This window comes from Paraburkholderia sp. JHI869 (genome assembly GCF_038900775.1).
Taxonomy (GTDB): domain Bacteria; phylum Pseudomonadota; class Gammaproteobacteria; order Burkholderiales; family Burkholderiaceae; genus Paraburkholderia.
This window is the reverse complement of record NZ_JAYMSC010000014.1, coordinates 55,320-234,277: the sequence shown is the minus strand read 5'-3', so window position 1 is coordinate 234,277 and position 178,958 is coordinate 55,320. Positions and strand designations below refer to the sequence as shown.

Genomic DNA, 178,958 nt, shown 5'->3' with positions numbered 1-178,958 from the left:
GTTCGAATGCAGGTCTATGCCACAATAGTTCATGTCGGTCTCCGCAGGGTCAAAGTGCGTTTCGCAAACTGACTTTAACCCCGCCGCTGCACGGCGGCGAGGAGGCCGGCTACATGATCATCATTACAGATCCCTGCTGTCAGTCGATTGATGGACGGCTCTCAGTGGTGCGTCCCGCTGGAGCACGGTCTTGGTGTTCGTCATACCCGTAGTGCCGATGTACAGCTGTACCGGCAAACTGGCCTCGTCCAGTTGCCTGTATTACCCGTCTTCACATTGACCGGGCGTTTCTGCCCGGGGGCGCAGTGAAGGAGCGGAGCGCAGTCCAGCGAAGGCCCGGCAGGCCCTGTCGGGGATAGCCTCGCGCGCTCCGTTTCCAAGGTCGGCTGTGTTTGCGTCATCTCAAAGGAGAGACCACATGGTCGGTAGAAGTTCAGATCAGCATCAGAGCAAGCGGCCCCAGCAGGGGCCGGGCACTTCGGCTGTCTTTGCGCTCACCACGATTGCCCAGACCGCGCATCCGTCACAGGCGGTTCTGGCGCTCATCATCTTCGCGATTGCCGCGGTGGGGATTTTCACGCACCGGCGCTAGACACAAACCGAGGCACAGGCGAAGTCGTACGCGCGGGCCCTCTGTGTGGGGCCCGCGTCCTGTTGCCCGCCCCAGGATTCGTCGGCACGGCGGCGAAGGTCGCGGCCCTAGCGGCGTTGTCGCGCGTGGCGCACACGAAGGATCTGCACCCGTTCACCGGCAATGCGGTACACGACAATATAGTTAGGCATCACGACCATTTCACGGGTCCCCCGGACGCGACCCGCCCGGTAACGGTTCGGGTAGGTCGCGAGCGTGGTGGTTTTTTCACGGATGCGCAGCCCGAGTTCGACGGCGGCGGCCGGACTGTCCTCGCTCACGTAATCGATGATCGACAGCAACTGTTCCACTGCACGCGGCAGCCACTCGACGATCATGCGCGGCCCTTGCGCGCAGCCCTCTTCGCAGTCGCGGCAAGCTTCGTGTCGAGCTGCGCCATCACCTCATCGTGTGGGACAAACGACGTGCCGGGGCGGTCTGCCTCGGCGATCGCCTGCAGCACGTCGGCCTCGAACTCGGCCGCCTCGTCAGCCAGCGCATTGCGCCGCTTCATGTGGGCACTCTGGTCCGGGCGCGTCCAGGCAGGGGCCTTGGGGGCGTGCGTATCCCACTCCTCAAGCGCGAAACGGCCGGTCGCCACGCCCAGCTCGCGCACGACCTTCAGGGCCTGGCCCGGATCGCGAAACGCACGTCGCTCGCGGCCGTTCGAGGTCACCAGCTCGGCCACGCCCGATTCGCGGGTTTCGAGTTCGATGTAGAAAGCGCCCTTTTCGGCGCGCAGGATCGCGGACAGGACACCACCGGCCCTGACGGCGGCGCTGGCCTGGGCGACATCAAAGGAAACACGTCGCATGATGGCTCCGGGGAACAGGTAAGGTCACGCTTTATTATATTCGTTTCCACGAAATATTGGATTTCGTGGCTTTGAGGCGTAAAATCGATTGTCGGTTTGGCGAAAAGCCTTGCCAGGCAAGGGTTGGCGGCCGGTATCTAACATAAAAACCTGTTGTGGAACCCAGGCCCTTCGTGTTTTCGACGCCGCGGCCTCCCGGCCGTCTTCCGTGCCAGGTTATCCCGGCGATGATGCGTGAATGTGACCCCGCTTTAATCGGGGACCCGTGTCACAGTTCCAGACGACGCAGGGAAAGCCATCCCGCTCCCCGCCTGTCTGTGGCCCGGTCAGAATGGCGGCCCGTCAGGAGGCGACACAAATCTTGCACCGGTCGGCCCGGTGCCTGACGCCACCAGGGATCCCGCTGCCTCTTTTGCCTGTTCGCGGTTCCTCGACGGGTGCGCCGGGTGGGTCCCGCGACGGCAGAACGCGTCCCGTTTCGATACCAGGGCGCCCTTCCCGAGAAAACCGTACGGGAACCGCGACCCCCCCCCGATACGGCGCGGGCGGCGGCCCGGGCCGGTCTGGCGTGCGATTCCATCGGCCCCCGCATGCCTCCCTGCGCTTCGCCCGGTACAGGTGCGGATGGCTCGATCCCTACGCTAGTATGGAGGGGAAAAAGGGAGGATCGAAGACTGCATCGGCCTGGTGCTGCCGTCAACTCCCCGCTTTGTCCTGCTGTCCAGCCGCCAGCGTCGCCGCGTTCCGACGGAGGTCGATATGAACGAACAATCCGTGCTCGGTATCATCCATGCGCAGGAACTACTGATGGTGTCCCTCATTCGCATACTTCCCCCCGACGAACGGCGCAAAGTTCTCGACGAGTTCCATGGCCAGGCGGAACTGGTCGACGCGCCGCATCTGGGCGACGGCCATAACCGCGAAATGACCGAAGCGTTCCGGGCGCATATCCGCAAACTGTCGATCCTGCTGGCGTCGTTGAATTGATCGGGCGGAGGTTCGCGCCGCCGGACTTACCGGGCGCGAGCGTGCACTGCCGCCGTGGACCTGGTGAATGCACTTGCGTTGCTGGGCACGACGGCCGCGGATTGGTGAGCGAAGGTCGAAGTAACCTGCTGCTGCGCGCGCACGCGTGACAGCCTCGAGAACACCGGGAAACATTCGTGATGCCGGGCTATTTCTTTGCTTGGGTGACAGCCAGCAGCGACCTATCCTGAAAGTCCCGCCCCTGCCACCAGGAGACTCGCCATGCAACCCCATGCAATCGACGTCGCCTTCGATGGTCCCACGATGTACATCGACCTGTCTGACGGCCGCGCTATCCAGCTGCCCCTACACCTGTTCCCAGTTCTCGACGAGGCATCCAGCGAACAGCGCGAACACCTCGCGATCTCACTGGACGGCCAGCAGCTGTTCTGGCCCGAGCTCGACGAGGACATGAGTGTCACCGCTCTGCTCAACGCTGCCGCGCGCAAGACGATGCATTGAAGTATTTCGAACTCCGCACTACCACCGTGCCAAACAGGCGTCGAACGTCCCTCCCCGCCTTGGCCAGCTGCTGACGGATTGGCGCACTCGCCTCATACATGGCGGCCTGCACTTTCGCGTTGTCATGCAAGGTTCATCGGGGCCCTTACGAAGAATACGAAGGCCTGCGCGCCAGGGTGTCGAACAGGTGGAGGGAAGGATGGGACCAGGCGACTTCAGCGCATTCGAGCACGAAGGTTGGGAGCGTGTCGCCCAGGCCTATCACACGTATTTCGGTGATTTGACTGCCCAGTCGAACCACGCGATGCTCGAGGCCCTTGGCGTAGGGCGTGGCACGCGCTTTCTCGACGTCGCATCCGGCCCTGGCTACCTCGCTGCTGCAGCCAGGCGTCGCGGTGCAGACGTCGCCGGCGTGGATTTCTCGGTCGCGATGGTCGAAAAGGCGAGGCGCGTTTTTCCGGGACTCGAATTCCGCATCGGCGACGCGGAGGATTTGCCATTTCCCGACGAAAGCTTTGGCGCAGTGGGCATCGGCTTCGGGATGGAGCATTTTCAGCATCCTGAGCGTGCACTCGCGGAGGCGTTTCGCGTGCTGCAGTCTGGCGGCAGGATTGCCTTTACAGTCGGCGCGATGCCGGACAAGGCTGTCGGTATCGGGATGGTGTTAAAGGCAATCGGGAAGCACGGGACGACCGATGTGCCAGTTCCGCAGGGACCGCCTTTCTTTCGGTTCAGCGATTGGGGGGAATCGAGGCGCGCATTGCTCGAAGCTGGGTTCGTCCACCCGGAGGTGCGAGAGGTGGACCAGACCCTGGTGCTGCGTTCGCCCAATACACCGTATCACGCGCTCATGCGCGGCGGCGTCCGGGTTGCCGCGATACTGCACGCGCAGACGCCGGCTGCGCTGGCGCTGATTGAACGGGCCGTCGCGCACGAAGCAGAGACGTATCGGAGCGGTGCCGGGGAGCTGCGGATTCCCATGTGTTGCGTCCTCGCCTCCGCCCTCAAACCTTAGGGGCTAGCTGATTTAAGCGAGGATAGCGCACTACGCCTTGCCAGGAATGCTCTCGAAAATCGACCGAGGTATCTGCCTTGCTGCGGCCCGTGTACCTCTCGACGTTCTTAAGCCTAAATCAGGCTTGCGTCATGGGAGAGATGCGCAACGCACATCGCGTGAATCTGCTGGACGACCGGCTTCCGGTAGTCGAGAAACCAGCCACGATTCAGGTTGAAGAGCTGAACGAGGTCGGCCTCGGCTTGCGGAAACGGCAAATCAAGCGCCTTTAGCGCGACCACTCGGCACGCTTCAACGAGCTGCGCGCGCTCAAGCCAACCGCATTCAGCGCCGTTCGAGCTGAGACAGATTTGCGCAGACTCGATGAGATGAAGAGTGCGCAACCATTCGCCGCTGCGAGCAAATGCGAAGAGCCGCCCGACCACGAGGAACGCGTGCAGCTCGGCCTTCGTTTCGTCATCCAGCTTTTTCATTTCTCGGCTTCCGCTTTCGGCGCAGCTGTATTGCTCTTCGGCACACGCGGCGGTGCCGGGAACGGCGTTCTACTTTTCTGAAGCGTGAGGACCCGTCCTGTCACATGCTGTGTAGCGCGCAATCAGACCATCGACCGCCAATAGAGTAAGCCTAGGATCCCCTCGCCTGTCCGGATTACTCCGGTCAGTTGCCTCATTGCCATCCGGTGCCTTGGATGATTGCGATCGCACAGGGCGCCCAAAAGATACGCCATCTCGCACGTATCGCGTCTTGACGCGCGCCACCAGCAGGGACAGGCCGAAGCCGGCGGCCGGGACCACCAGCATGGCGGGTTGCTCCCGTGCGTACGACAGGAACACGCTCATGGCTTCCTCAGCTTGGCAATCACCATGTCAAAGGCGAACGCACATTCATCGGCCATAGCCGACGTTCGGTGATAGATGGTGGGGCGTCGGCTGCAGATCGGGTTGCTGCCATTCGCAAACCGACGTCGGCGAATGGCAGCTCTCACCGCGGTCGAACGGGTCTTCACGACCCGTTGCGGGCAGTGGCGCGCGCCGAACGAGCGTCCCCTTATTGCAGTCGATCTCGAGCCATTCAAACGTTCGCAACCGCGAACGTCAGCTCTCGCTGCCGTCGAACGAGTCTTCACGACCCATAAGAGACGACGATCTTTCTACAAAGCGGCCATTAGACTCGGCGACGTTTGCGACTCAAAGCAGGAGCAGCAGTGCACCGAAGAAAAACAGGAAACATCCTGTAGCAAACTGGGCTTGGAGAAAGCCGCGCCATCCTGGGTAGCCATATGGCACCGGTTGGGAGTATCGGGTCGGGATAGGCAGGCGCAAAAGCCAAGTGCGTAAGGCGTGTGTGAGCGCGAGCACGCCCCCGGCCAGGATAAATAGCGAAAACGTCCGAGGCGGATCGAACGGAATGGGAATGTCCAATACGTGCATCACAATGGGCACAAGCGCGCCTAGTACCAAAAGTCCGCATAGCAAACGATAGAGCAGAGTAAGGCTCGTCTTTAACCACGTGGGCGCATTGCTCTTGCCTTGAGGTGGAGGCGTCCAGGTCATTCTGTTTGGCGGATGGGGTCCGTGCGTGGGGACAGGATTTGGCCGTGATTTGAATTTAACCTCATCTCATGGTCCACCGCCTGATTGTTTACGATTCCCGGATTCCCGTCGAGTGTCCAATTCTGGCCGTACAAGGTCGTGGGGCCGGGCGTGACGGCTCCGATGCAGTCACCGTTGAAGCCAATCGTCGCGGCCGATGCCATAGACGTGATCACATTCGTCGTAAGCCTCGTCGATTGACAGATACAAATGATCTGAAGTCGGAAATGGCGCTTCTAGAGATTCATACCGCATCAGTAGAAAGACTCCGCCTTCGAGTTCTTCAATCTCGATCTTCACGGTCGTGCCTTCGCTTTCGCCTCGTCCATCAATGGACTTTCGAGTTGGCGCCCAAATCAGCATAGGCGGTTCGTGTGCGTCACAGGTGGTGTTTTCATGTGAATCGATCAACGTTGTTGGCTCATGCTCTCGTTATTGTCGACGATCCGAGGGGCGATGTCGAACGACCGGAACTGGCCGCACAGAGTCCTACAGCCTAGTCGGTGAGGAGGCTTGGAGCGCGCACGTTATGCGAGAGGCATAAGCCGACCCACTCCGGACCTTTGGTTTGCCTCAAAGCGGCCGCTCAGCGCTGAAAACCCAAGCCTCGTCTAGCATCTCGACTCTTCCACCCGCTACTGTCGCTCAGGCTTTCGTTAGCTGATAGTGCCTTGACGCACGGGCCCGATTGCCACAAGTCTCAGCCTTGCACCACCGCCTGCGCTTGTTTTTGGAACGATCTACGAATAGCCATGTGCAACGTTCGCATTCCCTCACGTAGGGCATTTCGCTACTGAGTAGAAGTTGCTGAACGTCTAATGCGATGCGGTTCCACAACGTATTCAGGCCAGCTTTATCCGTGTCGATCTGCCAATCGCACCCGTCGGGACGCCGCTCCAAACGAGCGACATTGACCGCCGCGGCGACGGCACTTCGCAAAACGACGTCATCCGCCGGCTCCACCACACGGTTGGCCGCTAGTGCGGAGAATAGCCGATACAGACTTTCCCGAAAAAGTCGCAATTGCTCGAGGTTGTGCGCGGCTTCGGCTGGTGCCTGCCTCGCCATCGCGCGCAGACGCCTACCCTCGTTCCCGGAAACCGCGCCGGCTGCGGAGGCCCAATCCACCGCTGCCCGGTAGTTGGTCAAGCGCTCCTCGTCTCTCGTCTTGTCCCGGCCGCCCTGCGTATTCGCGAAATCCAGGCATAGAGCCCCCCCGGCGAAACTGCCAGCGTTCCATGCTTGATCTTCCGTCATCGGTCTCCCCTCATTTTTAATGCTCAAAATAAAGTTTACACGTTAGGCAAAATCGCGAGCAGAATAATGGTTAAACATAGCTTAGAGCATTATAGGGGGTGTCATGTGCTGGAAGCTCGATCGCTGCTATGACTTTCATGGTCAGACGGTTCGCTATTCGGTGCATGGCGAAGGGCCGCCGCTGGTTTTCGTGCATGGCACACCGTTCTCGTCCTATGTGTGGCGCCGCATCGTTCCGCATTTTTGCGCGACCCACCGCGTGTATTGCTATGATTTGCTCGGCTACGGACAGTCGGAGCAACGGCAAGGCCAAGACGTTTCCCTTGGCATGCAAAATCTGCTGCTCGCGGAATTGCTTGACCACTGGCGCGTGGAACGGCCGGACGTTGTGGCACACGATTTTGGCGGCGCAACGGCGCTAAGGACACACCTGCTGGGGAGCAAAGACTACCGAAGTCTGACGCTGATCGATCCGGTCGCGCTGTCCCCATGGGGTTCTCCTTTCGTACAGCATGTCCGACAGTACGAAACTGCTTTTGGAGGACTTCCAGAGTACATTCACCGCGCAATCGTACCGGCCTATGTGCGCGGAGCAATACGGCGCCCCATTTCCGATGAGGAACTGCAGCCCTACGTGCTACCCTGGCTAGGGGCATCAGGACAAGCGGCGTTTTACGTCCAGATCGCACAGATGGATCAGCGCTACACCGAGGAAGTTACCCCGCTCTACGCGCAGGTGCGCTGCCACACTTTGGTGCTTTGGGGCGAAGACGACCTATGGATACCTGTGGAGCGCGGGCGGCAGTTGCAGCGAACCATCCCTGGGTCTCAACTGCAGGTGATCCCCAACGCCGGGCATCTGGTACAAGAGGACGCGCCGGAGGCAATCGTGGCCGCGTTGTTCGGTTTCTTGTTCGAGTATCGCGGATAGCCAGGTAGACGATTAGCAGTCCATTTCATTGGTCCTTCCGCGAGCGGCGAGTGACCGCATTTTTGCCCGGAGATGTTGCGATACAAATGGGCAGACAAAGGACGATGATCTGGCGCAAGGGCCCTTTGGCTGGCTGAGAGACCATGGAGCACCGATTGTCGACAATCTACGGGCATCTGTCGAATGTCCCAAATTGGCCGACCGCCGTCCGACGCCACGGCGCGGTGGTGGACCCGGAGGAGACCTTCGGCTCTCTCGTTAGCCGTCGTTCGATGCGGCCAACTATTTGGCTAACTTCGTAAGGTCTATATACTGTCGTCGCGGCGGGGGGAAGGACACCCCGAAAGGGGCGCCAGTGGATAATACCGACCGCGCCCAGGGTCTTGGGCACCGTCTGCGTAATAGTCAGGCGCAGACCATGCCCCGCCGCGCGTCTCCGACTGAACGTGGCTCTATCTCGATTGCCAGGCTCTAGCGGGGCGGCCGGGTTATAACTAAACCGGCGTCTATTCCACCGCGACGTGCTTTCTCCACGCACTGAAGCCAGTCCCGCCACGCAGCGGGGTCCGCAGTTGCTCCGTCCGAAAGCAGACTTATATCTCCCAAGAGTGACCCAAGATCGTCGGAATTTGTCCGTTGATAGAGTTCAACAATAAATTCGTACATCGCGAGGTATGCCTCGTGCAATGTCAGGCGCTCACTGTCCAGAGTCATTTCGCTCGTTGGATTGTGTCTTTGGTCTCTCAATTGTTACCGATCTAGGCGTGTACGTCGATCGTCCGAAACTGGCCGAACTTAGCCAAGACGATCGCCACATGGCACGTGGAGCGACCACAGCGTTTCGAAGGCCTCCAGCGTCACTTCCTTCGCCTCGAACTGCGAATCGGCGTTAATTGCATACAACTCGGGCACCGGAAGCGTTCCGAGTTGTGTGCCCAGCGCCGATCTCTTTCCGTCCGAAAACCCGACTCGCCCGTCGCGAAAGAACTCAAGCTTGCGCAGTTCATAACGATCCGGGTCGAGCACGGATACCAGACGAACTGGCTCCGCAGCGAAATCGTGTTTCCACTCGACATCAATCGCAATCAAACTGTCGCCCCTTGTCTGCACGCGTCAGAGTAGCTCCCTTCGCCGCTCCGTTGTGCGATTGTCGACGATTTAGGCGTGGGGTGCCAATGGCCGCTACTGGCCGGAATACGTCCCACGACCGAGCGAGATGATTGCCTCGGACGTGGCTCTCATGCTTTGACGGTGGTCCGACGAAGGTTGAACTGAAGATCGGCGACGTGAACGCCCCGAGATCGCCACGATTCGCTTTCGTCTTCGCCGCAAGGAGGCGCGCGCGGGCGCCGCGTAGGTTCGGTCCAACGGCGGGTCAATTCTGGCCGACCATCAAAAGGAAGCGTTCATTGTGGTCGCCGGCGCGTCCGCCTTGCCAGATTTTTCGCCATCCAGCCGGGGGCGTTACGCGGGCGTCGGCCTTGTCGAGCAGCAGCAGCACGCCGCAGCGCGAGCCGTGCGCAAAGTCGGCGAGCTGTATCGCACGCACGTCGATGAAGTAGTCGAGCATTGCGCGCTCGGAGTCACCGACACCGAGCGACCCTGCGCAGGCTTTGGGTGCTCCGCTGAGCGCTGCGCGCGGCAATGCCTCGCGCAGTTCGGCGAACGGCGTACGGTAGCTGCGCGCCTCGTTGACCCACGGCAGCAGCAGCGTCGAGAGCGTGCCCCACACGAACGTCAGGCCAGCGAACCCGAGAATGAGTGCGCCAAGCTCGCGACGAAGCACGATCGCGGCGATCCACAGCGCCAGCAGCAGCAGTGCGCCGAGCACGAGTCCGGGCGAGAACGCCAGTTGATAGTCCAGTGGCAGCCATTTGCCGATCGGGCCGGCGGCGACGTGACCGTTACCGGTCAATTGCAGGCCCCAACGCGTCCAGACGAACAGGCCCAGCGCGCTCATCAGAACGATGGCTAGCGTCGCCCACGTCTTCTCGAGCCAGTTCGGCAAGCGAACGCCCGCACCCAGCACGCCCAGTGCCGGGAAAATCGACAAGATATAGATATCGCGCATCACAGATGACGTGGCGAGAGTCGCGACGAGAAGCACAACGTAACCCCACAGCACCGCAAGTTCAGGACGCGAGACGGCGTAGCGGCGCCAGCTCTCGATACGCGAGGCGGCGACCAGCGCCCCGATGGCGAGCCAGCCCGCAGGGAACGTCAGCGCGATCAGACTGGCGAAATCGCTCAGATACGACTTGCGCTCACCGCCCAGATGCACGAAGCCGAAGAATCGGCCGAAGTTGTTGTCCCAGAACCATTCGATAAACAACGAAGGCGACGCGTGCCATAACAGTGCCGGCCAGATCACCACCCAGGGCAGCACGGCCAGCACCGCCCACGCGAGCGCTGCCGCATAGCGCCGGGTACGGTACGCGGGCAGCAGCAGCGCCGCCAGGCACGTCAGTGCGAGCACGCCAGGCACGAGCAAACCTTTGCTGAGAAAGGCGATGCCGGCGCCGGTGCCGAGCTGCAGCCCCCACAGGCGGGAAGAGGCGTCGGAGCGCGCCAGCCGGGGGAGCGCCGCAAGCGCGAGTGCGGCGCCGGCCAGTTGCGGCACGTCTGCCGTGAGTTTGTGCACGTTCTCGACGGCGCCGAAGCTGCCAAGCATCAGCATGGGCGCGAGCCAGTCGAACGATGCCTTGCCGTGCAGCCGCTGCGCGAGCCGACCCACGCAGGCCGAGGCCACGAGCAACCACGCGAGCACAGCGATTTGCGCGCCCTGGAATACCGGCAGCACGCTAGAGGCGAGGCGCGCACACAAAGCACCGCTCCAGTACATCAAGGGCGGCTTCTCGACGAACGGATCGGCCGCCACGCGAGGCACGATCAGGTCATGCCCGCGAAAGAAGTTAAGCACCATGCCGACCGAATACGGCTCGTCGGCTTTCCAGGGATCACGGTCGAACATGCCGGCGACCAGAAAGGCCAACAGCAGCGCGGCGCAAAGCCACTGTGCCACGCGCGTGCGAGTCAACGTCGAGGGAATGACCGTGGACAGCTGGGCAGACCTGCCGAGTGGTAGATACCCCACGGCACACATCTCGAGACGCGCCGCAGCAGCAAAAAAAGCAGGAAAGGACCGGTAAGGAGCGCGGCACCAGCTCGCGGCCCGTTTTGTGACTGCCACAGGATTATCGGCGCCCCCGCGCTAAGTTTTACGCCCTCCTTTGGGGGGGCGATAAGGAGAGTCTCCGAGAGACGAGCTAATGCGCTATGCCAAAGATGTGCGTAGTAACGGAAATTGCACGGATTTCAGGCTATAGGAGATGTGCGACATGAGCCCCCCAGTCCAATCTGAAAGATAGGTTATGAACAGCATTCTCTCAGACGTAAGGCCCCAGTCTGTGCGCCTACGAACCAACCCTCGCACACGTCACCACGGAGTCCTTTCTTTCTCGATGAGGCGGAGCAGGGCCTTTTTCAGCGCCAGAGAGGAGCTCAGGAAACCCACCGCCTAAATGACCTGCCAGTGACTGATGGAAGCACGAGGGCTCATTGTCTACTCGGGAGCCGACGTTCGAATGGCTGCGATCCGGTTCCGGTCAACGACAGCAACTGGCCGTTCGTCGCCTCCGACGCGACGGCTGCTGTCTCCGCTCCTTTCACGTCATGCGATTCCTGCCCGGGCCGGTAATGCATATGCCGAACGGTATATTGCGTGGTGTACCGCTGCGCCTAGACTCAAATTGCTGCCACAACGTGATCCTGAGCTCTCCCAGTCCTCATTTTCACGTGTCCGGATTCCGCCGGCGTTGTTGCTCAACTCGACGAATCAATGGTCCCATCGTTTGTGATTCCGCTGAGCGTTAATGTCCGTGATGGTGATTCTCATGCAACGTCATCTAACTACTTTGCTCGCTGCCGCTGCGCTTTGGGCTTTGACACTGCTCTCGTTTCAGAGCGCCTTCGCGGAAACGGCGCCGAGCCTGGTTGGCACCTGGAAGCTAATTTCACTGACCGTCTTGAAAAGCGGTAGCCCGGTGGAGATCTTGGGCATTCATCCCGAAGGTCAGCTCGTTTTTGGCGATGATGGGCGCTATACGCTGGTCGCGGTCCGCTCCAACTTGCCGAAGCTTGCATCGGGCGATCGTCTTACAGCGACGGCGGACGAGACCAAACGGGTTGTGCAGGGAAGCGTCGCACATTTCGGAACATACGTAGTCGACCCGGCTACGCACACGATCGAATTTTACATTCGGAAGGGAACGTTCCCGAACTGGGATGGCGAAATACAGGCGAGACCATTCGTCATTGAAGCGGACCGACTCACGTATATCACGCCGGGCAGCTTTGGATACGGCGCATCGACCGCCATCTGGCAGCGGGATAAAAGCAGGTAAGCCTGCCCTTTAAGTTCCCCGTGCAAGAATCCAGAAACACTACCGGCACACAGGAAGGCGCAGAGATCAATGGACCAACGCGGTACGAATTTGCCTGCGGCCCATACGCGGTTGCGATAGCCCGAAAGGCTGCTCCCACCCTGAGCAGCCCTATGAAATGTCCGAAAGGAGACACTCAACAAGAGAAAAGTGTTGGATTCTGGTTCGGTGGAGGACAAAATCCGGAGACGCCCTCGGCATTAGAAGAAAAGGGGGAATTCAATGAGCGCAGATCCAGGAAGTTCAAGTTGGAAAGTGCCCGTTGCCAGTCGTGCATGCGCATTGTCGGGAAATACGTGGAATACACGTGATGCGCGCTACCGGACCTTTTAGTCAAAAGCCGAGAGGCACCATGAAACCATTTATCTTAGCGACAACTCTGATTTTCTCGGCATGTGTTGTGGCGCAGGAGGCCCCCTCATCCCCAGCAGTCGCTCAGTCGAATGTGGCAACACAACTGTTCATGGATCTGTGCATCCCGTCGGTCGGCAGTCGCGAAGCGTTGAATGCGCTGGCTGCCAAGTATAACTTGCGTGACGTTGCCCCATCGTTCTCTGAAAAAGTGCTTAGAGGACTGACCGGCAAGGTATGGTTGGCGCCGAGCCATTTGGGCAATTTCATCGTCATCTGGCAAGCCGATAATTCGTGCTCCGTTTGGGCAAGGAGAGCCGATGCTGCCACCTCAATCCAGCATTTCAAACGTATCGTGACTGGCGCGCAACGCCCCGGTCTTCAACTGCGAGTCGTTGCGGATCGGGACATTGAAGGTCAGGGTGGAACGTACCATTATCTAGCTTACATCCTGTCGAAGGTCGGCCAAGATGTTGGAACGTTCGCGAGCATCGGTGCCACTTCCTCGAATGCAGCGGAAGTCCAGGTTCGATTGAGGATGGAGCGTGAGAAGGTGCCAACGCCGGTACAAAACTGATCCTCCTTTGGAGCGATCCCCTCGTCTCCCGTCAAACCAATGATTTCGGTCTTTCCGTGGCGAATTACTTCCCGTGTGTGTGCTCGGTTCGTCAAAATTGACTTAATTCACGGCAAATCTTGGTCGGCAAGCGAGTGGAGACGTTGCTTCAGATCGTCGCCAATCTGGACACGTCGAGCGTCTCTTGTCGGCCCGAGGGGTAACCGGCAAGTCCGGCTAAAAGCCACGCCGTTGCCGCGATGAATCTTTCCGAAGAGTGGCCATTCGCACAGAGTCGGTCAGGAAACGCCCGGTAAGGGCTGTAAAGTGTCCCTCGGTCGGCGAGGCTTGCTGCGACTGGGGCGGCAGCCACGATAAAACGACCAAAAAACAATGGAGCCGTTTCACTATCCGGGGACGCTATGAAGATAACGCCGAAGGCGAAAGTGGTGGCGGAGATTCTATATGCCATTGTGTGTTTGGCTGCCATCTTCACGGTAGCGGCGCTCGTCCTACACAGACACACAGCACTTCGTGTTTTCGCGTTATTGGCGTGCATCAGCGCCGCGGTGCTCGGGTGGGTCAAGTCTAGGGATCCGGCAACAACCCATCTGACAATGTTCCCATCCAGGCTACATATAATCGTGTGGGCCGCAGCATCAGGATACGTTCTGCTCTCTTGCGTCGCGGGTTTGGCGCCAAATTTTAACTTCGCGGACTACATAGAGAGAGCGACGGAATCCACCCCTGCGCCCGGAGGGGGCTGGGTCTTGGTTGATTCTGCCAAAAAATATTACGGTTACGTGCAGTCACGATCACTTCAACGAACTGGCGATACGATTGCGGTCTGGTACCGGGTCTACTTGCCACGTTATAAATATCATCAAATAGCCTACCTTCAGGGACATGGCACGGCGGACTGCAAGGAACGGAAGACTATGAGCACGGACACACTTTCTTCATTCGACGAAAGAGGAAACCAGCTCACTCCCTCCTTTGTCCCGAAAGAGAAAGTCGCCGATATTGTTGGGCATCCGAATGGACATTTCGCGAGACTTCTGGTGGGTGCTTGTGGAATCGACACGTCTATCCAAAAAGTCGGCGATTGACGCACAACACGTATTCGACCGCAGTGGCCGCGACGTTACTTACTAACATTGTCGACGATTTCAGGCGATCCATTGAACGGCCAATCATGGCCGACTACCGACTCATGCGTAACGCAGGAGCGCGCTGCGGCGGCGGACCGGCTCAGTGCGACCCACACTGGTCATTCGGATTTCCGAAAGGCCACCGTTCAAACCGAAGCAAATGAACGGCCGATCTACATTTCGGCGTCATGCACCTCGCGACCGAGGGCGAGACTTAGCCTAGCGCACAGAACGGTAAGCCACCCAATCCATATAGGCGTTTCGAGTTCGCCGCAGAACTGGATGCCACCGGGCTCGACTGAGGCCCATATGAATCTAGCGTCGCCCTCCCACCCATACCAAGCCGGACCGTGCTTATCCTCGATCCAACCGTCCATTGATCTGTAGACAGCCCCAACCTTGGCCCACTCTTGCTCCGAAATATCGTACCGAACGTTAAGAGTGATTTCTTGTCGCATGAGCCTTCCCTCAAGGTTGCGTTTGTGCATCGGGATTGTCGACGATTTACGCCAGCGCGTCGAATGTCCCCAAGTGGCCGACCGGAGCCGACGCTGCAGGCCGAGGCCGACGTGCGAGGGACGCTCGATGCCGCTATCAAGAACGCTCACTCCTTGATGCTCCAAGTGCCGCAAATGATTTCGTAGCACGGCCCGTCATCAAAGGTGATCATCAAATGTTGTAACGCATCGACAGCCGCTCTATCTTTCTTTCCAGTGCTTCGGACTTCCTCTAGCCATGTACTCTCGAGGGAGACGAGCCTTGCATAAGCCAGGTTGAACATGGCTGCGGTGCATGAGGTTAGAAACGTGCACTTGTAGGATTCCACCCCGGAGAACTGAAGCACTATTTCCTTGGCGGCGCCGTCGTCCCCTTCGAACAATAGCCTCAATGTACATTCGCGGCGTGGAAGGACCACGAATTCAGGGCTATGGAATAAAGCAGAGGCTGCTACAGGCAATTTCCAATGTTCTTTCATCGTATCGGCTCCTGCGCGAGCCACTCGCACTCTTATAGTCGACTCGATTGTCGGCGATCTTGGTACCGGGGTCGAAGGTCTTTTTCTGGCCGACCGTCGCCGGTGGTCGACCATTGACCCGATGTGCTCACTCGAAAGGCTTCAAAGCAGTCAGCCACCTGCGCGCGACTCAAGCAGTGGATTGAATATCTGCAGGACGTCTGCAACGCCTACAATTGTTGAACCCTCGGCAACTTCAACACGTCGCCCGATCCAAAACGTGTGCGGGTATGCTTCGGGAGATAGAAGCCAGACCTCGGCTTTAGCTTGCTGCCCTGTCCGGACACCCGTTGCATCTACAAACTCGTGATGTGCAGACGACCAATAGTCAGCGCGCACTTTGTAGATTGGGCGATAGCCAGAAACGACCTCTTTCAACGAGCCATCTGATCTATGCGCCGTCAGATAGAAGTTCACGAGGAGGTGAGGTGGACGGGGCGGACGGGTCATACTCTTGGGCGAGGGTAGCTGAGAGGCTTGGGAACGCCGATTGTCAGCGATCTACGGGCATCTGTCGAATGTCTCAAAATGGCCGGCCAGAGCCCGATGACCGACAGCGACAATTGCGTCAGGCGCTCGTCTCATGCAAAAGGCATGGCCCGACCCGGAGTGGTCTCTCAGATTGAGCGATAGCGGACGTTCGCGCAGGAAATCCAAGAGGCGGCATCCAAATCATCTGTCATGACTTTGGCCCGCGGCCCTCATCGCCGGCTTCGTATGTTTTCCGAGCCTCGTTGTACGAATTATCGAACGGCTTGATGCGCAAAGCGCGCGCTTTGGACGAATACCCTCCTAGCGCTGCGAGCAGAAACCCGATGCAGAACATAAACATCCGCGCCTGAGGCCAAAATCGCTTTGCGTCAAGGGCGAAAATAACCAAGCCTACGCCAACCAGGAGGAAGGTACCGCCGAGCCAACTCGCAAAGTTGCCGTCCTCAATTAGTCGAAGCTTCATCTATTGCTTATTCCTTTATCGAAGATACGATTTCATTGAGGGTACAGAGTCGGATTGTCAGCGATCTACGGCCCTTCGTCCAATGTCTCAAAGTGGCCGACTGTACTCGTTCGCGGAAACCGCCAGAAAGCTGCCGTCGGCGATTTCAACGTCCGATTCGTGGAAGCTCGTCGAACTAGTGCTTTCGGCCACTTTCTGCCGCTCGCCTGAGCGATCCAGTGGTCACTCGAACGACCGGTCCGCTCCGACGCCCGCCCGATGCGCAACGCGCGGTTGCACGCCTTTGTGCCGTTCAGGCGTCGCTGTTCGCGCAGCCGCTCTGTGATTCTTTCTGGTCCATCACAGCCTCCCCGCGAGTCCCAACTGAAAGTTGGAAGGAGTTACAGAGCCAAAAACCAATCGGTCGCGGTGACCGCGGCACGGTGACCGCGTGCCTACTTGAGTATCCTCCATAGACGCCCAGGTGCAGATCGATTGCCTGCATCGGTTTGTGTGCTTTAGGCCTGAGCAGCCCTTGAAAGCTAGATGCGTCATTCGTCTTCTTTTGGGTATTTGACCGCCGCGTCGATCGCTTCGCGCTGGGTACGAAACCAGCCAAGGTGCGCCCAACCGCGATAGCGGAATTGGCCGTCGCGCTCCATCGGCAAGCCGTTTGCCAGCACGAAGTCCAGCCGCGCCGTCTCGTTAGACAGGGCTAGCCGGCATGTCAGGAAGCGCGTCGTTTCACGAATGCTCTCGCGGTTCGCTTGGTCCTCTGCTTTGTCCGCTTCTCTTTGCTGCTGCTCCTGATGGATTTCGTTGAGCATCGTGCTCAGCTTATCGTTCCTCGCCTGCGAGTCTTCCCTCACTTTGCGTGCCTTCGCGCTCAGCTCATCGAAGTCGCCGTAGTCTACCTCTTTGTATTTCCCGCCCAAGACGGAATGTGCGTAGAGCGCGTACAGCTCATGCGCGATGATGCCGGCGTGCTTCGGGTTCATGCCTTCGCCTTCCAGCGCGAGTGCGAATTTCAGTGTGTCCATGTGTGCTCCATAAAGTTTCCCGCAAAAACTGTGTGTTAGCGGTTGGTCACTGGAATAGGGCATGCAGTGGCGTCGATGAAGCCTTGCATGATCTTGGGTGCGAGCACGTAAAACTCGATGAAGAGGCCGACGATCAGGAGCTCGACTCGAGGCTTCCAGTTCCAGTTGATCCAGCGGGTCGTCAACTTTCGGCGTCGTCTTTCTAGGGACGTACTGCTTACGGCCCTCTTCAACCTGCTTCATCCATTCTTTATGATCTTGCATGGCCGTCTCCCGTCAGCGGCGAAACTTCTCCAGCCTTGGCCATCGCGATCATGCCAATGACCATCGCTCAATTGACGGCCGGGCGACGCTTGCTACAGTGCAACGCACCCCCTAACAATACGCTGAGGCCGATTTCATCGAAAGGAGCTGCGCACAGTTCCGGGATGCTCCCGGACAAGAGCGTTTGGCGCCTGAGCGAATAGCGCATGTAAGTGGCGCTGGGGAGCGCTGCGCTGAACCGCTTCGCGCTCGTTACTGCGCATCGTCTCAACACCGGGTAGAAAGGCGACGGCATCGTTGTTATGGATTGAGAACACGTGGTCGCACAAGTCCGCCACACCGGCCGTCCTGTCTATGACTGGAATCGGCCGACGCCATGTCAAGACGCCAATCCCATGGTGCTCGGGTGTCGCTTTACCAGAACCCCGTATTTTGTAGCTCGATGCCTAGCTCATGCACGCGTACACCCGCGCCCAACGGGCCCCTTGGGCGACGGAGCGCGTCGAGCGGCAAGAAAGCGATCGCGCGACCTTCCGCAACCCTCACACGTGCGCGAGACGGGGCGTAAATAATTTTGTAGGGTGGGCACGACGGCCGATTTGAAACTGTACGTCGAGCCGCCTACATTAGTGGTGAGTCAGAGCAACGAACCGAGCGTCCAGGATCACCCGTTCTGCTTTCCAGCCCGATTGAAGCCATGGCCCTGTCGACAAATTCCCCGACGAAAGCGTTGCTGGCAGAGGTGATTCGTTCGCATCTCGCCGGGAAGTTGGTTGTCGGTGCGGATACGTCGCCTACGGGCACCGGGAAAACCACCTCCAGCAGCCAGTTCTTTCACGACCCCGAAAGTTTTCTTCAGTCAATTGGCAAATCAACAGATCTGAAAGTGGTGATTGTGGCTTCGCAGCATCGGTACCTCGGGAACTATTGGGTGAAGGGCAACCATCAGCTTGCGATCCGGTTTCTGGGCGCCGACGAATATGCCCGCCGATTGAGGAAAATCGCAAAGGCTGCTCCGTCCGCGGCCGCGCAGGAAGAAGAGATGGTTTGCGACGGCCTGATTCCGCATCGCTGCCCGTTGCGCGGAAACAGCGATTGGCAGAAAAGCCTCCTCGGGGCCGCCGAGCGCAGCAAGGCAATCACGTTCACGGACTACCGGGAGATCTGCAAGGGGCATCTGAAGGAAAAACTGGAGTCATCGGATCCGGCCCAACTGTTTGACGCCTGCAACCATGCGTGTCCGCTGGCTGGCGGCGCCTTCTTTGGCGTCGCCCTGCCTCACGACAGTCCAGACGGCAAAAAAGGCCACGCCCGGCACCCCGGCCATCCGCGCCTTGCCCTGCTCACCACCGCCAAGTTCCGGTACCGCGCCGCCGCGTTCTACCTCCACCACGGCGAGATCATGGTGCGCACGCCCGACTTCCAGGATATCCGGGATGCGGTAATCCTCTTTGAGGAAGCGGCCGACGCCTTTGCCAGCATGCTCGGATACGTTGACGAGAAGGCCGTCTCGACCGAGCTGCTGAGTACCGCAGCCTTGGCTCATGAGCTGTTTAACCGTCGTCAGTTCGAGCACGATTGGATCAAGCACTTTTGTCAGCGCACGGCGACCATCTATCTGGGCGCAGCCCGCGACACCATTGTCCAGGACGGGAAGTGGATGCCGGTGAACGTGTACCAGCAGGATCCGAAACACCGTGGCGATTACCTGCTCCCGGTAAGTCGCGACCGCTCCGCGCTGGCAATGGCAGACTACGCGCGCTACGCCACGCACAAGGAAACAGATGGCAATGGCGCGCAGCTCAGCTTTTCACTCCTGATCAAAGGCGTCGACCCACCGGAAACCGCCTACTCCCCGGACGTCGTCAAGCCGGCCCGGGTGGATCCCAAGGTAGCGGCCACCCGTCGCGCCGCACCGGGCAACGTGATCCCGATGCCCCCAATGACCGCGTCCCTAGGCCCGCTTGTGCAGGCGATCTACGCCATGGCAATCAAGCCCTTCGTGAGGTTTTTTCCTTATACGCATCACCGGGCCGGGTCCCTCACCTTCCGGGAGCACGTGAGCAATGAACTGAACAAAACGTTCCAGTTGCACCGGCCAGTTCGTGAGGCGCTGCGCGATCTCGCGCTTAGCAAGATTTACTCCGAGAGCAACGTCAAGTCGCTGCGCGACAGTGAGCAGGATGTCTTTGCCGAGGATTATTACTACAAGCATGGTATCGCCTACTGTGAAGTGCACAGGCCGCAACGCGATGCGACCGAGCGCGACCCGCTCCATATCACGCTAAACGTCAGCTACCCCCCGCCGGAGCAGCTGGTCTACAACCTCCTCAGGCAACACAATTCAATCATTTTCTCGTCAGCGACGCTCCGGTTGAAATCCCCGTACACGAATCTCAATCTGGACTGGATCCTGCGCAAGCACCTAGGCGACCTGGCCGAGCAGGATGGTGCCGTCAAACACGAGGTGATTGACCTGGACGACCCCGGCAGACCTGAGCTGCATCGATTGAAGCGTCTAGCGACAGACCGGCTGATCGAAGCCCGGCACTGGGAAGACCGGCCGCTACCGGTCTGCATCTTCAAGACTAGCAACGACAAAGAGGACACGGAGTATCTCGAGGGCTATCAGGCGCTCATTACCGAAATCCGGTCGCTCAACAAACTCCACGTTCCTGCCATTGGCATAGTCATGGTGAACAGTTATGCGCACGCGGAGGAACTCTTGCGCCGGCTCGAGTATGCGCACGTTGCTCTGAACATCGGGGAGCTGTACGCCGTCAATACGGATTTCGACCGCTTCGACCGGCCAGGACTCTCCACCCTTGATACCTGGATCACGGGCGGCGAGATCCAGCGCGGGGCCAATGGCACGCCCAACCCGATGCGCGAGCCTATGCTGTTCGACGATCTCGAGGCCGCGGTATCGGCCAGGATGGGGCCTCTTCTGAGCAGGGCAAAGCCGCTCAACGGTCTGGTGGTCTCGGTGATCCAGAAAATCGGGAAGGGCGCGTCGTTTCGCGTGGACCTCACGAATGTCAAGCTCGGCCGCTGCGGGCGCGCCTATCTCGGTGATGGGATAGATGTCGATCGCGCCGACCCCTGTGTCGACTTCAATCTCGTCGCGTTCGCCGAGCACCCGCGCAATTTGGTCAACGTAGCCAACTACAGACGGATTGCGGTGCAAGGTGTGTCGATTGGCGGCCGGGACATGCAGGAGAAGCTCACCCAGCAGTTGCGCTGTGGCGAGTTCAAGCCGATACAGTGTGCGATGAAATGGTCGCGTTTCGGCGCGCTCGCCGTGACCGATCTAACCGTGCAGGGGGCGGGCCGAATGACCCGATGCCGCACACCGCTCCCGGTGCACCGCCGCTTTATCCTGTCGGACAAACAGGCACGGCTCGTGATGCTCGGCTTGGGGTATTGCAGTCCGGGCGACCTCCTCTTTACCCCGGATCTGGCGCGCATCCGTGACACCTGTCTCGACTACTGGATGGAGGCCACCATTGCTTGCACCGACGAAGACGCCGGCGCGGCCGAGTGGGTCTCAAACGTGTACCGGCAGGGCGGCAAGCGCAGCGCTCGACGTTATGCGGAACTGAAAGCCGTACGCGATATCCGCACCTTTCTGTCACAGCCGGAGCATTATGTTTTTTCGTCGCAGGATGCGTTCGACAAGGCGACTGCAGGCGCCTTCCAGGACGACTATGGCGTCATTCCTCAAGATCTCGCTGTCAGGGACACGGCACTGGCCCGGCTTCGCCAGTCCTACCTCAGGACCTCGACCATGCAGCTAGCACGGGCGAGCGTGTCGAAACGGTCGATCGAGATTATCCTCAACCACGGACCCGGGCGCCTGTCGCTGATCTCGTACCGCCAGAAACTGCCGCCCACGCGCGGCCGGAACCCGGTCATGCTGCTCAAGCCGCGCGAGCTACATGAGATCGCCTATCCGGCCGCCGACGAAGCGGCCGTCCTCCGAATGCTGGACGCGTTCCAAGCCAGGGGCGACGTGAGCTTTCAGGTTCAATCCGCGCTCGACAACGCGCGGTTCATGCACCCGATTCGCAATGGCACCCATGAAGCAGGTGACTTCTATCTGCTGATCAAGGGGTTCAAGCTGTTGCTGGACAACAAAACCACGGGGACCGGTTCGATCCACAACCCGGAATTGCGCGGCGTCGACAGCGTGAGGGCCGAAGTGCTGTCCAAAACCGCGCGCTTTGAGCGTGGGACTGGCATCAAGGTCGACGCTTTCGTGTTTGCCAATTCGGGCTGGAATCTCCAGGACATGTGGTACCCCGACGTGATTCCCCGGTGTGGCGTGCCGGTGTTCCATATGGACGCGTGCACGACGCTCAGTCCAGCCAGAATGGCCATTGAGTTCCAGCACACCTTGACCGAGATCGTCACTTACCTCGCCACCCGGCGGTCAGCGGCGCAGCGCCGGTCGAGCCAGGCTGATGGATAATCCCTCACTAGCGCTCACCGCCGTGACCCTTGATGAACGGAAGGTGCGGCAACGCGCGGCGGCAGCGAAGGGGCGCCTCGTCCGCACGGATGACGACGACACGCATCGCCGCTGGACGTCAGTCATCTATACGCAAATGAACGCCGGCAATGTGCTGGCCAGCGTACGCACGACAGAGCACAGCTGGCTTCTCCTGGCGCGCCCCCTGCGCTCGCTCAAGTGCCGTGAGCTGATGACGGGCGCAAAAGACGCGTTTGGCGCCCCGGTCGAGGTGCTCGCACAACTTTTCTTCCAACAGGACCTTGCTGAGGCGGCGCCGTATGGTTTTGTGCGGTATTTTGGGGCCTTGCATGTTGCCGTCGATGACAGCTGGCAGCGCGGAGCGGCCAGCCTGCGCATGCTCGATGTCCGGCTCCAGCCCATTTGCATTGGGCGCTGGCTGCTACAGATGCGCTCGGTATCGTACACGCGCGATATCCGTCGCGCCGACAAAACCGCCCGCTGTTTCACCGTGCGGTGCGAGCCGGCGCGCGAGCGCTTCCGGCTGGTCCCCACGCTCAAAAGCGAGGCGCACGAAGCCCTTGCCTACGCGACGGCGAGTGCGTCCCGGTCCCGCGTGCCTTGGAAGGCGCGAACAGCGGCCGGCGCGAATCAGTTGGATAGGTACGGGTTGCTCAACCTAAGTCTCGCGCGAATGGCAAGCACTCTGGGGCTGGCGACCCTTAGTGTGTCGTTCGACCCGCTCTATCGTCACCGGCCTGTGGGCTCGACAACCCAGGCCAAGCAGGAACTGATGCATGAACAGGTGATCTCCCAGGTGGCGCCAGCGCTCGCAGGCTACCGGTTCTGTGTCACCTCGCATCTAGGCCGACCGGACTACCTGGCATCGCTAATGGCGCAGATGTTTCCCTTTGCCCAGTGGTGCCCGGTCGACGCGGCCGCAGCCGCGCCCGGCGAGATTGAGCATTTGCTGGCGGTCGTGAACACGCCGCGCCTTTCCGGGCCGGACCCGGAGGACGTCAAGGTCGCGCTGCGCGCGGCAGGTTTCCCGGTGATACAGTGTGTCACTGACGCTACGATCGCCTTGATCAGCAAGTCGATCCAGCAGCGCATTGACAAAACCACCGCGTACGCGAGTGTTGGAAAAGTCGAAGCGCGGCGCCCTCCGCAGGAACACGAGGTCATAGCACGGGCGCTGTTGATTCAGCTGCTGCTTAAGATTGAACTGCGCGACGGATGTTTTCTCGTTCCACGACCTTGGATGGGGACGGTGCCTGTGCAGCGCTATGCGTTCATTTTTCACGATTTCGGCGACCCCAAATGGGTCGTGGTCCTGCCGCAGGAGGATAGCCGGCACTTCGACGTGCAAGTCGTCGACAACGCGAGGCGGTTGCGACTAGGCTCGCGCATTCCGGTCTTGATTGACCCGCCAGACAAGGGGAAGGACGCGCGCGGCATTGATTTCGAGAACATTCGCCTTTCGGCGCGGCGCTGCGTCGTCATTCGCAACACTGAAATTAACGCGTATTCCACGCTCCGCAAGGGGCACGCCGGCATCTGGGTCATTCCAGAGCTATTCGCCTACATTTCCCAAGGCGCCGACGCCTCGTCCAGCGACCTCTGCACGAAGGTGGCCCCGCGCCTGCGGATCGTCGAAGCGTACGACCACGGCATCGCCTCCGATGACGATTGGCGCTGGCACGTCACGCTGGACATGGCAAGTCTGGCCTATGACCCAACGGTGCGGCTCTTCAAAACCTCAGCCTTCCCGGTGTTTGTGAAGCTGGCTGCAGAAAAGATGGACGCGCTCCGCCTGCCCATGGCGGCTGGTTAAGCCCGACCGGGCGCTGTGCAGCCTCGGTTGCTAACGCAACTACTTCCCCGGCGAAAGGTCAGGACGGGGGCGCGCGCAGACCTGGGCGCCCAATCGAACGCGTTTGGCCGCGCAAGCTCGAAGTCAAATTATGGACAGCCGCGGCCTCAGGTGAGCCACCCGCGCATTCTTTTGTTGTCATCTTTTTCTCCTAAGTCACGCGAACTTCTGCGGATTTTTCGATTCCTCCCTCCTAAATCATTTAGCTGCGGTCCGACAGATTTAATTGCCCTCCGACTGATTTACTTAATTGTCTCATATCAGTTCTCCACGTTTTTTCGAGTCGATATTCACTTTAGGGAAGGCGTAAGTGCATTCTGCGTCTGACGTCGGCAAAGCTGACCATAGCCGCGGTCCTTTGGCGGTCGCGCCAGCAGCAGCTTTGGTCGATGACTTGTTCTCGAGTGGTGGTTGAGGAGCTGCCGTTCCACTCAGATGCCTGCCCTTGCAACTCTGACTGTTCGACCGGCGGCAACGGGTCGAGAGTACGCATCCGGCTGTAGAGAGAGCTGACATTCGTGGCCGCGCGGGTGTGGATGGCTGAAGAGCGACTTTAAGCTGCCTTACGAACGGCGACATCTGAATGACTGCAATGGCCGATAGCCGCCGTGGAATCAACCCATCCTGCAGTAGTGCTGCGCAAGTAGTTTAGGTCTGATTGATCGAACTTCGTGAGCGGCCCCGTCAGGTTGAACGTATACCCCTTGTTTCCAGTCTGGTCATAGACGATGTTCGGCACACCATTCTGTGCCGATGCAGAATTCGCCAAGATGTAGCTCTGCAATTCCGGATTCGGTTGCACCGTGATCTGCGTCAGGATCGGCTTGCCGTCTGCCGTCGTACCGCCCGATATCCATTTTTCCCCCGAGTCCGTCGGTGTCTGGCCGATCAGAGTCGCCGCTGCGCCCGATTCTTGATCCCCGCCAACCGTGCCGCCCATGATGCGCATCTGGTCTTCAATCTGCTGCTCCGTATATTTTCCGCCGCTCCCATCGGCCAGCTTCCTCGCAAGCGACTGTTTCTGCGGATGCAACTGGCGGTTGTACAGGTCAGGGCTCGCTCACGGTTTTGGCGACAAGACGCTCCAATCATTGGTCATCCCAGCGATGTGGTCGCCGGAATTTTGCTTCCAGACCAAACATTCCGCAAAGGTGTATATAGCCACCAATTAATATCAACGGTACACCAATCAGGAACAACGCAATACCCAATCCCCGAAGACCTACCGCAAATACGATTCCTCCAGTCACCGCCAAAGGAAGGGCCCATGAGGTGATCTTTACCCCCCTGTATCGCTCACCCAATTTGAATTGGGCAGCCAAGAAAAATATGGAAAAAACAACGATCACGATTGAGAAAAGAGGCCAGAAGCTCATTGTGCGTCCTTCACCAAACAAGCCGTCGCTTGCTTACACTGTTGTGCGCCCGCCGCACCGCCGACACCCAGTCCCAGCACGCCCTTTCCTGCAGCCAGGTTTCCATCGCCATCCCTTGTTAAGTTTGTGTCCGCGAAGAGTCCGTCGCCTCCGGCAATGAAGCCGCCGGTACTGCTCGTCACACCAGTAGAAGCAGCGCCCTGCCCCACGGTAATAGCAACTCCCGTAGACGCCGTAAAACCAAGACCCATTGTCGCGCAGCCTTGCGCGTAGGCGCAAAAGTTTGGATGCGCGCCTAACGATACCGCTAGTCCCGTCTCGCCCGTCCCACCTAGGTCGAAGACATGGAGACCAGCATTTACGCCTATCTGAATGGTAAATGTCCCTGTTGAGCCTACGCTGTACGTAAGGGCGTTTTGTTCGGGCGTGGGTGATCCGCTTGGGTTCGCTCCAAGGAAAGGATTAGACCTTTCTGTCGGTGTAGCGTAGAACAACGAGCTCGGTGCATTTGCAGAAATATATGATGTCGCGACAGGGTTCCCACCGGGCACATTGGCGGCACTACTATCGACAATTCGCAACCCGCTACCCAGCAAAAGTGCTAGGGCTTGATCCGGTGTAATCGACTGCCCTGTTTGAGCTTCGTAGTATTTCGCGAACGCCGCGGCATTGTCCTTCGCCCACTGCCTCTCATCAGGGTGCAGTTGTCGATTGTACAGATCCGCATTCGACGCCGTAGATGCACCCGCGCTGCCGCCCACCGCAGCACCTGCCGCCGTCGCCAGTACGTTCCCGATTACGTTACCAAGGACATGGCCAGCCGTTCCCGGCTCACCAAATTCATCAGCCAATGTGTTTAGCTTCGGTGCGATATAGGCAGCCAGGCCAGCACCTGCTGCCCCTTGCACTGCGCTCGTAACACCGCCGCCTCCCAGGCCCGCGATGAGCGCACCACCCGCCACATGCAAACCGACCCGATTCGCGCCGCCTTCTGCCCAGGAATCGGCCTCGGCCTGTTCCTGCTGGGCAAGCGCCAGATCCGCCGCCCTAACGTTCGGATCTGTCTCGGTCTGCGCCGCGTTGGTTGCCGCGTCGGCTGCGTCCTGCGCAGCCTTTTGCTTTGAGTCAGCGTAGGCGCCAATTCCCTGCGCTACGACCTGCCCCGCCGCCTGCGCCGCCTGCATCGTGTCAGCCTGCTGCGACAGGATGTCTTGCACATCCGGCGTCTTCGAGACCGTGCCGTTCGTGCCTGATTTGCGCGCCCTGGTTCGTGATACTGATCAAGGTGCCGTCACGTACGTGCGACGGCTGCTCTTTTACATTCAACCAACTCGGACCAACCAGCCGGCTAGTAAGCCGACACAAACGCCACCAATCCAACAAACTACGAAACAGCGAAGTGATTTAAACAACCGAGATCGGGCCAACTTTCCTTCTTCGCTTAGGTAGCGATCGGAGAACAAGGACTTTCCTTTCAGCATTCTGGCGTCGAAAACTGTCTGCCCAGACTGAGGACTATTCACCATCCGAAGGAAGAAATAACCTGATGCAAAAAACGATACAGCAGCCAAGACCAACAGTACGACAAAGATTGCTGTGGCGACGCTTGCGAAAAGCTTGATAGGCAACGAACGTATCGTGTTAAAGGTCTCGCTGAAGAAAAGCGCCGCAACGACCAATACAATCAAAGCTGTGCTCGCCGTAAGAGTCCTTCGATGTGCTCTCATCTGGAGTAACGTCCTCACTTGCAAATAGATTGAGTCAAACCGCTCGTTATATTACTAATTCCCAGAGTACACGTGGTCATATTGGTAACGGACACAGTTCCCCCTGCGATGGAAGGAACGCCTTTGATTCCCACTCCGTAGGATGCACCGGTCGCTTGACCGTTACTGTAGGTTACCGAGCCGCCAACGCCAACGTCAGCCAGGGACACGGCGGTGTTCACGTTAGAGGCCACACCGCGCAAGTCGGCTGCGCTGCCTTTGTTGAAGCCGACTGCCCCACCAGCAGACGGGTCGAACCCGTATCCGGTACCGTATGTAGCATAGAAACCTGCATCGAAAGTTGTGTTGCCGAATCCTGGCGTGAGATAAAAGCCAAAACCTGCCGAAACTCCATACCCAACCACGAGCGTTCCTCCGACACCAGCCACGGCTGTTACGGCTGGCAACGCTGCGGGCGTATTGAGTACCGCCTGCGCATTCGCACCAGTCGCATTCATCTGAGCCGTCATCACCGATTCATTGCAGGGGCCCGTTGCCGTGCAGGAGGACGGGACCAAGCTCTTTTTCGGCATCAACGGATCATACTGCTGGTTGTACAACTGCACGTTCGATGCCGTAGCAGCGCCCGCCGTACCGCCCACAAGCGCCCCGCCCAGGCCAGCAACCACATTCCCCGCGAGATTACCGAGTAGGGCCGAACCAGTTTCTGATTCGACACCCTGCGCAATATCGTTCAAGGCCGGAGCCAATTTCGAGGACAGGCCCGCGCTAGCCGCACCATCGACTGCTGTAAAGACGCTACCGCCACCGAGCCCGCCAATGAGCGCACCGCCCGCTGCCTGCAACAGCGCGCGACTATCTCCACCTTCAGCCCATGCTGCGGCAGTTGCCGTATCGCCGGCCTTCAGGGCAGCTTGTTCCTTGGCATCCGCATATGCTCCGATCCCTTGCGCGACCGCCTGCCCCGCGGCCTGTGCAGCCTGCATCGTGTCGGCTTGCTGCGAGAGGATGTTTTGCACATCCGGCGTCTTCGAGACCGTGCCGTTCGCGCTCGTCGTGTCGCGGCTCAGAACGGCCACGTCCTGCGTTTGCGAGGCCTGGTTCGTTACACTGATCGTGCCGGCGCTCACCGCGCTGCGCGTTGTCGCGCTCGAATCGCCGCTGTCGTTCTGCGAAATCATTGGCGATACGCCGCCCGTACCGCCACGCGAACCCGGGCCGACCGCCTTGCCCGTATTGCCGATTCCTACGCCAGCGCTGATGCCGTTGCTCGACGCGCTATAGTGCGACTGGTCCTGGATATCGCCGAAAGTAATGGTCCCGGTCGTCAGGCTGTTCTTCGACGCATCCGCCGTGCTGGAGATCACCGCGCCCGTCAGCCCCGTATTGCCCTTCACGTTGACGTCGAACCCGCCATCGCCCGCATTGATCCCGGCCTGCTCGTTCACGCCCGCGTAGTTCGAATCGGCGTGGCCATTCTGCGCGCTGAAGCTGGCACTGCCGCCGCCCTGGCTGATACTGAAGCCCCCGCCGGCGCTGCTCTGGTGCGCCGCGCTGTTCGTCACGTCCTGCACGCTGGTGATATTCAGGTTGCCACCCACGTCCGCGACGACCTTGCCGCCGTTGACCTGAGAGCCGGTGATATTCGTGTCACCGCCCGATACGACCGTCACGCTGTTCGTGCCGTTCACATGCGAGGCATTCTGGATCGCCGCGTCACTGTTCGCATCGCCATGCGCGTTCGACATCGACGCCGACACGCCAAAGCCCTGCGTGCCATACGACACCCCGACGCTCGCGCTGCTGGAACTGTTCGAACTGCGCGTCGAGTCCGTATTGGTCGTGTTGATGATGTTGACCTGGTTTTTCGCAGCCAGCAGCACATCGTTCGCATTCACGTTCGAACCCGCGATGGTCACGTTGCCGCTGCCAGGCGTACCGTCGCCGGTTGCCACGAACGCCGCCGTACCGCCCGCCTGCACGGACGAGCCGCGCTGGGTTGCCTGGTCTTCGGACGACTGGCTCTGGCTGTGGCTGGAACCGACGCTCAACTGGATTGCAATGCTCGGTGTCCCACCCTTCATCGCATCGGCAGCAGCGAGGCCAACCGTCGCTGTGTCACCCGCTGCGGCGATGGAATGCAGTGTCGCAGCGCGATCGTTTGTGCCCGCATCGTTGCGCGCCGCCTGCGTCTCGCTCACCGCATTGTTGATCGCGTCCCCGACCGAACCCGACAGACCGAGTGTCAAGCCGCTCTTGCTTGTCTGCTGCGTCTGGGCCTGATGCGAGGTATCGGTCGCCGCATCGATGATGACGTTCGCGGCCGTGCCCGTCACGTTCTTCGCCGCAATGAGATCGCTGCCCGTCACGTGCACGGTGTTGCCGGCCTGGACGCTCAGGTTGCCGTTGAGCGAGCCGATCGTGCTCGCATTGTTCGTGACGCTCGACTCCTGGTCGGTGGTGGCCAGCTTGCTGCTGCCGACGGACACCGCAATGCCTCCGCCTGCCATCAACCCCGAGTGATGCTCCTCGTACGTGCCTGACGACTGCATCGTATCCTGCGTCGTCGTAATGTTCACGTCGTGCGCGGCGGAAAGCGACACGTCGTTCGTCCCGACAACGGTGCTGCCCTTGATGTTCAGATCCTTGCCGCTCGAGATCGACACACCGTCCGCCGAGATCGTGCTCCCGTCGGCGACAGTCGTCGTCGTATCGCGCGTGCTCGCCCGGCTCGTGCTGCTCACGATTCCGCTGTGGCTTCCCGCCTGCTGGACGTCGGAAACGTGCGTTTCGGTCGTCGCACCGATATTCACGTCGCCTGCCGCAGCGAGCGCGACGTTACCCTTCGTCAGGTCGATGGTGCTGCCTGTCACGTTGAGGTCCTTGCCGGACACGATATTCAGGCTGTCACCGCTTCTGAGCGTCGTGCCCGTCACCGCGTCGTCGGAGAGATGCTCCGAATCTGAGGAGCTGCCGTGACTGTCGCTGCCGGAACTGTTGCTGTTGAGCGTCGAGGTCGCAGTTGCGGACTGAAGCGTCACGTTGCCGCCCGCCACGATCGTGCCGCCACCGCCCAGATCGAGCTTCGCGCCGGTCGCCGTCAGGTCGCCGGTCACGGCGATGGCGGATGTGCCGCCCACCTTCACGCTGCTGCCCGTATCGCCCACGAAATGCGTATCGGAGATGCCGTTCGCGCGCGCAACCACCTTCGTCTCGCCAGTCTCCTGCACGCCGAGATTCCAGTTGCCGCCGATGCTCATGCCGAGTGCACCGCCCACGGTGAGGCTCCCGGCGTTCTGCTCGAAGTTCCCGCCTGTCGTGATCAGCGCGTTGCCCGCCACGTCGATGCTAGCTGCCGGCCCAAGCGTGGTCGAGGTGCGCGTCGCGCCCGTGGCACTGACCTGGTTGAGCGTGTTCACCGCCGTGTCGAGCACGAGGTTGCCGCCCGCCTGCAGGTTCAGGCTGCCCGCCTTCACCGTCGCCGAGGTCAGGTTCACGTCGCCCGTCGTCACGAGCGACATCTGGCCGCCGCTTTGCAACGTGCCGAACGAACTGTCGATACTCTGCGCACCGATCGCGAAGCTGTTAGTGGCACTGATCGTGCCGCTGTTGGTCACCGTCTGCGCATTCTGCAGATCGATATTCGTCGCGGCGATGACCGGACCATTGCCCATGTTCTCCTGGCTCGCCTTCGCCAGATAGACGACCGGCACCAGCACCGACTGCCCGTCGACGACCTGGGTCTGCATGATGACCACGTTGCTCGTGAGCTGCGCCACCTGGTCGGGCGACAGGCCGGTGCCGGGCGCCAGGTCGAGCGACTTCGCAAGCGCAGCGCCTGACGTCATCAGCGCCTTGAACTCATCCTGCGTGTCGGCATAGTTCGTGAGCACAGACTTCCCGGTCATCGAGAGGATCTGGTCCTGGACGAGCTTCTGCTCGTAGAACCCGTCGCCCAGGCGCATCTGCGTCTGGGCGGGGTTCAGGCCCATCTGCTGGAAGTAGTAGTCGCTCGAAAGCCACTGCTGCTGGTTCGCAAAGGCAGGGTTCGTCTCGACGAGGTACGGCGCGTTCGGCGCGGTATCCCTATGGAAAAGGCCGCCCGACGGCACGGTGATGTTGTTCAGCACGGTGCCCGCCGTCGCGGCTGCAACGGTCGGGTTGCTGGAGTTCGCGAGACCGCTGTTGAGGACGCGGCCGCCCTGAACCGCGACCGTCGTCGAATGCGTGCCGCCGCCTGTGCCCACCGATCCGCTCACCGCACCCGCGCCAGTCACGGCCACACCGCCCGTCCCGATCGCTCCGCTCACCGCGCCCGCGCCGACTGCGCCAACGCCGGCCGCGTTGATGGTGCCATTGACGGACCCGGCGCTCCCGCCCGAAACCGACTGCCCCGGCAGCAGGCCCAGCGGCGTCACGCCCGCGTTGCCGGCGGTGTTGTTGATCGTCACGCCCGTACCGCTAATCGTCCCGCGCGCCGTATACGTCGACTCGTACGCCGGCAACGCATAGGTGCGAATATCAGCCGGCGCCGCCTGCGCATAGCCGCCCGGATTGGACGTGACGAACCCGGCGTTGCCGAACGGCAGTTGCCAGTTGTGTTCGGAGTTGTCGTAGTTGTCGTAGTGATACTCGCCCGAATACGTGACCTGCACACCGGGTGCCGTCTGGCCCTGCCAGCTTTCCTGGTCGAGTGCGTGGGGCGCCGCGATATTGCCCCCGGCGGCCACCTGGCTCCAGTAGTTCTGGAGCGTGCCCACCGACGACGCATTGATGTTGCCACCCGCGATGATCTGCGACTGCGGGCTGGTCGACGTGACGACGTTGGCGAGCGCGGTACCGGTATAGGTCGTGTACTGGTACGTGCTGTTCCACTGGCCGCCGTGCGGCGGATCGGTCGGCACGCCGCCGATCAGCGACGGATCGCCCTTCGAACCCAGCACCTGCGGATTGCCAGGCCCGCACGCGGCCATATACGTGGCGTCACACCCCTGCAGGCTGATGCCGAGCTGGCTCAGCAGCGCCGGATCGACCGCGTTGTCGTAGGACCCGCTCGTTGTCATCACGCGCCGGGTGTTCGTCACCTGGTTCGCGGCGAGCGTCATGTCACCACCCGACTGGATCAGACCGGACTGGTTGTGGATCAGGTTCGCGCGGGTGTAGTTTCCGTTCGCGTCCTTGCCGCCGGCCAGGACGACGTTCCCCAGACCATAGATCGCGGTCGTTGCCTGCGTGTCGCCTCCCGTCGTGTCGTCCCGGTTTTCGATATCGGCGGAAAGCAGTTCGAGCGTGCCCGCGCTGTCCGTTGCACCGATCAGCGCGCTGGGTCCAAGATTCGACAGCGTTTGTGACGCATTGAGCGACACGCTGCCGCCGACGATCGTGCCGGTATTCGTCAGCGTGTTCGAACGGGTGGTCAGCAGACCGCCTGCGGCGAGCGTGCCCGAGTTCGTGATGTCGCCCGCATTGACGGTGAGGCCGTTGACGGCCGAGAAGCTGCCCCCGTTGCTGAATGTACCTGGAAGGGTGAACGAGAGGTTGTTGCCCGCGCTGAAACTGTAGTTCGCAGAAGTCGCGAAGTCTCCCTGCAGGTTCAGCGAGAGATTGTTCACTGCGCTGTACGCACCGCCTCCGGACAGCGCGTTCGCCGTCACGGCCAGGTTGCGCGACGCGTTGATCCGGCCGCTTGTGCCTGCGAGGGTACCGGTCGTGATCCCGACGTCACCTGCAACGTTGCCCACATTCCCAATCGCCCCGCCGCTGTTGTCCAGATTTCCGGCGTTGATCTGGAGGTTCGCGCCGCCGAGCTGACCGCCCTGCGTGTTGGAAATCGAGATGGCGTTCAGCGTCACGTCGCCGTTGCCGCTGATCGAGCCCATGCCGGATGCCCCGGCCGCATTGCTGTTCGTGATCTGGCTACCGCCACTCACGGTCGTGGCACCCGTCCCGACGTTGGTAATCGCCCCACCCGTATTGTCGATCGAGGCCGCGCTCAGGCTCAATGTGCTGCCGCTTGCAACACCGCCCGCGCCGATCACGCCCCCGGCATTGAGCAGCGCGCCGCCGCTCGAAGCGCTCACGCCGGTCCCCGATGACAACCGGCCACCGGTGTTGTTCAGCGTCCCCTGGTCAGTCACCGACATCACGCCCTGCGACGCCAGCGTGCCACCGGTATTGTCCAGACTGCCGCCCGATACCGATGCCTGACCGTTTGTGACGATCTTCCCGCCGACATTGGAGACTGTGCCTGCGCCGTTGCCCGCACTGATCGACAGCGTGCCGGTGCCGGCGTGAGTGATGGTACCGCCGTTATTGTTCAGCGTTGACGGCGCGAGCGTGAGGTCCGTGCTGTTGGTCTGGATCACCCCGCCGTTCGAGTTATCGAGCGTACCGCTCACGCCCAGGCCCATCGTGCCGGTCCCGAGTTGCGTGATCGATCCGCCTTCGTTGGTCAGGTTCGGTGCGGTGAGCGCAAGCTGGTTAGCGATGATCCGGCCGCGACTGTTGTCGAACTGTTGCGCCGTCATCTGGACGGTATTGCCGCTGACAACGCCACTCGCGTTTTTGAAAGACGCTGCGCTGGCTGTGACTGACTGGGCGCTCAGCGTCCCGTTGCTGTTATCGAGCGTCCCGCTTACGGTCGCACCGAGGTTCTGTCCGCCCGTAATGCTGCCGCCGTTCGTCAGCGTTGCGGCCTGCACAGTATTATTGCCCGACGCGGCGATCTTCCCGCCGGCATTCGTGATTGCACCACTGGTGACGCTGAGGTCCGCGTTCGATACGAGCTGGCCGTTCGTGTTGGTCAGTGTGCCGGCGACAGTCGCGGTGAGACCCGCCTGGCCTCCGATCGCGCCGCCAGTATCGTCCAGGTTGCCGGCGCTCAATGCCACGCTCCCGTTACTGACGACCGAGCCGTTCACGTTGGTGACGGCACCCGCACCATTGCCCGCATCGATCGTAAGGGTGCCGGTCCCGGCGTGGGTGACCGTCCCACCATTGTTGTTCAACGATGCCGGTGTGAGCGTGAGGTCCGTGCTGTTGGTCTGGAGGACGCCGCCGTTCGAATTGTCGAGCGTGCCGCTGACACTGACGCCCATGGCTCCCGAGCCGAGCTGGGTGAAAGTGCCACCATGATTTGTCAGGTTCGCGGCAGTGACGTCCAGTTGGTTCGCCGTGATCTTGCCGCCACTGTTGTCGAGCTGCGGGGCGCTGAGAGATACACTGTTGCCACTAACGACACCGTTTGCATTCCTCAGCGAACCTGAATGCGTCGTCACTGACTGGGCGCTCAATGTCCCGTTGCTGTTATCGAGCGTACCCGCGACAGTGGTGCCCAGATTCTGCCCGGCCGTGATACTGCCGCCGTTCGTCAGCGACGCGGCCTGCAGCGTGGTATTGCCCGATGACGCAATCGTGCCGCCGGTGTTCGTGATGTCGGTGCCACTGGAAACGCGCAGGTTCGCATTCGACGCGATCTGGCCGTTGGTATTGTTCAGCGCACCGGTGACCGTTGCGCTCAATCCTGTCTGCGCGGCGATGGCGCCGCCGGTGTCGTCCACGCTCCCCGCCGACAGGGTTACCTGGCCGTTCGTGACGATCTTCCCGCCGGCATTGGTCAACGTACCTGCGCCGTTGCCTGCATCGATCGTCAACGTCCCCGTGCCGGCGTGCGTGATGGTACCGCCATTGTTGTTCAATGAAGCTGGCGCGAGCGTCAGGTCCGTGCTGTTCGTCTGGATGACGCCGCTGCCCGAGTTGTCGAGCGTGTTGCTCACATTGACGCCCATGGCACCCGAACCGAGCTGGGTCAACGTGCCATTGTGGTTCGTCAGGTTCGTTGCGTTGACGTCGAGCTGGTTCGCCGTGATCTTCCCGCCGCTGTTGTCGAACTGCGGCGCGGTAAGAGACACGGCACTGCCGCTGAACAACCCTTTCGCGTTCGTAAGCGTTGCGGCACTGGCCGTGAGCGTCTGCGCCCCCATCGTCCCGCCGCTGTTGTCCAGCGCGCCGGCGACAGTGGTAGCAAGCGTTTGCCCGGCGGTGATGCTTCCGCTGTTCGCGAGCGACTGCGCCTGAACCGACCCGTTACCCGCCGCGGCAATCGTGCCGCCGGCGTTCTTGATGGCGGCACCGCTCGTCACGCCCAGATCGCCATTCGACGTCAGCTGACCGTTCGTGTTGTTCAGGGCGCCGGCCACGGTCGCGCTCAAGCCCGTCTGGGAAGAGATCGTGCCGCCTGTGTCATCCACGCTTCCCGCCGACAGGCTTACCTTTCCGTTGGTGACGATCTTCCCGGCGGCATTGGTCAACGCGCCCGCGCCACTGCCTGCGTTGATCGTCAGGGTGCCCGTGCCGGCATGGGTGATCGCGCCTCCGTTGTTGTTCAACGTCGAAGGCGCAAGCGTCAGGTCCGTGCTGTTGGTCTGGAGGACGCCGCCATTCGAATTGTCGAGCGCGCCGCTGACATTGACGCCCATCGCCCCCGACCCGAGCTGGGTCACGGTGCCGTGTCCGTTCGTCAGATTCGTGGCGCTCAGGTTGAGCTGGTTCGCGGTGATCTGGCCGTTGCTGTTGTCGAGCTGCGGGGCGGTGAGCGACACGGTGTTCGCGCTGATCGACCCGTTTGCGTTCGTGAGCGACGCCGCGTTCGCGTTGATCGTGGCGCCACTCATCGAACCGCCGTTGTTGTTCAACGCGCCGGTGACGGTGGTGGCCAGCGTCTGCGCGGCCGTGACCGTGCCGCTGCTGGTCAGCGAGCCTGCCTGAATCGTCGCGTTGCCGTTACCGCCAATCACGCCACCCGTCGCGCCCTGGGCGGTCGTCCCGGCCGCGTTCGTGATCTGGCCGCCCGCCGTGAGCGTCAGGCCGTCGGCGTTCTCCGACACGATGCGTCCGGCCGTGTTCTGCACGTTCGCGCCCGAGACGTTCACCGCGCCGGCAGCTTCGATCTGCCCTGCGGTGTTGTCGATGTCGCCGTTCGACTTCAGGCCAAGCGCCTGCGCCGACGCGATCGAACCGGAGCCGTTCGCGAGACTTGCGGCCGCGATCGTGGCCTGTCCGTTCGTTGCAATGCTGCCGTGGCTGTTGTCGAGTGCGCCGGTCTGGATGTTCAGCGCCCCGGCGCCCGCATGACTGAGTGTGCCGTTCGCATTGGTCAGGCTCCCCGACTGGATCGCGGCGTTTTGCCCGTTCGTCGTGAGCGTGCCGCCCGTATTGTCGAATGCACCGGACGCGGAGAGCGTCGTCGCGCCCGCGCCGCTTTGCGTCAGTGTTCCGCCACGATTCGAGATGCCCGCAGCCGCCACGCCTAACTGCCCGGCGCCGATCTGCCCCTGATCGTTCGTGAAGGTTCCTGCGGCATTGGCCGTCAGGCTCCCGCCGATCTGCAGGGACGCGCCTGTATGCACGATGTTGCCGGTGTCGCCGCCCGCACCCGTTGCCGTCAGTGCGGCATTGCCCTTCGCCGACGTCTGGGCATTCCCCATGGTCAGGCTGCTGCCCGACAGCGTGAGGTCGCCACCCGACAGCTGCTGGCCGGTCGCGCTCACGGCGCCCGTAGCCGCCACCGAGAGGCTCCCGGTTCCCGTAACGTTGCCGTTCGCATCGATGCCCGCACCCAGCACACCAGTCGAATTCACGCCCGCACCCGTGACGCCCGTATTGCCGAGCGCGGCAATCGTGCCGCTGTTGCCCACCTGCCCCTGACTGCTGACGGTGGCATTCTGCGTCGCATAGACGGAACCGCTGTTTGTTACGTCGCCTGCCGCCTGTATCGCGACGTTGCCGTTAGCGGTCGTCGTGCCAGACAGGGTCACCTTGCCCTGGCTGCTCAGCTGGACGTCGCCGGCCTGCGAGGCGATCGTGCCGGCGCTGTTCACGCCGACGCCGGCCTCCGTGCCCACGAGCCGGATCTTGCCGGCATACATGCCGCCGAGCTGCGCGACGTCGATCGCCACACCCGGGCTGTTGCCGTCGGGCCCAAGCGACTGGGTGCCCAGATCGCTGTAGCGCACGTCATTGTTACCGGTGACGACATTGAGCGACTGGTTCGCCCAGACCTTGCCGTTGACGGCCACACTACGGGCAATCAGGTCGACCTGGTCGACGTTGCTGCCGTTCAGCCCCGATGCGCCGATCTGGATCTGGCCGCCCGTGACGTGAAACGCATCGAGACTGCCCGTTCCGCCGAACACCGGCGTGCCGGTCGTCAGAACACCGCGGCTCGTGTTGATGAAGCCGCAACCACTACAGAAGATGCCCGATGGATTAGCCAAAATCACATCGGCCTTCTGGCCCGCGACCTCGGTGTAGCTCAGCAGCTGGCTCGGATTGCCGCCCACGACCTGGTTCACGATGACGCGCGCGCTGCCGCCAACGAGATTTGCATTGCCGGCCACGTACCCGCCCAGCTGGGTCTGGACATTGCCCGGCGAGTTGTTGAGGATGAGGCCCTGTGTGCCGACGTTGAACTGGGTATACGGATTGTTCGAGACACCAGCGCCATTGGGCGTGGCAATCTGGACGAGAGGCACACCGTTGCCGGCCACGCCGACAACCGGCCTGCTGCCGGAGGTGGGAGCAGCGACGACCTGGGCATCAGCAAAAACCGGGTGCAGACCGAACACGCACAAGGCCGCGAATGCGACATGCCGCATCGACAGCATGTCGACAAAACTGGGGCGGATGCCGAAAATTGGGCGCTTGCGGGAGACACCGGTCGAACGACCCTTTCCGGAGCCTGTCGCGGTTTCCTGGACGGCCGCATACAGCCCGCGAGCCGCATTGAAGATGACGCGAAACAGGTTCTTGTTCATAGCAGGACGCTCACGCTGAAGCCCGCCACGGGCCAGTGGTTCGGGAAACGCTCGGGCTGGTACAGCGGGCCGCCGATGAAGACGTCGTAGCTGACGTGCCGGACCACGCTGCCGCGCAGGCCAATGACGGCGCCGGCAAGACGCCGGCCAAGCAGGTTGTTGGCTTCAGGGCCGAAGACTTCGCCTGCGTCGAGCCCCAGGTACAGCGCCTGGCCCGTGTTCATGACCGGCATCTCCAGGTCGTTGCGGATGAACACACCCTTTTCTGCGGCCAGCATCGTGTTGCCGTCGAAGCCCCGTACGGTATAGCGGCTGCCGATCGAAAAGTATTCGGTCGGATACAGCACGTCGGGAGAGTTCTGCGCGCTCACCGTGCCCGTGTAGCGAAGCGCCACGCGGCCGAGCGTGAACGGCACCTGCAGCGTCGCGTTGAGCGTTTCGATGTGGTAATAGAAGGTCGGCGTGCCGCTCCCGACACCCGGTAGATCGGGCTGCGCGCCGAACCAGGGCACGCCCCAGCGATATGCGATCCTGCTGTCGAGCTGCGCTGCCCCGAAGTAGTGCTTGTGCTCCCAGCCGATCTCGGCAAAGCTGTTGTCGCGATGCTGGACGTCGAGTTCGCTGCCATCGATGAAGGCTTGGCTAAAGTACTTCCCTACGCGGAATTCCAGCGAATTCTTCTGTACCTGGTTGCGATAGAACTGGTACTCCGTCTTGACGTCGAAAGTTTTCGACGTGCCGCTGGATACGAGCGTTGAGAACGCACCTGCGATCTGCTGGTGATAGTCGTACTGGCTCGCAGTTCCGGTGAAGGTCCAGTTTCCCCACGGTATCGAGTAATACGCACTGCTGCCGTGCGTACCGTACCGACTCTCGTGACCGTTGAGATCGTGGTTGTAGCTCACGTTGAAGACGTCGGACAGACCGAGCGGATTGTCAATCGTGAGGCTCGCCGTCCCCTGAAGCTGGCCGGTCGACTTCAGGCCGCTGTCGTCGACGCTCAGCGCGAGCGACCACGGCTTCTGCCGCTTTACGCTAATCACGACATCGCTCTCGCCCGGCAATGGCCCCGGCACGATCTGCATGTCGACGTCCTGGTTCGGCACGCGCTTCATCTGCTCGAGGCCCTGCTCAAGGTCGCGCAGGTTCAGGAGGTCACCCGCCCAGGTCGGAAATGCGTTGCGCCAGGTCCCGTACACAGAGGGGTCGGAAAAACGGATCGCGCTGATGACGCCCGGGATCAGTTCGAGCTTCAGCCTGCCCGTAGACAGGTCCTGCGGCGCGATGACGACCCGGGTCGTCGAGTAACCCTTCTCGATGATGCGGGCCATCAGGCGATGCACGATCAGGTTGAGCCCGTCGCGACCCACGCATTGACCGCGATAGCGCTGCAGGTAGTCATCGGCGAAGGTCAGTTCGCCAGGGAAGAGCGGATTGGGTGACAGCGCACGTGCACCAGCGGCCTCGACAGCGGGGCTCAAACCCTGCGGCACTTCCAGCGAGATATCTTGCACGTTGAAGCACGGCGACTCGACCGGAACCTTGCCGTTATCGATTTCGACACCGCTGGGAGCCTGAAGCTGGACATTCGGGGCTTGCAGCGCGCGTTCGCGCTCGATGGCCTGCTGTTGCGCGCGACGGCGCTGTTCCTGCTCGGCGGCCGGATCTGCCAGCTGTGCATGCGCCGTCCCGGCAGCGAGAAACACTGCGGGACACAGGTACACCAGCAACGCCATCAACGGGACGGTCGCGCGCTTCCCCGCGGCATCACGCCGCGTTTCACTTGCATTGCACATGCTGTTGCTTCTTGTTCGACTTCTTCGTTTTTTGCGGCATGCCCAATGTTCTGCGGCACGTGCCATGGTCTCCCCGCCGTATCGGTGTGGGCATGCGCTGCATGCCGACCGCAAGGCCGGAACAATAAACAGTCCTCAATAACCGGATTGACCTGCCGCGGAAGGCGCGCCCGTGCGGTCAGAGGCATCGGTGAACGTCTCCCGATGTCTTACCGGATATTACTCAGACGAAATAGACGGTGCGCATGATATCAGGGCGCGCCGCGTTTGCGCCCCGGACTATGCGGAATGGATATTCGCAAACGTTTGCTCTGAAAAATTATTATGCGCGCGGCTTTCACCATGCTTCAGCCCGGGGTAATTGTCGCATTCACGCGACAGTTAGCGCGCAAGTAAATCTGGCTTCCAGATTTTCCGGCTTTCGACAAATCCAGTTTCCAGCGCAATCAATTTGATACGTTTCGCAACAGCCATACAGCATTCAGGATATTCCTGATTTTAAGGAGGGGATTTCCTGAAAATCAGGGCTACCGCCTCAAACAACGGTGACCAAAGGGAGCCGTTCGACAATCCCCCGGGGTCATCGACAATTCGCCTGCATACCGCAACGGAAAGAAGGTTGCCGGCGTCGCATTGCCGCCCCCCGTAACAATGATCGGCGCCGAGACGGCCGATCGGATCCGCGCGAATCGCCGCCGAGCGGCGACATGACAAGGCTATTGAATTTTACAATCAGCCCCTTCCGCACTTTCTGGAGACAAACCAAATTGTCGCGCTAATAAAACGACAAGTATGCGCACAACCCGCGGCACCGCGATGTGAAGTAAATGATTCTGGTCCTGACTCGGGCGAAGCAAGACACCAGTGGATATAATTTCTCCGCGTTTGCACCTGCGTTGTAGCCAGGCAGGACAAACAGTCGGGAAAGCACAATCATGCCATTCCAAGGCCTTTGCAGAATTCTCCGAAAGAAAGCGCAACGTGACTGGTGATCGGTTGAAAGACTGTTGAAGCATGATCCCAATACGCCACCGACGGTTTCGCATAATTATTTCGAAAATCGAGACATAAATAATCACCGCCAAAAAGGGCGGCGAACGGAATTAATTTCAATCCAACCTTATCCTTGTCACTATCCTCGACCAAACGCGCTCCGATCTGGGCTAAGGTAGTGGAAATATCAGTCACCCAGGCCTCTCCTACATCGACGCGGCGATCCAGAATAGATAAAAAAAAGACAATCAACCGTTCATGACCGTCGATCTCAACGCAAAGATCTACCGGAACCGCTCCGTTATACGTATCAAGGAAACGAAGATAATCCTTCGGAAAACTTATTCGGTACGCTCGCTCGACGCTACTAATGGCCGCCGTAGGGGGCCTTCCCAAAAAGGATCCGGATTCTATTTTCATGATGTTTGCTCCTTCACTTTCTTCCTCCGGGCATATGCGCCCAGTGCCCCTCCGAACGCCCGCCTATGTGATTAATCATATTGTGCCACCCGAGCGGCACACGCTCCAATCTGCCACCAATCTCGCTATGATGCCAGGTAACATACGGTTTTTTCCCACCCGCATTCTCGTTAGCTTCTCTAAAATGAACGTTATCGTCTTCTTGCCAAAGATGTTTCGGCATATCAAAAGTTTTTTCAATGACAGAGACGACTCGCCCATCTGGCATCACAACTTTCGAAAAGTCAGGATACTGTGAAAATATAACGTTATTGTCTGCATCCAGCATGTCATTTCCGAATTCATCCTTCATTGGTTTGTATGGAACGTAGGGTACAAGTTTTTCATCTATGGCCTGCTTCCTTATCTTTTCTTTTTGGCCTTCCGATAAGTCCGTCGCAAAGTCTTCCCACCCCCATTTTTCGTGTGAATTCACCTTTTCCGCGTATTTGACTACAACGGGGCGTCGATCTGCTGCCTTGCGTGCCGCTTCTATCCGCTTTTCGAGGTCAGTGATTATCCCTTTTATGGCGTGATACTCTCCGAGCGTGTTAGGAGGTACAAGATATTTTGAATAACCCGTCTCGTCCTCAAATTCCTCCTGGTACACCTTTTGAAGGCCTTTCCATTCATCTTTTTCATCAGTCAGCCTCACTACCTCGGGATCCTCGCTGATCCTTCCACATTCCGGGCACTCGGATTCCGTTTTCTCTCCATGCGGGCAACTCAGGCCCATGACATCAACGTAGGTGAGCGGGTTGGCGGTATATGTGTACAGGTTGATACCGCCCGACTGCCCTGCAGGATCAGATTGCAGATACCGCCCGAGATGCGGGCTGTACGATCGAAAGCGGTTGTAGTGGAGTGTCGTTTCAGGGTCGAAATAGTGTCCCGGCCACCGCAGGTTATAGTCCACACGCTCGCCTTCCGTCTGCGCGACATCAACGAGCCCATATGGATCACTGTTGAGGCTGCGCCACACCTCCCGACCATCCGAGTTCTCGATCCACTCCGGTAACCCGGCATGTGCGCAGAAGACAAAATACGCTTGCCCCGATTCAGCCAATGTGTGCTCGGTCGGATAGTCAATGAACATGAAAGGCAGGAACGCTTCCTCGTTCACGTACAGGTATATCCGAATCCGGCCGTCTGGTCCTTTTTCGGCTGCGAGCCTGTCTCCGTCCCAGTAAAAATCCGTTTGCCTCCCGTTCATGGCTTTGCAGGCCCGGCGGCACAGGCCATCGTAGTCCGCCGTCCAGACATCGTCTCGATCGCTCCATTCGACCTGTAACAGAAGGTCCATGCTGTTGTAGCGATAGAGAGTGCGACAGTTGTTCTCGTCGATCTGCCCGGCCAGGTGATTGCGGCTGTTATAGCGAAAAGCACCACACGCGGCGTCCGAAAGCCGGTTGCCCTCGGTGTAGCGCATCCACTGGCAGGTCGGCGTCGACAGGAGGTTTCCTCCGCGGTCGTACTCAAAGCGTCGAACGGTCAATCCATTGCGGCTCTCGCCGACCAACCGGTGCGCGACATCGTATTGGTACTCCGTGGTGCCGCCGGTGCTGTCGGTCACACACTGCAACTCACCCACTGCGCTGTACCGGTATTGCACACAATGGTACTCAGCAGTGCGCCCCTCCGGCCAACTCAGCCGCCCGGTGCATCGGCCGTCTGCATCAAACCCGTACAACACATTGGTGCGGTTACCTAGCCGCAGCAGTACCGTGCCGTCCGCGGCGCGTTGTAGCCGATGGACGTCCCCACCCGGTGTACGAATCATCAAATCGCCGGTTGTGTCCATTTCGTAGTACACGACGAAACGCCCAAAATAAATCGTGCTCGCGAGACGTCCGGCGACAAAGCTGTGCTCTATCCCGCGCCCATCGCGCTTGTCGCCAGTGCGGCGACCGTATGCGTCGTACGTGAGTGTGACTTCGAACTTATCTGTCGACGCCCTGGTAAAGTTGCCGTGACGGTCGTACTCGTAGGAATGGGTTTCGCCGCTCGCGAGGATGCGCTTGCTATGCAGGCCGTTATCGCCTACCTCGAAACGCAGCAACGTATTGTCGGCACCATCCCGTTTTTCAATCACCCGGTCGCCCGCGTCGTATGCGTACGATTCGCGAATCGTCCCGTGTCGTGCTATACGCGTGAGCCGGTTCTTGTAGTCGTACGTGTACGTGCTCTCGTTGCCGTTCGCGTCGACGATGGCCGTAGTTTCATGTTTGCGTGAATACCGGTATCGGACGGTGTGGCCCAGCGGATCGGTTTCACTTGCACGCAGGTTCCACGATGCAATGGTGTAGCGGTAGTCGCGTCCGTCCCTGTCGCGCATATGCACCACGTTGCCCGCGGCGTCACGGTGCAGACATTCGGTGTACCCGGATTTGTTCGTGCGCGCGATCACGCGTCCCGCTCCATCACGTCGCTCGGCGGGCTCAAGGATGCCCGCGCGATGTGGGAAAGCGGCCGCCGCGACTGCCTCGATTTCCGGCGGCAGCAGCAGCCGGTCCGGCAGGTCTTCGGGTTTCACATCCCCCCAGAGCAGTTCCAGCGGCCTCGCAGGGACGACGTGCGCCAGGGGGTTGGGCAACACGGGCGCCTCGTCACGCGTGGGCCAGCGATTTCCCCAGCGATCCAGGCGTCCGGTATTTTCACCCCGCTCATCATAGAGCCAGCGCATGACGCGCCCGCCCGAATCAACCTCCTCGACAATGCGCCCGTCGTCGCTGGTCACGCGTTCGGTCGCACCGCCATAGGGATCGACGATACGCGTGACCGTGCGTGCCGCGTCGTACAGGTAGGTCCATCTGCCGCCATCGGCCTGCGTAACCACCGTGCGGCCAGGCTGATAGTCGAGCAACACCCGCCACAGGCCGTCCTGCCCCGCGCTTTCCACGCAACGGCCGTCGCTGTCGTAACGGTAGGAAAACGAATAGCCATTGGCGTCCGTTTCGCGGATCATGCGCCGCCGGGTGTCGTAGCCAAAGGACATCGAAGCGCCGAGCGCATCGGTGGACGTGACGAGGCACCCGACGGCATCGTAGCGATAACTGGCGACGCACCGGGCAACCTTTCGAGGATCGGTCACACGCAGTTCCACGATGTGGCCGCGAGCATCGTAAATCAGGTCGATCACCTGGCGGCGCTGCTCACGCCCAGCTATTTGTTCGATGTGCCGCAACGTGCCGTCGCCTGCGTAGCGCATCGTGCTTTCGACACCCTCGTGCATACGGCGTACGAGCCGTGCCGATGCTTGCGCCGCAGTCGCACGCTCGAATGTGAATTCGCCGAGCGTGCCGTGCAGCAGGACGAATCGACTCTCCCCATGCTGCTCGAGTTCGTACCCTGCGAATACGTCCTCGTAGCGTCCCGAGGCACTGCGCCTGAACACATAAGCGCGACCGTGGGGGTCCACGTAAATCGCGCGCGTGCGCAGCACGTGCAGTTCGTGCTGGAAGCTGTGACGAAAGCCGAAGCCCAGCGCGCCGTCGCGATCGCTCCAGTCGCTACGGTAGTAGCGTTCCCATTTGAATGCGGGCGCATCGACGGTCTGATAGTCGGTAAACTCGTTTTCCGCCGTGCCTCTGACCACGTCGACAGGGTGTCCTCCCTTGCATTCCCCTTGCTCAGTACGCTTGGATTCCCCGGCATCTTCTGGCGCGTGCGCCTTCTTGCGCAGTCCCCAACCCAGCATCAACATAGCAAGCGCATCGGGCATCGGGAAGCCGCCGATCAGGACGCTCGCGTCGCCATCGATCAGTGTTCCCATTCCTGGCTCAACGCCGGGGTCCTTGCCCATCAGATTGCTCATCGCCATCGCGATCGCGTCTGCCGCTGTCTGCGCCGCCGTCATCTCAACGGCGGCCGCCCCAGCGCCATCCGCGGCCTGGTCGGCGGCCGTCAGCCCGCCGGAGGCCACCGGCGCCGCCATTCCGGCAATGTGCATCGCACGCTTCAGTGCGCTCGCCTTCTCAGCCTCCTGCGCGGCGTGCCCCGTGCCGCTCATGCCGAGCGGATTGCAGTGACGCGTCAGGTCCAGCGCCATGCGCGCCGCACGCGCGCCACCGATGAAGGTATTGCTCGATCCGGTGCAGATCTCGAAGATGGGTGCAAAGCCGCCACAGGTGGGCGCGAGGCCGATATCGAGCACCCGCGCAGCTGGCATACCGCCATACAGCACTCTCAGGCAGCCGCTTCCGATCGTCATGCCGCAGCTCGGCATCGGCAGGCCATCGCTCGGCGGGTGCGCGTGCGCATGCGGCACACCGAGATGCGGCACCCCGATGAACGCGGCCGGCATGCCGGGCACGAGATTCGCGCCGGGAATCATCGCCATGCCCGTATTGAGCAGCTGGTCGAGCGCACCGAGACTGCCCACCGCGCCGCTCACGACGTTAGTGACGCGATCAAGCGTGTTAGCCTTCGGGTTGCCGAGCTGCTGAAACGGCTGCGCTCCAGCGTTGACCGCACTGGCAAGCGCGTCGACCGACGTGTTGCCGGTCGGCGCGATCAACGGCGCAGGCGGCGGGGGCGGCTCGTTAGCCGGGCTGGCCGGATTCCCAGGTGGGGGGCTCATTATCGGCACGCTCCCTCACGATATGCAGGAATCCGATTTTTCTCCATCTCGTAGGCTTTAGCCTGCGTCTTCAAGCCGGCCTGCGCATACAACGCGGCCAGTCGTTCGAGCAGCGAGCGGCGCTGATGCTCGCAACCGAAGCGTTCGCACAGCGCCTTAGCCTCGGTCCACGCGCGCGCAGCCTCGGCGGTCTTGTGCGCACCCAGCAGCGCCACGCCCAGCTTCTCCAGCGCGGCGACGGTCCCGTGGGGGAACATCAGCTTGTCCGCACCGCGGCTCGCGAGCTCGAAATATTCGACCGCGAGCGCGGGCTGTTTCAGGCGCAGGCAAGATTCTCCCGACGCCATGAGCAGATTCAGCGTCACCCCCAGGTTGCCGCTGTCCGCCGCGGCATCGAGCGCATGTGCGTACCAGCGGTTCGCATCGGCGTGCTGGCCGCTGCGGGTCGCGACATCGCCGATGCCGCCCAGCGCCAGCGCCTGCCCGAGCGGGTTGCGCTGCTCGCGATGCCAGCCATACAGCAAGCGATATTTTTCCAGCGCCTGGTCGAGCCGACCGTGCGTGAGATCGAGCGCGGCCAGCTGCATCGCCGCCTGCATCCGCTCGGCCAGCGGGCGGGCCGCATCGTTCATCGCGCCCACCAGGACGTCCGCGGTCTTTTCCGTCGAAGCATCGAGGTCGAGCACGAGCACGTGTTGCGCTCGCGCGCGTTGCTCCTGCGGCAGCAGGAAGCGCTGCGAACGATCGTCGCGAACGCAGAAGCGGTGGCCCTCCATCCACGCCTCGAAGCCATCGAGCGCGAGCAGCGGCAACACCATCTCGCGGTAGCCGTCGGCGTCCGCGAGCGTCGATGGCATGAGCCCCCAGACGATATCGACGCCATCCGCAACCAGTGTCCGCACGTGCTCGATCGCCGCTCTTAGCCGCCGGGCGGCGGGCTGTCCCGGATCGGTGCAAAGCAGCGGCAGCTCGGCCCAGGGCGCCACGCTCTCCTGCGCGCGCGCCTGGTTCTCGGCGGCGATCTGCGCAGCGAGCGATGCCATGCACTGCTGCACAAAGCGGCCTGGCGCGTCGCATTCGAACGGAAACAGCAGGTAGACGCGCTGTGCGTCGCGCCGATCGCGTTCCTGCAGCATCCTGAACGCGAGCACGACGTCGAGATCGGTCGCACCGAGCACGAGCGTCGGATGGTCGGGCTGCTCGATGAACGCGCCCAGCGCAGCATCCGTGGCGGCAAATTCGCGCTGCATCACCCGATGCTCTCGTGCGTCAGTTCAAGCGGATGTAGCGGCTGCGCACCACCGTATCGGCCTCGGTGCGGATATCGACGCCGCCGCGGCCCGCCTCCAGTTCCAGCGTGTGCGCGCGCAGGCTGAGCTTGCCCGCGGCCTCCAGGTTAACGTTCGGGCTCATGAGGCGAACCACTGGCCCCGCGCTTGAAGCGAGAATCTGCACGAGCGGTTTGCCGTGTGCATCGTCGATCTGCAAGCACTCGTCGGGCGCGAGCTTCACGATCTGGCTCGCGTGCGTTGCGCTGTGCATTCCCGGCGCCTCGGCGATGCCTGCTTCGCCCGCTGCGTGGCCTGCTGAAAGAATCCCCGTGACAAGCGGCTCCGGCCAGTTCGCCGGCTGCTCGACGAGCACGCGATCGCCCCTGCGCGGCCGTTGCCCGCGCAGGCATTGCAGCCAGCACTCCACGGCGTCGCCCTGGGCGGAGTGCCAGCGCACCCGAACCCGGCCGGGGCTGTCCGGATGATGGGTGTCGGTCACCTCGCCTGCGAGCAGCCCCTCCATGCCGGGCGCTCGCGCGGGTGCTGCCGGACCTGGGGCCATGCCCGCATCGAACAGGGCGCGCAGCTTCGCGCGTGTGGCGTCGTCGATGGTGTCGGGATCGATGCACGTGGCTTGCGTTGCCATCGCTGCATCGGTCTGATCTGCGTGAGCGTCCATAAGATCCTCTCCATTTCGCTGCGCGACTAGTTGATATGGGCGATCGTCCCCTGAATCGTGATCCCTGACGCGTCGAGCTCGATGCTCGCGCCCTCTGTCGAGATGACGATCTTCTTCGCGCTGATGTTGACCTGCTTGACGTCCTGATCGCCCACGTTGACTGTGGGGGCGGAGATGTCCACGTTGGTCGCGCCATAGACTTCCGTAAACGGGGCGCCGGTGATGACGACGCCCTTGCCTGTCCCGTTGACCTCCACGCCCCGGCCCTTGCCATCGCCGGTGATGCCGACACCGCCGTCGTTCCCGATCACGTCGACACCGAGCTTGCTGCCCGTGATGCCGACGCCACCGTCGCCGGTGATGCCCACCCCCTGCTTTTTGCCGTACAGGAGTACTGCGGTCGCCGCCGTCACGCTGTAGTCGCCCCCGGCCACATCGACGATGCGCGAACCGGCGGCCACCGCATGCGTGCTGGTCTGTTCGACCTGCACGGTATGCGTGCCGTTTGCCACGGTGAAGCTGTGATTGCCGTTGGTGACCGTATGCGTGCTGTCGCCCTTCACGGTGACGCTATGGCTTCCGCCTACGCTGGTGGTCTCATTGCCGCCGATCTGCGCGACCCGATGCTGCCCGATGTTGACTGTCTCGTTCTGTCCGACGCTCTGCTGCCGATTGTTCTTCACCTGCATCGTTTCATCATTGCCGACCGTGTGCGTGTGGTCGTGTCCCACGGAGAGCGAATGGTCGAGTTCTGTCTCCGCGTCGAAATTGCGCTCCGCATGCATCCACAGTTGCTCCGATCCCTTGCGGTCCTCGAAGCGCAGCGCGTTCGCATGTTCAGGCGTGCCTCCCGGCGTCGAGCGCGAGAGCAGCCCGCTTTGCGTCGCGCTCACCGGCAGACCCCAAGGCGGCATGCGCGCGGCGTTGTAGACGCGTCCGGTCACGATTGGATAATCGGGATCGCCGTTCAGGAAGTCGACGATCACCTCGTCGCCGACGCGCGGAATCTGCACGCCGCCAAAGCCGCCGCCCGCCCACGGGCTCGAAACGCGAACCCAGCACGAGGAGTCCTGGTCGCGCCGCCCGTAACGGTCCCAGTGGAACTGCAGCTTCACGCGGCCATAGCGGTCGGTCCAGATCTCCTCGCCGGGCGGTCCGACCACGACCGCCGTCTGCGGGCCATTGGTGCGCGGCACCGGCGTCGTGCGCGGCGCGCGGTACGGCAGGATGTCGGGCTGGGCGAGCAGATCGGCCTCGTGCAGCACCGGCTCGTTGCTGGTGTGGCTCGCGTACGGGTTCTCCTGGAAGCGGTACGCGCAGCGCACGATCAGGTATTTGCGATTCTGGTCCGCGCGCGGACAGCGCGTGAGCTCGAACAGATAACCGGGCGCGCAGGCGCGCACGTCGGTATGCGCCTGCGCGCGGTCATAGACCGCCTGCAGCTCCTCGAGGCGCACGCGGTTGCGCTGCGCGCCGTGTGCGTCGTCGCGATACCCGCCGGGCCATTCGTACACCGAATAATCGTCGTGATCGTGGCCGCGCGGCTCGGCGCGCTGAACGCCCAGGTCCGCATGCGGCTTCGTATAGTCGTAATCGCTCGCCTCGCGCCGCCCCGCGCTCACCTCCTGAACCGGCTGCCAGCTGTCGATATGCTCCTCGTCGGCAATCGCGGCGCGGTCGCGGCCGATATACGGAATCGTCGCGTAGCCCGGCAGATCGCCATGCGAGGCCATGGCGTCGCACAGCACGAGCGTGTGTGTACCGGCCTCATGGCGGAATAAATAATAGATTCCCTCCGCCTCCATGAGCCGCGAGACGAAGTCGAGATCGGTCTCGTTGTACTGCACGCAATACTCGCGCGGCGCGTAGGTTTCGGTCAGCCGGCTCTCTATCGGGAAGCCATAGGGCGAGAGCACCTGCTGCACGATCTGCGGCACGCTTTTCTCCTGGAAGATGCGGCAGTCGGCGCTGCGGCTCGCGAGCCAGAGCCACGGCCGCACGATCAGTTCGTACGCGTAGTAACGCTCGGCGTGGCGCCCGATCAGCGAGGCGCGCGCAACGATGCCGTTCAGGTAGCGCTCCCCGCCCCCGGCGAGTTCGCAGCGCACCGTCACCGCCTTGCCGAGCAGTTCGCGCAGCGACACGTTGTGACTCGCGGCAAGCGCCTCGATGCGCCATTCGAACGGATGCCCGAGCGCCTCTTCACCGTTCAGGCGGTAGAACTTGAGCGCGTCGCCATGTGGACTCCCGAGAGTGAAGATGCGCGCCATGCGTCAGCCTCCTTGCGCCCGCGCGACGAGATCGACCACGAGGTCTCGCGCGGGCTCGCGGCTTACGCGCTGCCCGAGCCACGTCGACAACCCGAGCCTGCCCGCGCCGCCGGGCGTTGCGCGCGGCACCTCGGACGCCGCCAGTTCGAGTTGCAGATCCCAGCCGAACTCGGCGCCGATGTACTCGCACACCCAATGCACGAGCCGCGCCGAATCCGCGCCGCCTGGCAAGAAGGACTGAAAGCGCGAAAGCGGCAGCGGCCCCAGCACGATGCGAAAGCTGCCCTGCGCGTCGCGCACCGCACGCCCGAGCACCGCGCTCTCGCCAAGCGCCGCGCGCGTTACGCGCGGGTGCGCAACGGGCCCGCTGGCACGCCGTGGGCCTTGCGCGGCGCCGATCGCGCCAAGCTGACGCTCTCCGAGCGCGATCCAGCGCACGACATGCTCGACGATCCGAACTGGCACGCCGAAGTCGTGACGCAGCATCTGGGCGAGCCCTTCTGCGTTGCGCGTCTGGCGCACCCAGTGACCTGCCTGAAAGTACTTCGCGTGGCGCCCCGGCGCTTCTCGTGCGCGCAATGGCGAGGTCTCGTTGCGCGCGCCGGCGAGGCCGATGAGGCTCGCAACATAGCGGTCAAAGCGCGACTCGCCGGGCCGGTCGAGGCCGACCACCGGCTGCGCGTCGGCCGACGCGCGATAGAGCAACACGATCAACCGGTGATGGAACAGGTCGGCGAACGCGCTCATCGAGCTGTCGCCGAAGCTGTGGATACGCTCGTACGCATACTCCGTCACGTGTTGCGGCAACGGACCGTTCGGGCCGAACAGCCCGAAGCCATGGATCTGCACGCGCGGCGGCCCACCCTGCGTGTGTGCGCCGTCCGTACCTTCGACGCCCGCCACCATCGAAGGCGCAAACGACAGCGACGGCGTCTGCCCGACCCTCACCGGCTCGCTCGCTGGATGCTGCGCCTCGCCGAGCGGCGCCTCGCTGCCTGCGAGCGCGTCGATCCAGCGCAGCAGATGGAACAAGTCATGCTCGTGCGGCGCGGCCCGCAGTCGCCGCCAGAACGCCTGGTAACGGGCGGGGTCGGCGGGGATGGGCGCTTTCCGGCTCATGATTCGGCATCCTGACGATTGGTTCATACTGCCGGCCTACGGCCGATCCGTGCGGGCCATTCGGCGATCTGACCGCGTTGCGCCGAATACAGCGCGAACTCGACGAACGCATTGATCGACGCATGCCGCGCGAAGAACTGTTCGAGCGCCGCGCCGAGCGCGTAGGGACTGTCGCCTGCGAACGCATGGTCGTCGACGGTCATCTCTACGCGCACGCCGCGCCCATAGACGAGCGGCCCCGCCACCGGCAGGCGTCTGAACACCGGCCTGCACGCGAGACCCCGGATGCCGCGAATGCGCTGCGCGAGCGGCGCATCGGCGGGATCGGCGTAGATCTCCAGCTGCTCGCGCAAGCGCTGGGCACCGGCCTCGTCCTCGATATCGGCGAGCGGCTGATAGTTCAGCCCCAGATGTGCGATGAACCGCCACATCGCGTCGTCGTGCGCAAGCGGCGGGCGCGGCGGCGAGGGACCGCGCACGATGCGTACGCGGCTCACGGGCGCGGAAATCCTCAGCGAGAGATCGCTGACGCCGCCAGCCGCAAGCTGCAGCGGCAGATCGCGGTTCGTGCACAGGGTGTCGGCGGAAAGCAGCGCGATATGCTCGTCGAACGGCGCACGCCGGCGATCGACGAGCGAAACGTAGACATCGGAGCCCGCATAGTTCGAGCGCGTGCCGCTGCGCCGCGCCTGCGTGCCGACGAGCCGCGCCTCGCGCCGCAGGCTGAACCAGGCGCCGGATTCCTCGGCGCCGTCGGCCACCGATGTGTAGAGCGGCAAAAAAACGCAGTCGCCCTCAGCGCCCGCACGATGGCCGATCACGCGCCTCACCGCGAAAACCTCGTAGTCCAGCGCGCGCGTACGGTCGACCATCAGCCGGTACTCGCTTGCGCCAGGCGTCACCGGGACGCGCTCAGTGCGCTTCGGGAACAGGTTGATCGCGGGCGTGCAATCGAGCGCAAGATGCGTCGCGTCGATGCTGCGTTCGAGATCGGCGTCGTCGCCGTCCAGCAGCACGAAGAGATCGACACTCTCCCCGCTCGCGTTGGCCAGTGCACTGCGCAGACCGCGCACGCTGAAAAAGAGGTTGCGCGCGGCGAACGCAAAATGCTCGCGCAGGATCCGGTAGCCTTCGAAGCTGCGCGCGCCGGGCGGAAAGAGCGCCTGGTCCGCATCGAATCCTTCGTGGACGACGCATTGCGGCCCCAGCGCGTCGAGCCACTTGCCATCGTTGCCGTCGCGCAGCGCTGCGCCGAGCGTGCGCGCACAGACGAGTTCGAGCAAACGCATCGCCTGGCGATCCGGACCACTGAGGAAAAACGTCAACTGGTCGAGCGGCAACTGGCTCAGCGGCGCCCCGGCCCGCGCAGCCAGCGTGATGCGCAAGGCCCGTAGCGGCCCTGCGCCTCGGCTCACGCCACCGCCACGCGGCATGCCGGGAAGCAGCGGCAAGCCCGCCGGCGCGGGCGCGAGTTCGACCGCCCGCAGCGTGAGTGGCCACAACGTGACCGGCTGCGCGGTGCGGAATTCGCAGGCAGTCACCGCGCCGCCCGTCGCGGCCGCCATCAGGCTGGTTCCCGCCGGCATGGTAAATCCCTGACTCAACGAGCCTTGCGCGGAATCGGCCTGGAACTGGGCGATCACCATCGCCGGTGTGGGCGCGAGGTGATCCGGGTACACCACGTCGAGCAGGCGCTCGGAGAAGCGCGGAAATTCCGCGTCCATCTTCAACTGCACGCGCGCGGTGAGAAAGCAGAAGCCCTCTAGCAGCCGTTCGACGAACGGGTCCGCCACGTCGATGCCGTGCATGCCGAGGCCGCCCGCAACCTTGGGGTACTGGCGCGCAAACTCCGCGCCGGATTCGCGCAGCCAGGCAAGTTCACGGTTGTAGTAGTCGAGAAAGCGTGCATCCATAGGGCAGCGTTTCCTTAGCGTCGCGGGCGGGATTCGTCCGCCGCCGTTTGCGCAGCACCGCTCAGCGGCCGTAGCAGCGCGACGCCCGAATCCAGGTCCAGTTCCGTGTGCAGCAGCATGGCAAGCGGCGGGTCGCAACAGGCGAGGCGCCCGGCAATCTCGAAGGTCAGCACGTTGTGCCGCCTCGCGCGCGGCGCGTCGCTTACGCAGCGCACTTCGACGCTGCTGCCTTGCAGGCGCGGTTCGAAGCACACGATCGCCTCTCGCAGCGCGTCTTCCAGGTACTGCGTGTCGATGCCGGAGAGCGGCGTGCCCGCCAACGCGGGCACGCCGAAGTTGAGCACCGAGCGGGCGGCTTCGACATAGCGGCTCGCGGCGCGCTCGTCGAGCGCGCAGGCCGTGTTCAGCAGCCACGAGAGATCGCGCAGCACCGCATCGAGCAGCGCGTCGGCGTGAGCGGCGCCGCGTGGCGGCGCGCCGTCTCTCAGGCGATCGAACAACATGGGCGCCACCGTGCGTCTGTGTGCGGCGCTTGCTGGCGGTGCATGCGAAGGGTCAAGACGATGGGAAGCACTCGGCATGCGAACCTCACATTTCGCTGTTCTTCTTGATGTCCCAGCCCATCGTGACCTCGGGTCCCTTGCCGCCGTTCGCGTTCTGTTCCCAGTACTGTTTCTTCACGCGCGCGGCCTGGAAACCGTATTGCATCATCAGCCGGTCGGTGGCGTCGCTCGCATCGGCGCCTACCACGCGCGCCGCGGTCACGATCACTTCTTCGAGCGTGACCCGCGAGAACTCGATCTGCTCGCCCCCGGTCTTGCACGACGATATCTCCACCTTCGAGAGATGCTTGCCGCTCGCGCAATGCTTGATGATCGCCGGCGTCGCCTTGTCCATGTACGCCCTCACTACGAGGTCGTCGAAGTTTGCCTTGCCCGCGTTGCCGCCGCCTCCCGTCGCCATCGCCGCCGGCTGGGTCGCCCCCCAGGAAAACGACTGGATGTCACTCCAGCCGGTATGCTGCTTGTCGGCGGATTCGCCCGTCGCGCCGTCCACCTTCATAAACATCGCCACGCCCATTGCGCTTCTCCCATGTGCCTGCCTGCTTGTCCAATCCGCTCGCGAACTACGCTGCGAGGCGCATTAATCAGTCATCCTGTTCAACGCCCAGCCGGCACTGCCGGCAAACGCGACACCAGCCTCAGCGACACCGTGAGGCCTTCCAGCTGGTAATGCGGCCGCAGGAAGAAGCGGGCCGCGTAATAGCCCGGGTTGTCCTCCACGGCTTCCACTTCCACCCTCGCGTCGGCCAGCGGCTTGAGCGCCTTGGTTTCCTGCGACGAGTTCGCGGGGTCGCCGTCCACGTAGTTCATGATCCAGTCGTTGAGCCAGCGTTCCATGTCCGGACGCTCGCGGAACGAGCCCACCTTGTCGCGCACGATGCACTTGAGGTAGTGCGCGAAGCGGCTGCACGCGAACAGGTACGGCAGCCGGCCGGAGAGCCGTGCGTTGGCCGTCGCATCGGGGTCGTGGTACTCCGCGCTTTGATAGAGCGACTGCACGCCGATGAAGGCCGCCACGTCGGAGTTCTTGCGGTGGATGAGCGGAATCAGCCCGTTTTTCGCAAGCTCGGCTTCGCGGCGGTCGCTGATCGCGATCTCGGTGGGGCACTTGAGATCGACGCCGCCATCGTCGGTCGGGAACGTATGGCATGGCAGATTCTCGACCGCGCCGCCCGACTCCACGCCGCGAATCGCCGAGCACCAGCCGTAGAGCTTGAACGAGCGGTTGATGTTGGCCGCCATTGCATAGGCCGCATTGGTCCAGGTGTAGTGGTCGTGCCGCGCACCGTCGGTTTCCTCCTCGAACTCGAATTCGTCGACGGGGTCGGTGCGCGCGCCGTATGGCAGCCGCGCGAGAAAGCGCGGCATCGCGAGCCCGACATAGCGCGAGTCTTCCGATTCTCGAAGGCTACGCCACGCGGCGTACTCGGTGTTCTGGAAAATCTTCGTGAGGTCGCGCGGATTCGAGAGTTCCTGCCACGAGTCCATCTGCATGAGCGCGGATGATACCCCGCCGATGAAAGGCGCATGCGCCGCCGCCGCGATCTTCGAGATGGACTGCAGCATCTCGACGTCGGGCGGACTGTGATCGAAGTAGTAATCTCCCACGAGGCAACCAAACGGTTCGCCCCCCAATTGTCCGTACTCCTCTTCATAGACTTTCTTGAAAAGCGGGCTCTGGTCCCATGCGATGCCCTTGTGGCGCTTGAGCATGCGCGCAAGCTCTTTCTTGCTCGCGGGCATGACGCGAATCTTGAGCATCTCGTCGCTTTCCGTGTTGTTCACGAGATAGTGCAGCCCGCGCCACGATGCCTCCAGACGCTGGAACTCCGGGTGATGCAGCATGGCGTTGATCTGCGCGGAGAGCTTCTGATCAATCGCGGCGATCACTTGCCGCACGCCCTCGTAAGCATCCGACGACAGGGTCGCGTTGCCGCTCTGCTCGAGCGCCTCGCGCGCGAGCGTCTGCACTGCGTTCTGCACCGTCTCGCGTGCGAGCTCGGTCTTGGGGCTGATCTCGCGCTCCAGCAGCACGGCGAACTGGTCGCCGCTCAGCGTGGTGGCGGGCAAAGTGGAGACCTGGCTTTGCAGCGCGGTTTGCGGCTCGGTCCGGCTCATGTTCGTCCTCCTGCTTTTAGTCCTGCTTTTAGTCCTGCTTTTAGTCCTGCTTTTAGTCCTGCTTTTAGTCCTGCTTTTAGTCCTGCTTTTAGTCCTGCTTTTAGTCCTGCTTTTAGTCCTGCTCGGGATCGTGCTTCGGGTCTTTGCCGTGTTCCGGCCGGTTATCCGCGTCCTTCGGCCCGGCCAGCGCCCTCGGCGCGGAAAGTTCGGCCAGCAGCGCCGGATCGCCGAGCGCTCGGGCGATCAACGCCTCCGCGCCGCGCTTGCCGTCCATGTACGAGAGCAGGTTCGCGAGCTGGGTGCGCGCTTCAAGCAGGCGCCGCAGCGGCTCGACGTTGCGCGCGAGCGCAGCGGGCGAGAAGTCGTCGATGCTGCTGAACGTCATCTCCACGCCGAGCACGCCGTCGCCCGTGAGCGTGTTGGGCACCTCGAACGCGAGCGTCGGCGCAATCGACTTCATGCGGTCGTCGAAGTTGTCGACGTCGATCTCCACGAAGCGGCGCTCGGCCAGCTCGGGCAGCGGGTCGCCGCGATTGCCTGCGAGATCGGCGAGTACGCCCATCACGAACGGCAACTGCACTTTCTGCTCGGCGCCGTAGAGCTCGACGTCGTATTCGATCTGCACGCGGGGCGCGCGATTGCGTCCGATGAACTTCTGGCCTCCCGCCGATGGCTTGTGTCGAGACATGTGATTCAGCTCCCGCGCAACCCGTGCGCTTCACGGGATCGATGATCGTATCGATCCCTGCGTTGAAACCAGCGCGGCCGTGGCGCCTCCATGGCCGCGCGCCGATTCATTGCGCCGATTCTTTGCGATTGCCGCTCAGATGGTCGAGCTCGCGCACGCTCTCCGGCGCGATGTCGCGGAAGATCTCGTAGAAGTTCAGCGAGAGCAGGCGTTGCGCGCGGCGCAGAAAGAGCGGCGCCGGATGGCTCGGCTCGTGCAGCTCGAAGTAGCGGCACATCTTTTCGAGTCCGAAGTCGATGTCGGACCGGCTCGATATTTCGGCGTCGCGCCATGCGGCGCCGGTTGTTCCGCCGTTGGCGGCGGCCAGTGCAGCACCCTGCTGCTGCGACATGGGCTGCGGTTCGTCGCCGGCCGCTACCGGCGTGGCCTCCTGCGTCGCCCTGCCGGAAGGCAGCTCCGCAGCCAGGGAGGCCAGCTGCTGTTCGAGCGCGCTCGCATCGAGCGTCCACGCGTCACCTAGGCGCTCGCTGACGATGCGCCGCATATGCGCCAGATGCTCCCGAACCGTGAGCCCCGCGTGCAGGGCCGGGCTGCCCGACTCGAATGCTTCGCACCACTCGCGCACGAGCCGCTCGCGTCCGCCGGCGTAGGTGTCCCGTTGACCGCCGTCGGCGCCCTCGCCCTGCTGCAGCACGTTGAGCGCCGCGCCCACGCTCAGCGCGCCGAGAAGCGGCTGCTCGCGCGCCGCGCGCGCGCAGCCCTGTGGACCCGCAAGCTCGGCGAGCACGTTAAAGCGCGGCAGCGCATCAGGCGTGCCATCCACCGCGAGCATGGGATAGAGCGACTCCCAGTACGCGTCAAGCAGCGACGCCGTGAGACGCAGCCCGTCCGCGTAGCCTTCCAGGCCGCGGCTGTCGATCCACGCATATGTGAGCGGCACGACGACGCGCAGATCCTTCGTCCGCGCGAGCAGCGCGAGCGCGATGCGCTCCACGTCGCGCCACGCGGGCGGCTGCGCGGCGATGAGGGTGTCGCCGTATTGCTCCTCCGGCTTGCCGGCCGCGCTACGCTGAAGCGCCAGAAAGTCGGCGTCGTATTCGAGGTCCGGTCCGCACGGCGCGTCGGCGCTGATCGGTGCGAGCAGGGTGTCGATCATCGTGCGGTCTCCTTGCTGGAATTACTCGAACGTGTAGCTGATTTCGAGCGGCGCGCTGCCGGCATCGAGCGTCACCATGCGCACGTACGGTTTCAACGTGCCATTGCGGATTTCGATGCGATGGGTGCCCGGCGCCAGACTCGCCATACGGAACGGCGGACTGACACCGCGCCGCACGCCGTCGACGTAGACCTCGCCCCACGGAACGATCTGGAAGTGCACGCGCACGGGCGGCAGAGGCGCAGGCGTGCGCACGGAAGTACGCGGCGTTGCCTGCGCGACAGCCGGCGCGGATGTGTCGGACGCCGCGGGCGGCGAGGCCTGTGCTTCAGCGGGTGGATGGGCCGCTTGCGGCGTCTGGCTCGCTGCGTTCGGTTGGGCTGGCTGCGGCGCGGCAGCGGTTGCGGCGGCCGCTTCGGTCGCATTGACGGGCTTGTCCTTCCCGGCCTGCACCTCCACCACCGTCGTGTTGGTGGTCATCGCGGGCGCAGCGGGCATCAGCCCCGACGCGCCCGGCTGCTGTTGCGCCAGCGCGGACGACGGCTGCCCTGGCGCATTGGCGCCTGGAAGCACCAGCGCGGGAACAGGCGCGTGGCTCGCCGGCGCGGGCGGCATACTGCGGTTAGCGGCCGCCTGCTGGGAAACGGGCGGCGCGTGAATCGCGAACCGCAGCACCGGAACGCCCACTACGAGTATGAGCAGCAGGACCAGCGCAGGTATGCGCAATGGGCGCCAATTGAAACGCTGCGGCGAAGATTCGGATGCCTTACTGTCATGGCGTTCCGATGTCTCCGTGGAGGCTTCTCCGGCAGCTTGCGCAGCAACTTGCGCGAGACCCGCTTCATGCGGCCGTTCGTTTTGCCATTGTGGCGCTGCACCGTCGTCAGGCAGCGCCTCGGCGGCTGACGGTGCTTCGGCTCCATCGCCTTCGTTCGTAGTCGCGATATCGGCGGGCGCTGACGTCGACACTGCGCCGGGCGTTTCGCCTCGCGTCGCGGGCACTGCTTGCGTTGCGTCGTCTTGTGCGCTCGCCGCGGCAGTGTCGGCGGCGGTTCCTGCCGTGCGGGTAGCGGCGTCGTATCCCGCGGGCACGAACACACTGGGCGATGCCTCGTGCAAGTCGAGTTCCTGGGCAAACGCGCCGACCGACTCGGGCCGGTCCTCGATCCGCAACGCGAGCGCGTGATCGATAGCAGACCGCAGGCGCTCGCTGTAGTGTTCCCCGCGGTGTTCCCCGCGATGCTCCCTGTCATGCCCGGCGGCTTCGCGCCCCGCCAGCGGCCGGTACTGATCCTGAATGCTGCGCACCACCGCCGCCGGCGGCAGTTCGCCGGTCATCAGCGCATACGCGAGCGCACCCAGTGCATAGATGTCGGTCCAGGGCCCTTGCCTGAATGCGGGGTCGTCGGTGTATTGCTCGATCGGCGCGTAACCGGGCTTGAGCATCATGGCGGTCTCGTCGACCATGTCGCCGATGAGCTTGCGCGCCGCGCCAAAGTCCAGCAGCACAGGATTGCCGTTGGGCTGCATCAGGATGTTGTCGAGCGAGATGTCCCGGTGAAAGCACTGCGCGCGGTGCAGCACGTCCAGCGCGCCCAGCACCGAAGCGAGCATGCGTCGCAGCGCCGCTTCGCTCATCGGCTTGCCGCGCTTCTGGAGTTGCTCGAGCGTCTGGCCTTCGTAGAACGGCATCACCATATAAGCGGTGCCGTGGCTCTCCCAGAAGTGCAGCACCTTCACGAGCCCAGGATGGTCGAACTGCGCGAGCAGCCGCGCCTCGTTCAGGAACGCGGCGCGGCCCGCGTCGAATGCCTGCGAAAAGCGCGGCGAGCGCAGCGCGACCGTAAAATCGCCGCCGCGCGAAGCGAGCATCGCGGGCATGTATTCCTTGATCGCGACGGCGCGCTGCAGCGTGCGGTCGAACGCCCGATAGACGATGCCGAAGCCACCCTTGCCCAGGACCGAGTCGAGCTCGAACCCGGCGAGGCGGTGGCCGTTCGGCAACGGCCGCACGCCATCCGCGCCAGGCGGCGCGGCGTGCGCCGCCGCTTCGGCGTAGTGCGAGTCGGTCATGTCCCTCCTCCCTGTGCGGCGCACGCACTGCCGCGCTGGACGTTCTTCAGGGCGCCGCGTGTCATCGCTCGCCTCTGCCCGGCTCCCCGAAGAGCCGCTGGAACAGCGCGGTGTCGAGCCCGCCAGTGTGGACGTCGGTACGAGGCGCACCGTCGCGGGCATCGGTCCACCAAAAGCTCGTCGTGCCGTTCGGGTCAAAGTACTCCCACAGGTTCGGCCAGCCCCCGGCTGCCGGCGCGGCCTCGCGCGCCGCTTCATCCCGCAGCCCCTCGGCCAGCGCTTGATCGAACTCCTCCGGTCCATGCGCGCAGCGGATCGCGTCCTGCACGATGGCGTCCATCGCCCGGATGCACGCATCGGCGCCCGCGAGCGGCAGCTCGCCTCTGCTCCCGTGGCCCGCATGGGCGGCGGGCGCGATGGCCTGCGCAACAACGAGCGGATAGCGCCGCCCGACGCGGTCGCGGCTAGGCGCGACGCAACCGACCTGCACCCAACCGTCGCCGCTGCCGGCGGGAATCGCGAAGCGCCAGACCGGCGCGCGCGCGTCGAGGTCCGCGCGAGCCGAGGCCATGCCCTGTGCGAGCCACCGCTCCCAGGTGCGCGCGAGCGGTCCTGCCATGCGGCGGCCCACGAAGTCGCCCGCCCCTGGCAACTTGCCATACCACGCTGGCAACCCGAATTCAGCGCCGATGCGATCACCGTTCATGATTTCCCCGGACACGTGAACGACTCCAGTTGGGTGAGACGCAAGGGATTGCGCACGCTGTCCGCCGTCACCTGCATGGCGAGCGCGTGATGATCCACGTTGAAGCCAACCATCATTTGTTCGGATGCCTGAGCATGTGCCGGTGCGCCGCGATCGAACAGGCGCATCAGTGCCCACGGCCCCTGGATCGTGAAGCCGTCAGTCGCACCCGACTGATCGGTGACCTGCAGGCTCACCTGGTTCATGCCGCGTGGCCCCGGCCACTGCACAGTTACGGGCGCCTGAGGTCCATGCGCGTAGCGCACCTGCTGGCCGTCCACGTCGAGCGTCCACTCGGAGATGTCTGGGTCCATGTCGAGCGGCTTGATCTCCACCTTGATGGTCGGCTCGCGCGCCCCGCCAGGAAAAAACGCGTCGCGTATCGCCGCGGCCTTCTCGAACGATGCGAGCAGCGCGCTGTCACCCGAGGAGCCGGACACGTCGGATCCGCCGATGAAACGCCACGGCTGGACGCTCGCGTCCACGCGGCTTTGCAGGTTCTTCCGGTAGAAGTCGTCCATCAGGCCGCCCGGCGCGAACATGCGCGCGAAGTCGCCTGGCGCCACGTCGCGCGTCGAGGCGCGCGCGAACGGATAGCGCCCGGCGATCGCCTGGCGGCAAAAGTCGCCGATATTGACCGACGCGTTTTGCGCGAGATTCTGGTCGACGTTGCGCGTCACATTGTTCTGCGCGGCATTCGCGAGGTCGCCCAGCATCTGCCGGAACGGCACGGGCATGCGGCCCGCCTGGGCGCGGATCTGGTCGGCGCTGTCCGACTGCGGCGGTGTCCCGCCGCCGCGCAGCGCGGCGTCGGCTGTCGTGAGCCACGTGTAGAGTCCGTCGATCGACTTGAGCACGCCGGCCAGCGCCGCGCTCGTGCCGCTCGTTCCGTTCGCACTGCCGGCCCCCCCGGCCTCCAGGCTGCTGAACTCGCGCAGGCCCGCGAAGTGCGCGTCGACCACCGCTTCGGAGCGGCTCGGCTCTCCCGCCGCATCGCCGCCGCCCTGCGGCTGACCCAGGATCTGCGCCAGCGATTCGCGCGCCTGGTTCACCTTGTCCTGCGCGTTCGCGGCGAGCCCGCTCGCGCCGCTCGCCGCATTCGCGCTCTGCGAGAGCGTCGTTTGCCGCGCGGCCGCATCGGCGAGTCGCGCAAGCGGCGAGTCCTGCGACGAGAGAACACGGGCGATTTGCGTGGTCTGCGCAAGCGTCGACGTGCTCTGCAGGCGCAGATCGCCGAGATAGTCGTCCCAGCGGCGGATGTAGTCGTCGAAATAGAGCGAGCGCACGTCCTTCGCCCGCGCGCTCACCTCTGCAGGCGTCGCGGCTTCCGGCGCGCTCAGCCCGAGCACCCAGACCTCGTCGCGGCCGAACGCATCGACCGCCGCGGCGAGACGCTTGTCGAAGACCTTCCAGTAGCCGTCGTAGGTGAACAGACCCGGCACGGCATCGCTGAGGCTTGCGCCGCTCGCGCGCCGGAACACCAGCGCACCCGAGGGGCCCGCCATCTGCGCCGCGCTCACGTCCCAGGCCGCCGCGGCGGGCCGCAGCGTGCGCGCGAGCTGCGCATAGAGACGCTGCGCGAACGTCAGGCGGGTGAGCGTCTCGCGCGCGCCCGTCACCATCTGTTCGTTCCGGGCAAATGGCGAAACCACCACGCGGCCCGCAAAGAGCGCCGCCATGTGCGCGCGCAGATCGTTGCGCTGCGCGGGCGTCAGATTCGCGCCCGGCGCCGAGGCGATTTCCAGATCCAGCACCGCCTGCACGAAATCTGGATCGTAATGGGCGCTGTCGTGGAGCATCAGATACGCCTTAAGTGCCGCGTAGAGATACGCGGGGTCGTCGGGCGGCGCGTCGCGTACCGCCGTTTCGAGCCGCCGCGCGGCGAGCGGCAGCAGCAGTTCGTCGAGCGCGCGGCGATAGACGTTCTCTGCGGCGGACTGCATCTTGTCGCCCTGGAAGATGCCCCAGCGGTACGCGAGCGGCGCGTTATCCGGATCGACGCCATCCACGTGCGCGATATTGCGAATCGCGTCGAGCATGGGCAGCACGCGCGCGATGTTGTCGGCGTCTGTGATGGTCACGCCCTGGAGCGCGTGATCGATCTGCGGCACGTTCGCCTCGATCGCCGCGAGGTACGCGCGGTTGTGTGCGTAGCTGCCCACCCACGCCGCCAGCGCGCCCGCCAGCAGGAGCGCGAGAAGCGCGTAGCCCGCGAGCGCCAGCATGCGCTGACGCTGGTACCAGCGCAGATCGGTGCCGGCGAGCCCCGCTTCCCTGAAGATGAGCTCCTGAAGCAGGTCTTTGAGGAAGAAGCTGCGCCCGCTCGCCGCCGCATGCTGCGCGGGCGGCACGCCGTCGATCTTGAGGAAGCGCTTGATGCCGCCCATCACGCGGTCGAAGACCGTGCCTTCCTGCGTGCCGCTCGTGAAATAAACGCCGCGCAGCAGCGGCATCGAATCGAACTGCGAGCTCGAGAATACCTGCTCGATGAACTGTCCGAGCACCTCCTGCAAGCCGCCGAACTGCTGCGGCAGCGAATGGATGAGCTCGCGCCGGCGCGCGTCGGGCTCGGCAGTGAACAGTTCCGGCAGCGCGTCGTTCAGGCGCCGGTGCAGCAGCCGGTACTCGCGATCGAACACGGTGCGCAGGCTGAAATCGCGGACCTCGGTCTCGGCGAGCGCGATCGTGAAGCCCCACACCTGGGCGCGCTCGGTGCGATTGAAGCGCGCAAAGTACTCGTTGAAGCCGGAGAGCAGATCCGCCTTCGTCACGAGCACGTAGACCGGCAACTGGATGCCCAGTTCCGTGCGCAGCTCCTGCAGGCGCTTGCGCAACGCCATGGCGTGCGTGGTACGCTCGACTTCCGTCGCGCCCAGCAGATCCGACACGCTGATCGTGAGCAGCGCCCCGTTCAGCGGTTGGCGCACACGATACTTCTTGAGCAGCGAGAGAAAGCCCGACCACTCATCCTGATCGAGCGCGCGGTTGCTTTCGTGCGTCGCATAGCGACCGGCCGTGTCGATCAGGACGGCTTCGTTGGTGAACCACCAGTCGCAATGGCGCGTGCCGCCCACGCCGCGGATCGCGGCCTTGCCGAACTGCTCGGCGAGCGGAAACGTCAGCCCCGAGTTGACGAGCGCCGTGGTTTTGCCCGAGCCGGGCGCGCCGATGAAGACGTACCACGGCAGTTGATACAGGTACTGTCGCGTGAGCCCTTCGAACCAGCGCCCGGTGCGTCCCCGCAAGCCCAGGGCGTCCTGAGGGCCCTGGCCGCCCTGAGTGGCGCCAAGCCGTGCGTTGCGCAACAGGCGCGAGGCCTCGTCGAAACGGCTGCGCAGCTCCTGCGCGTGCGGCGCCTCCTCCGCATGCGCGACCCGGTCTTCCACCGGCTCGCGCAACTGGCTCAGCAACTGCGCGTTGAGCTGCGCGGCGCGCCAGTGCCGATACCCGGCACGGCCGGCGCACACCGCAAACAGCAGCACGATGACGAGCCCGCGCGCCATGGCGCTATCGAGCGGCCGGTAGGCGCCCACCGCGATCAACGGCCCAACGAGCCAGATGAGCGCCGCGAGCGCGAACAGCCCGATCACGGCCCAGACGCGCGCGCTCAGCAGCGCGCGCAACCCGCGCCATGCGGAACTCGTGACGCGGCTCACGGCGCGTCTCCCGAGCCCGGCGACGCGAGTTTCGGCGGCGCGGCGAGCAAAGTGATCTCGACGCGCCGGTTGCGCGCCCGGTTCGCCGCGTTGTCGTTGGGCGCAACGGGATCGGTGGCGCCGCGCCCTTCGGCGCGCACGCGGGCGCTGTCGCCAAGGCGCGCGGCAAGAATGCCTGCGACGGCCTGCGCGCGCTCGACCGAGAGGTCCCAGTTCGACGGAAAGCGTGCGCTGTGCACCGGCACGTTGTCCGTGTACCCGGCCACGACCGCTGCGCCGGGCACCTGCGCGAGCGCCGCCGCGACGCGCGCGAGCGTCGGCTCGTAACGGTCGATCACGGTGGCGGAACCGGACTCGAAGAGCCCGTCGCCTCGCAGCACGATCACGCTGCGGTCGGCGAGATCGCGCACTTCGACGAGACCTTCGGCGATCTCGGGAGCGAGAAAGCCCGCAAGCCTCGGCGGAGGTATGGGGCGCACCGCCTGCGGCTCGGCCGCCTGGAGGCGCACGCTCGGCACCTGCAGCCGGCCGATCATCGCGAATGCCCTGTCAGAGCGACCAGCGAGCGCGAGATCGAGCCCGACATAGACGCCAAAGCCCACCAGCACGGTCAGAGCGGCGCAGGCCCAGAACGGCACGGCGAAGCGCTGCGGGTCCTCGCGTGCGATCTCGTCGCGCCAATGCGTGGAAAGCGCCGCATCGTAGTCGCCGCGTACGCTGCGGATCGTGCGCGCCAGTGTATGGCGCAGGTCGTCGAGCTGGGCGCGGCCGTTCTCGATCACGCGATAGCGCCCCTCGAAGCCAAGCACGAGGCAGTAAAAGAGCAATTCGAGCAGATTAAGCTGCTCGCGCGGCTGCTGCATCAAACGATTGAGGAGTTCGAAGAATTTTTCTCCGCCCCACGTCTCGTTGTGAAACGCGACGAGCAGGCTGTTCGCCGACCAGTCGCCCGTTCCGCCCCATGGCGTGAGCGCCGCGGCTTCGTCGAGCGCTGTGCACAGGCAATAACGCGCCGCGCCGATCTGCTCCGGCGAGGCGCCCGCGTCGCGCGCGCGCTGCTCGAACTGGCGGATCTCGTTGGCGAGATGCTCGCGCAGCCAGACCGGGTTCGGGTGGTGAACGGTGTAGCGTATCTGCGGGATCAGGTTCAGCAGCGCGTTGGCCGCGGCGACGAGCGGATTGCCGCCATCGCCGGAAGCCGCCGTGCGCGCGAACCAGTGCGCCTGCTCGTGGGGCGCGTCTGCCTGCCACGTCTCGTCGCCAGGCGCCGGGCCGAAACCGGAACGCGAGGCCGTGAAGGGCGAGCGTCCGGAAGCGCGTTCGGCGGAGACGGGATCGTTGAGGGGATTCATCGTCTGTCTCGCTCGCGCGCGTCGGCTGCGCGCACGTCGCGGATCGCCCAGAACTCCATCGCAAGGCCCGGAAAGTCGCCCGCGAGATGAAGCGCGAGGCCCCCCGAGCGTTCGAGCTGGCGCCAGAGATCGCCGCCCTTGTCGACCTCGAAGTAGCTGTGCCCCGCGTGGTACGGAATCTGATGCGGCGCGACCGGCAGCGGCCGCACGGCGATGCCGGGCAACTGCAACTGCACCAGATCCCGAATGCGGTCCACCGGGGCGAGCTTGATCTGGGACGGAAAGCGTGCACGTACGCTCTCGGCGGGAATATCGGCGCGCACGGCCAGCACGAAGCCCGCATCGCGCAGCAGCGAAGTGTCGGCGATCACGGCGACCCGCACGCCGTTGCCCGCATCCTCCAGTGCGATCTGCACCGCGTGCTGGTCGAGCACCGTCGCAAGCGAGCGGCGCAGCTCGGCGAAAAGCGCGCCGAAGGTCGCGCGCAGGTCGTCGTGCTGATACACCGGCAGCACCTCGGGCCGCCGCGAAGCCGCCGTGAAAGTGGCAAAGTCGGCGGCCAGCTTGAGCCAGTCGCGAAACAGCAGCTCCGGGTGGATTCCCGGCGTTTGCGCCGTGTGCGAGGCGATCGCGAGGTAACGGTTGACGAGCTGCAGCAACAGGAAGTCGGCAACCTCCGAGACGCCGCCGCGCCCGGCCTGCGCGAGGCGGCCCGCGAGCAGCTCGCTGCGCTGCGCGAGCAGCCGGTCGAGCTCCTGCACGTAGCCCGCGAGCTGCGGGTGGGCGTGCGCATCGAGCAACGGCGGAATATAGGTTTCATCGATGACCAGCTGGCGGTCGGCGCGCCGCTCCACCACACGCAGCACACCCATTGCGTGCCAGTCGTCATCCACCTCGGCGGCTAGCGCGAGCTTGAGCTTCAGTCGTCCTAATTGAACCAGCGCGGGCTCCAGACGGACCTCGTTGACATCGGCAATCTCGGCTTCATGAGCCACGTAGCGCGCAAGCGTGCACGCGCCGCCGCCGAACGTCACCTGCGCACTGCTGCTGCGCAATGCAGGCAGCGCGAGGACGACGGTGGAATCGCGCACGTCGGCGCTCACCTCCAGCGCCTCAGGCGCCTCGTCGAGATGCGAGAAGTCGAAGGGCGTGCCGTCCGGCAGGATGCCGCTGGCCGCGCGCAGCATCACCTTGCCAAGCGCTAGCGCTTCCTCGTCGAGCTGCAGCGATGCGAAGCCCCATAGAAAGCGCTGCAGCGGCGCGCAGCGCAAGTGAACATAGCGCTCGAAATAGCGCTCCAGCTGCTGGAAATGTTGCGGCCGCAAGAACATGCCCTCGGACCACACGACGCGATCGCGCAGTCCGGTACTGCCCGTGGCTGGCGTGACAGGAGGATTCATGCGGTCGTTCATCGTGCGTCACCGTTGGCCGGCGTCGCGACGAGTCCGTCGCCCTGCACCGCGATCACGTAATGCGCTTCTGAGGGCTTGCCCTGCCAGAACTTGAACAGGTTGGTGCTGGCGGGCTGCGGCAGCACCACGGTGATTTTCCAGCGGCGCTTTTCGAGGGTGCGATAGCCCGCCACGATGCCGAGACTGCGCACCGCCTCGCCACCCGTGTAGTGGAGCGTGCGCGACTCGCCGGGCCTCAGGACGATCCGGTCCGTGCCCGCGAATTCCGCACCCAGCGCGTCTTCAGGCTTGTTCTGGAGCGAGAAATAATCCGCCTTCCTGAAATTATTATCGGATTTAAGTTGAAATGTTTGCAATGCAACGGGCGCCGGCCGGTTTTGCGAATCGCGATTAACGTCAGCCGCCACCTGAAACGTGACGGCATAAGGGACTGGCAAATCCCGCTCAGTCGATGCGCATCCGCATAATAATAAAAGGGCAAAATAAATCCCTTCGCGCGGGTTATGCACGCGCTTAATTGGCACTCCATACATACTGTCCAAACCCTCTGAATCAGCGCGAATTCACATTGCCAACGCAAAGGCAAAAACGTCCCACGCCCCTGTATTCATGCCTGGATATAGGGGTTGGAAGTCACTGCTCCCGGAACAGTCGCCCCGAATTTTTCGCGCCACAGAGCGGAATTGGGGCAATGCCTTTTGAATATTCGCGGAATTAAATTAATCTATCGCCGGCCTTGTCTCACGAGTAATAATTCATATGACGAAAATTCAGGTGACTAGACTATAGTTCGTACGAATCACGATCGCAACGCTCTCCGAATGCAACCTCTATAAAAAATTTCACGAGCCGTAGAAGTTACTTTCATGGCTCGCATGAAGAAGTAAATACCGGATCGCCGCACATGACCTGGCCGTTTACCTGGAACTTGTTACGCGCGAATCGCGCGTGCGCCGCCCTCGCTGGCGCATTTTTACTGGCTCTCGCCGGGACGCTGCTCGCCGCGGGGGGGTGCACGAGCCTCTCGCCCGCGCAACGCGCCGCCGCGAATGCCGTTGCTGCCGCACAGGACTCCTACGCCGCGGGCGACTACCCGCGCACCATCCAGCTGCTGCGCAACAGCAACGCCTTCGTCGACGGCGACCGCTCCACGCAGATCGACGCGCACAAGCTAATGGCGTTCAGCTACTGCGTGACGAACCGCGTTGCGCAGTGCCGCTCGGAGTTCGAGGCGATCTTGCGGATCGATCCGCATTTCGAGCTGTCCGCCGCGGAGAAGGGACACCCGATCTGGGGACCCGCGTTCGACGCCGCGCGCCGCAAAGTTGCACCGTCCTAATGGACGGTCCCGCGCTGCGCGCATTTTTATCCGTCTTTTTGTGATTCAGTCTGCATCATGCAATTGACCGTCATCGAGTACGCAGGAGAACCGGTCCACGCCGAAACCAGCGTGGAGTTTCGTCCGCCAGGCGGCACGATCGGACGCAACGCCGACAACCAGATGGTGCTGCCCGACGAAACGCGCCAGGTCTCGAGGTTGCAGGCGCTGCTGCAGATCGACGGCGATCACTGCGTGCTGAAGAATCTAAGCAGCGTTTCAGTAGTGGAGATCAACGATACGCCGCTCGAATACACCGAGGAGCATGCACTCGAATCAGGCGACGCGATCCGCATCGGCCCGTATGTGCTGCGCGCGCAGGTGGGCGTTGGCGGCAACGCTGGCGCTACGACCGCAAACGTGGCCGCAGCGCCTGCCGGGCAAATGAGCGCGAGGCAAAGGACGGAGGCAGCCGCGCTCAACGACACGCCGCCCATCCCCACCGATCCCCTCGCGCTTTTTACGCGCGCAGGCCGCGGCGATTCGCCACCTGCGCCGCCGGTCACGACGCAGGCGGCACAAACCGCGCTACGCAGCGCAATCGAGCGTGCAGCGGATCTGCCTTTGCGCACCAGCGCGTTCGCGAAGGCAGATGCCGGGCGTGAGCACGACCCACTGCCGCGCGTGCCAAGATCGGCGCCCCAAGGACCGGCTGCTGTGAACGACAAAAGTGACGCCGCAAAGAGCGCAAACGTGTCGTCCCCTGCCAGCACTGCTTCAGCGGATGCGGATACGGCCGCCACCGAGCGCGACTCGGCCGACGCCCTCCTTTCCGCGTTCCTGCGCGGTGCAGGGCTCGACAAGGCCACCTGCGACTGGTCGACCGAGCAGTTGCACACCGCGGGGCAACTGCTCGCGTTATTCGCCAATGGCACCGTCGAGTTGCTCTCCTCGCGCAGCATCCTCAAACGCGAGGTGAAGGCCGACATGACAGTGCTGCTCGACCGCGAGAACAATCCGCTAAAGTTGCTGCCCGACGGCAGTGCGGCGCTGAGGCAGATGTTCGGCCTGCCATTCCCCGGCTTCATGGCGCCGCCCGGCGCCGTGGAAGACGCGTTCCACGACCTGCAGGCACACCAGATCGCCATGGTCGCGGGCATGCGCGCCGCCCTGAACGACCTGTTGCAGCGCTTCTCGCCCGCGCGTCTCGCCGAGCGCAACGAGCCCACCCGCTACGAACAGTTCCTGCCGATGCTGCGCAAAGTGCGCTTGTGGGGCCGCTATGAGCGCATGCACCACGAGACAATGCTCGCCGTAGAGGACGACTTCAGCGCCGTATTCGGCAGGGCCTTCCTGCGCGCGTACGACGACGAAGTGAGGAGCTATCACGCGCGACGCCGCGCGGCGCGTGACGCCGACACATGAATCTCTCCTGCGCCCAGTTTTCGCGCACGGGGACGCGGGACAGCAACCAGGATGCGCTTGGCTACACGATCACGGATGACTACGCCTGCTTCGTCGTAAGCGATGGTGTCTCCAGCGATGCTGGCAGCGAGATTGCTTCACGCTGTGCTGTCGAGCGCATCCTCCATCAGGCGCAGCACACGGGACGCACGCTCGCGCAGACCTTGTTCGCGTGCATCGAGGAAGCGCACGGGGCGATTCTCGCAATCCAGCAGCAAGACCGCGAGCGCGGCCGCATGAGCGCGACCGTGGTGGCGCTCTTGATCGACCGGCGGCACGACGTTGCGCAATGGGTCCATCTCGGCGACAGCCGGCTCTACCGGTTCGCACGCGGCGCGTTGATCGAACAGACGCGCGATCACAGCGTGCGGCAGCAACTGCTTGACGCTGGCTTGCCCAGCGAAGGCGTCAATCCCGCCTGGCTGCATATGGCGCTTGGCATGCGCGGCCCGATTGCACCTGCGATCAGCCCGCCGCATGCGCTCAAGGACGGTGACGTCTTCCTGCTCTGCACCGATGGGCTCTGGCAATCCGTCGCGGAGGATGTTCTCGAAGATCGCCTGCGCGTCGTTCATACCGTCGACGACTGGGCCGTGCTCATCGAGCACGAGGCGATGCGCCATTCGGGCAGCGCGCCGCACGCCGACAATTATTCCGCGCTGGCGGTCTGGGCAGGGAGTCCGCAGAACATCACGCTGGCGCGCGTGCGGGCGCGCCGAACGGCGTGAGGGGATCCGGGCTATGTGCCGTAGCGTCTTCGTCTCGACTGCGTCCGCGACTGTCAGGATATCGATCTTCGTTGCGAAGAGATAAACGCGTTTTATGAATTGAAACGGCCTGCTACACGAGACCATGCATGGCCGCAGCCATACTCCGCCTCAGGAGGAAACTCAGTGTCTGCTTTACGCGCAGCTGATTGACTCCAACGGGTTGAGATGCCCGATTCGCCTTCGACGCATTGCGCTGTTCTGGCTGGCACCGTTCGTTGGTCATCTGCCCCCTGCGTTCTTCGCTGGGGACCCAGGAGTCTGTTCGTCCGTTGAATCCTCGACATTACAGAGATCACTCGTCAAGAGAACCGGGAGAAGCCCTCAGGCTCGGAGCACCCTGCCGACCCTCTCCGATGAGCTCGCGAATGGCGACCGTCACATGCCACCGAACCTGATCACGGGAACCCGTCCCTGCTGGGGAACATCCGCCCTCGGGAAACGTTGCCAGACCTTGGATGTCGCCGAAGGCGCTTGTTGGCTGTGAGATCGTTGATTGTTAGTTGCGATCATTCATCACCCTTTGCGCTCGTACATCTGTCGTGATCTGCAGCAGGCTCGCGTACGTTGAGTTCATGATTTTTTCACCTTAAATACAAATTTCATGGGTGAAAACAAGAATAAATCATGTATTTTACGCCGGCATCCAATACACTGGCTACATAACCGGGTCGTCGACACGAGCGTTCAGCGCCGGGCCGATTTCATGATATATTCTTCGCAACTACTCATTTCTTCATGTTATAGCGAAGAAATCATGTCCCACTGACAGCATGGCCAGCAAATCCCTCCAGCGGCTCATGGAAAGCGTCCCCCGCGGACAGCCGCTCGATCCCCAGATGCTCCGTGACTGCGGCGTCAGCGCCCAGCAGACCACCTACCTCGTGAGCGCCGGCTGGCTGCAACGCCTTTCCAAAGGGGCCTACCTTCTCACGGGCGACACGCCTACACGCGACGGCGTGCTCGCCTACCTAAGCCGGCATGTGACGGGCCTGCATGTCGGCGGCAAGACGGCGCTCGACTGGCAGGGTGTGCGCCACAACATGAGTTTTCGCGAGCGTGTCGTGCTCTGGGCCGAGCGTCCCTACGTAATGCCTGACTGGGTCAACGAACATCTGTCCCACACACTGCAGACCACGCGCCTGTTCGACGACACTCTGCCGGAAGGCTTTGCGATCTCATCGCTTCCCAACCGGGATCCCTCAATACTCGTTGCCGAGCCCGAGCGTGCGCTGCTCGAGCTCGCGAGCGATGTCGGCAAGCGCCTTGCGAAAGGACAGTCGCTCGAAGAGGCAATGAATATCGCATCCTCATTGCGCAACCTGCGTCCGAAGGTCCTGGATACCCTGCTCTCCCATTGCACGAGGGTGAAGGTCGTCAAGCTGGTGCGTGACCTTGGAGAATCCAGCGGGTTTGCCTGGGGCAAGGATCTGCAGCGCCATGTCGACAGGCTGGGTCCCGGCAAACGCTGGACCAGCAGCCGCAAGGGCACGCCGGCCTTGAACCTGAAGGCTTGACACGCTCCCTTCCCGCCAGCCATGACCCAATGAACGACCAGTACCTCAACACCGTGCGCCTCATGCTCGCGATTGCGCCCGACGTTTTCGACACGCCGCATTTCGCCATGAAGGGCGGAACGGCGATCAACATGTTCGTGCAGGACCTGCCGCGCCTGTCTGTCGATATCGATGTCGCCATGCGTTCGCATGCTCCGGACCGGGCTGAAGCACTGGTGATCATCAACACCGAGCTGGGGCGCGCAAAACAGGCACTCGAGCGGCAGGGCTATCACGTGAGTGTCGCCGGCGCGAGCGGCAAAAACCGGGGCGATGACGTGAAGCTCACAGTCGCTTCCGCCGATACCCAGGTCAAGGTGGAAGTGAACTATGTCTTTCGCGGCACCCTTACTCCGACCGTCATGCGCCCGGTTGTGCCGCGTGTACAGGAGATGTTCCGCGTCGACTTTGAGCGACCGACGCTTGCCGACGCAGAACTGTACGGCAGCAAGCTCGTGGCGGCACTTGACCGCCAGCATCCGCGCGACATCTTCGACGTACAGCACATGTACGAGACCTACGGCCTGCGTGACGACTGCGTCACTGCGTTCGTCGGCTACCTCGCTGGCCACAACCGCCCGATTCACGAAGTGTTGTTTGCACAGCCACATTCTCTGGCGCACGAATACGAGGCGGGATTCGTGGGAATGACCGTTGACGAGGTCAGCCTTGCCCAGCTTGAGGACGTCCAGGCGCAGCTTCATCGCGATATGCCGCGTGCGCTGTCCCCGAACCACCGCGATTTTCTTTTATCCCTCGTGCGCCTGGACCCGGACTGGGCACTGATGCCTTACGACCATTTGCGCGACATGCCGGCGATACGCTGGAAGATCGAAAACCTGCGCAAACTTCGCGCACGCGATAAACAGCGCTTTGCGGATTAGGAAGCACTACTACGCGAAGCATTTTCAGCACTTGATCGCCGGGGATAAGCACGGACAGGCGATCGCGTGCACGTCCGCTTCGACCGGTAAGTCGCGAACCAGGCCGCGACAAGTCATTCACCCGCAATATCGCGCCGCAAACCAAACATCGACCTGCAGGATCGGGGGGCTCGTCATGTCAGAGGTCCTTGCTGCAATCGCGCGGCGTAATGCCCTTTTCCTTCGCGTACGACAGGGCCGACCTCTCGATGATCGGACGCAGCAGCGCGCGGTCGGCCCGCACCCAGTTGCTGATCACGTTCCACTTCTGGCCGTCCCATCGCTGGAAGCGCACGGCGCCTCCGCCTTCGTGGTCCGAGCAGGTCAACTTGAGCGGCTGGACGAGGCCGCGTGCGCCGAGTTGCTTGAGGCGCGCATCGTCAAGATCCAGATGCTCGAAGCCCCAGCGCACCTGCTCGCCTGTCAGCGGCTTGTTGCCGAACTTGCGCTGTGCAACGCGCACCGCTTCGACGCTCTATTCACCCAGGTACTCGTGCGGACGAATTGCGACCACGGCGATTGGTAGCGCGCTGCCGTGTCGCACAGCGCGCACTTAACGCCCGAATTTTTAGTCGTGCGCACCGAGCGACTATCTACCCTGCAGGTCCGGATGAGCCAAGCCTGCCTCCGCGAAAATCAACTCGTATTTCTCAGCCCCGACGACGTTGCGGTACGCGTGCGTCATCAAAATCAGCGCCTGCGCCGTCCTGGAAATGACGCCGTAGGCTTCCAACAGCTCGGCATGCTCCATAGCCTCTCCCAAAGTCATGGTCACGTCAGTCTCCTTACTGCCGTTGTACCGCAATCAAGTCGTTGACGAACGTTGGCCGGGCGGAGGCGAACTCCATCAGATTGAGAACCCCCTTGCTGACCGCAAACTCTCCCTGCGCATCCTTGCCGCTATCAGCCTTGATGCGGCTGTAGCCTTCGACCGTCTTCAGGTCGGCAATCACGTACACCATCTCAACCTCTTTCCGTCTGGGGTGCGGGAGTAGTTGTCCTCTCAAGGATTGGTTCGAAGAGTACGTAGCGTCGCTTAAATCAATCTTAAACAGCGCAACCAAAACGAAAGCTTTGTCCGGCCAGTGATTCACATACGCCCGTCGCCGCGCCGGCCACTGTATTTACGTGGGGGAAAATTCCATGAACCAGAGACGGTACAAAGCGACCGACAGGGGCGCGGACAGCCGGCACGGTCCTCCCAGGAATCATTCTCGACATCGGCGCGCCTGGCGGCACGTACTTCTGGCTAAGATGAGTGTGAGAAAGGCACCTGCTCCCGTCTTCGGGCAATAGAAAGATGGAACGAGAAACTTGTAAGGACTACCACGTGTGGGGTCACGCCCTCTCGCAACACGCAGAGCTTCTGACGCGAGAGCGCTAGGCGGGTGGCGGGACCATCATCCAGGGCAACATACTCATCTGCTTCCGGAGTCCTGGACCTGTTTGATTCGTAGGGGGAAGCGCAGGACGCTGGAATAGCCTGGACAAAAGCGTAGGTCGACACGCACGGCTAGCGCTGAGGTGCAGCGCAACTTCACTTCCCCGGGGTACTCGCAGGTATAGAGGCTGCTGCATAGCAGAGAACGTTGGACGTTCCACGCGGAAAACGTTAGTCTGGAAACACTTCGTGAACAGTCTGACCAGCGTCAAGGGGCTGGCACATGGAAGTGAGCACCGAAGCGCTTGTTGAGATGCTGTGCGAAGTCGAGGCAGAAGACCCAATCGACTACGCGGACCTACCGTTCGGAGAGCACGAGCTACGACGCCTTGTCATGAGTTCGCTGGTGGAGCGGCACCACGTGGTGGAAACGGCGATGACGGATTCGGACCTCCAGGCGATGTATCTGCTCAGCACCGCGAAGCTTGTCCTCGAAAACACGGTGCTCCACGCCCGCCTGCTTTTGCTCCAGGGGCAACAGGTCGACATTCAGTCGCTCCTCGCCCCGTTCACCCTTAAGGGTAAGAAATAACGAAACAGGACGCTCGCTGGGGGACATTCGCTCACTCTCCCCCTCCGCGCGCTAGACGCGGCACAGCCTTCGCACCTGCGTTGTGCAGGTGTCGACGCATGGGAACGTCAATCGCAGTGCCGGGCCACGGCCACTCGCATCAGGCAGTAGTCGGCCACTTTCGGACGTTCGACGTCGTGCCCTAAATCGTTGACATCCTCATATCTAGGAGAGGTTCGGCCTCGATGGGCCGCCACCAAGGATAGGCTGTCGAGGCCAATTTGAATGGATGCGCCACCCGCTACCGTTGCAAAAGGGCCGCGTAGTAGTCGGAGACGTTGTCCTCCGCCCCCTTTGTGATCCGATTGAATACTCGTCCCCATGGCCAGAAACTGGAACCTGATGTGGTCCGCACGCCGGGGTATCGGCTTCCACCAACGGTAACCATACCCCATTCGCCACCATGATTGCGGCGATAGACTTCTCCAACGTAGCTTCCATAGCCTTTCGCAAATGCCATGACTTGTTCGTCCGTCGGCTTAGGACTCGTGCTGGCGTACGAGGAGCTCATTTGCGCCAGGGCCTTTTCGACATTTGCAATACTCGCGTCCGACAAGTCGAGTTTTATTCCAAACTGTTTCGCGGAGAAGTCGACAGCATCTAGCGAACAGGCTTCCGCGATCTTCTGGATTTTTGGATCAGGCGAAAAGGACTGGTCAGATGACGTTTCTGCCAGCGCAACGCCACCGCAAACGCAAGCCATCAAGGTGATCAGCGCTAACAGGAAGCGCTTTACGATTGTGTTCACTTACACTCCAAGACAAGTCATAGTCGCCGCAGCGCTTTGGGTGTTGAGTTTTCGCCCCGACTGATCTTGCTGGTCGGAGCGACCTATACGCTGTGTGAACGGCAGCTTTCGGCAAATCTGAAGGTCGCTTGTGGGTGGCTTATGCCTGTTGCATCGAACGCACACCGGAGGCCATCCGCGCGCTCGGTCGTCGGGCTCTGGTCGGCCACTACCGGGCATTCGACGGTGCCCCGTAAATCGCCGACAATGAAAGCCCAGTCTGACATCCAGTCCTCTGACTCTGTGATCTACGAATACGACCTTACGACTATTTTACCTCGGCTCACCGGCCCTCTTCGCGAGATACTCGACGCCGAAATTTCGACGGGAAACGTCCTTGTGGAAATCAGCAGCTCTTGGCCAATGCCAAACGTGAATGTGTGGTTCAAGGATCCCTTGACCCGGAAGTACGCCGATCAATATCCCCAACTTGAATACAGCTATCTGGGCGATCCGAGGAACTGGCTTGAGGGATACATTGACCGTGAAATCGGAGCTATGGTTGCGGCCAAGTGCTAGGGAGTAAACGGCTAGTCACTTCCGATGAAAGCGTCCGGCCAACGTCCGGCAGGGTGCGGCCACGAAGCGGTCAGTCGACGGCCCCGTGCGAATCGTCGACAATGAGCGCCACAACGCGTCCGACTAACACGCCGCAAGACACCTGAGGGTAGAGAGCCTACGGCAGCGCTACCCGCTACGAGGGGAAAATGGGCCATCTTCGAAAGACAATGGTATCGCTCCGAATAATCGGTGACGATCTCAACCCAGACGAAATTACACGTCTGCTCTGCTGCATTCCCACAGACTGTCAATCGAAGGGTGACGAACTAGTTGGCAAGAGCGGGCGTACGCGCATCGCTGCATTTGGAAGCTGGTCGTTGAAGGCTCCCACACGGCAACCGGGTAACCTGAACGCACAGATCACCTGGCTTATGGCCGCAGTAACTGGCGATATCGAGGTGTGGAAATCGATTGCCGCACGGTACAAGATCGATCTCTTTTGCGGTCTCTTCATGGATCAGTGGAACGACGGCGAGTCGATTTCTTCCGCGTCGCTCTCAGCGTTAGGGGCGCGACATATTCAGCTGGATCTCGATATCTACGGCGCAACTGTTGGGGCATTGGAAGACTCGAACTGAGCGACCAGCGTCCGCTTACCGGTAAGGTGACTGTCCCTTGAGGGTCGGGTTATGCCTGTTGCATGAGACACGGCTCTGGAACGAGTCGCGTGCTCGATCGTGAGACGCAGTGCGGCCATTATGAGACGGTCGCCGCGAACCCTGCTCAGACATTCAAGCGTCAGTGGCGACCCGTATTGCGGTCATGCGGCTGATATCATCCATCGGCATACACCCACGGTCACGAACAGGTCGGCGACAATGCTTTCAAGGGCAATCGACGGAGAGCCAGCAGAGTTCCTAAGCTCTCTGCCGCGCACTAAAGCACTTTGCGCGTTGCAGGAGCGTACGAAATGGCGCCCGGGAAAACTCTCCAAGATGGCGGAGCAGACCGACGTGTGACCGACTCGGCCGGGCGGTGGTCAGACGCTGTCCGGCCAGTTTGGGACATCCAATCGCGCCGCCTAGATCGGCGACAACTTTTCCCGATACCGCGCTCCCTTCCTGTGTTCAATTGCGGCTGGCGACAGCAAGTCTCGCTGCCAATCCTGCGAAAACTGACGCAAGCAGATATTGAGGGACACGCGACTGACGGCGTCGGCCAGCCCACCGCTGGCTAAGTTGACTTGCGGAAAGTATGACGACGCCATTCACGATCAGACCGACGAAGTTAAGCACTGTCGCGAGCGTCAAGATCTGAAAGGCCACTGCCCCATCTTGCGGACGCACAAATTGGGGAAACAGCGCAAGGACGAACAACGCCATCTTCGGATTGAGCAGATTGGTTAACAGCCCTTGCCTGAAGATCTTTCCAACGGGAAAATAAACTTCGCTTCCAGCCGGTGCAATCGGGATCGGGGACGTTCGAAAGGTCTTCCACGCAAGATAGAGTAGGTAGGTCGCGCCAGCGAATCGGACTACGTCGTAAGCAATGGGAACAGCGAGAAACAACTGGGACAAACCAAACGCTGCCGCCATCGCGTGGCAGTACGTTCCCACCAGAATTCCGGCAAGCGATGCAAAGCCGGCAGATCGTCCCTGACTAACGCTTCGGGACGCTATTAGCAGCATGTCCGGACCGGGCATCATGGTAAGGGCGAGACAGGCACCCGAAAAGAGTCCGAGCGTAGCGAGGCTGAGCATGAGGTCCCCTTTTGTTGGTAACACAAAAGGGATCTCAGTCTAATGGACGAATTTTAAGGGGTCAATCAATTTGACTGGCCGCTTTCGGTCATGCCATAAGTCCGCTCCGGGTCGATTCGGGGCAACCGCATTAGGCAGCGGTCGGCCACTACCGGACATTCGACGCTGGTAGCTACATCGTCGACAATCCGGCTCGGACGGAAGTCCCGACGATCACGACAATCCGAAAACAGACTCCAGTCGATTTCTCAAGTTTCACGGCAAGCTGCCGTAGAGCCGGTGCGGAGCTCTATGTTTGGATACGGACGGGGTATCCAACGTATCTGGTTGAGCGTTATAACTCTTATCGATTACTATGAAAATAGTAACTAGAAATCTATTACTTGTTGCAGTTCTTCTCTCTGTATCTAATCTCGCCTCGGCTCTCGATGATCGTTTGGTTGGCACGTGGCAGGGGGAGAGGGACAAGGATGGCAAGTGTTCCTATATGGCGTGGACCGTGAAAAGATCGTCTGATGGAAAATTCGAAGTTGCGTTCTACAAAAATCCTGAAAGGACTCAATTTTTGAATGAGGAGCGGGGCCAGTGGGAAACAAATGACAACAAGATTTCACTTACCACGGAGGGCGTCCCCATCCCCGACGTGTACACCTACACTTTCTCAGACAGCGATACCGTTCATGTTTCGGCTGTTGAGCGAGACCCTTCTGCCGACTGCATGGCCGAATATGAATTCACGGATCATCGGGCCAGACCGTAAAGGTCCCCCATGCGCAGATTACAGGCATCGCGCTTCAATATTGCGGGCTACTCCGCGGAGCAAGTCCTCGTACTGGACGGGGCAATCTCCGAGTGGGATAGCGACCGTTCACGGTCGATCGAGTTATCCCGATAGATTGCCGACAACGAGGAACGAATTCGACATGGGTGCCTCGGTCTCCATAGTCGCGAAAATCCAGAGGGGAAGCATGTCACAGGAAACGAAACTCGCCCGCAGACGCTTATATAAGCGTGCCGTTGTAGCCTATTCGGGTGCCGTCGGGATGGTGCTTGTCGCTCTCGCCATCTCAATTCACCACGGAGCTGGTTGGAGACCGGCTCTGGCCGGAATGCCGCTCTACGTAACAGTATTCGGCGGTATCACGTACCAGTTGATAAAGGAACTGTACGCGCTAAACAGGAGGCGCTAGCGGTAGCTCAATCAGACCGTCGAGTGTCCGCTTTCCGCGATCGCGAACGTCTCTTCAGGGTCGATTTCGGGCAACCGCATCAGGCAGAGGTCGGCCATGAAGAGACGTTCGACGTGATGACCTGAATCGTTGACAATTGTGGTCGGAACGATTCTCCGCTGCCTGGAAGGAAGACTATGGGATACGACGTCCACATCACTCGCAGGCAAAATTGGTTCGACGAAAGCGGACCAAAAATTGATATCAATGAGTGGAGGGCACTTGTTTTGTCCGATCCTGATATGCGTCTCGATGGGTACGCGAGTGCTGTTGTTGGCGACGGCAGTATTCTGCGTGTAGATAGCGAGGGGTTGGCTGTGTGGACTGCCTACGCAGGAACAGGTGTAGGTGGAAACATGGCGTGGTTCGATTTCAGGCGAGGTAATGTGGTAGTCAAGAATCCTCATGGCGCGATTCTAGAAAAGATGTTGCAGTTAGCCCAGAAGCTAGACGCAAAGGTACAAGGCGACGAGTGTGAAGTGCATGGCGCAGGTGGCAGTGTAATTGGCTAACTAGCGGATCGTCACAGCCGCCAAAAGCGGCCGTTCGAGATAGTTGGCGAGATAATCGAGAACCCAGAAGACCAAGATGCTTTACGGCAACGTGACTGTGGTCGGCCACAAACGGCCGTTCGACATGGGCTCAGTTTCCAGGACATTTAAACGTCGGGTCCCGTTCTCCGCATGTGCCTCCCCTACTAGACAGTCTGCCGGAGACGCCTGCGCATTCGAGCGCGCCGGGCGAGCATGTTCATGCCTTCGACGAAGCCCGAAAATGCCATCGCAGCGTAGATGTAGCCTTTCGGCACGTGAGAGCCGAAGCCCTCCGCGATGAGTGTCATCCCGATCACCAGGAGAAAGCTCAGCGCCAGCATGACAATGGTGGGATTCTGTTCGATAAATCGTGATAGCGGAGCCGCCGCGACTAACATCGCGACAACCGCTGCGATGACAGCAATGTACATGATCGCCAAATGGCTGGTCATACCCACGGCGGTTACGATGCTGTCGATGGAGAACACCAGGTCAAGCAGCAGAATCTGGCCAATCGCTGCCTGAGGTGTCAGCACAGTGTGCGCGGCCGCCCCAGTGTTATCCGAAGACTCGTCCCCATCGCTCATGACGTTGTGGTGAATCTCTGTCGTCGCCTTCCAGACGAGAAAGAGGCCGCCGCTAATCAGAACGAGGTCACGCCACGAAAACGCATGACCAAACAGTGACAGCGCGGGCTGGGTCAAGCGCGTGATCCACGCCACCGTGCCGAGCAAACCAAGACGCAGCACGAGGGCGAGCCCGATGCCAATCCGCTGTGCCTTGTAGCGCTGCGCGGGTGGCAGCTTGTTGCTGACGATGGAAATGAAGACGAGGTTGTCGATCCCGAGCACCACTTCCATGGTGACGAGTGTCACAAGAGCGGCCCATGCAGCCGGATCCGTAGCGAGAGTAAGAAGATTGTCCATGCTCACTTAAGCGTTCGTCAAAATCCGGGTCGGACATGCCGCGCCAGGGCGGGACATCCGGCTTGTGACAACTCTGTGCTGCTGGCACAACGGGATCGTGCAACAACTGCGCCCGACGCCGACTGGCCCATGGAAACGAGGCCATCGTGTACAGGAAGCCAGCGTCCCTTCAGCGCGCCCGTGTGGCAAGGCGCGCGACCATCCGCTCCGCCATCGCGCGGTCGATGACTTCGAAGGAGCGGGTCGTGCGCTCATAGGCATACATGTCGCCGGTCGCAATGTCGAACCACCACCCGCTCAATACCAGCGCTCCGGCGCTAACCTGCTGACGAACGATCGGGTACGTCATCAAATGTTCAAGCTGCACAAGCACGTTGAGTTGAGACAGTTGATCGTGCGGTTTCAACGTGCCATCGAGTGGGCCTTCCTGTTCGAGGCGAAACGCTGCGTTGCTGGCGTGGTACAGCCATTTGTCGAGGTTAGGCGCTTTCAGCTTCGCGCTGCGTGTTTGCACGGCTTTCATCGCACCGCACTCTGAATGCCCACACACGACGATATTCGCGACCTTCAACACCAGCACAGCGTACTCGATTGCGCTTGCCTCTGAAAGGTCACCGGTAGAGACCCCCTCCGCAGTTGCCGGCGGTATCAGGTTGCCGACATTGCGCATCGTAAACAGGTCGCCCGGATGGGTTGAGGCTAGCAGGTCTGGCACAACCCGGCTGTCCGAGCACGTAATAAAGAGCGCATCGGGTGTCTGCGAGAGCGCCAGTTTGCTGAACTGCTCGGCGTATTGGGGCAACATTTTCTCGCGAAATTCAACAATACCCAGTATGAGTTTGCGCATCGTTTGCCTCCGAAACGGCTAGCTGTTCGCTATCGAGGTTGCCGAACCACCGAGCCCCTGCGAGTCGGGAATGCGTGCCAGCGCGACGTCTTCGGGAAACTCCTGCTTCGACGTGATCGCGCGATCGAGCAGGGCCAGCTCGATGTACAACGCGTCATGACGATGCTCCGGCAGACTCTGGATGAGATTCTCAATCGCCGCGCGCAGACGCCGTGCAATCTGGATGCTGCCTGCTCCGCACTGTCGTATCTCGCGAAAGCTGATATGCACGAAATCTTCCCAGTTTGGCGTCCGCAGGATCATGCGTACCTGCCCCGACCTGTCCGCAATTTCTTCGATGCGCAGCGAGCGTTTTCCCACCATGCGCAAAAGCCGGTGCAACTGGTCGATGGCAAGTACAGCCGTGGTCGGATCGTTGATGGCCGCCGACAGCGCCTTCAGCGCAATATCGACCAGGATGCGAAATGCGAACATGGGGTCCTGCTCCATCGTGCGTTCCGTGCCAAAGGCAACAAGTGTGCGCAACCGGGTCTCGTTGATTGCACCCGTGTTCCCGTACAGATAAAACAGCGGTTCATCCACCGCAACGAAATCCCCGACTTGCGGTGCGAACTCGATGATCATGCTGGCGCGCCGCGCTTCGGCCACGAGCATCTTCATGTTCACGGCCAGAACGATGCCGGACTTGCCCTGCAGAGAAACGACGCGATCCGGCGTGACTCGCTGCTTGTCACGATCCCGCGCGGTCATTACACCGCTGGATGGCGCAGGATAGACGCTGTCGATCACCGCGAGCCCTCGCTCTCCTACGCGAGCCACGAGACTCACAGGCCGCAGAAATTTCGCGGCGTAGTCGATCAGGAAAAGAAACGCGACGACTGAAGCGAATCCGAGTAGCGCTGCAATGAAAACCTGAAGCTGGTGGACCTCATCCTCGCCCATCCAGCCCGCCGTTCTATTAGCGAACAGCAAGGCGAAAACGAACAACCCCGAAATGCCACGGATGATGTTGTCGCGCAACAGCGTCGTCGCGATGATCCGAGGCGTGTATTGCCCGCCGGCAACCTGGATGGCGACGAGCAGTGAACCGAACGTGAAGACCAGAAACGCCAGGTCTGCGGAGACGATGTCTGCGAGCAACGACCGCGCACCTGTCATCGACAGCCCGAAAAAACCCGTCTTGGGATCGAGGATTCCTTGCCGGATCATCCACCTTCCCAGCATTTCGGTCAGAGGCTTCACCACGGCATAGATCGCAACGGCAATGAGTGGCACGGTCCATAGCGAGGACCTCACGTAGCTTTTCAAGCTGTACCAGCGATTCCAGTCCATGCCTGCACTCCCCGTGCGATTCCCACTTTGGTCTGGTCAATGGCGCCTTCGCCCGACAGCTTTGGGAGACCGGATTTCCAGATTGCCACCTGGCGAGGCTGGGAATACCAAATTTGACCGCCGCTATGTACGTCGGCCCACAATCGACCTTGCGGGCCGCCTGCCGGCCATCCGGCGTGTACCTACCCTGCGCTCCTCTCAGCGCGAGGATAGACCTCACTCGTGACGGGCAAGCGCGTCCATGGCGCGCAGAACGACGGGATCCGCCCTCTGCCAGCCCGATGCGGCGCCGCTGGCCGTGTTCCGGTCCGCCGCGTCATGGGGGTTACGCGCAAAGATCCGTGCGGTGCGTCCGCCAGCGGTGCGCGGCGCGCGCCGTGCGACGCGCACTTCGCCACCATCCAGCATTGCCCGCAGTGCTCGCTGGACGTCCCGTGTAGCAGCGCCGAGCTGCTGCGCCAGCTCGATCGCGGTGAATTCGCGGCCATCACCCAGCAACGTGGCGATGTCGCCAGCCAGACCCGGCGAGCGTGCCGGGCGCCCCCCTGCGCGCTCACGGCGCCGTCGCAGTTGGCCCGTCGACGAACCGGCTGTCGCGGGCGCAACACCGCGAGCCGGATGCGCTTCGTGATCGATGCCACCGCGGTCCTCCGACCGCCCTGGCCCCACGTGAGCGCGCGTGCCGCTCACGCGGCGAGCCCGGCAACGCAAATCCAGGTCCAGCCGGCAGAAATGGCTGCCAAGAACATGTTCCACGTTTTCGATATCAAAGCACGCACGAAGCGTCCGCCGGACAGCTTCCCAGCCTTCGAGCATGCCGCTGTCGGCCAGTTCGAAGGCCCTTCGGCGGATGGCCTCGTGACTTTCAACGATTTCGGAGTTGTCCCCTGTTCTCATTGACGTTCTCCGCGAGCACGCGCGCGGCGGTCCCTGCCGGGCATACGCGCTGTGTGTTGCGGGACAGGCTCGCGCTGCGCAACTGCCGCTAACCGGATGCGCAAAATCGAAAATGAAATGAACGCCGCCATGGCGGCGACCAGGCCTGTCGTTCCGTTGGACATCAAATGCATCGCGACCTCGACCGAAGGGGCGGGCTTCCAGAATATGGGCAGGGGCTCGGCGGCGATATCGGACCTTTGTCCGATTGCTCAGCACCCGGGCCGTTGGGCCGCTTTCCGGAGCGCTGGACGTGCGTCGCGCAACGACCGCGGCGTCGGATACACAGTAGCGCCGGAGCGGTACAGCGTTGTTGCGACATTCATTCCCAGCTAGTGCGCGAATCACCCAAAGCCACAGCGAACTCGTTGCGCGAACATGGATATCCGTCGACCGAGGCGTTCATGCTCGCCATATGCGATCAGTTTGAAGCTCCAGCGATCCCCGCCCCGAGGAACTAGTTCAGGTCCCGGCACCTTCGAGTCTCGGGCGGTCCGCATCCCACTTCCGTGTTTGTTACCAGATCGCGGCATTGCTTTGCGCTCAGATATGTCGCCCCCATCGAAGGCGTTGCGGTGACGCATCCCTGCTCCTGCCGGCTGCGCGTCACTTGCACCGGGGAACATTGGACCAAGGTCCGATAGCCGCTGGCGCGTGCCGGGCTTACTCTGGAACTGACGCACCCGGTTCGGACATTGATTGCAACGGCTACGTCGCCTACGCGACATGCGTCCAGAGGAAGCGATCCCCGCGCCGCACAGGTGAACGACAGGGAGACGTCGGCATGAAATTCTGGCAACACGAATTTTCCAGACGAATGTGCGTCGGCGTCGCATTCGCGTGCCTGTTCGCGCTCGCGCAGACGGGCGCGCTTGCGCGCGAGCACTTCAAGACTCCCGATGCGGCGATGATGGCCTTTGGCCAGGCGGTTCTGGACAACGACGAGCCGGCGATGAAAAACATGCTGGGCGCCGACTTCCGCGACATCATCCCGCCGGTCGGCGACGAGGCGCGGGACAAGTTCATCAAAGCCTGGGGCGTGGCTCACACGATCCACAAATCGCACAGCCACGCGTTCATCGCGGTGGGCGACGATGGCTGGACCTTGCCCGTTCCGCTCGTCAAGTCGGCCGGTGGCTGGCAGTTCGACACACTGGCTGGCGCCAACGAAATGCGCCTGCGCCGCATCGGACGCAACGAGCTTGCCGTCATCCAGACCCTGCAGGCGATCTGCGACGCCGAGGACGAGTACGCCGAGACCACCCACGACGGCGACACGACGATGGTCTATGCGAGCAAGCTGTCGAGTTCCCCCGGGAAGCACGATGGTCTCTATTGGCCAACCGGTCCCGGAGAATCCCAGAGCCCGCTTGGACCGGCGTTCGAAGGCGCCGACACGCACAATGAGAGCAAGCATGGCTACTACGGCTATCACTACAAGCTCCTCACCGCGCAAGGACCTAACGCCCATGGCGGCGCGATGAATTATGTTCTCGACGGCAAGCTGTTCGCCGGCTTCGCCGTCATGGCATGGCCAGCCCACTACGGGGAAACCGGGGTGATGAGTTTCATCGCTAACTACACCGGCCAGGTCTATGAGCGCGACCTTGGCCCGAATACCGCGGCGAAGGCGGCAGCTGCGACAACCTTTGATCCGGCCCACGGCTGGAGGAAGGTGTCACCATGACGCGCCGGACCTATGCAGTGTCGTGCTGCGCCCTGCTTGCGCTTGCCGGATGCCAGACCGCCGGGACGCCGACGGCTGTCCCGACGACTGGGGCGCCGACCGCCGCGCTACCCGCACCAGAGAGCGGCGCTCAAGCCCAAAACGCACCGGCACCGTACAAGGCCGAGGAGATCGAGGCGATGGTCGCGCCGATCGCGCTGTATCCTGACGCTCTTCTCGCCCAGGTTCTGATGGCGTCCACCTATCCGATGGAGGTTGCCCTCGCCGCACGCTGGGTCAAGGCAAATCCGGATCTCAAAGGCGAAGCCGCTATCAAGGCTGTGCAGAACCAGACGTGGGACGTGAGCGTGAAATCGTTGGTCGCGTTTCCGCAGATCCTTGAGCCGATGAATGACAAGCTCGACTGGACCCAGAAACTCGGCGACGCTTTTCTGGCCCAGCGCAAAGACGTGCTTGATGCGGTGCAGCGGTTACGTCAGCGTGCGAAGGAATCTGGCCATCTTGAGTCAAACGCGCAGCAGACCGTGATTGTCGAAGCGCCTGCCGGCAGCGAGGCCGGGGCGCAAACTATCGTGCGCATCGAGCCTGCGAATCCGACTGTGATCTATGTGCCAGTCTATGATCCAGCCGTGGTCTACGGCGGGTGGGGCTACCCGGCCTATCCGTACTACTACTGGCCACCCTATCCGGGCTACTATCCCGGCGCCGCCTTCGGCTTTGGCGTCGGCCTCGTCGCGGCCGCCGCGATTTTCGGCAATTGCAACTGGAACGGCGGCGACGTCTATGTCGACCATCACAGAGCCACCAATATCGACCGTAACTTCGACGCTCGAAGGAGCGAAGGCGGACGCTGGCAGCACGATCCGAGTCACCGTCAGGGGGTAGCCTATCGAGACAATGCCACCCGCGAGAAATACGGCCGCAGCATGGCCGGCGCGGATGGGCGCGGTGGCTATCGCGGTCGTGACGCGGGCGCCGGGCGCGACAGTGGCTTCCAGGGCGTGGGCGGTGGCGGCACCGCCGTACAGCGAGACGTCAATCGCGCGAATTCGAGCCTGCAAAGGGGGAGCGGCTCGCGCGCCTCCGGATTTGGTGGAGGTTTTGGCGGCGGCAGGGGCGGTGGCAGGCGGCGCTAAACAGGACCAGCGCCAGACGCCGCCCGTTGTCCATCGCCAGGATGTCGTTCGAAAATCCAGCGCCAACAAGCTGCACGAGCGCAGTGCAGGCAACGGAAAATTAACTCGCAGCCGCATAGGGGTTCCGCCGGCTGTCGTCGGCCGCTCCCATTACAATGAATGCATGACAGGAGACAACCCGGGGCCCATCATGCAACGCATCTCGATCACGCGAGCGTGGAAACGAACGGCCACGGCGATCCGCATCGCTGCGTGCATCGCTTTATTGCTGTCACCACTTGCCCTGCCTGCCCAGGACGAAACACCGGGTATTGCCTTCTCCGCGCTCGAGCCGGGCGGACCGCTGCCGGCGGGGTGGAAAAACCTGCCGGTCGTACATGGCAAGGCGATGACGCAATACACACTGGTTCACGACGGCAACACCACTGTCCTTCAGGCAGACGCGGATCGTTCCGCTTCCGCGTTGATGCATGACGGCAATATCGATTTGACTCAAACGCCGGTCATGGCATGGCGCTGGAAAGCCGAAAAGCCCATCGAGGGTGCCGACAATCGTGTCGGTTCGAAGGAAGACGCACCTGCGCGAGTGGTATTTACATTTGACGGCGACGTGAGCAAGCTTTCGATCTTCGATCGCACGAGCATGGCGGTGGCAAAGCGCATGGGCGGCCAGGACCTGCCCTACGCGACGCTCATGTACATCTGGTCGACCTCGGCCGCGCCAGGCAGCGTCATTGCCAACCCTCATACGGGCCGCGTTCAGATGATCGTCGTCTCCGGCCAACCCGGCGATGCAGGCCAGTGGCAAACGCTCCGTCGCAACGTCGCTCGGGACTATGAGAAAGTCTTTCACGAGCCGCCAGGACGGATCACCGGCTACGGCCTGCTCACAGATACCGACAACACCGGCACTACGACACGGGCATGGTATGGAGACATCCGGTTTCTGCCAGGGCCGTGATCCACTGGAAGTTCCCGGCTAGTCCGGCTTCATGATGTCCATATGCCTAGCAGTGTCGGCGCACATGACGATCTGTTCGTCGTGCGATATGCCCTCAGTCAACCGATGGTTGAGTACCTCGTCGAACGTTGCGGCGCATGCGGAAACTGCGCTCGTCGCCCGCCCTTGCGTCCGGCTATAAACGCCGGCGATGAGCCATCGCGCGTGGCATTTGGCGTCAGCTATTGTGTCCTGAGCAGAAGCGTCGGGACCTGCGGCGCCTCATCCCGGAACGGGATATCCTCGTACGAAACCACTCACCGAGACAGGCCAGGTGAACCGCCAGGTCATCCGCCAGGTCATCCGCACCGAATACCGTAGGACCATCGTCCGATTGACCCAGCATCCGCCTGAGGCAGCATGAGATAAAGCGAATCTCGTGTGCAGCCAGGTGAATCAGATTCGAATGCGATGGATGCATGGAGCCGCCCAACTCCATCGGCGTCAGGAGATAGCACGTCGAAGTCGTCGTGAAAAATATTTTCCATTCCGAAGTATTCAATGTCGGTCTCGCACGTTCGACGGGATCCCGCTCCATGATGCGTCTTCGTGACTATCCGTTTCCCGTATTGCCTGCCGCCGTAGGACGTACCGGCCGTCGAGGCGGCAATGCGGACTATTCGATGCACGCTCAAGGGCCGAATAGCCACCAGGAGAATCATCGTGGTTGATCAACCTAAACGGATGAACGTCGTCCAGCTGACGTTCATCGTCACCGTGAACATGATGGGCTCAGGAATCATCATGCTGCCCGCGAACATGGCGAAAGTCGGTGCGATTTCGCTGCTGTCGTGGGTTGTCACGGCAATCGGCTCACTTGCCATTGCCTATGGCTTCGCGGAAGCGGGACTGCTCAATCAGCGGGCGGGCGGCATGGCCGCCTACGCTGAGGAAGCCTACGGCAAGGACGGCTACTTTCAGGTCTTCCTTCTGTACTTCCTCTCGATCGCCATTGCAAATGTGGCCGTCGCCAGCTCGGCGCTCGGCTATCTTGCCGCCTTCTTCCCGGTGCTCATCTCCTCTCCGGGCGCTACGTGTCTGGGTGTGATCGGTCTCCTCTGGCTGACCACGTTTGCCAATTTCGGCGGACCGAAGCTGACGGGACGCATCGGCTCCGTGACGGTCTGGGGCGTTATCCTGCCCGTAGGATTTATATCGGTGGCAGGCTGGTTCTGGTTTCACAGCGCGACATTCGCGGCCGCGTGGAATCCGAATGGACTGCGCCTCACCGAGGGTATGGGTTCGAGCATCGCGCTTACCCTGTGGGCGTTCCTCGGCATGGAGTCGGCCGTACAGAACTCGTCAGCTGTCGAGAATCCGAAGCGCGATGTTCCGCTGGCATGCATGTTCGGCACCCTGGGCGCGGCCGTCATCTACATCCTCTCTACGGCTGTGATCCAGGGCATCGTGCCGAACGCGGACCTCGCCAGTTCGACCGGACCGTTCGGTCTCGCCTTTGCACGGATGTTCAATCCCACAGTGGGCTCCATCGTCATGGCTCTCGCCGCCATGGCGTGCGTCGGCTCCCTGCTCGGCTGGCAGTTCACGCTTGCGCAGACAGCCAAGGATGCAGCGGACAGCAGCATGTTCCCCGCTGTCTTTGGCAAGGCGAACCGCTCCGGGGCGCCCATTGCGGGCATGATGATCATGGGCGTCCTGCAGTCGTTGATGGCCTTATCCACGATCTCGCCGAACTTGAGCGAACAGTTCGCAGCGCTCGTCAACCTCGCCGTTGTGACCAACGTGATTCCCTACGTCATTTCACTCTCGGCCCTGTTTGTGATGATGCGCAACGCGGGCACACATGCGGCAAAGTACAGGGTCAATGCGGCAGTGACAACCGTCGCGCTCGCGTATTCTGTCTACGCGATCTACGCCTCGGGCAAGGACGCTGTGCTGGGCGGCATGCTGGTCATGGCAATTGGGTACGCGGTCTACGGCTTCGCGGCGACCCGCTACACCCCGTCGTCGTCCACGGGACGCACGGCTACGGATTCTGCGGCCGCAGCCTTGATCATCGGCATTCTCGCGCTGACAGCCTTCGTGCCACAGCCCGTGCGTGCGCAGGAACCGGCGACAGGCGCGACGCTTCTGCGCATCAAACACTCGGGCAGCGTCTCGATGGGCTACCTCAGCAACGCGCGTCCGTATGCCTACAGGGATGACACTGGACAGGTCACAGGCTACACGGTTGTGCTGTGCCAGAAGATTGCAGAAGCGATCCGCAATGAGCTTGCGATGGCCACGCTCAAGATACAGTGGGTTCCACTCTCCCCCGGTGACGACGTTCGCGCGCTCACCGAGCGGCGAATCGACCTGCTTTGCGGAGCACCCGATACGCTCGCGGCCAGGCAGAGCATGAGCTTCTCCATCCCTGTGTATCCGGGCGGCATCGGGGCGGTGCTGCGCACGGACGCACCGGCAGGGCTGCGCGAGATTCTCTCGGGCGACGGCCCATCGCACCCGATCTGGCGCGCCTCACCTGCCCAACTGCTGTCCCGACAAACGGTTTCGGTCATCGAAGGCTCGCCGGCGCAGCGCTGGCTTGCTGACAAACTCAGCGGCTTCTCGATTCCGGCGACCGTCGTTCCTGTCTCCTCCGTGCAGGCGGGCGTGCAGAAAGTCATAGACCGCCAGGCGAATGTCTTTTTCGCCGATCGCGCATTGCTGTTCGCGATTGCGCACGACAGTGCCTCCTCCAACGACCTTGTCGTTCTCGATCGTCGCTTTACGGCGACTTCTGTGGCGATCGGAATGGCGCGTGGAGAAGACGACCTGCGGCTGCTGGTAGACCGCACGTTGAGCAATCTGTTCAGATCTCAGGAGTTCGCCAGTGTGTACGAAAAATGGTTCTCCAAGCCTGACGCCGATACGCGCACTTTCTTCCGTTGGGCTGCACTGCCAGAATGAATAGCCTGCGCGACGCCGAGCCGCCGATCAAGCCAGTCCTTCTCGTGTGAGGTCGACGTCAGGCCCGCTCCCGCGGCGATCCGCTTCACACGCCAGAGATGCCAAGACGCATTCCGGTCAGAAGGAATGGCGAATGCCGATCATGCCTGCGGCAGTATTTTTTCCAACCGCAACGGGTTGACCGTACACGAGCGTCTGGTTCATCGTCCCCCGATTGGCAACGTAACCGGCCTGCCCGTACAGCGTCGTGGTCTTGGAAAGACTGTAGTCAGCCCCGAGCACATAGGAGGTCGACTGGTTCTGGCTGTGCTTTTCGTCCTTCACGTAGTAAATGCCGGAAGTCACTTCAAAAGACGGCGAAAAGCGGTAGCCAAGGCCTCCCGTCCACATGTTGAAATCACCCGATGCGATACCCGCTGCGAGGTTGCCGTTCGGATTCGCCGGGTTGCGCCCATTGCTGAACGAGCCGGAAGCCGACAAACCGTGCCACGTGTACTTTGCGCCCAGGTACACGAAGCGGTTATTGGCCACACCAGTCGCCGGAACCGTCGTGCCCGCATACGTAAACGGACTGGTGTCATGTCCGTTGTAATACACAGCGGCGACATTCAGACCGTAATTCGAATACTTGAGCACGGCGGACTCGCGGGTACCGCCCTGGAAATGCCCCGGCACACCGCCCGGCGCGTACTCGAGTGCGACCGACACGCCATGGAAAGTTGGAGAGTTGTAGACCAGCGCGTTGCTGTCGTACAGCGCACCGATACTGCCGTTCGTGCTGTTCGCAGTCCAGCCTGATTGCTGGTTCATGGTAAGCCATGCCGTGAGGACGCTACCGAAGAACCACGCATTGCGGACATCGGTATCTGCCAACGCGTAGGCCATCGGCGCGAGCTGCCGACCGGCATCCAGCCTACCGAACGGCCCCGACACGCCTACCGTAGCGATCTGGTTGAACATCGCTGGCGAATTGGGCGTGTCGCTCAACTGGAGCTTGCCGGTACCGCTATCGAACGAACCCTGAAGCCGGAAGTTGATCTTGTAGCCTCCTCCAATGTCCTCAGCACCCTTCATTCCAAAGAGGCTTGAATAGATACCTCCATCCTTGAATCGGAATACTTTTCCAAGGTTAGGGTTCTTCGAGGCGACAGGCAGAAAGTTTGCCGCGGACGTGTTCTGCCAAAGTAGGCCCGAGTCAACGGTTCCGTAAAGCGTGACGGACGACTGGGCGTACGCGGACGATGCGAATGCGAGGAGCATTCCCGCCCCCGTAGTTCTCAATTTCATCTGTATTCCTATGTAATAGACCCGGTCACCGGTCAAGAAGTACGTGCGCCAATGACCGCACACCACCATTGAATCTTGCACTAGCAAGTGAATGCTTCAGTGATCGAAGGCAGAGCGAAGGGCCCGCCTTTGGTGCGGATCTCCATAAAGTTGACAATTCAACTATATCAATAACTGAAAGGTATTTGTATGCGCCAGTACGTCGCCAACGCCCGCTTAATTCTTACGGATTGCGGTGGCAGAGGGGCCGCCGGAAATTCGGGCGGCGGCATGCGCCTGGATCAAGCGGTCAGTGGGCCGCGCGTTGGCTGAAGAAAAATTCGGTCGGAGACGTTAGAGAATTAATCGAATTTCTTATGATGTTTATGACGTTAATATTCATGTCGTCGGCATCACGCCGACAAGCTCGACGCCGTCTCGTGCGTCGCAGCGGCGGCTCGGCACGAGATCGCCATTTTTGGACGGCTACAGGACGGGGGAATGGGTGCCTTTGTGGACGCCGCTCGCGGCGCTTGCGTGGCCGGAGGCTGAAGATCCCGTGGCGTCTGTCTTATTCTGGGCGACGCGCCCACGGTCGTGGAAATCCCTAGTCGCCCTATCCGAGTTCACGACTGACAAACGGCTGCAAAAGCCGGCGGTGCACGAGCAACAGTAAAGGCGTGGAAACCATCGAAAGCGCGACGACCAGTGTCACAAGCGACGTCTGGCGCTGATCGATGACGCCTGCAGCCAGTGACGCAGCCATCACCACAAAGGCGAACTCGCCGCCTTGTGATAGCAGAATGGCAAAGTAGGAGCGCTGCGAAGCCGGCACGCCAAATCTGTTTGCCAGAAGCCGCAATGCGATCGTCTTGATGCCTACCAATGCCACGACAAGAACCGCGACACGAACCGGCTCGCGCATCAAAACGCCGAAATCGATTGACATGCCCACTGCAATGAAAAACAAGCCGAGCAACAAGCCCTTGAAGGGGGCCATGTCGACTTCTATCTGGTGCCGGTATTCCGAATCCGCGAGAAGCACACCTGCAATGAAGGCGCCCAACGACATCGAGAGATGAACGGTCTGCATGAGCAATGCAATGCCTACTATCCATAGCAGAGCAAACGCGGTGAAAATTTCTGGGACCGCGATGCTGGTAATCAAACGCAGCACGAAATTAAGCAGGTAGCGACCAGCAAGCGCCACCGCAACAAGCATGACGAGCGCTTTCAAGGCTAACAGCCACCCCGGTTCCTCCGCGGAGACGGCGACCTTCGGTGCGAGCAACGGCAGGAGAGCAATCAGGGGTATTGCCGCCATATCCTGGAACAGCAGAATGCCGAAGCCGGCCCGGCCTGTTGGCATATCCATTAACTTGCGCTCTTGAAGCTCCGACATAACCATTGCGGTGGACGACAGCGAAAGCGCGAGTCCGCCCGTCAAGGCAATGCGCCAGGACAATCCCAACATCACGAAGATTCCCAGCAGCGCCGCGGCACAAACGGTCATCTGCATCGTGCCGTAGCCAAAGATGGTGCGGCGCATTGCCCAAAGCGCGTCAACCCGCATTTCTAGTCCGATGACGAACATCATCAACACGATGCCCAACTCGGAAAAATGGAGAATCGCGTCGATGTCGGTCACCAGCTTCAGCCCCCAGGGGCCGATCATGATGCCCGCCACCAGGTAGCCAAGCACTGCGCCAAAGCCGATGCGGACGGCCAGCGGTACGGCAATCAGCGCCGACGCCAGAAAGATGACCACATCGATCAGCATCTTTGTCATGCGTTGTCCCCAATCAATGCCGGCACATTGCGCCGATTCGCTGCAGCCCCGCTCGGAGAAGCGTGAAAGGCGAGTACCGTCTCCAGATTCTGGAAGTTCGGTCGTGAAATCATAGACGATCTCGTCGTCGACGCGTCCCTGAACGGCCAAGCGCTTGCCGGAACAGCACGGGATGCGTCGAGGCGGAAAGGCCAATTCCCCGGCTCCGCACTGCAACTGGAACAGCATTGGAACGCGCTGTATCTCGCCTCGGGTTTGCACGATGCGTTCAACGCGCGCGCTGAACGCCTTGATGGCAGACCCATGGAATCTGCCATGTCAGATTACTCACCATTGCGCGCCAACGCCGCTTTCGCGGCGTAATGGATACCGCCACCGGGCGGTCACCGTGGCCTCCTGCGCAAGGTGGTGCGCTGTCTCAATGCGGCAAATAGCAGGCGCTCATGCGCGCCGTCGCACGGACACTCAAACGTCTGAAGTACATCAGTAAGCAGCCAGCCCGTCCGCGACGACGAGCGCATACCGGCAGTCGAATGCGGCGGTTGGGCTTGCAGCCTCTATGCAGGCGGCCATCACCATATTGGACTTAAGTCCTATTGCGCAACGCGCGAGTCTGCCAAATATTGCTGGCATGACGACGAATCAGGAGCCCGGTCGGATTAGATTGATCGATATTGCTGCATCGCCAGACGAAGAGGCTTCGCCAGGCTTTGGTTCAATTTTCACCGCCGCTAGCGGTGCCACCATCCTCGCCTCATTTTCCAGACGCTTACGTCGTGGCGATTGAACCGCCTGCCATAGCCGGGCCCTCGACCCGCTCCATCCGTTTGCTTTGCGTTGCTCGTTTCCCGACGAAAATAACGACCAGGTTCCACAAGTGTCATGCCTTCAACATAGCTAACGCATGGATTGCACGCACCACGCCTGCTAATTCCCAGAGGTAGTGAACTCGACCGTAACCCTCGATGGAGGTGATGATGCGCAGACGTTCTGTACTGAAGACAGGTGCCGCCACGCTAACGATCGTGGGGCTGTCGCTGACCAGTTTCCCGGCGACAATGACCGAGGCCGTTGCCGCAGAGTCCGATGCAGCGAAGCGTCACGAAATCGACGCAAAGGTCAACGCGACACTCTCGCGGCTGTACGAGACAGTCAAGGGTTCAAAAGAACTCGTCTCCAAGGCAAATGGTGTACTCGTGTTCCCGGGTGTGATCAAGGCTGGCTTCGTCGCCGGTGGAGAATACGGTCAGGGCGCTTTGCGGGTAGGCGGGAAAACAGTCGGCTACTACAGCACGGCGGCGGGCTCATTCGGCTTGCAGGCAGGTGCCCAATCCAAGGCGGTCATCTTCCTCTTCATGACCCATGATGCGCTTAACGACTTCCGCAACTCGAAAGGCTGGTCAGTCGGCGGCGAAGGATCGGTTGCGCTGTTGAAGGTTGGTGCGAACGGCCAGATCGATACGACAACGGCTACCGCACCGGTTCAAGCCATTGTGATGACTAACGCCGGACTGATGGGTGATGTATCGTTGTCTGGCGCCAAGATATCCCGACTGAAAATCTGAAGTCGCTCGCACGAGCGTAGTTGGCCCATCCCTCGCCATCACGCCTGCGAAAGAGCGCCATCCAGGCACGACGACCAGAAACACGAACACGATTGCCCGCGGGTGCCTCAATGAACCGCATCTTGACGCCGGTGCTAGCCGTCCTCTCCGCGTGTGTATTCGGAGGATGTGCAGGAATGTCGCCAACCGTCGTCGTGCCCGGATATCAGAACCGCGCGGTGACACGTACCGAGGGCGGCGTGCAGGTTTCGACAGCGGCGCTGTCGCCAGAGGAAAGCGCAACGATTTACGGCGTGCCGCTTGCCGACCGGAAAATCCAGCCGGTCTGGATCGAGGTCGAGAATCACGAGGACCGCAGCTACTTTCTCCTGTCGCCAGGCCTCGATCCAAACTTCTTTCCCGCGTCGGAGGCTGCCGACGCATTTGCCGGTGCTGCCTCACTCGACCAGCGCGCCGAACTTGACCGCCGGTTTCGCGCTCTCGCTTTTCATAACCCCGTGCGCCCGGGAGAGAAAGTCGCTGGGTTTGTGCTGACCAATCTCAGCGAAGGTGCAAAGCTCGTACAGATTGACCTCGTCGCAAAGGAGCGCGCCCGCACGTTTTCGATTTTCGTAGCCGTGCCGGGATTCGAAGCCGACTACAAGCGGAGTCAGGTATTCAAACGCGCCGCCGACCCTGGCGAGCCCACTGTGAACTACACGGATGACGCGAGCTTGCGCGCAGCGATCGAAGCCCTGCCGTGTTGCGCGACAAATGAAGACGGCTCGAAGAATGGCGATCCGCTCAACCTGGTAATCGTCGGCGGTCTCGACGACGCTTTTCCCGCACTGGTGCGCCGCGGCTGGAGTCTCACGGAGCAGAAGTGGTCCGGCTCGATCAGACGTATGATCAGCGCTGCACTCTCCGGCGAGCCCTATGTCAACGCGCCCGTGAGTGATCTTTACCTCTTTGGCCGCGCGCAGGACCTTGCGTTGCAAAAGGCACGGGGCGACATTCACCAGCGCAATCACATGCGGCTCTGGCTCAGCAACATGCGCTACCACGACAAGCCCGTCTGGGTGGGGCAGATAAGCCGCGATATCGGCATCCGTCTGACGTGGCACTCTTCAACGTTCACCACTCACAAGATCGACCCCGACGTGGATGAAGCGCGCACCGCGCTAACCGAGGACATGACGTATTCGCAGAATCTCGCAAAGATCGGCCTCGTGACCGGAGTGGGTGCCGCGCACGAAGATGCACCGCGCAAGAACCTCACGACTGATCCCTATTTCACAGATGGCTATCGTGTCGTGCTCGTATTCGACCGCTCGCCGACATCGCTGTCGGATATTGAGGTTTTGCCGTGGATCACGCCGTATAGGGTCATACACGTTACACCCGGGGAGAAGCCATGAGCGTGTCGCTGCCCATGCAGCGTGCACTGGTGTGTGCGGGCGAGCTGGTACTCGCGCTCGCGCTTGCCGGCTGTACGACATGGCACGAGCCGTCTGGGGCCGACGATACGCTGCTGCGTGAGCGCGCGGTCAGCACGATCAATCACGGCGTACGCGTGAGCGCAACCGTGCTCGGCAGTGAGGACAGCAAACGGATCTATGGCGCCGACATCAACAACACGAAAGTCCAGCCGCTATGGGTCGAGGTGCAGAACGGTACGTCGCAGGCGCTATGGCTGTTGCGCTCGGGCACCGACCCGGACTACTTCTCGCCGCACGAGGTCTCCTGGTCCCTGCATACGCTGTTTGACGGTGCAACGAACGCGATCATGGATGCCTATTTCACCGGGCGCGCATTCAGCAACCCGATCGCTCCGGGCGAGACACGGTCGGGCATCCTGTTCACGAACCCGGATCAGGGTATCAAGCTCGCCAATTTCGATCTGTTCGGAAACCAGACGCTGATCCCCTTCTCGCTCTTTCTGCGCGTGCCCGGCGGCACGATGGATCCGAGTCTCGCGCAGATTCCATTCCCTTTTCCCGAAACCGCAATCACCGACTACACGGACCTCGCGTCGCTGCGTATCGCGCTTGAACGTCTGCCCTGCTGCGCCACCGACGCAACCGGGACTGTTCCGGCCGATCCGCTGAACGCCATCGGCATTGGCCAGCTTACCGACATCGGCGCGGCGCTGGTGCGGCGCGACTATCGGCGTGACGCACGGGCGTCCGATCTGGCGCAGCGGGTCTTTGGGCGGGAACCGGATTTCGTGCTGCGCAAGCAGGCCCAGGCGGGTGCGCCAGCGACCTGGATACGCGGATGGCTTGCGCCTATCCGCTATCAGGGACAACTGGTTTATGTCGCGCAGGTTGGCCGCCCAGTAGGTGGGCGCTTCGCACCACACGGCGAATCACGCCCCGCTCTGCACGAAAACGTCGACGAGGCACGCAATTTCCTGATCCAGGACCTGATGTACTCGAGCGGTCTCGACAAGCTTGGATTCGTATACGGTGTTGGCGCGGCGTCGCCAGCCCACCCCAGGACGGCGCTCGACGGCGCGACCTACTATACGGACGGATTGCGCGCTGTCGTGTTCTTTGCAACGCGACCGCGCAGCCTGTCGGATGTCGATTTTCTCGACTGGGTGCCCTATCTGGACAACCGCGAAACCGCTCAACCCGGAGCAACCGGCGATGCGCGCCAGTGAACTAAAACGGATACCCTCGCTCGTCGCATCGAAACGGCGAGTTGTCGTCATCGATGCGTGGCATGGGCTCCGCGTCGCGCTGGCGACGCTGTCCGCTTGTGTTCTGCTCGGCGCATGCGCGACAAAGCCGCTCGTCCCATATTCGACCGATACGCCGCCAATGATCCTCGCGCCCGCAACTCAGGCCGGGATAGCGGACGAGCGAGGGCGCTTTCGGGAGATCTATTGCGCGGTGCTTGCTGCGCGCGGTCCGGGGCTACCTGACTACCGGCCCTGTGAAGACGCGCTGACGCGAGTGGGCACCGAGCCCGCCGGCACCGGCAAGCCGATCGCACTGGGTCAGTCGCGACGACACCTCGTCGCGGCGGTCGTGCCGGGAATCGGCTATGACTGCTTCAAGCCGTGGCTGAATCCGCCCGATACCGTCGTGACGCACCTGCGCCAGTTCGGCTTCGACGCCACGCTGATCGACGTCGATGCGCTTTCGAGCTCCGCCCATAACGCACGCCAGATTCGCGACGCGATCATGGCCATGCCAGAGCCCGATGGCGCACCGCGCATCGTATTAATCGGCTATTCAAAGGGGGCGCCGGACATGCTCGAAGCTCTGGTTGCCTATCCGGAAATCCGAAGCCGCATTGCGGCGGCGGTGAGCGCAGCGGGTGCGATTGGCGGATCGCCGCTTGCCAACGACGCTGAGCAGTACCAGGCGGATCTGCTGCAATATGTTCCGGAGGCGACATGCACTTCGGGCGACGACGGTGCTGTGCAGAGCCTGAGACCGGCGACCCGCAAGATGTGGCTCGCACAGCACCCGCTTCCGGGCGGACTGCGGTACTACTCGATCGTGACATTCCCGCAGCCGGAACGCATCTCGTCTATCCTGAAATCGAGCTACGACAAGCTCTCGCGCGTCGATTCGCGCAACGACAGCCAGCTCATTTTCTACGATGAGGTTATGCCCGGGAGCACGCTTCTCGCCTACGTGAATGCGGACCACTGGGCGCTGGCTGTACCGGTCGCCCGGACGCATCCGACGATCGGTGCGCTTTTCGTGACACAGAACGCTTATCCGCGTGAGGCCCTGGCAGAGGCCATTCTGCGCTTCGTGGAGGAGGATCTGGCGAAGCCCCCCGGGCGGTGAAACGTGTGTGCGCGTGGTTTGGTGGGTTGGCCCATGTCGTTCGGCGCCAAAGGTCGGCTGTGCAGGCAACGATCCGCTGACGAGAGAGCCCTGGATTTCACGCTGGGGAATAATGGGAGGAAAAAATGCTGCGCACGGTAATGCTCGCCGGTCTTCTGATGGTCATGTGCGCCACGTCCCGCTCAGCCACATGGGATTCTATCTATACGTCGTCGCTCGGAACCATAAGTGTAGACCGGTCTGCACTCAGGAAGGAGGGCCCGCTTGTCGACGCGATGCTCCTGATCGTGCTCCGTGAATCAGGGAATCTGTCGGGTACGGTGTATGACAAGCGATCTGTGAAGCTCGTTATCAACTGTGCTACACGGCAGTATTCGATGATGTCCGAATCCCCGTGGTTACACGGCAAGCTGGTGAAGGAATGGCAAGGCGGCCCAAGCGAGGATTTCGACATTGATCCGGACAAGCCATTGGCCGACGCCGCGGATGTACTGTGCGGGAAGGCCTGAATCGATCAGGCAAGCCAACAGCCATGATTCGGTGAGTCTTGTCGGGCCCGGTCTGGCGCCAACGCTTCTCCGGTGCTCCGAAATCCACGAGGGTAGCCGTGAGCGCATGAGTGTGTGTGATCTTTTCCTTCACCCTAGCCAGGACGACCATAGTTCCACGAAGGAATTTCGTGAAACTCGACATGGCGACCTCCACCAGTTCATAACGATCGAACAGGGCGCCCCTGTCTTCGGGTAGCGTCAAGCGGTAGTTGGCGAAGAAACGCCGGACCATCGCGTCGTGAACGTGCGACCTCCGCGTCTCGAATGCGGCGACGTATGCACCGGTGCGTTCCGCCGATAACGGAGTCAATCATGCTGCACAATGTACTGGTCGCCACTCCCGTCATGCTCCTGTGCCTGCTGATGCAGGGCGCGGTCGTAAGCCTCTGCCTGCGCCGCTACGCGCGCTTCAAGCACACGCATAGAGGCAAAGAACCGCTGTGGATCGATGTGCTGCTGTTGTCATCAGTGATGCTGCTGACCTTGCTCTGCAATTTCGCCCAGATGGCGATCTGGGCGGCGCTGTTCATGCTCCTGGGTGAGTTTCCCGATTTCACCACCGCTCTGTATCACTCCGGGGTCAACTTCTCCACGCTCGGCTACGGCGATATCGTCATGTCAAAGCACTGGCGCATGCTTGGCCCGATCGAAGCCGCAAATGGCATCCTCATGTTCGGGGTCTCGACGTCGGTGATGACGGCGGTGGTCCTGGACGTGATCAAGCGCCACGATGCACGGATGCAGCGGGAGTAGCCACAAGTGCGCTGCACAGTCATTGGTTCACCATGCCTATCGAATGCCGAGATTGCCCAACACTCCGTTGTGGCTTCCACTCGCTGATCTGTTGATGGAGAACTACGCACACAATTCGGCTTTCGTTGACGTTGAGCGAATGCGTGGTCAGCGGCCGCTGTGAAACGCTGAGCTGACGAAGAATTGGGGGTAGTCAGGAGACCTCAATCGGGAACAGACACCAGCGAGGCAGACCGACCTGGCGGGCAGACACGACGGCTTGCTGTCCGCGGTCGGGCTCCGCTATGGCAATTTGCAACCGGCGCCGCTCTTTCCCCCACAGCCCGCGACATACCTGTTCGCGGGCGTCCAACATAAAGGCCGTCGAGGTCGGAAGTACGCGCGAGCGGAACATGTGCACGGACCCACCAATCAAGGCATCAGTACATTCATACGTGCGAGCGCGGATATTGGCACAGCCCTTGCGATAAGTCGAGCGAGCATGTGCTGTGCTCATCCAGATCTCACGATCTTTCGTACTCGCATAGCCCGGAGAAACATCATGAAGAGCATTCTCGTCATCGCGGACATTCCGCACAATCCGCTCGCGGAAAATGAGGAAGCCACGCTCACGCACGCACAAATGCAGCGGATCGTCGGCGCACGCAACGTCATCGTCACGGTCGATGGCGGCCCCGCCACTGGGACCGTCAACGATTTCGACATCAACAACGCTATCTGGGAAGGACGGATCGGCGGGACGATGCTCAACTGAAACGCATTCTGGTTTCACCACTGATGTCCCTACGCGCGCGTGCGAGAAGGGACATCGGCATTCATATTGCCGTGCGCTGCCTCGAAGAGCGCCCGAGAATGCGACGTTGTGGAAGGCAAGAGAAGCGTGCCTGTGCTGCTTCCTTTCGTGTCGGGTTCCATTGAAAGCGCCAGGAGACCAAAGAGTTGCCGGACACTTACCATCTCGTGATGAACGATGTCGCGCACTCCGCCGCTCAGGGTCGACCCGAGTCGTTCTCACACCTCGGTATCGGCGTCTCGCTCGTCGGTGATCGGCCACAAGTCAACCGCAAATCGTGCGGTGAGTCGACTCGCCTGCCCGCCTCAATTGTGCTGCGCCTGAGGGCATTCCGCCTCATACCAACGATCGACCTGATGTTGCGCCTCATGTAGATTCTTCGGATAGTGCGGGTCGAACCTTTTTGGGTCGTATCCAGCCTTCCTCAGCGCGGCCAGTTCACTTTGGTTTTGCTCTTTTGTAACGGGCGCGTGGTTCTTGATAGCGGTGAGATCGTGGCATTGCTTTGCGCTCAGATGTGTCGCGCCCTCCGCCGTGCCTCCTGCGGCTATACCGGCGAACGAGATCGTCAACGCGGAAATCATCGGCCAGATCTTCGGCGAGTTCTTCATGTCACGTCCCCTTTCTGTGAGGCAACGCAGTACGAACGCTGATACCAGCGCCGACGTGTCGGCTCATGCGCAGCAATTGGTCTCGACTACCAGAACTCCGCTGCCGCCCCGGAACTGGTGCGTTGCGCGGAGAGCCTCGCCAACTCACTCAATGTGACGGGCGCCAACTCCATCGCGCTTGAAGTGCGCAAGGCGGTCTACCTGCTGCTGCCGATGGACAGCCCGGACTTCGTATGTCGCGGTATCGAGCAATGCCGCGATGGCACTTCACAGGTTGAGCCTGGTCACCTTCGTGCCGGCGAGCAACGCATCCATGGTGTCAATACTGGCGAAAAGGGCAAGTCGGACCTTGGTCTTACGCCGTTGCCAAACTCCCGCACGTCTCCTGAAAGGGCATTGCGGCTTTTACCTCGCGCCCAGTCCCGAATCTCGTATACGCCTGAACTCAACACTGACCTGTCGATTCACGACAACCTACTGGTTGACTCATGCCAGAACGGACGAGCGGTCGGCTGACCGACGCATCTGGGCTGGTTTCCAACTGACGTTCACGAATACATTCAGGCTGCGTCGTTCCGGATCGTCTCGTCGATGTGGAGCGAAGCTTGCTCACTGACGCAGCTTGTACGCGGATTCGACGCACGCCGTCCAGACCATGACTGGTGGCTTCCTCCCGGCTCCCAATCGCTTGAATCGTCGCGAACCTGAGATTTTCCCATGGCACCGGCTATCGGACCAACGTCCTATTTCCGGTAGCAAAAGGCACAGCTATGCTGCGCCTTTGTTCGCATCATTTGCTGTCCGGCAGCGCCGGGCGTATTGCACACTGCCGGATTCCTGGATTGAACCGCCATGAGCAGGCGATCCGCTCACTGGAGGTACTTCTGTTTCAGCGCCGCCGCGTCACTCTGGCGGGCAACTGCGCTCGCGCAAGAACTGGAACCGCGCACCTACTCCCCTTCGCCCGTTGGCACGAACTTTCTCGTCGCCAGTTATGCACACATTAGTGGCGACGTACTCACTGACCCATCTCTGCCGATAGCGGGTGTCAGCGCGCGATTCAACGACGTGTTACTCGGCTATGTGCACACGTTCGCGCTGGCGAATCGTACGGCGTCTATCGGCCTTGCCCTGCCTTTCGTGAGTGGAGACCTGAGCGGACTCGTCATAGGCGCGCCGACGGAAGTTCATCGGGCCGGCATCGGTGACATGCAAATGCGCTTCGCCCTTAACCTGGTTGGCAATCCTGCACTTACCCCAGAGGCGTTTGCAAGCGCAAAACCCATCACTTCACTGGGCGCAAGCCTGACCGTCCAGGCTCCGACGGGCCAATATGTTCCTTCGCACCTCGTGAACGTAGGCAACAACCGTTGGGCGTTCAAGCCAGAGATCGGGCTATCCCAGCCCTGGGGAAACTGGTTCTTCGAGGCCTCGGCCGGCGTCTGGTTATTCACGAACAACAAAGATTTTTTCAACGGCGCGGATAAAAGCCAGGCGCCGCTCACGGTCACACAACTGCACGGTGGCTACAGCTTCCGGCCGGGGCTCTGGCTCGCCGTCGATCTCGGCTATGCGCTCGGCGGCGCCACAAGCGTGAATGGTGTATCAAACAGCAGCGGCCAGGCCAATGCGCGTGGCGGAGTAACGTTCGCGGTCCCACTCGGGCATGGCTGGTCTGCCAAGCTCGCTTACTCGCGCGGCTTCGTCACGCGCGCAGCGGGTGACTACCAGATTGTTACGGTCGCGCTGCAGTATCGCTGGTTCGACCATTGACCGCCGTGCCCGGGATTCATGACCTCGATCAGGTGCGGACCCACTGCGAATTCTCGCGCAGTCGCTTGACAAGCGGACCTGGTTAGCAACATGATTAACCTATCAGCTAATTAACCAATTGGAAAAATAATTGGAAGCGGACTCGCTCAGCATCACGTTTGCCGCGCTGGCTGACCCGACGCGACGCGCCATCCTCGCCAGACTGGCGCAAGGCGAAGCCACGGTTGGCGATTTGGCCGGCCCTTTCGAAATGAGCGCGCCGGCCATCAGCAAGCACCTGCGCGTTCTCGCAAGGGCCGGCCTCATCATTCAAGGGCGCGACCGCCAGTTTCGCCCGTGTCGCATCGCGCCTGCGCCGCTCAAGCAGGCCGCCGACTGGGCACTGCAGTATCGCGCCCTGTGGGAGCAGCGTCTCGACCAGCTCGACAGCTACCTGCAGCAATTGCAACAGAAGCCTGTCAAGGACCCCCACGGAAAGGCTGCCGCGAAAAACACGTCCAAAGTTTCCTCAACCCGAACCAGGAAGACTCGCCGCCATGACTGACAAATTGTCCGCTCCCTTCGTCATCGAGCGCCGCTTCGCCGCGCCGCGCGAACTCGTATACGCCGCGTTGACCGAAGCTGAGCATTTGAGCAAGTGGATGAGCCCGCCCGGGATGGAAATGCCCCACTGCACTGTCGATGCGCGTGTCGGTGGCGTCTTTCACTACGCGATGAAGCCGCGCAACGCGCCTGAGGCTCCGGCGATGTGGGGCAAATGGACGTTCCGCGATTTGACGCCCCCCGAGCGCATCGTCGTCGTCGTGCAGTTTAGTGATGCCGAAGGCGGTGTGACACGACATCCGATGTCGGAGCAATGGCCACTCTATACGCTCTCGACAACCACGCTAAGTGAAATCGAAAGTGGAACGTTGATGCGCCTTGAGTGGCGCGCGCTGGATGCCAGCGAAGCCGAGGAAGCCATCTTCGACGCGTCGCACGCCAGCATGTCTCAAGGTTGGGGCGGAACAATGGACGCGCTCGACAAATACCTCGCGCAACAGCAAGCCGAGCACTGAGTCGAGAGACAAAAAGAAAAGCGCACATTAGGTGCGCCTCTTCCTCTAGTCGTGGCGGAAGAGCGTTCGTGTGGCCCGGTAACGCTCGGTGTCCACGCTGCCGCACCGTTGTCGTGGCGATGCACATATCGAAAAATTCCCCGTGCAGACGGCACAGTGGCTCGCGCACGGCAACGAGTTCGTGCTGATCGCCTCAGGCAGTGCTGATCTCGGAGTACAGCGTCAGCGAGCATGTTGCGTGCGGCGCCGAACAGGCTCGTAATCATACAGACGTGCTTCGAGACGTTCTGCCCCTTCAGTCGCGTCAATGCCCGAGGATCAGAATGATGTGCAGCGCATCAGTGCGAAACGAAAGCACACGCTCGACCACCCTGAACCGCTCCGTGGTGTTGCCGACCTCAAGTTCGATCAGGTCGCCACCTCGCGGGAACGGGTCCCCCGTCTCGTGCACCGCGAGGATCGTTGGACCGTCATAGCCAACAGCTATCTGCTCGCTGGTGAATTCGATTTCGATGATCGTTTTCATGTGCGCCTCGCCGGTCTGAGGTTAAGGAGGTTGGTGCCTCGATTCTCCCACTGGTCGAGGTCTGTGTTTCGCAGCCTGCTCAATGCACCTCACCGTTCGCGGACCTTCAGCTTCGGCGGTGCCTCGCCCGGTTCGGTGCGATACGCGACGCATTCCGTTGGCAGGCGCGTGCGTCCATGCACGTCGCCTTCGCTGTGCAGTCGTCGACGCGAAACCTGTCCGGGAGTCGAATGGCTGCGTACGGATTTGACACGCCCTGGCAATCTCGTTCACATCAACGCACATATCTTGCGCGTAACATCGCAGGTGCGCGCCGTCAGCATGGATCACGCGCTCCCTTTTTACTTCCGGAGGTCCTTCATGAGCATTTTTGGCGATATCGTCAGCAAACTATTTGGCAAGGCGAAACCGGATCAGCCGCCTCCAGCAACCGAGCCCACACCGGACCCTGCAGCGGCACAGGCCGCCGCGCCGGACGCACCGCCGCCCGCTGCGCCGCTGGCCGATGTGGATGTCGCGACAATCATGGATCAGCTAGCCAGCGAGAGTGGGGAAACGCTCAACTGGCGCACGTCCATAGTCGACACGATGAAGGCACTGGGTATCGACAGCAGCCTGGGGCATCGCAAGCAACTGGCGCAGGAGCTGAAGTACGACGGTGACACGGACGACTCCGCGACCATGAATGTGTGGCTGCACAAGCAGCTCATGCAGGCGCTCGCTGCAAACGGTGGAAAGCTGCCGCCCGATCTGGCGGCATAAGCAACGCTGTCCTCTGGCAGAAACGGTCAGCCAACGCCGTCTCCCGCTCGAGCGGCCGTCGACGCCTTACGTTGTCATCGACTCTGGAGCCCATCCGCGTCGTGGGCGCTGTTTTGAGCCGAGGCGAGCCACTGTGTGATGCGGGCCGTCGACCAACCAGGCGTCGTATTTGCACGTGAGGAATAAGGCGTCGGCGCGCCGCGTTAGTGACTATGTCGACGCCTACGTTCGCGGTGAATCGCGCGATGCACCCGCAATGTATCCGCATGTCCGGGGACGTCGGTAACAACGCGGCTAGTGCCTCGCTGGAATGAGTGCATTCCAGTTGCGGCGCGCCATTCTCGCACTTGCCCGCGTCGCAGCCGATGGAGCGGTGAGCGTTGCGCTCGTTCCGGTCCCGCTTGAAATCGAGTCAGGAAGGCCTGTGTGACTGTTCTGGAAAGCGTCACGTATGCTTGACGCTATAGTTAGTATGCTCGACAAGCCGGCGGGAGCGGAGTCAAACTTCTGCGGATAAACCGGTTATGACCTCCGGCCCGGTCCACGCGGACCAGCAGACCTCAAATGCGCACTCGACTTTCAAGGGCAACATGAAAAAGATTAACGTAGACGCCGGCCCATTCCGCTTCGTCGGCCGACTGGAAGAAGAAAGGGCGCCGCGCACCTGCCAGCGCTTCCTCGAATTGCTGCCGTTCAGGAACAAGGTGATTCATTCCCGCTGGAGCGGAGAAGCCGTATGGATTCCGCTGGGCGATTTCGATACTGGCCTCACGTTTGAAAATCACACTAGCCACGCGTCACGCGGGGATATCCTTCTGTATCCCGGAGGATTCAGCGAGACTGAATTCCTGTTTGTCTATGGCAGCTCGATCTTTGCGAGCAAAATGGGCCAGCTTGCCGGCAACCACTTCTTTACGTTGCTCGAAGGCCATGAGCATCTTGAGGCATTCGGCAAACTCGTCCTGTGGGAGGGCGCGCAGGACATCGTGTTTTCTCTGGCGGACGATTAACGGATCATCGATGAAGCCGTGAGCCACGTTCTCAGCAATCGGTGAAGACAGGAAGCTGATGCAGCGTCGCGCGATTCATGTGATGTTCGAGCGGCACGCTCGCGGCGACTCAGCCTAGACGAGAAGATATCTCGGGTCGTATCTTTAGTGCTCGAGGCTCAAAATCCCTCATCGCCTTGTTGCCTTGCGTGCGCCAGGCCATATACGCGTGAGCAAGCCCGTCCCTACCCTGTAGCGGCGTCGACACCCGCCAGGGTACGGTGTTCGGCGCCACCATCATTCCTCTCATCATTGTGGGCCGTTTCGGCTGACGGCGTTGCCGTTACGCGCACAACGGCTCGACCTTCGAAGGAGACCACAGCCATGAATCCGCAACCGTTTGTGGTGAAGCCGGGTGACTATCCCCGTACTCTGAACGTTCTTGGCGAAGGGATCACCGTGCTGGCTTCGCGTGAGGCCACGCAGGGCTACGAAATTTTCCTTCAGCAAGGCCCGGAAGGTAGTGGCCCGCCGCCCCACAGTCATGACTGGGATGAGTCGTTCTATGTCATCAAGGGTAGTGTCGAGATCAGTTGCAATGGAACGACTACGACTGCGACGCCGGGGACGCTCGTTCATGTACCGGCTGGCGCGGTTCACAGTTTCACGATGGGCGCAGACGGTTGCGAGATGCTCTCGGTAACGGGACACACGGGCACGGCGTCTTCGCTTTTCACAATGATCGATGCGGAAGTCCCCCCAGGGCCGCCGGATATTCCAAAGCTGCTGGAGATCGCCGCGAAGTGCAATGTGCACGTTGGGGAATGAGGGGACGCCGCGGGCCCTGATTGCAGTACTTTTTCGGAAGCTGCTGCAATTGTGCGGTGGCCGACGTGTGTCTGGTGCGCCCTCTCGTTCCCGCCGATTAATGATGCGCGTGCTCGCATGACCGGGCGCTGGCATGCTCGCGCTCGCGAACGCGTACAAGATCCGCGGACCGGTGGATGGTGATGGCCGCTGAGCGGTCGCCGTAGCGCGGGCGCGGCTTGATGGCGACGACGATGTCGATGTTCCGGTCAACGAGGAGCGTGGCAATCCCAGGCTCCGCGCCCGCCCCCACGTCCCGTCCGACGAGCGAGGTCAGACGATCGAGCGCATCGACCCCATCGCCATGTACCATCACAAGGCCGCCACGCCCTCGGTAAAGTGCCCTGAGCGCGTAGACCGTCTCGGAACCGGAGAGGATCTCATCGATCACCAACCGCTCCGTCGCCAACTTCTGGGCGAGATGGACGGCCTCGACGAAGGCGCTAACGCAACGATCTGGCGCTATGCGCACGGTGACGTGCGGCAACGGGTAGTCGTCGTCGCGACGCGTCATGACGACAGTACGGCCACGCGGCACCGCTGTGGGAGGAGAGGCAAGAGCGCAGGACACGAGCGCTCGCATTAGCGCTCGTTTGTCGGCGCCTGTGGGGCCACATATCACGATGTTGGCGCGCTCGTGGATCGCGGCCTGAAGCTGGGCGACCTGGATAGCGTTCAGGTCGCCGGCCGCCTCCATGGAGGCAAGTGTGCAGACATGGGTGGGATTCATCGCGGTCTCCTCGTTTCGCACTCTCTGTCTGCCTGATTATCGGTCCGTGTTCGACTTGCCGAGCCTGGCCTTAATGCCGCAGGTGCGCCCCCGCCCGAGGAACTCCTGTTCCCGTAACAGCGGCGAAACGGTTTGCTCATAAGCATCAGCCAGGCGCCACTGTGTATCACGTGCCTATGGATTTGCGACGACCGCAGGAATCACCAAACGCGCTGGCGGATTTCGCAATTGCCGCGTCGAGGCACAAGCGGCAGCATGACGTCACATCATGCATCCTCGCCCTTGCCGGTGCCGCTTCAATGCTGCATCGCGACAATGGTGTGCCATCTCATTGACGGTCTTGGCCCTGGGTCGATTCAGATTCTCGAGGAATCGGTTGCTGCAACAGGAGGCGATGATGAACCGCCTGATCTAGCGACGAACTTGAGACGTCGAAGCTGGACTGTGCGGACGTCGCATCCGACGGCGCACCAACGGCTCAACAATTCACGTAATGGTTGAGCCACAGGACCCTTAAAGGCACTTCTGACCTCTGGAGAATTTGATGCATACGCTTTCACATTGGATAGTCATACTGAGCAATTCGTACATGGAATACACGACATGTAACTGGAACGCCACGCACGTTTATCGGCGCACGGTCAGTTACGACAGGGTGATCTGGTGCTGAACGGGGCTGGCAATATCCCGTCCGCGCGGATAGCCGGACGCGCATGCAAAGCGGACGGGTAACCTCGAGGGCAAACAGCGTTTCAGCATAAGCGACACCGTCCTATTTGCAAGGCGCTATGTCGCCGATTCACCGCCCCCAATCACCTGGACGGGATCTCCCACGCATATGCCAAGCTGCGACGCGGCGCTGCCGCGATTCACGGCGATCTCGACGAGCCCGATCGAGTTCTCGTACCAGAAGGCTTGACCGGCCATTGCATCGGAAAAAACCCGGGCATATTCGACATCGGCATCTGCGATGCCCAGCCGTGCAGATCTCGGCACGGTACCCGCCCGCAGCCCCGTCAGTGCATTGCCGTAGTGATCGACGTAAATGACCTCCGCGAGATCGCCCGCATCCAGTTGCACGTGCAAGCCTGTCCTTTCCGCGAGCTTGTCGGGGGGCAACTCGCCGCGGCTGACCCATGCTGCCATCGGGGCGAACAGGTCGCGACCATGAAATGAAGCGGAAAGTGCGGCGGGACGCCATGTAATCCGCCAGGCCCGGGTACGCGCCGCGCGCGCCGCCACGATCGAGAGCAATCCGTTGTCCGGCCCGACGAACCACTGCCCGTCCGCTTGCAGCACGACGGCATCCCGCTCGCTACCCACGCCGGGATCAACCACTGCCAGGAAGACACAGTCCGGCGGATACCACCGCGCAAGCGCCGCGAGCAGATGCGCGCCTGCCTGCGGATCGTAGTTCGGGGCAGTATGCAGCACATCGATAATGGGGGTGCCGGCTGCCGCGTGCCTCAGCAACGCGACCCTCACCTGTCCGACATAGATGTCGTCGGCCCCGAAATCGGTAAAGAGTGCGAGCATCGCATAGCCTCCTTGCAGTCCTGTGCGGCCGCGTCAGTCCGCGTTCATGGCATCGCGATGGTGAGTGACCGCCATGCGCGTGGCTCCTGTTCCGTTCTGGCCGTAGCAAGCCCGGCGAAGCTCGCCTTGCACGGGACAAGTCCCAATTGTAGAACGTCACAGTATCTAGCAGCTCACCCATCATTGTCGCCAGGCGGGTGAGCCCGGATTTCCACGCGGCGCACATCAATCAACAAGAGCACCCCTATGGTCTCCTGTCGCACGGCCAATGCACCACAGCAACCCGCAAACCAGCCAAGGTCGCGTTTGCGGTGAGCGATGTCGCCGGGGCGAATCACTGCGGCGATCGCTCGCTCCAGACTACAGTGTCATCCACCGCATAGAGCTTGCAGGGATCGGTGCTCCGATTCTGACAATTCGCCATTGCAACAGCCATTGGGTTATCGCCACCTTCCGCCCAGGACCATGCGCCCGAGTCTGACACGGCGAACGCACGGCTCGGAAGTTGTTGCAGGAACGTTCTATACGCACGACGGCCCGCATCATCGATGAACGGTACAGCGTCGACCGAGTCGATCGCAGCATAGCCAGTTGCCTCTGGTTTGACCGGATCCGCAACGCGGTACTCGATTCCGGTCGGCAATCCGGCCCGCACCAGAAACGCTTTAACGGGTGGCCACCATATACGCACACCGTCGCGATCTTCGGGAAGGCCATGGGAGTCGTGTTTGTAAACGCCAACGTCAATTATGCGCGCGCTCGCGCCATTGGCGGTGTAGGCGGCGAACATCCTGGGAATCAATGGAGCCGGCCATAGTGAATCGTTAGCGCCGTACAGCCATAACGAAGGCACTCGCGCGTGTTCGCCATACGCGCCATACGCACGCGTCAGATCGCCTTGCCAGTCAGTGCATGCGTTCTGCCTAAGGCCGCCCGAAAAATTGATAAGCGCTCGCACACCGGGGGCAGCATTGGCACCGTATGCTATCGTCGCAAGCCCACCGTGCGAGACCCCAGCCACCACAATACGTTGTGCGTCTACGTATGGCTGCCTCGACATGAAATCGACCGTCGCTGTGATATCTGCGGCCTGCTCCCACCCGTTGCTTAAGACGTCGCAACCATGCTGTGCATATGCGCCGCCCGAATGCGCGAAGCCGCGCCGGTTCGGCGCAACGACGACGTAACCTCGACGGACGAATTCACGTGCGAGCGACAGCGGGTCGCTTCGTGACTGCTCGTGCGGATCGCCCTGGTTCTTGCCGTGATTGAAGACAATCATTGGGAATGGTCCAGGACCATCCGGCTTGTAAATCGATGTCTCCAGCAAGACCTTGCCGGATGCATCGGCTGGTATCCAGACGATTTCTTTGTCGAGGCTTGTGGTGGGCAGGAATGCGTCGCTGCGCCCGGCGCGCGCAACCGGTGGATCAGGATTTGGGCCGCCAGCACTGGCCGATTGCTGGGCGTCGGCGGACTGCGCGAAAAACGCCGAGCATGTACAAGCGAGCACCATCGCCCATACCATATGAACTTTCCGGACTTGCATCTGCTGCGCCTGCCGTGACAAATAATCGAGCCAGTTCTGCCTGCCACGGTGATCGCAAATACCGTTCCCATGCTACGAGGCCGCCGTTTGATCCGGTAAGTGCTGACTGCCAGGCGGCGCGCGTGCAGCGGCCTCGGCGGTCCGCAGATTGTTCGACGCTCTCGTCGCGTCCGGCTGCGGAGGGTGCCTGAAAGTTCTATCATGGTGAATCGTGAGGTCGCCATGACTTATCGGAACTTGAGCGTCGAATGAAGCCGCCACGCAATACCGACTCCGCCCCAGGGGAGTGGTACATCGACACAGCGTGCATCAATTGCGGTGCATCGCGTCACGTCGCGCCTGATCTGATTGTCGAACGAAACGACAAGAGTGTCTTCGTTCGGCAGCCCTTCACGCCCGAAGAGCAGCTTGCTGCGTGGCGTGCGGTGCTCGTATGCCCGACGGCATCGGTACGCAGCGAAACGAAGCTGCCCCGCCCGCACGCCACGATCTTTCCTCAGCAGATCACATCGGGTGTGTGGCGCTGCGGATTCAACTCGCGGTCGTCGTTTGGCGCGCATTCTTATTTTGCCGCGCGTCCCGACGGCAATCTGCTGATCGACTCACCGCGCTATGCGGCGGAACTCGTAAAATGGTTTGACGACGCCGGTGGTATTGCACACATCCTTTTGTCGCATTGTGACGACGTTGCGGACGCCGACAAATACGCACGTCAATTCGGCGCGCGCGTCTGGATTCACCAGGAGGACAGGTCGGCTGCGCCCTATGCTACGGATCTGCTCGACGACCGTTCAGCACCGAGCATTGCGACCGGCGTCCGCGCAATCCCATTGCCCGGACACACTCGGGGTAGCGTCGCTTACCTGCTCGATGATCGCGTGCTCTTCGCGGGTGATTCGCTCGCCTGGAGCCCACGCCAGAGCGACCTCGTCGCATTCAGGGACGCGTGCTGGTACTCATGGACGAAGCTCACCGAATCGCTCGGCAAGCTGGCCGCGTATCGTTTCGAATGGCTGCTTCCGGGTCACGGTTGGCCCACGCACTTGCCGGCCGAGGAAATGCGTGCTCGCTTGCTAGCGTTGGTTGAGCGCATGCGAAAAGATTGAAGTCGCTGGAATCCCTCGTGCCGGTGTCGCGCAAGCATGGCTTCGGGCGTCGACAATGGCATTGTCGACGCCCGGCTGAGCGGCATGACCTCCTCCGACTCGCTTTGTTGTTGCTGGGCGAGTCCGCTTCGCCACGCTCAGGCTTTCAACACCCCGAAGATCTCGCTCAACATCGACTTCGCATCGCCGAACAGCATGCGATTGTTGTCCTTGTAGAAGAGCGGGTTGTCCACGCCGGCATAGCCCGAAGCCATGCTGCGCTTCATCACGATCGACGTCTTCGCCTTCCACACTTCGAGCACCGGCATGCCGGCGATCGGGCTCGCCGGGTCCTCCTGCGCCGCCGGGTTCACGATGTCGTTCGCGCCGATCACCACCGACACGTCGGCCTCCGGGAAATCCGTGTTGATCTCGTCCATCTCCAGCACGATGTCATACGGCACCTTCGCTTCGGCCAGCAGCACGTTCATGTGGCCCGGCATGCGGCCCGCCACCGGGTGGATCGCGAAGCGTACGTCGACGCCCTTTTCACGCAGCAGCTTCGTGAGTTCGAAGACTGTGTGCTGGGCCTGCGCCACGGCCATGCCATACCCGGGCACGATGATCACGCTTTTCGCTTCCCGCAGCAGCTCGGCGGTTTCGGCGGCGCTCACCGCCACCACCTCGCCGGCCGGCTGCGCACTCGCGCCGCCCGCAGTTGCGGGCACGCCCGCGCCACTGCCAAAGCCGCCCGCAATCACGCTGATGAAGTTGCGGTTCATCGCGCGGCACATGATGTACGACAGGATCGCGCCCGACGAGCCCACCAGCGCGCCGATCACGATCAGCAGGTCGTTGCCGAGCATGAAGCCGGTGGCCGCCGCCGCCCAGCCCGAGTAGCTGTTGAGCATCGACACCACCACGGGCATGTCGGCGCCGCCGATCGCCATCACCATGTGCACACCGAACAGCAGCGAGATCACCGTCATCACGACGAGCGGCATCATGCCGTCCTGAATCGTCTCTGCATGCAGGAACACGCGACCGTAGTAAATCACGATCAGCAGCGCGGCCAGGTTCAGCCAGTGCCGTGCCGGCAGCAGCAGCGGTTTGCCGCCGATCTTGCCCGACAGCTTGCCGAACGCAATGACCGAGCCCGCAAAGGTCACTGCACCGATCAGGATGCCTACGTAAATCTCGACTTCGTGAATGGCCTTCTCGGCGCCATCGAACTGCACCGACGTATCGATGTAGCTGGCGAAGCCCACGAGGCACGCCGCCAGGCCGACCAGGCTGTGCATCAGCGCGACCAGTTCGGGCATCTGCGTCATCTGCACCTTCTTCGCGGCGAACAGGCCGACCGCGCCGCCGACGACGAGCGCAGCGACCACGTACGGAATGCCTTCGGCCGACACGCGCGGACCAAGTACGGTGGCCAGCACCGCGATGAGCATGCCGATCATGCCGAGCAGGTTGCCGCGACGCGCGGTCTCGGGATTGGCCAGCCCGCCCAGGCTCAGGATGAAGAGAATCGCCGCGCCGATATAGGAGACGGTAGTCAGGTTGGAAGTCATTGTTATCGTCCCCTTATTTGCGGAACATCGCCAGCATGCGCCGCGTCACCGCGAAACCGCCGAACATGTTGACGGCCGTGAGTGCCAATGCGCCCACCGCCAGGCCCAGGATCAACCCGGACGGGCGGTCGCCCACCGCGGAGCCGCCCAGCGGCGGCGCGACCTGCACCAGCGCACCGATGGCGATGATCGACGAGATCGCGTTGGTCACGCTCATGAGCGGCGTGTGCAGCGACGGCGTGACGTTCCAGATCACCATGTAGCCGATGAAACAGGCCAGTGCGAATACCGTGAAGTGCGACAGGAACGAGGCCGGTGCGTACAGCCCCACCATCAGGAAGGCCAGCGCGCCGATGCCGAACACGATGGCCAGCGACTTCGCCGACATCGGCTCGCTGCTGCCGTGGCCCTTCTTCGGCGCTGCTGCCGCAGCAGCAGCGGCGGGCTGGGGTTTGGGCGCGACGGCCGGTTGCTTGATCGGCGGCGGCGGCCAGGTGATGTTGCCTTCCTTGATGACCGTAAGGCCGCGGATGGCGTCGTCGTCGAAGTCGACGTTGATCGTGCCGTCCTTCGTCTTGCACAGTTCCTCGACCACGCGCAGCAGGTTGTTGCCATACAACGTGGAGGATTGCCTGGCCAGACGCGAGGCGAGATCGGTGTAGCCGACGATGGTCACGCCGTGACGCACCACCGCTTCGCCAGGCACGGTCAACTCGCAGTTGCCGCCCTGCTCCGCTGCCATGTCCACGATCACGCTGCCCGGCTTCATCGACTGCACCATTTCGGCCGTGATGAGCTTCGGAGCCGGCTTGCCCGGAATCAGCGCGGTCGTGATGATGATGTCCGCGTCTTTCGCCTGCTGCGCGTACATCGCGCGCTGCGCCTGCTGGAAGCCCTCGCTCATGACCTTCGCGTAGCCGCCGCCGCCCGAGCCTTCCTCCTCGTAGTCCACCTTGACGAATTCGCCGCCCAGGGACTTGACCTGATCGGCCACCTCGGCGCGCGTGTCGTTGGCGCGCACGATCGCGCCGAGACTGGCCGCGGTGCCGATGGCAGCCAGGCCCGCCACGCCGGCGCCAGCAATGAAGACCTTTGCGGGAGGAACCTTGCCCGCAGCGGTGACCTGACCGTTCAGGAAGCGGCCGAACGCATGGGCTGCCTCGATCACCGCACGGTAGCCGCTGATGCCGGCCATCGAGGTGAGCGCGTCCATTTTCTGCGCGCGTGACAGCGTGCGCGGAAGCGAATCGATGGCCAGGACGGTAGCGTGCCTCGCGGCCAGTTGCTGCATCAGTTCGGGGTTCTGCGCCGGCCACACAAAGCCGATCAGCATGCCGCCCTCGCGCATCTGCGCGACTTCATCGCTACCTGGTGCGCGTACCTTGAAGACGATGTCGCTGCGGGCCCAGAGTTCGGCGGCCGTTGCCATGATCTCGGCACCGGCCGCACGGTAGGCATCGTCGTCAAAGTTCGCACCTGCGCCGGCGCCGCTTTGCACCGCAACCTGGAACCCCAGCTTGATCAGTTTCTCGACCACCTCGGGCACGGTCGCAACGCGCCGCTCTCCGGTGGCTGTCTCCAGAGGAATGCCAATCAGTAATGTCATTTTGTCAATCGATGGTAGTGGCCGTCGCAAGGAACCCGGGCCTGCGCTTCAGGTTTTTCGCAGTAAGGAGCGCAACGCGAGCAATGTCGATATATAAAGTACTACTTATATTTTGAGGTCTCCGATCGCGCACAGAATGCTAGCGCTTCAGCATACGGGCTACCGCCTGGATGAACGTCTTCATTGAGCCTTCAGTCGTTCATCCTGTTCCGCAGATGATAGCGGACCGCCTTACTGCGACAGAACCGCCAAAAACCCTACTGTTTGGCGTCCGATTCGACAGGTACAACTGCCTGGCGGGTCCGTTTGGCAGGTGACGCAGCATCGAGATTGCTTTCAGCAGTCTCCACGGCTTGCCTCGCGGCTTTCGCAGCAGTTTCATACGCCGAATTGGCCGTATCGCTTGCGGTCGTGATGAACGTCTTCAATGCCGCCACTACGGTTTCGCTTCCCGCCGGCGCATTCTTCATGAGCCCGTCGATGAGCGACTGCGCATCGCTCTGGAACTGCTTCCACTGTCCTTCTGCGAGCGCAGCAAATTCGGCCTGGGTGCTGGAGAAGATTTCGGCGACGTGGCGCCAGTACGACTGCACTTTTTCAACAGCAGGTTGAACGAGGATCGACTGTTGTGAAAACGTTTCCTGAGGCTCTTTGGCAGAAAGTGCCTTGACGGCGAATTCCTGATTTTCAGCCAGGGTCGATTTGACCGCCTGCACATTCAGTTCAGCCAGCCTTTCAATGCCTTCAAATCCCTTGTTCAGGAAAACAAACGATAGTTCGACGCCGGCTTTCTGCGCGGCGACGAGTTGCTCCGTCGTTTCAGTGCTCATCAATGGCTCCATGCATGGTGGAAGTGCCTGAATGTCCACACGAGCTCACGGACAACAAGACACAGAACACAGTCGGTGGTGCGATGCAGCAATGCCCATTCTAAGATCGAGTTGCCGCATGTCAATCGTTTGTTCGTGGAAGTTGCTTCATGCCTCGTAAGCACATCGGCAGACGCCTTGTCGGCTTTGGCTTTCAGGCTCATACCAGGTATAAACCCGCACAAAAAATGCGGCCCCATAGCCAAGGCATAAATTCGTATAACAACTGTTTGCAATGCAGCAAAAAGCGGGTTCCGATTCCATTCTTTTCGGTGCACGCCGGCGTACGCCAATCTCCGCACCGTAGCGGCTGGCCATTCGGAGTGGTTTACCATTACGCCTCAGTCCCGGCCCAAAACCTCCATGGAACTCCGGCATCTCCGCTATTTCATCGCCGTCGCCGAGTTGCGCAGCGTACGCGCGGCGTCTGAACAACTTCACGTGACGCAGCCCGCGATCTCCCGGCAAATACAGGACCTCGAAGAGGCCATCGGCGCCGCGTTGTTCGAACGCACGCCACGCGGCCTGGTGCTCACAGCCGCGGGAGAAGCCTACCTGGTGCAAGCAAGGGAGATTCTGGAGCGCGTCGACGCCGCCAATCGCCTCGCGCGCCAGATCGCCTCCGGCTTGCAGGGGCATTTGCGCGTCGGGTTCGTCGAAAACGCGGCATGGAGCGGCATCGTCGCGCGTGCCTTGCGCGAATTCGAACAGGCGGTCCCGCACGTGACACTCGAACTTCAGCCAATGAACACGCCGGAGCAACTCGAATCGATTGCCGCGGGACGGCTCCACGGTGGCTTCTGCTATCGCGTGGGTGTGATGCCCGAAGGGATCGCGAGCACGCCCGTGCTCGAGCAGAATGTCGTGCTGGCTGTCCCCGATGCGTGGTCGCTCGGCAAAACAGGAGCCGTCGCGACTGCCGAGCTTCGCGACAAGCCATTCATCGCGTTTCCGCGACGCGTTTATCCCGCGTACTACGACCGGTTGCTCGCCGCCTGCGCGGAGCGCGGTCTCACGCTCGACATCCGGCAGGAGGCCGGCACCGAAACGGCGATCCTCTCGCTCGTCTCCGCTGGCATGGGAGCCGCAATCGTGAACGCCGCAAATCGAGATCGGCCGCCGGCGCGCGTGCGCTTCGTCGATCTGCAGGATCTCTCGGTGCCGTTGCCGCTCGAATTCTGCTTCGGTGCCAACAGCGCAAATCCCGCTCTGGATCGCTTCGTCGACCAGTTGCGGCAGGCGGCGTCCTGACATGTCACGCCGATGGGAGAAGACCTAGCGGGTGATGCCTTCAAGGCATCACCCGCCGCAGAAAACGGCATTGGGCAGGCGCTTTTGTGTCAGCGATAGTCAGGGCAACCGGGGCGCCGCCTCGATGTCTATGGATCGCACCATGTCCAATCTTCCATCGCTTCTCTCCACTGACGTGGATTTTGAGCGCACGGGCTTTCAGACCGGCACGCTCAGGCTCCCGTGGTCACACGATCGCTCGGCATACGGCCACGTCCCCATTCCCCTTGCGGTGCTCAACGCTGGAACGGGCACAGGTCCCACGGTTCTGCTGACGGGCGGCAACCACGGTGACGAATACGAAGGCCCTGTCGCGCTGATGAAGCTGTTGCAGCGGCTGCCTTCGATGACGATACGCGGCCGCCTCATCGTGATCCCCGCACTGAATTTCCCGGCCTTCATCAACGGCACGCGCACGTCGCCCATCGACCGCGGCAATCTGAACCGGCTTTTCCCTGGCGCACGCAACGGGCAGCCGACCGAGATGATTGCACACTACGTCGAAACGGAGCTGCTGCCGCGGGCCGATATCGTGATTGACTTCCACGCGGGCGGCGCATCGTTCGACCATGCGCCTACGCTTCTCGCGTCGCCGCCTGCAGAGGGCGAGCAGCGTACGCTGTATTTCGACCTTGTCCGCGCGTTCGGCGCGCCGAACACGATGATCATGGATCTGCTCGGCGAAGACCGCACGTTCGCGGCAGCGGCCGAACGCCACGGAAAGCTCTTCCTTTGCGGCGAATTCGGCGGCCATGCAGGCTGCGACGCGGCCAACCTTGCGATTGTCGAAAGCGGACTGCACCGGGTGCTGCACCGGCTTGGATTGGTGCCGGAAGACCATCCATTGCCCGCGGGCGAAACGCGCTTTCTGCGCGTGGAAGGCGCGCGCCACTATGTGTATTCACCGCATGCGGGCGTGTTCGAGCCTGCCTTTGCGCTCGGTGATCGCGTTCGTGAAGGTCAAATCGCGGGCCGGCTCTTCGATCCACACCGCCCGTGGCAAGCGCCACAGGAGATTCGTTTTCATGCAGACGCCACCGTGATGTGCATGCGCACATTCGCGCGCGTGGAACCCGGCGACTGCATCGCATTGCTGGCTGCGGAGACCCGCGCCAATTGAGCACCGGACAACAACAACGGTGCCTGCCCATTCCCCCGACTCATCATGCGGAGACAGATGTATGAGTGCTCACCCTCTTTCGACCCAGCAGGCCGGGCCAGCAGCACGGCCTGCCTCCGGCGACGTACGACCGGCCTACATCGTGGCGCTGTTTTTCATCTGCTTTGCGTTTTCGTATCTCGATCGGCAGATCGTCAGCATTCTCGTGCAGCCGATCAAGCAGTCGCTCACGCTTACCGATACGCAAATCGGCCTGCTACAGGGTCTTTCGTTCACGATGTGCTACGCAACGGCGGGCGTCTTCGTCGCGCGGCTTGTTGATCGAGCCAACCGCGTCAAACTGATTGCGGCTTGCATCGCAATCTGGGCGATCTCGACCATGGCATGCGGCTTCGCTTCGAACTTCCCGGAGTTGCTGGTTGCCCGTGCGGGTACCGCCATTGCCGAAGCAGCGTTGAGCCCGGCGGCCTTGTCGATCTTCAGCGACATCTTTGCGCCGCGCCGTGTGGCGCGCGCGAGCAGCATCTTCATGCTCGGGCCGTATGTGGGCGGCGGTGTTGCGCTGTTCGGCGGCGGCATGCTGCTGTCCGCAGCGCACGGTACCGGCGGCTCATGGCTTGCGGCACACGGCGTGGAACCGTGGCAGGCAGTGTTCATTGCGGTCGGTCTGCCTGGGCTTGCGCTGGCCGCGCTGGTGGCATTCACGATTCGTGAACCGGTGCGCCTCGAGGCGCTCGATCACGCAACACAGACCTCCGACGCCATGCCCTCCCTGCGCGACGTCCTGATCGAACTGTTCGTGCGCAATCGCTTCTGCCTGCCCTATTTCGCGGCTTACGTTGCATTGATCACGCTGTTCTACTCGCACGCCGCGTGGTTTCCGACCTTGCTGATGCGGCATTTCCATCTCGCACCGAAGATGGTTGGCCAGATGGCCGCTCCCGCCTACATGATCGGCGGGACGCTCGGTGTTGTGTGCGCCGGCATGCTCGCAACACGCGTCACTGACGAAAGCACGTTACGCAAGGTGCTGGGCTTTTCCGCCTGCGCGGTGGCGACACTGGTGCCGGCAGCGGTCGCGATGCCGCTCGTTGGCAACAGCACGCTCGCGATTGTGCTCTACGGCATTTGCGCATTCACCGCGAGCATTGCGATGGGTCTTGCACCCGTGCCGTTGCAGATCGCCGTGCCGAACCGCATGCGCGGCCGCTCGCTCGCGCTGCTCGTGTTCATGACCAATGCGATCAGCGGCGGCGTGGGACCTCTGGCAGTCGGCTATCTCAACGAACACCTCGGGCACGGAGGCGATAGCCTCGGCGTGGCGCTGGCCTTGACCGGCGGCTTGTCGGCACTGATCGGCGCGGTGCTCTATGCCGTGGCCATGCGGCGTGTGCCCGTTGCGCCGGTTTCGCGTACGCTGGCTGCACAATGAAACACTTCATGATTGAACATTAAGGAACAACGCCGTGAAAGACACTTCGATTACCTGGCGCGTGGGCGGGGCGACGATCACCCGGGTCGACGAGACGGCGTTCGCGTTGGCTCCCGAGGTTTTGTTCCCCGAATGGACCGCCGAAAGCGAACGCGAACTGGAAACACACTTCGCTACAGCCAGCCTCGATCTCACGAACCGACGCGTACCGTTGAAAACACACTTGTGGGTCGTCGAGATCAGCGGTCTGACCGCCGTCGTCGACACTGGGATCGGCAACGGGAAGACGCGGCCGTTCAGTGCACTGTTCGACAGGCTCGACAACCCTGTGCTCGAGCGTTTCCAGGCAGCCGGTTTCCGGCGCGAGCAAGTGGACTATGTGCTGCTGACGCATCTTCATGTCGATCACGTTGGATGGAACACGCATTGGGAAAATGATCGATGGACGCCTGTTTTCCCTAACGCCACGTACGTATTCAGCCAGCGCGAACACGACTATTTCGCGACGCCTGAAGGGGAGCCGCGGCGCATGGTATTCGAGGACAGCGTGCTGCCCGTCATCGAAGCGCAACAGGCTCGCGTGGTGCCGGACACGGGGGAGGACATCGTCGAAGGCATTCGCTTTCTGCCGACGCCGGGCCACAGCATCGGCCACATGGCGATCGAAATCCGCTCGCAAGGAGAGACGGCGCTGTTCTCCGGCGACGTCATGCATAGTCCGCTACAGGTCTATCGTCCTCAATGGAATTCGACTTTCTGCCTGGACCAGCCACAGGCGCGAGCCTCACGGCAATGGCTGCTCGATCACGCAGCGAAAACAGGTGCGATCGTCTTCCCCGCCCACTTCCCTGAGACTTCAGTTGGAACGGTGCGCAAAGTGCAGCATGGCTTCAATTGGCAATACCTGAACGGCGCGTGACGCATACGCGCGCAATCGTGCGCGATCCGGAAGCCTAGAACGACGGAGGCCATCAAGCGTGACCTCCTGCAATCCCTCCTGCCCGGCGTTGTGCGCATCGTCGTGGGCGCGCACGGGCGCTACGCCACAACCCCGCCCAACGCGCATCAGACAATTTACCTCGCAAACCACGCGAGCCGCGTCGACACGCTGGCCATTCTGGCGGCGCTACCGTCAGACCTCAGGCGAACGTGCGGCCTGCGGCCGCTCGGAACTATTGACGCGACGCCAGCCGTCCGAATGACGGCTCCGCTGCATGGGCAAGTGACAGCAGCTATTTCTTGAGTGGATGCGTCCCCCCCACTGCGGGAAAAAAAGCGTTCCACGCCGCTCGTACGCCTTGTGCGGCGGCAGCCTGCGCGTCCATGTGCTCGCTGTCGGCCGAGTCGCCCGGATCCGCGCTCAGACCACGCCAATGCGTGAACATAAGCACGGGCTGCTCCGTCCAATGCCCGTCGACAAACCGGGAGAATGCCGTATCTCCGGTCGTGAGCCTGACTTCGTACCAGCCCTCCCGGGCCGGCGCATAGTCGTCCAATGGGAACCATCCTGTGGTATCGATTTCCATTTGTGCCCCAGATTCGAAGCCATCACACAGGCAAGAGCGCACGCGGCGTACCTGTTTCCTCCCAGAGACACGCTGCATGCTGCGGCAGCGAATACCGTCATGGTAGGGTCCCGTGGACTGTGTAATCGCCGGCATGACGATAACCATGCTATCCGCGATGATGCCCCTCCTCTCGCGCAACGCTCATAATGTTGTCTCTGGTTGCCATGACTTCACGCGTCGCCAGATTCGCAGTGGCGAGCATTGCCACCCGGGCGCTGACCCGTAGCTTGCGTACGGGCTGTTGAAGACACATTTCGCCGACACGCGGGCGCTATGATTGCCCAGTTATAGCGCGAAGGGAACGGGAGTTCCTCGCAATCGGTCTCACCCGCTGAAGACGACGTCACCCGATCAGAAGACGAAAGCCAATGTGGGCTAGACGAACGCAGGTCCGAAGCGAGTGGCGATGCGCTCAGTCGACTCGAACAGCTCTCTCAGCACGGTGCTCGTGCAAGTTGGCTGCACATACAGGTAAAACGCGACCTCGGGCAAGCGCGGCAAACCGTCTCCCTCGGTCAGCACCCGCATATTCGCGTCGAGCAGTTCAGTGGTCCGCGCGGTGACCCCAAGGCCTGCACTGATCGCGGCCTTGATGCCCGTTAGCGTGCGGGAAATGAAGCTCGTCCTCCAGGGAATGCCGTGCGCGTCGAGTTGGGCAATGGAAAGCTTGCGAAAGAGGCTAAGCTCGTCGGCCATGACGAGGGGCACCGGCTCCCCCGGATTGAACGTGAAATCTTCCGCGCAGATCCATACCATCGGCGACGTGCGCAGCTTCACGCCCGGAAAGGCTTCGTCATAGCGGGTCGAAATCACAAGATCGAGTTCGCCCTCGCGCAACGCGTCCATCAGGAAGGGGCTGCGTCCAACGTTGATCTCCATCTGCAGTCCGGTCGAGAGTTTGGAGAGACGTCTCAGCATGTTCGGCAGGATCGAATCTGCCACGTCGTGCGGCGACCCGATGCGGACTTTCTCGCCCGCGCCCCTCGAATGCGCGAGCTGCACAGCCTCGTCATTGAGCGTGAGGATCCTTTGCGCATAGGCAAGCAGCCTCGATCCATCCGTCGTCATCGTTTTCTGGCGACCGCGCTTTGCGAACAACACACACCCCACTTCCTGTTCGAGCCGCTGCATCTGCTGCGTGATCGCGGACTGGGTACGCCCGACCTGTTCGGCCGCTGAGGCGAACGTTTCGCGCTGGGCAATGGCGACGAACGTGCGCAGTAGATCGATATCGAGGTTTCGCATTCCGGGGTCCAATAGTTCAATGACGCTAATGCTTTCCGGCAGAGAATTAAATTGTTAGCCAAAATTTTGACCGATAAGCTTGCTGTTACTCAAGCAGAATTTATGCAACCGGAAGCTTGCGAGCAGGCTGGCACGGGCTGGCCGCACTCGGGGCGGCATGGCCCGAAGCCGCGCCCGTCATCGCAGAGACTTCCCTTCTGGAGGAGACCCCGCTCAATGTGGCAACAACGACTCGCCGTCCTGACGATCACCATCCTGGCCAGCGTAAGCAGCGTGCATGCGGATGAGCTTGCCGACATCAAGGCTCGCGGCACGCTCGTGTGTGGCACGCAGAACGCCAGCGAACCATATGCCTTTCCGGATCCCTCCACGCGCCAGATCGTTGGTTTCGACGTCGACGTCTGCCGCGCGCTGGCGCTTGGTCTTGGCGTGAAGCTCGATCATCGAACGCTCTCGACGGATGCGCGCATTCCCGAGCTGAAGACGCATCGCGTCGACGTGCTTGCCGCCGCCATGGCCTGGTTGCCCGCCCGCGCCGCACAGGTCGACTACAGCGACCAGTACTACGTCGCCCCCATCCGTGTGCTAGTGCGCGCCGATTCATCGATCCAGAAGCTCGATCAGTTGAGTGGCAAGAAAATCGCCGCGTCCGAAGGGTCGAGTTCGGCAGCGGTGTCAGTCACGCGTCTGCCTGACTCTAACCTGCTGACGTTCCACGATATTCCGTCGGCCTTCCTCGCGCTCCAGCAAGGCAAGGTGGACGGACTGGTCGCCGGCCAGAACATCCTCGCGCGCTTTGCGAACGAAGCGGCGCAAAAGGGTGGCACGCAGTACCGCATGCTGGCAGCCCCCGTCTACGAAGAGCGCTGGGGTGTGGTGATGAACAAGAACGAGCCGGCGTTGATGGCCGAGGTCAACAAGGTCCTCCACGACTACGACAAGTCGAACGGGTTACAGCAGAGCTTCGACAAATGGCTCGGCGCGAAATCGCCATACAAGTTCACGCGCGACTACAAGGTTGAGCCGATCCGGACGCAGTAAGCGCGTGCGCTTCGCGCGAATTGCACAACGTCGTACGGAAGTCGCCAGGGCGGCGCCAGCTTGTGATGTCTTGCCATGCGCGCCGCACCGGTGATGCCCCTCACCGCTTCTAACGACCTGCCCCAGCATGTTCGACTTTTCCTTTCTGCTCGATGACGGCTATCTGCCGTTATTGCGTCACGGCGTGTTCACCACGTTGCAGCTCTTCTTCGTCTCGGGCTTGCTCGCGATCGGCGTGGCAGTCGTGCTCGCCACGCTGCGAGCGCTGCCGGTCAAGGCGTGCAAGGCCTTTGTGATCGCCGTCGTCGAATATCACCGCAACGTGCCGATGCTCGTACAGCTCCTCGTGTGGTATTTCGGCGTGCCGCAACTGCTGCCCGCTCCGATCTTTCACTGGGTCAATGCCGGGAACACCGAGTTCTTCTTCGCTACGATCGCGCTCGCACTCAACTACGGCGCATTCATGTCGGAGGACCTGCGCTCCGGCCTGCGTACGATTCCGTACACCCAGCACGAGGCGGCATGCTCGATCGGCCTCACGTACCTGCAGGCCTTCCGCTATGTGGTCCTGCCGCAGGGTATGCGCGTCGCGCTCCCGGGACTGCTGAACCAGGCGCTGCGGCTCTTCAAGGACAGCTCGCTCGCCATGGCGATCGGCGTGCATGAACTGCTCTACAACACTCGCCAGATCGACAACCTGACGTTTCGCACCTTCGACGTGTTCCTTGTCGCAACGGTCCTCTATCTGATCGGCACGCTCGCGCTCATGGCACTCGCGGATCACTTTGCAAAGCGTCGCACGGCGCCACTCGGGACCTGAGCCATGATCGACATCCTGCACAACTATCTCGCGCTCTTTCTCGTCGGCAACTGGCCGCACGGGCCGCTCGGCGGCGTGGCGATCACCCTCGTCATCGCGGCGCTGGGGCTGGTGGTGTCGTTCCCGATTGCGGTTGCGATCGGTCTCGCGCTCGTCTCGCCGTTGCGCGGATTGCGGCGCGCCGCCACGATCTGGACGCGTCTTATCCGTGGCATTCCGCTACTGATGCTGATTTTCTGGGCCTATTTCGCGGTACCGCTGCTGGTGGGCGCGGAAGTGTCGGCGGTCACGACGGCGGTGTGCGCGATCATCGTCTATGAAAGCGCGTTCCTCGCGCAGATCGTGCGCGCCGGGCTCGAAGGACTGCCGCGCGGCCAAATGGAAGCCGCGCGCTCGAACGGTCTCTCGTGGCTGCAAAGCATGCGCTATGTACAGTTACCGCAGGCGCTCGCCAACATGCTGCCGTCGATCGTCAACCAGTTCGTCTCGATCATCAAGGCGACCTCGCTCGCCTACGTGATCGGCGTGCCCGAACTCACTTACTCGGCGGCGCAGGTCAACACGATCACGCTGACGAGCCCGCTGCAAACTTTCCTCGTGCTCGCTGGTTTCTACTTCATTCTGTGCTTCGCCATCTCGCGCTTCGCGGGGCAGCTGGAGCGCCGCATCGCCCGCCAGCGCGCGGGCCTCGCCTAACTTCGCAGGAGAGAAGCGAACATGACCATGCTTGCCTTCGAAAATGTGCACAAGCACTACGGTCAGCACCATGTGCTAAGGGGCATCGACGCCGTGATCGAACGCGGCGAAGTCGTCGTCGTATGCGGGCCGTCCGGCTCCGGCAAGTCGACGCTGATCCGTACCGTCACGCGGCTCGAAGCCATCGAACAGGGACGCATCCTGTTTGAGGGCCGCGACATCAACGCGCGCGACGTGAAGCTCAACCGGCTGCGCGCCCGTATCGGCTTCGTGTTTCAGAGCTTCAACCTGTTCCAGAACTTGTCGGTTCGCCAGAACCTCATTCTCGGCCCGACGAAAGCGCTCGGCATGTCTCGCGACGAAGCCATCGCGCAGGCCGAAACGCTGCTCGCAAAGGTCGGGCTCGCGCACAAGATCGACGCGATGCCCGCCAATCTCTCAGGAGGCCAGCAGCAGCGCGTGGCGATTGCGCGCGCGCTCGCGATGAAGCCGCCGCTGATGCTGTTCGACGAGCCCACGAGCGCCCTCGACCCGGAGATGGTCCAGGAAGTGCTCCAGGTGATGCGAAGCCTGGCCGACGAAGGCCTGACGATGGTGATCGTCACCCACGAAATGAACTTCGCGCGTGAAGTCTCGAGCCGCGTGTGGTTCATGGACCAGGGCCAGTTGCTCGAAGACGCCCCGCCTGCCCGATTCTTCAACCATCCCGAGCATGAGCGGGCGCGACGCTTCCTGCATGACGTGCATCGTTCGTCGCCGCGCGAACTCGTCGCGCACGGCGACGCCTGATCCGCGCGAGCGCTCATCCCATTTACCTTATCCCCAGACAATTTCGACCCGGAGACCCGTTCATCATGTCCACGCCATCCCTGTCCGCACGACGCGAAGCCGCAGTGGCCGAAGCGATTGCCGCTATGAAGACCGAACTCGCGCCCGCTGGCGAGACCCGCCCGGCGCTGGCCGCCGTGCTCGATCAGGTCAAGTCGCTCGCCGCGCGCCGCGAGCTGTGGCAGGAAGCCGATTTTCCGCCCCCCACCGACGGTGAACTGCAGGCGCGCTACCTGATTCACGAAGATGCCGACCAGACCTACGCGCTCTATCTGAACGTCATGCGCCCCGGCAAAAAGATCACGCCGCACAACCATACGACGTGGGCCTGCATCGCGGCGGTCGACGGCGTCGAGCACAACTACGTCTATCGCCGCACCGACGACGGCACAACACCTGGCGTGGGCTCGGTCGAGGTTACGCAGACGGTCGTGGTCGAACCCGGCCACGGCATCGCGCTCGCCTCAGACGACATTCATGCCGTCGAAATCAAGGGCGAAACACCCATCCGCCATCTGCACATGTACGGCCGCGCGCTCGAAACGCTGACCGAGCGCATCACGTTCGATGTGCAGAACGGCACGTATCAGGTGATGGGCATCGGCGTGAAGACGCGCCGCTAACGCCCCTCCGGCTTTACACATTCTGCACGGCGCCCAGAGCGCGCCGTGTCCAGCGCAGGTCCGCGCGTGGCGCGCCGGACCGAGGCACCGTATTGCTCGCGCAATCGGTGTGGATGCGTTCAACCCTACGCAACGGTAACGCCTTCAACATGACCCCATTGCTCCCTTCGTTTATCGACGCCTCCACGCTCAAAGACTGGCTGCGTGACGGCGCCGAGATTGCGCTTCTCGACGTGCGCGAGCACGGCCAGTATGGCGAAGCGCATCTCTTTCACGCCGTGCCGCTACCCTACAGTCGACTCGAACTCGAGATCGGACGTCTCGTTCCGCGACGCGCGACGCGCGTCGTGCTCTACGACAGCGATGCGACCATCGCGCTCGATGCCGCAGCGCGCCTCTCCGAACTCGGCTATACGGACCTGCACGTGCTCAAGGACGGCGCCGAGGGATGGCAGCGTGCCGGCCATACGTTGTTCGCTGGCGTCAACGTGCCGTCGAAGACGTTCGGCGAGCTGGTCGAGCACGCGTATCAGACTCCGCACATCACGGCTCTCGAACTCGCCGCGAAGCGCGAACGCGGCGAACCGATCGTGATCCTCGATGGCCGCACGCTCGGCGAATATCACAAGATGACGATCCCCTCGTCGGTCTGCTGCCCCAATGGCGAACTCGGCTATCGCATCCGCGAGCTGGTGCCTGACGCAGACACGCCCATCGTCATCAATTGTGCGGGCCGCACGCGCAGCATCATAGGTGCGCAGACGCTGATCAACCTCGGCATATCCAACCCCGTGATGGCGCTCGCCAACGGCACGCAAGGCTGGTACCTCGAAGATCTGCCTCTCGAGCACGGCAGCACGCGCCGCTATCCGGACACGGTGGCGAAAGACACGCTCACGCCGATGATTGACGCCAGCCGCACGCTGGCCGACCGCTTCGCGGTGCCCGAAGTGGACGCTGCGACGTTTGCACAGTGGGCCGGGGATGCGACGCGCACGTTGTATCTGTGCGATGTGCGCACGCCCGAGGAGTTCGCCGCCGGTTCGTTGAGCGGTGCGCAGCACACGCCGGGCGGTCAGTTGATTCAGGCCACGGATCAGTACATCGGCGCGCGTCATGCACGCATCGTGCTGTTCGACAGCGACGGCGTGCGTGCGCCGATCGTCGCGAGCTGGCTCCGGCAGCTAGGGCATGACGCGTACGTGCTGCCCGACGCGTTCGCGAGCGGGGCGTCGCTGCCGGCGCTACCGTCTGCGGTACATACGTCTCTCGCGGAAATCGGCGCACCCGCGCTTGCTGACGCACTGGCGCAGGGCCGCACGAAAGTGATCGACTTGCGCCCAAGCCAGAGTTACCGTAAGGCGCACGTACCAGGGTCGCAGTGGGCAATCCGCCCGCGCCTGTCCGACCTGCCCGACCTGCCGGCAGGCCACGACATCGTGCTCGTCGCGGACGAGAGTGGCGTGGCCGCGCTGTTCGTCGCGGATTGGCGGCGACATCGGCCGCAGGACACGCACCGCTTCATGCTGCTCGCGGGCGGCTTCAGCGCGTGGACGTCGGCCGAGCAAGTCGTTAGCAGCACGCCCGATACGCCGCCTGACGAAGACTGTATCGATTACCTTTTCTTCGTTCACGATCGTCACGACGGCAACAAGGCTGCGGCGCGCCAGTATCTGGCGTGGGAAACCGGCCTGCTCGCCCAACTCGACGCCGACGAACGCAACACGTTTCGTCTGGGCGAACCCTCCGCGACGAAGTGAGCGCCTGGTGTGCGAGCGGCGCTTGCACACCAGGCAAACGAATACCAGCCAATTCCAGCCAATACCCGCCACCCGATTCCAGGTACTCACATTCATGCCCCGCGATTCGCACTCTCCGCGCCTTGCCACCCGTCTCGTCAAAGGCGGCACGTCCACGGTCGTCAACGGCGGCCGCGCGGTCAATCCGCCCGTCGTGCGTGCCTCGACGGCGCTGTTCGAGAGCATGGCCGACTTGAACGATGCGCGCCGCCGCCGCAGCAGCGAGCGCCTGTTCACCTACGGTGCACGCGGTAATCCGACCGGCTTCGCCCTCGAGGATGTTGTGTCCGGTCTCGAGGGAGGCTATCGCACGAGACTTTTTCCAACGGGTCTGGCTGCGATGACGATGGTGTTCCTCGCGTATCTTCACCCCGGCGACCACGTACTGATCTCTGATTGCGTCTATCAACCACTGCGTCACTTCGTCCGAACGTTCCTCGAGCCATGGGGGATCCACGTCACCTATTTCCGTGCTGACGGCACTGATGCCGCTAGCCGCATGACTCCCCGCACCAGGCTCATTTACGTCGAATGTCCGGGTTCGCTGGTTTATGAGCTATGCGATGTGCCAGCGCTTGCCGAGCTGGCACATCGACACGGCGCGCTGCTGGCCGCAGACAACACATGGGGGTCCGGCGTACAGTATCGACCGTTGATGCTGGGTGCGGACATTTCCATCATGGCGGCGACCAAATACCTGAGCGGTCATTCCGATGTGATGATGGGCACGGTAACCACAACCGAAGCCGCCTGGCAGCCCCTCTCGACAATGAGCGACGCGCAGGGCGTTGCCGTCAGCCCCGACGATGCCTACCTCGTGTTGCGCGGCACGCGCACATTAGGCGCCCGGCTGGCGATGCACGAAAAAAACGCGCTCGAGGTCGCACACTGGCTCGCAGCCCAACCCGCTATTTCCCGCGTGTTCTGCCCTGCACTACCGGAACACCCAGGCCACAAGCTGTGGCAGCGCGACTGTGTTGGGACCAACGGGCTGATCTCGTTCGAACTATCTGACGAGTCGCCTGAGACGGCTGCGCGCTTCGTCGACAGGCTATCGCTATTCGGAATCGGCGCGTCATGGGGCGGCTTCGAAAGCCTGGCAACGGTCGTGAATATCGCCGACACAAGGACCTGTGAGGACTGGCGAACCGCTGGGCCAATCGTGCGACTGCACGTCGGACTGGAACACCCGCAGGACCTCATCGACGATCTCGCGCAAAGCCTCAATGCGTTGACCAAAGACCGGGTGTAGCCAGCGGCACCCGGACGCTGCATTGCCAAACGACCTCAATCCCGGCCGACGCCAGTTCGGCCCGCGCGGCGGTCAGCGAACGCGCGAGGAAGCCAGCGGTTCGAAAGAGATGACGGCCCCATCGGCGGCACCAGATTCTCAATGAGAAGTCCAGTCGTGCAGCAAAGCCTCAGCATGAGGCACCGCCAACATGAGCGCAGAAATTCGCGCGTCCTCGCCCCCCATTCGCGAATGCCGGCAACCTGCTTGTCCTGGAAGACTGGGCGGCGACCTCTGCTTTAGTCGCCGCCGTTTGCGCTCACGGCAATGTGATCTTGCGGGTGAATTCGGCCGTCACGTTGGCACTCGTGGCGACGCCGAATAAGGGGTAAATAGTTTTGGGTCCGCTAGCGGCCAGACCCATGTAGTCGCCGAGGAAATGGCCACCCGCTACGGGTGCATTAAGGATGTTGAACGAGGCGTCAGTCAGTTTCCGTTCGTTACCCCAATTGGCGGAGTTCGTGCACGCAGCGGCGGTCGAGCAGAACACCGCGAAATAGTCGCTGCCCTCGAAGCCCACAGGCGTGTTCGTGTCGTTACGAAAGTCGTAGTAGGTCACCACGATCGTATTGCCATCGCCCGACGGCACTATCGCCGGAATGTAAGCCTGCTGACGGCAGGGGTTCGTACCGTTCGGCGGCGTCTTGTTGATCATCACGGGTGCCGACCAGGTCGCCCCGCCGTCATCCGACTCGCTGAAGACGATCCCGACGATCGGAATCGATCCGGTGGGTGTGGTGCAGGTCCCGGACGAAAAGCGGTCGTCCTGCCAGGCAAGATAGATAGCCCCCGAGACCGGGTTCACAGCGACACTGTAGAGAATGGCGGCATCGCGTATCGGCTGACCGCTGTCAGGTGTGACCACGCTACCGGCCGACTGAATATCATTGGTGAACGTCGGCCCCGACCAGTTCGCGCCTTTGTCCGTTGACTTGACATAGCCGATGCTCAGGCCCGTTGGCGTGACGTTGATCGCGGTGAAGAAGTCGAGCAGGGTTCCATCAGGCAACACGCGCACCATGTTGTCGATTGTCTGCGCGTTCGTGCCCGGCTGGTAGATCGGTGCGGCTGTGCTCCATGTCACGCCATTGTCGGTGGACCGTGAGAAGAAGCTCGGGCCGGTGAAACTAAATTTGGAGGTGGGGGCACCACCCGCGCACGGCGGCGTCTTACATATCGGCGCCAGGCCCGCTAATTGGCGCGCGATTTGAACACCATCGTTTAGCGCGAGCAGTTGGGCGCCTTCCTTCGTTGGCGGGAACACGCTCAACTGATCCCAGACCGCATAGACGTATTTGTTCGCGGTCGGATCCGCAGTAAGCGAGTTCTTGTCATTGAGCGCGTGCGGCGAGTTGGTGCGGATCAGCGTAACGGGAGGCTGCCACGTCGCGCCGTGGTCAGCGGAGCGGCTGACCAGCATCCCGCTATTTCGGGCTCCGAAAGGAGTCGTCGGCTGCGCGGGGTCCAGTACCAGAGAGAAGAAGAAGGCCGTTCCGTCTTGCGCAAAATCTACCCAGGGATCGGAAGCTCGCCGGAATTTGCCTCCAGTGCACGCAGTCACGCCAGACGGAATCGAATTGGACCAGGTGCTGCCCGCATCGCTGGAGACGACGCCGACAAGCCCGCGTGATCCGCCGTCGATCCAGCGATCCTGCTGGTGGCCGACGAGTAAGCGAGACGGGTCGGTCGGATCGACCGCAATCCATGGCTCGATCGAGGTCGCAGGATACAGGACGCTGCCGAATGCCGACTGCTGCGCGTTCACATTGTCTGCCGTGCATCCGCCAAACGGGTCGCCTGCAGCTACCTGTACTAGCGAACCCAGCGTTTGCGCATGTGCGCCTGGGCCGATCGAGCACGCCAACGCAATGACGCAACCGCCTGCCATGCGATTAAAGGTAGACCGGGATAAGCGCCTGATATTGATTTTCATTCTGAGCCTCGCGAAAAGGGAAAACGCCTGTGCATTGCCCACCGCAAAACCAACGCTTGCCACCGTCCACCAGGACATGCAGCAATGCATCTACCAAAACACACTAGGTCGCGATAGCCGAATTTGTGTGAAAAATTCATTACGGACTCCGGCTCATCACATGGCGCCCCCGCTTCGATTGGCTTGGTACGAGGATTGCAGAACAACCGTCAAAACATGTATGCGCTTGCAGAAGCATGCCGCTTGATATTCACAGTGCATAACTGCATCGATATTTTATTCGGAATGCTTATTTAATATTGAATCGAAGCGCTCCGCATTGAATAGTTAATTTCGACTTTGGCCGGGTTGTAGATGATTGTGACTTCGATTACAGCTCCGATCTCCACGACCTCGACACATGACCCGCTAGCGACATTTAATCTTGACGGATGAGTGAACACTGAAATCGAAAGCGGTTCCTCGCATCGAGGTCTTTCTATTGTCGGAATCTATTTGAGCCAGTCGCCCCTCTTTAAGGCAACCTGTCAAGCCGGCGGCTGACGTTCGACGGGTTTGGATGACACGTGTGGCCGATATGGGTGCGCAGAGATTGGCATTCTCAGGCTTGCCAGAACATCGGAATCAGTCGTGCGTTGACTTCCGCGCCAAAGACCTCGTATTCGGGCCGCACATCCAACGCTTCACCTCGCTCCAGTTTTTCGGAGATAAAAAGAAGCGTTCCTAGAGGCCCACTGTGATATGTAATACCCTGTCGAATATCGTCGCTGAGTGGTAGTGAGGATACCAACATATCCAGTGGAAGGCCGTTCGGTATGTGCGCGAGCGATAGCATTCCAGTTAGATAGGCTGCCTGGCAAAATTCCGTGTCCATGCCGAGCGCCTTTCCCACCCGTTCCATGAATGTGGCCCGCCGCTGAACCAGTTGCAAGAGGGGATCGATCTTTTCAGGACCGGCGCTGCCATTTCCATACAGCAGGATGCAGCACCAGCGCACAAGCTGTTGGGTTCCTACGCGCGAAACAGCCTGACCGATCGACGTTATCGGCTGGATGGAAGAGCGACTGTATCCGCTGCTATTGGCAAGACGTAGTATCTGCACGACCAGCGACGGTGTCGATTTCAAACTGCTTTCGAGTTGGCCCGTAGTAGCGTCGTTGATCAGCAAATTGAGCACTTGAAATACCGCCGCGAACGCTGGAGGCATTTTTTTTGCAGCGATCAGTTGCGGTCGGGCGAAGAAATATCCCTGAAACAAGTCGCATCCGAGCTTCAGTGCGGCTTCGTGCTCGGTTCGCTCTTCGATTTTTTCCGCGAGCACCAGTTTCTTTTGCTGTTTGAAGTACGAGACAAGATCGGCGAGTTCTCCCTGACGAAGGAAGGGCCAGTCGAGCTTCACCATGTCGACATGAGGCAAGAAGCCGATCAGGGCCGGCGTGATCGAACGAACGTCGTCAAGTGCGATCCGAAATCCGGTCCGCCTGAGTTCGGCGCATCGCATTCCCAGCTCGGGGGTCAATTCTGTATCTTCGAGGACTTCGAGGATGAATCGCTCCGGTGGAAGCATCGCTAGAAAGTCAGAGTGCAAGAAATCGCCCGTGCAATTGATCGCACCATCGGTATCTGCCAGGACTGTGTCAACTCCCAGGTCACCCAAAGTGCGCTCGATGACCGCCGCCGTACGTGCAAATCCGTCGACGACATTGGAATTGCAGGGTGTCGAGTCCCGAAACAGGAGTTCCTGAGCAACTACAGCGCCGGATCGGTCAACAATTGGTTGGCGTGCCAAAAATACGGAGTCTGTCATCTCAAACGCTTTGCAACGTATGCAATGCGGCTCTCAATATGATTATTTATAGTGTCGCGCGTACCGGCCGCTGAATCTTGCGCCACCTTGGCATTTTTGTTGGGCCGTCTAATCAACTTGCGTGACCGCGACGTTGACCTGGTCAAGGTGAACGCATCCGGATGTCGCGCGATACTGTGCGCTGACTCCATGAGCGCGCCCCTGCCGGCGCGGGTCTTCCTCGCCCCGGTCGGCATACGTATTAACGGAAGCGTTAGGCGGTGGCTTTAGGGTGCGCGAACGTACGCAAACGTTGTCCCCGGAATCAAATTTAACTATCGACGTTGCATGTCATATAAATCAAATGCAATGGCACAGGGTTTAGGGCACCCCGGCCGAGACCAGTGATCGACCATGAGAATCGTCGTCACGGGAGGCACCGGCCTTCTCGGCGGTCGCTTGCTCCCCGCACTCGTAGCGGCAGGCCATCAGGTCTTCGCGCTTGTGCGCTCGGCCTCGTCCCGAGAACGGGTGCGGGAGCTGGGCGCTCAGCCCGTCGATGGCGATCTGGAAAGCAGCGCGCCGCGGGGACTGCCCGCGCTCGATGCCGTCGTTCATGCGGCGGCCATGTTTCGCATCTCGGGACCGCGTGCGCCGTTCTTTCAAGTAAATGTGATGGCACCGCCAGATTGCTGGCGGCGGCTGAGCAAGCTGGCGTGGCAAGTTTCGTTCATATCAACAACCGGAATGGCACGATGACATGGTGAAGCGAGAAGCAAAAATCCTCATGCTGAGCGTCAGTGCGGGCGCCGGTCATACCCGGGCCGCCGAGGCACTGCTTGCGTTCGCCCAGGCGCATCCCGCAGGCGTCGTGGCTTCGCACCTCGACGTCATGGATTACGTGCCGGCCACCTTTCGCAAGCTCTATACGGATCTCTATATCGAAGTCGTGACCAGCCAACCCGCGTTATGGGGCTATCTCTACCGCAAGACTGACGAAGCCGATCCGGCCTCGCTGCCGCAGAAAGTCCGGCGAGCCGTGGAGCGGCTCAACTGCCGGGCACTGCTGGCCGCAATTGCGCAGTATCGGCCCGATGCCATTATCTGCACGCATTTCCTGCCAGCGGAACTTTTGTCGCGCGAAATTCGTCACGGCCGGATTCAGACGCCGGTCTGGGTGCAAGTCACCGACTTCGATCTTCACAGCATGTGGGTCGTGCCCGGCATGAGCGGCTACTTCGCCGCCAGTGACGAAATTGCGTGGCGCCTGCGCATGCGCGGCGTGCCCGCCGGGTCGGTAAACGTGAGCGGCATCCCGATCATGCCCGCATTCGGTCAGCCACTCGACCATGTGTCGTGTGCCGCGGAGTTCGGCCTGGATGCGAAACGGCTAACGTTCCTCATGATGTCGGGCGGCACCGGTCTCGCAGGTCTCGAAACGCTGGCCGCGCGGCTGCTGGAAATGAGCGCCGACTTCCAGCTCATTGCACTGGCCGGGCGCAACAAGGCAATGCTCGCGTCGCTTCAGGCGCTAGCGTCACAGTATCCCGAGCGCCTCTTCCCGCAAGGTTTTACGCATCACGTCGAACGTCTGATGGCGTGCGCGGATCTTGCCATTACCAAGCCGGGCGGTCTCACGACTTCCGAGTGCCTCGCGATGCATTTGCCCATGATCGTCACGTCGCCGATACCGGGGCAGGAGGAACGCAATGCCGATTATTTGCTCGAACAGGGCGTGGCACTGAAAGCCGTCGATGTCGACGCACTGCTCTACCGGATACGCGTGCTGCTGGACGACCCAACACGTCTTGCCGGCATGCGCCAGCGCATTGCCCCGCTTGGGCGGTCACTCGCCGGGCGTGTTGTGCTGGACCGTGTGCTCGACTCACTTGCCGGTGGCGAAAGCGGCGTCGAGTCCGGCACCGGGACGTCCACGTGAGCCGCGCCGGCCTCAACCCGGACCTGCGTCTAGCCGCACTGATTGTGTGGGTCCTGCTGCTGGGCTTCTTTTTCGCCAACGTCGAAATCCAGATCGAAGGTAGCGCGGGCTGGGCGGCCAACCTGCCGACGTGGCGCATCGAACATCACTGGCTGCTCGATATCTTCTGGGGCGGTCGCCCAATGACGGGGTATCACGCCTGGGTCTTTCCCTTTATGGCGCTATTCTTCCACCTGCCCCCGCTCTTCAACTGGCGATGGTCCTGGCGCATCGAGGCACGCATCGTCGCCTGCATTATTCTGTTCTGGCTGACGGAAGATTTTCTCTGGTTCGTGCTCAATCCCGCCTACGGCCTCGCGCGTTTTGCACCGGCCTATGTGCCGTGGCATATCCACTGGTTCTGGTTCGCGCCCACCGACTACTGGACCATGAGCACCGCCGCAGTCGTGCTTTTCTTCGTTTCGCGTGTGCGCTGATTGGTCGCGCGGCCCTCGTACAACAAACCCGCACAGGCACGCCACATCGGTAAAATTGAGTCGAAAGATAACCGAAATAAAGGGGGACATCACAAATGAACGGTTTCTTCGTAGTTCACCCGCTCATTCTTCTCGCGAACATCGCGCTTGTGATTATCGGCTTGCACGTTCTCGGTTATGCGGTCGGTGTCCTGAAGATGATAGCGAACGGCAAGTTCGAATAACGCGCAGGTAGTTCAGTCGTGGCGCACTGTCAAATTGAATAGCGTATCCCGATGGCGGAACTCGCCTGCACACTGTGATTCGCGCTGGTCATGAACAATGTATTTTTGCGCAGCCGCTCGTTGAGGATGGCGGCGTCGGCCAGCAATTAGTCTGAACGGCCGTAACGCCATGGACTGCGGACCATCGACTGTCGCTGATGCTCGTCGTCTTGTTTCGTTATCCTCACAGGCGACCGTAGCTGTGCAGCCCCGACAGGAACATGTTCACTCCGAGGAATGCAAAGGTCGTGATCAGCAGACCCGCGAGCGCCCATCGTGCGGCAACATGCCCGCGCAACCCCTTCATCAGCCGCATATGTAGCCAGGCCGCATAGTTCAGCCAAACGATCAGCGCCCAGGTCTCCTTCGGATCCCAGCTCCAGTAACCGCCCCACGCCTGCGCGGCCCACAGCGCGCCGAGAATGGTCGCAATGGTGAAAAACCCAAAGCCGACAGCGATCGACTTGTACATTACGTCGTCGAGCACATCGAGCGCCGGCAGACGGTCCCCCAACACGCCCCGCTCTTTGAGCAGGTAAGCGACGCCGACCATGGCCGAGAGCGCAAAGCTGCCGTAGCCGATGAAGTTGGCCGGCACGTGGATCTTCATCCACCAGCTTTGCAGCGCCGGCACGAGCGGCTGGATCTGCTGCGCGTCGCGCGTGATCGAATACCACGTCAGGAACCCGACTGCCGCGCCGATCACGAGCAGCACGAACGCGCCAAGCGAGCGCGTGTTGTAGTGCTGCTCGTAATACAGGTAAAAGAGTGCCGTGATCAGACAGAACAACACGAACACTTCATACAGATTCGAAATCGGTATATGGCCGACATCCGCACCGATCAGGTACGACTCATACCACCGCGCCATCATGCCGACGAAGCCCATCAACACCGCCGCCCACGTGAGCTTCGTGCCGATCGCGCCGCCGGACTCCGAACGCGAGAGCAGACCGATCCAGTAGAACAGCGTCGCCAGCACGAAAAGCGTGCTCATGCACAGAATGGCCGATTGGCTGGACAGGAAATACTTCAGGAAAAACGTGCTGTCGGCGCGCGCGAGATCGCCCTGATACAGCTGGATTGCGAATAGCGACAGCGCTGCGATCCCGGCGATCAGCAGCCGCACGGGCTTCCAGCGCCAGCCCAGCACGACGAAGGCTGGCCCCGAGCACGCCAGCACCAGCTTGTCGTAGTCGTTCATGTACGCGTGGTAGCGCGACAGAACGAAGCCGGCGCCCGCAACCATCGCGAGGGCGAACAGCCAGTCAAAGGCGTCGAGGCGCCTGAGGAAGGGGCGATCGTCGTACAGCACGCTCCTTTGATCCGCGCTAAACGCGGGCCGAGGCCGATGTATTGCGGCTGGGGCAGGCACCGTTGCATCAGGAGAGGATGAGCCCGGTTTCATGGCATTTACCGTTCAAAGGTGATACGCGACAAGTTCCATGCAGCCTGGCTTGCTCATCGATCGTCTGACGGGCTGGCAGACACCTCCTCTTCCGGCGGAAATACCTCGACGAACGCCGCCACTGCGCGCATGTCGCGGTCCGACATGTTGGCGCACACTGCCTTCATGGCTGCGCCGCGAGGCCGGGTGTCGGTGTGCTGGAAGACCTCGAGCTGCTTCATGACGTAGTCCGCGTGCTGACCCGCGAGCCGGGGAAACTCAATCATCCCCTCGCCATGCTTCCCGTGGCACGCAACGCACGCCGCGACACCTTTGTCAGGCAGTCCCGAATGATAGATCGCCTTGCCTTCGTTAATGAGCGCGGGGTCGCCCGCCACGCCCAGGACCGCGGATTGACTCGAAAAATACGTGGCAAGCTCGTCGATCTGCGTGTCGGTCAAATGGGTAAATCCCCACATGAAGCGCTGCGCGTTCGGGTCGGCTCGCGTATGGCTCTTGAAGTCCGTCAGTTGAGCAACCAGGTATTCCTTTCGCTGCCCGGCAAGCTTCGGAAAGGTGGGCGATATGGAAACGCCGTTCACGCCGTGACAGTTCGAGCACACCTGCAAGGCGATGGTCTTTCCGGGAACCAGCGGGTTGTCGACCTGCCGCGAATGCTCCAGGTCCTGGCAGGCGGACCCCGCCAGCAGCATCCCGATGGAGACGATATGCGCCACTCTGTTCATGTTGCCAACCTCCTTACCGCAGCTTCTGCAGCCCTCTGCCGTGCTCGCGTTCCGCGCAAAGACGTGCTCGCTTCGATACGCCGTGCGGCCCCACCCGCTTGCGCACCGTCCTCGCGGCACAGCGCACGGAAAACAGCGGACGGGACATCACCATGAAGCGGCCCACAGATAGATGAAGAGCGTGTCGTTGTCTCTCGCGTTACGTCCGGCGCCGTCGTAGTTGGACGTGGCGCCGAGAAACTTGGTGTAGTGCGTATACTGGATGCCTATTCGCACACGTTGATTCGGAATCCAGAATATCTCCGGCATCCAGCCCTGCGTGTTCGGATGGAGGTTCGCGCTGGCCGAGTAGGCGGCGCTGTCGGGACTGCCTGTCGTATTGAAGAACGAAAGGCTGACGCCATACTTGGCCTCGTAGACGTACGATGCCTTGAACCTCAGCGAATCGAGATTCCCCGATGTGCTGTCACTGAAGACCAGATTGTTCGGGTCATGGACGTTCTCACGCACGTAGCGAGCTTGCGCGGTGATCGTGTGCGGCTCGAGCAGGTACTCGTACTGAGCGTCCATGCCGTAATCGCGGTAGCGCGTTGCGCCCTGCGTAAAGATCGGAAACTGATTGGCGTCGTTCGGATAGATGTTCACGTTCAAAAGGAACGCCCCGACCATTGCGCTATGGGGGCCCCAGTCTCGCGTCAACGCAATGCGCGCGTACGGGTTGTAGCCGCGCAGATAAGTCTGCGGGTGAGCAGAGTCCCCAGCCTTGTTGCCGTGACTCATGAACGACCAGATGCCGTCGGCCGTGCTGTACGCAGTCAGTTCGGCGTAGACCGTCTTGTTCCAGTACAGGTAGCCGCCAACGCCTGCCACCTGGCTCGCGAGACTTCCTTCGATGACCGGCAGGTTAGGGATCTTGGCAACGGGGCTGATCGTCGACGAAATGTACGGATAGCCCCATGCCGGCGCGGAGTTCCAGACGTCCTGCACGGTCGGATTGTTGTGCACCGTCACGCCGAGGATGAGATCGCTCGCTTCCCCCATGATCCGGTCCACGAAGCGGAAGTCGGTATTGTCGGACCCCCAGTGGCCTTCCCATTTGTTTGTCACGCCATTCTGATGGTCATAGTTCGTATAGGTGAACTGTGTGAAGGCGCCGATCTTGTCGGTGATCTTTCCGGCGAGGAAGATGCTCGCAAAGTCGAAAATCGGCAGACCGTTCTTCGTATTGATGGGATTGCCACTCGCGTCGTTGTTGACCCTCGTCTGGCTCAGGTCGCCGATCGCCATAGCGGCGATTGGGACCGTGCGCTCGCCAAGCGTGTAGCCAGTGAGCTTGAACATTCGCCCATAAGGCGTGAGTTCTGGAAATTGCCCCCCGGCGTGGCAAGCCACACAACTTTGTCCGGTTTGGCGCGCGAAGATCGGCAGCGCGTTTGCGGTGGTCGCCTGCAGCAATGCCAACATTGTGAAGGCGAGTATCCAGCCACCGCGCAGCAAGTTGTGAAATGCTGCATGGCTGACAAGTGCTCTTGTCATGGCTGTTTCTCCTGCGCCGCGTCGCGAAACACATCGCACCGGCGGTGACGGCTTACGTCCGTATTGCCCTGTTCGGCCGAGGTGTGGAAGCGCTTGCAGTTGCTTACTACAACCAATCACGATCAACCTCTCGAACCGCACGCGATGACGTCATTGTGCAAAAGCGAAATCAGAATCGCGATGGGTCAACCCCCTCTTTTTTCGGTAGGTGTGTCGCCAGGTGTCGCCGTGCATCGAAATCACTGTTCGCCGCTTGTGCGTAACATCGAGCGGCATGAATTATTGAGGATCATGAAATGTGACCGTTCAATGGCAGTCCGTCCGCACGCTCGTTCGTACATGCCCTGCTCATTCCCGCGCCCTGTGCCACGTCTTATTGAACATATCGAAGTCCTTACTAATTCCTTCGACGACGTGACGGTGTGTGACGAACCTGACACATCGTCAGGCGCTTCCATTTGACACCTCATACGCGAACGATCAACTCTCGGCGACGGAAAGCGCAGCCACCGCCCAGCCTTGCTTCGTGCGGCTCGTGTCCTGCTTAAACGAGAAGGGGCCTCGAATTATTCCCGACGTGTTGTGCCGCCCACGAGAAGGACGCGGTACTCCAGCTACGAACGCTAGCTATGCCCAACAGCACGCGATGGTCAGTTCAGTGCGACCGAAAGTATTCAAACGTAGTGAGCTATGGAACCTGTCAATGAAGCGTCTTGCCAGCACCGTCGTCGACCGTATAAGCGCCGGCCTCCAAATCGCTAACAACATGCTTTCACTTCACAACCTCAAGGTATCCGAAATAACTCATGGAAAGATGAGCGAAGTTGAGGACGCTCGACTGGGCAGGCGATCGCCTCAAGACACCCGATCCACAGAAGTAGACAAGACGGCTTTAGCCATCCATGTGGGAGCCACCCCAACCAGTTGGAAAAACAGCCTTGACGATCGGACATCATTTCCAGGCGTATTGCTCGAATCTTCGCGTTGACGTGGCAGTCACCGCTGCGTTGACATCAGCCTTACGATCTCACGAAGAAGATAGTTTGCGGCCGGACCCAGTCGCCTTCCGACTCGTGTCGTGACGTAGCGATCGAACGTCCGAGCGATTGGGTGGTCAATCGGTACAGCCTTGACTTGCCCAGCGGCAATCCGCTCTTGCGCAGCACGACGGGTCATGAACGCCACTGCCAGGTTTTGCGCCGCTATAGCCGCGGCAGTCGAGAACAGGTCGCAGCGGAATGCTGGCACATAGGTGCGTCCAATATCGGCAAGGATCGCGTCGATATATGTTTGCAGCCCGAAGTCCGGTGGCATGAACACCAACCGCTCATTGCTCAACTCTTGCATAGACACAGACTTGCGCGTCGACATTCGATGATCGACAGAGAAGATCGCGCACAACGGCTCGCTCTGGAATAGCCGTGAATTCAGAGTGGGATCCGTCGAGGCGCCGATGGATACGCCGATATCGACCTCGTCCTCGCGAACCATGGAGAGCAGTTCACGCAGCCGGCCCGTGCGTAATTCCACCACGATGTTCGGGTATTTGACGTGGAATTGCTTCAGGACAACGGCGACCAGGTTCGTCACGATGCCTTCGCCGACAGCAAGCGTGACCTGACCTCTGCGCAGACTACGGTACTCGTCGAGTTGAGCACGAAATCGTCGCGCCTGTCGATCCCGCTCCCGGAAATACTCAACTGCCATCTGCCCGGCTTCGGTCAATTCCATTTTTCGCCCTCGCCGTGACACGAGCGATAACCGCAACTCACGCTCGGCAAGGGAGACCTGGCGGCTGATCGTAGAGACGTTGACGCCAAGACCAACCGCCGCCTGACGCATTCCCCCATACGTTGAGATTGCGACGAGGTACTGAAGTACGCGCTCCGAAAGCTCACGTTCGATCGATTCCATTCCGGCAACTCCCACTGTTGTCTTTGATGCAACATTTTGGTCGTGTCGGGAGCAACTTTCCATCCGGAAGTTCGCCGATACTGCGACCCATACTGGATACGGACGGTGGGCACGGCCCAAGCCAGACAGATTGGACGACAACCCGTCATCACGGAGCGAGGAGAAGGCATGAGCGACCAGAAGCTGGCACCGGCGGAAGCCGAGCCAGGCGCGATTGGAGAAGACCGATCGGAGGGGACGAGCACCCCGAGGGACCCGATTAACCCTTATGTACTGCTCTTTTTCATGCTGATTGCGGCGGCGGCGGCGACATGGGTGGCACCTGCGGGCGAGTTCACCCGCACCGTCACAAACGGCGTCAGCTTTGTCGTCCCCAACAGCCTGAAATGGATGCCGCAGCACGGCGTGCTGCCGGGTTCCGTGTTTGTCGCCCTGGCTGAGGGCATGATCAAATCTGCCCCAATCATCTTTCTTATCCTGTTCACGGGCGGCGCGCTCGCGGTCCTTGAAGCGACCGGCGCCATCCGTAGCACGCTGAACGTGATCGTCAGGCGCGACGCTTCGAGCGAACTCACCACGATCGTCATCGTCTGTGCGGTGTTCTCGTTTCTTGGCACACTGGGTGTGGTGAATAACTCCGTCGTCGCCTTCGTTCCCATTGGCCTGCTGCTTGCGGAGTCAATGGGGCTGCCACGGGAATTCGGGGCAGGCATGATCTACCTGGGCACGTATTCCGGCTTCAACACGGCAATCCTCAATCCGGTAACCACAGGGTTGTCACAGCGTCTGGCTGGCCTGCCAATGTTTTCCGGGATGTCGTTTCGCGTTGTGGTGTATCTAGTCTTCGTGTTTGCCACAGCCATCTTCCTCGTTGCTCGCACCCGTGCATACCGACTGTCTGGCGAAGCTAGAGCCGCCATGTGTGCAGCAGACGAGGCACATCGATCCTCGGCAGAACGCGTCAGCGCTCGCCACCTGGTCGTCGTCGGTATCCTGGTTGTTTGCCTCTCGGTTTTCGTCTATGGCGCGTCATCGAGGCACTGGGCGGAGACAGAGATGATCGCAACTTTTCTCGTCATCGCAATCGCGTCCGGAATAGTCGGCGGCATTGCGCCCAGCAAGCTTGCGGATACATTCTTGTCCGGATGCGCACGGCTGATTCACGGCGCGCTAATCGTTGGCGCAGCGCAGTCCGTTTCGATTGTCCTAAGTAGTGGCAAGATCCTTGATCCCATCATCAACATGCTCGCGGGAATCCTCGCACCGCTCAGCCCGACGTTGGCAGCGACTGGTATGTTCCTGAGTGCGGCCTTGATGCACGTGGGGATATCGTCGGGATCCGGCGAGTCTGCGGTACTGATCCCGATTTTCGCCCCGCTCGGAGACGCGCTGCACCTGACACGGCAGGTTTCGGTTCAAGCGGTGCTGCTTGGCGAAGGCTTCGTCAATTGCTTTAACCCGACCTCCGGCGTCTTGATGGCCGTTCTCGCGACGTCCGGCATCCCCTACTCACGCTGGGTACGCTTTGTTGCTCCCCTTCTGCTTGCGTGGTTTGTGATCTGCATCGCCGCCATTGCGATCGCGGTTGCCATCCACTGGGGACCTTTTTGACAGACCTTTTTTCCGCTTGCCATGTTACTACCCGACCTGAGCACCATCGCTGACTTTGAGCCGCTGGAAAGCGACCTTCGCCGCTTGCGCTACGCCTTGCACTGCTGCCCCGAACTGGCGTTCGAAGAGACCCAGACCGCGGCAATGGTCGCAAGCCGGCTAACAGAGTACGGATATGCCGTTGAGACGGGCATCGCCGGCACAGGTGTCGTCGGAACGTTACGGCTCGGAACCGGTGCGCGTAGCATCGGTATCCGCGCGGACATGGACGGACTCCCGATCGAGGAACTCAATACCTTCGACCACAAGAGTCAATTTCCCGGAAGAATGCACGCGTGCGGTCATGATGGACATACCGCGATGCTTCTTGGCGCAGCACGCCACCTCGCGCAGCGACAGCGCTTTGATGGCACGCTGCATCTGATCTTCCAGCCCGCCGAGGAGCGAGGGTTTGACAGCGGTGCCAAACGCATGGTGGAGCAAGGGCTTTTCAAGCGTTTCCCATGTGACGCAGTGTTCGCCATGCATAACCATCCCGGCCGTGCAACGGGTACCTTCATGTTTCGCAGAGGCGCGTTCATGGCTGCAGGCGACCGGGTCTTCATCAAGATCATCGGAAAAGGCGGACATGCCGCCCGCCCACATCTGGCCAACGACCCAATCGTTGCAGCAGGCAGCATCGTGATGGGCCTTCAGACAGTCGTCTCGCGCAACATCGACCCGGCAAAGCCAGCCGTGGTCACGATCGGGAAAATCGCGGGCGGATCTGCGCCCAACGTCATCCCGGGCGAGGTCGAGTTGAGCATCAGCGTTCGTTCCTTCGATGAAGAGGTTCGAAGCCTCTTGAGAGAACGGATCACTAAGCTCGTACATGCACAGGCCAATAGCTTTGGAGTCACCGCCGAAATTGATTATGTGGAAGGTTATCCGGTCGTGACGAACGCCGAGGCAGAAACGGATCTCGCGATTCAGGTCGCCCGCGAGTTGGTCGGGGAGGCGAACGTCACGGAAAACATGGAGCAATTGATGGGTAGCGAGGATTTCGCATACATGTTGCAGGAGTGCCCCGGGACGTTCCTGCGCATTGGAAATGGTCCACATGAAGGTGGAAAGACGCTCCATAGCGCAACCTACGACTTCAACGACGAGAACCTGATCGTCGGTTCTGCGTTTTGGGCCAGACTGGTCGAACGCTATTTGCAGGCCGGGAATTTCTCCGCCTGAATCTCGGTACGTTTACTTCGAGGGCCGCTGGGCACCGGCGCAGAGGCCGTGCGCCGTGTCCTGCACAAGAATTCGGACCCCAGATAGCGAGCAATGTGTCCGTTTTGACACCTGCAGCCGTTGCTCGTGAACATTCGCCAGATGACCTACATGGGTCGATCACGGCCGAACACGTCAGGCGATAGACGGCCACAATCGCGGTTCCGGTCGCATAACCATTTAGCAGTTCTGAATGCAGTCTTGCCCTCGGCCTCCCAAGTCGGCCAACAGCACATTCAGATTTCACGACAGTCGTTTTGATTGGATAGACGGTGCTCCTTGCGCAGAGACGACGAGCATCGAAACGCGCAATACGTCCTTCCGCGCCATCTGCAAAAGAGGACATAAAAACAGGACATAAGCTGGCCGCCTCAGGCTTTCGCCACCACCCTCACATCGGGCCGCGCGTCTAGCACGGGACATCACCGGATGCGCCGTCAAAGCGGGCGCGCGCGGCATGGATCTCGGGATAACGACGATCCGCCCAATCGATGAGTGCCGCCATCGGGTCCAACAGGGATTGCCCTAGCGGGGCCAGACGATATTCGACGCTTGGCGGGCTGGTGGGAAAAACATGGCGGGTGATGAGTCCATCGCGCTCCAGATCGCGGAGTGTCTGGGTAAGCATGCGCTTGGAAATGTCCGGGATGGCTCGGTGAAGCTCACTGAAGCGCTGCGATCGCGTCGCAAGCTCCATGATCATCAGCATGCTCCATTTGTCGCCGATGCGGTCAAGCACGTCGCGGATCGCGCAGTGTGCGGGCTGGGTGTCGCTCAATTCACGTTGATATCGGCTGAATCTCTCGATCGCATTCTGCGCGGTAGTCATTCGGGTTCCCCTTAACTCTTCTGGTAACAAAAAACTGCCTCCTTCCGGCGCGAGGCATCGGTCTCTATGATAGACCTGCCCTCAACAAAAGACCGTTTGCAGGTGAGCTCTGATGGGCCCGTCTTCTGTACCAGACTCCGGAGCATATCCGGGCCGGTGCGTGGTGGAGTCGCAGGTTGAAACCCATGACTCCCATATCACCGCATGCAGCCGCAGAAATGTCGGCGTTTAAGGGCCAAACTAATCTATGGAGAAACACATGTTTTTGGTAATGGGAATGACAGGACGCGTAGGCGGCGCAACGGCCCAACATCTGCTGGCGCAAGGCAGGAAAGTACGGGCGCTGGTTCGCAATCGCGAGAAGGCGGCGAATTGGGCCGATCAAGGAGTAGAACTCGTTGACGGCGACTGGAATGACGCGGCCTCCGTAGAGAGGGCGCTCGAAGGGGTCGAAGGTGCATTTGTCATGTTGCCAGCTGTCTGGGCACCCTCGCCTGATTTCAGGGAAGCAAAGAGCGTCATCGCGAACTATGTCGAGGCGCTAACCAGAGGAGCGCCGCCGCGGGTGGTTGTGCTTTCGTCGATGGGCGCAAACAGAACCAGTGGACTGGGAATGATCACGGCCCTTTCGCTTCTTGAACAAGGACTGCGCCACCTGACGTTGCCGCTCGCCTATGTGCGAGCCGGCGGGTTTTTCGAAAACTTCCTTTACGGCTTGGACGTCGCCCAGGGCGGCACGCTACCCGTCTACTACAACCCGACGAGCCGGAAGTCGACCATGGTCGCGACCGACGACATCGGCGCCGAGGTGGCGACGCTGCTGACCGGGCCGGCGTGGTCCGGGAATCGCGTCGTCGAGCTTGGCTCGATGGTCAGCGCGGATGAAGTCGCGGACCAGCTGGGCGAAGTCTTGCAGCGCGACGTGAAGGCCTTTGCCATCCCGCGGGCCGGGTGGCCAGCAGCGTTCGAACAGTTCGGCATCCCGAAGGGCCAGACCGGACCGGCCGAAGCGATGTTCGACGCCGTCAACGCGGGCTGGATGGACCTCGGCGTCGCGGGTACGGAGCACGTCGCTGGCACGACGTCCCCTCGCGATGTCTTTGCAGCGGCCCACAAGGCCACTACGCCGTGAACAGCGGAGATCGGCCGGCTCGTCGACCCGGCGGCCACACTGTTCCTCGGCAGCTCCCTCATCAGTGAAGGTAGAACGAATGTCCAAGATCTCCTGGCGCCAGGTATTACCTTTGGTCCTTGCCGCATTTTTTGTCGTGGGATCGCTCAGCAACATCGTCGCCCCGCGATCCATCTTTGAGGAATACCTGAAATGGGGATATCCGCACTGGTTCCATTTCGTGACTGGATCGCTGGAACTCATGACCGCCGTTCTGCTGGCGCGAACGCAAACGCGGCTGTGGGGCTCGGCGCTCGGCTGCACCGTGATGTTGGCTGCGCTGGCAACCGTCGCAGTACACGGCGAATACCGACACGGGGTGCCGCCACTTGTCGTGGCGACACTATCGATCGTTGTCGGCTGGAGTGCGTGGCGAAAGCGGCTCGCTGCCGGCTCTATGGCTCGGGCCTAAACTTTACGCGGCCTTCGGTCGACCGCGCGCGTCGAATCGGCGACAATTTTGTGAAGCAAGTAAAGTCGCCCAATCAAACCATGATGTTCAAGAAGCAGCTTGCTGAAGCAATAAAGAAAGGGTTTGTCGGCAAGCTGCTCCGATCCTGCGTGCGAGCGGCTACAGCGTCGTTGTGCAGGTTTGAGTCGGTCCACGTTTAGTCCGCAATCATTGCCGCACCGATTGCATTGGCAATCTCACCGGGAGTACTCATGGCAAACAAAGTCTTGCTGATTCCCACGCCGAGTGCGGCCATTCGCGCGTCAGGGTTGTCACACATTGATTTCGCCGATGGATATTCCGCTCAGGTAGATCGAAGCTACGTCGACGCCGAACAAGCAGCGCGCGCCGTGTTCGCCAATCCACCACACGCGGTCCGATGTCTGATGGCCTTGCGTAACGGAATCGTGGCGCCGTTCGGACTAAAGGCAAGCATTGACCTTAGCGATCGCGGACTGGGAAAGATTGACGTGTTTCCGATTATTTCAAGTACGAACGCTGAAGTCGTCGTCGGTGGCGACGACAAGCATCTGGATTTTCGGATCTGGATAAGCATTCAACCCGGTGTGGAGGGATCGGAAGTGACGATTTCAACCTTGGTCAAAATCAACAATCTCCTTGGGCGAGTCTACCTGTTTGCCATCATGCCGTTTCATAAGCGCCTGTCGCGCTCGCTGCTGCAACTGGCGGCCAATCGGCGAGACAACGTGTCTCCAGAAGCCAGGTAGATCAAGCGAGGAGCGTAGCCAGCGCCCACGTCCAGCGTTGAACGACGGCTACCCTGAGGCCTGCTAGACTATAAATTCCCCCGAAAACCATGGAGGGAGACATGACGACCGTCTACGTGGTGAAGACCGGCGAACAGTTCCTCTGCTGCGCAGAGGACGGCGACATTGGCATGGCACCGGAGATTGAAGGGGCCAGGTCCTTTCTCTCCTATGAGGAAGCGGAAAAGGCGGCGCACGAACACGCCGACCCCGGTTACGAAATCGTGCCCGTCAGCGTTACCACACACTGAATAGCGCGGCAAAGGCTGTTTTTTGCATCTATTTACTGGAGCTTGCCGCCCGCCCGGCGAGGAAGTTCAGGATGAGTGCGTTCACCTCGTCCGGGCGTTCTTGCTGCACCCAATGCCCCGCTTTCGGAATGAGATGCTTCTTCCAGAGATTTGGAACATTGAGTTCCAGCGCGTCGTAGTCCTTCGCTGCCATCTTCACAACCCCGTCTAACTCCCCCGCGAGAAAAAGCGTCGGCTGCGTGATGCGCGCGCCGTCGAGGAAACTGGTCAGTGCCCAGTTTCGATCGATATTCCGATACCAGTTGATAGGTCCGCGAAACCCGCTGCGCTCGAACTGACCAACAAAATATTGCAGATCCGTCTCGGTCAACCATGACGGGAGCTCGTCGGGTAACGTGAGGTTATCCACGAGCCGTGTCGATTTGGGAAAGGTCGCGAAATTGGCAGGCTGCCCTTTCACCACCGGGTCGCCTGACGCCGTGTACAGGATGCCAAGCATCGACCGGCGGATATCTTCTTCCAGTTCGCGTTCAGCACGTCCCGGCAGCTGAAAATACTCCTGATAGAAATGACACTCCTGCGTGATCTGCGCGAAGCGCACCGATGGACGCACGGGACGTCGTGGCATGTAAGGAACGCTCAACAGGCCGAGAACGGGAAAGAGGTCTGGGCGCAGCAACGCAGCGTAAGCCGCGACCGCAGCACCCCAGTCGTGCCCGATGAGCATCGCCCGCTCTTCGCCGAGAGACTTGACGAGGCCGACCAGGTCGCCAACCAGATTCAGAACATCGTAAGCCTCGATGGATTCCGGTGCGTCGGTGAGTCCGTATCCGCGCTGGTCGGGCGCCACCGCGCGATAACCTGCGGCCGCCAGCGCGTCTATCTGCCAGCGCCACGCGTACCACGACTCGGGCCATCCATGGCAGAGCAGCACGAGCGGGCCCGAGCCTTTTTCGACATAGTGCATCCGGATGCCGTTGACATACGCGAACTTCAATTGCAGCCCGTTCATCATGGAGTCGACCTCGTCTCAAGCGATGGGGAAATGCGTGACGATTTTGTGAACGCAGATCCGCGATGCATCAACCACACCTGTCGTTGCCCGCCTGTTACCACTTGCAACGACAGCGACTGAACCTCTTTCCCGAACCATCGTCTCACCGGGTGCATTCGGCAAGGGACAGTGCGTGTAGCAAGCCCCATCGACGTTCAGACACGGTCCCGCTTTTCAACCGCGATTGAAGGAAATGGAATATGCCAAAGAAGCGCTCAGTTCGAAAATCGGCCAGCAACGGCAGCAACCGCATTCTCGCCACACCCGTCTTCTCGCAGCCACAGCCTACGCCCGATCCGCAAACCTTCATCGTCAGGCACGCATCCGATGTGGCAGCCTACCGGATTATCGACGAGCTCAACCGCGAGCACAAACTCAAGGCCCTTGCGTTTCCTGCGCCGCGCGGCGGCGTCGAGCCCCGCCTGACACTCGCGGACGTGATCGACAATGACCGGACCCTCCTCGACCAGATCAACGCGAGCGGTCAGATCGTTTTTCACTCGACGGGCGATTGCGGCAGCACCCGAGGCCCGCAAACACAGAACGAAGTCTCCGACAAAATGGTCAGCGACTTCGACGAAACCGATCCTGCCGAAGTCCCGCAATTCAATTTTCTGCTGGGCGACATCGTCTACAGCTTCGGCGAAGCGCAGTACTACTACGACCAGTTCTATGAGCCGTATCGCGATTATCACGCGCCGATCCTCGCAGTCGCGGGCAATCACGATGGCATGATCTCGCCTTTGCAGCATGAAAAGAGTCTGCAGGCGTTTTTGCGAAACTTCTGCTCCGACTGCTTTCAGGTCTCGCCCGATGCGGGCAATCTTTCACGTACTGCGCAAATTCAACCGGGTGTCTTCTTTACATTCGAGGCGCCGTTCGTGCGCATCATCGCGTTGTATAGCAATACGCTCGAAGATCCTGGCGTGATTGCGAACAGCGACATCGGCAACAGCCAATTGAAGTTTCTCAAGGCCGCGTTGACGCGCGTGAAGAAGGAAGGCTACAAGGGCGCATTGCTGTTCGCGCATCATCACCCGCCGTATGTCGCGCGCGGACGTCACGGCTGGAGTGTCGAGATGCAGCGGCAGATCGACAGGATCTGCAACGAGGTGGGCGTATGGCCCCATGCCGATCTCGCGGGACACGCGCACAACTATCAGCGCTTCACACGCACGCGTCCTGACGGCACCCATATTCCGTACATCGTGTGCGGCAATGGCGGTCACAACGTGCAGCGGCTCACCACCAACGGACAACCGCCGCTTCGTGCGCCGCAACTGATTCAGGCGGCGTCGAAGGACACCGATGCCGTCGTCATCGAAAACTACGACGACCGGAATTTCGGCTATTTGCGCATCGTCGCGAACGCCACTCAGTTGCGAATCGAATATCACGCTGCCGTCGACGGACCGTACACCAAGGCACCCGACGATCAGGTGACCGTCGATCTGGGCACACGCCAGCTTTCACACTACGTGGCCCGCAATGCTGGCGTACCGGCACTGGCCGCGCGCATCCGGGAGTTCGCGCAAAGCGAAGAATCCAGGCGCTGATGCCGAGTCGTCAGCACAGGGGCGGCAGCGATCCGTGCTGGCCCCTGCCACCGGCCACCGAAAGCGCGCTTCACATTGTGGAATGCATCACAAATTTCCCGCGCGGCACCTTTTCGCCATATGAAAACGTGTTCTGCAGCGCAAAAATCTCCGGATATCTCATTGATAAATAACGAATAAATAAGTCATATGTCTTATATAAGACATTGCTGCGGCGCGTCAGGAAGACCATACAATTTAGTCATGCAGTTCGCTTCGAAATACGTAGCGGCAAGCTGAACCCTTTATTCAAACGCGCTTCGCTCTTCCGAGACTTAGGAGATACACATGGCCCAATATCAAGACGACATCAAGGCAATTGCCGGTTTGAAGGAGCAACAAGGCAGCGCCTGGAATGCCATCAACCCCGAATCCGCCGCACGCATGCGCGCCCAGAACAAGTTCAAAACGGGCCTCGACATCGCGAAGTACACAGCGAAGATCATGCGCGCCGACATGGCCGCCTACGATGCCGACCCGGCTAAGTACACCCAGTCGCTGGGTTGCTGGCACGGCTTCATCGGCCAGCAGAAGATGATCTCCATTAAGAAGCACTTCAACAGCACCGAACGCCGCTACCTGTACCTGTCCGGCTGGATGGTCGCCGCGCTGCGTTCCGAGTTCGGCCCGCTGCCGGACCAGTCGATGCACGAAAAGACCTCCGTGAGCGCGCTGATCCGCGAGCTGTACACCTTCCTGCGCCAGGCCGACGCCCGTGAGCTGGGCGGCCTGTTCCGCCAGCTCGACGCGGCTGAAGGCGCAGCCAAGGCGGCCATCCAGGAAAAAATCGACAACCACGTCACCCACGTCGTGCCGATCATCGCCGACATCGACGCCGGATTCGGCAACGCCGAAGCCACCTACCTGCTGGCCAAGCAGTTCATCGAAGCGGGCGCTTGCTGCATCCAGATCGAAAACCAGGTGTCCGACGAGAAGCAGTGCGGCCACCAGGACGGCAAGGTCACCGTGCCGCACGAGGACTTCCTCGCCAAAGTGCGCGCGATCCGCTACGCGTTCCTGGAACTGGGCGTGGACGACGGCGTCATCGTGACGCGTACCGACTCGCTGGGCGCCGGCCTGACCAAGCAGATCGCCGTGACCCACACGCCGGGCGACCTGGGCGACCAGTACAACGCGTTCCTCGATTGCGACGAAATCTCGACCGATGCACTGGGCAACGGTGACGTTGTCATCAAGCAGAACGGCAAGCTGATGCGTCCCAAGCGCCTGCCCAGCAACCTGTTCCAGTTCCGCCCCGGTACGGGCGAAGCCCGCTGCGTGCTGGACAGCATCACCTCGCTGCAGAACGGCGCCGACCTGCTGTGGATCGAAACCGAAAAGCCGCATATCGAGCAGATCGCCGGCATGGTCCGCGAGATTCGCAAGGTCATCCCGAACGCCAAGCTGGTGTACAACAACAGCCCGTCGTTCAACTGGACCCTGAACTTCCGCCAGCAGGCCTATGACGCGATGAAGGCCGCGGGCAAGGACGTGTCGGCATACGACCGCGCCCAGCTGATGAGCGTGGAATACGACGAGACCGAACTGGCGAAGGCCGCCGACGAAAAGATCCGCACCTTCCAGGCCGACGCGTCGCGCGAAGCCGGTATCTTCCACCACCTGATCACGCTGCCGACGTATCACACGGCCGCGCTGTCGACCGACAACCTGGCCAAGGAATACTTCGGCGACCAGGGCATGCTGGGTTATGTGGCTGGCGTGCAGCGCAAGGAAATCCGCCAGGGCATCGCCTGCGTGAAGCACCAGAACATGTCGGGCTCGGATATCGGCGACGACCACAAGGAGTATTTCAGCGGCGAAGCGGCGCTGAAAGCCGCCGGTAAAGACAACACGATGAACCAGTTCTGATACAGGCAGCACCCCGAGCAAAAACGCCAACCCATCCAGGTTGGCGTTTTTCTTTATCCGGCGGCCGATCACAGTGCGTCGTGCCTATCCCGGTCGTGGTGTTCATGCTGTGGGCGCTCACGCCGCGATGCTAGTATCGACGACTCCACATCGACACATGCCCTGGAGGGCGCCCGTGCACGCCGACTTCCCACGCATCAACCCCACTCGCCTGCTCGACGATCTCAGGACGTTGCGCAGCTTCGGCGCGACTGGCCCCGGCGTGGTACGGCTGTCGCTTTCGCCGATCGATATCGAGGCGCGCCGGTGGCTCGCCGCGCGCATGGCCGACGCTGGTCTCGACGCATCCATCGATGGCGTCGGCACCGTGTTCGGACGCTCGCGCAAGCCTGGCCACGCGCTCGTGATCGGCTCGCACACCGACACGCAACCCACTGGCGGCTGGCTCGACGGTGCGCTCGGCGTGATCTATGGCCTGGAAATCGCCCGCGCCCTCGACGAATGCGAGGCAACGCGCGACTTCGCGGTGGACGTTGCGTCGTGGATCGATGAAGAAGGTACGTTTTCGGGTTTCCTTGGAAGCCGAAGCTTCGTTGGCGAAGCGATCGACGGCTCGCTGCGCAGCGCGCGCAATCACGCAGGTCTGTTGCTCGGCGATGCGCTCGCTCAGTCAGGACTCGCGAATCGGCCGCGCGTCACGCTCGATCGCACGAGGCAGCGCGCGTATCTCGAACCCCATATCGAACAGGGCGGGCGGCTCGAAGCCTCGGCGAAATCGATTGGCATCGTGACGACGATCGTCGGCATTCGCGAGTTTCAGTTGTGCTTCACCGGGCAGCGCAATCACGCAGGCACGACGCCGATGTCCATCCGGCGCGATGCGGGCGCTGCGCTGGTCGCGTTCATCGCGCGTATCGACGATGCGTTTGGCCGGCTGGCCGATGCGGATACGGTGTGGACCGTCGGACGCATCGATCTCGACCCGGGCTCGTTCAGCGTGGTGCCTGGCCAGGCGATCATGAACCTGCAGTTCCGCGACGCGAACCCCGAACGGCTCCATGCCATGGAAAGTGCGCTCATCGAGTTGGTCGATGCATGGAACACGCAACACGCCGTGCACGCGGAGCTGATCGCATGCGAGGGTGCCGAGGAACCGGTCTCGATGGATCCGGCATTGCAGGGGCGACTCGCGCAAGCGGCCGAGGCACTCGCGCCCGGACAGTGGACGCACATGCCGAGCGGTGCGTCGCACGATGCACAGGTCATCGCGCCTCACATTCCCGCCTGCATGCTGTTCGTGCCTAGCATCGGCGGCGTCAGTCACGATTTCATCGAGGACACGGCGGAGTCGCACATCGTCCTCGGTTGCGAGGTGGCGCTGCGGGCGGCAGCGGACATCGTGGAGGCTTTGCGGCGCGAGGCGTGACTTCACAGGTTAAGGGACAGTCCGTCGATCATTCTGCCCACCCTCTGACGTGCTCAAAACCCTGCTCCTCGTGAAGCCGTTGCCGGCCGGCATCAAGCGGCTCGAGACCCGACTGTGGACATCGTTGAAGTCGGGCGGATAAGCAAAAGCGCCTGAAACCCCGGATGCCGTGCGGCGCGATACGCGCACCGCACGGCGAGCGATGCGCAACGTACGTTACGCCGGCAGCTTCGGCGCGGCCGGAAAATCGACCGGTACGCGGGTTACCCCGTGGAGATAGTTGGTCACGACCTTGTCGCCAATCGCGACGATCACGTCGACAAGGTTTTCGTTCGTCCACCCGGCTGCCAGAAACGCATCGACGCGGGCCTGATCGGGATGACCGCGGCGCACCGCGATGTCCTTCACGAGAATCGCGAGCGCGTCCAGTTTCGGGTCGAAGCTCGCACGTCCGCTGCGAATCTCGAGAATCTGTTCCTCCGAAAAGCCGGTCTTCTTGCCGATCAGGGTGTGGGCGGCCAGACAGTATTCGAGCCTCACCGTGCTGGGCGCGATCGAGAGAACCGCCTATGCCGCCACGAAGGCTGCGCTCGTGAGTTTCGCGCGCTCGTGGGCGCTCGAACTCGCCGCGACCGGGATCACGGTGAACGCGGTGGCGCCGGGCCCGACGGAAACCGAACTCGTTCGCGCCAACAACCCGCCTGGAAGCGTGGGCGAACAGCGATATCTCTCGGGCGCTTGCAGTCTGGCGACAACAAGACAATGGAAGCGCACATGGAGCAACTCACCGACGCCATGATCGCGCTCGGCGAAGCGCGTGCGGCTTCGTGCCAGGAACGTACGCCAAAGCGCACAAAGCCATCGCCGGAAACCCAAGGCAAATTGCTCCCGGAGCGAAGAAGACGCACTTCGAGTGGTGCATTGAAAATCTCTGGGTAGCGCGTTTAACGCCCACCTGAAGCGGATCCGGCTCAGGCTGTCATTCCTCCATCCACCGACAACGTGGTGCCAGTGACGTAGGCCGAAGTCCCCGACAACAGATAAACGACTGCCTTGGCCATCTCCTCCGGCCGGCCGATCCTGCGCATCGGAATCATCTCGTCGAGCAGATGCACGTCACCGCCGGTCACGCGCATATAGTTGGGCGTCTCGGTAGCGCCCGGACAGATTGCGTTGACGCGGATATTCCGGTCGGCGTACTCCTTCGCGACCGCGCGCGTCAAACCGACCACGGCGTGCTTGGCGGCCACATAGTGCGCGATCCCGTGCATGCCGCGCAGGCCGAAAATCGACGCGTTGTTCACGATCGCGCCGCCGCCCGCGCGCAGCATGGCCTCGACCTGATACTTGACGCCGTAATAGACGCCTTTGAAATTCAGATCGATGACCCACTCTGCCTCCTCGACCGGCGTTGCATCGATCGGCTTGAAATCGGCGTGGCCTCCTGCGTTGTTGAACGCGAAATCCAGACGATCGAATCGCTTCTCGACAAACTCGACGAGCGCCTGCTGATCCTCGCGTCGCGCAGCATCCATGACCTTGATCTCGGCCCGTCCACCGATCGCTGCGATCTCGTTCCTTACGGCGACCAGTTTGTCTTCGGTACGACCGGCGAGCACCACGGTCGCGCCTGCTTCGGCAAGCGCCAGCGCGGCCGCGCGCCCCATACCCGAACCACCGCCCGTCACCAGGCCAACCTGCCCCTTCATCAACATAGACTTTCCTTTCCGAAAACGCCGCCCGCAGACAGGCCACGCCTGCGCGGGCGACACATGTTTCAACTCACTCAGACACTCGTTGCCGATGGCAGACGCCCCGGATTCCGCGCAAACACACAGTAGCTGAGCGCAGAGACCACGAAAGTCACGATCGACGAGAATGAACTGTACGAAGCAGACAGGTTCATGACGATCATGCCGGCCACCACACCGGCCAGCCACGCGGCCAGACCACCGACATTGAAGGCCGGCACGCGTGCGAGAGCGGCATCGATCTCGCTGTCACTGGACGATTCGCGCCGCTCCGACACGATGTGAGCGAGCGCTACGGCTACCCAGGCCACCACGAATACGCCCTGATACGCCAACGCCTGCAACAGCTTCTCGAAGATGCCAGCCAGCATCAGCACGTACACCACCGCCCCAACCAGGATCGTCCATACGAATTTCGGCAGCTTCAGGCCCGCGGCCTTTTCGAACAAGGCCTGCGCATTGACGGTCGCCAGATAGTAGTTGGCGGTATTGATACGCGTCTGGGTGACCACCAGAAATGCGAATCCCCACCAGCCCATCAACTTCAGAATTGCAAGAACGACCGAGATTTCCGACAAGGCGCCCGCGTCATGAATGGTGCTGACCAGGTAGACACCCGCCAGACCATTGATACCGAAGATCACTGTCCAGAACGGCGCGCCAAAGTTGAAGCGGCTGTGATACTCGATATCCCGTTTCTTGCCGAACCGGGCAAAGTCGAAGGCGGCCATCATGAACACCCATACGCCCATGTAATACACAAAGCAGTTCCACCAGCCGCTCGCAGAAATGCCGTGCTGCGGCGGGCCGAAATGGAGCCATGCGTCGCTGTAGCCGAACGTACGGGTGGCCAGCACGATAGCCGCGATCATGCCGATCACGTAGAACGGCAGCAGCACACCGTTCAGCTTGTCGAGCCACTTCTGCACGCTACCGAATACGAGCGGCACGCTATAGACCACCACGAGCAGCGAGGCGAGCGGATACGAGATCGATGGCACCAGGCTGTGCAGGGCCACCGCGATCACCGAACTCTCAAAGACCGCGTAATAGATCACGGTTGCCGCAAACACCAGTGTGGCCAGGGCGGCGCCCGCACTGCCGAACAACAAACGCGAAAACAACGATACCGACAAACCGGTACGCAGTGCATAACGCGTGAGCACGTAGTTCACAACGGAATACACCACCACCGAAAGTGCCATTCCGATTGCGGCGTTCGCAGTGCCGTAGTAAAGCGCGAGAGTGGCACCAATGATCAGGTACACCATCGCGCTGCAAAGCGCCCACCACGCCATGGTGAGCGCGAACTTGGGCATACGCGCCTGCTCAGGCAGGCGTACAGTCGACACATCCAGTTCGGCATTGCCGACCGGGTCAAGCGCTCCAGCCATCACTAGCTCCTATTCGGTCTTTGATGCATTTATTAATTTGTAATACTAACGATATAGATTGAATTCAGCTACGTGGTGCTCGTGCGATATTGTTGCTACTGCAATTCACCCGGACTGCTGCGCGAACTTTTCCGCAAACCAGGTGAGACGCGAGGTCGCCTCTGGTGCCGGGCGAATGCAGCCGGGGTCGGTCAGAAAACGTGGTGGATGCCGATATCGACACCGACTGTCGTTCCGGGCGGTGCGTACAGCGAACTCGGCGAGTTGCCTCCATCGCCGATTTCAAGGCCGAGGTTCTGGTTGCCCTTGTTGTTCACCACGCCAACCTGCGCATACAGCCCAGTGGCCTTCGACAGACTGTAGTTGACCCCGAGCGCACCCATCAGCGACTTGCTGGACGTTTCGTCGCGGTTGACCATGTACCAGACGCCGCCATTCAGGTCGACCGTCGGGGTCACCTGATAGTCCAGACCGCCGTTCCACACATCGTTGTTGATCCCGCTACCGGCCATCTTGTAGTTCGTGAACGACCCCTTGGCCGTCACCGAACCGAACGTATAGCTGGCGCCGAGGGTGCGGCCGATCATGCCCAGCGTCGAGGGCAACGGCGAGACCGAGGGCCCCTCATTGCCGTTGTAGTAGGCCGCAAATACACCCAGACCGCTCCAGTGGTACGAAAGGTTGGCCGAATACGCGCGGCCGGCCTGGAAGTTGCCCGCCACCCCGCCCAGCGCATACATCAGACTGCCTTGAAAACCGGCCAGAACGGGACTCGTGTAGGTCACCGCATTGGCGGTGAAGATGCCGGTGACGACGGTGTTGTTGATGAACGGCACGAGGGAGCTACCGAGCTGCGACATATTGCGCGGATCGAGCGCATACACCGCGTCGAAGAACGGCGAGTACTGCAGACCCGCGCGCACCGTACCGAAGTTACCTCGCAAACCGACCCAGGCCTGGCGGCCGAAAAAGTTGCCGTTCGAATCGTTGAAACCACCGTTGGCGATGTTGATACCGCTTTCCAGTTTGAACTCGGCATGCAAGCCGCCGCCGAGATCCTCTTCTCCCTTCAGGCCGAACAGTGACGGCATCTGGCCGCTGTCGGTAAAACCGAAGAATTTGCCACCATTGCCGCCCGTGGCATTCCGGGTCTTGCTCAGATACAGCAAGCCAGCGTCGACAATACCGTACAGCGTCACACTACTCTGAGCTTGCGCCGCGACGGCGAAGCACAGCGCCGAACCGGCGAGGGCCGTTTTCAAAAGCTTCTTTTGCGTATTCAACCTTTGTCTCCATGTCTCATCTATGTCTAGAAACTGCGCGGGTGGGGTTGCCCCACCTTTAAAGCGTGGCGGCCGGCGCTTCGACCTGCAGATCGCGGCGCAATACGACTGGCGCACCGCCATGCAACTTCTTGTTGATCCACGCCGATAATGCGGAGTCCATATAGTCCGCATGCCCCGGGAACCAGTCGATCAGCGCCTGAGCCAGTCGCCTGACGTCCGATAGTCCGACTTCGCCGACCGCTGCCAATGCATTCACCTGCTGTACCGCATCGAGCACCTTCTGATGCTCGTCGAGATGGCACTCCATGGCCGGGAAGTCGGTCTTCGTCATCCACTCGTGCTCGGTCGCGAAGTGGGACAGCAGATGCGCCTCCACGGCCTGCAGGCAGACCAACGCAGTCTGCTGCGTGCAGTCCCGCAAGGCCATGACCACTTCGACGAATTCTTCATGGGCGTCGTCGATCGGCGCGTGACCGAGCAGCATCGCACTGCTCCATTCGAGCTTGGCGCCCACGGCGCGCGGCGGGTGCTGCGCATGGTGTACGGCCTGTTGCTTCATCGTTTGCGTTTCCACTTCGTTCCTCCTGCCGAGCCTTACTTGCGCTCAGCGCCAATCAGGATCGCAGCCATTACGGCCGGCTGCGCGCAGTTGTTTCGCCACGCGTGACGGGTACCGTTCTGGATCACGATATCGCCCGCTTTCAGATGACGTACCTGACCATCGTCGAGTTCGAGCGTCAGTTCGCCCGCCAGGATGATGTCGTAGTCCACCGAGGTGGTGCGATGAAAGCCCGAGCCATCGGGCTCGAAACATTCAGCGAGGCCTGGCAGATTCGCCGCGTACTCGGCACCCGCGGCGGCTGGATCAAAATCCGGCGAAGTCATCACGCTGTCGGGCGGGAATTGCACGATCATGAAGCGCGTGCCGTGCGGATCGGGAATCACCGAATCCAGGCTGACTACGGCATCACCGCCGGCATGCGGCAGCGAAGCGACACCCTGAAGGGTCGCCCACACCTGCGTGGTCTCGAAACCTGGAACCGCTGCATAGGCATGCCGCATTTCCGCCTGGCCATCAGAGAGGAATACTGACTTACCGTCCTTCTCGCCGGTCACGATACGTCTCACCATATTGTTCTCCTTGATAATTGCTGGATGGGTTATTGGCAGATCACGACGTTGACGAAGCCGCCAGCGCGCTTTTCCGCATCCGACAATGCTTCATTGGCCTGATCGAGTGGGTAGCGGTGGTGATCCAGCACATCGAGATCGAGCGTGCCGGCCGCGATCATGTTCGCGAGATCCTGCCCCTCGCCCACCGTGAACCACACCGAGCCGATGAGGCTGATTGCCGAGCACATCATCTCGTGCATGTTGATCGGCAACGGATCCGTCATCGAGCCGATCTCGACCAGCTTTCCGCCACGACGCAGCGTGCCGATCGCGTCGCGCGTCACCTGGTGCGGCGAACCCGGTCCGATGGCGTCGATCACGACATCGACGCCCATGCCGTCCGTTTCCCGGTGAGCCCATTGCGCCATCGATCCGGTTCCATAGGAAAACGTACGGATGCGATGAGGATCGAGAGACTGAACGCGCGCCAGCAGCGCTTCGTTGCGCGCCACGCACAGCACGCGGGTCGCCCCCATGGCACGCGCAATCTGCGTGGCGCCAAGTCCGAGCGTGCCGGTTGCCCCCACGATCAGCACCGTGCGTCCCGCACCGACACCACCCTTGCGCAAACCGGCATACGCAGTGCCGAGGTAACCGAATCGCGCGGCCGTCTCGAAGCTCACGGCCTCGGGCAGCTTGACCAGGCCGTCGGCGGGCGCCGTCGCGTACTCGCAAAAGCCGCCATACGGATATTGTTCGTAGATTTTTTTCGATTTCGGACCGAAGCCGAAGTAGCCCTGAAACGTGTACGCCTCGCAGTGGATCGGCTCGCCGACACGGCATGCATGGCACGAGCCGCAGGAACGCCCCGGATTGATATAGACACGATCGCCCGGCGTCAGCCCCGTCACCGCGGTGCCGACCTCCGCCACGACACCGGCCGTGTCCAGACCGTAGATTGCCGGCAGGTCCGGCACTGTGAGGTAGGCGCGATCGCCGTAATGGCTCATCACGTTGCGCAGATTCGGCACCACGCCGGACGCTTTCACCTGAACAATCACATCGGTCGGGCGCAGCAGCCTGGGGCGTGGAATCGTGTCGAGGACAAAACGTCCGCTCGCATCGTGAACGCGCATGGCGCGCATGGATTGGGTCGTGCTCATCGTGTGTCTCCTGTTGTCTGATTGGGGTAAATCCTCATCGGCGCAGGAGGCTCCGAAACCCTCGGAGTCTTCACTTTCCCTCGGGATATACCCCGAGGGCACCTGCCCCGCCTGCTTCCGGACGAACCTCGCCGCATGGCTGCCAGCACCGTCCGGCAAGGCTTTTCAGCGAACCGCCTGACTTCGATCAATAGAATTTTCATTGAACTGTGTTCGCACATTGATTGAACACAAATTGACTGTCAATTGATTTTTTCGTACTCTTCGCCACAGCTTCGAACATGAACCGCGTCGGCGGACTTGTTCAGCTGTCCGGAAACAGGCGCTCGTCGCAAGCGACGAAGCACCGTCCAATCGATAAAAGTCAGGAGATTCACGTCATGAGCGATACGCCCATCGTCCGCCGTCGCAGCAGCGGCCCGCGTCTGAACGACATCAGCGAGGCACGCGTCAACGATGCCAAGGTCCAGAGTCAGTACCAGCCCTACAAGGATGCCGCCTGGGGTTTCGTCAACCACTGGTATCCGGCGCTGTTCAGCAAAGAACTCGCCGAGGATGCGGTCGAGGGCATCCAGATCTGCGGCATCCCCATCGTTCTTCGCCGTGTCGACGGCAAGATCTATGCACTGAAGGACCAGTGCGTGCACCGCGGCGTGCGGATGTCGGCCAAGCCGATGTGCCTGACGAAGGACACCATCAGCTGCTGGTATCACGGCTTCACGTTCGACCTCAAGGACGGCAAGCTCGCGACCATCGCCGGCAATCCGGACGACAAGCTGATCGGCACCACCGGCGTGACGACCTACCCGGTTGAAGAAGTGGCCGGCATGATTTTCGTGTTCGTGCGTGAAGACGACTTCCCGCTCGAAGATGTGCCGCCGCTTTCCGAAGATCTGCCGATCCGCTTCCCGGACAACGACGAGCGCTTCCCGCACCCGCTGTGGCCGTCGGCCCCGAGCCTGCTCGACAAGGACGTCGTGGTGCGCGGCATGCACCGCACCGGTTTCGCCAACTGGCGTATCGCCTGCGAGAACGGCTTCGACAACGCTCACATCCTCGTCCACAAGGACAACGCGATCATTCACGCCAAGGACTGGGTGCTGCCGCTCGGCATCGTGCCGACCGCGGACGACTGCATTGCCACCGTCGAGGACGAGAACGGCCCGAAGGGTCTTGTGCAGTGGCTGTTCACCGAGAAGTGGAACCCCGTTCTCAAGAACGAGAAGGTCGGCCTCGAGATCGACAATCCGGTGGCGCGTCCGTACCGCACCTCGGTGTTCCTGCCGGGCGTGCTGATGGTCGAGAACTGGCCGGAAGAGCATGTCGTGCAGTACGAGTGGTACGTGCCGATCACCGACGATACCTACGAATACTGGGAAGTGCTGGTGCGCGTGTGCCCGACCGAAAAGGAGCGCAAGGCTTTCGACTACCGCTTCGAACACTTCTTCAAGCCGCTGTGTCTGCACGGCTTCAACGACTGCGACCTGTACGCACGCGAAGCCATGCACGACTTCTACGCCGACGGCACTGGTTGGGATAACGAACAACTGGTCGCCACCGACGTTTCGCCGATCACGTGGCGCAAAGTCGCTTCACGCTGGAACCGCGGCATCGCCAAGCCGGGCCGTGGTGTCGACGGCGCGATCAAGGCGGGCAGCATCCGCATGAAGCGCACTGCCGAAGGCAAGGCGCCGGCCTACTTCGTCGAGAAGATCGAAGAAGAGAACTAATCCAGCCAGTATTGAGGTATCCGTATGTCATCCGTTAATCATGTCACTCTGAAGTTCCGCGACGGAAAGGAGACATCGGTTGCCGTGCAGCAGGGCGAGAGCGTGCTCGATGCCGCTCTCGCTGCCGGAGTTCCGGTCCTCCATCAGTGCCGCTCCGGCTCGTGCTCGAGCTGCACGGGCCATCTGGTGGAAGGCCGGGCCGGCATGCGCGCCGGTGCGAGCTCGACCTTGCTGAAAAGCGAGTTCGACGCTGGCGAGCGCCTGTTGTGCCTGACCGAACCCCAAACCGACTGCACGATATCGCTCAACTACGAAAGCGATGTCGGCGCGACCAGCGCCGTCAAGGCGCATGCCTTCGTCGACAGCATTGAGAAGATCGCGACCAATGTCGTGCGCGTCACGCTCGAGCTGGCCGAAGGCGCGTGGCTCGACTTCCGTCCGGGCCAGTTCATCCAGGTCCGCGTGCCGGGCACCGACGTAACGCGCAGCTATTCCCCGTCCAGCACCGCGGCCGATCTGCCGAAAATCGAATTGATGGTGCGCCTGCTCGAGGACGGCGTGATGTCGTCGTGGCTCGAGAACGAGGCGCAGCCCGACGACGTGCTCGAAATCGAAGGTCCGTTCGGCAACTTCTATCTGCGCGAAAAAGTGCCTGCGCCGCACATCATGGTGGCCGGCGGCACCGGCCTCGCGCCGATCCTGTCGATGATCGATACGATTCGTCGCAAGCCGGGACGAAAACCACCCGTACTCCTAAGTTTTGGTTGCGCGACACCCGACCAGCTGTTCGGCATCGACGATATCGAACTGCGCAAGCATTGGCTGCCCCAGCTCGATGCACGCATTTCGGTCGACCGCGGCGATGGCAGCGATTACCTGATCGGCAATCCGGTCGATGCGCTGCGCGCCGACGACGTGCTGCATGCCGATGCCGTTGCCTATCTGTGCGGCCCGCCGCGGATGATCGAGGCTGCCACGCACCGGCTCACCGAGCTCGGCCTGCGACCCGAAAACATTTACGCCGAACAGTTTTCGCCGTCGAACTGACCGCGATCCCGACACGAGAGATATGCCGTGCTGACAACCACTCCATTGCCCTTCTCCGCCGAGCAGCGGACCTGGTACGAGCGTGCCTGCGCAAAGCTCGATCCGCGCCGCCTGCAACAGCTGCTCTACGAGCTGACCAACATCCACAGCCCGACCGGCGCGGCCCGCGAGGCCAGCGAATTCATGGCGCGCCATCTGGGCAATATCGGCATGAACGCCAGCTACCGCCGCATGAACGAGCGCACTGGCAACGTGGTCGGTGAAAAGCGCGGCAGCGGCGGCGGCGCCTCGCTGATGCTGTATTCACCGATCGATACGCACCTTGAAGGCGACGAGAGCGATAGTCCCTGGGTCGGGCCGACCGACCCGGTCGATCTGAAGCCCAGGGCCCGCATGGACGGCGACTGGGTGTTCGGACTGGGCGCGTCGAATCCGAAGGGCATGATCGCCACACTGACCGAGGTCGCGAACGCGCTGATCGAAGCCGACGTGCCGCTGACGGGCGACCTGCTCGTCGCGATGGCCGACGGCGGCATGCCGGTCGACGTGGCCGCGCGCGACCAGGCCGGCATGTCGGCCGGTGTCACACATCTGCTGAGCCGCGGTGTGGCGCCGGACTTCGCGATCGTGATGAAACCATGGAACTGGGTTTATCACGAAGAACCGGGCATGGGCTGGTTCAAGGTCAAGGTCAAGGGCACGCTGGGCTATGCCGGCGTGCCGCGCGGCACACCGGGCTTCCGCAGCTCGGTGGTGCCGGCCGCGCAAGTCGTTCTTGAACTCGAGCAGTGGCTGATCGAGTACGCCGAACGCAATACCTCGGGCGTCGTCAAGCCACATGGCTGGATCGCGGGTGTCCAGGGCGGCTGGCCGGAACGTCCGGCCTTCCCGTCCGCGGTCACGGAAATTTTCTTCGATGTCCGTATCAATCCGCGCACGAGCCCGGGCGAGGTCAAGGCACAGTTCGCAGTGTTTATGGCGGAACTGCAGGCACGCCACCCCGATTTCGATCTGGACTGGGACATGTACGGCTCGGTGCCGGGCGGCACCACCTCGCCCGAGAACTGGATCATCCAGTCTGCGCGGCGCGGCTGGGAGCACATCGAACAGCGCACGCACCCCACGCCCGACTATCTGGGCGGCCAGACCGACGGCGCCGCGCTGCGACGCTTCGGCATCCCGACCGCGCGGATCGGCTGGCCGTGGCCCGCCGAGGGTTCGCCGGAGCCGCTCGCCGAAGGCCTGGGCGGCATGGGCGCCACCTATATCCCCGACCTGATGCCGTGTGCCCGCAAGATCCTGTACGCGGTGATCGACACGCTGACCCGTCCGCGTGCGGTACTCGGCCTTTAAACCTTCAGTCCGGAGTCTCATCCGATCATGTCAAATTCCGATCTGCACTACCTGGACATCGGCACGCTCGCGCAGATGATTCGCACGCGAGACGTTTCGCCGGTGGAAGTCACCCAGGCCATGCTCGAACGCATCGAACGTCTCGACCCGAAGCTGCATAGCTATGCGTTCGTGATGCGCGAGCAGGCGCTGGCCGACGCAAGAGACGCCGAGCGCAAGGTCCTGGCGGGCGAGACGGTCGGCCCGCTCCACGGCATACCGCTCGGTGTCAAGGATCTGTTCTGGGTGGCCGGCGCGCCCGCCGCGGCAGGCACCACCATTCATCAAGACTTCGTCCCGACCGAGGACGCGACTGTCGTCCGGCGGCTGCGCGAAGCCGGCGCCATCGTGCTGGGTAAACTGCAGATGACCGAGGGGGCCTTTGCCACGCATCACCCAAGCGTCGCGGAACCGGTCAACCCGTGGGGGGCGAACCACTGGGCCGGCGCCTCGTCGAGCGGCTCCGGCGTGGCCACGGCCGCCGGCCTTTGCTATGGCGCGCTTGGCACCGACACCGGCGGTTCGATCCGTTTTCCGTCGGCCGCCAACGGCCTGACGGGCATCAAGCCGACCTGGGGCCGCGTCAGCCGCCATGGCGCCTTCGAACTGGGTGCGAGCCTCGATCACGTTGGCCCCATGGCGCGCAATGCTGCCGATGCCGCGCTGATGCTCGGCGTGATCGCGGGCTACGATCCGCTCGACCCCACCTCATTGCCGCAAGATCGCCTTGCATGGCCCGAACAGGCCGGGGACCTGCGCGGCCTGCGTATCGGCATCGATCCGATCTGGAATACCGAGGGCACCGATGCGGTGATCGTCGAGGCGCTCGAGCGCGTGCTCAAGGTGCTTCAGGATCTCGGCGGCGAGATTCGCGAGGTGCGCTTCCCGGCGGTCCGTACGGTGGTGGACGAATGGCAGGAAGATTGCGGCGTACAGGTCGCGCTCGCGCACGCTGACACGTATCCGCGCCTCGCCTCGGAGTACGGTCCGGCATTGACCCGCCTGATCGAGATCGGGCACGAGACCAGCGCCCGGCGCTATCAGCAGGTCCTGTTGAATCGTGCCGCGCTGCGCGGCAGGGTCAACAAGGTGATGAGCGAGATCGATCTGCTAGTCGCACCCGTGCAGCCGTTTGCGGCGCCGACGCACGAGCAGTTGGGGGCGCTCGCACAGGACCCGGATCTCAACGCACGCCTGATCCAGTTCACCTCGCCGTTCAATTCGACGGGACATCCAAGCATGGCCCTGCCGTGCGGCCTGACCGCCACAGGCATGCCGATCGGCTTCCAGTTCATCGCGCCGCATGGCGGCGAAGGCGCGCTGTGCCGCGCGGGCATGGCGTTCCAGCGCGCCACGCAGTGGCACAACGCACATCCGGGGATCTGAATCGCGACAGGAGGACTCGGCGCCGCAGAATGCGCGCGTCAGTCCCCCGCTGCCTTGCGCGTCTTGCGCGCCGGCTTGGGTTTGGGCGCCGTTTCGATGATCTGCGGTGTAATGGTCGCTGAATCGCGCGCCGCCTCTTCGTAAATGCCCGTGAGCAGTGACATGAAGCGTGCGCCTTTTTCGAACTTGTCCTGGACATCGGCAATTTCCTCGAGGCGCTTGACGAGGATTTCCTGGCGGACTTTGTAATACTCGTCAGTGAGCTTCACGCCCAGTTCGCTCGCCACGTACGAGTACGTCTTGCTGTTGTTGTCCTTGTGCTTTTCGATCAGACCAGCCGATTCGAGCTTTCTGAGGCTGTACTGGATGTTGGGGATGTCGTCCCGGTTCATCAGACGCGCGATGGTCGCGCTGTTCTTGGGCCGCTCCTGCATGCGAATGACGTGCAGGATGACATGCTCCTGATACTTGATATCGACGTCTGCCGCGATGGTGATCATGCCCGTCGTCAGCACGAAGCGGGAAAATGCCTCATAAAAGCGGATCAGCGACCATTCGAATTCGGTTGCCTGGTACTCCATGTCCGACTTTGCGAGGTGCCACCCGCGATAGAATTTTGGTTCCATTCCTCAACCCGAATAACGTTACGCGCCACCGGTCCCCGCTTATCCGTCGCATATGGCTTTCGCGGCCATCAACAGTCATACCTGCGGCGAATGGGAACAGTCGGGCGATATTAAATCGATCATCCACTGATTTGCGATCGATAGTTTATCAATCATTGCCGTCCCGGGGCGCGGTTTACGGACAATCGTCTATTCCGTCAGGTTCGGGCTCGTCATGCTCCCTTTAAAAGTCGAGTGGCACGCGCGTCGTTGGCACGCCGCCTTCCACTCGTGCAATGACGCTCAGGTAATCGGCGGGTGTATCCATGTCGACGCAAAAGCGGTCATGCGCCGCCGCATGGAGAAACACTTCGCCACCGTGCTCGGCGATCAACTTGCGGCAGCCAGGGTTCACGCGGCCGCCCACGACCTCGGGGCAATAGCTCGACGCAAACACCACAGGATTGCCGCGCGCGCCTTCGCACATCGGCACGAGGATCGATCCGAACGGCATCGACGCGTAGGCCTCGATCAGCTCGCGATAGTCGGCCGCTTCAAGGAGCACCTGGTCGGCGAGGCAAATCATCACGGCGTCGCACGGCGCCTGCAACGCAGTCACGCCGCTCGCGACCGATGTCATCTGTCCTTCCCGGTAGCGTGGGTTGCTCTGAAAGCGCACGTCGAGGCCGTCGAGCGCTTCGAATACGGCTCGACCGTTGAATCCGGTCACGACGACAACCTCCTGGGGCTGTGCCGCAACAATCGCGCGCACGACGCGCCGCACGGCAGGCTCGCCGCACACCGGCAGCAGCAACTTGTGGCGGCCCTCCATGCGCGTGGACAGGCCCGCCGCAAGCACGACAGCCGAAAACCTCACGCCGCTCATCGCTCCTCCTTGCGGAGGTCGGCCGGTTCGCCCAGATAGCGCTCGGGGTCACGCTCGAACTCGGACTTGCAGCAGTCGCAGCAGAAGTACACCTTGCGTCCGCGATAGTCGACCACGTGTTTCGCCTTCGCAATCTCGACGCTCATGCCGCACACGGGGTTCACGTAATGTCCCGCCTCCGCCACGGGTGCGCCTGGCGCCTCGCACGGCGGCAATGGCGGAACGGTTTCCGTGTCGAACGTCTCGCGCGGCGCCGCGGACCGCGCGGCAACCTCCTCCATCTCGTGCCGCAGCGCGACGAGTCCCGCCACGGCGCCCAGCGCAATCTCCTGCGGCGTGTGCGCATGGATCGCCGGCCCCGCCGGTGCGTGCAACGCCGCGAGCCGGGCCTCGTCGATGCCGCGCAGGCGCATTGCCTCGCGCAGTCGCTCGGCTTTTCTGTGGCTCGCGATCAGGAGCACCGCCGCCGCCGCGCTGCGCAACGCGGCTTCGAGTGCATCTTCGTCGCGCTCGCCTTGCGTCGCGACCAGCACGAACGACGTACCGGCACGCTCCAGCGCCGCAGCGTCGAAGCCCGGCTGCCCGGCTCGCGCGACGTCGGCCGCCATGCTGGCGCGAAACCCTACGCGCCGCGCGAGCACACACGCTTCCTGTGCCGCGGGCGTGGCGCCCAGCACGGCCACGAGCGGCGCGGGCACGGTGGGCTGGATGAAGAGCTCCAGCGCGCCATTGCTCGCGCACGGCATGGCGTGCGCCTCGACTTCAGCTTCGGCTGCCGCCGGCTCGTTGCTGATGCGCACGCGCCGTGGCTGCCCCGTGCGGATCGACTGCCGCGCGGCCTCGATGACGATCGTCTGCGAGCAACCGCCGCCTACCCAGCCATGCAGCGCGCCGTCGGCCTCCACCAGCGCCTGGGCGCCGACGTGCGTCGAGGTGGGCGGCGCTGCACGGATCACGGTGACGACCGCGAACGGCGCGCCTGCATCGATCAGCCGCTGTTCGAGTTGCAGCAGATCGGCGGCGTCCGGAAGGGTCGCGCTGGAATCGGCATGAACATTCATTGCAGCGCCTCGAGTATTTGAGGAAAGATCCGTTCGAGTCCCGCGAGGTCGCGGGCGCCGGCAAACAGGTCGAGATGCGGCAGCGCGGCCTGCATGCCCACGCTGACTGGCGCGAATCCCGGGCGACCGGCGAGCGGGTTGAGCCAGACGAGCGAACGGCAGCGCCGCCGGATCGCGGCAAGCGCTTCGCCGAGCTGCGTCACGTCGCCGGCGTCGTAGCCGTCGCTGACGATCACGACCGCAGTACGCGCGTGCAGCAAGCGCGACGCGTAACGCTCATTGAACCCGGCGAGGCTCTCGCCGATACGCGTCCCGCCGGCCCAGCCCTCCGAGATGAGATGAAGGCGTTCCTGGGCGCGGCGCGGATCGGGGTCGCGCAGCGCTTCGTCGACGCAGACGAGCCGCGTATGGAAGATGAAACTGTGGACGTCGGGCAAGCGCCCGCTGAGCACGCGCGCGAGCCGCAGGAAAAAGAAGCTGTAGAGGCTCATCGAGCGGCTCACGTCGAGCAGCAGAACGATGCGCGGGCGCTGCCGGCGCTTGCGCCGCCATCCGAGCTCGACCGGCAGCCCGCCGCGCGAGACGCTGCGGCGCAGGGTCCAGCGCAGATCGATCGTGCGCCCGAGATTCGCGCGCTGCTCGCGTCGCGTCTGGATGCCGCGCAGGCGCTGGGCAAAGCGGCGGATCGCGGCGTCGATGGCGAAGAGTTCGCTGCGATCGTTCAGATGGCGCAAATCCGCGTGCGCCAGCGATTCTGCCTGCGTGGCGCCTTCGTTTGCGGCGGCGCCCTCTTGCGACGCGCCGTCGCCGCGTCCTGCGAGCGATATCGGCGTGCCCTCGCTCGCGTCGGACGGTCCGCAGGCTCCATCGTCGCGCGCAAGCGGTCCAGCGCCGCCAGCACGCGTTTCGACGAGCTTGCGACGGTTTGGCGCGAGGAAATACGCGTCGAACAGTTCGTCGAAGCGCCGCCATTCCTGCGCGCGCGAGCACAGGAGCGCACGCAGGCTCCAGCGCAGCACGTCGCGGTCTGTCTGGCCCATGCGTTGCACCACATCGAGCGTTGCGGCAACGTCCGCGCTCGTCACACAGAACGCGTTCGCGCGCAGCCAGCCAGCGAAGCCCGCATAGCGGGCGACGAGGCGATCGGCAAGATCGCGCGGGGCAGCGCCTGGCAGCAGGGTGTCGATTCCGGTCAGCATGACGCCACCAGTTTTTCGACCACCGGCCGCGTAAGACTGGCCTGATCCTCGCGCGTTTTCACGAGCGCGGCGAGCGAATCCATCACGCGGTCCACACCGTTTTCGTCGAGCGCGCTCACGCCAAGGCGCAGCAGCGCGGCCACCCAGTCGAGCGTTTCCGCGAGGCCGGGTTTGCGGCGCAGCGCCATCTCGCGCACCGCATGCACGAATTCGACGATCTGAGCCGCCAGCGCCTCCGGCACCTCGGGAACCTGGGTCCGCACGATCATGAGTTCGCGCTGGAACGACGGGTAATCGACGTACTGATAGAGGCAACGGCGGCGCAGTGCGTCGGAGATTTCGCGCGTGCCGTTCGAGGTCAGGATCACATAGGGCCGCTCGGTCGCGCGGATCACGCCAAGCTCGGGAATCGACAGCTGGAAATCCGAAAGCAGCTCGAGCAGGTAGGCTTCGAACGCCTCGTCGGTGCGGTCGATTTCGTCGATCAGCAGCACGGGCGCGGGCGTAGTCGTGATGGCTTCGAGCAGCGGGCGCTTGAGCAGATAGCGCTCGGAGAAAATGTCCTGCTCCTTGTCGCGCAGCGGCCGCGCGTCCTGCTCGAAGAGCTTGATCGCCAGTAGCTGGTGAACGTAGTTCCACTCGTAAAGCGCCGCGTGCGCGTCGAGGCCCTCGTAGCATTGCAGGCGGATCAGCGGCGCGTCGAGCAGGCGCGCCAGCGCCTTCGCGACTTCAGTCTTGCCGACACCCGCCTCGCCCTCCAGCAGCAGCGGGCGGCGCATTTCCATCATGAGCAGCAGTGCAGCAGCGAAGCTGCGCTCCACGATGAACCGGTGGCCCGCGAGCTTCGCCTGCAGCGCGAGGACGTCCGGCATGCGGTCGGTCGGCGTCATGACGTGCCTCAGCGGCCCTGCGCCTTGCGCGTGAAGTGTCCGCGCAGCCAGTCGCGCACGATGGCCCACAAGAACGCAAGACCGTTCAGCTCGGCGGCTTGCGCAGGCGGCGCCGCGGCCGCCGTGGAAACCGGTGCTGATGCCGGCGCATCGGCCGCGTTCGCGGCAGCGTCCGGCGCAGCTTGCGGCGGCGCCATCGCACTCAGCCGGGCCGAGAAGTTCGCGACGAACTGCTTGAGCAACTGCTCCGACACGGGCCCCATGAGCCGCCCGCCCAGCGCGGCGGCCTTGCCGCTCATCGTCACCTCGCTCTTGCCGGTCAGCGTGCAGGTTTCGCCCGTAGGCTGCACACTGGCCGTGAGATCCATCGTCGCCGCCGAACTGCCGGTCGAATCCGTGCCTTTGCCGAGCAGATGCAGGCTGCGCGCAGCGGCGTCGAGCGCGAGCACTTCGATATCGCCCTTGAACGACATCGTCGCCGGACCGAGCCTCACCGTGATGGTTCCTTTGTAGTGCGTATCGTCGATGCGTTCAGTGATCTTCGCGCCCGGCATGCAGCCGGCCACTGCCTCGATGTCCTGCATTAGCGCCCAGGCGCGGTCGGGGCTTGCGTCGAGCGGAAATGCCTTGTCGAGTACGACTTTCATCAGGGGCTCCTCATTCGTGCGCGCTTGAACTCAGGCGGGCCGCGTCAATCCAAGCTCGCGGCATTGCTGCCACACGCGGTACGCGTTGTGCGGCATGTTCATATGCGTGACGCCGAGATGCGCGAAGGCATCGACCACGGCAGCCGTGAAGCACGGAATCGAGCCCACGTGCGGCGATTCGGCTACGCCTTTTGCGCCGATTGGGTGATGCGGCGACGGCGTCACCGTGTAGTCCGTTTCCCAATGCGGCGTTTCCACGGCCGTCGGCACGAAATAGTCGAGCAGCGTCGCGCCGAGCAGATTGCCCGCTTCGTCATAGGGCAACTCCTGGCCGAGCGCGACGGCGAAGCCTTCGGTCAGGCCGCCATGAATCTGCCCCTCGATGATCATCGGGTTGATCCGTGTGCCGCAGTCGTCGAGCGCGTAAAAGCGGCGTACGCGGATCTCGCCGGTATAGCGGTTGACGTCGAGCACGCACACGTACGCGCCGAACGGAAACGTGAAATTGGGCGGATCGTAATAGTCGACGGCCTCGAGGCCCATTTCCAGCCCTTCTGGCACGTTGTTATAGGCGGCCCACGCCACCTCTTTCACAGTCTTGAACTGGTCGGGCGAGCCTTTCAGCACGAAGCGGTCGAGATCGAACTCGACGTCGTCGGCGCTCGCTTCGAGCAGATGCGCGGCGATGCGGCGCGCCTTCTCGCGTATCTTGCGCGAGGCGCGCGCCACCGCAGCGCCCGCAACGGGCGTCGAACGCGAGCCATAGGTGCCGAGACCATATGGCGCAGTGGCCGTATCGCCCTCTTCCACCGTGATTTTCGAGGCCGGAATGCCCGCCTCCGACGCAATGATCTGTGCGTACGTGGTCTGGTGCCCCTGGCCCTGCGTGATCGTGCCCATGCGAGCGATGGCCGAGCCGTCCGGATGCACGCGAATCTCGCAAGAATCGAACATGCCCACGCCGAGGATGTCGCACATTTTCGACGGCCCCGCCCCGACGATCTCGGTGAAGTTCACCACGCCGATGCCCATGAGCCACTCCGCATCCGGATCGGCGCGGCGTTGCACCTGCTCCTGGCGCAATGCGTCGTAGTCGACAGCGGCCAGCACCTTTTTCAGCGCCGTTTCGTAGTCGCCCGAATCGTATTCGAGGCCTAGCGGTGTGGTGTACGGGAACTGATCCTTGCCGATGAAATTGCGCAAGCGGATCTCCGCCTTGTCGATGCCAAGCTTCTGCGCGAGCACGTCCACCATGCGCTCGATCAGGTAGACGGCCTCGGTCACGCGGAACGAGCAGCGGTACGCGACCCCGCCCGGAAACTTGTTCGTGTACACGCCGTCGACAGAAACGAACGCGTTGGGGATCGCATACGAGCCCGTGCAGACATGGAACATGCCGGCGGGCCACTTGGTCGGATCGGCGCACGCGTCGAATGCACCGTGATCGGCCACCACGTTGACGCGCAGTGCCTTGATGCGGCCGTCCTTGTCGGCGGCCAGTTCGCCGGTCATGTGGTAGTCGCGCGCGAATGCGGTGCTCGAGAGGTTTTCGTTGCGGGACTCGATCCACTTCACGGGACGCCCGAGCACGATAGAAGCCACGATCGACGTCACATAGCCAGGATACACGCCGACCTTGTTGCCGAAGCCGCCGCCGATATCGGGCGAAATGATGCGGATATTCGATTCTGGAATCGACGATAGCAGCCCGACCACGGTGCGCACGACATGTGGCGCCTGCGATGTGATATAGACCGTGAGATCGCCGCGCACCTTGTCGAACGACGCGACGCAGCCGCAGGTTTCGAGCGGGCACGGATGCACGCGTGGATACACGATGTCCTGCTTGACCGTGACTTCCGCGTTCTCGAACATGCGGTCCGTCTTGTCGCGGTCGCCCATCGTCCACGTGAAAATATGGTTAGGATGTCTACGCGCACCGTGCGCGCCGCTGTCCTTGTCGCGAATGTCCTCGCGAATCACGGGCGCGTCGGGTTCGAGCGCCTTCATCGGATCGACGAGCGCGGGCAGTTCCTCGTACTCCACTTCGACGAGTTCCGCCGCGTCGGCGGCGACGTAGCGGTCGTCGGCCACCACGAACGCGACTTCCTGATTCTGGAAGCAGACCTTTTCGTCGGCGAGCACCGCCTGCACGTCGCCTGCGAGCGTCGGCATCCAGTGCAGCTTGAGCGGCTTGAGGTCATCCGCCGTGAGCACGGCGTGCACGCCGGGATGCGCGAGCGCACGCGACTTGTCGATGCGCTTCACGCGCGCATGGGCGTAGGGACTGCGCACCATCACGCCGAACAGCATGCCCGGCATCTTGATGTCGTCCACGTAGTTGCCCTTGCCCTGGATAAAGCGCGGGTCCTCGCGGCGCTTGCGCGAGCAGCCCATGCCTTCGAGCGCGGCGAGACGTTCGAGATTGGCGTCGGGATTGTTCATGATGTGTCTCCCGGCGCTCAGTTTGCTTGCACCGCGCCCGCTTCGATGAGCGGATGCGAGGTTTCGACCGCTTCGCCGCGCAGCTTGCGCGCTGCGTATTGCACGGCCTTCACGATGTTCTGATACCCCGTGCAGCGGCACAGGTTCCCCGCCATCCAGTAGCGGATTTCCGTTTCCGTGGGATCGGGGTTCTCCTGGAGCAGGCGGTACGCGCGCATCAACATGCCGGGCGTACAGAAGCCGCATTGCAGCCCGTGCTCCTGCATGAAACCCTCCTGCAGCGCATGCAGCGCGCCGCCTTCGGCGAGTCCTTCGACCGTGCGGACCTCCGCGCCCTGTGCCTGCACGGTGAGCAGCGTGCATGACTTCACGGACATGCCGTTGAAATCGACGGTGCAGGCGCCGCAATGCGACGTCTCGCATCCGATATGCGGGCCGGTGTGCTGGCACTTTTCGCGCAGCGTGTGAATCAGCAGTTCGCGCGGCTCGACGACGACGTCGACCTCGCTGCCGTTCAGGCTGAAGGACACCATGGTTTTGCTGGCCATTTCGCGTTCTCCGTGAGTCAAGTCGCTGCGTCAGGGGCGTGCCGGGTTCGCGGCCCGTTCGTATGCGGTATTGAGCGCTCTGCGGGTCATCTCGCCCGTCATTGCGCGCTTGTAGTCGGCGTCGCCGCGCAGATCCTCCACGGGGTTGCACGCCGCCATCGCGAGCCGCGCCGCTTCATCCAGCGCGCGTGCGTCGAACGGCTTGCCGACGAGCGCCTGCTCGGCGTCCACCGCGCGGATCACCGTGTCGCCGACATTCGTCAGAGCAATGCGTACGTGCTCGACATTACCGCCTGCAAGGCGCAGCGTGACGGCCGCCGCCGCGGTCGCGAAGTCGCCGGTCTTGCGCTTGAGTTTCGCGTAGCAATAGCCGGTGCCGGGCGGCGGCACGGGAATGCGGATGCCCGTCATGATTTCGCCCGGCTCCATCAGCGTCGCATAGGTGCCGACGAAGAAGCCGTCCGCGCTCACCACGCGCTCGCCCGCCGCGCCTTGCAGCACGAACGAAGCATCGAGCGCGATCATCAACGCGGGATGATCGTTGCCTGGATCGCCGTGCGAAAGATCGCCGCCCAGCGTGCCGCGATAGCGCACCTGCGGATCGGCAATCTGCCGCGCGCCCTCGACGATGAGCGGGCAGCGCGATTGCAGCAGCGCGGACCAGATCAACTCGTTCTCGGTCGTCATCGCGCCGATCCACAGCGTGCCGTTTTCCTCGCGGATGCCTTTGAGTTCGGTCAGCCGGCCGAGGTCGATCAGATGATCGGGCTGCGCGAAACGCAGCTTCATCATCGGCAGCAGGCTGTGACCGCCCGCGAGCAGCTTCGCCGTTTCGCCGTGCGTGCCGAGCAAAGCGAACGCCTCGGACAAGGTTTGTGGAGCGTGGTATTCGAATGGGCGGGGAATCACACTAGTCTCCTTGTTGGCATCGTCCTGAAGTTCAGGATTTCACAATGCAACGCAGCAATTCAACGGGTTTTCGCGAACGGCGTCCTCGTTGCGCCGGGTGCGGGAAAACTTGCGTGAAAAGGGGAAAGGACATAAAACTCAGGCAGCGTCCCGCCGCCGCAGACGCCGCGCACAACGCCGCGGCAGCATCGGGGAGAACCCTGGATGAAACCGTTCGAGCACGCCATGCCGACCACCGACACGCGCCGCGCCGAGACTTTTCAGCACCGCCTGGAGCAGTTCAATCCGGGCGTGGTATGGCTCGACGCGCAGGGGCGCGTGAGCGCGTTCAACGACGTCGCACTGCAGATTCTCGGACCGGCGGGCGAACAGTCGCTGGGCGTTGCTCAGGACAAGCTGTTCGGCATCGACGTCGTGCAGCTGCATCCGGCAAAAAGTCGCGACAAGCTGCGCTTCCTGCTGCAGTCGCGCGACGCGGGCGGCTGCCCCGTGAAGTCGCCCCCGCCGGTCGCGATGATGATCAACATCCCCGACCGCATTCTCATGCTCAAGGTGTCGCGCATGTCGGACATGCACGGCGCGTGCGGCACCTGCATGATCTTCTACGACCTCACCGACATCACGACCGAGCCCTCGGCTGAGCCAACGGCGGAGTCGCTCGCCGGCGCGCCCACGCCGCCGCGGCGGCTCTTCAAGATTCCGGTGTACCGCAAGAATCGCGTGATCCTGATCGACCTGAAGGACATCGTGCGTTTTCAGGGCGACGGCCACTACACGACGATCGTCACGAAGGACGACCGCTATCTCTCCAACCTGTCGCTCTCGGACCTCGAACTGCGACTCGACAGCAACACGTTTTTGCGCGTGCATCGCAGCCACATCGTCAACCTGCCGTACGCGGTCGAACTCGTCAAAGCCGACGACAGCGTGAACCTCGTGATGGACGACGGCGAACGCAGCGTCGTGCCGGTGAGCCGCACGCGCGCCGCACAACTGAAGGAGTGGCTTGGCGTGGTTTGAGGGCAAACGCTAATGGCTACACGTCAGCCGGCCGCACTCGTTCGTCCTAGAATTAATATCAGGGGGCGAGGCGAGATGAAGCGCGAACTGGTCACGGGGCTACTGTGCGGCGCACTACTTGCCGGTTGCGTGTCGGCCGGTGTCGAGGTGCGGCCCGATCAGATGGCGAACTTCAGGCACGGCGTCACGACACTGCAAGACGTGAGAACCGCGCTCGGCCCGGCGTCCGTCGAAACCACGCTGGACGACGGCTCGACGCTGCTCGTCTACACCTACGTGACGTCACGTCCGCACCCGGAAAGCTATATCCCGTTCATCGGAGCGCTGGTTGCCGGCTCCGACACACACTCTTCCGCAGCCGTTTTTCTGTTCGATTCGCATGGCCTCCTCAAAAGCGCGAACAACACGAGCTCGAACGTCGGCACCGGCATGACGAGCGTCCATAGCGCACAACCCAGTGCGCCCGCGCCAGTCTCCGAGGCGCCTGTGGTGATCGAAAGCGTCCCGCCGCCCGCCGTTCAGACCGCCGAGCCGACGCCAGAAGTCGACTTCGTGCCCGCGTCGCAAATGCCCAGCGAACCTCAACCGGAAAATCCGCTTCAGCCGGCTCCGGTCGAATAGCCCTCCCCCTTGTGCAGGAATGCGCGTCGCATCGTGCGCGTATGTGCGCTACAGCACACTTGGGAAGCCGCAGCGAGAATACGCTAGGAGTCCAAAATTAGAAGCAGCGAACGCCGGAGCAGTCCCGCAGCGGAGAACGAAATGTCAAACTTGCCCTGGCTTTCGCAATATCCCGCTGGCGTTTCGGCAGACGTCGACTTCGATGGCTATCCCTCGATGGCAGCCCTCCTGGAACAGGCCGTCGCGCACTTCGGCGACAGGATCGCCTTTCATCAGTTCGGCGTAGATATCACCTATCGTGAGCTGGAAGCGAACTCCGCGCGCCTCGCCGCCTATTTCCAGAAAGACCTTGGGCTGAAACCCGGCGAGCGCATCGCGCTCATGTTGCCGAACTCCCTGCAACACCCCATCGCAATGTTCGCCGCGCTTCGGGCCGGGCTCACCGTGGTCAACGTCAACCCGCTCTACACCGCGCCGGAACTGGCGAACTTGATCAGGGATTCCGGTGCGCGTGCGATCGTGGTCATGGAGGTTTGCGCGGCGACCGTCGAGCAGGCGCTCGCGCATGTCGCCATCGAGCACGTGATCGTCGCGCGTGTGGCGGAGATGCAGCGCTTCCCGAAATCCATCCTTGTCGATTACGTCGTACGAAAAAAGAAGAAGCTCGTCCCGCACTGGACCATCCCCGGTGCGATTGCCTTCAAGAGCGCCATGACCGCGCGAGCGGCCGCGGACTTCGTGAGGCCAGTGCTGAACCGCGAGACCCGAGCGTTTCTGCAATACACCGGCGGCACGACCGGCGAGCCCAAAGGCGCCGTGCTGACGCATGGCAACGTCGTCGCTGACGTGCTGATATTTGCCGCGTGGGTCAAGCCGGTGTTCCGGGCGAGCGGCGAAATCACGCTCGTCGCCCTGCCCCTGTACCACGTGGCGGCCCTGGTGTGCCAGTGCCTCGTCTCGTTTCATCTGGGCACCCGCTGCGTGCTGGTGATGAACCCACGCGATATTCGCGCGCTGGTGAAGGACTTTGCAACGCACCGGCCAACCGTGTTTGGCGGCCTCAACACGCTCTTTACGGCGCTGATGAACAACGAGGATTTTGGCGCGCTCGACTTCTCCTCGCTGCGCAGTACGTTCGGAGGCGGCACCGCGACCCAGCCGGCAGTGGCCGAGCGCTGGCAGAAACTCACTGGTACCCCGGTGGTGGAAGCCTACGGGCTTTCGGAAGCCGCCGGCGCGGTGACGGCCAATCCCGTCACGCTCACCGCCTTCGAAGGCACGATCGGCGTGCCGCTGCCTTCCATGCGCATCGAAATCCGCGACGAAAGCGGCGCGGCCGTGCGCAGCGGTATGCCGGGCGAAATCTTTGTCGCGGGGCCCGTCGTCATGCAAGGCTACTTCAACCGGCCGGAGGAAACGGCGCATGCGATCGGCACCGATGGATTCTTTGCTACCGGCGACATCGGCATCATGGACGAGCGCGGCGTGATCCGGATTGTCGACCGCAAGCGGGACATGATTCTGGTCTCCGGCTTCAACGTCTATCCGAACGAGGTCGAAGGCGTCCTGTTCCGGCATCCCGGCATTCTGGAGGTCG

The 178,958-nt window shown here is 61.8% G+C and carries 148 protein-coding genes and 2 pseudogenes (1 of these 150 only partly in view); 70 read left to right on the top strand and 80 right to left on the bottom strand.

Annotated elements, in window-relative coordinates:
• Nucleotides 1-418: 418 nt before the first annotated feature.
• The gene (locus VSR72_RS24020; protein WP_342954828.1) at nt 419-592 is read left to right on the top strand and encodes a hypothetical protein; all 174 of its coding nucleotides are present in this window, start codon (nt 419-421) and stop codon (nt 590-592) included.
• Between the two features lie 107 nt (nt 593-699).
• Here the strand turns inward: VSR72_RS24020 and VSR72_RS24015 are convergent, their stop codons facing one another.
• Together VSR72_RS24015 and VSR72_RS24010 are read right to left on the bottom strand one after the other, a co-directional pair.
• Nucleotides 700-969 carry a type II toxin-antitoxin system RelE/ParE family toxin gene (locus tag VSR72_RS24015; protein ID WP_342954827.1) on the bottom strand — a complete coding sequence of 90 codons (270 nt, stop codon included), beginning with the start codon at nt 967-969 and terminating at the stop codon, nt 700-702.
• A complete protein-coding gene (locus VSR72_RS24010) occupies nt 966-1,445 on the bottom strand; it encodes a hypothetical protein (RefSeq protein WP_342954826.1) in 480 nt (159 codons plus the stop codon). Before VSR72_RS24010 ends, VSR72_RS24015 begins: the two co-directional genes overlap by 4 nt.
• 759 nt (nt 1,446-2,204) lie before the next feature.
• Between VSR72_RS24010 and VSR72_RS24005 the strand changes: the two genes are divergently transcribed.
• The 3 genes from VSR72_RS24005 (at nt 2,205) to VSR72_RS23995 (ending at nt 3,948) form a co-directional block, all read left to right on the top strand.
• Nucleotides 2,205-2,432 carry a hypothetical protein gene (locus VSR72_RS24005; protein WP_342954825.1) on the top strand — a complete coding sequence of 76 codons (228 nt, stop codon included), beginning with the start codon at nt 2,205-2,207 and terminating at the stop codon, nt 2,430-2,432.
• Nucleotides 2,433-2,693: 261 nt separating this feature from the next.
• Complete coding sequence (locus VSR72_RS24000) at nt 2,694-2,933, top strand: DUF2442 domain-containing protein (RefSeq protein WP_342954824.1); 240 nt, start codon at nt 2,694-2,696, stop codon at nt 2,931-2,933.
• Nucleotides 2,934-3,132: 199 nt separating this feature from the next.
• Nucleotides 3,133-3,948 carry a methyltransferase domain-containing protein gene (locus VSR72_RS23995; protein WP_342954823.1) on the top strand — a complete coding sequence of 272 codons (816 nt, stop codon included), beginning with the start codon at nt 3,133-3,135 and terminating at the stop codon, nt 3,946-3,948.
• 113 nt (nt 3,949-4,061) lie between these two features.
• Here the strand turns inward: VSR72_RS23995 and VSR72_RS23990 are convergent, their stop codons facing one another.
• From VSR72_RS23990 to VSR72_RS23980, 3 genes are all read right to left on the bottom strand, one after another.
• Nucleotides 4,062-4,421, bottom strand: a complete 360-nt coding sequence (locus VSR72_RS23990; protein ID WP_342954822.1) for a hypothetical protein — start codon at nt 4,419-4,421, stop codon at nt 4,062-4,064.
• A 1,248-nt stretch (nt 4,422-5,669) separates the two neighbouring features.
• On the bottom strand, nt 5,670-5,951 hold the full coding sequence (locus VSR72_RS23985) for a hypothetical protein (protein WP_342954821.1): 282 nt from the start codon (nt 5,949-5,951) through the stop codon (nt 5,670-5,672).
• 234 nt (nt 5,952-6,185) lie between these two features.
• Nucleotides 6,186-6,797, bottom strand: a complete 612-nt coding sequence (locus tag VSR72_RS23980; RefSeq protein WP_342954820.1) for an ABATE domain-containing protein — start codon at nt 6,795-6,797, stop codon at nt 6,186-6,188.
• A gap of 103 nt (nt 6,798-6,900) precedes the next feature.
• Between VSR72_RS23980 and VSR72_RS23975 the strand changes: the two genes are divergently transcribed.
• Nucleotides 6,901-7,728: an alpha/beta hydrolase gene (locus VSR72_RS23975; protein WP_342954819.1), complete on the top strand. Its 828-nt coding sequence runs from the start codon at nt 6,901-6,903 to the stop codon at nt 7,726-7,728.
• 795 nt (nt 7,729-8,523) lie between these two features.
• On the opposite strand, the gene VSR72_RS23970 is transcribed toward VSR72_RS23975, so the two are convergent.
• Together VSR72_RS23970 and VSR72_RS23965 are read right to left on the bottom strand one after the other, a co-directional pair.
• Nucleotides 8,524-8,817 (bottom strand): hypothetical protein, encoded by a 294-nt coding sequence (locus VSR72_RS23970; protein ID WP_342954818.1) that lies wholly within the window; start codon nt 8,815-8,817, stop codon nt 8,524-8,526.
• A 286-nt stretch (nt 8,818-9,103) separates the two neighbouring features.
• A complete protein-coding gene (locus VSR72_RS23965; protein WP_342954817.1) occupies nt 9,104-10,822 on the bottom strand; it encodes a hypothetical protein in 1,719 nt (572 codons plus the stop codon).
• A gap of 799 nt (nt 10,823-11,621) precedes the next feature.
• Between VSR72_RS23965 and VSR72_RS23960 the strand changes: the two genes are divergently transcribed.
• The 3 genes from VSR72_RS23960 to VSR72_RS23950 all read left to right on the top strand — a co-directional run bounded on the left by VSR72_RS23960 (nt 11,622) and on the right by VSR72_RS23950 (nt 14,186).
• Nucleotides 11,622-12,131: a lipocalin-like domain-containing protein gene (locus VSR72_RS23960; protein ID WP_342954816.1), complete on the top strand. Its 510-nt coding sequence runs from the start codon at nt 11,622-11,624 to the stop codon at nt 12,129-12,131.
• 391 nt (nt 12,132-12,522) lie between these two features.
• Nucleotides 12,523-13,098: a hypothetical protein gene (locus VSR72_RS23955; protein WP_342954815.1), complete on the top strand. Its 576-nt coding sequence runs from the start codon at nt 12,523-12,525 to the stop codon at nt 13,096-13,098.
• Nucleotides 13,099-14,015: 917 nt separating this feature from the next.
• Nucleotides 14,016-14,186, top strand: coding sequence for a hypothetical protein (locus tag VSR72_RS23950; RefSeq protein WP_342954814.1), 171 nt, complete (start codon nt 14,016-14,018; stop codon nt 14,184-14,186).
• A 646-nt stretch (nt 14,187-14,832) separates the two neighbouring features.
• Here VSR72_RS23950 and VSR72_RS23945 read toward each other — a convergent pair.
• From VSR72_RS23945 to VSR72_RS23930, 4 genes are all read right to left on the bottom strand, one after another.
• Nucleotides 14,833-15,204, bottom strand: coding sequence for a hypothetical protein (locus VSR72_RS23945; protein ID WP_342954813.1), 372 nt, complete (start codon nt 15,202-15,204; stop codon nt 14,833-14,835).
• A gap of 718 nt (nt 15,205-15,922) precedes the next feature.
• Nucleotides 15,923-16,198, bottom strand: a complete 276-nt coding sequence (locus VSR72_RS23940) for a hypothetical protein (protein WP_342954812.1) — start codon at nt 16,196-16,198, stop codon at nt 15,923-15,925.
• Nucleotides 16,199-16,728: 530 nt separating this feature from the next.
• Nucleotides 16,729-17,217, bottom strand: a complete 489-nt coding sequence (locus VSR72_RS23935) for a hypothetical protein (protein WP_342954811.1) — start codon at nt 17,215-17,217, stop codon at nt 16,729-16,731.
• Nucleotides 17,218-17,252: 35 nt separating this feature from the next.
• Nucleotides 17,253-17,402, bottom strand: coding sequence for a hypothetical protein (locus VSR72_RS23930; protein WP_342954810.1), 150 nt, complete (start codon nt 17,400-17,402; stop codon nt 17,253-17,255).
• A 776-nt stretch (nt 17,403-18,178) separates the two neighbouring features.
• Here VSR72_RS23930 and VSR72_RS23925 point away from each other — a divergent pair.
• Both VSR72_RS23925 and VSR72_RS23920 read left to right on the top strand, forming a co-directional pair.
• Complete coding sequence (locus tag VSR72_RS23925; protein ID WP_342954809.1) at nt 18,179-21,952, top strand: hypothetical protein; 3,774 nt, start codon at nt 18,179-18,181, stop codon at nt 21,950-21,952.
• Nucleotides 21,945-23,786 (top strand): hypothetical protein, encoded by a 1,842-nt coding sequence (locus tag VSR72_RS23920; protein WP_342954808.1) that lies wholly within the window; start codon nt 21,945-21,947, stop codon nt 23,784-23,786. Before VSR72_RS23925 ends, VSR72_RS23920 begins: the two co-directional genes overlap by 8 nt.
• Nucleotides 23,787-24,378: 592 nt before the next feature.
• Here the strand turns inward: VSR72_RS23920 and VSR72_RS23915 are convergent.
• From VSR72_RS23915 to tssJ, 23 genes are all read right to left on the bottom strand, one after another.
• A complete protein-coding gene (locus tag VSR72_RS23915) occupies nt 24,379-24,858 on the bottom strand; it encodes a hypothetical protein (protein ID WP_342954807.1) in 480 nt (159 codons plus the stop codon).
• 55 nt (nt 24,859-24,913) lie between these two features.
• On the bottom strand, nt 24,914-25,201 hold the full coding sequence (locus VSR72_RS23910) for a hypothetical protein (protein ID WP_342954806.1): 288 nt from the start codon (nt 25,199-25,201) through the stop codon (nt 24,914-24,916).
• The gene (locus VSR72_RS23905; RefSeq protein ID WP_342954805.1) at nt 25,198-26,418 is read right to left on the bottom strand and encodes a hypothetical protein; all 1,221 of its coding nucleotides are present in this window, start codon (nt 26,416-26,418) and stop codon (nt 25,198-25,200) included. The genes VSR72_RS23910 and VSR72_RS23905 overlap by 4 nt, the downstream gene beginning before the upstream one ends.
• Nucleotides 26,419-26,942: 524 nt before the next feature.
• Nucleotides 26,943-37,742 (bottom strand): hemagglutinin repeat-containing protein, encoded by a 10,800-nt coding sequence (locus VSR72_RS23900; protein ID WP_342954804.1) that lies wholly within the window; start codon nt 37,740-37,742, stop codon nt 26,943-26,945.
• Nucleotides 37,739-39,538 (bottom strand): ShlB/FhaC/HecB family hemolysin secretion/activation protein, encoded by a 1,800-nt coding sequence (locus VSR72_RS23895; RefSeq protein WP_342954803.1) that lies wholly within the window; start codon nt 39,536-39,538, stop codon nt 37,739-37,741. The genes VSR72_RS23900 and VSR72_RS23895 overlap by 4 nt, the downstream gene beginning before the upstream one ends.
• A 933-nt stretch (nt 39,539-40,471) precedes the next feature.
• The gene (locus tag VSR72_RS23890) at nt 40,472-40,951 is read right to left on the bottom strand and encodes an SMI1/KNR4 family protein (protein WP_342954802.1); all 480 of its coding nucleotides are present in this window, start codon (nt 40,949-40,951) and stop codon (nt 40,472-40,474) included.
• A 13-nt stretch (nt 40,952-40,964) separates the two neighbouring features.
• On the bottom strand, nt 40,965-45,569 hold the full coding sequence (locus VSR72_RS23885; RefSeq protein ID WP_342954801.1) for an RHS repeat-associated core domain-containing protein: 4,605 nt from the start codon (nt 45,567-45,569) through the stop codon (nt 40,965-40,967).
• Entirely contained in the window at nt 45,569-46,819 is a 1,251-nt protein-coding gene (locus VSR72_RS23880) for a hypothetical protein (RefSeq protein WP_342954800.1), read from the bottom strand. Before VSR72_RS23880 ends, VSR72_RS23885 begins: the two co-directional genes overlap by 1 nt.
• A gap of 19 nt (nt 46,820-46,838) precedes the next feature.
• Complete coding sequence (locus tag VSR72_RS23875; protein ID WP_342954799.1) at nt 46,839-47,519, bottom strand: hypothetical protein; 681 nt, start codon at nt 47,517-47,519, stop codon at nt 46,839-46,841.
• Between the two features lie 26 nt (nt 47,520-47,545).
• Nucleotides 47,546-49,789 carry a type VI secretion system tip protein TssI/VgrG gene (gene tssI / locus VSR72_RS23870; protein WP_342954798.1) on the bottom strand — a complete coding sequence of 748 codons (2,244 nt, stop codon included), beginning with the start codon at nt 49,787-49,789 and terminating at the stop codon, nt 47,546-47,548.
• A gap of 3 nt (nt 49,790-49,792) precedes the next feature.
• Nucleotides 49,793-50,908, bottom strand: coding sequence for a type VI secretion system baseplate subunit TssG (tssG, locus tag VSR72_RS23865; protein WP_342954797.1), 1,116 nt, complete (start codon nt 50,906-50,908; stop codon nt 49,793-49,795).
• Nucleotides 50,909-50,931: 23 nt separating this feature from the next.
• A complete protein-coding gene (gene tssF / locus VSR72_RS23860) occupies nt 50,932-52,821 on the bottom strand; it encodes a type VI secretion system baseplate subunit TssF (RefSeq protein ID WP_342954796.1) in 1,890 nt (629 codons plus the stop codon).
• Between the two features lie 14 nt (nt 52,822-52,835).
• Nucleotides 52,836-53,324, bottom strand: a complete 489-nt coding sequence (tssE, locus tag VSR72_RS23855; protein WP_342954795.1) for a type VI secretion system baseplate subunit TssE — start codon at nt 53,322-53,324, stop codon at nt 52,836-52,838.
• Between the two features lie 85 nt (nt 53,325-53,409).
• Nucleotides 53,410-53,901, bottom strand: coding sequence for a type VI secretion system tube protein Hcp (locus VSR72_RS23850; RefSeq protein WP_342954794.1), 492 nt, complete (start codon nt 53,899-53,901; stop codon nt 53,410-53,412).
• 80 nt (nt 53,902-53,981) lie between these two features.
• Nucleotides 53,982-55,502 carry a type VI secretion system contractile sheath large subunit gene (gene tssC / locus VSR72_RS23845; RefSeq protein WP_342954793.1) on the bottom strand — a complete coding sequence of 507 codons (1,521 nt, stop codon included), beginning with the start codon at nt 55,500-55,502 and terminating at the stop codon, nt 53,982-53,984.
• 112 nt (nt 55,503-55,614) lie between these two features.
• Nucleotides 55,615-56,190: a type VI secretion system contractile sheath small subunit gene (tssB, locus tag VSR72_RS23840; RefSeq protein WP_342954792.1), complete on the bottom strand. Its 576-nt coding sequence runs from the start codon at nt 56,188-56,190 to the stop codon at nt 55,615-55,617.
• A gap of 106 nt (nt 56,191-56,296) precedes the next feature.
• Nucleotides 56,297-57,346, bottom strand: a complete 1,050-nt coding sequence (tssA, locus tag VSR72_RS23835) for a type VI secretion system protein TssA (protein ID WP_342954791.1) — start codon at nt 57,344-57,346, stop codon at nt 56,297-56,299.
• A gap of 21 nt (nt 57,347-57,367) precedes the next feature.
• Entirely contained in the window at nt 57,368-59,419 is a 2,052-nt protein-coding gene (locus VSR72_RS23830; protein ID WP_342954790.1) for a protein kinase, read from the bottom strand.
• Between the two features lie 61 nt (nt 59,420-59,480).
• Nucleotides 59,481-60,125: a type VI secretion system-associated protein TagF gene (tagF, locus tag VSR72_RS23825; protein WP_342954789.1), complete on the bottom strand. Its 645-nt coding sequence runs from the start codon at nt 60,123-60,125 to the stop codon at nt 59,481-59,483.
• The gene (tssM, locus tag VSR72_RS23820; RefSeq protein WP_342954842.1) at nt 60,122-63,787 is read right to left on the bottom strand and encodes a type VI secretion system membrane subunit TssM; all 3,666 of its coding nucleotides are present in this window, start codon (nt 63,785-63,787) and stop codon (nt 60,122-60,124) included. The genes tagF and tssM overlap by 4 nt, the downstream gene beginning before the upstream one ends.
• A 29-nt stretch (nt 63,788-63,816) precedes the next feature.
• Nucleotides 63,817-65,172: a DotU family type VI secretion system protein gene (locus VSR72_RS23815; protein WP_342954788.1), complete on the bottom strand. Its 1,356-nt coding sequence runs from the start codon at nt 65,170-65,172 to the stop codon at nt 63,817-63,819.
• A complete protein-coding gene (gene tssK / locus VSR72_RS23810) occupies nt 65,169-66,572 on the bottom strand; it encodes a type VI secretion system baseplate subunit TssK (protein WP_342954841.1) in 1,404 nt (467 codons plus the stop codon). The genes VSR72_RS23815 and tssK overlap by 4 nt, the downstream gene beginning before the upstream one ends.
• Before the next feature lie 8 nt (nt 66,573-66,580).
• Complete coding sequence (gene tssJ, locus VSR72_RS23805) at nt 66,581-67,093, bottom strand: type VI secretion system lipoprotein TssJ (RefSeq protein WP_342954787.1); 513 nt, start codon at nt 67,091-67,093, stop codon at nt 66,581-66,583.
• A gap of 395 nt (nt 67,094-67,488) precedes the next feature.
• Between tssJ and VSR72_RS23800 the strand changes: the two genes are divergently transcribed.
• The 5 genes from VSR72_RS23800 to VSR72_RS23780 all read left to right on the top strand — a co-directional run bounded on the left by VSR72_RS23800 (nt 67,489) and on the right by VSR72_RS23780 (nt 72,573).
• Nucleotides 67,489-67,923, top strand: a complete 435-nt coding sequence (locus VSR72_RS23800) for a TssQ family T6SS-associated lipoprotein (protein ID WP_342954786.1) — start codon at nt 67,489-67,491, stop codon at nt 67,921-67,923.
• 57 nt (nt 67,924-67,980) lie between these two features.
• Entirely contained in the window at nt 67,981-69,327 is a 1,347-nt protein-coding gene (gene tagH / locus VSR72_RS23795) for a type VI secretion system-associated FHA domain protein TagH (protein WP_342954785.1), read from the top strand.
• Nucleotides 69,324-70,094: a PP2C family serine/threonine-protein phosphatase gene (locus VSR72_RS23790; protein WP_342954784.1), complete on the top strand. Its 771-nt coding sequence runs from the start codon at nt 69,324-69,326 to the stop codon at nt 70,092-70,094. The genes tagH and VSR72_RS23790 overlap by 4 nt, the downstream gene beginning before the upstream one ends.
• An 812-nt stretch (nt 70,095-70,906) precedes the next feature.
• On the top strand, nt 70,907-71,650 hold the full coding sequence (locus tag VSR72_RS23785) for a type IV toxin-antitoxin system AbiEi family antitoxin domain-containing protein (RefSeq protein WP_342954783.1): 744 nt from the start codon (nt 70,907-70,909) through the stop codon (nt 71,648-71,650).
• 29 nt (nt 71,651-71,679) lie between these two features.
• Nucleotides 71,680-72,573 (top strand): nucleotidyl transferase AbiEii/AbiGii toxin family protein, encoded by an 894-nt coding sequence (locus tag VSR72_RS23780; protein WP_342954782.1) that lies wholly within the window; start codon nt 71,680-71,682, stop codon nt 72,571-72,573.
• Nucleotides 72,574-72,751: 178 nt separating this feature from the next.
• On the opposite strand, the gene VSR72_RS23775 is transcribed toward VSR72_RS23780, so the two are convergent.
• The 3 genes from VSR72_RS23775 to VSR72_RS23765 form a co-directional block, all read right to left on the bottom strand.
• Nucleotides 72,752-73,075, bottom strand: a complete 324-nt coding sequence (locus VSR72_RS23775; RefSeq protein WP_342954781.1) for a hypothetical protein — start codon at nt 73,073-73,075, stop codon at nt 72,752-72,754.
• Nucleotides 73,076-73,201: 126 nt separating this feature from the next.
• Nucleotides 73,202-73,381 carry a hypothetical protein gene (locus tag VSR72_RS23770; RefSeq protein ID WP_342954840.1) on the bottom strand — a complete coding sequence of 60 codons (180 nt, stop codon included), beginning with the start codon at nt 73,379-73,381 and terminating at the stop codon, nt 73,202-73,204.
• 16 nt (nt 73,382-73,397) lie between these two features.
• Nucleotides 73,398-73,574, bottom strand: a complete 177-nt coding sequence (locus tag VSR72_RS23765; protein WP_342954780.1) for a hypothetical protein — start codon at nt 73,572-73,574, stop codon at nt 73,398-73,400.
• A gap of 702 nt (nt 73,575-74,276) precedes the next feature.
• Here VSR72_RS23765 and VSR72_RS23760 point away from each other — a divergent pair.
• On the top strand, nt 74,277-74,585 hold the full coding sequence (locus tag VSR72_RS23760) for a hypothetical protein (RefSeq protein ID WP_342954779.1): 309 nt from the start codon (nt 74,277-74,279) through the stop codon (nt 74,583-74,585).
• Nucleotides 74,586-74,865: 280 nt separating this feature from the next.
• Here the strand turns inward: VSR72_RS23760 and VSR72_RS23755 are convergent, their stop codons facing one another.
• Entirely contained in the window at nt 74,866-75,372 is a 507-nt protein-coding gene (locus VSR72_RS23755; protein WP_342954778.1) for a hypothetical protein, read from the bottom strand.
• A 746-nt stretch (nt 75,373-76,118) separates the two neighbouring features.
• On the opposite strand from VSR72_RS23755, the gene VSR72_RS23750 reads away from it, so the two are divergent.
• Nucleotides 76,119-76,550 (top strand): DUF4279 domain-containing protein, encoded by a 432-nt coding sequence (locus VSR72_RS23750; protein WP_342954777.1) that lies wholly within the window; start codon nt 76,119-76,121, stop codon nt 76,548-76,550.
• A gap of 489 nt (nt 76,551-77,039) precedes the next feature.
• On the opposite strand, the gene VSR72_RS23745 is transcribed toward VSR72_RS23750, so the two are convergent.
• A complete protein-coding gene (locus VSR72_RS23745) occupies nt 77,040-77,672 on the bottom strand; it encodes a LysE family translocator (RefSeq protein ID WP_342954776.1) in 633 nt (210 codons plus the stop codon).
• Between the two features lie 355 nt (nt 77,673-78,027).
• Between VSR72_RS23745 and VSR72_RS23740 the strand changes: the two genes are divergently transcribed.
• Both VSR72_RS23740 and VSR72_RS23735 read left to right on the top strand, forming a co-directional pair.
• Entirely contained in the window at nt 78,028-78,432 is a 405-nt protein-coding gene (locus tag VSR72_RS23740) for a lipocalin family protein (protein WP_342954775.1), read from the top strand.
• Nucleotides 78,433-79,038: 606 nt separating this feature from the next.
• Complete coding sequence (locus VSR72_RS23735; RefSeq protein ID WP_342954774.1) at nt 79,039-79,413, top strand: hypothetical protein; 375 nt, start codon at nt 79,039-79,041, stop codon at nt 79,411-79,413.
• Nucleotides 79,414-79,598: 185 nt separating this feature from the next.
• Here VSR72_RS23735 and VSR72_RS23730 read toward each other — a convergent pair whose 3' ends face one another.
• From VSR72_RS23730 to VSR72_RS23715, 4 genes are all read right to left on the bottom strand, one after another.
• A complete protein-coding gene (locus VSR72_RS23730) occupies nt 79,599-80,360 on the bottom strand; it encodes a TerC family protein (RefSeq protein WP_342954839.1) in 762 nt (253 codons plus the stop codon).
• 169 nt (nt 80,361-80,529) lie between these two features.
• Complete coding sequence (locus VSR72_RS23725) at nt 80,530-81,207, bottom strand: carbonic anhydrase (RefSeq protein ID WP_342954773.1); 678 nt, start codon at nt 81,205-81,207, stop codon at nt 80,530-80,532.
• Between the two features lie 18 nt (nt 81,208-81,225).
• Nucleotides 81,226-82,539, bottom strand: coding sequence for a DUF2254 domain-containing protein (locus tag VSR72_RS23720; protein ID WP_342954772.1), 1,314 nt, complete (start codon nt 82,537-82,539; stop codon nt 81,226-81,228).
• Between the two features lie 216 nt (nt 82,540-82,755).
• A complete protein-coding gene (locus VSR72_RS23715) occupies nt 82,756-83,436 on the bottom strand; it encodes a hypothetical protein (RefSeq protein WP_342954771.1) in 681 nt (226 codons plus the stop codon).
• An 856-nt stretch (nt 83,437-84,292) separates the two neighbouring features.
• On the opposite strand from VSR72_RS23715, the gene VSR72_RS23710 reads away from it, so the two are divergent.
• From VSR72_RS23710 to potE, 4 genes are all read left to right on the top strand, one after another.
• Entirely contained in the window at nt 84,293-85,162 is an 870-nt protein-coding gene (locus VSR72_RS23710) for a DUF2950 domain-containing protein (RefSeq protein WP_342954838.1), read from the top strand.
• Entirely contained in the window at nt 85,159-86,298 is a 1,140-nt protein-coding gene (locus VSR72_RS23705) for a DUF3300 domain-containing protein (protein WP_342954770.1), read from the top strand. Before VSR72_RS23710 ends, VSR72_RS23705 begins: the two co-directional genes overlap by 4 nt.
• 190 nt (nt 86,299-86,488) lie before the next feature.
• Entirely contained in the window at nt 86,489-87,259 is a 771-nt protein-coding gene (locus VSR72_RS23700) for a DUF3047 domain-containing protein (protein ID WP_342954837.1), read from the top strand.
• A gap of 702 nt (nt 87,260-87,961) precedes the next feature.
• Nucleotides 87,962-90,208 (top strand): putrescine-ornithine antiporter, encoded by a 2,247-nt coding sequence (gene potE, locus VSR72_RS23695; RefSeq protein WP_342954769.1) that lies wholly within the window; start codon nt 87,962-87,964, stop codon nt 90,206-90,208.
• A 117-nt stretch (nt 90,209-90,325) separates the two neighbouring features.
• On the opposite strand, the gene VSR72_RS23690 is transcribed toward potE, so the two are convergent.
• Together VSR72_RS23690 and VSR72_RS23685 are read right to left on the bottom strand one after the other, a co-directional pair.
• Nucleotides 90,326-91,495 (bottom strand): porin, encoded by a 1,170-nt coding sequence (locus tag VSR72_RS23690; RefSeq protein WP_342954836.1) that lies wholly within the window; start codon nt 91,493-91,495, stop codon nt 90,326-90,328.
• 595 nt (nt 91,496-92,090) lie between these two features.
• Nucleotides 92,091-93,263, bottom strand: coding sequence for a monovalent cation:proton antiporter-2 (CPA2) family protein (locus VSR72_RS23685; RefSeq protein WP_342954835.1), 1,173 nt, complete (start codon nt 93,261-93,263; stop codon nt 92,091-92,093).
• 974 nt (nt 93,264-94,237) lie between these two features.
• Here VSR72_RS23685 and VSR72_RS23680 point away from each other — a divergent pair.
• From VSR72_RS23680 to VSR72_RS23650, 7 genes are all read left to right on the top strand, one after another.
• On the top strand, nt 94,238-94,828 hold the full coding sequence (locus VSR72_RS23680; RefSeq protein WP_342954834.1) for a YSC84-related protein: 591 nt from the start codon (nt 94,238-94,240) through the stop codon (nt 94,826-94,828).
• A gap of 110 nt (nt 94,829-94,938) precedes the next feature.
• Entirely contained in the window at nt 94,939-96,225 is a 1,287-nt protein-coding gene (locus tag VSR72_RS23675; RefSeq protein WP_342954833.1) for an LssY C-terminal domain-containing protein, read from the top strand.
• Complete coding sequence (locus tag VSR72_RS23670; protein ID WP_342954768.1) at nt 96,222-97,472, top strand: LssY C-terminal domain-containing protein; 1,251 nt, start codon at nt 96,222-96,224, stop codon at nt 97,470-97,472. Before VSR72_RS23675 ends, VSR72_RS23670 begins: the two co-directional genes overlap by 4 nt.
• Nucleotides 97,459-98,616 (top strand): hypothetical protein, encoded by a 1,158-nt coding sequence (locus VSR72_RS23665; RefSeq protein ID WP_342954767.1) that lies wholly within the window; start codon nt 97,459-97,461, stop codon nt 98,614-98,616. The genes VSR72_RS23670 and VSR72_RS23665 overlap by 14 nt, the downstream gene beginning before the upstream one ends.
• 125 nt (nt 98,617-98,741) lie before the next feature.
• A complete protein-coding gene (locus VSR72_RS23660) occupies nt 98,742-99,125 on the top strand; it encodes a hypothetical protein (protein ID WP_342954766.1) in 384 nt (127 codons plus the stop codon).
• A 354-nt stretch (nt 99,126-99,479) separates the two neighbouring features.
• On the top strand, nt 99,480-99,920 hold the full coding sequence (locus tag VSR72_RS23655; protein WP_342954765.1) for a potassium channel family protein: 441 nt from the start codon (nt 99,480-99,482) through the stop codon (nt 99,918-99,920).
• A gap of 541 nt (nt 99,921-100,461) precedes the next feature.
• Nucleotides 100,462-100,674: a hypothetical protein gene (locus VSR72_RS23650; protein WP_342954764.1), complete on the top strand. Its 213-nt coding sequence runs from the start codon at nt 100,462-100,464 to the stop codon at nt 100,672-100,674.
• A gap of 344 nt (nt 100,675-101,018) precedes the next feature.
• Here the strand turns inward: VSR72_RS23650 and VSR72_RS23645 are convergent, their stop codons facing one another.
• A complete protein-coding gene (locus tag VSR72_RS23645) occupies nt 101,019-101,324 on the bottom strand; it encodes a DUF4148 domain-containing protein (RefSeq protein WP_342954763.1) in 306 nt (101 codons plus the stop codon).
• Nucleotides 101,325-101,390: 66 nt separating this feature from the next.
• Here VSR72_RS23645 and VSR72_RS23640 point away from each other — a divergent pair.
• The 4 genes and pseudogenes from VSR72_RS23640 to VSR72_RS23625 all read left to right on the top strand — a co-directional run.
• Nucleotides 101,391-101,543, top strand: a pseudogene (locus VSR72_RS23640) (AraC family transcriptional regulator); the annotation flags it as partial.
• 633 nt (nt 101,544-102,176) lie between these two features.
• On the top strand, nt 102,177-103,097 hold the full coding sequence (locus VSR72_RS23635; RefSeq protein WP_342954762.1) for a transporter: 921 nt from the start codon (nt 102,177-102,179) through the stop codon (nt 103,095-103,097).
• A 130-nt stretch (nt 103,098-103,227) separates the two neighbouring features.
• Nucleotides 103,228-103,641 carry a metalloregulator ArsR/SmtB family transcription factor gene (locus VSR72_RS23630; RefSeq protein WP_342954761.1) on the top strand — a complete coding sequence of 138 codons (414 nt, stop codon included), beginning with the start codon at nt 103,228-103,230 and terminating at the stop codon, nt 103,639-103,641.
• A complete protein-coding gene (locus VSR72_RS23625) occupies nt 103,634-104,155 on the top strand; it encodes an SRPBCC domain-containing protein (RefSeq protein ID WP_342954760.1) in 522 nt (173 codons plus the stop codon). Before VSR72_RS23630 ends, VSR72_RS23625 begins: the two co-directional genes overlap by 8 nt.
• 304 nt (nt 104,156-104,459) lie before the next feature.
• Here VSR72_RS23625 and VSR72_RS23620 read toward each other — a convergent pair whose 3' ends face one another.
• A complete protein-coding gene (locus VSR72_RS23620; protein WP_342954759.1) occupies nt 104,460-104,681 on the bottom strand; it encodes a hypothetical protein in 222 nt (73 codons plus the stop codon).
• Nucleotides 104,682-105,041: 360 nt separating this feature from the next.
• Here VSR72_RS23620 and VSR72_RS23615 point away from each other — a divergent pair, with 360 nt between their 5' ends.
• The 3 genes from VSR72_RS23615 to VSR72_RS23605 all read left to right on the top strand — a co-directional run bounded on the left by VSR72_RS23615 (nt 105,042) and on the right by VSR72_RS23605 (nt 107,260).
• Nucleotides 105,042-105,443 carry a DUF3597 domain-containing protein gene (locus tag VSR72_RS23615; protein ID WP_342954758.1) on the top strand — a complete coding sequence of 134 codons (402 nt, stop codon included), beginning with the start codon at nt 105,042-105,044 and terminating at the stop codon, nt 105,441-105,443.
• A gap of 590 nt (nt 105,444-106,033) precedes the next feature.
• A complete protein-coding gene (locus VSR72_RS23610) occupies nt 106,034-106,453 on the top strand; it encodes a DUF3830 family protein (protein WP_342954832.1) in 420 nt (139 codons plus the stop codon).
• A gap of 363 nt (nt 106,454-106,816) precedes the next feature.
• Nucleotides 106,817-107,260 (top strand): cupin domain-containing protein, encoded by a 444-nt coding sequence (locus VSR72_RS23605; RefSeq protein WP_342954757.1) that lies wholly within the window; start codon nt 106,817-106,819, stop codon nt 107,258-107,260.
• A 97-nt stretch (nt 107,261-107,357) separates the two neighbouring features.
• Here the strand turns inward: VSR72_RS23605 and VSR72_RS23600 are convergent, their stop codons facing one another.
• The 3 genes from VSR72_RS23600 to VSR72_RS23590 form a co-directional block, all read right to left on the bottom strand.
• Entirely contained in the window at nt 107,358-108,029 is a 672-nt protein-coding gene (locus tag VSR72_RS23600) for a hypothetical protein (protein WP_342954756.1), read from the bottom strand.
• A 786-nt stretch (nt 108,030-108,815) separates the two neighbouring features.
• The gene (locus VSR72_RS23595) at nt 108,816-109,565 is read right to left on the bottom strand and encodes an SAM-dependent chlorinase/fluorinase (RefSeq protein WP_342954755.1); all 750 of its coding nucleotides are present in this window, start codon (nt 109,563-109,565) and stop codon (nt 108,816-108,818) included.
• A 334-nt stretch (nt 109,566-109,899) separates the two neighbouring features.
• Nucleotides 109,900-111,114 carry a CocE/NonD family hydrolase gene (locus VSR72_RS23590; protein WP_342954754.1) on the bottom strand — a complete coding sequence of 405 codons (1,215 nt, stop codon included), beginning with the start codon at nt 111,112-111,114 and terminating at the stop codon, nt 109,900-109,902.
• Nucleotides 111,115-111,362: 248 nt separating this feature from the next.
• On the opposite strand from VSR72_RS23590, the gene VSR72_RS23585 reads away from it, so the two are divergent.
• Complete coding sequence (locus tag VSR72_RS23585) at nt 111,363-112,220, top strand: MBL fold metallo-hydrolase (protein ID WP_342954753.1); 858 nt, start codon at nt 111,363-111,365, stop codon at nt 112,218-112,220.
• A 137-nt stretch (nt 112,221-112,357) separates the two neighbouring features.
• On the opposite strand, the gene pntB is transcribed toward VSR72_RS23585, so the two are convergent.
• The 3 genes from pntB to phaP all read right to left on the bottom strand — a co-directional run bounded on the left by pntB (nt 112,358) and on the right by phaP (nt 116,209).
• Complete coding sequence (gene pntB / locus VSR72_RS23580; RefSeq protein WP_342954752.1) at nt 112,358-113,773, bottom strand: Re/Si-specific NAD(P)(+) transhydrogenase subunit beta; 1,416 nt, start codon at nt 113,771-113,773, stop codon at nt 112,358-112,360.
• Between the two features lie 13 nt (nt 113,774-113,786).
• Complete coding sequence (locus VSR72_RS23575) at nt 113,787-115,379, bottom strand: Re/Si-specific NAD(P)(+) transhydrogenase subunit alpha (protein ID WP_342954751.1); 1,593 nt, start codon at nt 115,377-115,379, stop codon at nt 113,787-113,789.
• A 257-nt stretch (nt 115,380-115,636) separates the two neighbouring features.
• Entirely contained in the window at nt 115,637-116,209 is a 573-nt protein-coding gene (phaP, locus tag VSR72_RS23570) for a TIGR01841 family phasin (protein WP_342954750.1), read from the bottom strand.
• Between the two features lie 402 nt (nt 116,210-116,611).
• Here phaP and VSR72_RS23565 point away from each other — a divergent pair, with 402 nt between their 5' ends.
• The 4 genes from VSR72_RS23565 to VSR72_RS23550 all read left to right on the top strand — a co-directional run bounded on the left by VSR72_RS23565 (nt 116,612) and on the right by VSR72_RS23550 (nt 121,009).
• Complete coding sequence (locus VSR72_RS23565; protein ID WP_342954749.1) at nt 116,612-117,499, top strand: LysR family transcriptional regulator; 888 nt, start codon at nt 116,612-116,614, stop codon at nt 117,497-117,499.
• A gap of 142 nt (nt 117,500-117,641) precedes the next feature.
• Nucleotides 117,642-118,658 (top strand): succinylglutamate desuccinylase/aspartoacylase family protein, encoded by a 1,017-nt coding sequence (locus tag VSR72_RS23560; RefSeq protein ID WP_342954748.1) that lies wholly within the window; start codon nt 117,642-117,644, stop codon nt 118,656-118,658.
• A gap of 61 nt (nt 118,659-118,719) precedes the next feature.
• Entirely contained in the window at nt 118,720-120,090 is a 1,371-nt protein-coding gene (locus VSR72_RS23555) for an MFS transporter (protein ID WP_342954747.1), read from the top strand.
• Between the two features lie 61 nt (nt 120,091-120,151).
• A complete protein-coding gene (locus VSR72_RS23550) occupies nt 120,152-121,009 on the top strand; it encodes an MBL fold metallo-hydrolase (protein WP_342954746.1) in 858 nt (285 codons plus the stop codon).
• Between the two features lie 313 nt (nt 121,010-121,322).
• On the opposite strand, the gene VSR72_RS23545 is transcribed toward VSR72_RS23550, so the two are convergent.
• Both VSR72_RS23545 and VSR72_RS23540 read right to left on the bottom strand, forming a co-directional pair.
• A complete protein-coding gene (locus VSR72_RS23545; RefSeq protein WP_342954745.1) occupies nt 121,323-121,616 on the bottom strand; it encodes a hypothetical protein in 294 nt (97 codons plus the stop codon).
• A 417-nt stretch (nt 121,617-122,033) separates the two neighbouring features.
• Nucleotides 122,034-122,903, bottom strand: coding sequence for a LysR substrate-binding domain-containing protein (locus tag VSR72_RS23540; RefSeq protein WP_342954744.1), 870 nt, complete (start codon nt 122,901-122,903; stop codon nt 122,034-122,036).
• A 216-nt stretch (nt 122,904-123,119) separates the two neighbouring features.
• Between VSR72_RS23540 and VSR72_RS23535 the strand changes: the two genes are divergently transcribed.
• The 7 genes from VSR72_RS23535 (at nt 123,120) to metC (ending at nt 129,962) form a co-directional block, all read left to right on the top strand.
• Nucleotides 123,120-123,944 (top strand): transporter substrate-binding domain-containing protein, encoded by an 825-nt coding sequence (locus VSR72_RS23535; protein ID WP_342954743.1) that lies wholly within the window; start codon nt 123,120-123,122, stop codon nt 123,942-123,944.
• Nucleotides 123,945-124,071: 127 nt separating this feature from the next.
• Nucleotides 124,072-124,764, top strand: coding sequence for an amino acid ABC transporter permease (locus tag VSR72_RS23530; protein WP_342954742.1), 693 nt, complete (start codon nt 124,072-124,074; stop codon nt 124,762-124,764).
• 3 nt (nt 124,765-124,767) lie between these two features.
• Nucleotides 124,768-125,460: an amino acid ABC transporter permease gene (locus VSR72_RS23525; protein WP_342954741.1), complete on the top strand. Its 693-nt coding sequence runs from the start codon at nt 124,768-124,770 to the stop codon at nt 125,458-125,460.
• Nucleotides 125,461-125,487: 27 nt separating this feature from the next.
• Nucleotides 125,488-126,249 carry an amino acid ABC transporter ATP-binding protein gene (locus VSR72_RS23520; protein WP_342954831.1) on the top strand — a complete coding sequence of 254 codons (762 nt, stop codon included), beginning with the start codon at nt 125,488-125,490 and terminating at the stop codon, nt 126,247-126,249.
• A 65-nt stretch (nt 126,250-126,314) separates the two neighbouring features.
• Nucleotides 126,315-126,911 carry a hypothetical protein gene (locus VSR72_RS23515; protein WP_342954740.1) on the top strand — a complete coding sequence of 199 codons (597 nt, stop codon included), beginning with the start codon at nt 126,315-126,317 and terminating at the stop codon, nt 126,909-126,911.
• 149 nt (nt 126,912-127,060) lie between these two features.
• A complete protein-coding gene (locus VSR72_RS23510; protein ID WP_342954739.1) occupies nt 127,061-128,671 on the top strand; it encodes a rhodanese-like domain-containing protein in 1,611 nt (536 codons plus the stop codon).
• Nucleotides 128,672-128,765: 94 nt separating this feature from the next.
• A complete protein-coding gene (gene metC, locus VSR72_RS23505) occupies nt 128,766-129,962 on the top strand; it encodes a cystathionine beta-lyase (RefSeq protein ID WP_342954738.1) in 1,197 nt (398 codons plus the stop codon).
• A 298-nt stretch (nt 129,963-130,260) separates the two neighbouring features.
• Here the strand turns inward: metC and VSR72_RS23500 are convergent, their stop codons facing one another.
• The 3 genes from VSR72_RS23500 to VSR72_RS23490 form a co-directional block, all read right to left on the bottom strand.
• Nucleotides 130,261-131,934 carry a sialidase family protein gene (locus VSR72_RS23500; protein ID WP_342954737.1) on the bottom strand — a complete coding sequence of 558 codons (1,674 nt, stop codon included), beginning with the start codon at nt 131,932-131,934 and terminating at the stop codon, nt 130,261-130,263.
• Between the two features lie 601 nt (nt 131,935-132,535).
• Entirely contained in the window at nt 132,536-133,741 is a 1,206-nt protein-coding gene (locus VSR72_RS23495; protein ID WP_342954736.1) for an EAL domain-containing protein, read from the bottom strand.
• A 360-nt stretch (nt 133,742-134,101) separates the two neighbouring features.
• The gene (locus VSR72_RS23490) at nt 134,102-134,338 is read right to left on the bottom strand and encodes a hypothetical protein (protein WP_342954735.1); all 237 of its coding nucleotides are present in this window, start codon (nt 134,336-134,338) and stop codon (nt 134,102-134,104) included.
• A 169-nt stretch (nt 134,339-134,507) separates the two neighbouring features.
• Here VSR72_RS23490 and VSR72_RS23485 point away from each other — a divergent pair, with 169 nt between their 5' ends.
• From VSR72_RS23485 to VSR72_RS23475, 3 genes are all read left to right on the top strand, one after another.
• The gene (locus VSR72_RS23485; RefSeq protein WP_342954734.1) at nt 134,508-135,659 is read left to right on the top strand and encodes a glycosyltransferase; all 1,152 of its coding nucleotides are present in this window, start codon (nt 134,508-134,510) and stop codon (nt 135,657-135,659) included.
• Nucleotides 135,656-136,135: a hypothetical protein gene (locus VSR72_RS23480; RefSeq protein ID WP_342954733.1), complete on the top strand. Its 480-nt coding sequence runs from the start codon at nt 135,656-135,658 to the stop codon at nt 136,133-136,135. Before VSR72_RS23485 ends, VSR72_RS23480 begins: the two co-directional genes overlap by 4 nt.
• 95 nt (nt 136,136-136,230) lie before the next feature.
• The gene (locus tag VSR72_RS23475; protein WP_342954732.1) at nt 136,231-136,359 is read left to right on the top strand and encodes a hypothetical protein; all 129 of its coding nucleotides are present in this window, start codon (nt 136,231-136,233) and stop codon (nt 136,357-136,359) included.
• 223 nt (nt 136,360-136,582) lie between these two features.
• On the opposite strand, the gene ccsB is transcribed toward VSR72_RS23475, so the two are convergent.
• The 3 genes from ccsB to VSR72_RS23460 all read right to left on the bottom strand — a co-directional run bounded on the left by ccsB (nt 136,583) and on the right by VSR72_RS23460 (nt 140,067).
• Entirely contained in the window at nt 136,583-137,806 is a 1,224-nt protein-coding gene (ccsB, locus tag VSR72_RS23470) for a c-type cytochrome biogenesis protein CcsB (protein WP_342954731.1), read from the bottom strand.
• Nucleotides 137,807-137,859: 53 nt separating this feature from the next.
• Entirely contained in the window at nt 137,860-138,531 is a 672-nt protein-coding gene (locus VSR72_RS23465) for a c-type cytochrome (RefSeq protein WP_342954730.1), read from the bottom strand.
• A gap of 147 nt (nt 138,532-138,678) precedes the next feature.
• Nucleotides 138,679-140,067: a cytochrome C gene (locus VSR72_RS23460; protein WP_342954729.1), complete on the bottom strand. Its 1,389-nt coding sequence runs from the start codon at nt 140,065-140,067 to the stop codon at nt 138,679-138,681.
• Between the two features lie 703 nt (nt 140,068-140,770).
• On the opposite strand from VSR72_RS23460, the gene VSR72_RS23455 reads away from it, so the two are divergent.
• Complete coding sequence (locus VSR72_RS23455; protein WP_342954728.1) at nt 140,771-141,055, top strand: hypothetical protein; 285 nt, start codon at nt 140,771-140,773, stop codon at nt 141,053-141,055.
• 8 nt (nt 141,056-141,063) lie between these two features.
• Here the strand turns inward: VSR72_RS23455 and VSR72_RS23450 are convergent, their stop codons facing one another.
• A complete protein-coding gene (locus VSR72_RS23450) occupies nt 141,064-141,981 on the bottom strand; it encodes a LysR family transcriptional regulator (protein WP_342954727.1) in 918 nt (305 codons plus the stop codon).
• Between the two features lie 168 nt (nt 141,982-142,149).
• On the opposite strand from VSR72_RS23450, the gene VSR72_RS23445 reads away from it, so the two are divergent.
• Complete coding sequence (locus VSR72_RS23445; RefSeq protein WP_342954726.1) at nt 142,150-143,592, top strand: YfcC family protein; 1,443 nt, start codon at nt 142,150-142,152, stop codon at nt 143,590-143,592.
• 21 nt (nt 143,593-143,613) lie between these two features.
• Entirely contained in the window at nt 143,614-144,816 is a 1,203-nt protein-coding gene (locus VSR72_RS23440; RefSeq protein ID WP_342954725.1) for a M20 aminoacylase family protein, read from the top strand.
• 448 nt (nt 144,817-145,264) lie between these two features.
• Here the strand turns inward: VSR72_RS23440 and VSR72_RS23435 are convergent, their stop codons facing one another.
• Complete coding sequence (locus VSR72_RS23435; RefSeq protein ID WP_342954724.1) at nt 145,265-145,684, bottom strand: helix-turn-helix domain-containing protein; 420 nt, start codon at nt 145,682-145,684, stop codon at nt 145,265-145,267.
• A 259-nt stretch (nt 145,685-145,943) separates the two neighbouring features.
• On the opposite strand from VSR72_RS23435, the gene VSR72_RS23430 reads away from it, so the two are divergent.
• From VSR72_RS23430 to VSR72_RS23415, 4 genes are all read left to right on the top strand, one after another.
• Complete coding sequence (locus VSR72_RS23430; RefSeq protein WP_342954723.1) at nt 145,944-146,816, top strand: NmrA family NAD(P)-binding protein; 873 nt, start codon at nt 145,944-145,946, stop codon at nt 146,814-146,816.
• A 79-nt stretch (nt 146,817-146,895) separates the two neighbouring features.
• The gene (locus VSR72_RS23425; RefSeq protein ID WP_342954722.1) at nt 146,896-147,267 is read left to right on the top strand and encodes a DoxX family protein; all 372 of its coding nucleotides are present in this window, start codon (nt 146,896-146,898) and stop codon (nt 147,265-147,267) included.
• A 251-nt stretch (nt 147,268-147,518) separates the two neighbouring features.
• Nucleotides 147,519-148,034 (top strand): DUF2867 domain-containing protein, encoded by a 516-nt coding sequence (locus tag VSR72_RS23420; protein WP_342954721.1) that lies wholly within the window; start codon nt 147,519-147,521, stop codon nt 148,032-148,034.
• A gap of 101 nt (nt 148,035-148,135) precedes the next feature.
• Entirely contained in the window at nt 148,136-148,324 is a 189-nt protein-coding gene (locus VSR72_RS23415) for a hypothetical protein (protein ID WP_342954720.1), read from the top strand.
• A 28-nt stretch (nt 148,325-148,352) separates the two neighbouring features.
• Here VSR72_RS23415 and VSR72_RS23410 read toward each other — a convergent pair whose 3' ends face one another.
• Nucleotides 148,353-149,339, bottom strand: coding sequence for an alpha/beta hydrolase (locus VSR72_RS23410; RefSeq protein WP_342954719.1), 987 nt, complete (start codon nt 149,337-149,339; stop codon nt 148,353-148,355).
• A 239-nt stretch (nt 149,340-149,578) separates the two neighbouring features.
• On the opposite strand from VSR72_RS23410, the gene VSR72_RS23405 reads away from it, so the two are divergent.
• The 3 genes from VSR72_RS23405 to VSR72_RS23395 all read left to right on the top strand — a co-directional run bounded on the left by VSR72_RS23405 (nt 149,579) and on the right by VSR72_RS23395 (nt 154,268).
• Entirely contained in the window at nt 149,579-150,934 is a 1,356-nt protein-coding gene (locus VSR72_RS23405; RefSeq protein WP_342954718.1) for a metallophosphoesterase, read from the top strand.
• A 327-nt stretch (nt 150,935-151,261) separates the two neighbouring features.
• Complete coding sequence (locus VSR72_RS23400) at nt 151,262-152,842, top strand: isocitrate lyase (protein ID WP_342954717.1); 1,581 nt, start codon at nt 151,262-151,264, stop codon at nt 152,840-152,842.
• 175 nt (nt 152,843-153,017) lie between these two features.
• Nucleotides 153,018-154,268: a Zn-dependent hydrolase gene (locus tag VSR72_RS23395; protein ID WP_342954716.1), complete on the top strand. Its 1,251-nt coding sequence runs from the start codon at nt 153,018-153,020 to the stop codon at nt 154,266-154,268.
• Nucleotides 154,269-154,484: 216 nt separating this feature from the next.
• Here the strand turns inward: VSR72_RS23395 and VSR72_RS23390 are convergent, their stop codons facing one another.
• The gene (locus VSR72_RS23390; protein WP_342954715.1) at nt 154,485-154,808 is read right to left on the bottom strand and encodes a hypothetical protein; all 324 of its coding nucleotides are present in this window, start codon (nt 154,806-154,808) and stop codon (nt 154,485-154,487) included.
• Between VSR72_RS23390 and VSR72_RS23385 the strand changes: the two are divergent.
• Nucleotides 154,798-154,998 (top strand): annotated as a pseudogene (locus VSR72_RS23385) (SDR family NAD(P)-dependent oxidoreductase); the annotation flags it as partial. The gene VSR72_RS23390 and the pseudogene VSR72_RS23385 overlap by 11 nt on opposite strands.
• A 241-nt stretch (nt 154,999-155,239) precedes the next feature.
• Here the strand turns inward: VSR72_RS23385 and VSR72_RS23380 are convergent.
• The 6 genes from VSR72_RS23380 to VSR72_RS23355 form a co-directional block, all read right to left on the bottom strand.
• Complete coding sequence (locus VSR72_RS23380) at nt 155,240-155,983, bottom strand: SDR family NAD(P)-dependent oxidoreductase (protein ID WP_342954714.1); 744 nt, start codon at nt 155,981-155,983, stop codon at nt 155,240-155,242.
• 71 nt (nt 155,984-156,054) lie between these two features.
• On the bottom strand, nt 156,055-157,413 hold the full coding sequence (locus tag VSR72_RS23375; protein WP_342954713.1) for an allantoin permease: 1,359 nt from the start codon (nt 157,411-157,413) through the stop codon (nt 156,055-156,057).
• A 191-nt stretch (nt 157,414-157,604) separates the two neighbouring features.
• The gene (locus VSR72_RS23370) at nt 157,605-158,819 is read right to left on the bottom strand and encodes a porin (RefSeq protein WP_342954712.1); all 1,215 of its coding nucleotides are present in this window, start codon (nt 158,817-158,819) and stop codon (nt 157,605-157,607) included.
• The gene (locus VSR72_RS23365; RefSeq protein ID WP_342954711.1) at nt 158,755-159,273 is read right to left on the bottom strand and encodes a hemerythrin domain-containing protein; all 519 of its coding nucleotides are present in this window, start codon (nt 159,271-159,273) and stop codon (nt 158,755-158,757) included. The genes VSR72_RS23370 and VSR72_RS23365 overlap by 65 nt, the downstream gene beginning before the upstream one ends.
• Before the next feature lie 20 nt (nt 159,274-159,293).
• Nucleotides 159,294-159,815: a cupin domain-containing protein gene (locus tag VSR72_RS23360; protein ID WP_342954710.1), complete on the bottom strand. Its 522-nt coding sequence runs from the start codon at nt 159,813-159,815 to the stop codon at nt 159,294-159,296.
• A gap of 44 nt (nt 159,816-159,859) precedes the next feature.
• The gene (locus VSR72_RS23355) at nt 159,860-160,975 is read right to left on the bottom strand and encodes an alcohol dehydrogenase catalytic domain-containing protein (protein WP_342954709.1); all 1,116 of its coding nucleotides are present in this window, start codon (nt 160,973-160,975) and stop codon (nt 159,860-159,862) included.
• Between the two features lie 380 nt (nt 160,976-161,355).
• Here VSR72_RS23355 and VSR72_RS23350 point away from each other — a divergent pair, with 380 nt between their 5' ends.
• Genes VSR72_RS23350 through VSR72_RS23335 form a run of 4 tightly spaced genes read left to right on the top strand, consistent with a single transcriptional unit; the run spans nt 161,356 to nt 166,530 of the window.
• On the top strand, nt 161,356-162,705 hold the full coding sequence (locus VSR72_RS23350; RefSeq protein WP_342954708.1) for a Rieske 2Fe-2S domain-containing protein: 1,350 nt from the start codon (nt 161,356-161,358) through the stop codon (nt 162,703-162,705).
• A 24-nt stretch (nt 162,706-162,729) separates the two neighbouring features.
• Nucleotides 162,730-163,752 (top strand): ring-hydroxylating dioxygenase ferredoxin reductase family protein, encoded by a 1,023-nt coding sequence (locus tag VSR72_RS23345; protein WP_342954707.1) that lies wholly within the window; start codon nt 162,730-162,732, stop codon nt 163,750-163,752.
• A gap of 27 nt (nt 163,753-163,779) precedes the next feature.
• Nucleotides 163,780-165,105 (top strand): acetylornithine deacetylase, encoded by a 1,326-nt coding sequence (locus VSR72_RS23340; RefSeq protein WP_342954706.1) that lies wholly within the window; start codon nt 163,780-163,782, stop codon nt 165,103-165,105.
• A 27-nt stretch (nt 165,106-165,132) separates the two neighbouring features.
• Nucleotides 165,133-166,530 carry an amidase gene (locus tag VSR72_RS23335; protein WP_342954705.1) on the top strand — a complete coding sequence of 466 codons (1,398 nt, stop codon included), beginning with the start codon at nt 165,133-165,135 and terminating at the stop codon, nt 166,528-166,530.
• A gap of 38 nt (nt 166,531-166,568) precedes the next feature.
• Here VSR72_RS23335 and VSR72_RS23330 read toward each other — a convergent pair whose 3' ends face one another.
• The 9 genes from VSR72_RS23330 to VSR72_RS23290 all read right to left on the bottom strand — a co-directional run bounded on the left by VSR72_RS23330 (nt 166,569) and on the right by VSR72_RS23290 (nt 175,720).
• A complete protein-coding gene (locus VSR72_RS23330) occupies nt 166,569-167,156 on the bottom strand; it encodes a winged helix DNA-binding protein (protein WP_342954704.1) in 588 nt (195 codons plus the stop codon).
• 223 nt (nt 167,157-167,379) lie between these two features.
• A complete protein-coding gene (locus VSR72_RS23325; protein ID WP_342954703.1) occupies nt 167,380-168,021 on the bottom strand; it encodes a nucleotidyltransferase family protein in 642 nt (213 codons plus the stop codon).
• Nucleotides 168,018-169,082 (bottom strand): XdhC family protein, encoded by a 1,065-nt coding sequence (locus VSR72_RS23320; protein ID WP_342954702.1) that lies wholly within the window; start codon nt 169,080-169,082, stop codon nt 168,018-168,020. The genes VSR72_RS23325 and VSR72_RS23320 overlap by 4 nt, the downstream gene beginning before the upstream one ends.
• Nucleotides 169,079-170,281 carry a VWA domain-containing protein gene (locus VSR72_RS23315; protein ID WP_342954701.1) on the bottom strand — a complete coding sequence of 401 codons (1,203 nt, stop codon included), beginning with the start codon at nt 170,279-170,281 and terminating at the stop codon, nt 169,079-169,081. The genes VSR72_RS23320 and VSR72_RS23315 overlap by 4 nt, the downstream gene beginning before the upstream one ends.
• The gene (locus VSR72_RS23310; protein ID WP_342954700.1) at nt 170,275-171,171 is read right to left on the bottom strand and encodes a MoxR family ATPase; all 897 of its coding nucleotides are present in this window, start codon (nt 171,169-171,171) and stop codon (nt 170,275-170,277) included. Before VSR72_RS23310 ends, VSR72_RS23315 begins: the two co-directional genes overlap by 7 nt.
• Nucleotides 171,172-171,179: 8 nt before the next feature.
• The gene (locus VSR72_RS23305; protein ID WP_342954699.1) at nt 171,180-171,818 is read right to left on the bottom strand and encodes an SRPBCC family protein; all 639 of its coding nucleotides are present in this window, start codon (nt 171,816-171,818) and stop codon (nt 171,180-171,182) included.
• Nucleotides 171,819-171,848: 30 nt separating this feature from the next.
• The gene (locus VSR72_RS23300; protein WP_342954698.1) at nt 171,849-174,263 is read right to left on the bottom strand and encodes an aerobic carbon-monoxide dehydrogenase large subunit; all 2,415 of its coding nucleotides are present in this window, start codon (nt 174,261-174,263) and stop codon (nt 171,849-171,851) included.
• A gap of 17 nt (nt 174,264-174,280) precedes the next feature.
• Nucleotides 174,281-174,811 (bottom strand): (2Fe-2S)-binding protein, encoded by a 531-nt coding sequence (locus tag VSR72_RS23295; RefSeq protein WP_342954697.1) that lies wholly within the window; start codon nt 174,809-174,811, stop codon nt 174,281-174,283.
• A gap of 30 nt (nt 174,812-174,841) precedes the next feature.
• Complete coding sequence (locus tag VSR72_RS23290) at nt 174,842-175,720, bottom strand: xanthine dehydrogenase family protein subunit M (protein ID WP_342954696.1); 879 nt, start codon at nt 175,718-175,720, stop codon at nt 174,842-174,844.
• Nucleotides 175,721-175,924: 204 nt separating this feature from the next.
• Between VSR72_RS23290 and VSR72_RS23285 the strand changes: the two genes are divergently transcribed.
• The 3 genes from VSR72_RS23285 to VSR72_RS23275 all read left to right on the top strand — a co-directional run.
• The gene (locus VSR72_RS23285) at nt 175,925-176,740 is read left to right on the top strand and encodes a LytTR family transcriptional regulator DNA-binding domain-containing protein (RefSeq protein ID WP_342954695.1); all 816 of its coding nucleotides are present in this window, start codon (nt 175,925-175,927) and stop codon (nt 176,738-176,740) included.
• 75 nt (nt 176,741-176,815) lie between these two features.
• Entirely contained in the window at nt 176,816-177,361 is a 546-nt protein-coding gene (locus tag VSR72_RS23280) for a hypothetical protein (protein WP_342954694.1), read from the top strand.
• A gap of 141 nt (nt 177,362-177,502) precedes the next feature.
• Nucleotides 177,503-178,958: the 5' portion of an AMP-binding protein gene (locus tag VSR72_RS23275; RefSeq protein WP_342954693.1), read on the top strand. Its footprint extends 218 nt past the window's final position; the window shows 1,456 of its 1,674 coding nt (coding positions 1-1,456); the start codon lies at nt 177,503-177,505; its stop codon lies beyond the right edge, outside the window.

Coding starts and splice junctions, on each gene's coding strand:
- VSR72_RS23910 (WP_342954806.1), bottom strand. CDS start 25,201: ATGAGCTTCTGGCCTCTTTTCTCAATCGTGATCGTTGTTTTTTCCATA.
- VSR72_RS23725 (WP_342954773.1), bottom strand. CDS start 81,207: ATGCGCAAACTCATACTGGGTATTGTTGAATTTCGCGAGAAAATGTTG.
- VSR72_RS24020 (WP_342954828.1), top strand. CDS start 419: ATGGTCGGTAGAAGTTCAGATCAGCATCAGAGCAAGCGGCCCCAGCAG.
- VSR72_RS23515 (WP_342954740.1), top strand. CDS start 126,315: ATGTCCACGCCATCCCTGTCCGCACGACGCGAAGCCGCAGTGGCCGAA.
- metC (WP_342954738.1), top strand. CDS start 128,766: ATGCCCCGCGATTCGCACTCTCCGCGCCTTGCCACCCGTCTCGTCAAA.
- VSR72_RS23530 (WP_342954742.1), top strand. CDS start 124,072: ATGTTCGACTTTTCCTTTCTGCTCGATGACGGCTATCTGCCGTTATTG.
- VSR72_RS23765 (WP_342954780.1), bottom strand. CDS start 73,574: ATGGTGTACGTGATTGCCGACCTGAAGACGGTCGAAGGCTACAGCCGC.
- VSR72_RS23350 (WP_342954708.1), top strand. CDS start 161,356: ATGAGCGATACGCCCATCGTCCGCCGTCGCAGCAGCGGCCCGCGTCTG.
- VSR72_RS23615 (WP_342954758.1), top strand. CDS start 105,042: ATGAGCATTTTTGGCGATATCGTCAGCAAACTATTTGGCAAGGCGAAA.
- tssG (WP_342954797.1), bottom strand. CDS start 50,908: ATGAGCCGGAAAGCGCCCATCCCCGCCGACCCCGCCCGTTACCAGGCG.
- VSR72_RS24000 (WP_342954824.1), top strand. CDS start 2,694: ATGCAACCCCATGCAATCGACGTCGCCTTCGATGGTCCCACGATGTAC.
- VSR72_RS23345 (WP_342954707.1), top strand. CDS start 162,730: ATGTCATCCGTTAATCATGTCACTCTGAAGTTCCGCGACGGAAAGGAG.
- VSR72_RS23330 (WP_342954704.1), bottom strand. CDS start 167,156: ATGGAACCAAAATTCTATCGCGGGTGGCACCTCGCAAAGTCGGACATG.
- VSR72_RS23310 (WP_342954700.1), bottom strand. CDS start 171,171: ATGACGCCGACCGACCGCATGCCGGACGTCCTCGCGCTGCAGGCGAAG.
- VSR72_RS23955 (WP_342954815.1), top strand. CDS start 12,523: ATGAAACCATTTATCTTAGCGACAACTCTGATTTTCTCGGCATGTGTT.
- VSR72_RS23730 (WP_342954839.1), bottom strand. CDS start 80,360: ATGGACAATCTTCTTACTCTCGCTACGGATCCGGCTGCATGGGCCGCT.
- tssK (WP_342954841.1), bottom strand. CDS start 66,572: ATGAATCCTCCTGTCACGCCAGCCACGGGCAGTACCGGACTGCGCGAT.
- VSR72_RS23735 (WP_342954774.1), top strand. CDS start 79,039: ATGGGATACGACGTCCACATCACTCGCAGGCAAAATTGGTTCGACGAA.
- VSR72_RS23560 (WP_342954748.1), top strand. CDS start 117,642: ATGTCCAATCTTCCATCGCTTCTCTCCACTGACGTGGATTTTGAGCGC.
- VSR72_RS23720 (WP_342954772.1), bottom strand. CDS start 82,539: ATGGACTGGAATCGCTGGTACAGCTTGAAAAGCTACGTGAGGTCCTCG.
- VSR72_RS23485 (WP_342954734.1), top strand. CDS start 134,508: ATGCTGAGCGTCAGTGCGGGCGCCGGTCATACCCGGGCCGCCGAGGCA.
- VSR72_RS23760 (WP_342954779.1), top strand. CDS start 74,277: ATGGAAGTGAGCACCGAAGCGCTTGTTGAGATGCTGTGCGAAGTCGAG.
- VSR72_RS23670 (WP_342954768.1), top strand. CDS start 96,222: ATGAGCGTGTCGCTGCCCATGCAGCGTGCACTGGTGTGTGCGGGCGAG.
- VSR72_RS23525 (WP_342954741.1), top strand. CDS start 124,768: ATGATCGACATCCTGCACAACTATCTCGCGCTCTTTCTCGTCGGCAAC.
- VSR72_RS23545 (WP_342954745.1), bottom strand. CDS start 121,616: ATGGAAATCGATACCACAGGATGGTTCCCATTGGACGACTATGCGCCG.
- VSR72_RS23600 (WP_342954756.1), bottom strand. CDS start 108,029: ATGAATCCCACCCATGTCTGCACACTTGCCTCCATGGAGGCGGCCGGC.
- VSR72_RS23355 (WP_342954709.1), bottom strand. CDS start 160,975: ATGAGCACGACCCAATCCATGCGCGCCATGCGCGTTCACGATGCGAGC.
- VSR72_RS23490 (WP_342954735.1), bottom strand. CDS start 134,338: ATGAACGACGGCATCGAGCGCGGGCAGTCCCCGCGGCGCGCTGCTTTC.
- VSR72_RS23300 (WP_342954698.1), bottom strand. CDS start 174,263: ATGAACAATCCCGACGCCAATCTCGAACGTCTCGCCGCGCTCGAAGGC.
- VSR72_RS23880 (WP_342954800.1), bottom strand. CDS start 46,819: ATGCAGCGCGAATTTGCCGCCACGGATGCTGCGCTGGGCGCGTTCATC.
- VSR72_RS23375 (WP_342954713.1), bottom strand. CDS start 157,413: ATGGCTGGAGCGCTTGACCCGGTCGGCAATGCCGAACTGGATGTGTCG.
- pntB (WP_342954752.1), bottom strand. CDS start 113,773: ATGACTTCCAACCTGACTACCGTCTCCTATATCGGCGCGGCGATTCTC.
- VSR72_RS23950 (WP_342954814.1), top strand. CDS start 14,016: ATGAGCACGGACACACTTTCTTCATTCGACGAAAGAGGAAACCAGCTC.
- VSR72_RS23785 (WP_342954783.1), top strand. CDS start 70,907: ATGGCCAGCAAATCCCTCCAGCGGCTCATGGAAAGCGTCCCCCGCGGA.
- VSR72_RS24010 (WP_342954826.1), bottom strand. CDS start 1,445: ATGCGACGTGTTTCCTTTGATGTCGCCCAGGCCAGCGCCGCCGTCAGG.
- VSR72_RS23645 (WP_342954763.1), bottom strand. CDS start 101,324: ATGAAGAACTCGCCGAAGATCTGGCCGATGATTTCCGCGTTGACGATC.
- tagF (WP_342954789.1), bottom strand. CDS start 60,125: ATGAACGGTGATCGCATCGGCGCTGAATTCGGGTTGCCAGCGTGGTAT.
- VSR72_RS23660 (WP_342954766.1), top strand. CDS start 98,742: ATGCTGCGCACGGTAATGCTCGCCGGTCTTCTGATGGTCATGTGCGCC.
- VSR72_RS23710 (WP_342954838.1), top strand. CDS start 84,293: ATGTGCGTCGGCGTCGCATTCGCGTGCCTGTTCGCGCTCGCGCAGACG.
- VSR72_RS23850 (WP_342954794.1), bottom strand. CDS start 53,901: ATGGGCGTGGCGATGTTTATGAAGGTGGACGGCGCGACGGGCGAATCC.
- VSR72_RS23585 (WP_342954753.1), top strand. CDS start 111,363: ATGAAGCCGCCACGCAATACCGACTCCGCCCCAGGGGAGTGGTACATC.
- VSR72_RS23945 (WP_342954813.1), bottom strand. CDS start 15,204: ATGAAAGAACATTGGAAATTGCCTGTAGCAGCCTCTGCTTTATTCCAT.
- VSR72_RS23475 (WP_342954732.1), top strand. CDS start 136,231: ATGAACGGTTTCTTCGTAGTTCACCCGCTCATTCTTCTCGCGAACATC.
- VSR72_RS23500 (WP_342954737.1), bottom strand. CDS start 131,934: ATGAAAATCAATATCAGGCGCTTATCCCGGTCTACCTTTAATCGCATG.
- VSR72_RS23590 (WP_342954754.1), bottom strand. CDS start 111,114: ATGCAAGTCCGGAAAGTTCATATGGTATGGGCGATGGTGCTCGCTTGT.
- VSR72_RS23540 (WP_342954744.1), bottom strand. CDS start 122,903: ATGCGAAACCTCGATATCGATCTACTGCGCACGTTCGTCGCCATTGCC.
- VSR72_RS23995 (WP_342954823.1), top strand. CDS start 3,133: ATGGGACCAGGCGACTTCAGCGCATTCGAGCACGAAGGTTGGGAGCGT.
- VSR72_RS23655 (WP_342954765.1), top strand. CDS start 99,480: ATGCTGCACAATGTACTGGTCGCCACTCCCGTCATGCTCCTGTGCCTG.
- VSR72_RS23285 (WP_342954695.1), top strand. CDS start 175,925: ATGAAACCGTTCGAGCACGCCATGCCGACCACCGACACGCGCCGCGCC.
- VSR72_RS23790 (WP_342954784.1), top strand. CDS start 69,324: ATGAATCTCTCCTGCGCCCAGTTTTCGCGCACGGGGACGCGGGACAGC.
- VSR72_RS23460 (WP_342954729.1), bottom strand. CDS start 140,067: ATGACAAGAGCACTTGTCAGCCATGCAGCATTTCACAACTTGCTGCGC.
- tagH (WP_342954785.1), top strand. CDS start 67,981: ATGCAATTGACCGTCATCGAGTACGCAGGAGAACCGGTCCACGCCGAA.
- VSR72_RS23535 (WP_342954743.1), top strand. CDS start 123,120: ATGTGGCAACAACGACTCGCCGTCCTGACGATCACCATCCTGGCCAGC.
- VSR72_RS24005 (WP_342954825.1), top strand. CDS start 2,205: ATGAACGAACAATCCGTGCTCGGTATCATCCATGCGCAGGAACTACTG.
- VSR72_RS23875 (WP_342954799.1), bottom strand. CDS start 47,519: ATGGACGCTCACGCAGATCAGACCGATGCAGCGATGGCAACGCAAGCC.
- VSR72_RS23700 (WP_342954837.1), top strand. CDS start 86,489: ATGCAACGCATCTCGATCACGCGAGCGTGGAAACGAACGGCCACGGCG.
- ccsB (WP_342954731.1), bottom strand. CDS start 137,806: ATGAAACCGGGCTCATCCTCTCCTGATGCAACGGTGCCTGCCCCAGCC.
- VSR72_RS23815 (WP_342954788.1), bottom strand. CDS start 65,172: ATGAATCCCCTCAACGATCCCGTCTCCGCCGAACGCGCTTCCGGACGC.
- VSR72_RS23975 (WP_342954819.1), top strand. CDS start 6,901: ATGTGCTGGAAGCTCGATCGCTGCTATGACTTTCATGGTCAGACGGTT.
- VSR72_RS23415 (WP_342954720.1), top strand. CDS start 148,136: ATGACGACCGTCTACGTGGTGAAGACCGGCGAACAGTTCCTCTGCTGC.
- VSR72_RS23830 (WP_342954790.1), bottom strand. CDS start 59,419: ATGACCGACTCGCACTACGCCGAAGCGGCGGCGCACGCCGCGCCGCCT.
- VSR72_RS23675 (WP_342954833.1), top strand. CDS start 94,939: ATGAACCGCATCTTGACGCCGGTGCTAGCCGTCCTCTCCGCGTGTGTA.
- VSR72_RS23740 (WP_342954775.1), top strand. CDS start 78,028: ATGAAAATAGTAACTAGAAATCTATTACTTGTTGCAGTTCTTCTCTCT.
- VSR72_RS24015 (WP_342954827.1), bottom strand. CDS start 969: ATGATCGTCGAGTGGCTGCCGCGTGCAGTGGAACAGTTGCTGTCGATC.
- tssF (WP_342954796.1), bottom strand. CDS start 52,821: ATGGATGCACGCTTTCTCGACTACTACAACCGTGAACTTGCCTGGCTG.
- VSR72_RS23455 (WP_342954728.1), top strand. CDS start 140,771: ATGAAGCGTCTTGCCAGCACCGTCGTCGACCGTATAAGCGCCGGCCTC.
- VSR72_RS23595 (WP_342954755.1), bottom strand. CDS start 109,565: ATGCTCGCACTCTTTACCGATTTCGGGGCCGACGACATCTATGTCGGA.
- VSR72_RS23715 (WP_342954771.1), bottom strand. CDS start 83,436: ATGAGAACAGGGGACAACTCCGAAATCGTTGAAAGTCACGAGGCCATC.
- VSR72_RS23450 (WP_342954727.1), bottom strand. CDS start 141,981: ATGGAATCGATCGAACGTGAGCTTTCGGAGCGCGTACTTCAGTACCTC.
- VSR72_RS23620 (WP_342954759.1), bottom strand. CDS start 104,681: ATGAAAACGATCATCGAAATCGAATTCACCAGCGAGCAGATAGCTGTT.
- phaP (WP_342954750.1), bottom strand. CDS start 116,209: ATGAGCACTGAAACGACGGAGCAACTCGTCGCCGCGCAGAAAGCCGGC.
- VSR72_RS23315 (WP_342954701.1), bottom strand. CDS start 170,281: ATGCTGACCGGAATCGACACCCTGCTGCCAGGCGCTGCCCCGCGCGAT.
- VSR72_RS23650 (WP_342954764.1), top strand. CDS start 100,462: ATGAAGAGCATTCTCGTCATCGCGGACATTCCGCACAATCCGCTCGCG.
- VSR72_RS23465 (WP_342954730.1), bottom strand. CDS start 138,531: ATGAACAGAGTGGCGCATATCGTCTCCATCGGGATGCTGCTGGCGGGG.
- VSR72_RS23510 (WP_342954739.1), top strand. CDS start 127,061: ATGACCCCATTGCTCCCTTCGTTTATCGACGCCTCCACGCTCAAAGAC.
- VSR72_RS23920 (WP_342954808.1), top strand. CDS start 21,945: ATGGATAATCCCTCACTAGCGCTCACCGCCGTGACCCTTGATGAACGG.
- VSR72_RS23890 (WP_342954802.1), bottom strand. CDS start 40,951: ATGAAAATAGAATCCGGATCCTTTTTGGGAAGGCCCCCTACGGCGGCC.
- VSR72_RS23305 (WP_342954699.1), bottom strand. CDS start 171,818: ATGAAAGTCGTACTCGACAAGGCATTTCCGCTCGACGCAAGCCCCGAC.
- VSR72_RS23325 (WP_342954703.1), bottom strand. CDS start 168,021: ATGAGCGGCGTGAGGTTTTCGGCTGTCGTGCTTGCGGCGGGCCTGTCC.
- VSR72_RS23885 (WP_342954801.1), bottom strand. CDS start 45,569: ATGAGCCCCCCACCTGGGAATCCGGCCAGCCCGGCTAACGAGCCGCCC.
- VSR72_RS23380 (WP_342954714.1), bottom strand. CDS start 155,983: ATGTTGATGAAGGGGCAGGTTGGCCTGGTGACGGGCGGTGGTTCGGGT.
- VSR72_RS23565 (WP_342954749.1), top strand. CDS start 116,612: ATGGAACTCCGGCATCTCCGCTATTTCATCGCCGTCGCCGAGTTGCGC.
- VSR72_RS23610 (WP_342954832.1), top strand. CDS start 106,034: ATGAAAAAGATTAACGTAGACGCCGGCCCATTCCGCTTCGTCGGCCGA.
- VSR72_RS23900 (WP_342954804.1), bottom strand. CDS start 37,742: ATGAACAAGAACCTGTTTCGCGTCATCTTCAATGCGGCTCGCGGGCTG.
- VSR72_RS23980 (WP_342954820.1), bottom strand. CDS start 6,797: ATGACGGAAGATCAAGCATGGAACGCTGGCAGTTTCGCCGGGGGGGCT.
- VSR72_RS23990 (WP_342954822.1), bottom strand. CDS start 4,421: ATGAAAAAGCTGGATGACGAAACGAAGGCCGAGCTGCACGCGTTCCTC.
- VSR72_RS23280 (WP_342954694.1), top strand. CDS start 176,816: ATGAAGCGCGAACTGGTCACGGGGCTACTGTGCGGCGCACTACTTGCC.
- VSR72_RS23780 (WP_342954782.1), top strand. CDS start 71,680: ATGAACGACCAGTACCTCAACACCGTGCGCCTCATGCTCGCGATTGCG.
- VSR72_RS23295 (WP_342954697.1), bottom strand. CDS start 174,811: ATGGCCAGCAAAACCATGGTGTCCTTCAGCCTGAACGGCAGCGAGGTC.
- VSR72_RS23370 (WP_342954712.1), bottom strand. CDS start 158,819: ATGGCGGTGCGCCAGTCGTATTGCGCCGCGATCTGCAGGTCGAAGCGC.
- VSR72_RS23435 (WP_342954724.1), bottom strand. CDS start 145,684: ATGACTACCGCGCAGAATGCGATCGAGAGATTCAGCCGATATCAACGT.
- tssC (WP_342954793.1), bottom strand. CDS start 55,502: ATGAGCCGGACCGAGCCGCAAACCGCGCTGCAAAGCCAGGTCTCCACT.
- VSR72_RS23410 (WP_342954719.1), bottom strand. CDS start 149,339: ATGATGAACGGGCTGCAATTGAAGTTCGCGTATGTCAACGGCATCCGG.
- tssB (WP_342954792.1), bottom strand. CDS start 56,190: ATGTCTCGACACAAGCCATCGGCGGGAGGCCAGAAGTTCATCGGACGC.
- VSR72_RS23665 (WP_342954767.1), top strand. CDS start 97,459: ATGCGCGCCAGTGAACTAAAACGGATACCCTCGCTCGTCGCATCGAAA.
- tssA (WP_342954791.1), bottom strand. CDS start 57,346: ATGATCGACACCCTGCTCGCACCGATCAGCGCCGACGCGCCGTGCGGA.
- VSR72_RS23895 (WP_342954803.1), bottom strand. CDS start 39,538: ATGTGCAATGCAAGTGAAACGCGGCGTGATGCCGCGGGGAAGCGCGCG.
- VSR72_RS23400 (WP_342954717.1), top strand. CDS start 151,262: ATGGCCCAATATCAAGACGACATCAAGGCAATTGCCGGTTTGAAGGAG.
- VSR72_RS23555 (WP_342954747.1), top strand. CDS start 118,720: ATGAGTGCTCACCCTCTTTCGACCCAGCAGGCCGGGCCAGCAGCACGG.
- tssI (WP_342954798.1), bottom strand. CDS start 49,789: ATGGCGCGCATCTTCACTCTCGGGAGTCCACATGGCGACGCGCTCAAG.
- VSR72_RS23405 (WP_342954718.1), top strand. CDS start 149,579: ATGCCAAAGAAGCGCTCAGTTCGAAAATCGGCCAGCAACGGCAGCAAC.
- VSR72_RS23680 (WP_342954834.1), top strand. CDS start 94,238: ATGATGCGCAGACGTTCTGTACTGAAGACAGGTGCCGCCACGCTAACG.
- VSR72_RS23605 (WP_342954757.1), top strand. CDS start 106,817: ATGAATCCGCAACCGTTTGTGGTGAAGCCGGGTGACTATCCCCGTACT.
- VSR72_RS23925 (WP_342954809.1), top strand. CDS start 18,179: ATGGCCCTGTCGACAAATTCCCCGACGAAAGCGTTGCTGGCAGAGGTG.
- VSR72_RS23575 (WP_342954751.1), bottom strand. CDS start 115,379: ATGACATTACTGATTGGCATTCCTCTGGAGACAGCCACCGGAGAGCGG.
- VSR72_RS23635 (WP_342954762.1), top strand. CDS start 102,177: ATGAGCAGGCGATCCGCTCACTGGAGGTACTTCTGTTTCAGCGCCGCC.
- VSR72_RS23940 (WP_342954812.1), bottom strand. CDS start 16,198: ATGAAGCTTCGACTAATTGAGGACGGCAACTTTGCGAGTTGGCTCGGC.
- VSR72_RS23935 (WP_342954811.1), bottom strand. CDS start 17,217: ATGGACACACTGAAATTCGCACTCGCGCTGGAAGGCGAAGGCATGAAC.
- tssE (WP_342954795.1), bottom strand. CDS start 53,324: ATGTTGTTCGATCGCCTGAGAGACGGCGCGCCGCCACGCGGCGCCGCT.
- VSR72_RS23800 (WP_342954786.1), top strand. CDS start 67,489: ATGACCTGGCCGTTTACCTGGAACTTGTTACGCGCGAATCGCGCGTGC.
- VSR72_RS23685 (WP_342954835.1), bottom strand. CDS start 93,263: ATGACAAAGATGCTGATCGATGTGGTCATCTTTCTGGCGTCGGCGCTG.
- VSR72_RS23320 (WP_342954702.1), bottom strand. CDS start 169,082: ATGAATGTTCATGCCGATTCCAGCGCGACCCTTCCGGACGCCGCCGAT.
- VSR72_RS23420 (WP_342954721.1), top strand. CDS start 147,519: ATGGCAAACAAAGTCTTGCTGATTCCCACGCCGAGTGCGGCCATTCGC.
- VSR72_RS23520 (WP_342954831.1), top strand. CDS start 125,488: ATGCTTGCCTTCGAAAATGTGCACAAGCACTACGGTCAGCACCATGTG.
- VSR72_RS23425 (WP_342954722.1), top strand. CDS start 146,896: ATGTCCAAGATCTCCTGGCGCCAGGTATTACCTTTGGTCCTTGCCGCA.
- VSR72_RS23750 (WP_342954777.1), top strand. CDS start 76,119: ATGGGCCATCTTCGAAAGACAATGGTATCGCTCCGAATAATCGGTGAC.
- VSR72_RS23335 (WP_342954705.1), top strand. CDS start 165,133: ATGTCAAATTCCGATCTGCACTACCTGGACATCGGCACGCTCGCGCAG.
- VSR72_RS23495 (WP_342954736.1), bottom strand. CDS start 133,741: ATGACAGACTCCGTATTTTTGGCACGCCAACCAATTGTTGACCGATCC.
- VSR72_RS23440 (WP_342954725.1), top strand. CDS start 143,614: ATGTTACTACCCGACCTGAGCACCATCGCTGACTTTGAGCCGCTGGAA.
- VSR72_RS23960 (WP_342954816.1), top strand. CDS start 11,622: ATGCAACGTCATCTAACTACTTTGCTCGCTGCCGCTGCGCTTTGGGCT.
- VSR72_RS23445 (WP_342954726.1), top strand. CDS start 142,150: ATGAGCGACCAGAAGCTGGCACCGGCGGAAGCCGAGCCAGGCGCGATT.
- VSR72_RS23625 (WP_342954760.1), top strand. CDS start 103,634: ATGACTGACAAATTGTCCGCTCCCTTCGTCATCGAGCGCCGCTTCGCC.
- VSR72_RS23705 (WP_342954770.1), top strand. CDS start 85,159: ATGACGCGCCGGACCTATGCAGTGTCGTGCTGCGCCCTGCTTGCGCTT.
- VSR72_RS23770 (WP_342954840.1), bottom strand. CDS start 73,381: ATGACTTTGGGAGAGGCTATGGAGCATGCCGAGCTGTTGGAAGCCTAC.
- VSR72_RS23745 (WP_342954776.1), bottom strand. CDS start 77,672: ATGCTCAGCCTCGCTACGCTCGGACTCTTTTCGGGTGCCTGTCTCGCC.
- VSR72_RS23430 (WP_342954723.1), top strand. CDS start 145,944: ATGTTTTTGGTAATGGGAATGACAGGACGCGTAGGCGGCGCAACGGCC.
- VSR72_RS23690 (WP_342954836.1), bottom strand. CDS start 91,495: ATGAAATTGAGAACTACGGGGGCGGGAATGCTCCTCGCATTCGCATCG.